Source organism: Synechococcus sp. PCC 7502 (assembly GCF_000317085.1).
Taxonomy (GTDB): domain Bacteria; phylum Cyanobacteriota; class Cyanobacteriia; order Pseudanabaenales; family Pseudanabaenaceae; genus PCC-7502.
The window spans coordinates 115,343-346,028 of the sequence record NC_019702.1; the positions used below are offsets into that span (position 1 = coordinate 115,343).

General features: G+C 41.2%; 219 protein-coding genes, 3 tRNA genes and 2 pseudogenes (2 of these 224 cut by a window edge). 114 read left to right on the forward strand and 110 right to left on the reverse strand.

Annotated elements, in window-relative coordinates; all coding sequences use genetic code 11:
* The 5 genes from SYN7502_RS00540 to SYN7502_RS00560 form a co-directional block, all read right to left on the reverse strand.
* Positions 1-385 carry the start of an RNA methyltransferase gene (locus SYN7502_RS00540; protein WP_015166942.1) on the reverse strand. The gene continues 392 nt to the left of window position 1, outside the view, so the window shows 385 of its 777 coding nt (coding positions 1-385); it begins with the start codon at positions 383-385; the stop codon falls past the left edge of the window.
* 17 nt (positions 386-402) lie between these two features.
* Entirely contained in the window at positions 403-1,416 is a 1,014-nt protein-coding gene (cbiB, locus tag SYN7502_RS00545; RefSeq protein ID WP_015166943.1) for an adenosylcobinamide-phosphate synthase CbiB, read from the reverse strand.
* Positions 1,417-1,758 carry a hypothetical protein gene (locus SYN7502_RS00550; protein ID WP_015166944.1) on the reverse strand — a complete coding sequence of 114 codons (342 nt, stop codon included), beginning with the start codon at positions 1,756-1,758 and terminating at the stop codon, positions 1,417-1,419.
* A 12-nt stretch (positions 1,759-1,770) separates the two neighbouring features.
* Positions 1,771-2,244, reverse strand: a complete 474-nt coding sequence (locus SYN7502_RS00555) for a globin family protein (protein ID WP_015166945.1) — start codon at positions 2,242-2,244, stop codon at positions 1,771-1,773.
* A gap of 115 nt (positions 2,245-2,359) precedes the next feature.
* The gene (locus SYN7502_RS00560; RefSeq protein ID WP_015166946.1) at positions 2,360-3,136 is read right to left on the reverse strand and encodes a photosystem II S4 domain protein; all 777 of its coding nucleotides are present in this window, start codon (positions 3,134-3,136) and stop codon (positions 2,360-2,362) included.
* A 152-nt stretch (positions 3,137-3,288) separates the two neighbouring features.
* Between SYN7502_RS00560 and SYN7502_RS00565 the strand changes: the two genes are divergently transcribed.
* Positions 3,289-3,576, forward strand: coding sequence for a hypothetical protein (locus tag SYN7502_RS00565; protein WP_015166947.1), 288 nt, complete (start codon positions 3,289-3,291; stop codon positions 3,574-3,576).
* 16 nt (positions 3,577-3,592) lie between these two features.
* On the opposite strand, the gene SYN7502_RS00570 is transcribed toward SYN7502_RS00565, so the two are convergent.
* Positions 3,593-3,868, reverse strand: coding sequence for a MoaD/ThiS family protein (locus SYN7502_RS00570; RefSeq protein WP_015166948.1), 276 nt, complete (start codon positions 3,866-3,868; stop codon positions 3,593-3,595).
* Positions 3,869-3,917: 49 nt separating this feature from the next.
* Complete coding sequence (queG, locus tag SYN7502_RS00575; RefSeq protein ID WP_015166949.1) at positions 3,918-4,865, reverse strand: tRNA epoxyqueuosine(34) reductase QueG; 948 nt, start codon at positions 4,863-4,865, stop codon at positions 3,918-3,920.
* Between the two features lie 130 nt (positions 4,866-4,995).
* Between queG and SYN7502_RS00580 the strand changes: the two genes are divergently transcribed.
* Positions 4,996-5,379 (forward strand): AbrB family transcriptional regulator, encoded by a 384-nt coding sequence (locus tag SYN7502_RS00580; protein WP_015166950.1) that lies wholly within the window; start codon positions 4,996-4,998, stop codon positions 5,377-5,379.
* Between the two features lie 491 nt (positions 5,380-5,870).
* On the opposite strand, the gene SYN7502_RS00585 is transcribed toward SYN7502_RS00580, so the two are convergent.
* A tRNA-Arg gene (locus SYN7502_RS00585) sits at positions 5,871-5,943 on the reverse strand.
* Between the two features lie 42 nt (positions 5,944-5,985).
* Here SYN7502_RS00585 and SYN7502_RS00590 point away from each other — a divergent pair.
* The gene (locus tag SYN7502_RS00590; RefSeq protein WP_168130291.1) at positions 5,986-6,696 is read left to right on the forward strand and encodes a DUF2834 domain-containing protein; all 711 of its coding nucleotides are present in this window, start codon (positions 5,986-5,988) and stop codon (positions 6,694-6,696) included.
* 81 nt (positions 6,697-6,777) lie between these two features.
* Positions 6,778-7,377, forward strand: coding sequence for a CPP1-like family protein (locus SYN7502_RS00595; RefSeq protein WP_015166952.1), 600 nt, complete (start codon positions 6,778-6,780; stop codon positions 7,375-7,377).
* Here SYN7502_RS00595 and SYN7502_RS00600 read toward each other — a convergent pair.
* The 8 genes from SYN7502_RS00600 to topA form a co-directional block, all read right to left on the reverse strand.
* Complete coding sequence (locus tag SYN7502_RS00600) at positions 7,358-7,738, reverse strand: YraN family protein (protein ID WP_015166953.1); 381 nt, start codon at positions 7,736-7,738, stop codon at positions 7,358-7,360. The two genes, SYN7502_RS00595 and SYN7502_RS00600, sit on opposite strands and share 20 nt — an antisense overlap.
* Positions 7,732-8,058, reverse strand: a complete 327-nt coding sequence (locus tag SYN7502_RS00605) for a hypothetical protein (protein ID WP_015166954.1) — start codon at positions 8,056-8,058, stop codon at positions 7,732-7,734. Before SYN7502_RS00605 ends, SYN7502_RS00600 begins: the two co-directional genes overlap by 7 nt.
* 323 nt (positions 8,059-8,381) lie before the next feature.
* Positions 8,382-8,978, reverse strand: a complete 597-nt coding sequence (locus SYN7502_RS00610; protein ID WP_015166956.1) for a hypothetical protein — start codon at positions 8,976-8,978, stop codon at positions 8,382-8,384.
* Between the two features lie 227 nt (positions 8,979-9,205).
* Positions 9,206-10,267 (reverse strand): fatty acid desaturase, encoded by a 1,062-nt coding sequence (locus tag SYN7502_RS00615; RefSeq protein ID WP_015166957.1) that lies wholly within the window; start codon positions 10,265-10,267, stop codon positions 9,206-9,208.
* Positions 10,268-10,372: 105 nt separating this feature from the next.
* Positions 10,373-11,215: a 3'(2'),5'-bisphosphate nucleotidase CysQ family protein gene (locus SYN7502_RS00620; RefSeq protein ID WP_015166958.1), complete on the reverse strand. Its 843-nt coding sequence runs from the start codon at positions 11,213-11,215 to the stop codon at positions 10,373-10,375.
* Between the two features lie 113 nt (positions 11,216-11,328).
* Positions 11,329-12,234: an ABC transporter permease subunit gene (locus SYN7502_RS00625; protein ID WP_015166959.1), complete on the reverse strand. Its 906-nt coding sequence runs from the start codon at positions 12,232-12,234 to the stop codon at positions 11,329-11,331.
* 26 nt (positions 12,235-12,260) lie between these two features.
* Positions 12,261-12,404, reverse strand: coding sequence for a hypothetical protein (locus SYN7502_RS20380; RefSeq protein WP_210391311.1), 144 nt, complete (start codon positions 12,402-12,404; stop codon positions 12,261-12,263).
* Positions 12,388-14,835, reverse strand: coding sequence for a type I DNA topoisomerase (gene topA / locus SYN7502_RS00630; RefSeq protein ID WP_015166960.1), 2,448 nt, complete (start codon positions 14,833-14,835; stop codon positions 12,388-12,390). The genes SYN7502_RS20380 and topA overlap by 17 nt, the downstream gene beginning before the upstream one ends.
* A gap of 428 nt (positions 14,836-15,263) precedes the next feature.
* On the opposite strand from topA, the gene sufC reads away from it, so the two are divergent.
* From sufC to SYN7502_RS00655, 5 genes are all read left to right on the forward strand, one after another.
* Positions 15,264-16,040 carry a Fe-S cluster assembly ATPase SufC gene (gene sufC, locus SYN7502_RS00635; RefSeq protein WP_015166961.1) on the forward strand — a complete coding sequence of 259 codons (777 nt, stop codon included), beginning with the start codon at positions 15,264-15,266 and terminating at the stop codon, positions 16,038-16,040.
* Positions 16,037-17,341, forward strand: a complete 1,305-nt coding sequence (gene sufD, locus SYN7502_RS00640; protein ID WP_015166962.1) for a Fe-S cluster assembly protein SufD — start codon at positions 16,037-16,039, stop codon at positions 17,339-17,341. Before sufC ends, sufD begins: the two co-directional genes overlap by 4 nt.
* 191 nt (positions 17,342-17,532) lie before the next feature.
* Positions 17,533-18,279 (forward strand): SPOR domain-containing protein, encoded by a 747-nt coding sequence (locus tag SYN7502_RS00645; RefSeq protein WP_041429147.1) that lies wholly within the window; start codon positions 17,533-17,535, stop codon positions 18,277-18,279.
* A 68-nt stretch (positions 18,280-18,347) separates the two neighbouring features.
* Complete coding sequence (locus SYN7502_RS00650) at positions 18,348-19,256, forward strand: class I SAM-dependent methyltransferase (protein ID WP_015166964.1); 909 nt, start codon at positions 18,348-18,350, stop codon at positions 19,254-19,256.
* Positions 19,257-19,275: 19 nt separating this feature from the next.
* On the forward strand, positions 19,276-21,075 hold the full coding sequence (locus tag SYN7502_RS00655; protein WP_015166965.1) for a peptidoglycan D,D-transpeptidase FtsI family protein: 1,800 nt from the start codon (positions 19,276-19,278) through the stop codon (positions 21,073-21,075).
* A gap of 56 nt (positions 21,076-21,131) precedes the next feature.
* On the opposite strand, the gene thiL is transcribed toward SYN7502_RS00655, so the two are convergent.
* Positions 21,132-22,079 (reverse strand): thiamine-phosphate kinase, encoded by a 948-nt coding sequence (gene thiL, locus SYN7502_RS00660; RefSeq protein WP_015166966.1) that lies wholly within the window; start codon positions 22,077-22,079, stop codon positions 21,132-21,134.
* An 18-nt stretch (positions 22,080-22,097) separates the two neighbouring features.
* Positions 22,098-23,393 carry a glutamyl-tRNA reductase gene (locus SYN7502_RS00665; RefSeq protein WP_015166967.1) on the reverse strand — a complete coding sequence of 432 codons (1,296 nt, stop codon included), beginning with the start codon at positions 23,391-23,393 and terminating at the stop codon, positions 22,098-22,100.
* Between the two features lie 614 nt (positions 23,394-24,007).
* Here SYN7502_RS00665 and SYN7502_RS00675 point away from each other — a divergent pair.
* Complete coding sequence (locus tag SYN7502_RS00675) at positions 24,008-24,286, forward strand: hypothetical protein (protein WP_041429150.1); 279 nt, start codon at positions 24,008-24,010, stop codon at positions 24,284-24,286.
* 413 nt (positions 24,287-24,699) lie between these two features.
* On the opposite strand, the gene SYN7502_RS00685 is transcribed toward SYN7502_RS00675, so the two are convergent.
* From SYN7502_RS00685 to SYN7502_RS00720, 9 genes are all read right to left on the reverse strand, one after another.
* Positions 24,700-25,212, reverse strand: a complete 513-nt coding sequence (locus SYN7502_RS00685) for a hypothetical protein (RefSeq protein ID WP_015166969.1) — start codon at positions 25,210-25,212, stop codon at positions 24,700-24,702.
* Positions 25,213-25,373: 161 nt separating this feature from the next.
* Complete coding sequence (locus tag SYN7502_RS21260; protein WP_051023546.1) at positions 25,374-25,661, reverse strand: IS1 family transposase; 288 nt, start codon at positions 25,659-25,661, stop codon at positions 25,374-25,376.
* Between the two features lie 297 nt (positions 25,662-25,958).
* Positions 25,959-27,929 carry an APC family permease gene (locus tag SYN7502_RS00695; RefSeq protein ID WP_015166970.1) on the reverse strand — a complete coding sequence of 657 codons (1,971 nt, stop codon included), beginning with the start codon at positions 27,927-27,929 and terminating at the stop codon, positions 25,959-25,961.
* 112 nt (positions 27,930-28,041) lie between these two features.
* The gene (locus tag SYN7502_RS20020; protein WP_168130293.1) at positions 28,042-28,206 is read right to left on the reverse strand and encodes a hypothetical protein; all 165 of its coding nucleotides are present in this window, start codon (positions 28,204-28,206) and stop codon (positions 28,042-28,044) included.
* A 9-nt stretch (positions 28,207-28,215) separates the two neighbouring features.
* Complete coding sequence (locus SYN7502_RS00700; RefSeq protein ID WP_015166971.1) at positions 28,216-28,629, reverse strand: type II toxin-antitoxin system VapC family toxin; 414 nt, start codon at positions 28,627-28,629, stop codon at positions 28,216-28,218.
* Complete coding sequence (locus tag SYN7502_RS00705) at positions 28,629-30,269, reverse strand: restriction endonuclease subunit S (RefSeq protein WP_015166972.1); 1,641 nt, start codon at positions 30,267-30,269, stop codon at positions 28,629-28,631. Before SYN7502_RS00705 ends, SYN7502_RS00700 begins: the two co-directional genes overlap by 1 nt.
* On the reverse strand, positions 30,263-32,245 hold the full coding sequence (locus SYN7502_RS00710) for an N-6 DNA methylase (RefSeq protein ID WP_015166973.1): 1,983 nt from the start codon (positions 32,243-32,245) through the stop codon (positions 30,263-30,265). Before SYN7502_RS00710 ends, SYN7502_RS00705 begins: the two co-directional genes overlap by 7 nt.
* 160 nt (positions 32,246-32,405) lie before the next feature.
* Complete coding sequence (locus SYN7502_RS00715; protein WP_015166974.1) at positions 32,406-33,119, reverse strand: lipoate--protein ligase family protein; 714 nt, start codon at positions 33,117-33,119, stop codon at positions 32,406-32,408.
* Positions 33,120-33,153: 34 nt separating this feature from the next.
* Positions 33,154-33,606, reverse strand: a complete 453-nt coding sequence (locus SYN7502_RS00720; RefSeq protein ID WP_015166975.1) for a YbjN domain-containing protein — start codon at positions 33,604-33,606, stop codon at positions 33,154-33,156.
* A gap of 68 nt (positions 33,607-33,674) precedes the next feature.
* Between SYN7502_RS00720 and SYN7502_RS00725 the strand changes: the two genes are divergently transcribed.
* The 9 genes from SYN7502_RS00725 to SYN7502_RS00765 all read left to right on the forward strand — a co-directional run bounded on the left by SYN7502_RS00725 (position 33,675) and on the right by SYN7502_RS00765 (position 37,705).
* Positions 33,675-34,319, forward strand: coding sequence for an alpha/beta hydrolase (locus SYN7502_RS00725; protein WP_015166976.1), 645 nt, complete (start codon positions 33,675-33,677; stop codon positions 34,317-34,319).
* Positions 34,316-34,570 (forward strand): membrane protein insertion efficiency factor YidD, encoded by a 255-nt coding sequence (gene yidD / locus SYN7502_RS00730; RefSeq protein WP_015166977.1) that lies wholly within the window; start codon positions 34,316-34,318, stop codon positions 34,568-34,570. The genes SYN7502_RS00725 and yidD overlap by 4 nt, the downstream gene beginning before the upstream one ends.
* Before the next feature lie 222 nt (positions 34,571-34,792).
* Positions 34,793-35,491, forward strand: a complete 699-nt coding sequence (locus tag SYN7502_RS00735; protein WP_015166978.1) for a PFE-CTERM domain-containing protein — start codon at positions 34,793-34,795, stop codon at positions 35,489-35,491.
* 375 nt (positions 35,492-35,866) lie between these two features.
* Entirely contained in the window at positions 35,867-36,079 is a 213-nt protein-coding gene (locus SYN7502_RS00740) for a DUF2997 domain-containing protein (protein ID WP_015166979.1), read from the forward strand.
* A gap of 99 nt (positions 36,080-36,178) precedes the next feature.
* Entirely contained in the window at positions 36,179-36,562 is a 384-nt protein-coding gene (locus tag SYN7502_RS00745) for a DUF1257 domain-containing protein (protein WP_015166980.1), read from the forward strand.
* 6 nt (positions 36,563-36,568) lie between these two features.
* Positions 36,569-36,925 carry a ferredoxin gene (locus SYN7502_RS00750; protein WP_015166981.1) on the forward strand — a complete coding sequence of 119 codons (357 nt, stop codon included), beginning with the start codon at positions 36,569-36,571 and terminating at the stop codon, positions 36,923-36,925.
* Between the two features lie 3 nt (positions 36,926-36,928).
* The gene (locus tag SYN7502_RS00755; RefSeq protein ID WP_015166982.1) at positions 36,929-37,111 is read left to right on the forward strand and encodes a hypothetical protein; all 183 of its coding nucleotides are present in this window, start codon (positions 36,929-36,931) and stop codon (positions 37,109-37,111) included.
* Between the two features lie 46 nt (positions 37,112-37,157).
* Positions 37,158-37,388 carry a ribbon-helix-helix domain-containing protein gene (locus tag SYN7502_RS00760; protein ID WP_015166983.1) on the forward strand — a complete coding sequence of 77 codons (231 nt, stop codon included), beginning with the start codon at positions 37,158-37,160 and terminating at the stop codon, positions 37,386-37,388.
* Positions 37,343-37,705, forward strand: coding sequence for a type II toxin-antitoxin system PemK/MazF family toxin (locus SYN7502_RS00765; protein ID WP_015166984.1), 363 nt, complete (start codon positions 37,343-37,345; stop codon positions 37,703-37,705). Before SYN7502_RS00760 ends, SYN7502_RS00765 begins: the two co-directional genes overlap by 46 nt.
* A gap of 55 nt (positions 37,706-37,760) precedes the next feature.
* On the opposite strand, the gene aspS is transcribed toward SYN7502_RS00765, so the two are convergent.
* The 4 genes from aspS to SYN7502_RS00785 all read right to left on the reverse strand — a co-directional run bounded on the left by aspS (position 37,761) and on the right by SYN7502_RS00785 (position 42,546).
* Complete coding sequence (aspS, locus tag SYN7502_RS00770; RefSeq protein ID WP_015166985.1) at positions 37,761-39,560, reverse strand: aspartate--tRNA ligase; 1,800 nt, start codon at positions 39,558-39,560, stop codon at positions 37,761-37,763.
* Between the two features lie 139 nt (positions 39,561-39,699).
* On the reverse strand, positions 39,700-40,236 hold the full coding sequence (rimI, locus tag SYN7502_RS00775; RefSeq protein ID WP_015166986.1) for a ribosomal protein S18-alanine N-acetyltransferase: 537 nt from the start codon (positions 40,234-40,236) through the stop codon (positions 39,700-39,702).
* Positions 40,211-41,071 carry an S-formylglutathione hydrolase gene (fghA, locus tag SYN7502_RS00780; RefSeq protein WP_015166987.1) on the reverse strand — a complete coding sequence of 287 codons (861 nt, stop codon included), beginning with the start codon at positions 41,069-41,071 and terminating at the stop codon, positions 40,211-40,213. The genes rimI and fghA overlap by 26 nt, the downstream gene beginning before the upstream one ends.
* 44 nt (positions 41,072-41,115) lie before the next feature.
* A complete protein-coding gene (locus SYN7502_RS00785) occupies positions 41,116-42,546 on the reverse strand; it encodes a UDP-N-acetylmuramoyl-tripeptide--D-alanyl-D-alanine ligase (protein WP_371257837.1) in 1,431 nt (476 codons plus the stop codon).
* Positions 42,547-42,623: 77 nt separating this feature from the next.
* Here SYN7502_RS00785 and trhO point away from each other — a divergent pair, with 77 nt between their 5' ends.
* Positions 42,624-43,385: an oxygen-dependent tRNA uridine(34) hydroxylase TrhO gene (trhO, locus tag SYN7502_RS00790; protein ID WP_015166989.1), complete on the forward strand. Its 762-nt coding sequence runs from the start codon at positions 42,624-42,626 to the stop codon at positions 43,383-43,385.
* A gap of 18 nt (positions 43,386-43,403) precedes the next feature.
* Here the strand turns inward: trhO and SYN7502_RS00795 are convergent, their stop codons facing one another.
* Positions 43,404-45,155, reverse strand: a complete 1,752-nt coding sequence (locus tag SYN7502_RS00795) for an ABC transporter ATP-binding protein (RefSeq protein WP_015166990.1) — start codon at positions 45,153-45,155, stop codon at positions 43,404-43,406.
* Positions 45,156-45,381: 226 nt separating this feature from the next.
* Between SYN7502_RS00795 and SYN7502_RS19510 the strand changes: the two genes are divergently transcribed.
* Together SYN7502_RS19510 and SYN7502_RS20025 are read left to right on the forward strand one after the other, a co-directional pair.
* Positions 45,382-45,606 carry a hypothetical protein gene (locus tag SYN7502_RS19510; protein ID WP_015166991.1) on the forward strand — a complete coding sequence of 75 codons (225 nt, stop codon included), beginning with the start codon at positions 45,382-45,384 and terminating at the stop codon, positions 45,604-45,606.
* Between the two features lie 32 nt (positions 45,607-45,638).
* Positions 45,639-45,779: a hypothetical protein gene (locus SYN7502_RS20025; protein ID WP_015166992.1), complete on the forward strand. Its 141-nt coding sequence runs from the start codon at positions 45,639-45,641 to the stop codon at positions 45,777-45,779.
* Position 45,780: 1 nt separating this feature from the next.
* On the opposite strand, the gene darG is transcribed toward SYN7502_RS20025, so the two are convergent.
* The 8 genes from darG to nrdJ form a co-directional block, all read right to left on the reverse strand.
* Complete coding sequence (gene darG, locus SYN7502_RS00800) at positions 45,781-46,848, reverse strand: type II toxin-antitoxin system antitoxin DNA ADP-ribosyl glycohydrolase DarG (protein WP_015166993.1); 1,068 nt, start codon at positions 46,846-46,848, stop codon at positions 45,781-45,783.
* A gap of 17 nt (positions 46,849-46,865) precedes the next feature.
* Positions 46,866-47,516 (reverse strand): type II toxin-antitoxin system toxin DNA ADP-ribosyl transferase DarT, encoded by a 651-nt coding sequence (gene darT, locus SYN7502_RS00805; RefSeq protein ID WP_015166994.1) that lies wholly within the window; start codon positions 47,514-47,516, stop codon positions 46,866-46,868.
* A 13-nt stretch (positions 47,517-47,529) separates the two neighbouring features.
* Entirely contained in the window at positions 47,530-48,957 is a 1,428-nt protein-coding gene (locus SYN7502_RS00810; RefSeq protein WP_015166995.1) for a hypothetical protein, read from the reverse strand.
* Between the two features lie 90 nt (positions 48,958-49,047).
* The gene (locus tag SYN7502_RS00815) at positions 49,048-49,395 is read right to left on the reverse strand and encodes a type II toxin-antitoxin system PemK/MazF family toxin (protein WP_015166996.1); all 348 of its coding nucleotides are present in this window, start codon (positions 49,393-49,395) and stop codon (positions 49,048-49,050) included.
* A gap of 3 nt (positions 49,396-49,398) precedes the next feature.
* The gene (locus tag SYN7502_RS00820; RefSeq protein ID WP_015166997.1) at positions 49,399-49,611 is read right to left on the reverse strand and encodes a hypothetical protein; all 213 of its coding nucleotides are present in this window, start codon (positions 49,609-49,611) and stop codon (positions 49,399-49,401) included.
* A gap of 51 nt (positions 49,612-49,662) precedes the next feature.
* A complete protein-coding gene (locus tag SYN7502_RS20030) occupies positions 49,663-49,815 on the reverse strand; it encodes a hypothetical protein (protein WP_168130295.1) in 153 nt (50 codons plus the stop codon).
* Between the two features lie 231 nt (positions 49,816-50,046).
* Positions 50,047-50,400, reverse strand: coding sequence for a 4-fold beta flower protein (locus SYN7502_RS20035; protein WP_015166998.1), 354 nt, complete (start codon positions 50,398-50,400; stop codon positions 50,047-50,049).
* 158 nt (positions 50,401-50,558) lie between these two features.
* Entirely contained in the window at positions 50,559-52,862 is a 2,304-nt protein-coding gene (nrdJ, locus tag SYN7502_RS00830) for a ribonucleoside-triphosphate reductase, adenosylcobalamin-dependent (protein WP_015166999.1), read from the reverse strand.
* A gap of 258 nt (positions 52,863-53,120) precedes the next feature.
* Here nrdJ and SYN7502_RS00835 point away from each other — a divergent pair, with 258 nt between their 5' ends.
* The 3 genes from SYN7502_RS00835 (at position 53,121) to SYN7502_RS00845 (ending at position 54,917) form a co-directional block, all read left to right on the forward strand.
* Positions 53,121-53,330: a hypothetical protein gene (locus SYN7502_RS00835; RefSeq protein ID WP_015167000.1), complete on the forward strand. Its 210-nt coding sequence runs from the start codon at positions 53,121-53,123 to the stop codon at positions 53,328-53,330.
* The gene (def, locus tag SYN7502_RS00840) at positions 53,323-53,877 is read left to right on the forward strand and encodes a peptide deformylase (RefSeq protein ID WP_015167001.1); all 555 of its coding nucleotides are present in this window, start codon (positions 53,323-53,325) and stop codon (positions 53,875-53,877) included. Before SYN7502_RS00835 ends, def (SYN7502_RS00840) begins: the two co-directional genes overlap by 8 nt.
* Before the next feature lie 92 nt (positions 53,878-53,969).
* Positions 53,970-54,917 (forward strand): hypothetical protein, encoded by a 948-nt coding sequence (locus tag SYN7502_RS00845; protein WP_015167002.1) that lies wholly within the window; start codon positions 53,970-53,972, stop codon positions 54,915-54,917.
* 15 nt (positions 54,918-54,932) lie between these two features.
* On the opposite strand, the gene SYN7502_RS00850 is transcribed toward SYN7502_RS00845, so the two are convergent.
* Both SYN7502_RS00850 and SYN7502_RS00855 read right to left on the reverse strand, forming a co-directional pair.
* Entirely contained in the window at positions 54,933-56,099 is a 1,167-nt protein-coding gene (locus SYN7502_RS00850; protein WP_015167003.1) for an NAD(P)/FAD-dependent oxidoreductase, read from the reverse strand.
* A gap of 32 nt (positions 56,100-56,131) precedes the next feature.
* The gene (locus tag SYN7502_RS00855) at positions 56,132-56,332 is read right to left on the reverse strand and encodes a hypothetical protein (protein ID WP_015167004.1); all 201 of its coding nucleotides are present in this window, start codon (positions 56,330-56,332) and stop codon (positions 56,132-56,134) included.
* A 210-nt stretch (positions 56,333-56,542) separates the two neighbouring features.
* Between SYN7502_RS00855 and ndk the strand changes: the two genes are divergently transcribed.
* The 3 genes from ndk to ispG all read left to right on the forward strand — a co-directional run bounded on the left by ndk (position 56,543) and on the right by ispG (position 59,640).
* On the forward strand, positions 56,543-57,001 hold the full coding sequence (ndk, locus tag SYN7502_RS00860; RefSeq protein WP_015167005.1) for a nucleoside-diphosphate kinase: 459 nt from the start codon (positions 56,543-56,545) through the stop codon (positions 56,999-57,001).
* Positions 57,002-57,116: 115 nt separating this feature from the next.
* The gene (gene psbA / locus SYN7502_RS00865) at positions 57,117-58,199 is read left to right on the forward strand and encodes a photosystem II q(b) protein (RefSeq protein WP_015167006.1); all 1,083 of its coding nucleotides are present in this window, start codon (positions 57,117-57,119) and stop codon (positions 58,197-58,199) included.
* Between the two features lie 202 nt (positions 58,200-58,401).
* Entirely contained in the window at positions 58,402-59,640 is a 1,239-nt protein-coding gene (gene ispG / locus SYN7502_RS00870; RefSeq protein WP_015167007.1) for a (E)-4-hydroxy-3-methylbut-2-enyl-diphosphate synthase, read from the forward strand.
* Between the two features lie 37 nt (positions 59,641-59,677).
* On the opposite strand, the gene SYN7502_RS00875 is transcribed toward ispG, so the two are convergent.
* The 4 genes from SYN7502_RS00875 to SYN7502_RS00890 form a co-directional block, all read right to left on the reverse strand.
* Positions 59,678-61,039 (reverse strand): di-heme oxidoreductase family protein, encoded by a 1,362-nt coding sequence (locus SYN7502_RS00875; protein WP_015167008.1) that lies wholly within the window; start codon positions 61,037-61,039, stop codon positions 59,678-59,680.
* A gap of 74 nt (positions 61,040-61,113) precedes the next feature.
* Positions 61,114-62,265: an imelysin family protein gene (locus SYN7502_RS00880; RefSeq protein WP_015167009.1), complete on the reverse strand. Its 1,152-nt coding sequence runs from the start codon at positions 62,263-62,265 to the stop codon at positions 61,114-61,116.
* Between the two features lie 18 nt (positions 62,266-62,283).
* Positions 62,284-63,231 (reverse strand): FTR1 family iron permease, encoded by a 948-nt coding sequence (locus SYN7502_RS00885; protein ID WP_015167010.1) that lies wholly within the window; start codon positions 63,229-63,231, stop codon positions 62,284-62,286.
* A 13-nt stretch (positions 63,232-63,244) separates the two neighbouring features.
* Positions 63,245-63,610 carry a ComEA family DNA-binding protein gene (locus SYN7502_RS00890; protein WP_015167011.1) on the reverse strand — a complete coding sequence of 122 codons (366 nt, stop codon included), beginning with the start codon at positions 63,608-63,610 and terminating at the stop codon, positions 63,245-63,247.
* Positions 63,611-63,852: 242 nt separating this feature from the next.
* On the opposite strand from SYN7502_RS00890, the gene SYN7502_RS00895 reads away from it, so the two are divergent.
* Complete coding sequence (locus tag SYN7502_RS00895; protein WP_015167012.1) at positions 63,853-65,946, forward strand: endonuclease MutS2; 2,094 nt, start codon at positions 63,853-63,855, stop codon at positions 65,944-65,946.
* Positions 65,947-66,074: 128 nt separating this feature from the next.
* Here the strand turns inward: SYN7502_RS00895 and SYN7502_RS00900 are convergent, their stop codons facing one another.
* Positions 66,075-66,695 carry a DUF192 domain-containing protein gene (locus SYN7502_RS00900; RefSeq protein WP_015167013.1) on the reverse strand — a complete coding sequence of 207 codons (621 nt, stop codon included), beginning with the start codon at positions 66,693-66,695 and terminating at the stop codon, positions 66,075-66,077.
* A gap of 6 nt (positions 66,696-66,701) precedes the next feature.
* On the opposite strand from SYN7502_RS00900, the gene SYN7502_RS00905 reads away from it, so the two are divergent.
* The 4 genes from SYN7502_RS00905 (at position 66,702) to SYN7502_RS00920 (ending at position 72,170) form a co-directional block, all read left to right on the forward strand.
* Entirely contained in the window at positions 66,702-68,915 is a 2,214-nt protein-coding gene (locus SYN7502_RS00905) for a glycoside hydrolase family 57 protein (RefSeq protein ID WP_015167014.1), read from the forward strand.
* A gap of 9 nt (positions 68,916-68,924) precedes the next feature.
* Positions 68,925-69,479, forward strand: a complete 555-nt coding sequence (locus SYN7502_RS00910; protein ID WP_015167015.1) for a late competence development ComFB family protein — start codon at positions 68,925-68,927, stop codon at positions 69,477-69,479.
* A 63-nt stretch (positions 69,480-69,542) separates the two neighbouring features.
* Entirely contained in the window at positions 69,543-70,019 is a 477-nt protein-coding gene (locus tag SYN7502_RS00915; protein ID WP_015167016.1) for a DUF4079 domain-containing protein, read from the forward strand.
* Positions 70,020-70,193: 174 nt separating this feature from the next.
* Positions 70,194-72,170 carry a tetratricopeptide repeat protein gene (locus SYN7502_RS00920; RefSeq protein WP_015167017.1) on the forward strand — a complete coding sequence of 659 codons (1,977 nt, stop codon included), beginning with the start codon at positions 70,194-70,196 and terminating at the stop codon, positions 72,168-72,170.
* Here the strand turns inward: SYN7502_RS00920 and SYN7502_RS00925 are convergent.
* From SYN7502_RS00925 to SYN7502_RS00940, 4 genes are all read right to left on the reverse strand, one after another.
* On the reverse strand, positions 72,167-73,285 hold the full coding sequence (locus SYN7502_RS00925) for an AI-2E family transporter (RefSeq protein ID WP_015167018.1): 1,119 nt from the start codon (positions 73,283-73,285) through the stop codon (positions 72,167-72,169). The genes SYN7502_RS00920 and SYN7502_RS00925 overlap by 4 nt on opposite strands.
* A gap of 39 nt (positions 73,286-73,324) precedes the next feature.
* Positions 73,325-74,317 carry a phosphate ABC transporter substrate-binding protein gene (locus SYN7502_RS00930; protein ID WP_015167019.1) on the reverse strand — a complete coding sequence of 331 codons (993 nt, stop codon included), beginning with the start codon at positions 74,315-74,317 and terminating at the stop codon, positions 73,325-73,327.
* Between the two features lie 86 nt (positions 74,318-74,403).
* Positions 74,404-75,048, reverse strand: coding sequence for an LON peptidase substrate-binding domain-containing protein (locus tag SYN7502_RS00935; RefSeq protein ID WP_015167020.1), 645 nt, complete (start codon positions 75,046-75,048; stop codon positions 74,404-74,406).
* Positions 75,049-75,142: 94 nt separating this feature from the next.
* Positions 75,143-76,582 carry a GTP-binding protein gene (locus SYN7502_RS00940; protein ID WP_015167021.1) on the reverse strand — a complete coding sequence of 480 codons (1,440 nt, stop codon included), beginning with the start codon at positions 76,580-76,582 and terminating at the stop codon, positions 75,143-75,145.
* A 189-nt stretch (positions 76,583-76,771) separates the two neighbouring features.
* On the opposite strand from SYN7502_RS00940, the gene SYN7502_RS00945 reads away from it, so the two are divergent.
* The 3 genes from SYN7502_RS00945 to SYN7502_RS00955 all read left to right on the forward strand — a co-directional run bounded on the left by SYN7502_RS00945 (position 76,772) and on the right by SYN7502_RS00955 (position 79,020).
* Positions 76,772-77,560: a Tic22 family protein gene (locus tag SYN7502_RS00945; RefSeq protein ID WP_015167022.1), complete on the forward strand. Its 789-nt coding sequence runs from the start codon at positions 76,772-76,774 to the stop codon at positions 77,558-77,560.
* Positions 77,561-77,653: 93 nt separating this feature from the next.
* Positions 77,654-78,436, forward strand: coding sequence for a Tic22 family protein (locus SYN7502_RS00950; RefSeq protein ID WP_015167023.1), 783 nt, complete (start codon positions 77,654-77,656; stop codon positions 78,434-78,436).
* Between the two features lie 29 nt (positions 78,437-78,465).
* Entirely contained in the window at positions 78,466-79,020 is a 555-nt protein-coding gene (locus SYN7502_RS00955) for a DJ-1 family glyoxalase III (protein ID WP_015167024.1), read from the forward strand.
* A 25-nt stretch (positions 79,021-79,045) separates the two neighbouring features.
* Here SYN7502_RS00955 and psbN read toward each other — a convergent pair whose 3' ends face one another.
* Positions 79,046-79,186, reverse strand: coding sequence for a photosystem II reaction center protein PsbN (psbN, locus tag SYN7502_RS00960; protein WP_015167025.1), 141 nt, complete (start codon positions 79,184-79,186; stop codon positions 79,046-79,048).
* A 269-nt stretch (positions 79,187-79,455) separates the two neighbouring features.
* Between psbN and psbH the strand changes: the two genes are divergently transcribed.
* The 14 genes from psbH to SYN7502_RS01030 all read left to right on the forward strand — a co-directional run bounded on the left by psbH (position 79,456) and on the right by SYN7502_RS01030 (position 91,461).
* Positions 79,456-79,650, forward strand: coding sequence for a photosystem II reaction center phosphoprotein PsbH (gene psbH, locus SYN7502_RS00965; protein ID WP_015167026.1), 195 nt, complete (start codon positions 79,456-79,458; stop codon positions 79,648-79,650).
* A gap of 158 nt (positions 79,651-79,808) precedes the next feature.
* Positions 79,809-80,081 carry a TatA/E family twin arginine-targeting protein translocase gene (locus SYN7502_RS00970; RefSeq protein WP_015167027.1) on the forward strand — a complete coding sequence of 91 codons (273 nt, stop codon included), beginning with the start codon at positions 79,809-79,811 and terminating at the stop codon, positions 80,079-80,081.
* The gene (gene pth, locus SYN7502_RS00975; protein WP_246829016.1) at positions 80,071-80,652 is read left to right on the forward strand and encodes an aminoacyl-tRNA hydrolase; all 582 of its coding nucleotides are present in this window, start codon (positions 80,071-80,073) and stop codon (positions 80,650-80,652) included. The genes SYN7502_RS00970 and pth overlap by 11 nt, the downstream gene beginning before the upstream one ends.
* The gene (locus SYN7502_RS00980; RefSeq protein ID WP_015167029.1) at positions 80,652-81,506 is read left to right on the forward strand and encodes an ABC transporter ATP-binding protein; all 855 of its coding nucleotides are present in this window, start codon (positions 80,652-80,654) and stop codon (positions 81,504-81,506) included. The genes pth and SYN7502_RS00980 overlap by 1 nt, the downstream gene beginning before the upstream one ends.
* 84 nt (positions 81,507-81,590) lie before the next feature.
* On the forward strand, positions 81,591-82,712 hold the full coding sequence (locus tag SYN7502_RS00985) for a sugar phosphate nucleotidyltransferase (protein WP_015167030.1): 1,122 nt from the start codon (positions 81,591-81,593) through the stop codon (positions 82,710-82,712).
* A 64-nt stretch (positions 82,713-82,776) separates the two neighbouring features.
* On the forward strand, positions 82,777-83,061 hold the full coding sequence (locus SYN7502_RS00990) for a DUF427 domain-containing protein (protein ID WP_015167031.1): 285 nt from the start codon (positions 82,777-82,779) through the stop codon (positions 83,059-83,061).
* Entirely contained in the window at positions 83,062-83,763 is a 702-nt protein-coding gene (locus SYN7502_RS00995) for a DUF1995 family protein (protein ID WP_015167032.1), read from the forward strand.
* A gap of 84 nt (positions 83,764-83,847) precedes the next feature.
* Entirely contained in the window at positions 83,848-85,704 is a 1,857-nt protein-coding gene (gene ftsH / locus SYN7502_RS01000) for an ATP-dependent zinc metalloprotease FtsH (RefSeq protein WP_015167033.1), read from the forward strand.
* 200 nt (positions 85,705-85,904) lie between these two features.
* On the forward strand, positions 85,905-87,578 hold the full coding sequence (gene ilvD / locus SYN7502_RS01005; RefSeq protein ID WP_015167034.1) for a dihydroxy-acid dehydratase: 1,674 nt from the start codon (positions 85,905-85,907) through the stop codon (positions 87,576-87,578).
* 40 nt (positions 87,579-87,618) lie between these two features.
* Positions 87,619-88,815, forward strand: a complete 1,197-nt coding sequence (locus SYN7502_RS01010) for a class I SAM-dependent methyltransferase (RefSeq protein WP_015167035.1) — start codon at positions 87,619-87,621, stop codon at positions 88,813-88,815.
* Between the two features lie 161 nt (positions 88,816-88,976).
* The gene (gene gvpA, locus SYN7502_RS01015) at positions 88,977-89,195 is read left to right on the forward strand and encodes a gas vesicle structural protein GvpA (RefSeq protein WP_015167036.1); all 219 of its coding nucleotides are present in this window, start codon (positions 88,977-88,979) and stop codon (positions 89,193-89,195) included.
* A gap of 130 nt (positions 89,196-89,325) precedes the next feature.
* On the forward strand, positions 89,326-90,147 hold the full coding sequence (locus SYN7502_RS01020) for a hypothetical protein (protein ID WP_015167037.1): 822 nt from the start codon (positions 89,326-89,328) through the stop codon (positions 90,145-90,147).
* A 31-nt stretch (positions 90,148-90,178) separates the two neighbouring features.
* Entirely contained in the window at positions 90,179-91,057 is an 879-nt protein-coding gene (gene gvpN, locus SYN7502_RS01025) for a gas vesicle protein GvpN (RefSeq protein ID WP_015167038.1), read from the forward strand.
* Positions 91,058-91,110: 53 nt separating this feature from the next.
* On the forward strand, positions 91,111-91,461 hold the full coding sequence (locus tag SYN7502_RS01030) for a gas vesicle protein (protein ID WP_015167039.1): 351 nt from the start codon (positions 91,111-91,113) through the stop codon (positions 91,459-91,461).
* Here the strand turns inward: SYN7502_RS01030 and SYN7502_RS01035 are convergent.
* On the reverse strand, positions 91,434-92,174 hold the full coding sequence (locus SYN7502_RS01035) for a YdcF family protein (RefSeq protein ID WP_051023548.1): 741 nt from the start codon (positions 92,172-92,174) through the stop codon (positions 91,434-91,436). The two genes, SYN7502_RS01030 and SYN7502_RS01035, sit on opposite strands and share 28 nt — an antisense overlap.
* A gap of 151 nt (positions 92,175-92,325) precedes the next feature.
* Between SYN7502_RS01035 and miaB the strand changes: the two genes are divergently transcribed.
* From miaB to SYN7502_RS01055, 4 genes are all read left to right on the forward strand, one after another.
* Positions 92,326-93,687, forward strand: coding sequence for a tRNA (N6-isopentenyl adenosine(37)-C2)-methylthiotransferase MiaB (gene miaB / locus SYN7502_RS01040; protein WP_015167041.1), 1,362 nt, complete (start codon positions 92,326-92,328; stop codon positions 93,685-93,687).
* A gap of 112 nt (positions 93,688-93,799) precedes the next feature.
* Positions 93,800-94,456, forward strand: a complete 657-nt coding sequence (locus SYN7502_RS01045; protein WP_144050153.1) for a PFE-CTERM domain-containing protein — start codon at positions 93,800-93,802, stop codon at positions 94,454-94,456.
* Positions 94,457-94,741: 285 nt separating this feature from the next.
* Complete coding sequence (locus tag SYN7502_RS01050) at positions 94,742-96,076, forward strand: TrkH family potassium uptake protein (RefSeq protein WP_015167043.1); 1,335 nt, start codon at positions 94,742-94,744, stop codon at positions 96,074-96,076.
* A gap of 54 nt (positions 96,077-96,130) precedes the next feature.
* The gene (locus SYN7502_RS01055; protein ID WP_015167044.1) at positions 96,131-96,841 is read left to right on the forward strand and encodes a potassium channel family protein; all 711 of its coding nucleotides are present in this window, start codon (positions 96,131-96,133) and stop codon (positions 96,839-96,841) included.
* An 82-nt stretch (positions 96,842-96,923) separates the two neighbouring features.
* Here SYN7502_RS01055 and SYN7502_RS01060 read toward each other — a convergent pair whose 3' ends face one another.
* Positions 96,924-100,328 (reverse strand): phycobilisome rod-core linker polypeptide, encoded by a 3,405-nt coding sequence (locus SYN7502_RS01060; protein WP_015167045.1) that lies wholly within the window; start codon positions 100,326-100,328, stop codon positions 96,924-96,926.
* 231 nt (positions 100,329-100,559) lie between these two features.
* On the opposite strand from SYN7502_RS01060, the gene SYN7502_RS01065 reads away from it, so the two are divergent.
* On the forward strand, positions 100,560-102,176 hold the full coding sequence (locus tag SYN7502_RS01065; protein WP_015167046.1) for a ShlB/FhaC/HecB family hemolysin secretion/activation protein: 1,617 nt from the start codon (positions 100,560-100,562) through the stop codon (positions 102,174-102,176).
* Positions 102,177-102,206: 30 nt separating this feature from the next.
* Here the strand turns inward: SYN7502_RS01065 and SYN7502_RS01070 are convergent.
* A tRNA-Leu gene (locus SYN7502_RS01070) sits at positions 102,207-102,288 on the reverse strand.
* Between the two features lie 187 nt (positions 102,289-102,475).
* Entirely contained in the window at positions 102,476-103,078 is a 603-nt protein-coding gene (locus SYN7502_RS01075) for a superoxide dismutase (RefSeq protein WP_015167047.1), read from the reverse strand.
* Between the two features lie 234 nt (positions 103,079-103,312).
* Between SYN7502_RS01075 and SYN7502_RS01080 the strand changes: the two genes are divergently transcribed.
* From SYN7502_RS01080 to fabG, 13 genes are all read left to right on the forward strand, one after another.
* Positions 103,313-103,669, forward strand: a complete 357-nt coding sequence (locus SYN7502_RS01080) for a DUF6464 family protein (RefSeq protein WP_015167048.1) — start codon at positions 103,313-103,315, stop codon at positions 103,667-103,669.
* Between the two features lie 161 nt (positions 103,670-103,830).
* On the forward strand, positions 103,831-105,936 hold the full coding sequence (gene argZ / locus SYN7502_RS01085) for a bifunctional arginine dihydrolase/ornithine cyclodeaminase (protein WP_015167049.1): 2,106 nt from the start codon (positions 103,831-103,833) through the stop codon (positions 105,934-105,936).
* Between the two features lie 40 nt (positions 105,937-105,976).
* Entirely contained in the window at positions 105,977-107,098 is a 1,122-nt protein-coding gene (locus SYN7502_RS01090; RefSeq protein ID WP_015167050.1) for an anhydro-N-acetylmuramic acid kinase, read from the forward strand.
* 20 nt (positions 107,099-107,118) lie between these two features.
* The gene (locus SYN7502_RS01095; protein WP_246828951.1) at positions 107,119-107,799 is read left to right on the forward strand and encodes a YggS family pyridoxal phosphate-dependent enzyme; all 681 of its coding nucleotides are present in this window, start codon (positions 107,119-107,121) and stop codon (positions 107,797-107,799) included.
* A gap of 402 nt (positions 107,800-108,201) precedes the next feature.
* Positions 108,202-108,753 carry a cell division protein SepF gene (locus SYN7502_RS21265; protein ID WP_015167052.1) on the forward strand — a complete coding sequence of 184 codons (552 nt, stop codon included), beginning with the start codon at positions 108,202-108,204 and terminating at the stop codon, positions 108,751-108,753.
* Positions 108,754-108,807: 54 nt separating this feature from the next.
* Complete coding sequence (gene proC / locus SYN7502_RS01105) at positions 108,808-109,605, forward strand: pyrroline-5-carboxylate reductase (RefSeq protein WP_015167053.1); 798 nt, start codon at positions 108,808-108,810, stop codon at positions 109,603-109,605.
* The gene (gene purM, locus SYN7502_RS01110) at positions 109,605-110,654 is read left to right on the forward strand and encodes a phosphoribosylformylglycinamidine cyclo-ligase (RefSeq protein ID WP_015167054.1); all 1,050 of its coding nucleotides are present in this window, start codon (positions 109,605-109,607) and stop codon (positions 110,652-110,654) included. The genes proC and purM overlap by 1 nt, the downstream gene beginning before the upstream one ends.
* 44 nt (positions 110,655-110,698) lie before the next feature.
* The gene (locus SYN7502_RS01115; RefSeq protein ID WP_015167055.1) at positions 110,699-112,417 is read left to right on the forward strand and encodes a nucleotidyl cyclase domain-containing protein; all 1,719 of its coding nucleotides are present in this window, start codon (positions 110,699-110,701) and stop codon (positions 112,415-112,417) included.
* A 2-nt stretch (positions 112,418-112,419) separates the two neighbouring features.
* Positions 112,420-113,409: a pentapeptide repeat-containing protein gene (locus SYN7502_RS01120; protein WP_015167056.1), complete on the forward strand. Its 990-nt coding sequence runs from the start codon at positions 112,420-112,422 to the stop codon at positions 113,407-113,409.
* A gap of 108 nt (positions 113,410-113,517) precedes the next feature.
* Positions 113,518-114,384, forward strand: a complete 867-nt coding sequence (dapF, locus tag SYN7502_RS01125; RefSeq protein WP_015167057.1) for a diaminopimelate epimerase — start codon at positions 113,518-113,520, stop codon at positions 114,382-114,384.
* Positions 114,374-115,903, forward strand: a complete 1,530-nt coding sequence (locus tag SYN7502_RS01130; protein ID WP_015167058.1) for a YifB family Mg chelatase-like AAA ATPase — start codon at positions 114,374-114,376, stop codon at positions 115,901-115,903. The genes dapF and SYN7502_RS01130 overlap by 11 nt, the downstream gene beginning before the upstream one ends.
* A gap of 36 nt (positions 115,904-115,939) precedes the next feature.
* Entirely contained in the window at positions 115,940-117,622 is a 1,683-nt protein-coding gene (locus tag SYN7502_RS01135) for a GspE/PulE family protein (protein WP_015167059.1), read from the forward strand.
* A 66-nt stretch (positions 117,623-117,688) separates the two neighbouring features.
* Entirely contained in the window at positions 117,689-118,432 is a 744-nt protein-coding gene (gene fabG / locus SYN7502_RS01140) for a 3-oxoacyl-[acyl-carrier-protein] reductase (protein ID WP_015167060.1), read from the forward strand.
* Between the two features lie 53 nt (positions 118,433-118,485).
* Here the strand turns inward: fabG and bchB are convergent, their stop codons facing one another.
* Together bchB and SYN7502_RS01150 are read right to left on the reverse strand one after the other, a co-directional pair.
* Positions 118,486-120,012: a ferredoxin:protochlorophyllide reductase (ATP-dependent) subunit B gene (gene bchB / locus SYN7502_RS01145; RefSeq protein WP_015167061.1), complete on the reverse strand. Its 1,527-nt coding sequence runs from the start codon at positions 120,010-120,012 to the stop codon at positions 118,486-118,488.
* Between the two features lie 117 nt (positions 120,013-120,129).
* On the reverse strand, positions 120,130-120,333 hold the full coding sequence (locus tag SYN7502_RS01150) for a hypothetical protein (protein WP_015167062.1): 204 nt from the start codon (positions 120,331-120,333) through the stop codon (positions 120,130-120,132).
* A gap of 86 nt (positions 120,334-120,419) precedes the next feature.
* Between SYN7502_RS01150 and SYN7502_RS01155 the strand changes: the two genes are divergently transcribed.
* From SYN7502_RS01155 to SYN7502_RS01205, 11 genes are all read left to right on the forward strand, one after another.
* Positions 120,420-121,529 (forward strand): sulfate ABC transporter substrate-binding protein, encoded by a 1,110-nt coding sequence (locus tag SYN7502_RS01155; RefSeq protein ID WP_015167063.1) that lies wholly within the window; start codon positions 120,420-120,422, stop codon positions 121,527-121,529.
* Positions 121,530-121,624: 95 nt separating this feature from the next.
* Positions 121,625-121,915, forward strand: coding sequence for an NIL domain-containing protein (locus tag SYN7502_RS01160; protein ID WP_015167064.1), 291 nt, complete (start codon positions 121,625-121,627; stop codon positions 121,913-121,915).
* Entirely contained in the window at positions 121,915-122,787 is an 873-nt protein-coding gene (gene cysT / locus SYN7502_RS01165; RefSeq protein WP_015167065.1) for a sulfate ABC transporter permease subunit CysT, read from the forward strand. The genes SYN7502_RS01160 and cysT overlap by 1 nt, the downstream gene beginning before the upstream one ends.
* Positions 122,777-123,634: a sulfate ABC transporter permease subunit CysW gene (cysW, locus tag SYN7502_RS01170; protein ID WP_015167066.1), complete on the forward strand. Its 858-nt coding sequence runs from the start codon at positions 122,777-122,779 to the stop codon at positions 123,632-123,634. Before cysT ends, cysW begins: the two co-directional genes overlap by 11 nt.
* Positions 123,635-123,745: 111 nt before the next feature.
* Positions 123,746-125,341 (forward strand): ArnT family glycosyltransferase, encoded by a 1,596-nt coding sequence (locus tag SYN7502_RS01175; RefSeq protein ID WP_015167067.1) that lies wholly within the window; start codon positions 123,746-123,748, stop codon positions 125,339-125,341.
* A gap of 126 nt (positions 125,342-125,467) precedes the next feature.
* Positions 125,468-126,499, forward strand: a complete 1,032-nt coding sequence (locus tag SYN7502_RS01180) for a peptidoglycan recognition protein family protein (RefSeq protein WP_015167068.1) — start codon at positions 125,468-125,470, stop codon at positions 126,497-126,499.
* 336 nt (positions 126,500-126,835) lie between these two features.
* The gene (locus SYN7502_RS01185; protein ID WP_015167069.1) at positions 126,836-128,188 is read left to right on the forward strand and encodes a CmpA/NrtA family ABC transporter substrate-binding protein; all 1,353 of its coding nucleotides are present in this window, start codon (positions 126,836-126,838) and stop codon (positions 128,186-128,188) included.
* Between the two features lie 300 nt (positions 128,189-128,488).
* Entirely contained in the window at positions 128,489-130,255 is a 1,767-nt protein-coding gene (locus SYN7502_RS01190) for an iron uptake porin (RefSeq protein WP_015167070.1), read from the forward strand.
* 123 nt (positions 130,256-130,378) lie between these two features.
* Entirely contained in the window at positions 130,379-131,227 is an 849-nt protein-coding gene (gene ntrB / locus SYN7502_RS01195) for a nitrate ABC transporter permease (RefSeq protein WP_015167071.1), read from the forward strand.
* A 36-nt stretch (positions 131,228-131,263) separates the two neighbouring features.
* Positions 131,264-133,273 carry an ABC transporter ATP-binding/substrate-binding protein gene (locus SYN7502_RS01200; RefSeq protein ID WP_015167072.1) on the forward strand — a complete coding sequence of 670 codons (2,010 nt, stop codon included), beginning with the start codon at positions 131,264-131,266 and terminating at the stop codon, positions 133,271-133,273.
* A gap of 34 nt (positions 133,274-133,307) precedes the next feature.
* Positions 133,308-134,168, forward strand: a complete 861-nt coding sequence (locus SYN7502_RS01205; protein ID WP_015167073.1) for a nitrate ABC transporter ATP-binding protein — start codon at positions 133,308-133,310, stop codon at positions 134,166-134,168.
* A 25-nt stretch (positions 134,169-134,193) separates the two neighbouring features.
* Here the strand turns inward: SYN7502_RS01205 and SYN7502_RS01210 are convergent, their stop codons facing one another.
* The 7 genes from SYN7502_RS01210 to SYN7502_RS01240 all read right to left on the reverse strand — a co-directional run bounded on the left by SYN7502_RS01210 (position 134,194) and on the right by SYN7502_RS01240 (position 142,662).
* Complete coding sequence (locus SYN7502_RS01210) at positions 134,194-135,519, reverse strand: pentapeptide repeat-containing protein (RefSeq protein ID WP_015167074.1); 1,326 nt, start codon at positions 135,517-135,519, stop codon at positions 134,194-134,196.
* Between the two features lie 78 nt (positions 135,520-135,597).
* Complete coding sequence (gene ndhO, locus SYN7502_RS01215; protein WP_015167075.1) at positions 135,598-135,810, reverse strand: NAD(P)H-quinone oxidoreductase subunit O; 213 nt, start codon at positions 135,808-135,810, stop codon at positions 135,598-135,600.
* 235 nt (positions 135,811-136,045) lie between these two features.
* Complete coding sequence (alaS, locus tag SYN7502_RS01220) at positions 136,046-138,670, reverse strand: alanine--tRNA ligase (RefSeq protein WP_041429690.1); 2,625 nt, start codon at positions 138,668-138,670, stop codon at positions 136,046-136,048.
* Positions 138,671-138,927: 257 nt separating this feature from the next.
* On the reverse strand, positions 138,928-140,418 hold the full coding sequence (locus SYN7502_RS21135; protein WP_015167077.1) for a hypothetical protein: 1,491 nt from the start codon (positions 140,416-140,418) through the stop codon (positions 138,928-138,930).
* Positions 140,415-141,746, reverse strand: a complete 1,332-nt coding sequence (gene guaD, locus SYN7502_RS01230) for a guanine deaminase (RefSeq protein ID WP_015167078.1) — start codon at positions 141,744-141,746, stop codon at positions 140,415-140,417. The genes SYN7502_RS21135 and guaD overlap by 4 nt, the downstream gene beginning before the upstream one ends.
* 89 nt (positions 141,747-141,835) lie before the next feature.
* Entirely contained in the window at positions 141,836-142,297 is a 462-nt protein-coding gene (locus tag SYN7502_RS01235) for an SH3 domain-containing protein (RefSeq protein ID WP_015167079.1), read from the reverse strand.
* Positions 142,298-142,341: 44 nt separating this feature from the next.
* Complete coding sequence (locus SYN7502_RS01240) at positions 142,342-142,662, reverse strand: hypothetical protein (protein ID WP_015167080.1); 321 nt, start codon at positions 142,660-142,662, stop codon at positions 142,342-142,344.
* Positions 142,663-142,850: 188 nt separating this feature from the next.
* On the opposite strand from SYN7502_RS01240, the gene SYN7502_RS01245 reads away from it, so the two are divergent.
* Entirely contained in the window at positions 142,851-143,885 is a 1,035-nt protein-coding gene (locus SYN7502_RS01245; RefSeq protein WP_015167081.1) for a DMT family transporter, read from the forward strand.
* 28 nt (positions 143,886-143,913) lie between these two features.
* On the opposite strand, the gene SYN7502_RS01250 is transcribed toward SYN7502_RS01245, so the two are convergent.
* Positions 143,914-144,294: a c-type cytochrome gene (locus tag SYN7502_RS01250; RefSeq protein ID WP_015167082.1), complete on the reverse strand. Its 381-nt coding sequence runs from the start codon at positions 144,292-144,294 to the stop codon at positions 143,914-143,916.
* 132 nt (positions 144,295-144,426) lie between these two features.
* Entirely contained in the window at positions 144,427-145,392 is a 966-nt protein-coding gene (gene mdh / locus SYN7502_RS01255) for a malate dehydrogenase (protein ID WP_015167083.1), read from the reverse strand.
* A 295-nt stretch (positions 145,393-145,687) separates the two neighbouring features.
* On the opposite strand from mdh, the gene SYN7502_RS01260 reads away from it, so the two are divergent.
* Entirely contained in the window at positions 145,688-146,344 is a 657-nt protein-coding gene (locus SYN7502_RS01260) for a C40 family peptidase (protein ID WP_015167084.1), read from the forward strand.
* On the opposite strand, the gene SYN7502_RS01265 is transcribed toward SYN7502_RS01260, so the two are convergent.
* Positions 146,331-147,182 carry a class I SAM-dependent methyltransferase gene (locus tag SYN7502_RS01265; RefSeq protein WP_015167085.1) on the reverse strand — a complete coding sequence of 284 codons (852 nt, stop codon included), beginning with the start codon at positions 147,180-147,182 and terminating at the stop codon, positions 146,331-146,333. The two genes, SYN7502_RS01260 and SYN7502_RS01265, sit on opposite strands and share 14 nt — an antisense overlap.
* Positions 147,183-147,249: 67 nt before the next feature.
* Positions 147,250-148,845, reverse strand: coding sequence for a B12-binding domain-containing radical SAM protein (locus SYN7502_RS01270; protein ID WP_015167086.1), 1,596 nt, complete (start codon positions 148,843-148,845; stop codon positions 147,250-147,252).
* Between the two features lie 228 nt (positions 148,846-149,073).
* Here SYN7502_RS01270 and SYN7502_RS01275 point away from each other — a divergent pair, with 228 nt between their 5' ends.
* The 6 genes from SYN7502_RS01275 to SYN7502_RS01300 all read left to right on the forward strand — a co-directional run bounded on the left by SYN7502_RS01275 (position 149,074) and on the right by SYN7502_RS01300 (position 154,988).
* Positions 149,074-149,889 (forward strand): SDR family oxidoreductase, encoded by an 816-nt coding sequence (locus SYN7502_RS01275; RefSeq protein ID WP_015167087.1) that lies wholly within the window; start codon positions 149,074-149,076, stop codon positions 149,887-149,889.
* Positions 149,890-150,033: 144 nt separating this feature from the next.
* Positions 150,034-150,369, forward strand: coding sequence for a DUF433 domain-containing protein (locus SYN7502_RS01280; protein ID WP_015167088.1), 336 nt, complete (start codon positions 150,034-150,036; stop codon positions 150,367-150,369).
* Positions 150,366-150,725 (forward strand): DUF5615 family PIN-like protein, encoded by a 360-nt coding sequence (locus SYN7502_RS01285; RefSeq protein ID WP_015167089.1) that lies wholly within the window; start codon positions 150,366-150,368, stop codon positions 150,723-150,725. The genes SYN7502_RS01280 and SYN7502_RS01285 overlap by 4 nt, the downstream gene beginning before the upstream one ends.
* Positions 150,726-150,772: 47 nt before the next feature.
* Positions 150,773-151,297: a 5-(carboxyamino)imidazole ribonucleotide mutase gene (purE, locus tag SYN7502_RS01290; RefSeq protein ID WP_015167090.1), complete on the forward strand. Its 525-nt coding sequence runs from the start codon at positions 150,773-150,775 to the stop codon at positions 151,295-151,297.
* A 257-nt stretch (positions 151,298-151,554) separates the two neighbouring features.
* The gene (gene cphA, locus SYN7502_RS01295; RefSeq protein WP_015167091.1) at positions 151,555-154,161 is read left to right on the forward strand and encodes a cyanophycin synthetase; all 2,607 of its coding nucleotides are present in this window, start codon (positions 151,555-151,557) and stop codon (positions 154,159-154,161) included.
* 47 nt (positions 154,162-154,208) lie between these two features.
* Entirely contained in the window at positions 154,209-154,988 is a 780-nt protein-coding gene (locus tag SYN7502_RS01300; protein ID WP_015167092.1) for a hypothetical protein, read from the forward strand.
* Between the two features lie 64 nt (positions 154,989-155,052).
* Here SYN7502_RS01300 and SYN7502_RS01305 read toward each other — a convergent pair whose 3' ends face one another.
* The 4 genes from SYN7502_RS01305 to uvrA all read right to left on the reverse strand — a co-directional run bounded on the left by SYN7502_RS01305 (position 155,053) and on the right by uvrA (position 160,683).
* Positions 155,053-156,099, reverse strand: a complete 1,047-nt coding sequence (locus SYN7502_RS01305; protein WP_015167093.1) for a tRNA-dihydrouridine synthase family protein — start codon at positions 156,097-156,099, stop codon at positions 155,053-155,055.
* A 61-nt stretch (positions 156,100-156,160) separates the two neighbouring features.
* Positions 156,161-157,066: an RluA family pseudouridine synthase gene (locus tag SYN7502_RS01310; protein ID WP_015167094.1), complete on the reverse strand. Its 906-nt coding sequence runs from the start codon at positions 157,064-157,066 to the stop codon at positions 156,161-156,163.
* 29 nt (positions 157,067-157,095) lie between these two features.
* Entirely contained in the window at positions 157,096-157,758 is a 663-nt protein-coding gene (locus SYN7502_RS01315) for a PIN domain-containing protein (protein WP_015167095.1), read from the reverse strand.
* A gap of 75 nt (positions 157,759-157,833) precedes the next feature.
* Complete coding sequence (gene uvrA / locus SYN7502_RS01320; protein ID WP_015167096.1) at positions 157,834-160,683, reverse strand: excinuclease ABC subunit UvrA; 2,850 nt, start codon at positions 160,681-160,683, stop codon at positions 157,834-157,836.
* Positions 160,684-160,948: 265 nt separating this feature from the next.
* Between uvrA and SYN7502_RS01325 the strand changes: the two genes are divergently transcribed.
* Positions 160,949-161,932, forward strand: coding sequence for an alpha-ketoacid dehydrogenase subunit beta (locus SYN7502_RS01325; RefSeq protein WP_015167097.1), 984 nt, complete (start codon positions 160,949-160,951; stop codon positions 161,930-161,932).
* Here SYN7502_RS01325 and SYN7502_RS01330 read toward each other — a convergent pair.
* Positions 161,925-162,980: a glycosyltransferase gene (locus SYN7502_RS01330; RefSeq protein ID WP_015167098.1), complete on the reverse strand. Its 1,056-nt coding sequence runs from the start codon at positions 162,978-162,980 to the stop codon at positions 161,925-161,927. The genes SYN7502_RS01325 and SYN7502_RS01330 overlap by 8 nt on opposite strands.
* A 14-nt stretch (positions 162,981-162,994) precedes the next feature.
* Positions 162,995-163,591 carry an alpha/beta hydrolase gene (locus tag SYN7502_RS01335; protein ID WP_015167099.1) on the reverse strand — a complete coding sequence of 199 codons (597 nt, stop codon included), beginning with the start codon at positions 163,589-163,591 and terminating at the stop codon, positions 162,995-162,997.
* 292 nt (positions 163,592-163,883) lie between these two features.
* On the opposite strand from SYN7502_RS01335, the gene SYN7502_RS01340 reads away from it, so the two are divergent.
* Positions 163,884-165,722: an NAD(P)H-quinone oxidoreductase subunit F gene (locus SYN7502_RS01340; protein WP_015167100.1), complete on the forward strand. Its 1,839-nt coding sequence runs from the start codon at positions 163,884-163,886 to the stop codon at positions 165,720-165,722.
* A 125-nt stretch (positions 165,723-165,847) separates the two neighbouring features.
* Positions 165,848-167,323, forward strand: coding sequence for an NADH-quinone oxidoreductase subunit M (locus SYN7502_RS01345; protein ID WP_015167101.1), 1,476 nt, complete (start codon positions 165,848-165,850; stop codon positions 167,321-167,323).
* A gap of 68 nt (positions 167,324-167,391) precedes the next feature.
* On the opposite strand, the gene SYN7502_RS01350 is transcribed toward SYN7502_RS01345, so the two are convergent.
* On the reverse strand, positions 167,392-168,609 hold the full coding sequence (locus SYN7502_RS01350) for a chloride channel protein (protein ID WP_015167102.1): 1,218 nt from the start codon (positions 168,607-168,609) through the stop codon (positions 167,392-167,394).
* A gap of 83 nt (positions 168,610-168,692) precedes the next feature.
* Positions 168,693-169,250 (reverse strand): HPP family protein, encoded by a 558-nt coding sequence (locus SYN7502_RS01355; RefSeq protein WP_015167103.1) that lies wholly within the window; start codon positions 169,248-169,250, stop codon positions 168,693-168,695.
* A gap of 253 nt (positions 169,251-169,503) precedes the next feature.
* Between SYN7502_RS01355 and SYN7502_RS01360 the strand changes: the two genes are divergently transcribed.
* The 5 genes from SYN7502_RS01360 (at position 169,504) to SYN7502_RS01380 (ending at position 174,643) form a co-directional block, all read left to right on the forward strand.
* Positions 169,504-171,465, forward strand: a complete 1,962-nt coding sequence (locus SYN7502_RS01360) for a sodium:proton antiporter (protein ID WP_015167104.1) — start codon at positions 169,504-169,506, stop codon at positions 171,463-171,465.
* 113 nt (positions 171,466-171,578) lie between these two features.
* Positions 171,579-173,177: a 2,3-bisphosphoglycerate-independent phosphoglycerate mutase gene (gpmI, locus tag SYN7502_RS01365; RefSeq protein ID WP_015167105.1), complete on the forward strand. Its 1,599-nt coding sequence runs from the start codon at positions 171,579-171,581 to the stop codon at positions 173,175-173,177.
* Positions 173,178-173,223: 46 nt separating this feature from the next.
* Positions 173,224-173,643: a peptidylprolyl isomerase gene (locus tag SYN7502_RS01370; protein WP_015167106.1), complete on the forward strand. Its 420-nt coding sequence runs from the start codon at positions 173,224-173,226 to the stop codon at positions 173,641-173,643.
* Positions 173,644-173,742: 99 nt separating this feature from the next.
* Positions 173,743-174,141 carry a DUF4253 domain-containing protein gene (locus SYN7502_RS01375; RefSeq protein WP_015167107.1) on the forward strand — a complete coding sequence of 133 codons (399 nt, stop codon included), beginning with the start codon at positions 173,743-173,745 and terminating at the stop codon, positions 174,139-174,141.
* 46 nt (positions 174,142-174,187) lie between these two features.
* Positions 174,188-174,643 (forward strand): hypothetical protein, encoded by a 456-nt coding sequence (locus SYN7502_RS01380; RefSeq protein WP_015167108.1) that lies wholly within the window; start codon positions 174,188-174,190, stop codon positions 174,641-174,643.
* Here SYN7502_RS01380 and SYN7502_RS01385 read toward each other — a convergent pair.
* Positions 174,640-174,996: a hypothetical protein gene (locus SYN7502_RS01385; protein WP_015167109.1), complete on the reverse strand. Its 357-nt coding sequence runs from the start codon at positions 174,994-174,996 to the stop codon at positions 174,640-174,642. The two genes, SYN7502_RS01380 and SYN7502_RS01385, sit on opposite strands and share 4 nt — an antisense overlap.
* 308 nt (positions 174,997-175,304) lie before the next feature.
* Between SYN7502_RS01385 and urtA the strand changes: the two genes are divergently transcribed.
* Both urtA and SYN7502_RS01395 read left to right on the forward strand, forming a co-directional pair.
* Positions 175,305-176,597, forward strand: a complete 1,293-nt coding sequence (urtA, locus tag SYN7502_RS01390) for an urea ABC transporter substrate-binding protein (RefSeq protein WP_015167110.1) — start codon at positions 175,305-175,307, stop codon at positions 176,595-176,597.
* Between the two features lie 114 nt (positions 176,598-176,711).
* Positions 176,712-177,869 (forward strand): ABC transporter permease subunit, encoded by a 1,158-nt coding sequence (locus SYN7502_RS01395; RefSeq protein ID WP_015167111.1) that lies wholly within the window; start codon positions 176,712-176,714, stop codon positions 177,867-177,869.
* 23 nt (positions 177,870-177,892) lie between these two features.
* Here the strand turns inward: SYN7502_RS01395 and SYN7502_RS01400 are convergent, their stop codons facing one another.
* The 6 genes from SYN7502_RS01400 to rsfS all read right to left on the reverse strand — a co-directional run bounded on the left by SYN7502_RS01400 (position 177,893) and on the right by rsfS (position 186,401).
* Positions 177,893-179,341 carry a protein kinase domain-containing protein gene (locus tag SYN7502_RS01400; protein WP_015167112.1) on the reverse strand — a complete coding sequence of 483 codons (1,449 nt, stop codon included), beginning with the start codon at positions 179,339-179,341 and terminating at the stop codon, positions 177,893-177,895.
* A gap of 34 nt (positions 179,342-179,375) precedes the next feature.
* On the reverse strand, positions 179,376-180,587 hold the full coding sequence (locus tag SYN7502_RS18030; RefSeq protein WP_015167113.1) for a response regulator: 1,212 nt from the start codon (positions 180,585-180,587) through the stop codon (positions 179,376-179,378).
* A 56-nt stretch (positions 180,588-180,643) separates the two neighbouring features.
* Entirely contained in the window at positions 180,644-183,667 is a 3,024-nt protein-coding gene (locus SYN7502_RS01410; protein WP_015167114.1) for a PAS domain S-box protein, read from the reverse strand.
* A 173-nt stretch (positions 183,668-183,840) separates the two neighbouring features.
* Positions 183,841-185,556 carry an ABC1 kinase family protein gene (locus SYN7502_RS01415; RefSeq protein ID WP_015167115.1) on the reverse strand — a complete coding sequence of 572 codons (1,716 nt, stop codon included), beginning with the start codon at positions 185,554-185,556 and terminating at the stop codon, positions 183,841-183,843.
* A 138-nt stretch (positions 185,557-185,694) separates the two neighbouring features.
* Positions 185,695-185,919 carry a ferredoxin-thioredoxin reductase variable chain gene (locus SYN7502_RS01420; protein WP_015167116.1) on the reverse strand — a complete coding sequence of 75 codons (225 nt, stop codon included), beginning with the start codon at positions 185,917-185,919 and terminating at the stop codon, positions 185,695-185,697.
* A gap of 92 nt (positions 185,920-186,011) precedes the next feature.
* Positions 186,012-186,401: a ribosome silencing factor gene (rsfS, locus tag SYN7502_RS01425; protein ID WP_015167117.1), complete on the reverse strand. Its 390-nt coding sequence runs from the start codon at positions 186,399-186,401 to the stop codon at positions 186,012-186,014.
* A gap of 102 nt (positions 186,402-186,503) precedes the next feature.
* Here rsfS and SYN7502_RS01430 point away from each other — a divergent pair, with 102 nt between their 5' ends.
* Entirely contained in the window at positions 186,504-186,947 is a 444-nt protein-coding gene (locus tag SYN7502_RS01430) for a hypothetical protein (RefSeq protein ID WP_015167118.1), read from the forward strand.
* 4 nt (positions 186,948-186,951) lie between these two features.
* On the opposite strand, the gene SYN7502_RS01435 is transcribed toward SYN7502_RS01430, so the two are convergent.
* Both SYN7502_RS01435 and SYN7502_RS01440 read right to left on the reverse strand, forming a co-directional pair.
* Positions 186,952-187,887, reverse strand: coding sequence for an ABC transporter ATP-binding protein (locus SYN7502_RS01435; protein ID WP_015167119.1), 936 nt, complete (start codon positions 187,885-187,887; stop codon positions 186,952-186,954).
* 2 nt (positions 187,888-187,889) lie between these two features.
* Positions 187,890-188,669 (reverse strand): ABC transporter permease, encoded by a 780-nt coding sequence (locus SYN7502_RS01440; protein ID WP_015167120.1) that lies wholly within the window; start codon positions 188,667-188,669, stop codon positions 187,890-187,892.
* Positions 188,670-188,797: 128 nt separating this feature from the next.
* On the opposite strand from SYN7502_RS01440, the gene SYN7502_RS01445 reads away from it, so the two are divergent.
* A complete protein-coding gene (locus SYN7502_RS01445) occupies positions 188,798-190,507 on the forward strand; it encodes an ABC transporter ATP-binding protein (RefSeq protein ID WP_015167121.1) in 1,710 nt (569 codons plus the stop codon).
* Between the two features lie 3 nt (positions 190,508-190,510).
* On the opposite strand, the gene SYN7502_RS01450 is transcribed toward SYN7502_RS01445, so the two are convergent.
* Together SYN7502_RS01450 and dusB are read right to left on the reverse strand one after the other, a co-directional pair.
* A complete protein-coding gene (locus SYN7502_RS01450) occupies positions 190,511-190,840 on the reverse strand; it encodes an STAS domain-containing protein (RefSeq protein ID WP_015167122.1) in 330 nt (109 codons plus the stop codon).
* A gap of 188 nt (positions 190,841-191,028) precedes the next feature.
* The gene (dusB, locus tag SYN7502_RS01455; RefSeq protein ID WP_015167123.1) at positions 191,029-192,045 is read right to left on the reverse strand and encodes a tRNA dihydrouridine synthase DusB; all 1,017 of its coding nucleotides are present in this window, start codon (positions 192,043-192,045) and stop codon (positions 191,029-191,031) included.
* A 362-nt stretch (positions 192,046-192,407) separates the two neighbouring features.
* Here dusB and SYN7502_RS01460 point away from each other — a divergent pair, with 362 nt between their 5' ends.
* Complete coding sequence (locus SYN7502_RS01460; protein ID WP_015167124.1) at positions 192,408-192,725, forward strand: DUF2605 domain-containing protein; 318 nt, start codon at positions 192,408-192,410, stop codon at positions 192,723-192,725.
* A 274-nt stretch (positions 192,726-192,999) separates the two neighbouring features.
* Here the strand turns inward: SYN7502_RS01460 and SYN7502_RS01465 are convergent, their stop codons facing one another.
* Positions 193,000-193,410 carry an ATP-binding protein gene (locus SYN7502_RS01465; protein ID WP_015167125.1) on the reverse strand — a complete coding sequence of 137 codons (411 nt, stop codon included), beginning with the start codon at positions 193,408-193,410 and terminating at the stop codon, positions 193,000-193,002.
* Positions 193,411-193,684: 274 nt separating this feature from the next.
* On the opposite strand from SYN7502_RS01465, the gene SYN7502_RS01470 reads away from it, so the two are divergent.
* A complete protein-coding gene (locus SYN7502_RS01470; RefSeq protein WP_015167126.1) occupies positions 193,685-194,836 on the forward strand; it encodes a PP2C family protein-serine/threonine phosphatase in 1,152 nt (383 codons plus the stop codon).
* Here SYN7502_RS01470 and SYN7502_RS01475 read toward each other — a convergent pair.
* From SYN7502_RS01475 to SYN7502_RS01515, 9 genes are all read right to left on the reverse strand, one after another.
* Positions 194,823-195,155: an STAS domain-containing protein gene (locus SYN7502_RS01475; RefSeq protein WP_015167127.1), complete on the reverse strand. Its 333-nt coding sequence runs from the start codon at positions 195,153-195,155 to the stop codon at positions 194,823-194,825. The genes SYN7502_RS01470 and SYN7502_RS01475 overlap by 14 nt on opposite strands.
* A gap of 84 nt (positions 195,156-195,239) precedes the next feature.
* Positions 195,240-197,237, reverse strand: coding sequence for a glycosyltransferase (locus SYN7502_RS01480; protein WP_015167128.1), 1,998 nt, complete (start codon positions 197,235-197,237; stop codon positions 195,240-195,242).
* Between the two features lie 72 nt (positions 197,238-197,309).
* Positions 197,310-198,425, reverse strand: coding sequence for a glycosyl hydrolase (locus SYN7502_RS01485; RefSeq protein ID WP_015167129.1), 1,116 nt, complete (start codon positions 198,423-198,425; stop codon positions 197,310-197,312).
* A gap of 13 nt (positions 198,426-198,438) precedes the next feature.
* Positions 198,439-202,425 carry a DUF3131 domain-containing protein gene (locus tag SYN7502_RS01490; RefSeq protein ID WP_015167130.1) on the reverse strand — a complete coding sequence of 1,329 codons (3,987 nt, stop codon included), beginning with the start codon at positions 202,423-202,425 and terminating at the stop codon, positions 198,439-198,441.
* A 10-nt stretch (positions 202,426-202,435) separates the two neighbouring features.
* A complete protein-coding gene (locus SYN7502_RS01495; RefSeq protein ID WP_015167131.1) occupies positions 202,436-202,654 on the reverse strand; it encodes a hypothetical protein in 219 nt (72 codons plus the stop codon).
* A gap of 61 nt (positions 202,655-202,715) precedes the next feature.
* Positions 202,716-203,924: a PIG-L family deacetylase gene (locus tag SYN7502_RS19215; RefSeq protein ID WP_015167132.1), complete on the reverse strand. Its 1,209-nt coding sequence runs from the start codon at positions 203,922-203,924 to the stop codon at positions 202,716-202,718.
* An 80-nt stretch (positions 203,925-204,004) separates the two neighbouring features.
* Positions 204,005-205,087 carry a hypothetical protein gene (locus SYN7502_RS01505; protein WP_015167133.1) on the reverse strand — a complete coding sequence of 361 codons (1,083 nt, stop codon included), beginning with the start codon at positions 205,085-205,087 and terminating at the stop codon, positions 204,005-204,007.
* 63 nt (positions 205,088-205,150) lie between these two features.
* On the reverse strand, positions 205,151-205,624 hold the full coding sequence (locus tag SYN7502_RS01510) for a thermonuclease family protein (RefSeq protein ID WP_015167134.1): 474 nt from the start codon (positions 205,622-205,624) through the stop codon (positions 205,151-205,153).
* Between the two features lie 26 nt (positions 205,625-205,650).
* Entirely contained in the window at positions 205,651-206,937 is a 1,287-nt protein-coding gene (locus tag SYN7502_RS01515; RefSeq protein ID WP_015167135.1) for a glutamate-5-semialdehyde dehydrogenase, read from the reverse strand.
* Positions 206,938-207,216: 279 nt separating this feature from the next.
* Between SYN7502_RS01515 and SYN7502_RS01520 the strand changes: the two genes are divergently transcribed.
* Positions 207,217-207,522: a hypothetical protein gene (locus tag SYN7502_RS01520; protein ID WP_015167136.1), complete on the forward strand. Its 306-nt coding sequence runs from the start codon at positions 207,217-207,219 to the stop codon at positions 207,520-207,522.
* A gap of 434 nt (positions 207,523-207,956) precedes the next feature.
* Here SYN7502_RS01520 and SYN7502_RS01525 read toward each other — a convergent pair whose 3' ends face one another.
* The 3 genes from SYN7502_RS01525 to SYN7502_RS01535 all read right to left on the reverse strand — a co-directional run bounded on the left by SYN7502_RS01525 (position 207,957) and on the right by SYN7502_RS01535 (position 211,335).
* Entirely contained in the window at positions 207,957-209,159 is a 1,203-nt protein-coding gene (locus SYN7502_RS01525) for a phosphoglycerate kinase (RefSeq protein WP_015167138.1), read from the reverse strand.
* 310 nt (positions 209,160-209,469) lie between these two features.
* Positions 209,470-211,044: a serine/threonine-protein kinase gene (locus SYN7502_RS01530; protein WP_015167139.1), complete on the reverse strand. Its 1,575-nt coding sequence runs from the start codon at positions 211,042-211,044 to the stop codon at positions 209,470-209,472.
* 217 nt (positions 211,045-211,261) lie between these two features.
* A tRNA-Arg gene (locus SYN7502_RS01535) sits at positions 211,262-211,335 on the reverse strand.
* Positions 211,336-211,508: 173 nt separating this feature from the next.
* On the opposite strand from SYN7502_RS01535, the gene def (SYN7502_RS01540) reads away from it, so the two are divergent.
* The 4 genes from def (SYN7502_RS01540) (at position 211,509) to SYN7502_RS01555 (ending at position 215,991) form a co-directional block, all read left to right on the forward strand.
* Positions 211,509-212,078 (forward strand): peptide deformylase, encoded by a 570-nt coding sequence (gene def, locus SYN7502_RS01540; protein WP_015167140.1) that lies wholly within the window; start codon positions 211,509-211,511, stop codon positions 212,076-212,078.
* A 124-nt stretch (positions 212,079-212,202) separates the two neighbouring features.
* On the forward strand, positions 212,203-214,383 hold the full coding sequence (locus SYN7502_RS01545; RefSeq protein ID WP_015167141.1) for a sigma 54-interacting transcriptional regulator: 2,181 nt from the start codon (positions 212,203-212,205) through the stop codon (positions 214,381-214,383).
* A gap of 301 nt (positions 214,384-214,684) precedes the next feature.
* Positions 214,685-215,293 (forward strand): DedA family protein, encoded by a 609-nt coding sequence (locus SYN7502_RS01550; protein WP_015167142.1) that lies wholly within the window; start codon positions 214,685-214,687, stop codon positions 215,291-215,293.
* Positions 215,294-215,427: 134 nt separating this feature from the next.
* Positions 215,428-215,991 (forward strand): Uma2 family endonuclease, encoded by a 564-nt coding sequence (locus SYN7502_RS01555; protein WP_015167143.1) that lies wholly within the window; start codon positions 215,428-215,430, stop codon positions 215,989-215,991.
* On the opposite strand, the gene SYN7502_RS01560 is transcribed toward SYN7502_RS01555, so the two are convergent.
* Together SYN7502_RS01560 and SYN7502_RS01565 are read right to left on the reverse strand one after the other, a co-directional pair.
* Entirely contained in the window at positions 215,988-216,353 is a 366-nt protein-coding gene (locus SYN7502_RS01560) for a VOC family protein (protein ID WP_015167144.1), read from the reverse strand. The two genes, SYN7502_RS01555 and SYN7502_RS01560, sit on opposite strands and share 4 nt — an antisense overlap.
* 61 nt (positions 216,354-216,414) lie before the next feature.
* Complete coding sequence (locus tag SYN7502_RS01565; protein WP_015167145.1) at positions 216,415-217,215, reverse strand: PhzF family phenazine biosynthesis protein; 801 nt, start codon at positions 217,213-217,215, stop codon at positions 216,415-216,417.
* A 161-nt stretch (positions 217,216-217,376) separates the two neighbouring features.
* On the opposite strand from SYN7502_RS01565, the gene SYN7502_RS01570 reads away from it, so the two are divergent.
* On the forward strand, positions 217,377-218,126 hold the full coding sequence (locus tag SYN7502_RS01570; RefSeq protein WP_015167146.1) for a COP23 domain-containing protein: 750 nt from the start codon (positions 217,377-217,379) through the stop codon (positions 218,124-218,126).
* Positions 218,127-218,201: 75 nt separating this feature from the next.
* Here SYN7502_RS01570 and SYN7502_RS01575 read toward each other — a convergent pair whose 3' ends face one another.
* Together SYN7502_RS01575 and SYN7502_RS01580 are read right to left on the reverse strand one after the other, a co-directional pair.
* Positions 218,202-219,497 (reverse strand): vanadium-dependent haloperoxidase, encoded by a 1,296-nt coding sequence (locus SYN7502_RS01575; protein ID WP_015167147.1) that lies wholly within the window; start codon positions 219,495-219,497, stop codon positions 218,202-218,204.
* A 217-nt stretch (positions 219,498-219,714) separates the two neighbouring features.
* On the reverse strand, positions 219,715-220,605 hold the full coding sequence (locus SYN7502_RS01580) for an alpha/beta fold hydrolase (RefSeq protein ID WP_015167148.1): 891 nt from the start codon (positions 220,603-220,605) through the stop codon (positions 219,715-219,717).
* A gap of 957 nt (positions 220,606-221,562) precedes the next feature.
* Between SYN7502_RS01580 and hisI the strand changes: the two are divergent.
* The 6 genes and pseudogenes from hisI to SYN7502_RS18035 all read left to right on the forward strand — a co-directional run.
* Positions 221,563-221,901, forward strand: a pseudogene (hisI, locus tag SYN7502_RS01590) (phosphoribosyl-AMP cyclohydrolase); the annotation flags it as partial.
* Between the two features lie 85 nt (positions 221,902-221,986).
* Positions 221,987-222,646 carry a V4R domain-containing protein gene (locus SYN7502_RS01595; RefSeq protein WP_015167151.1) on the forward strand — a complete coding sequence of 220 codons (660 nt, stop codon included), beginning with the start codon at positions 221,987-221,989 and terminating at the stop codon, positions 222,644-222,646.
* Between the two features lie 93 nt (positions 222,647-222,739).
* A pseudogene (locus SYN7502_RS01600) lies at positions 222,740-223,254 on the forward strand (DUF1993 domain-containing protein).
* Between the two features lie 126 nt (positions 223,255-223,380).
* A complete protein-coding gene (locus SYN7502_RS01605) occupies positions 223,381-223,692 on the forward strand; it encodes a transposase (protein ID WP_041429164.1) in 312 nt (103 codons plus the stop codon).
* Positions 223,646-224,230 carry a transposase gene (locus SYN7502_RS01610; protein WP_371257757.1) on the forward strand — a complete coding sequence of 195 codons (585 nt, stop codon included), beginning with the start codon at positions 223,646-223,648 and terminating at the stop codon, positions 224,228-224,230. The genes SYN7502_RS01605 and SYN7502_RS01610 overlap by 47 nt, the downstream gene beginning before the upstream one ends.
* 198 nt (positions 224,231-224,428) lie before the next feature.
* On the forward strand, positions 224,429-225,547 hold the full coding sequence (locus tag SYN7502_RS18035) for a GGDEF domain-containing protein (RefSeq protein WP_015167153.1): 1,119 nt from the start codon (positions 224,429-224,431) through the stop codon (positions 225,545-225,547).
* On the opposite strand, the gene SYN7502_RS01620 is transcribed toward SYN7502_RS18035, so the two are convergent.
* From SYN7502_RS01620 to SYN7502_RS01635, 4 genes are all read right to left on the reverse strand, one after another.
* Positions 225,513-227,051: a type II CAAX endopeptidase family protein gene (locus SYN7502_RS01620; protein WP_015167154.1), complete on the reverse strand. Its 1,539-nt coding sequence runs from the start codon at positions 227,049-227,051 to the stop codon at positions 225,513-225,515. The two genes, SYN7502_RS18035 and SYN7502_RS01620, sit on opposite strands and share 35 nt — an antisense overlap.
* A gap of 38 nt (positions 227,052-227,089) precedes the next feature.
* Positions 227,090-227,500 carry a DUF2996 domain-containing protein gene (locus SYN7502_RS01625; RefSeq protein ID WP_015167155.1) on the reverse strand — a complete coding sequence of 137 codons (411 nt, stop codon included), beginning with the start codon at positions 227,498-227,500 and terminating at the stop codon, positions 227,090-227,092.
* Between the two features lie 19 nt (positions 227,501-227,519).
* Entirely contained in the window at positions 227,520-227,858 is a 339-nt protein-coding gene (gene ndhM / locus SYN7502_RS01630; RefSeq protein ID WP_015167156.1) for an NAD(P)H-quinone oxidoreductase subunit M, read from the reverse strand.
* A gap of 69 nt (positions 227,859-227,927) precedes the next feature.
* A complete protein-coding gene (locus tag SYN7502_RS01635; protein ID WP_015167157.1) occupies positions 227,928-229,427 on the reverse strand; it encodes a leucyl aminopeptidase in 1,500 nt (499 codons plus the stop codon).
* Between the two features lie 140 nt (positions 229,428-229,567).
* On the opposite strand from SYN7502_RS01635, the gene SYN7502_RS01640 reads away from it, so the two are divergent.
* The gene (locus tag SYN7502_RS01640; RefSeq protein ID WP_015167158.1) at positions 229,568-230,044 is read left to right on the forward strand and encodes a DUF29 domain-containing protein; all 477 of its coding nucleotides are present in this window, start codon (positions 229,568-229,570) and stop codon (positions 230,042-230,044) included.
* Here the strand turns inward: SYN7502_RS01640 and SYN7502_RS01645 are convergent.
* Positions 230,041-230,686 carry the 3' end of a TldD/PmbA family protein gene (locus SYN7502_RS01645; protein ID WP_015167159.1) on the reverse strand. Its footprint extends 683 nt past the window's final position, so 646 of the gene's 1,329 nt are visible here — the last part of the coding sequence; its start codon lies off the right edge, out of view; the stop codon is at positions 230,041-230,043. The genes SYN7502_RS01640 and SYN7502_RS01645 overlap by 4 nt on opposite strands.

Sequence of the window (230,686 nt, forward strand, 5' to 3'; positions counted from 1 at the left end):
CTCGGTCTTCCCGCCCAAACACGATCGCTCCTATTTCCATATTAGGTAAATACTCAAAATCAACTCCAGACTCAATTCCTAGGAGCCACCTGATCCCAACTTCAGGGCTTTCGGTAGTAATTTCTGTGCGTCCCGTCGTGGCGATCGCCCTTTGACAACCACCTAAAGCTTGGGGTAAATCATCAACAACTTTGGCACTATCGAGAATATCTTGGGCATGAACTGCCATATCTTGGGCGGCTTTGGCATAACGATCGCTGGTCAGATCAAACTTTGGATTTACCAGCCATAATTCCGATAGTCCCATATTTTTCATGACTCTAGCGATCGAACCCACATTTAATGCTCCCGATGGCTCCACCAAGATAATCCGAATCTCTAACATTGATCTAAGTTGTTGATCTAAGTTTTTATGAATGAACAAATGCTGATCGCAGTAATTCCCAAACCTAACCATAGCAAACAACAAATTCGAGTTAGATGCAAAGCTTGGTAAATAGTTTTAGGCGTAATCGGATCAATATCATCTCCAAGTGAGGGTTTGTATTTAATTTCTCCCCGATACTGATTAGCTCCCCCGACTTGAACGCCCAAAATTGCCGCATAAATGCACTCACTCCAACCAGAATTAGGACTTGGATCGGCGATCGCATCCCGTTGACAAATACGCCATACTGCTAAAGGTTTACCTGAAATTAAGCCCAAAGTTATTACTGTTAAGCGGCAGGGAAGCCAAGTTAAAACATCTTCGGTTTTAGCACTGAACCAACCTAAGTCTGCATAGGGAGGATAACGGTAGCCCACCATAGAGTCCAAGGTACTAGCAGCTTTGTATGCCATAGCGATCGCTACACCTACACTGGGAGTTAAAAATAAAGTAAACCCTAGCAAAGCATAAAATAATGGGGCGGTAACTCCATCAACAGCATTTTCGGTAATAGTTTCTAATACTGCGCGTAAAATTTCTGGCTCTGTTAAGTTCTCAGTATCCCTGCCCACATATTGACTTAATCGCTGGCGTGCCTTGATTAGATTATCAGATTCTTGCTTCAGCGCATTTAATACATCTTCTGCCGCATTTCTTAAACTTTTCCCAGCCCAACAACTAGCGAGGAGAATACTGGAAACTACTATGCCTAGCCTTAAATCCAGATAGGTAAAAAAGCTAATTATTAACCAAGTGATCCCGCCACTTATGGCAATGAGGCTAAAGCCTAGAACTATGCCCCATAGCTTCATGACCACAGGTGAAAATTTAGGGATTTTAGTATTTTTGTTGGTATCTGTGAAAACTACACAGTTGGTAAACCCTGCGATCGCCCATCCCATAACCTGCACAGGATGGAGAAAATTAACAGGATCACCAATTACATAGTCTATAAAAGCTGCTAAAACTAAGATAGTAACCAGAATCATTTACTGGTTTTTCAAATGGGCATGAATGGCTTGGAGTTCAGTTAAAATCTGCTGCAAAATCTGATTAGTTGTATTTACGGGAGACTCTTGCACTTGAATCGTGACCTGTTGAATTTTTAAGACATCCCTAGCGAACCGAGATACTTCCGTTGGGTGAAACAACAAAGGCTCATTGCGATTTTGGCGCAGTTCAGGATTTAACTTTTTGGGATCATAGGGTAAATTAATTTCTTCCACATCCGTATTGGCATAACGATATAGGGAAGGACGCGATCTCCCCAAAGCCTTCTGTACAGCCTCAATATTCATGAGAAATTCTGAAGAGGAATTTTCAGTTGTCATACTGATCAAGAATTACTTTTTACCGAGTAAATTACGATTTAACTCTAGCACTGGGCTCACTAAAGCGACTTCCTGCGGTTCTAAAAGCTGCTTGACCACCTGCTGCATAATATTATAGGTGGCATCACAGCTACGCTCAGCATTAAAGGCTTGCATAATTGTTTGAAACCAAATTAAAAACTGATTCTTGAGGTTATCGTCATCATCAATCAAAACAGTTAAAGCCACATATCGTAATACTCTTAAGGTATCCCGTTTCCATTTGTCCGATACATCCTCAGCCCCATTTTGCAAAAGCTTGGGATCGAGCGATCGCAGTTTTGTATAGACTTGCTCGACAATCTTGGCTTCAAGGGATTTTAGTTTTTGATAGACTTGCTTACGCAGGCTAAAGGACTTGATGTAAGTGTTAATAAACTCTAATTCATCATCACTAGCATATCTGCCATCAGTTTCCACACTTAACTTTTCTAAATTGACAAACATATAAGTTCCTAAAGTGATCCCCAGTGATAATTATCTATAGGTTTGGACACAGGCGATCAAGATTTAATAAAAATTTGTAGCAATGCGTATCTAATGAATATCCTAAGACGGCTCCTTAAAGAAATCTAGTAAGCAACACACGGTAGCGATTCTTTTTCGTAACGGTAATTTCCCCGACTGCCAATCGTCCTTTACCACTTACCGCTACAAGATCACCGGATTTAAGCTGATAACTAGGCTGGGTTACACTTTTCCAATTAACCCGCACATCATCACCATCAATAAAATCGACCATCTTACTCCTAGACATGCCAAATCCCGCCGAAGCGATCGCATCCAAACGCAAAGAGGCTTCAACCGTAGCAATTTCTTTAGTTTGGGGTGGTCTAATTTTTAAATTTGCTAGTTCAATACTGCGAACTTTAACAGGGACAGTGCGAACTTGGTTGAGACTTACGCTTAAATATTCCACCAACTCTGGTACCACGATCACCTGCGCTCCTTTTTCTCCCAGTAAAATCAAATCTCCAACTTTTTGACGTTCAATACCTGTACCTAAAATTGCTCCTAAAAAGTCTCGATGGCTAGCGGGATCAAATAAAAAATTACCACTAATATCTATAGCTGCTAAATTAACCATCTCTGGTTCTAGGGGTAAATCTATGTGGGCGATCGCCATCCGACATCTTTCCGCTTGGGCATAGCCACCGTAGATTACGAACTTAACTTCAGTAAATTTCTTAAATACCTGTTGTGCCTCAATTAGCTCTGACGGAGACAGAAAATCACTACATACCACTTCCCATGTTTGCAACGCCTGATCGCCTAAATCTAAGAGTCGGCTGATAACTTCTCGGTGTTCTAATCCAGTTAATAAATCCCGTGGCAACATTTTAATATTCTGCTTAAATATTCACAATCCGCTCAGTAATGCCTTAGTTCATTTCACAAATCATGTTGATTATGGTGAGAACTCTGAAGGTAAATTAAAATAAAATTAAAAGTCAATATAATTCACCCTAAACCTATCCTAGGTGATCACCCATGAATCTGCCGCTAATTATTGGAGCCCTTGCTGTTTCTTTCTTTTTGATGTGGGGGTTGCTGAGTATTCTCAAAACTTCCTTCCAAACCGCCCTGATTGTGACTTTGATTGTTTTTGGCTTACAAATGGGCTTAAAAATTTCACCCCAAGAAGTATTTAACCAAATCTCGGTATTTATTGGTGGCATAGGTAAGTGGTTTGTAAAATGGGGAACCACAAATAAACCACCTTCGGACTTCCCCAAAGAGTCTTTGCAATGGCTCCTAGATTCGGTATTTAATACTTAAATTACTGAATTAATAGTTAGCCGCCAGCGATCGCAGGAATAATACTAACCTCATCTCCATCATTCAGCACTGTATTAGCACCATCTAAGAAGCGAATATCTTCACTGTTAACATAGAAATTAACAAATCGGCGCAGGTTTCCCGCTTCATCACAAATACGAGCCTTAATCCCCGGGCAGTTACTTTCTAGGGAATTTAGCATTTCGGTGACATTACTACCTTCGCACTCAACTACGGCTTGATTATTGGTTAACTGTTGCAGGGGAGTGGGAATTAAAACTTTGAGAGCCATATCTAAGGAATTTATAAGTGAAATTTGTAAGAAATTTGATTGAACAAAACTACTCTAATTTTGCCATAAAAGCAGTCATTGCCGCTTTAGCATTTCGACGCAGGCGATCAGGTTTAATCCGACGTAAGGCAGAACCTGTAAAGTTTTTATCCCATTCTTGATCAGTAATTTTGGCTAAGTCAGCTAAATTTGGGACAGTATTCTGGGGATAGGGCTGAAATTCTTGAACTTTAGTCTCTTGAGCAAAGCGATGATTCCAAGGGCAGACATCTTGGCAAATATCACAACCCGCCACCCAGTTATTAAGGTTTATATTTTCAGGTAATGCCTCGGACTTGTTTTCAATGGTGTGATATGCAATACAACGATTAGCATCTACTACAAATGGCTGAGCGATCGCCCCCGTTGGACAAGCATCAAGACAACGGGTACAGGTACCACAGTGTTCGGTATGGGGTTGATCTGGTTCTAATTCTATGTTGGTTAAAATCTCCCCTAAAAATATCCATGAGCCATACCCTCGGCTAATTAAATTACTATGTTTCCCAATCCAGCCAATTCCTGCCCTTTGCGCCCATGCTTTTTCAGCGATCGGAGCAGTATCAACGTAATACCGAGTTTCAATATCCTCACCTTGCGACTGTAGCCAATGGCTGAGAATTTTTAGTTTTTTACCTAATATACGGTGATAATCCCGTCCCCACCCATACCGAGAAATCTTAGCAATGGCAGGATCATCAACGTGAATATTTGAGTGAGTATTTGAGGTGTAATAATTTAATCCCACGCAAATTACGGACTCTACCGAAGGCATAAGTTCTTTAATATTCAGACGTTTAGGATTTTCCATCCATGCCATATCAGCGTGATAACCCAATGCCAACCAACTTTTCAATCTGTCAGCTTCAGGGTAACTTTCTAAATCAGCGATCGCTATTCCTACCAGATCAAATCCAATTTCATAAGCCTTTTGTTTAATATCAGCAGACTGCACCATAAATTTGTTGGGAATTTGTTGGGATTAATATTGCAAAATAATTACTAATTAAGAAAAGATTTGACGAAAATACGAGTTATCTTAGATACTAGAATGTTAGGATTAATTGTGTTTTAAATCATTAGAATCAATGGCAAAAATTAAGCAACCTGTAATGTTAGAAGGTGAAGCATTACTCCAAAAAGTTAAAGAACTAGAACATTTATCTAAGGAAGAGAAAGCTAAAGCCTGTGGTTATTCTACCGTAACCAAAACAGGTAAGGATCGCATAAATTCCATGAAGTTTTTAAATGCTCTAATGGAAGCAGCTAACATTAAGCTTGATACCAAAGGTTCTACCAAAGGTGGCAGAAGTGCAAGTTATAGAGTTAGCGTTCAAAAAAATGGGAATTTATTAATTGGCTCAGCCTATACTTCACAAATGGGTTTAAATCCTGGCGATGAATTAGAAATTAGGTTAGGACGCAAACATATTCAGCTTAAGCCATTAGGTACTATTGACTCTGAAGCATGAGCGAAGTTAATTTTTCCCGAACTTAGAAATAACTATTATAAACACCGCAAACATTCTAAATATAGGAGTGACTGATGCTAAATTTTACTTAACTACTTCAACCAGCAAATTCATATAGTTATCAGATTTTAACTTTATTATATACTTATCAAATTTATGACAAAAATTATTAAAGTTAGCTGATTTGACTTCCTACGTTTTTAGTCCAAAATCACACCTGAGATAGATAGAAATTGCTCAATCAGATAAATTTGGAAAGCAATTAGGGCATTTTAGAAACTTAGCTTCACTACTTGTCTAAGAAACTAGGTCAATGCAAAAATGGGAAGATTGAACTTGGGGTGTAGTGAAATGGGGTAATATCAGCTGCTTCAGTAATTAGTATAGCGATCGCCCTAGTAAGACTCTTAATTGAATTAGCAAAATGGGCTAGATAATAAAGAAAAAATCTAGATAACCTTTATCTCTAATCTTTAAGGATGTAATTACTATGAGCATAGAGGGACTCGAACCCCCGACACCCAGGACCGGAACCTGGTGCTCTATCCACTGAGCTATATGCCCGCATCGAAATCATATCACTATTTTAGCGATGTTTGGCTCTTGATGCTAACATACCAACAGATGTACTCCCTAAGCCGCATTTATATGGTGAAAAGAATAGTTTTTGGGTTAATTTGGGTAGCCTTCGGTACCTATGCTTTTCTCTACGCACCAACCGATCAGCCTGAGACAAACACTTTAATTCAAAATTTAATCGCTGGACATATTGAAGGAATTAACCCTGCTATAGTTGCGCTTTTTAATATCATGGGAGTTATCCCTGGTATCTATGCCTGTCTTTTATTTGCTGATGGGCGGGGGCAGAAAATTCCAGCGTGGATATTTGTGATTTTATCCTTTTTTATTGGAGCATTTGGTTTACTCCCTTACCTTGCCTTGAGAAAGCCCAATCCAACTTTTATTGGTAAGCAGAACTGGCTTATTAAGGTATTTGACTCTAAATTGACAGGAATTTTGCTGGCGATCGCAGCAGCGTATTTAGTTGCCTATGGAGTATGGAAAGGTGACTGGATTGACTTTATTCACCAATTTCAAACTAATCGCTTTATCCATGTGATGAGCTTAGATTTTTGCTTGCTATGTTTACTATTTCCGTGGCTGTTGAGTGATGATATGCAGCGCCGAGGGATGGAAAATAATCAAACGTATATGCTAGTGTCGGTAGTTCCTCTGTTTGGGGTATTGAGTTATTTATGTATGCGATCGCCTTTAATTAGTTCTGAACCTAGCCAAAATCAAACCTTAGCATCTTGAGATTTAATTAATCTTATCTTTGATAGGAATGGGTTAATATATGCCTAATACACTAACTTAAGTAGCCAAAAGCTAATTAAAATGACTGACTTTACTCCCTACAAAAAACTAGGAGTCACAGAAGATGCCTCTTTCGAGGAAATTAAGGATGCGCGCGATCGCCTAATTGTGGAGCTAGATGGAGATACTCCCGCCCAAGAATTAGTTGAAGCTGCCTATGATGCCATACTTATGGATCGGCTTAAGGCTAGACAGGAGGGTAAAATTAAGGTTCCAGATCGGATTAGGTTTCCCGAAAAAAATATTACGACATCTCCAAGCATACTCCAACCCGTGGCATCTCCTGCTAAGTTGCGATGGCTGTCCGAGTCTTTAGATCGTCCTAGCCGTAAAGATTTAGTCACTTACACATGTACTTTTGCGGGATTATTAGCATTAAGTATTTTCCTGCCTGCTTCTAATAGCATTTGGATGGCAATCGCCCTGTTGGCAAGCATTTATTTTCTAAAGTCTAAGGAAAATCGGTTCTGGCGTTCTTTACTTCTGGCACTGGTGGGACTGGTTATAGGTGTATCCTTGGCAGTAGGGCTTTTACCTTTAATTATTCATGGTTTTTCCCTGTCAATTTCTACAGCAATTATCCTTTTGGTCATGTGGCTCGTCACGACTCTTCTGCGCTAAAAGCAGACTCTATATAGTTATAAAGTTGGTAAATACCAGACTTATCTATGTTCACAAGGGCAACATCAAATCGGCAATCTAAGTTAGATAGATGGGGATACTGCCCCAGAAATTCTAAGGCTGAAATATATAGCTTCTTTTGCTTAGATTTAGTAATTGCCAATGCCCCATCTTCGTCCCAGTTACCCAAACTACGGGTTTTTACTTCTACAAATATTAACCGATGGCGATCGCAGGCAACTATATCTAACTCCCCGCAAGGGCAGTACCATTGAGTTGCCAAGATTTCCCAACCTTGTGCCTTTAGGAGTTGGACGACCAAATTTTCGCCTTGATTGCCACGAATTTTAGCCGTCACCATAAGACTTGAATTACTGTGCCAACTACTAACAGCTTGCTCGTATCAGTTTCACTAGGATATGCACGCATAGCAGCTACCCTGGCATCTGCCCCATGATTAACAACACGAGATGCGATCGCATATTTACCATTGTCAACAGGAATTTCAAAACACTCATACTCATCATTGCCTCTCAGACCAAGCACTCGTGACTCGGAGAACTGAAGCGACTCTCCTTCAAGGTCGATTTCCACAAAAAGAAGCCAATCTGAAAATATTGCTTGTTTGGTAATTTCAGTTTCAGACTGATCACGCTGCAACAGTTTCTTTAGTTGGTTCATAGTTAAGGAAATTGTGTTTTATGGAGAAGGCATTAGCTAAGGAGCATAGCTGGCGAGCAGTCGTTTTAGGAGTAATAATAAAAGCCTTAAAAGAACAAATCTGCGATTTTAGCATTGGTGTGTATTTAACATAATACCAAATCCAGAAAACAGAACTACAGATGACCCGCAACAAAAGCTAATAGTCCTATATTCGTTGAATGAACTGTAGCTTAATCTTAGGAAATTAGTATAAAATACAGCCTTAGAATTTTTTATTGAATGCTTGAGTTCACCCGCTTCAGATATTCCCAACTTACCACACATCTCTATTGACTTGCGTTTCAAATGAAAGGATTAGTTGGGAAATAGTGAATTCTAATTGCCCTAGCCGTCCCTGTTGACTGAGGCTCAGTAGCTCCACTCCTGATGACTTTTTCCGCCCACATTTTCCTAATTTCTGCTTCTCGTTCGAGCGTGAGTTCTTCCCAATCCCGAAGGTCGTTAAGGCGGTTATCAAGTTTTTCAAGGGAAAAGAAAAAGTCTTCCTCCCATGGGTCGGGAGTTCCGATAGCAGTGTCCCAGCCTTCTGCGCTTCCATCAAGAAACCTTACCAGTTTTCCCTCTTTCCAATGCTGGTAATCGATGTAATCATCAAACATGATGAAGGCGAAAGCTTCCCCAAAATCAACCGACAATTCAGGGAGAATCCCTTTTTGAGGAACAGTAAGGGGATCACCGAGTTTTTCACGACTTGGAAGCCATCTCGGAGTATCACTTGTTCTCCCATACTCTTCCACGACAGCAAAGGAATTTTCAGGTAAAACAACTATTTTTTTTGAATCTCTTCCATAATAATTTCTTGTCTGAAGCCAATCCTGAAGGCGATCGACACAATCAGACTTCAAAGGAACAAAAATAGCTCCGAATGTTTCCACCATAAGAGTTCTAGTTGCTTAATGCTATAGTCAAGTAGCAAATTTTGATGCTAGCTTATCATCTTTTGTCTGCACCAATGCCCATTTATGGGTGCTGCTCTTACTCAAGTAGTGTCCTAGCTTCTGTCGCAGCTACTAAGAAGTATTTAACAGATAAGTATGAGCAGAAGTTATGGAGGGTTTATGGGGAATCCTTTTAGTCCCTCCATGAAAATCATCCAAGATTAACCTTAAGATTTATCCGCAGCAGGTTGGTAGTAAACCGTTTTCTGTCCGTCGGAGACATAGTGACAATTTTTATAAGCACGCCAGAAGACTTTGAATATAGATTCTTCGGACTTACGGTAATAGCTACCTAGAACGGGTTTAATTGCTTCAGTAGCGGTTAAGAGATTGTAGTGGGGAATGCTCAGAAAAATGTGATGGGCAACGTGGGTACCGATATTGTGGTGAATATCATTGATAAATCCATAGTCATGATCGATGGTTGATAGTGCGCCTTTAAGAAAATTCCAGTTGCTGCCACTGTACCAAGGAATATTTGTATCGGTATGGTGTAAGAAAGTTACAAAGTCTAGCCACACCACAAATAAAACGTAGGGAACTAGGTAAAACTTAACTAGCCATAGTGCGCCAAATTGATAGGTAAGAAATCCTAAAAGCGTAATCATTAAACTGCAAGCAATGGTACTAGTGATTACATCCCATTTTTCCGAAGGTTTAAAAATTGGACTACTGGGTAAAAAGTGGGAGCCAGACTTGCCAGGTGTACGTTTGAATAGGTAAAGGGGATAGGCAAGCATGGAAATATCAAAGCGAGCAAATTTTTCAATCCACCTCATCTCATTGTACTTGGTTTCTGTGACTGGGTACCAGCTTTCATCATTTTCGAGGCTGCCAGTATTTTGGTGATGGGTACGGTGACTGATGCGCCAACCGTGAAAAGGTACCAAGATTGGGGTATGTGCTAGATGTCCAACTAAATTATTGAGCCATTTGTACCTAGAGAAGGAACCATGTCCACAGTCATGTCCGACCACAAATAAAGCCCAAAACATAGTGCCTTGAGCTAACCAAAATATAGGATAAAAGTACCAAGAATCTAACTGAGCAGCGATCGCATACAATCCAGCGATTATAAATAAGTCAAAAAAAAAGTAGTAAAGAGATTTAGTTATAGATGGCTGAAAACATTCAGGGGGAATAGCGTTTCTAATATCTTGAAGGGTAAATGGTAGTTTTTCGTCTGTATGCAAATTTCTGGAGTCATTTTCTAATGTGTTTTGTGTCACCTTAAAATCTCTTAACAATAAAAATACCTACATAGCATACAACCTTTTTATCCCCTTGATCCCCGCCTTAGGAACTTGACTCCATATTTTCCGTCTAGTTTTTACTTAATAACTATCTAATATTTTTTGGCTCAGGTTACATAGCTCCAAATGTTTGTGACCGTTGCTGGCAATAATGTTTCCCCATTGGGTAATGTCGGGGTTATTGTAGGTGAGGGCAGTACCATCAAAATGAGTTAGTTTTCCGCCTGCTTCTGTTAGGATAATTTCGGGGGCGCAGTAATCCCAATCTTTAGGGGCAGAGGTACCTGAAACAGAAATGTAGTAGTCCGCAGTGCCAGAGGCGATCGCTCCAAATTTTCCACCAATGCTCCCTACAGAAAGTTCCTGTGCCTTGGGCAGTTTACTTAAAATTAGCTCTAATTCGGCGGTACGATGACTACGGCTGGCGATCGCAATCATGGAATTAATATCAGTTTTAGCCGAAACTTGAATTTTAACTTTTTTCCCATTACGTTCTTCTAGGTATGCACCCTGCTCTCTAATTGCTGTATATAAATGATTAGCCATAGGTACAGCCACTAGCCCCAAAACTGGTCTTTGGCGATAACTTAAGCCAATATGTACTGAAAATTCTCCTGTGCGTTTAATAAAATCACTGGTGCCATCAAGGGGATCAATTGCCCATACCCAATCGTGGTTTAAGCGATCGCTAGTATCTTCCGTTTCTTCGCTTAAATAGCCAAAGTCCTTGGTACCAAATTCCCTATATAAATTACTTAAAATATATTCGTTTGCAGCGATATCAGCATCGGTTACATCTCCTTCGTCGGCACTTTTATTCTTAATTTGTAATGTTTCTGGTGATTGATAGTATTTCCATAAAATATCAGAAGCTCCCCATGCGATCGCCCGACCAATATGCAGGCATTCTTCAAGACTAGGCATTTTGACCTCGGATGACTGATCACGGCAATATTAACTAATGTTAGGTTAAATCTCAATCACTACCGCAGTCGTTTCGTTAAGTAAACATTAACTAGTAATTAAGTAGATTTTGCTCATATCCGATTTGGAAAGGCTATGTTAACTAAGTTCATAATTAGAGAAATGCTAAGACTGATGACTAGATAGGTAACTGCTAGTAGCCCTACCACTTCGACTGATCGCCCCGTTTGATTAAAAGTAGTAGAAGCAATGGCATACATATCTTCGTAAGCGATCGCCGCCCCTAAACTAGAATTCTTAGCAATATTCACATACTGACTGGTCAAGGGTGGAATAATGATGCGAAAGGCTTGGGGTAATATCACCAACTGTAAAACTTGTAGATTTTTAAATCCCATCGCTCTGGCGGCTTGCCACTGTCCTTGGGAAATTGCCAAAATGCTTCCTCTTACTACTTCCGCAATAAAACTGGCTTGATAGATTGTTAACCCGATTACTAAAGCTGAGAACTCTGGATAGAAATGCAAACCTAGGAAATTAATTCCCTCTATATTAATTTGAACCAAACCCCACACAAGCTTTATGGATGCCTTAGGCAAACTCAGAAAAACCGAATACCACAGAAATATTTGGAGTAATAAAGGCGTATTCCGAATTATCTCCACATAGATCATGCCCAGATTCCGCACTAGCCAATTGCCTGATAAACGGGCAATGCCAATGGTAAATCCTAGGATCGTTGCTGATCCAATGGCGATCACCATGACCTTAAGGGTATTAATTAGCCCAACTAAAAGCGCACGGCTGTACGTATCCGTAGGCTGATAGGAAATTGGGGTTTCCCGCAGATTAAAAGACGCTTGGGAGTTCAGAAAATCAAAGCCTAGCCTGATTCCTGTTTGTTCGAGATTACGGTTAATATTTCCCCAAATAACTATGCCTAAACCAATGACAAGGCTCAAGACCAATATTTGCATTAGGGCGGGTAAAATCCTTTGCCAATTCAAGTGCCTAGGCATAGTTTTAGTTATTTCTAAAGATATTTCTAACCTGTTGCTTTAACCGTAGATTTTTTTGGCTTAGTGGCTTTGGCTTTAGCTTTTGTCTTGGTAGTAGTTTTAGCGGTGGACTTAGTTGTGGATTTAGCTCTAGTCTTAGTTTTCGCTGCGGATTTAGCTGGTTCTTTCACTGACAATAGGGCGATCGCTTGGTTCTTGATCCACAGGATGTAAACCCAAAGTCCGAATCACTTTAGCTGCCCCTGCTCTTAATGTTTTAGGTTGAGCTAGTAATTCCAAGGCACGTTCTAGGGTTACTGTATAAGGATTGTCATCACCTTTAAGCGATCGGAAATCATCCTTGCCCTCAGCCCCACCCTTTTTATGAACGACGTAGGGACCAAACCTACCCAGATTCGCTTCGATCTTTTTACCTGTTTCTGGATGCACTCCTAGTTCCCTTGGCATTTTAAGTAAATCTACCGCCATAGCTAGGGTTACTTGTTCGGGTGCTACTCCTTTAGGAATAGAGGCTCGTTTAGGTTTAGGCACGGCATCGGTGGCTTGTCCTAGCTGCACATAAGCTCCGTATTGCCCCATCAGCAAAAAGATTGGCTCTCCAGTTTCAGGATGAATACCAATTTGATCGGGACCTTCTAATTTTTGCTTGAGGATAATCTCGATTTTTTCGGGTAGTAAGTCCGCAGGGGTTAAATCTTGAGGGATTGAGGCAGATACCTGTTTTTCACCTTCATTAACTTGAATATATGCCCAAAATTTGCCAATTTTAACTTTAATATTTTCTAGTCCAACTAGGGTAATTGTGCGAGCAGTATCAGGGTCGATCGCCTGTTCTCGATCTTTAACTAAGGTTTCTAGTCCAGCCTTACCCGAATAGAATTTGCGTAAATAGGGCAACCATTCCACACTACCCGTGGAAATATCATCAAGAGTCTGTTCCATTTTGGAAGTAAAGCTGGGATCCACTAAGTTGGGGAAATGCTCTTCCAGTAAAGACGTAACCGCAAAGGCAGTAAAGGTCGGGATCAGCGTGTTGTGGGTTAATTGGGCATAGCCGCGATCGCAAATGGTACCGATAATACTAGCGTAGGTACTAGGACGACCAATGCCTTCACTTTCTAGGGTTTTAACCAAGGATGCCTCAGTATAACGGGCAGGTGGTTGAGTTTCATGACCCACGGGTTGTAACTGCTGGCAGACAGGATGATCCCCAATAATTAACTTAGGCAGTACAATTTCCTGTCCTTCGATCGCTGCGTCTGGATCATCGGAACCTTCCACGTATGCCCTAAAGAACCCTGCAAAATCGATACGTTTGCCTGAAGAACGAAAAATGGCATCTTCTACCCCTATCTGTACCGAGATCATAGTTTGTCTGGCATCTGCCATTTGGGAGGCAATAGTGCGTTTCCAAATTAAATCGTAAAGAGAAAACTCTCGACCACTTAAACCCGTTTGTTGGGGGGTACGAAAACTTGCTCCAGCAGGTCTAATTGCCTCGTGCGCCTCTTGAGCTCCTTTAGATTTAGTGGCATATTGCCGTGGCTTAGGACTTAAATAATTTTCCCCATACATTTGGCTCACGCAATTTCTAGCTGCGGAGATCGCCTGATCGGATAAATGTACCGAATCTGTCCGCATATAGGTAATAAAACCTTGCTCATACAACGCTTGGGCTGTTCGCATTGTGTCCCGTGCGGAAAGGCGCAATTTACGGTTTGCCTCTTGCTGGAGGGTCGATGTGGTAAAAGGAGGAGAAGGTTTGCGGGTAGTAGGTTTTTCCTCTTGATGGGTGACAGTCCAGACTTTGCCATTTAATCTTTCCAGTAAAGCGATCGCACTGGGTTCATCTAGTAATAAAACATTTTTACCCTTAGCAATTTTACCTGTGGATTCATCAAAATCCTTACCTGTGGCTAATTGCCTACCGCCTAAACTAACTAACTGGGCGGGAAATTCATGATCGGGAGCAAACAGGGTAGCCTTCAAATCCCAATAACTACCAGACTTAAACGCCCGCCGTTCCTGTTCTCGATTTACCAATAACCTCACTGCCACCGACTGCACCCGTCCAGCCGATAAGCCCCAAGCAATTTTTTTCCATAATAATGGCGACAGCGTGTAACCTACTAACCGATCTAAAATCCGTCTAGTCTCTTGGGCATGAACTAACTTTTCATCCACATCTCGACAGTTTTGCAAAGCCGCTTTAATCGCTTCGGAGGTAATTTCATGGAATACCATGCGCTTAATTGGCACTTTGGGACGCAAAATTTCTAGCAAATGCCAAGATATACTCTCACCTTCACGATCTTCGTCCGTCGCTAGTATCAACTCTGTAGCATCTTTAAGCGCAGCTTTTAGCTCAGAAACAATTTTTTTCTTGTCCTTGGGGATTATATACAATGGCTCAAAATCCGCCTCTACATTTACCCCTAGCTTTGACCAAGCCTCAGATTTAACACTGGCAGGAATATCACTAGCTGACTGTGGCAAGTCACGCACATGCCCCATAGATGCTTCTACTCGATAACCAGAGGGCAAAAAATTACGAATAGTGCGGGCTTTGGTAGGTGACTCGACAATAACAAGGGTTGACATGGGTGATGGCAGTTAGAGAGATTGAACTTTTAAGCTATTAATTTTCAGATAGTCTAGAACTAACATAGCTTATATTCTATGTTTACCAAAATCTCTACCTTTAGATCGCCTCCTTGGGGGCATGGTTGGGTAAATATTTATTAATTTGTTTGATTAATTGGTTTGGTGGGCGATCGCCATGGATCAAAATTTTATGACTATTGATAAAATCAATTCAGGCTCTATAGATAAAATGGCCAAACCCATCAAGTTAGTGATTTTCGCCCGACTGCTGAAATACAAGAAAGCAAAATTCTGACGAACAAGCCAAAGAACGAATTATTTTGTCGTAATTGGGTAAAGCCAGATTCATATCAGAGAATTGGGTATTACACCACCTTATGAACCAGACTGTAATACTGTAATAAGATAAAGACAAAAACTTAAAAATGATTGTAGAAAATAGTGAAGTCATTCTGTCGGTTAAAAATCTGACGGCAGAAGTAGAAGGTGTGGAAATTTTGAAAGGCGTAAACCTAGAAGTTAAGTCTGGAGAAGTTCATGCGATCATGGGACCCAATGGCTCAGGTAAAAGTACTTTTTCTAAGGTCTTAGCTGGACATCCCGACTACACAGTTACAGGGGGAGAGGTTACTTTTCTGGGCAAAAATTTATTAGAGTTGCCACCCGAAGAGCGATCGCGGGCTGGGGTGTTTTTGGCTTTTCAGTATCCCCTTGAAATCCCTGGTGTCACTAATGCTGATTTTTTAAGACTGGCATACAATACCTTACAAAAACAAAAGGGACTGCCTGAACTGGATTTACTGGATTTTGATGATTTTGTCCAAGATAAATTAAAAGTTGTAGAAATGAATCCAAGTTTCTTGCGCCGCAGTGTAAATGAAGGTTTTTCTGGTGGCGAAAAAAAGCGCAATGAAATCCTGCAAATGGCAATTTTAGAGCCAAAATTAGCAGTTTTAGATGAAACCGACTCTGGGCTGGATATTGACGCTCTCCGCATTGTCTCGAATGGGGTTAATCAATTGGCTAGTGCCGATAATTGCACAGTGTTAATTACCCACTATCAACGCCTATTAGACTATATTGTGCCAGATTTTATTCATGTGATGGAAAGTGGCAAAATTGCCATGACTGGTGGTAAAGAGCTAGCATTGGAGCTAGAAAGCCGAGGTTATGACTGGATTACGGAAGAGGTAGAGGCATGATTGATCTATTTGCCCAAGACCTGTTATCACAGCAACCAAGTTTTGATCATTCTCCTGCATGGTTAAGAACTTTACGTTCTGAGGCTAGCGATCGCCTGAATTATTTAAAATTTCCAACTCCTAAAGATGAAGAATGGCGCAATAATGATTTCTCAGAATTAAGAGATATTGGTTTTGCTTTAGTTAATGCTGTAGATAAATCTGAAGACCCGATTACTAATCCCATTAATATCCTCGATGCTCATATTTTGCCCGAATCCGCCGAAAGTTTAATTACATTCATTGATGGTAGGTTTTCTATTGAATTTTCTGCCCTTGAAGGATTACCAACGGGGGTATTTATCGGTAGCCTCAATAACTTTAACCATTTAGGCATAGATTTAACCGCAAGTTTGTCTCCCCATTTGGGTAAGTATGCGGATGCTGAAGATTTCTTTGTGGCACTAAATACCGCCAGTATCGATGATGTTGCCGTGGTCTATATTCCAAAGAATCTCAACTTTATCCCTACGGTGCAGTTACTATTTGCCTCCCATCAAAATACGATTTCCCAACCTCGTTGCCTAGTAATTGTCGAGTCTGGCGGCAGCTTAAATTTAGTAGAAACTCATATTGGACAGGACTCTCTGCATTTTTGTAATTCTGTGACGGAAATTTATGTAGGTGCAAATGCCCGTATTAATCACACCAAGGTACAAACCGAAAGTGATCAAGCGATTTGGATTTCCAATTGTGCGATCGTCCAGCAGCGTTCCAGTGCCTACATTAAAAATTCCATCGTTTTAGGTGCCAAAAAATCCCGCACCAATCTCCATATCCAGCAGTTAGGTGAGCATACGGAAACTTCCTTAAATGGGTTGACCTTAATTGGCGGAGAGCAAATAGCTGATACTCACTCCCAGATCGCCCATAATTTCCCCAATGGTACTAGTCAACAGTTGCATAAATGTATTGCCGACGAGCGATCGCATTGTATTTTTAATGGCAAAATTTTGGTATCCCAGGCTGCCCAACTTACTAATTCCAAACAACTCAGCCGTAATCTATTGCTTTCTCCCAAAGCTCGCATTGATACTAAACCCCAACTAGAAATTTTTGCGGATAACGTCAAATGCGCCCACGGAGCTACCATTAGCCAAATTGATGCCGATGAGCTTTTTTATCTCCAAAGTCGTTGCATCGATTTAGAAAGTGCCAAAAAACTCTTGACCTATGCCTTTGCTGCCGAAGTCATTACTCAAATTCCTGTTGATTCACTGAGGGAAAGTTTAAGTCAGTTAGTACTTGCTAAAACCCATTAGTATTAAGAGCAATTCTAATATTTTTTGTAAAAGAAGTACGCTCAATTGATCGCATTGTAGAGAGCTTAGAAAATCGTTAATTTCTAACTTAGACTAAATATGCAGTCTACATTTTAAAATATTGCAAAAGGGCATACCTTGTGGTAGATTTACGCCAAATCCGCCCTCCATATATTTTGTGTCTTAATTTTATGTCTAGTTTGAAAGATCACATTGCTGGCATAGGTATTTTACTCGGTGTAGCTACGGGTCAGATGTGCCTAGCTCAAAATGTCTCTTTCCCTGCTGATGTAACCATTCGTAGAAGCACTTATTCAGCCCCAAAATCTAATCCCACGATTACTAATAGTGATAATGGCAGTCAGTACCTAGTCTATGTCCCAAATACGGATAATCTCCAAAGAGTAAAAACTGTCACCCCAGATGCCTTTATTAGCAGCCTAGATTCTGGACAAAGAGTAGTTCAAGTTGGGAGGTTTAGTAACCTTGACTTTGCCCAAAGACAGATTGCAGAGCTAAAGCGGGCTGGAATAGATGCCCAAGTCCAAACTGTTAGAGTAGCTGCCCCAGTCCCGATCGCTTCATCTTCAGTTACTGCTGTTCCCATTGCTCCGCCATTGCCAGATGTTCCCTATACTCCAGGTAATGCCAATACATTAACTATTCCACCTGTTATTACACCTCTGCCTGCTCCGCCTAGTTTATCTGAAGCATCTAAAATTACCGAAGCGGCTCGCAATCGCTACCTTGTGATCATTCCTTCTACAGCCGAGGTCGTGTTGGTTAAAGCCCGTGCCATTGTGCCTTCAGCCAAGCTTAGTTCCTCCAATCGTGGTAGCTACATTGAAGTCCAAAGCTATCCCGATCGCTCCAGTGCGGAGACTCTTAATGCTACTATGCGATCGCAGGGTTTAGATTCACGGGTAATTTACTTTTAATAGTTTTGGCTCATAAATTTTTGATTTGATTTTAAGATTTTAGTTTTTAATTTTAGTTTTTAACAAGTATGGTAGCGACTCCCAATTTAATGACGGGTTTGGTAAATGGATTGCTGTCGATTAAGCCTCTAGCAAGTTTTGCCAAACAAAAAGCTCGACAAATGATGATTGATCGTGCTGCTTTAATTGGGTTTTCTTGGCAGGATATGGTGAATAATCTGCGATCGCAAGACCTAGAAGCTAAGCGCACAAAATTAGAAAACCCTCGCCTAGAATATCCCGACTATTACATTCGTCCCTTCCATGCCTATAGTGACGGGAACTTGGGCTGGGATGCCGCCAGCGAAGTAGAAGTAGCTGCCTATGCTGTGCATTCACGGGTGTGGGGTGCTACTAATCCTAAAGGTGATGCCCTTTTAAGGCAAAGCTATCACGATCTAGTTAAAGAAAGAGTTCAAGCTCCTAAGGATATTCTGGATTTAGGTTGCAGTGTGGGCATGAGTACCTTGGCACTGGCGGCAATTTATCCCGATGCCAAAATTACGGGTTTAGATTTATCTCCTTACTTTTTAGCGATCGCCGATCATAATATTAGCCATAGCAATAAATCTGAGAATATTAACTTAGTTCACGCTGCGGCTGAATCTACAGGGCTGGCAGATCACTCCTTTGATTTGATCTCAATTTTCTTGGTGTGTCATGAACTTCCCCAAGGGGCAACCTTAAATATCTTAAAAGAGGCGAAAAGATTACTGCGTCCCCAAGGACATCTGGCGATTATGGATATGAATCCGCAATCAGAAATTTATGCCAAAATGCCACCCTATATATTAACTTTGTTAAAAAGTACCGAGCCTTACTTGGATCAATACTTCAGCCTAGACTTAGAAAGTGCGATCGCTTCCTGCGGGTTTAAGCATATTACAATCACAGCAAATAGCCCCCGTCATCGTACAGTTATGGCTGAGGCAGATTAATTAAAGCCCAAGCGTAACCATGAAAACCACTGCCGTTAGAACGACAAAACGCAAGACCCAAATACCTGAAGCTCGACCCCAGAGCTTTATGCGGTTAGTTCTGGTCTGGGTATTTTTAGTTGTGGTAGCGATCGCTCTAATTATTCGGTTCAGCTATTTACAGATCGCCACAAGCCAAGACCTGCAGAGAAAAGCTGCGCTTCAGCAAGATCGAACCCTAACGCCATTTCTACCACGCCGCCCAATTATTGATCGTCATGGGGCATTTTTGGCTATAGATAAGCCTATTTATGATTTACGAGCCCATCCCTATCTCTATAAACAATTTGCCCCCAAGGATATTGCTGCCCAGTTAGCTCCAATTTTGAGTGAAGATCCCCAAAAATTAGAGAGCTTACTAGCCTTAGATGCCACCACGGTCACAATTAAAAAGTGGCTATCTGAATCTATTGCTAATCAGGTTCGTAACATTAGCATTGAGGGAATTAGAGTAGATGGACTGGAACTAGAAGAGAAAAATCAACGTTTTTATCCCCAACAAAATCTAGCAGCCGAAGTTATTGGCTATGTCAATGGGGAACAAAAAGGACAGGTAGGAGTAGAACTAACCCAAGAGAAGCATCTACTGCTCCAAACCGATAAAACCATAGATGTCCGTCAGGATGGTAGAGGTAGGCTCATTCCCGCCGATGTGCCAGAAAAAATAATTCGCAGTGATCGCTCTAAATTACAACTCACGATTGATGAAAATCTACAACGCATAGCTCGACAGGCACTCCAAGCCACAATCCAAAAATATCATGCCAAGCGGGGAACGGTAATGGTAATGGATGTCAACAATGGCGAACTACCTGTGTTGGTTACGGAACCCAACTTTGATCCAAACCAGTTTTATAACTACAGCAAAACCCCTGATGTCCTCAGAAATTGGGCTGTTTCCGATCTTTACGAACCAGGCTCCACCTTTAAGCCTTTAAATGTAGCGATCGCTTTACAAGTGGGAGCAATTCAACCCGATCAAGTATTTTATGATGAAGGCTCTCTCACCATTGGCGGTTGGCAAGTGGCAAATTTTAACTATGAAACTAATGGTGGTGGTGGGGCTTTAACGATCAGTCAAATTCTCCAACGCTCTAGTAATGTGGGCATGGTACATATTATTCAACAAATGCGCCCTGCGGTTTACTATAAATGGCTTCAGGCGATCGGCTTAGGTGATAAATCGGGAATTGACCTATATCCTGAAGAAGCTAGCACCCTTAAATCTAAGGACATTTTCTTAGAACAGGTAATTGAACCTGCCACCGCCGCCTTTGGACAGGGACTATCGCTCACCCCAATTCAAATGCTGCAGCTACAGGGAATCTTAGCTAGTGGTGGCAAAAGGCTTACTCCCCATGTGGTTAGAGGTTTAGTTGATGAAAATGGTAAGTTACAAACTATTGATAACTTTAAACCACCCACCCAAATATTTACCCCTGCCGTTACCAAACAAGTGGTGGATATGATGACTTCAGTAGTCCAAGAAGGTACAGGTAAGCCCGCCCGTATCCCTGGCTATCGCTTAGGGGGTAAAACTGGAACTGCACAAAAATCTGTCAATGGTACCTACGTCCGTGCTAAAATCACCAGCTTTGTGGGCATTTTTCCTGCTGAACAGCCTAAATATGTGATTCTAGCGGTTGTGGATGAACCCGTAGGCGCAGATGCCTTTGGTTCTACTGTGGCAGCACCCGTGGTTAAATCGGTAATTGAGGGCTTAATTGTCGCTGATAATATTCTGCCGACCCATCCTGAGGAACTGATCAAAGCTAAGTAATTAGAAAAGTTTTAGCTAATTAAAAATTTTGATTAACCTAGTCAACTAGAAATCAACTAGAAATGTTGGAATGATTTACTTAAATTGATCCTTTGGGAGTTCTCTTGAGTCTGATCTTTAAGAATAATCTGCCCAATAATTTTAGCTGTGGGTATGGATTTGACCAATTTTTCAGCATGATCTGGAGCCAAACATAAAACCAACTCAAAATCTTCCCCTCCATATAACACCCAATCGATTGCTGCTACGCCTACTTGATCGGCTACAAGCTTAACCTCCTCAGGTATGGGGACTTGCATAATTTCGGCATTAACTCCACTGGCATCACAAATCTGGGCGATCGCATCTGCTAACCCGTCACTACTATCCATACCACTAACCCGATAACTTAACGGCAGAATATCTAAACGGGGCTGGGGTCTTTGGTGTGCCTGATGTAACTTGGCGATCGCATCTATGGATAAATTTTGCGCTAATTCGGGATTAACTAAAATCTCCAGTCCCGCTCTAGATAAACCATGTTCGCCGGTAATTAAGATTAAATCTCCAACCTGGGCTGTATGTCGGTAGATAATTTGATCGGACTTTACCTGTCCAAAGGCAGTAACCGCAAGGGTCTTGACTAGTGATCGCACCGTATCCCCCCCCACTAGTTCCGTATTATATGCTTTCAAACAAGCGGTGAAGCCGCGATAAACGCCTAAAATCCAATTAATATCAGCATCAGCAGGTAAACCCAAGGCTAAAGTCACGCCCCAAGGACTTGCTCCCATGGCTGCTAGATCAGATAAATTTGCCGCCGCCGCCCGCCATCCCGTATCTTCAGGTGCTGTAGTTTGAGGACTAAAATGGATACCATCAATCAAAATATCAGTGGTAACCACCATCTCGTAGCCTTGAGCTAATTCACCCATGACCGCACCATCATCACCCATGCGATCACTACAAAAAGGCTTGAGAAGTTTTAGTAACCCTTGTTCACCAATTTCTCGCAGGGACGGCATTATCGGTTAAGTAGTTTTTTAAATAGTTTGCTTATTACCAGATTCCAGATCAAATAACATTTGCAAGGTTTGCATTGCCCGTTTTCGAGCCTCTATATCCTGTTGCGCCCGTAATTGCACCATTGGATCATGGAGGATTTTATTAATTATGCCCCTTGTTAAGTTTTCAATTACATCTTGGTGTTTTTCGGCAAACTCACTACCCAAACGAGATAAAGCTTTTTCTAGCTCCTGTTCCCGAATTACTTCCATTTTTTGGCGTAGTTTATTAATAGTTGGTACGGTATCTAGCGATCGCCACCAAGCATCAAACTCTAAAAAGGATTCCTCTAAAAGTACCTCAGCCTGTAATGCCATTTGGCGACGACTTTCTTGATTTTCGGCAACCACAGCCTGTAAATCATCAACATTAAATGCTTTGACATTGGGCAGATCATTAACATCACTATGTACATTTCGAGGCACAGCAATATCGATTAACATTAAGCCCGGATGATTAGCGATAAATGGCTCTAAATCCTGCCGAGAAAGTAAAACTTCCGTAGAAGCTGTACTTGTAAATGCTAAATCTGAAACCTCAATACAGTTACATAAATGCTCAAATCCGTGAATTTGAAAGTCCACACCCTCAGTTTGAAATTCTTGAACTAATTCCTGCGCTCTTTGGGCAGATCGATTGACAATGGCGATTTTGTTGGCACCCTTAGAGACTAAATGCTTAACCAACAGCCGCGACATTTTACCCGCACCTAAAATTGTGATCCTTTGATTAGCTAGTCTATCCAACTTCATTTGTGCTAATTCTACGGCAGCAGAGCTAATTGACACTGCGCCTGTACCAATATCAGTTTTGGTGCGAACGTCCTTACCTGCAGCCAACGCCTGCTTAAATAATTGATTAAGAATACGTCCAGAGCCACCATGCTGTTGTGCTAAACGGTGGGTATGTTTCACTTGAGCGAGAATCTGCCCTTCCCCTAAAACTAAACTATCTAAACCTGCTGCCACTCGTAGTAGGTGCATAACCGCATCTTGACGCAGCAAAACGAATAGGTGACGACGTAAAAACTGTAAAGGTAATTGACTAAATTCTGATAAAAATTGGGTGATCTCCCTAATTCCACTTTCTGTCCCTTTAGTCACTATATATAGTTCAAGGCGGTTGCAGGTACTGAGAATAGCACATTCTTCAATACTTGGTAGGCTATTTAACTGAGCGATTGCTGACTCAACCCTTGTTTCTGGAATACTCAGTTTTTCCCGAACTTCGACAGTCGCCGTTTTGTGACTTAAGCCCACAACAGCAATATTCATAAGGTTTTTTATGTAAATAGTTTTTATTTTATATAGGAATCGTAGTTGATTCTGGCAAAGGGTTGTTAACTTTCAAATAAACTTTACAGAGAATTTACAAATTTAGATATTTACCTTGGATCACTAGAGATTATAAACACCTCCTAAGTATAAAGGGTAATATTCTACAAAAATTTTAGGCGATCGCATTTTCTCTGCTACTTAGCATGCCATATTTAATCAATACTGAATTCTGTGGCTGAGTTTAATTTGGAGCTTTTTGAGAGAGTCAAGTAAAATATGTAAACTCTGAAAGTTAAGCATGCTTCAAACTCAATAGCAAAACGATTGAGGGCAGGTTTCCAATCCTTGATTGACGTCATCGACTTCTTGAAGGTGTTTCGTATCGCTAAATAAACCAACTTGATCATCTGCTTCATCGGCGGGAAAAATCTATTGAGATTTAATCATCTTGCATCAAGTGCTATTCATGGATTCAATAGCATTGGCGGTGTAAATCGCCTTATGAATTTCTGGGGAGAAAGCAAAGAAGGGAATAATATGTTGCTAATGCGCTCCCCAAGACTTGCTAATCGAGAGATAATGCTTATCCCACTTTTTGGGCTGTCAATTTTGTGACTTATTTACACAATTATCATCGTATTCCTAAATATGGGTATTTACAGAAACAAGGTATCCCCATCGGTTCAGGCGCAGTGGAATCAACGATTAAGCAGATTGGTCATCGGGGCAAGATCTCTGTTACTCAGTGGAATCAAAATAATGCCGTTCAAGTTTTGAAACATCGCTGGGCTTATCTCAATAGCTATTTTTATTTTACTCAGTATATAACTGCGATGCTCCAAATCATAATTAATAGCAATTGTGATTGCAAAGATTTCTTCGCTTTTTAATCAACCCATTCAACTCACATTTAAATCAACCATCAAGATATAAAACTAGTGTTCATCAATAGATTATTTCAATCGTTAGGTAAATTACTATAATCAGTATCAAAAATGATGTAGGCTCGTTAAATACTTTATTTACGAAGATTAAGAACCTATTTGACCCAAGTTGCTAGTTTTAAAGATAAAGAAATACTGATACAAAATTAAAAACTAGATTTATAGCAGTAAATAAATGAATGGCAAAATTATAGCCATATATTACTTGCTAAGGTCACTACATCACTACAGTAATCCGCAACAAAAAATGAGCGGTGTAGAAGTAATGACTACAGCAATCATCGCAGGAATATATTTTGGTGGAAACATAGAGAAAGCCAGAGAATTATTAGGTGCCCCGAATTTAGTTATGGGTTAAATTATGGATTAACTGGAGGTTTAGACATTGGCGGTTTCCCCACAGGCTGAAGGTTTTGGGTGCGGACGGATTTAAATACATCCTGCATAAACCTAAAACCAAAGAAAGCAGGAACTGCCATAATTAGGATCAGAAAAATTGTACTAATAAAGTTTGAAAGTTCCATCCAGTTAGTATAGTAGGTACGGTAAGGATCTATTTTAGCTTCATGGTCGGTTGCCCTATACTTGATTAATCGCCGAAACCTTAAACGGGTATCATCTAATTTTTCCAAGAGAATCCATCCTGCCCTTAGCTCTTGCTCACAAACTAGTTTTAATAATTTGCGATTACGAAACCCATCATTACCCGTTCTCAGAATTTTAAATTCCCAACCCCTATCATGTTCTTGGTAGTCATGGAGGTCTTCTTCTTGTTTCATACTGGAGTGAGGGGTGCTAACAATTCGATTTATTATTATGACTAGCAGACTTACATCTAGGGTAAATATACTCAGAATAAGGGTTTCAAGCATAAATAGCCCATAGTATCAAGTGCAGTATTGATCGAGTTGGAAATTGATAATATGATTCTACACGTTAGAAACTGATCCGCTAGTCCTCAAAAAAAATTAACCCAAATAGGCATTGCTTAATAAAGTAGGCATTGGATATATTCATAATGATCAAGGAAAAATTAGAGAGGAATTTTAATTTTTGCGCTTGGGGTAAAAAAGCAGTAACTATCACTAACCCAGAAATAGCGTGACCAACTTCTAATCATTACCCACAAAACGGTAAAAGTTTCACTACTCCTATCGCCTATTGTCCAAGCTAAAATCCCTTCGCAAAAGTGGTTCACGGCTGTCCATACCCAAGCCTTATTTCCTTTGCTACCAACAAAGATCTGGAGTTCATCTAGTTCACCTACCTCTGGTATATTCTCAATTTCCTCAGTCTCACGTATTTTTGCTCCCCCAGCCAATTACGGCATTCATTGTGGCTAACTCCCGTACAACACTTAATTGCTCTGAAGCCCATACCATTACATTTGCCTTCTATCCTTAGAATATGCTCGTTCACTATAGAATTCAATAAATTGACGCTTACATTGCTTAGATTGGTAGCATTGTTTCTCGTATAGATGTCCATTTATTACTACATTTTTTCCGTTGCAGTTTGGGTATTGCATTTTCTTAGTAAAGACATGGGGTCATTGATGAGCGAGGCTTTGAACAAAGTTTTTTAACAATAGGCGATCGCCTAGTTCTATAATCTGAATCTATCCCCCTACATGAATTCCTGGACGCTGTTTAGGGTCTTTTTCCACAGTTCGTAATACCTCACGGGTTACGATCGCAATATCCCCTTCACCAAATAAAATAAAGCGCATTAAATACTGAATTGGATTACCTTCCGCCCAGCCAAAATAAGCATGGGGTAATTTATGGGTTCTTTCTCTGATCTCTAGCAAAATCGCAGCGATTGTATTTGGAACAGCGGCACCCTGCGATCGCAAAATTCGATGGTTCCCGACCTGATACCCTTGGATGTTAATCGTACCAGCAAATTCAGAGGGATCAGAAACCTTAATCTCAAGAAAAATTACAGGATCATCCGCAGGTAAATGATGTTCTTGGCGAGTATCTTGCTCTTTTTGACTATATTCCTGATCATCACCACGATTAGGTCTATGGGCAATAATTCTGACGGTGCGATCGGGATTGGTATCAATAAAACTTTGCGCTTGTTGATCAAATTCCACCGTATTTGCCCGTAATTCCGTAGAACGCCAGACCCGTGACACCAAAGATGTAATCACAATCCCAGCGATAAATGTAGCTGCAATCTTGATCCCTTCAGGTCTTTCAATGATATTAGTGATCGTGGTGTAGATAAAAACTAGAGTAATTATGCCAAAAGTAACAACTTCCTTACGTTTATGCAGCTTATGGGATGCCAAGGTTACAGCAAATGCCGCCGAACTCATTAATACTAATACGCCTGTGGCATAGGCACCACCTTGAGCCTCAACATTTGCCTGAAAGATCAAGGTAACAATAAAAGCGATCGCCGTGTAAACCAAAACCAAAGGACGCACCGCCAATGTCCAGTTAGGAGCCATGCCATAACGAGGTAAGTAGCGTGGCACAATATTTAGTAAGCCTGCCATGGCTGATGCCCCTGCAAACCACAGGATCGAGATCGTGCTTAGATCATAAACAGTGCCAAATATATCGCCAAAAAACTGGTGAGCAAGGAAGGCAAGCGCACGACCATTAGCTTTACCACCTGCCTGAAATTCTGCTACAGGAATTAAAAATGTGGTGACAATGCTACTGGTGAGCAGGAAAAAACTCATAATCCAAGCGGCACTGGTCAGCATTTTATGGGTGTTTTTAATCCGCCCTGATGGAACTGAGTCTGGATCTTCGCTATATCCCTTCACCAAAGGCATAACCGCCACACCTGTCTCAAATCCTGATAGTCCTAGTGCTAGTTTGGGAAATACTAAAACCGAAATCCCTAAAAGCATTAATGGACTTTGATGATTAATAAAAATTGCCTTTTCCCAGCTAGCGATCGCCTCTGGATGAGTAAAAATCTGCTCTAATCCTACGCCTACGACAATTAAGTTTAAAAATAAATACACAGCCACTAAAATAACGGCAATGCCGATCGCTTCTCGAAAGCCCTTGAGAAAAACTGCACCCAGCAAAGCCACTAAAATTAAGCTAATTGGGACTACTTGCCCATGAAAAAAAGTTGGGACTAAAGGATTCTCAATAATGTGGGCAGTGGCATCAGCCGCAGAAAGGGTAATGGTAATAATAAAATCTGTCGCCACAAATCCCAGCAAACAAAGGACTAAAAGTTTTCCTTGCCACCAAGGTAAAAGGTGTTCTAGCATTGCCAAAGAGCCTTCCCCGTGAGGACTAGCAGTTGCTACCTTTCGATATATGGGTAGTGCGCCAAATAAAGTTAAAAATAGTAAGATCAACGTGGCGATCGGAGAAAGTGCGCCAGCTGCAAGAGCTGCAATTCCCGGTTGGTAGCCCAGGGTAGAGAAATAGTCGACCCCTGTTAAGCACATAACTTGCCACCATGGGTGCTTTTCCTGATGTTTATGGGGAGGCTCTTTATTACTTTCGGAATTAATTTCAGGTTTTTGACGATGAGTACCTTCTAGCAACCAATGCTTCAGTCGTTGAACTAACTCAGATTCAGTTGAAGAAGAAACAGGTAAAGCCATACAGCAACTTTAATAAATAATAGTGATTAATGGTGCTTACTTAGTCTAAGGCAAACCTTGATACCAGTTCCCAAGTTTAGAAATATAAAAGATTTATCTGCCAAATAAAACCTTAATAAAGATTAGTATTAAAGACTTTTTCTGCCGATCGCACCAGAGTTTCTATTAATTTTGCGACTAATTTTTCATAGCTTAATTTATCGTCCAATAATTCTTCTAAGCTAGTAATTGGCTGATCTTCTATAAAAATTGCTTTTAACAATGGGCGATCGCGCAATATCAAGTATCAATTTCTCATCAAAGGCTTATAACCCGCCTGTTCAAAGTGTTTGTCGTAGGCAAGAGCCTCAGAAATTCCCATATCCTCCATTATTTTGAAAGATACACAATCTGTGTAACTCCATGCTTTGTCTTTTCGTTGTTGATATAGTCTCAAGCCTTGTTCAAATTGCTCACTAGTTTGGGGAACAATACGGACATTGTGGTTAGAACGCAAGTTTTGAGTTAGCTCTATGGCTAAATCACGGAAATACTCACCACGTTTAGAGAAGTCGTTTAAAACTTCGATGAGGACGGCTTCACTGGTGACGATGTAGGCGGGATGCAATGTTTTTGATAGCTGAACAGCTTTTTTATGCAAATTATCACTAGGGTTAAGTAGGGCAACCCAATAACCTGTATCGGCGAAAACGACTCTCACTAACTATCCTGTTGCTGTTGATAATGGTCAAAGTTTTGGGCTAAGTCTTTTGGCAGTTTTGCCCATTCTTCATTAGGAATTTTGGCAGAAAGTCGCGCGGCTAATTCCCATATTGGTTCTGCATTATAGTCAAATTTAATATTTGCTAAGGAGAAGCTTTCGATAGGTGTTTGATTATTCATAGGTGTATTTGATTTAGAAGAAATTAGTTTTTCTAATTTAGAAATTGCTTCTTGTTCGTTACGCCAAGCTTGATCGCGCAGTTGGTTAGCTTTGAGAACTAGATCGCCAATTTCATTTCTAATAGGTAAGTCTGGTAGTGGAATGTGAACAGAAGCAAGCATAAATCTGTCAAATTCAAGAATCACTGAACCGTAAGCATGACGAGTCATGAGACTGTATCCGTAATCGGAAGCTAACCAAGCATAGAGATATCCAGCATTAATATCATCTGAAGCTAGCAAACGATTAGCGTGTTGATTAGCTGTCCAGTTTTCCATATACTTAGTAATGATTTGTACTCGCCCAATTGTGCCTGAGCAGGTAACAGCAATCATATTTTCTTCGATCTGAATTTCGGGCAGGTCTTTTGTATGTGCGCCTTTTGCTAATTTTTTGACATCAATTGGATCGACTTGAAAAAGTTGCTTACTACTTAATAGCGGAATCCCACCTTTTTCGACATAGGTTCGCGCTCGGAATTTTGTAATTGCTCTAACTTCTTTGGTGACTCGCCGATCGCCAACTGTAGTAATTTCAACAGGTAATTTGGCTACTTGTTCTTCAGCAGCGATCGCTTCGGGATTATGAAAACTGCCCTCAAAGCGTCCCATCAATTGCGAGGCTTTGATCGTAGTCGTAAAAGATGCACTACCACGCGGAGCAATATCTTTGAGATAAGGTAAATTTAACCGTTCATGGAGAAGGCGATCGGCTTCGTCTAACAAATGATTTGCTTCATCACGCAATTCTCCCGCTTGGCACATCAAACGTCCAATTTCAATTCGGCGAATCGGCGGTAAATCAGGAATTTGTACTCTGTTGAGATGTTTAAGTTCAATATGAACAATAACTGAGCCATAGGTAGCTTGAGTAAGCTGAGGACGACCATATCGACTACGCAAAAATGCTGCAATAAAACCTGCTACATCTTGATTGTCTGCACTTAGACGAATCACATCTTCTGAAATAGCTTTTCCTGTGAAAGCCTCATTTGCTAAAGCTATGTTACCTATTGTTCCAGAACGTGAAATTAATACATCCCACTTCTGGACTGATAACATAGCCGAATTTCGAGTGTATTTACGGCTTAGGAAACGATCAGTTTTAGGGCGTACACTGATAATATCAGAACTGGAAAGAAATGGAATACCATGTTCAGCATTTACATAAATTCGCTTAAAACGAAAAGCGTTATGTGCTTCTTGACAAAGCCCACCTTCACCGTAAAGCGGTATGAGCGGTAAACCACTATTTGTCAAAGCTGTAACTGCATTATGAGCCTCAATGCTAAAAGCAGAAGCCTCTAAGCGCACACCAGCAGCAAATACTTCACTGAGTTTGATCGTCGTTGACAGTTTCTCCGACTCATCATCAGGTATCTCTGGCGTGTAATCAGGTTTAAAAGCGTAACTTACCATCCTAATACCACCTTTTTCTTCCACTCAATAAACTCGGTAGCAATATCCCCAGTATCATCATCCTTTACTTTTTCTTGGGGTATCGGTCTAACTGTACCGTTGCCTGTCGCTGTTCTTTCCAGCAAGGGAATTGACTCTGGATCGGCTGGCACTAGTATCTCCTCTCCTTCTTCATTGCGTTTGTAAGTTGTGTTACCTCGTTTATCTTGCCCGATCGCCTTTACCTGCGCCATAAATATTTCATAATCAGGCATTGTCCCTTGATCGATTTCCTTTTCAGTCTTCTTCTGAAGAATCAAAACCGAAGTTTGCGTCCCATTCCGAGGCTGAAAAGTATCAGGGTGTAGATCAATCGAAGCAACAATTCGGCAATGCTTAATCAACCAATAACGCACATAAATCAAACCAGGAGCGCCCAAAATTGCATCAGGTAAAACTATTCCCATCCGTCCTTTGGGCTTCAGAAATTGCCAGCATCTTTCAATAAATAGGATTTCGGGAGATGCTGAGCCTTGAAGTTGTTCTGTCGGCTCCCAACCAGACTCAGTTTCTTTCCAAACATGGGCAAGCTGATATTGCTTTAAGGTTTCTTCGTCCTTAATTGGCAGCTTTGAACCAAAAGGTGGATTTGTTGCAATTAGATCAAAATGACCCAGATCTTTTTCACTGCGTAGAGTTTTGGGGTCGATATCTAAAGCCTTTGCAAATTGCTTGCGAAAACTATCTTCCCATTGATGAGGATGTAACAAAGAATCTTGTCTAAGAATATTTCCAGAGCCATCATTGTTCATCACCATATTCATCTTGGTAGCCTTCACAAGATCTGGATTAATATCAATCCCAAAGAAATTAGCTTTAGCTGTTTCTTGAATTTTAGAATTCAGTGCATTTTGCATCCAAGGATCTGACTGCTCAGTTACTCCTGCTTGTAGTTTTAACTTTTTAATGACTTCATTCATCGCAATTACCAGAAAGCCACCCGTCCCACAGGATTGATCGAGAATCCTATCTGTGATTTTTGGCGCAAGCATCCGAATTGTCATATTTTGAACATTCCGAGGTGTGAAAAATTCACCGCGATCGCCCCTTAAATTTGCGCCAACAAGCTCCTCATAAGCTTTCCCTTTAACATCAATATTCGTACTCAGAAAGCTGTAGCGTTGAAGCTCACCGATGATATAGGCGAGAGAACGTGGTTGAAGTTTGATCTCATCATTCGCATCAAAAATAGCAGGGTATTGCTTTTTAACTGCACTAAAAATCTTGCTAATACGATTGAAAACAGTTAATCGACCATCATTACTCTTTTTCTCCTTTGCTGTTGCATAAAACTCTAAAGGATTAGGAAAATTACGTTCATCATGAATCTTGCAAAAAATAACCTTTAAAAGCTCAAAAAAGGCAGGCTGTTTTTGTAGTCCATCCGTTACATAAATATGATCGTGGCAAATTTTAAAAGAAAACAGTAAATTGTCCCCAACTGCATTCTTTAAAGCATCACGAGTTGGGCGATCAACTTCCTCAACATTGCCATTCTTGGAAGGGATATCATTAGGCTCTTCATACTCAATGCCTTCCTCTGTTCTAATGCGGCGCAAAACAGTTTTTTTCTTGCCGTTTGTCCACATTCCCCATTCAGAGTTATCACAAGCCGCCATATAAGATCGAAGTTGCTCAATCCCGTCTTTGCTTGCAGATGGTGATATTGAGTCTTTTTTGCACTCAATGATGATCCAAATATTTTCCTGATTGTGTTGATCCCCCTCACGGAAAATAGCCAGATCGACTCGAACACTCTTACTACCCTGCTTAATTGGATACTCAACCTCAATCTGTTCTGGCAAATAGCCAAGCTCCAGCACCAAACGACGCTCGATGTTTTGACGAACATACTCTTCGGGCGTATCGTTACGGATTTTCTGATCTATGAAATCACAGACCTTACCATCTGGAAGTGTTGCTAAGAGCTTGGACATTGCCTTTACGTCAAAACCTCAAGAAAATTTACTTTCTTTACAGTTTTACCAGTAATTGATCATTAATCAAGACTAATAATTGATTTTATAGTTAATAATTTATTTTTTACCCTGAAATCTAAGCAACATTATCAAGGCATGCCAAGATATTCATATATCACTAAGACAAAAATTTAGTATTAAAGGTTCTTCCAGCCGATCGCACCAGAGTTTCTATTAATTTTGAGACTAATTTTTCATAACTTAATTTATAGTCCAATAATTCTTCTAAGCTAGTAATTGGCTGATCTTCTATAAAAATTGCTTTTAACAATGGGCGATCGCATTGAATTTGAATAGAACCATGCTGAAGCACAGCAGTATGATTAGCACCCCGCCGATAAACTTGAGCACTACCAATTAATTTCAAGCCATCCTCTGTAACTAAATCTGCATTTGTAGCTGTAGCAAAACAACTAGGATTATGAATGTATCCCCGTCCTGCACTGCCATAACTGAGGTTTATCCCTAACTCAGCAAATCCTGCAATTAAAAATTCACAAATATAGATATACATAGCTTGACGGCTGCGATCGCCTAGTTCGGTAATGATGCTATAGGTTAAATCGCCCTTATGGACTACAGACCTGCCACCACTGGGACGACGGACAATATCTAAACCTAAATCTTGAGCTATTTCATGCCAGCGATCTGGAATTTTATGCTGATGATGTCCTAAGGAAATTGCCGCAGGTTCCCAGCTATAGAAGCGTAAGCTAGAAATGGGGTTGCTAGATTGACAATGCTGATCCAGTAGCGATTCATCTTTAGCCATGTGTTCGGCTCCAGTTGCTACGGAGTAGGGAATTAACTGCCAAGGGTTAAGACTTAGCATGATCTGGGTGATCTAATTACGATTAGAGAAAAATCTAAGCCTTAAACTCAGCAATTAAAGCCTCATCATTAGTGTCAGCGATCGCCGAGACAATCGTAATTAAACGGGAAATTTCCGCCGCCGATAAATCCTCTACAGAACGGGTGGCAATCACAATTACCTGATCATTTTGAATGGCAAAGTGTGCTTCAAAGGTTTCCGAGGCATTTTTTTCTAGGAGTAACTTGGTCAAGCGTGCCTCATCTTTAACAGGATAGGTCAGCACCGTAGAAAGCACTGTAAAGGTATCTGTCGGCTGATCTCCCGTAATATTCACAATTACTTCGACTGTCCCGTACTTAAATTTCCATGTATCGTTGGTTTGGTTGACTACGGCAGTCTTGTCAGAGTCCATACCAGAAATCACAGTCTGAATAGTCTCCATAAAGCTAGAACTGGGTTTGAGTTCATTACTAGCTGCGATCGCTACATCAATTTCAGGGGGCATAATGTTCTGTGGTAGTTTATTTCTTAACTCTATATTACTAAGCTTCGGATCATAAGGTAGGTAAATTATTGGAAACTATTACAATTCAAGCAAATTCCACACCTCAAGGGGTAATTATTGCCCTGCATGGTTGGGGTGCAAATGCCGAAGATTTAGCAGAACTAGCACCAATTCTTAATCTACCTAATTATACTAAGTTATTTGTTCAAGCTCCCTTTGACCATCCCAATGTCTATGGCGGCAGAATGTGGTATGACTTTCAAAATCCCAATTCTAATCAGTTAGCCGAAAGCCGATCACAGCTTAAAACCTACATTGCCTCAATCGTAACTTCGGAATCTTTCTCCCATCTACCTGTATTTTTGTTGGGGTTTTCCCAAGGCGGAGCCATGACTTTGGATGTGGGCTTAGAGCTAAAATTAGCAGGCTTAATTAGCTTAAGTGGCTATCTTCACTCTGATATTGCGAATAATGCGATCGCCACACCAATTTTTACGCCAATTTTAATTGTGCATGGGGTTCGAGATGCTGTAGTACCAGTTATTGCTGCCCAAAGTGCCAAGACTACCCTAACTAAACTTGGAGCAAAGGTTAGCTATCACGAATTTGATATGGGGCATGAAATTAACCTAGAGGCGATCGCCACAGTACGGAATTTTATCTTAGAAAATAGTCCTGAAATTACAACCGAAAATACTGCCAAAATCCCATGAAACATATCGCCCTATTTCTGATCAAAATCTATCAACTGCTAATTTCACCCCTGATTGGTGCTAATTGTCGGTATCAGCCCACCTGTTCCCACTATGCGGCGGAGGCGATTGATCGGTTTGGGTTGATCCAAGGGGGATGGATGGCAATTAAACGAATTTCACGGTGTCATCCTTGGCATGAAGGGGGATACGATCCAGTGCCAGAGGTTAAGCAAGAGAGTAAGTTAAAAGATAAAGCTAATCAATCCTAGAGTAGAGTTTCATAGATGCAATGGTAGACTAAAAGTTTGAAAGTTCTGATTCTCCACACTAGATTAACGGAAAGGTTAAACTTTCGGTGGCTTAAACGAACTCAAAGTAATATCTCAAGAATAGATTCACATTTAGTTTGTCTAAGTCAAATAAGTTATTTCTTGCTTAGAAACTAAAGTTATGTTAGGTTCGCTATACATGTACTTACAAAAAACAAAAGTATGCTAGAGAAACTAAATAACCTTGGCTTTCCTATTTTAGGTACTTTCACTTTCTTTCTGATCGCTGCTCCAAGTCATGCTGTCACCCTAGGAGTATATGACTTTACAGGTAATACCGCTGCTGCCAGTAGTGTGGCTCCAAATATTTCACTCTCTTCCATAAGTGCAGGTGCGGGAGTAGGAATTAATCCGCTGTTGAACGTTGGAAGAATCACCAATTTTAATAATACAGGGTCGAATACTTTGGCATCAGCTCAAGGTATCAATGAGTTTTTTACATTTACCCTCACTCCTGATGCAGGCTTTTCAGTTAATTTAACTAGTTTTACTTTAGATGTTAGTAGAGGGTTATTGGGTAGAGGACCTACTGTTCTATATTTGACATCGAGTCTGGATGGCTTTACTAATTCAGTTAGCTCAGTTAATGTCCCAACTGGTCTAGTCCCTCAAAATACAAGCTTTGTTATACCTGGCTTTGGTTTTGATAGCATTACAACTCCTATAACCTTTAACATCTATGGTGCAGGTGCAAGTGGAAATATTGCTGCAATTCGCACTCTTAACCTAGATAACCTAACACTGGGAGGTGATGTTAGTGCTGTACCTTACGAATTTGAAACTGGATCTGGGGTTTTATTATTCGCTGGTTATTTTGCTGTCAAGAGATATTTAAAGAACAAAGCTAAAGCTAAGGCATAGCTATAACTTATAAATTTTTGATGGCTCTCTAATTGTTTTTGGGGAGCTTTTTGTTTTTGGAATAGCCAACCTTATCAAAGTCATAAGCCAAGTACCCTTGAGGAATAATTACATATTGAGTGAATGTCGTTTTGTACAGTAGTTTAGAAATGTCTGAACCATGATGATTACATTTATTTTATTGATGCTAATTACCCAATGTGTTTTATAGATATAAGTCCATCACAAATAACTTAAATGAGTATGTACTTTCTCGTTGATTACGATTTAGACTATTAATGTTTAATTTTATGTACTTATTAACGCTAATTTTAAAAAGTTAGGCGAAACTTGATTAACCGAGACCATTGATTGAGGCTTAAATTTATACCATAGATGGAAACATTAGAATTTATCATTTATCCCGATGGTCGGGTGGAAGAGAGAGTTACAGGCATTTCTGGTAGTAGTTGTGCCGATGTCACCGCAGCGATCGAAGCCAAACTAGGAATAGTTGCCTATCGAGAACTAACGGCAGAAAATTATGAACATCACGTTATAAATTCTGACCAGACCCCACAAAAGCTTGCTAACTTTTCCCAATGGTAGATCGAATCTTAATCAATTCTTCGATTAACTAAGTATATATACTTAAACCTTTTCTCAAACCTCAACTTATTGTAAACACTATTATCAAGGAATTTATATATGTCACATTTCAGCCAAGTTAAAACTCAAATTCGCACCCTTGAACCACTGCAAAAAGCCTTAACTGATTTGGGACTATCATGGAAACCTGCGGCATCTGCCAAGAGTGATCGCGGACAAACCGTCACCGCAGAGGTGGTAATTCCCCAAGAAAACGGCTATGACATTGGCTTTAAGTGGAATGGACAGGAATATGAACTTGTTGCTGATATGCACTATTGGCAACAACCTTGGACTGTCGAAAGTTTTTTAAATAAAGTCTCGCAACGCTATGCTGTTCAAACCGTGATGACTGAATCCGCACATAAGGGTTTTGCTTTGACTGAGCAACAACAACAACAGGATGGTTCCATTCGACTAGTGCTGCAACGCTGGCATGGTTAATTCGACATGGACGATGAAGTTTCAGAAATTTCAGGATTTGAGCCAGAATTAGGTGGTGCGCTACGACAAAATGCTGTCTATGTGGATGAAACTGTGTGTATTGGCTGCGGGCATTGTGCGTATGTTGCTAGATGTACGTTTTGCTTGGAGCCAGACTACGGTAGAGCTAGGGTGATTGCCCAAGATGGGGATACTGAAGAAATAATTCAAGAGGCGATCGCTACTTGTCCTGTAGATTGTATTGCTTGGGTTAATTACACTGAGCTTTCAGTCTTAGAAGCAGCCCGCCAATATCAAATTATTGGTAATCTGGGGGTAGTTGGAGATAAAACTTCCCTCATGGCAAAAAAGCATAAATTCTAGTTTATGAAAAAAGAAATTCTCTACATCATTATTGCTGCAATTACAGTGCTTTGTCTACCCGGGCTTTTACCTACCAAATTTATTAAGTCCGATGACAAAACCGTATTCATCTCGGTGATTGCCTTTACGCTTATAACTTTGATGGGCTTAGGTGTCCTAACTGTATTTATTCTTAAATATCCCTAAAATAATTTATACTACGATTGGTAGTACTTTAGGTAGTATAAATATTATGAAGGTATCTATATCTCTTCCTGATGATCTAGTACAGTATGTTGATACTCAAGTGGGCAATCGCAGTCGCTTGATTGAAAATTTACTCCAAAGATGGCGTAAACAACAAGAACAACAGGCAATGGTTAAAGCTAGTTTATTACTTGACCAATTACTCGACCAATCAAATGATGAGGATACTGAATGGCAGCAAGCAGCAATTATGGATTGGGAAGCATCTGGCTCGTAAGCTTTGATCCTTCTATTGGTACAGAAATCCGTAAGACCAGACCTGCTGTAATTGTATCTGGCACTATTTTTAATCAACGCAGTAAAGTAACTGTTTTGCCAATTACCTCTTCTAGCCCTAACGAACGCTTGCTACCAGTCATCCTACCAATTATCCCTGCTCCTAGCAATGGCATCAGCATTAAGAGTTTTGTAGTTTGCATAGACCCCATGACTTTTGATAAACGTAGGCTTGTCCAATATTTAGGCAAATTATCATTAAATGAGATTCAGAGGATTCAGCGAATATTAGCTAATTATTTAGATATTCCCCTGTAAAAATTAACTTGAATGGGATTGACTGGATGATTCTCCAATTTGATTCTTAATGTTTTTAAGTATTGGCAGTTTTTACAGGAGCTACGGATTTGACATATAATTCCTTAAGCTGAGAATCCTCAACCGCAGACGGGGCATCCGTAAGTAAATCCCTAGCCTGTTGAGTTTTGGGGAAAGCAATAACTTCACGAATCGAATCTGCACCTGCCAAAAGCATCACCAACCGATCTAGCCCGTAAGCAATGCCACCATGGGGAGGAGTTCCGTACTCAAATGCCTCTAATAGGAAACCAAATTTATCCTTTGCCTGCTGTTCTGTTAGCCCGATCGCCTGAAATACTTGTTCTTGGACTTGGCGTTGATAAATGCGGAGAGAACCGCCACCAATTTCGGTACCATTGAGAATAATATCGTATGCCAAGGCTCTAGTTTTGAGGGTAAAGGGTTGCCCTAGGACAAAATCCTCTGGATTCGGAGCAGTAAAGGGATGATGGATCGCTTCAAATCTTTTTTCATCACCATTCCATTCAAACATGGGAAAATCTGTCACCCAAAGCAAATTCATTTTATCTGGATCAATTAATCCTAGTTCATGACCTAAAGCTAAGCGCAGACGACTCAAAGACTCATTGACAATGCCTATTTCTCCTGCCCCAAACAGAATTAGCATCCCTGGTTCAGCCTTGGTAATTCTAAAGAGTTCTTGTTTTAATTCCTCAGTTAAACTATCTTTTAAAGCCCCAATGGTATCAATGGCTCCATCTTCACGCACACGCATAAATGCTAAACCTTTGGCTCCATATTGAGCAGCGAGGGTGGCTAAGTCTCCACCGGGTTTAATGCGAGTATTGGAAATAGCTTTATCCCCATTGGGAATTGGCAGTGCCTTGACTATGCCGCCAGAGGCGATCGCTCCAGAAAATACCTTAAATCCCGAATTAGCAAAAATATGGGAAACATTAACTAATTCCATGCCAAATCTGGTATCAGGGCGATCGCAGCCATACCGATCCATAGCGTCAGCGTAGGTCATGCGGGGAAAAGGTGGTAACTCTATGCCCTTAATTTCTCTAAAGATATGCTTTACAAGGTTTTCATTCAGATTAAGAATCTCCTCTTGCGACATAAAGCTCATTTCCATGTCCAGTTGCGTAAATTCAGGCTGGCGATCTGACCGTAAGTCTTCATCACGGAAACATCGGGCAATTTGATAATAGCGATCGCAACCACCGACCATTAGTAACTGCTTAAATAACTGGGGCGATTGGGGTAGCGCATACCATTGACCAGCACTGACCCGACTAGGCACTAAGTAATCTCTAGCACCTTCTGGGGTAGAACGGCAAAGGATGGGGGTTTCCACTTCCATGAAACCGCACTGATCTTCAAGGAAGCGGCGCATGGCTTTGACCACATTAAATCTGAGTTGCAGATTATTCCGCAGGAGATCGCCCCGCATATCTAAGTAGCGATATTTTAAACGTAGGTCTTCACGGATGGTGTCAGTTTCTGAGACTAAGAAGGGTAAAGCTTTATGGACAGAATTTAATAATTCAATGGACTCAGCATAGATTTCCACTTCCCCCGTTGGGATTTTGGGATTAGTTGATTCGGGAGGACGTTGGGTAACTGTACCTGTGATGCAAACCACATATTCATTCCGCATATCTTGGGCAATGCCATAGGAATCTGGAGTCCGCACGGGGTCACTCACAATTTGGACAATGCCATAGCGATCGCGTAAATCTAAGAAAATTACCCCACCATGATCTCGATTGCGATCAATCCAGCCATAAAGTCTGACAGATTTGCCAATATGTTGGGCTGTGAGATGACCGCAGTAATGAGTACGCATAGATAGGTAAATAAGTGGATTCTAATATTATCAGATGCTTGAGGTGGAATTACTTATCTAAGTTAGCGAAGTTAGCTTGGGTTGATAATACTTTAGGTGGGCTTGAAAATGTTGAAAAAATATTTAAAGTAATTTATACCTAAACAATTTCCCATCCCCGTAGAGTGATCACTTCCCTAATTTCCTGATGCCATGCTTGCAAAGAATCCTTAAATTCAGGGTAATGTAAACCCTTGCGCCACATAACTAGTGCATCTTCTTGGGTAATTTCATAGTATTTTGGTCTTTTGCCAATTACCGTAAAACCAAATTTTTCATACAGAGCGATCGCCGCCAAATTAGAAGCCCTCACCTCCAAAGTTGCCCATTCTAGCCCTTGACTCCAAGCCTTTTCTAGCAATCCCCAAACTACATACTTGCCCAATCCTTGTCTCTGATACTCTGGACGCACTGCCAACATCGTAATATGAGCTTCTTCTAAAATTGCCCACAAACACCCGAAACCTAAAATTACTTTTTCCCTACTCATAACTGAAATTAAGTAACTATTGGGACGCTCAATTTCCTGTAAGTATCCTTCTAAGCTCCAAAATCCCCCCAGACAAGCCTGATCAATAACCTGAATCTGAGGTAAATCGGCGATCGTAATTTCAACTAGTTTTATCTGCAATTGCATATAACGCCTCAGCGTGGTGACGGATGTGATCGGCAATAAAAGTTGAGACAAAATAAAATCCATGATCGTAGCCTTCTTGGTAACGGAGGATCAGGGGCTGATTGGCTAGTTCACAGGCTGCTAGAAAAGCTTCGGTAAATAATTGATTTTTTAAATAAGTATCCGCCGTACCTTGGTCAAATAAGATCGGTCGAGGAAATCCCTGATATTTAACTAGTTCAGTAGCATCATAGGCTTGCCAAGTTGTCTGATCTTGCCCAAGGTAATTAGTGAAGGCTTTTTGTCCCCAAGGGCATTGGCTCGGAGCAGCGATCGCCGCAAATACAGAAACAGATTGATATTGCTCAGGGTTGCGTAAGGCGCAGACCAAAGCCCCATGTCCACCCATAGAATGTCCAAAAATTCCTTGCCGATCAGGTAAAGTCGGAAAATTTTGATGGATGAAGGTCGGTAATTCGCTAGTAACGTAACTATACATCTGATAATGCGATCGCCAAGGCTCTTGAGTAGCATCCACATAAAACCCTGCTCCACTGCCTAAATCCCAATCTTGATTTTCACCGATAATGCCTGTATTCCGAGGACTGGTATCGGGGACAACAAGGATTAAGCCATACTCTGCTGCTAGTTTTTGCGCTCCTGCTTTTGCCATAAAAACTTCCTCGGTACAGGTTAAACCTGATAGAAAATACAGCACAGGGACGGACTTAGTTTGAGCTTGGGGAGGGAGATAGATCGAAAAGCGCATCTCATGATGACAAGCTTCAGAAAAATGACTGTAAAAGCCAACCTTACCGCCAAAGGAGAGATGTTCTGATAATAGTTTAATAGTCATAGATTTGATATGTGTATGGCTTGTTTCAGCATTTACTTTACTCATTAGTGGGATGGATTCTCCCATGCTGCTTGGAATTCTTGAACTACCACATTCATGCCCACCGAGTTAGAAGCTTTGAATAGAATTGAGTCTCCAGTTTGGACTTGATTGAGGAGGATTTTAACTAATTCGGAGCGATCGCCACATTTACCCACATACTTAAAATCTTTGCCTACTCCAGTTAGAATTTCATCGGATTCGCCATCACTTAACACCAACAGACAATCGATTTTCAAATCTTTGGCGGTTTGCCCAACCTGAGCATGGAGCGATGCTGACATAGCCCCTAGTTCTTTCATGGTTCCCAATACTGCCCATCGGCGACCTTGAGTTGGAATTTGAGCTAATAGATGTAAGGCGGCGATCGCTGCTTCGGGAGAGCAGTTATAGGTTTCATCTAAAATTGTCACATGATCCTGAAGGCTATAAATTTTAGCTCTACCTGCGGGTAAGTCTAAATTGCCAATATTAGTGCTAATTTTTTGCCAATCTAAACCCAGAGATTTAATCACACCTAAACCTGCTAAAAAGTTCATGGCATTATGCCGACCCGATAGAGGTAATTTCCACGATCTGCCTTCGACTTGGATGGTTGCATCTGTAGTTAAATTACCCTTCACATCTCCACCATTCAATCCATAGGTTATAGCTTTCCCCTGCCATACCTGAGTTGCAGTTTTAAGTAATAGTTGATCCTCTCCATTCAAAACCGCCACACTACTTGTGGGCAAATAGGCTAATAATTCACACTTCGCCTCGGCGATCGCCTGCTGAGAACCCAATCTCCCAATGTGAGCCGTGCCAATATTGGTAATTACCGCTACATCTGGAGCCGCAACCTGAGATAACCGGGCAATTTCCCCTTTTCCCCGCATACCCATCTCTACCACTACAAAATCATGGTGCTGCGGATCAATCCTCAGTAGAGTTTGTGCCACGCCAATGTCATTATTATGGTTGGCGGCACTTTTATGGACTCTACCGTAGAAACTTAAAAGTTGGCTAATGATCTCTTTAGTTGTAGTTTTACCTGCGGAACCAGTAATGGCAATCACGGGTAATTTACATTGAGATCGCCACCAAGTTGCCAAATTTTGATAGGCATTTAAAACATCTTTAACTACTAAAAATGTGCCCTGAGCATTTTCATTATTACTAGAATTATTAAACCAAGTCTCATTAACTACGGCTGCCACTGCCCCTGAAGAGATCGCTTTTGCCACAAATTTATGTCCATCAAAGCTTTCCCCTGCTAAAGCGAAAAATAAATCTCCTGTTTCTAGGGTACGGGTGTCTGTACTAATTCCCAAAACTATGGCATTTTGATCTACTCGGATTGGTTCAGCCTCCATAATAGCTATGGCGATCGCTAAATCCAACCTCAAATCTACTAAATGACCAGCAGATAACTTAATGGACGAGTTCAAATTCACATCAGAAGCCATAAGATTATTTAAATCCGATCAAAACCTGATCAAACACAGTGATAGATAGTATAGAAGATCAAGCCATGCTCGAAAGTTCTCCCGAAAAATCTTCCACCCAAGTTGTAGTTGCCGCTTTTTATCACTTTACCCCCCTACAGGATTATCAACATTTACAAGTAGTTTTATCAGAACTATGTGATGCCCATGAATTAAAAGGCACCATTTTATTGGCACCAGAGGGGATTAACTCGACAATGGCAGGTAGTCGCTCTGGAATTGATGCTTTACTAAATTTTTTGCGTGCCGATCCCCGTCTCCAAACCTTAGAGCATAAGGAATCCTACTGTAAGGAAATGCCATTTCAACGACTAAAGGTTCGACTTAAAACTGAAATTGTCAAACTGGGCTTGCCCGAAATTGATCCTAATCAAAGCGTTGGTACTTATATTGATCCCAAAGATTGGAATGCCTTAATTTCTGATCCCAGTGTCATAGTAATTGATACCCGCAATAACTATGAAATTGAAGTTGGAACTTTTAATGGGGCAATTAACCCTAATCTCAATACCTTTAGTGAATTTCCGCAGTATGTGGAACAGCATCTCAATCAAAATCCCCATCAAAAAATAGCAATGTTTTGTACGGGTGGAATTCGCTGCGAAAAAGCCAGTGCCTATATGCTGTCCCAAGGATTTTCTGAGGTCTATCACCTAAGGGGCGGGATTCTTAAATATTTAGAAGAAATAGAACCCGAACAAAGTCTCTGGCAAGGTGAATGTTTTGTCTTTGACGATCGCCGCAGTGTTGACCATAAAACCTTTCAAAATGACATACAGCAATCCTAAGTAGCAAATACTTTTAATCTAAGCAAACTGAACTTTAGGAATAGCATTAATGAGCTTACGGGTATAATCCTGTTGAGGACTGGTGCAGATATTTTCAGCCGTATTAATTTCTTCAATTTTGCCTTTATTCATGACCATAATGCGATCGCTCATAAACTTGACCACACTTAAATCATGGGAAATAAAAATATAGGTAAGTTCAAACTCGGCTTGGATTTCCTTTAACAAATTCAAAACCTGAGCTTGCACTGATACATCCAAAGCGGATACGGATTCATCGGCAATAATTAACTTTGGACTCAAAGCCAAAGCCCTAGCAATACAAATCCGTTGTCGTTGTCCACCTGAAAATTCGTGGGGATAACGTCTGTAGGCACCTTTATCTAAGCCTACTCGCTCTAATAAATACCCTACCCGTTCTTGCTGTTCCTTACGAGGGTTACGCTGATTACCATAAATATTATGAATTTCTAAGGGTTCGGCGATCGCATCACCAATACTCATCCGAGGATTAAGTGAACCAAAGGGGTCTTGGAATACAACCTGCATATCACGGCGCAAGCGTTGTCTTTCTCGGCGATTAAAATTTAAAACATTTTTTCCTTCAAACCAAACTTCACCACTGCTGGGCTTAATTAGTTGCAGAATTGCCCTGCCAGTTGTGGTTTTGCCGCAGCCCGACTCGCCCACTAGTCCGAGGGTTTCCCCTGCATAAACATCAAAACTAATGTCATTTACCGCCACAACATACCGCTTAGTTTGTCCCCACACGCCCCGTAGAGGAAACTCCACGCGTAGATTTTTGACCTTGAGTAAGGGTTCTTTGGTTTGTAGTGCCTCTAGTCTTGCTTCAATTTCGGATGCTGCAACTACTGTTACAGTGGGGGGTAATTTGGAGATCGCTTCCCCTGTATCTGATATTTCCATAAAATCACCAATTGTGGGTAGCAGTTGTAATCTGTTCTGCATTTGGGGACGACAGGCAATTAGCCCTTGGGTGTATGGATGTTGGGGGGCTTGGAAAATATTTTTGGTACTACCATATTCAACGATCTGTCCCTTATACATAACCGCAACTTGATCAGCAATTTGGGCAATTACACCTAAATCATGGGTAATAAACAAAATCGACATCTGCCGTTGGGCTTGCAACTTTTTTAATAGGTCTAAAATTTCGGCTTGTATCGTGACATCCAGTGCTGTGGTTGGTTCGTCGGCAATTAAAATTGAGGGGTTACAGGAAATCGCGATCGCAATCATCACCCTTTGTAACTGCCCACCTGAAAGCTCATGGGGATAACGATTAAATATTTGAGCAGGCTCTGGTAATAACACTTCACCCAATAGTTCAATTGCCCTAGTTTTTGCCTCTGGTTCTGTGAGCTTTTGATGCAGTTGGATGGTTTCTACTAATTGATAACCACAGGTAAATAGAGGATTTAAGGATGTCATTGGTTCTTGAAAGATCATGGCAAGGCGATCGCCCCGATATAACCTAATTTGCTCAGCGTTACATTTCAGTAAATTGACGGGAGCCTTATCATCGAGATTTAGCCAAATTTCGCCGTTTCTGACCTTTGCCGTTTGGGATAGTAGCCCCATAATTGCTAATGCTGTAACGGATTTACCCGATCCCGACTCGCCGACTATGCCCAAGGTTCTGCCCTGACGCATTTCCAAAGATACATCTTTCACAGCCGTAACTAGACCTTCATCATTTTTGAAGTCCACTTGCAACTGATTAATACTCAAAATTACACGGTCGGGCATGGTTAGCAATCCTAGCAATTGATTCCTTTTATTTTAGTAGGCTAATCAAACATTGACTAAGCAATCAGAAAAGCGATCGCAGCAAAAATAACTAAAAATCCATAACTCAAGCCTTGAAATAATTTTTTATTGATTTTTTGTTTTCCCCATCACATCTCTTTGCAAACGGGATATGTAATAATTTCTGAGCTTAATTTACAGTATGTCGGTTGAGTTATCGTAATTTATGAAAATCCATTCAACCTCAATTCAATTTGTGCAATCTATGTATCTGGTGTGTTTGAACTCTAGTAAAACTTTTGGTTGGATTCGTCGTCATGCGTTGCACCGTGATCACGATTATCCAACCATTGTGGCAGATTTGAAAAATTGGGTAGAAAGGCATCAACGTCATCAATCACCTGTTCCCTTCAGACGACCAGCAACGGCGGAAAGATATATGTCTGCTTAAAAATTTATAAAAAATCTATTTAAAAATAAAAAATGCAAATTCTTTGGTTTTTCCCTACTAATCGAGACCTGCGTTATCTAAACTCAGATATTGGCTCACGGGCGATGACTCCTGAATATTTACAACAGTTAGCGATCGCCCAGTTAATGATTTGCAAGGCGATCGTCCAATAGATCAAAACATCACCCCGTTTAAAGTATTGAATTTTGGTAGCCAACCAGCCTCATGCAATCGCTCCCACGCTACATGAATATGACGGAATTCAAACATCCGTTTTCTCGTATTCCAATCATAGATCTTGGCGACAGCTAATTCTGCGGTTGTCGCTTCTTCTCGCGTGGCAACCCAATGCACCGTTGATAGTAATTCCATTCCAAAAGTTGTTTCAAATCCTTTAATCAGATCGGCAACACGATCAAACCTGAGCCTTGTGGACTCATGCTCTGCAAGAAAGTTTTCGGCTTGCTCAAAAGCATTAGGAATCAATTCTAGAGGCTTGTCTGGTCGATCTTCAGCATCGCCATAGCCACTGATAAAATGCCCTTCAATATAACTGAGAACATGGCGTAGATTTTCTGCGTAGGGACCATAGGGAGCCTTTTGGTAATTTAGTCGCAGAGGTTCGCCAGATTCCTGCATGAAGTACATAAGCTTATGCACTTCTAACAGGGTAACGGTAGGGTCCATAACAGCAGATAAGTAGCGGCGCATCAGTCCTAATAGAGCGGCTCGTCCCACAGTCATATTTGGAACTTTACTCTCTTTGACCATTGACTTAGCTTGAGGCGCACCTATAGGCTCAAATAGCAAAACAGCTACTTCTGGTAGGGACTGAAAAGCTTCAATAATTAGTGGACGCACATCTTCCCAGTTCAGTCCACCTAAACCACAACCTAATGGAGGAATTGCGATCGAGCGAATCTGATGTTGCTTTACCACATTTATTAAATCTTCTAGCCCAGCCTTAATGTCTTCGATGTGGCTTTTGCCTCTCCAGTGGCGCTTAGTAGGAAAGTTGATGATGAAGCGAGGAGCATATAAACGATTAAGGTCATATACAAACATTTTGCCTGCTTGTACTTCGTTGGCTTTGCAAGCGGCTTCATAAACTTTGAAATTTTCTGGAAATGCTTTTCGGAATTGTAGTGCAATTCCACGTCCCATAACGCCAACACAATTGACGGTGTTAACCAACGCTTCTGTGTCAGCTTTGAGGATGTCGCCTTGGGTTAGCTCAATCATGAGTTTAGCGTCTGCGCTCAGAAATACCAATTAGGTTCTACGGCTATAACTGGTTTGTGGGCGACATTTGCTAAAGTCGTCTTAACCTTTGTTGCCATCGTACTATTGATTATCCCAATTTTTTCGATCAATGTCCACGGAAAGACATTAAACATCAAAAACTCTGCTTGTTTGCCTTCCTTGATTTTAGCATCACGAAAATCTGAAGAAGAAACAGCGCCCCAGTCAATCTCGTTAAGTTTAGAGGGGTGATTGTAAAAGTTAGTCAAGCGAGAGCCTGCATTACCATTACTAAAAGCCCAATTTACGCTGTTTGAATTTGCCCAATTAATGACTTTATGGAAGTCGGCTTGTAGATGAACTATCGGTTGTTGACCTCCTTTATAGCTAATATCTGGATGGTTTCCCATGTGCAGCATAAAAAGCATTATTGAACGTGGACAGAAATAAAAAGGTACATACTGTCCAACCATTGTTTTGGGATGACATGGGACTTCTATCTCTTTGAGTCTTCTTTCTTTGATAGTGGACATCCCCACCAATGAGGAAGAAAGACTTCTTGTTATGCGAGTTGCATCTGAAACTAATCCCATATTGGCTGCAATGTTCGGCAGGTTTTCGATATGGGTAATGTGATAAATCTTGGGACTGGGAGGAACTGATGCCATTTAATTACCCAAATTAGTTTATTGTCTGTCGTACAGGCTTTTGAAGTGGATACTCTTGATCATGGACACTAAACATATTTATACTTTTTAAGATGCCAAGCTCTTCAGAGATTTCTACTACTCTAGCTGCATCCTCATCAGTCCAATCTGTTGTATCAATATACATAACATCTTCAGATCGAATGCCATTGTCAAACCCTGTCTCGGTAGCTATTCCAACAATATGTTGAGCATCGGGAAACTTAAGTCTCACTGTTTTGCAGTAAATCTCCAAAATATTTCTACGTGTTTCCCTATATTCTTCGTAAGTCATCCAGTCAACTTTTGGAAGTAATAGGAAAACGTAGTATGGTTCTTGGGGAGACGAGGAACAAAGACAACGGGTTGCAAGCATATGCCTTGGCGCTAGCTTTATTAGTCCACAAAGAGCTGCTGCAAGATTTCTACGCCGAAAGCGTGGTTCTCTTGCCAAGAAACGAAGAAGAATTTCATTCGATTTAACGTCAGAATGAGTTGTATAGTATTGAGTCTCTTCCATAAGGTTCTTATTGAAGCTCTCAATTAAACCATCCCAAGCATAGCTAATTTTATCTGCGAAGACTTGAGCTTGCCGTTCGGGGCTTTGGCTAAATTCTTCCCACAAACCTTCGTCAAAAACAAGATTAGTTGTTTGTTTATCAAAATTAGGTGGAGCAATAAAATCATGCTCACTCTCCTCATTCATATTTGTGAGGTAATAAGTCAGCAACTCTTCCTCACCTGCTGCAAAAACAAGTGTATCAGATCTAAGAAATTTCTCTTTTTTAACTAAGTAAGAAACAAAATCTGAAATAGTATCTAATGTGCCTAAAACAATATCCAAAGATGTGTCACCAAGAACATGTACAAATGTACGACTTGGATCGATGTCCCCAATAAAGAATGGAACATCATCATTTTCATTTACATAATGAGCATCACCTTTAATAGAAGTATTAATCATAAGGCTACCACTACCACCAAGCTCCTGTTGACAGCGACTAGAATTATCATGAGCAACTACAATTAGATGGAATTTTGCCGTTGATAAATCAGGTATATCAATAGGAAAAGGTATAGTACATGAGCGATCTAAGAAAAGGCGATTTTGGGTTTTCTTAATCCATCCTTCAGCACCCCACACTTGATCTGCGGATTTTTGTATTGCTCTTTTAAACCATCGATTCCAATCGAGAGCAAGTCGATCAGTATTTGGGAACTGACAATCTTTATCTGAGAAAATAATGATGTGATTCTCGAAAACCACTAGCAGATCACATACTTCTTTCCCCTCAGTTATTCCGCCTGAAATTTGGTCTCTATATACCCCTGAATAGCTCCAAAGCGATAAAAATGTCCGATCACAAAGAACCTTTAAGTATCGTTCAGATTCAGTAATACCATCTGCGCGTTTGATAGACATAAATAAATTTGGATATTTACAAGTTTAAAAAAGTGGCTATTATTTGCTTCTCCTCTTAGCTTGGACAAGAATCAGAGAACATTATAAATTTCATAAGCCCAGACAATATTTAACCGTTGTCTCTATCTCTTCCATTTTTTCTGGAGAGAGCATTCCTACTGGCTGATCTAGAAATCGTGAAGCATCAAGCGATCGCAGTTGAAAGCATAAAAAGACGGTTTCCAGTGGTAAACCACTTTCTGATGGAGAAACTCTAACATTGGTAGGATAATCTCTCGTAATGTTTGCCCCTTTCGTTCCTACAACAACAGTCACGACGAGGGGAAGACGATTAATATCATCAATGGAAAGAACTAAAACAGGTCTTGTGCCACTTTGCTCTCTGCCAGCAGTTGGATTGAGGTTTACAAAGTAGATTTGAGATCGCAATATAGCCATAATTCAAAGACCATCAAAATCTGTAACAGCAAACTCTTGCTGAATCTGAGAAAGCTCAGCTTGAATTTGCGGATCTTGTGCCATTGCCGCTAATTCATTCTTAATCCGAATTTGATGCGCTATATGCTCTAAAAGCCATAACTGCTCAGTTAGATTGAGAGCATCTATAGATTTAGCAATTACTTTAAGATTACTTGACTTTTCCTTAATCAGCATATTTTCCACTTAGCTCCGTCCGATTTTCCCACACGCCAATTAACCCAGAATTCAATAATTGACGCGCAGTAAAATTTTTTTTAGGCTCAGACGAGGCGAAAATGAAACTACTATGTCAACCTGTTGACCTTGAGAAACAGGCAGATCGCATAGATGAATTTCACTATCTTTTTCTATAGTTCGTTGTAACCGAATTGATTGCATAGCTTTATATTTCCCGCTTGTGCATACATTCTTAAAGCGTATTTTTAGATTATAGCTGAATTCAACCTCTTAGTAATTTAGGTGATTAGATAGAAAGTTTTTACCTAATCACCTAAATTTTCATATTAGGATAAATATTTACAACTATTCCGTAAGTCCTAAGAACATGCGCTTATTAGAATCAAAAAGTATTCCTTCGTCAACTCATCCGAATTATATGTTTCATAGCTTTTAAGGCACTAGAAACTGCTCCCAACTCAAAGTACTCCACCCTAACGAGCTAATTGGAGGAATTGGTGGTATTTGAGGAATTGGAGGAATTGGTGATATCGGAGGAATTGGAGGAATCGGTGGTATTTCTGGTATCGGAGTGATTGGTCCACCAGATGCTCCTTGAATAAAAGCAACTGAGTTTCCATGACGATCGCGAAAGAATCCCTTATTGAACCTACCAAGATACTGTCCTTGGTAGGTATAGACAGATTCATCACGAATAAATGCCCGATTTCTGTTGTTTGTATCAAGGATCACTTCATCACGGAGCCAACCTAATGTGCGTCCATTGCGGTCAAAAATAGGTTCCATATTTTTACAATACTCTTCAGGATCACAGCTAATTTAGAGAGCTATAAACAATTAGTTTTTAGCTAGGAAGTGGGAAATAATAGCTACCTAACATAAAGATTTAGGTAATTAAGTAGAAAATTTCTACCTAATCACCTGAATCATTAAGTTAGAGCGATCTATGGCTTCTGTTCAGGGAACATACACTTATCAGAATCACAACCCGCAGGGCCCGCATCCATCAACTCACCCGAATCATAACGCAACAAACTCGCGTAAAAATCATCAGACTTGCGACGTTCTAGTACCTCAGCACTGAGCTTCTCATAGGTAGCCTTATCGATTGGCTCAAAAGGCAACCGAGGGAAAGTTTGCAGGTCATCAAAACGCGCCAACAGCGCCGCCGAGATATAACCCTCATCATCACGAATCGCCTCGTAAATCTTCTTCCCTAAAGGCTCGATTTCATGCTCGCGCAATTCTAAAGTTGCAGAAGTATTATGACGAGTGTAATGCTTCTGCACCTGCATATAGAAGTCAAACTGCGCCATTACATTGAACTTGCTAATTTCCACCTGATCCGCACCGTCAAGGTCAGCCCAAGACACACTCACAGGAATCTCCACTAACCATTCTGTACATCTCGGATCGAAGGGATCATTGAGCAATTGTCCATTCTCATCCTTATCCGATTGAGAAGGAATGATGCTATAGCCATAGTCCATGCAAGCCCGCGCCACAGGATCTTCCTTACGGAAAGTAATCCGACGGATAAAGCGCTGCGCCTTCGGTGGATGCCATCCGGGGGAAGCACCAGTCAGTAAAGATTTTGTGCCTGCTGGCTGAGTTGTCGTACAACGATTCGGGCGGCGTAAGCCATGCGCGTCGCAATATTCCCAAACCGTCTGATGTACGATTTCATGCCAGCGATTTAGATAATCAGCTTCTTTCTCTTTGAAGTCTAAACCCTGCACTGTGTCAGGACGACCTGCTTCCCACCAACGCAACCATTCCACACCAAAGGCATGAACGAAGAAGTCAAATAGTCCTGTAAATGATACGCCCACAATCGGATCGACATTACGGCTAAATTGATAGCGTTCTTCATTGAAGCGATGATTAAGCAACGCAGCAACCGACAAAGCACCTGCTTTAAAGGCTTCTTCCTGTTCTTTCTCATTACGAGGATTGAGTTGATTGAGATGCACCTCGGACAAATTGCAATGGAAGTCTGCCCCAGTTATTTCACCACAGGGATTGAGAGCATAGCGCTGTAATCTATGCTCTAGCTCTCGTTCAGTGACTTCAGGTTGATGCGATCGCAACCATGTTTTGCCTTCTCCTTTCACATAGGCAGCTAAGAAATCACGCTTGAGTTCAGGAGTTGTAATCAAATCCGCATTAGAACGTGCGATCGCTTCACCCGCCCATTGAATTGCACCTTCACCTGAATAATACTGCTTGCGAACAGCATCAATACATTCTTGCTCTGTGGGCTTGCGATGGAATACTCTCGTGTGGTTCGCCATTCTCAAAGCATCACGCTCAGGATCGATGCGCCAGTTACCCGCTTCATCCTGCTGCCAGAGATTATCCTTTGCCACAGAGCCCAAAGCATCTTCTGAAGAAAATTGGCGCATCCCCGCACTTCTTCGGATGTTACCAGCTACGATACAAACGGCGGCTTCATCGATGAGGATGCAGCACTCAACTGAGGTGAGTTGACGACTGATCGCCTTATTTAAAATATTGGCACAGCGATCGTAGAGTGTGGGCAACTTGACAGGATTTGCCATACCGCCGAAGCCCTTGAGGGGTTCGCCACTGGGACGAACATCGCTGATATCAACGGTGATTTGGACGGGCTTAGTTGCATCAAATTGCTCGTCGCTAGAAAGCTCTAAAACTGTTTGGTAGGAATTAACCCAACCTTGGCGGCTATCACCAACAACAATGTTGACAGTATTGTTAGCATAGTCAAACTTTACCTCTGTATTGTGGCGACGTTGTTCGACAGGGGTTACGCCGATTGCACCGATCACGCTGACTTGTAACTGGTTGCGAATTGCAGGCAATTTACTGATGTACTGAGGCTCTAATACGCCACCAGTACCCGATCCCTGCATGGCGAGATCCATCATCAAGCCAAAGGAGCGCCAGTCGATGACGTTAGTGCTAGTGCAGTTATAGGAGCCTGAAAAATTTTCGGGGTGATCGACCCAATCCGTACCACCGACCCACAGCCAACGCCCAGAGGTAAGGGACTTGAGCTGCTTTTGCATTTTGTCGATCAGGTCAGCTTGTTCTTGCGTAAGCTTGCCTAACGTTTTTAAACCTGTAAGTGTGCGATCGCATACCTCCGCCCAACTTTCCCGTTTATTCTTGTATTTGCGGCTATAAGTCCTAAAAAATACAGGATAAGCAGCAGGAGCACTTTCGGGGAATCTAACTTCTTTGGAGATGCGTATTAGTTCTTGCACCATAAATTCAAGTTTTTAGGTTTGTACTATTAGGTGATGAATATAGCACACTGTATATAGTGGTCAAGTAATTTTTTTGAGGGATTTACACACTACGGATATATGTATAAGAGTTTACTAAATTTAAGATGAATTTAAGAATAGTAGCGATCGCTTTTGGGTAATCAAGAAAAAATTAAGATCATTAGCTAACCGTTATTTTGACTGTGCCGACCCTTGAGATATTATGGTAGTAATCTATATCTCCATATTTCAGAACCAATGACAACTAGACGTGGTGATTCTGCCTTTCCCGTTAGCTTTAATAAAAATGAAGATGTCCTCGTGGAAGGAATGACAAAACGTGAGTATTTTGCCATTATGCTTATGCAGGGCTATGCTGTGGCTAACTTGCAATTTGAGGATATTTATCAAAAGGCACGAATGGCGGTCACGGAAGCCGATATCTTAATTGAAATTTTAAATGAGTAGTATATTCACCAAAACCCTAGATATTTGCCAAGTTGGGAATCCAGTTTTACGATTAACTGCGGAGCCGATTGCTGATCCTCAAGCTGAGGTTGTCCAAAAATTAATTGCTGGCTTAATTAAAACCCTGAAACAGTCTAATGGGGTTGGGATTGCTGCCCCGCAGGTTGGGAGATCGCAGAGGTTATTAGTAATTGCCTCCCATCCTAATGCTCGATACCCCCATGCCCCAAATATGGAACCCCTGCCATTAATTAATCCAGTAATTCGCTCCCATAGTGAAAATACAGAAAAAGATTGGGAAGGTTGTCTGTCTGTGCCGGGAATTCGAGGCTTAGTGCCACGGTATGACAGCATAGAAGTTGAATATTGCGATCGCCACGGTAAAACCCAAACTACAACTTTTACAGGATTTGTCGCTAGAATACTTCAACATGAGTACGATCACTTAGAAGGTAAAGTATTTTTAGATCGAGTGGAAAGTTCACTGGATTTAATTAGTGAAGCAGAGTATTTAAAATTAATACAGCAAGGGAATAAGTTAAGTTAACTGCTAGTTAGAGTAATTAAATTAAATGGTTAAGGCGGGTTAATCAAATAAGCTAGTTAAATTTCTTCAAAAAGTTCTTAAGAGTTAAGACTATGGCTCGATTTCAAAGCAAACTTTTTAATTGGCTTGATAACTCCCTACCCGTAAAACTAGGACGTAGAGTTAGAAATTGGTATGAAGAGGTAGGTAACCCAGTCCGCCAAGCAACTGAAACTATTAAGAAAACTACAACCAAGGCTATTCTCTATCCCATTTATATTCTGGCTGCATCTACGAATATTCAATCTAAATCCAAGCAAATTCCTTTATTACTAAAACCAGTCCAAAGTTTAGTTTTATGGATAGATCGCAATCACATTTTTAGTGTACAGAAGTCCAGCTATAAAACCCATCAATCAACCTATAAACCAACTCATAAATCATCCGTAGAAAATTCGCAAATCTCTCGTTATTTGCAATCCAAGAAGTTATTTCTATTTAATCAAACTTTTAATCTCACGACAGTAGAAGATAATCCCGAAGCAACCTTAAATAGAATTCAAAAATTAATCAGGGATGCGATCGCCTACTTTTTTGGCAATAAACATAATCGGCATAGGTTTAAATCAACCCAGCAATCGTCTAAGCAATTCTCTAATAAGTCCTCCGATCAAAATAATCAACCTTGGCTGGCAATGGCGGATGTATTTGATGATGATGCTACAGTTTGGCCCCCTAAATCTCAGGCGATCGCTAATCAGTTAGCCATAGATAAAGGCAATAGATCATCAGTTAATTTGTCTAATTCGTCGAGTAAAACTGAATCCCATGAGATCACATCTGCTCAAAGAAAGGATTTAGCGGAATCAACACCCCCAAGAGATTCTAGTCGTCCTCTTCATGCTTGGATTGATACGCAGTTTACATTTTTAGGCTATGTATATAGTCCTTTTATTCAGATTCTGCATTGGCTAGATTATTTAATTGCTATTATCGAAAAATGGATATTTAGGTTATGGCAGTACTTTGCTGGTTTTATGTGTAGGTTATTCAGATTTTAAGATATTTAAAAATTACTAAGCAAAATTACTAAACCTATGGGGCGATAGTTGATTAATTAGTTGATCAGAATTTCCAGCGATCGCTAAAGCAAACCGTTTAGCAAGGGGAGGTACAAATACAAATGGGCTAGTAAATCCTGAAAAAATATGGATATTTTCCGTAACTGCCCCAACTAAAGGTAGGGAATCTGCACTAAAAGCCACAAGACAACGATGACAGGTTCCTGGAATTGTAGCGATCGCTGGGATGATATTTTTAACTTGATCCCGAATAGCAATTTCACTCTGTTGCAGATCGCGATCAAGGTAAGGATTAGTATGCGCTAAGCTAATTTGTCCGATCCGCAGGTGCTGATTCTTAAACTGAATTGCGCCAACATCAATAGAGGGAGCTAAAACTTCATAATCCTCATCATCCCAACGTTGATCATTACGACTAGCTTCGGACTCTAGCCTTAACCTATCTGTAATTGCTGGCATTACGATTGTGCGTAAAATCACCTCTGATGGTACGGTTTCGATTACTTCAGCATGGGTAAAGTAGAGTTTTACAGATACACCAGAGCTTTTCAGAAGTGATCGCCCAATTCCTCCTGCACATACAGCAATATTTTGACCATAGTAACTAGTCTGTAGGGTTTTTACTCCACTGTTTACTCCAATTTGATTGACCTGTCTTACCTGATCTATAACAATCTCGCCACCGTGACGGAGCAATCCCAACTGATAAGCCTTGACTAAAAGTTCAGGATTGACATAGGCATGATGGTAGTGCAGAACTCCAGAAATTGCCTCAGGGTTAAGCAAGGGTTCTAGGGTAAGTGCCAGTTTAGGGTCTAAAAGCTGTGGCTGGACTGCAAAATGCTTAAAACTATCAGCAATTGCTTGGGGATTGGCATTAGCAGCAATGGTAAGTAATAAGTCTATATACTTGAACTCAATATCACTTTCTAATTCTGGAGCTAGTTTAGGGTAGCGGTCGATCCCTTCTTGGGCAAGCAGACGGGTTAAATCAGTAGTCCCTGACCAGTAGGGAATCCCTCCATAACTATACCGAGTCGCTCCTTGCAGATGTTGGTGTTGCTCAATTAAAAGTACTGAAAACCCTGCCACCGAGAGTTCATAACTAAGGGCAGCACCCGCAATTCCACTACCAATAACTACCCAATCGTAGGTTTTCATAGCTTTTGCAATATGATTTCTATTATTTCTTGTTACTCTTTCATAGATGCCTTAGCTAGTTTTACAGCATGCAGAAATGTCAAAACTGTCAAGGGCAAGCTCCCCACTAAAATTGTCAATGTTAAAGTAGTTCCCCACTGAGGTTCACCCGAAGCAAGTTCAAATATACAGCCAACGAAGGCGATCGCTGCAATTATGGATATACCAAGAAATAACTGAGCTTTTACATACATCCTGAAAATATATCATGCAGGGGTTTTGATTTAGCGACATGAATTAACCCAACGACTATTCAGAACCTCAAAAGTACAAGAATAGATTTAAATATTTTTATCAGTATTTTCTGGGTTGGGGTAATGGCATAATCTGAATGCCTATTTAATTAACCAAGTAAGCAAACCTTCAAATATTCTCAATTACCTCAATCAATTATCTCAATAGTTATGGAAAGAACTTTTCTAGCAGTTAAACCTGACGGCGTGCAACGTGGACTTGTAGGCAAAATTATCAGTCGCTTTGAATCAAAGGGTTTTAAACTCGTAGCACTCAAAATGCTCAAAGTCAGCCGAGACTTAGCCGAGAAACACTATGGAGAACATAAGGAAAGGTCTTTCTTCCCTGGGCTAGTTCAGTTCATTACTTCTGATCCAGTAGTGGCAATGGTTTGGGAAGGTAAAGGCGTAATTGCAGCCTCCCGTAAAATCATCGGTGTCACCAATCCCCTAAATGCAGACAACGGAACCATTAGAGGTGAGTTTGGTATTGATGTTGGACGTAATATTATTCATGGCTCCGATGCCCCTGACACCGCCGAACGGGAAATTTCTCTGTGGTTTAGTCATGATGAAATTACTAGCTGGCAGCCTTCGGTAACATCATGGGTATATGAGCAGCCTGAATAAAACCTCAGATCAAACTTTTAGAATAAACTTGACAATTCGTTACAATCTGATACATTGATTCTGTTAGACAAAATACTCTAACAAACAAATCTTTAACCTTAAATTAAGTAGAAAAATGACCACAACAGTACAAAGACGCGAAAGCGCCAGCGTATGGGAACAATTCTGCCAGTGGGTAACCAGCACCGAGAACCGCCTATACGTAGGCTGGTTTGGAGTACTAATGATTCCATGCTTACTAGCAGCAACCATTTGCTTCACCATCGCCTTCATCGCCGCCCCTCCCGTAGACATCGACGGCATCCGTGAACCAGTCAGTGGTTCCCTACTATACGGCAACAACATGATTTCCGCCGCCGTAGTACCAAGTTCCAACGCCATTGGATTGCACTTTTACCCCATTTGGGAAGCCGACAGCCTAGACGAATGGCTCTACAACGGTGGACCATACCAACTCGTAATCTTCCACTTCATCATCGGCATTTGCTGCTACATGGGAAGAGAATGGGAACTATCCTACCGCCTCGGCATGCGTCCTTGGATTGCAGTAGCATACTCTGCCCCAGTAGCTGCAGCCCTAGCCGTATTCTTAATCTACCCTATCGGACAAGGTTCATTCTCCGACGGTATGCCCCTAGGCATCTCTGGAACCTTCAACTTCATGATCGTATTCCAAGCAGAACATAACATCCTGATGCACCCCTTCCACATGTTGGGCGTAGCAGGCGTGTTCGGCGGAAGCTTATTCAGTGCCATGCACGGAAGCTTGGTAACCTCCAGCTTAATTCGTGAAACCACCGAAAACGAATCTGCAAACTATGGATACAAATTCGGACAAGAAGAAGAAACCTACAACATTGTTGCCGCCCACGGATACTTTGGACGCTTAATCTTCCAATATGCCAGCTTCAACAACAGCCGTAGCTTACACTTCTTCCTAGCACTATGGCCAGTAGTCGGTATTTGGTTCACTGCATTGGGCGTGAGCACCATGGCATTCAACCTCAACGGATTTAACTTCAACCAATCCATTGCAGACAGCCAAGGGAGAGTAGTACCAAGCTGGGCAGATGTGATCAACCGTGCTAACTTGGGTATGGAAGTAATGCATGAAAGAAATGCACATAATTTCCCACTTGACTTAGCTGCTGTAGAAGTTGCTCCTGTTGCTCTAACTGCTCCTGCGATCAATGGTTAATTTCTAATCTAGGAATAGCTAAATAATAACTAATTGAACTGAATTGAATATATTTTTAGGGGAGGGACTTCATGCCTTCCTTTTTTTTTTATCAATATGTATCTGATTATTAATTTGACTCACTCTAAAGTTTATATAGCTTCTGGCACTCGATTTTAGTTAAACTAGAGCTAATGCCAAGGCAAATATAGAAGTTAAAATAATGCAGACTTTATCTATAAATACCCCTCAGATAGATTTGAAGAATAGTACAGAGATCAATGATCAATATTCAGGAGCAATCACTCGCCGTAAAACTCGCCCTGTAAAAGTAGGCAGCGTTACTATTGGTGGGAATAACCCAGTGGTAGTGCAATCAATGATCAATGAAGATACCCTAGATATTAGTGGCTCGATTGCAGGGATTCGACGGTTGCATGAAATTGGTTGTGAAATTGTGCGAGTTACTGTGCCTAGCTTAGCTCATGCCCATGCTTTAGCTGAAATCCGAGCAGGGTTAATTCGTACCTACCAGAATGTCCCCATAGTTGCTGATGTTCACCATAACGGGATGAAAATTGCCCTAGAGGTAGCTAAACACGTTGATAAGGTTCGGATCAATCCAGGTTTATATGTGTTTGAGAAACCTAAGCCTAATCGAACTGAATATACAGCATCTGAATTTCAGGAAATTGGGGATAAAATTGCTGAAACTTTGAGTCCTTTGGTGATTTCCTTACGAGATCAGGGTAAAGCAATGAGAATAGGGGTAAATCATGGCTCTTTGGCGGAAAGAATGCTATTTACCTATGGGGATACACCTCAAGGGATGGTCGAGTCGGCGATCGAATTTATTCGCATCTGTGAAAGTTTAGATTTTCGTAATCTTGTCATTTCCCTTAAGGCTTCCCGTGTACCAGTAATGGTTGCAGCCTATAAGCTCATGGTTAAACGCATGGACGAATTAGGTATGGACTATCCTTTACATTTGGGTGTAACTGAAGCAGGGGATGGCGAATATGGCAGAATTAAGTCCACGGCAGGTATTGCCACTTTGTTATCCCAAGGTATTGGTGATACGATTCGGGTCTCCTTAACGGAAGCTCCAGAGAAAGAAATTCCTGTGTGCTATAGCATTCTTCAGGCTTTAGGGCTACGAAAGACGATGGTAGAGTATGTCGCTTGTCCATCCTGTGGTCGTACTCTGTTTAATCTGGAAGAAGTTTTACATAAGGTTCGAGAAGCTACTAAACACCTCACGGGATTAGATATTGCTGTTATGGGGTGTATTGTGAATGGTCCAGGGGAAATGGCAGATGCGGACTATGGCTATGTGGGTAAAACTCCAGGCATGATTTCTCTGTACCGTGGCAAAGAAGAAATTAAAAAAGTCCCAGAGGTAGATGGAGTATCTGAATTAATCGCATTAATTAAATCTGACGATCGCTGGGTTGATCCTTAGTTATGGATTGGAGCATGTGTGATTAATTTTTGAAATTTTATAGAGAGCGGAGAAATTGAATTAAAGCTTGGCGATCGCCTTTACTCATATTTATAAAAGCTTGCTTTGATTTTTCCGCTTCACCACCGTGCCATAAAACTGCTTCTTCTAAGGTACGGGCGCGTCCATCATGCAGGAATCCTGTACCGGGTAATACCGTCTGGGTAAGACCGATCGCCCACAGGGGAGAAGTCCGCCATTCGGTTCCAGTTGCCAAAAAATCGGGTCGATGATCGGCTAAACCTGCGCCCAGATCATGTAAAAGCAAGTCGGTGTAAGGATGGATAGTTTGATCAGAAATTGCTGCTAATTCGTGGTTACCAGTTTTTAGGGTGGGAATATGACAACTAGCACACCCACTTTGATTAAACAGGCGATCGCCCTTCTGGACTTGTTTATCTTTGATTATATTCACAGCACGGGCTGGCACCGTCAGACTTTGTGTATAAAAGGTGGCAGAGACTAACTTGGCTTCATCAATATCATTTCTGCTCTTGGAATCGGGAAATAGGGGATTAGTTACCCCCATGTCATTAAAATACGCTGCTGCTGTCTGTTGACGCAGGTTGGGCTGGTTAGCTTTTAGTCCAAATTTACCTAAGACTGTAGTTTTTTTGGAAACATCCCAAACCATATTGGGCTTCCCAGAAATGTCATCACCATTTTTATCGTTGGGATCGGCTAAAGCCAGAATGGTTTTGTCTTCCAATGCCTCTAGCAAACCCAAGCCAATGATTGGGGGCGGTAATCGTAGGGATGTTAATACTTCCGAGGGCAAAGGTTTACCGTCCGGGAGTGTGATTGTAGTTACGGGCGATCGCAATTTATAGCTAGTACCATCAGCATATTTCCCAATGGTTTCTTGCCAATTTAAAGTGACATCAGCATTAGGTGTATAGCCAAAAATAGCATGGTCACGGATTTGTGTACCTATATTCGGTACTGGTAACGCCCCACCTGTAACTTCTGTTTTTTCTTGGGGTAAGCTTACTCTGACTAAAAGTTGAGATTTAAGGGCAGTACTAGAACCAATTATGGGCATACCTCTACCATTCCGCAGATGACAACCATTACAGGAAGTGTTGTTAAATAGGGGACCTAGTCCGGGGTTTACAGAGGATGGCGCACTGACAAATACATCATTAAAAGTAGTATTAGCTTCACTATGGCGATCCAGTTCTGCGGGGGTGAGATTGGCGGCAGGATTATCAAAGGCTCTGGAAGTCCGATTAAGAATGGATGTCTGCCCTCCCGAAAAAGGATCAAGATTAACTGGTTCCGTTATCCAAGTTTGAATAGTAATGGCGGCGATCGCTGCAACCACAAATAAGATTACTACTCCTAAGATATAGGAAGACATTTTTCCATTCTTACTTTTTTGCTTGCTTTTTTTCTTGCTTATTTTAAAAAGAGAAAATGACATGATTTCAGACTTTATGAATTGACAATTAATGGCTTGACTTCCTTTTCAAAAGTTTGGTTTAAGGTTGCAACCGCATCGATCGCCTGTTTAATTTTAGGAGCAGCCTTCGGATCGGCAATGGCTTGATAAAATGGTGCAGGAATCTTGGCGATCGCTTCTAACGCAGCCTGAATTTCCCGATCCACACGGGCATCTAGCTGAGGATTAACTGAAGCAACATAGGCACTTAATCCAGATTTACCCAGAATATGCGTTTCCGTATTACCAAAATAGACATTCTGGACACAGAGAATATTATTCCTAAAATCATTGAGAGGATTAGCGATCGCATACTGAGATTCAATTAGAGAAGTATCTTTTTTGGCAAAGGGTTCACCAATTTTATTCTCTGCCACTTCTTTTGTACTATCAATAATGCCCTCGATCATTTCCTGTACGGCATCGGTTAAGGATGGATAAACAGGATTATCTCCTGCGGTAGCAAAGGAATCTCGATAGGGGGATTTATCATCAACTCCTTTTGTCCATGCGGTTAGGAGTAATTGCCCATCCTGATCTAGTACCGTGGCTAATGCCTGTAAGTATTGCAACTCCCTTGGTGTAAAATTTGAGATCGCCTTTTTACCATTGGCACCAAATAGCATAAACTCAATGGCATGATAGCCTTTTTGACTCTCCTGCAATTTGTGAACCGTTGCTGGGGTTAGCTGTGTAGAGCTATTCAGAACTTTTTGCATATCACCTTGATCGAGGGGCCATGTATCAATCGCCGCATCTAAACCAAATGACTTAGCAGGACCGATCGTAAAAGATTCTCCTTGTTCCCAATACACACGAGCAGACATCCACGCCGATTGGGCAAGCTTTAGGTTATCAGCCGTAGGGGATTTGGCTAGTTTATCTACAGCAATTTTGAGGTCTGTAGTTTTAGCTGTGAATTTTGTATAGGTGGGTATGACTACTTGATCTGCAAAGTCAACAGCAACTTGTTTAAATTTTAGCTCTGACTTTTGGTCTATGTATTGATCTATAGATACCCTATTACTCTCAATACCAGTATTAGAATTATTGGATATGGTTGATGGAGAAGTACAGGCGATCGCTAAGGCACAAACAACTACTCCTAAACCAATCGCCTTAATTATGGCTTTGTTAAAATTCATAGTTAAAATTTATATTTTTTATCTCTGGGTTTTCAAAAAAGGGAACAGATGCTTGCCCGCCAGAGAACGAAAATATAGAGTTCCCATCGTACTGAGGAACACGCAATATCCCACAATTTGCAGAGAATAGAGCTTATCTGAATAACCAAATAGAGTGGCAAAGATGATGCCGGGAAATTTGTCCGCAGGTAAGAATGCTGAAGTATCTGTAACCTGACGACCTAGGCTAAACCAGCTCACGATTTTTTGGGGTGGATCAAGGAACTCATAACTTTGAGTGGCTGTATTAAAGACTTTATCTACGGTATTCGCCAAGTCAAAAGCTGCCAAGGATGTTATTACTAAACCTGACACAATCAAAATCAGAATAATCCCTAAAACTTGAAAAAAGACGCGGATATTTAGCTTTACGCCAAACTTAAACATTGCTAGTCCAACGGCGATCGCTACTAAAATTCCAAATACACAGCCTAAGGCAGGAGCATACTGGGCTATACCTGTTTGGGCTTGATCGGGATTAAAGGTACCAGCAATAAATAAAACTGTTTCTGCCCCTTCCCTTAACACCGCCACACAAATCAGGGTAAATATTCCCCACCCAGCTTGTTGAGCCGCATCGGAGCCTAGAGCTTGTTCACATTGCAACTGTACTTGATGTCTAAGGGTTTTAGCCTGTTGCGTCATCCACAGAAGCATCCAACTTAACATGACGATTGCCGCCAAGGAAAATACCCCTTTACATAGGTAATAGACCGTACCGCTAAACCCACCAATTAATTTTTGGGCAATTACTCCCATTACACTACTGATAAATAGTCCTGCTATGGCTCCCAGATATGCCCATCTATTCAAAAATGACTGATTAGCTTTACTCAGATACGCCAGTACAATGCCTACAACTAAGGTGGCTTCTGTCCCCTCCCTCAGCACAATTAAAAAAGTGGGTAACGCTGCACTAAAATCCATAGCCTTATTCCTATTAATCTTCCGTAGTAATTAAATTTTTGATTAGCCCCAATTCCTCGGCAGAAATTGCCTTTTTGCTCACCAGATCATCAATGGTTTTGTAAGGTCTTGCCCCTTGAATTCGTTCCGACAGCGATGGTTTAGTCCCAGGTAGTTCTAATTTATCCAGTTCAGCGATCGGAGCTTTATTGACATTTATTTTTGTACTTTTACTAGTTGGATTAGTAGTTTCAGTTGCTGTACCAGATGTAGCAGAATTAGTTGTAGGTGGGTTAGGAGATTCAGTACAGGCTGTGGTCATGACTAAAATTGAAGCAATCAGGATAAATTGACGTTTTAACTGATGCTTTAAAATAGGACGGAAAAAAGACTGGAGCATTGCAATCTATAAATCTAGTTAAATTTAGTAATAATAATTCTCAATTAGATTCGCAGAAAATAAATTTTTTGTCAATGCTTATTAATAATAATATTCAGTAACTAAAAAAGTTAGTAATCCCTAAATTTAGAATATTGACTAATATCTACCTGTTAACATAAAGGCAAAAGTATCTGGGTTCAGCCCCATGAGCTTAAAAATCTATCCAAACTAACCATCAATTTCAGGTAAAAAGTAACTAAATGCAGTCAGAGACTTTAGAACTATTGGAGTGGTCACGTTTATGTCGGCATTTATCTACCTTTGCAGCTACCAAACTAGGGGCGATCGCTGCTTCCCACTTAGTAATTCCCCAATCCTATGACCGCAGCCAAGAGCTATTAACCCAGACTAAAGAGGCTTATTACCTTGAAACTAAACTATCAGGGGGACTATCCCTAGAAGGGGTGCAAGATATATCTGGGGCATTGGCACGGGCAGAAGTTCAAGGAGTTTTATCGCCCTTAGAATTATTTGCGATCGCCACCACCCTTGCGGGAGCTAGAAACCTCAGACGCAGTTTAGATAATGCTGAAAATTGCCCAGCTTTACAGGCATTGGTTAGTGATGTGCGTACCTACCCTGATTTAGAAAAAGAAATTTATCACTGCATTGAAGAAGGTGGCACAGTTTTAGAACGGGCATCGGAAAAATTAGGTAATATTCGCAGAACTTCCCATCAAGTTAGGGAAAAGATTATTAACACCTTACAGGGGATTATTCAACGCAAAAATAATGCACTCCAAGAAAATATCATTACCCAACGGGGCGATCGCTATGTATTGTCAGTCAAAGCATCCCATAAAGATCAAATTCAAGGTATAGTTCATGACGCATCGGGAAGCGGTTTAACTTTATTAATTGAACCCAGTTCTGTAGTTGCTGGGAATAATGATTTACGCCAATTAGTGGCGAGGGAACAACGGGAAATTGAAATTATCCTCACCCAACTCAGCGCAAAAGTAACAGCCGTAGCGGAAGACTTATCTCGACTTTTAGCAATTTTAACGGAAATTGATCTGGCAATCGCCCGTGCTAGATATGCCTATTGGCTCAAGGCTAACCCTCCAAATTTATCTAAATCACAGCCTCAATCCCTATCTCAAAATCCCCAATTAATCACGTTGCGAAATTTACGTCACCCGCTTTTAGTGTGGCAAGAACAGCAGGAAAGTGGCAGAACCGTTGTTCCAGTCGATATATTAATTTCTCCAGAGATTAAAGTAGTTGTAATTACTGGTCCCAATACTGGCGGCAAAACTGCAACCCTTAAAACTTTTGGATTAGCTGCAATCATGGCAAAAGCTGGTATGTTTATTCCTGCCCCTGAACCCGTGGAAATTCCGTGGTTTGATTTGATCTTGGCAGATATTGGCGATGAGCAATCCCTACAGCAAAATCTTTCAACGTTTTCGGGGCATATTCGCCGTATTGGCAGGATTTTAGAATTAATTACTCCCGCTAGTTTGGTGCTTCTCGATGAAGTGGGTGCAGGTACCGATCCCAGTGAAGGCAGTGCGATCGCTACGGCTTTATTAGAACATTTAGCCAACCATGCCAACTTAACTATTGCTACCACCCACTTTGGCGAATTAAAAACCTTAAAATACCAAAATCCGCAATTTGAAAATGCTTCGGTCGAATTTGATGATGTACAACTGGCTCCAACCTACAAACTGCTGTGGGGGATTCCCGGACGTTCCAATGCCCTAGCGATCGCCCGCCGACTAGGATTGCCTGAGGATATAATTAGTTCTGCTCAAAATCATGTGGGTTATGGTTCTAGTGAAATTAATCTGGTAATTGCTGAACTAGAAACCCAACGCCGACAACAAACTGAGAAAACCCAAGCTGCCACGATCCTATTAGCTGAAATGGAAAAACTGCATAAAGAAATAAGCGATAAATCCCAACTGCTGCGATCGCAATACCAAGAACTTAGAGCAAAACAGGAAATAGAAGTTACTGCTGCCATTAATCAAGCTAAAAAAGAAATAGCCCGAGTTATTCGTAAACTGCAAGCAGGGGATCAATCACCCCAATCCGCCCAACATGCTGACAATAGGATGACACAGATTAGCAAAATGCACCTACCTTCCCAGCAAAAACAGCCCCAAGCCAATTTAGAACCAATTAAATATATTCCTAAATTGGGAGATCAGGTCAAAATCATTAAACTCAATAAAATCGGTCAGGTATTATCAACGGGAACCAATAACTCCAACGAAATTGGCGTAAGGGTAGGGGGAATGAAGATGACAGTAAAAATTGAAGACATAGAAGCAGTAAAAGCCTAAACAGTTCACCTAATAAGTTAATCAAACCTGGGGCTAACTCTTCAGGGGCGAGTGATCGATTTCTAAGGGTTGATCACTAGCATCGACTTCTTCAGGTTCTGCACACATTTATTTCTACTTCCCCAGATTTAATTCCCTTCTACCGTCACCACATCTCCTAGTTTTAGCCCAATTTCCTTTGCCAGTCCTGCTCTAATTTCAATTACTTGATCTGTAACTACGGCATTAGCGGGATAAACCTTACAGGGTAGGCTTTTGCAAGGCTGAGCATTAGCAGAGATCGCCACCACTTTACCTTGATACAAAAACACCATATCCAATGGCACTGGCACATCTTTCATCCAAAAACCGATCGCCTGGGGTGGATTAAAGTTAAACAACATCCCTCGATCATCGGGTAGAGTTGGTCTAAACATTAAGCCCTTGGATTGTTCGGCAGTGGTTCGAGTCACTTCTAAATTAATTATGCGCCCTGCCATTTTAGCTTTGGCAGCGATTGGGAGATATTGAGCTTTATCTGTCTGGCTAATTTTCTGGGCAATTGGAGAATTTATCTTTAGATTATTCGGGTTGGCTAGAGTATCAGATATTACGTTTGATGAAGTTAGAGAGAGAATAAAAGAGCTATGGGCAGAAATTTGCATACAGCCAAAGGTTAAAAAAGTACTTAAACCTAGGGCTGTAGAGCCTAAATAGATACACACTCGCCTGTAGAATATGTCACAATTCTTAAAAGTTAAGCCAGTCATAAAATTATGTCTTTCCCTCTGTATGTTGCTTTTGTCTGGCATCAGCATCAACCCCTCTATAAAAGTCCCATCGCTGGGAAGTATCTTTTGCCGTGGGTGCGACTGCATGGTGTGAAAGATTACCTTGATTTGGTATTAATTTTAGAAAAGTTTCCCAAATTACATCAAACCGTAAATCTTGTGCCGTCACTGATTACTCAGTTGCAGGATTACATTAATGGTAGTGCATTTGATCCCTATCTAGAGCTATCCCTCACCCCAGTGGGCAGAATGGATAGATTCCAAAAACTGTTCATCATTGAGAGATTTTTTGATGCCTATCATCGTCACATGGTCGAACCCTATCCCCGCTATGCCCAGCTATTAGACCAAAAAACTCGACTGGGAGTGATCTGGTGCCTTGAACACTGGCAGGAAAATGACTACAGCGACCTTCTAGCTTGGTATAACTTGACATGGATTGATCCGCTATTTCGAGAACGAGACCCCAAAATTCAAGCTTGGTTCCAAAAAGGCAAAAATTTTACTCTTAGTGATCGCCAACTGATCTACTCTAAGCAAAAGGATATCCTTGCCCAAATTCTGCCTCAGCACCGCAAAATGCAGCAGTCAGGACAACTAGAAATCATTACTAGCCCCTATACTCACCCGATTTTGCCCTTAATTGCCGATACCAAAGCTGGCAGGGTCGCAGTTCCAGACATGATGTTACCGGGGATTAGGTTTCGCTGGGAATCGGATATTACTTTGCACTTAGATAAAGCCAAACAGATTTATAACCATTATTTTGATGCCGAGCCTCGTGGGTTATGGCCCTCAGAGCAGTCGGTTAGTCCCGCTATTCTGCCCTATGTATCTAAACAGGGATTTCAGTGGCTCTGTTCCGATGAAGGTGTACTAGGGTGGAGTTTGGGTAAATATTTCCATCGTAATGAGCATGGTCATGTTAGCGATCCCCAAGTTTTATATCAACCCTATCGTTTAGAAACTATTCATGGTGACTTAGCGATCGTATTTCGTGATCACCGCCTTTCAGATTTAATTGGCTTTAGTTATAGTTCTATGACTCCAGAGGCGGCGACAAGGGATTTATGTGAACACCTCAAAGCAATTCATACTAAATGGCAAAATAACCCAGATCGCGATCGCCCGTGGCTAGTAACGATCGCCCTTGACGGTGAAAATTGCTGGGAATATTACCCCGAAGATGGCAAGGCATTTTTAGAAACCCTTTATAGTCAGTTATCGCAAGAGGAATCGATCCGTTTAGTTACAGTTTCAGAATTTATTGAGCAGTTCCCACCCGTTGATAAAATCCCGCCACACCAATTGCATAGTGGCTCTTGGATTGACTCTAATTTCACTACTTGGATTGGCGACCCAGTTAAAAATCGGGCATGGGATTTGTTGGCAGAAGCTCGACAGGTTTTGGCAAATCATCCCGAAGCTACCCAAGAAAATAATCCCGAAGCATGGGAACATCTTTTTGCTGCCGAGGGTTCTGATTGGTTTTGGTGGTTGGGGGCGGGACATAGCTCTAGCCTCGATCACGTCTTTGATCAGCTATTTCGGGAGCATTTACAGGCACTATACCGAGCATTAAACGAACCAACTCCCACAAGTTTGCTCTATCCCCTAGAACCTCACGATATTCCCACAAATCAGCGACCAGAGAATTTTATTCATCCCATAATTAATGGCAGAGTTGACTGGCAAGATTGGCAGGGGGCGGGAAGAATTGAGGTTAATGCCCTGCGGGGAACAATGCACCAAAGCGGAATTTTCCAAAGATTGTGGTACGGATTAGATCATTTCAACTTTTACCTCCGCCTAGATTTTGCCCTGTTTCATCAGCTTGAGATTTTACCGATTCTGCACCTTTGTTGGTTTTATCCCGAACAGTCGAATTACAATAGCCCCATAGCGATCGCTGGCTTACCAGATGTTCCTCCATTAAATTATTTATTCCATCACCATCTGCGAGTTGATATGTCCACCCATGTCATAACTTTAGAGCAGGCAATTCAGGGCTACCGATGGCAAGAAATCCCAACCCATGCCAAAATGGGGTTAGATGAGTGTTTTGAGCTATCTTTACCTTGGTCTGATTTAATGACTAGTCCCGGTAATTCAGCAAGGTTAGTAATCTTGTTAACTATAGATGGCTTATTTCAAGTATCTCTGCCAGAATATACTACTATTCCTATTGATGTGCCTTAAGGAAAATCCGTGCAAAAGTCAAGCATAGAAGCAATTGTTGAACAAGCTCTCCAAGACGGCTATCTTACCCCAGCCATGGAAGCAGAGGTGGGTCGCATCTGTGACAGTGCCTTTGAGCTTTCCGTAGAAGAATACATGGCATTAGATCGACTCATGGGTAGTCTGCTCACAGGGGAGGTTGTGGCGGTGCCTCGTAAGCAGTTTATTAATGTCATGGAGGAATTAGTACTAGCTGAGTCTGTGGCAAGGGTAGCAGAAATTGAATCTGCCACGAATACCGTGCTTGATTTAGGCGATATTGCTGCCTATGCCCTGAATCGTTTACCGCCGCTCTACGCCACTACGGAAGAGGGTGCTGCCTATCAAAGAAAGCGGGCTCTAGCAGAATTACAAACCTTGATTACCCAGCAGGTCAAAGAAGCGATCGATCGCAGTTTAGATCGTCCTAAGTTTTTCCCCGAACGGGCAGGTATTGAACCTAAACCTCAAGAGGGTGTACTTTCTCAACTTAATAATCTGTTGCAAGCCTATGCTCCAGAGTTTGAGGACAAATCTCACCCCTAGAAAAATAAAAAATCATAGAAAGCAGCGCTAGAAAAATTTAGGAAAAAAAATAGAGTCAAGACTATGAACCTAACGGAAATTTTAGAACCGATCGCCCAAGTATTCAAAAACTTAGGTGTGCCAGAGCCAGTGGTGCATTGGGGGCATCCATTTTTTATGTCCATTGTTATATTCATGATGGGAAGCTTTGTCGGCTTAGCGGGTTGGCGGGGTCGCTTGGTGACAGATACGAATGTTGCCCTCAAAAGTCGAGATGATCATCGCAAATTAGCACCTTTAATGACAGCTTTTTTAGCGGCGGGCTATACTGGCGGGCTACTGTCTTTAGTAATGCAGGGTAAGCCTTTACTGGAAAGTCCTCATTTCTTGACTGGTTCGGCTGTACTAATTTTACTATTTACCAATGCTGCAATTTCCCTATCTGGATTTGGAGGAAATAAACCATTGCTGCGTAATGCACATGCTTATTTAGGAAGTGCAACGCTAGCTTTATTGTTTTTCCATGCTGCCCTTGGACTTAAGTTAGGCTTGGCAATTTAGTTAGCTATTTGCTTATTTTTGAGAACATCTTGAGTAGTAAAACAAAGGATTCTGTTATTTCTTCAAGCTGATAATTTGCGATCTAAAGTCCTTATGGTAGACTACTCATCACAAACCCAACAGTTAGACTGTGGGTAGTTTTTGCTTTTAAGTTAATCAAAATTCGCTAATAATATGTTGCGATCGCTCAAAGTTACTAATGGTTGGCTTAAAAGAGTTAAGCAAGCTCTGAGCCGCTATGATTTCTCTAGTCAAAAAGCTTTAGCGGAAGAATTAGAAATTTCACCCCGTAAAACCAGTGACTTTTTTAATGGTAAGTCTGTTGACTATGAAGTCTTTGTAGCAATATGCGAAAGATTAGGGCTGGAGTGGCAAAAAGTCGCAAAAGTTAGTCCCGACCTGATTAAACCTAAGGAACCAAAGCCAATAAAACCTGAAGTTGCAACCACAATTTCAAGTTCTATAGATAGCCTGGCAGAGCCACTTCCCCAAAATGATGGTATTCCTAAGTTGGCTTCAAGTTTATTTAGGGCTTTTGACACGCAACCACCGATCGCCCAGAAAAAATTTATTAATGTTTCAATTCCTCTAGAACCTGCTAAGGATTTTATTGATTTAGAGCAATCACCAGAGTTATCAGAAAATTCACCCGTAAATATATCTGAAAATTTAACTGATTTAGGAATTGAAGAAACATCGGAACCTGAATCTAGCTTTGACAATCAAGCTGATCAAATTCCCGCAGCGATCGCTGAACCATCTGTTCTTCCTGTTGTAGATGAAATACATGAGGTCACTATTGATGAGATTAATAAGAGTCCAAATGACCACATAGAGACAATATCAAAAGAAATATCAGAGGAGATAAAAGAAGAGCCAGAAGTTCCAACTGCCGAAGAAGGAAATCAGTTATTAGAAGTGGATTTGGCAATAGATTTAGAAATTGCTTCCGAGCCAGTTCTCGCTACAACAATTAGCCCCGCCACCATTTCCCAACTCCAAGATTTACTGGGCATAGTTACAGATAAGCAGGAAGAGGTTAATGAGGTTACGGAAAATTTGAATGCACCGACGCAAGAACTGCAAAAATCTGACCTCCCAGAATCTAATGCCCAAAAAACTGATTTAAGTAATGTAAGTCCAAAAAATACGGCAAATATCTTAAACTCTGGGTTAACTAACACCGATGATTTAGAGCCAATTCTCACGGCTTTTTATGACTCCTGTAAAGCGCAAAACTGGGACTTGGCAGCCGCTATAGTTAATGGCATTAATTTGGCTCACATAAAAAAAACCTCTGATCTCACTTTACTCCTAGACCTATATAATCAATTGCTACCTTTGAAATGGCAGGATGGAGCCCAAAAAGTTAGCGATCAACCCAGTCACTGGCAGATTTTATTCAATGCGGGGATGGCAGCTTTATATTTAGAAAAATTCAATGATGCGGTAACTTATTTAGAAACCAGCTTAGCGATCGCTAATAGTACACTTCTAAAAATTAAAGCCTTAAATGCTCTAGGACTTGTATATCAAGCAGTTGCCCAGTATCAAAGTGCAATCAAATACTTCCAACAGGCACAATCTTTAGCTCAAGAGGGATCAGAACATTACTTGCAATTACAAGCTCTAAGTAACTTAGGTAACGCCTATTATAGTTTACGTCAATATCGTACGGCGATCGCCTATTATCTGGAGTTTTTACAGTTGGCAAATGAAGAGGAAGCCAGTGAAGTCGAGTTCTCCACCATTGGTAATCTTGGCAATGCCTACTACAACTTAGGCGAATATCAAACTGCAATCGTCTATCAACAAAAATATCTGGAAATTGCCCGTGCGATCAGTAGTTCTGAAAAAGAAGCAGGTTGTCTCGTCAGCTTAGGTTTTGCCTACTATGCTCTGGGCTTATACCAAACTGCGATCGAACACTACCAAAATGCTAAGGTGATCGCCGATCAACTGTCCTATAAACGCCTACAAGTATCAATATTTTCTGGTTTAGGTCTCAGCTATCAAGCTCTCAAAAATTCTGCCACTGCTGTTGCCTGTTTCCATAAATGCTTAGAAATTGCTCGACAACTAGGCGATCGCTCTGCCGAGGTTAAAGCTCTATATAATTTACGCAAAGCCAGCCTTACTCCAAGTCGCTAATCATCAAATCTCTGGTCATCATACTTTTGACCATCAAGTTGCTCCTTATCAAATCTCTGAGTATCAAATTGTGGAAAACCATAGGAGTTATCCTCAGTTTCTATTTTTCTTTTACGCTCAAAATGATCAAAAATAATCCGACCGACTCCTGCCAATGGTGGTGCAATCAAAGCCCCAACCACACCTAATAATTCCGCACCCACAATAATTGACAGCAATAACTCAAAGGGATCAAGATTTAGGTATGGACCCACTAGCCAAGGTTGTAAGATCCAAGCTTCAATTTGCTGCAATAGAAAGGAAATACCAATCACTAAACCAACTTTAACAAGTCCTAAACTCCATGCGGCAATTACCATAGGAATTAGCCCTAAAATTGGTCCCACAAATGGAATTAAATTAGCAACTGCAACTAATAAACTTAATCCTCCCGCAAATTCCACGCCCACAAATATTAAAGCTAAGTAAGTGCAGAACCCTAAAAGTGCAGATGTGCCAATTCTCCCTAGAACGTATGCTCCTAAGCAGCGATTAATAGGAGGCATGAGTACATATACTTCACTTCTAACTTTTTCTGAAAAAGGTCTTAGTACTCTGCGGGTTAACTCCTTGGAATTAATTACCATATAACCCGTAATTAACATGGTCAGTAAAATAATTCCCAACGTATTAATTAAGCCAAAGGTAAAGCCAACGGTTTGATTGGCAATTTCTCTGCCTAGATTTTGGATTTGATCAAGTACTGTACTTGATCGCAAAAACTCTTGAATTTGTTGGGCATTGACATTCAGGAAAGGAATATTCGTTACATTAATTTGTGAAACTAAATTGGGAACTTGAGTTAAAAACTGCCCTAATTCAACAATCAACTGTGGCGCAGGGGCAATAGTTAATAAAATAATTAATAGTAAGGCAGAGTAAATAACTACGACTCCTAAGCCTCTTCTAATCTTATATTTCTCCATTTGCTCTAGGAGCGGAGTAATTGCTGAGGCAAAAAATAAACTTACTAGTAATAACTGAATTGTTTGTTTTAATCGCCATACCAGATAAATTCCAAGTAAAGCGATCGCCCCACGTTGAAGATATTTCCAGACTTCTTCCTTACTAACCATGAATTAATCACTTAAAAACGTGAGTACTACTAGTAAAACTTACAAAGGGATAAACCCAACCTGTCGTACAATTTCCTGTCCAACCTGAGATAAAGCCAAATCAATAAATTCTTTTACAACTGGACTGGTCTGCTTTTTAGCCACTAATAAAACCACTCGACTAATTGGATAAACCCCAGTTTTGACCGCATTAACATCCGTTGGAGCAACGCCATCAATCGGGACAATTCTTACTATCTCTTGATTTACAGCCTGCTGCACGGTGCTATAGCCGATCCCATTTTTGCCTAAAGCCCGTAACATTGGCGTGGTTTCATCATGGGGCAAAGTTGTAAAATCTTTACTATCTGGAGCAAAATCACCACCAAGCAATACCGCATCTTTAAAGAATGTTCGAGTGCCACTTTCTGTAGCCCTGTTAATAACTTTAATGGGTTGCTTAGCTCCTCCCACCTGTTCCCAGTTGGTGATAGTGCCTTGAAATATTCCGCGCAATTGATTTAAGGTCAATCCACCTTTGTAGGGGTTATCTATACCCACGACTACTGCCAAGGCATCCCGTGCCACTGGTACCCCCAGCAACCCAGATTGAATTTCTTCAGCTTTTAGGGGACGAGAACAAGCAGCGATGTTAACAATGCCTTGCATCAGGTTTTTTAGCCCCGCATTTGTACCATTAGGTCGACCATCGGGAACTCCAAAGGTGGAAGGAATATTTAGGTTAACCTGAGCATAAGCCAATTGTAAGCGTTTGATCAAAGCCACCATAGTCACACTCCCGTCCATATTTAAAACCTGTGGATTCGGTAAAGATGTATCCAGTGCTGCTGTGGTTGAATTTGGGGGAGCGGGAGTCGGGTCTTTAGAAACTGGAGGAACTGGATTGACGGTGCTAGCTGGATTCGGTGTAATTACCTGCTGCAAACCATTGGGATTATTTCTGGTAAAGAACCAATAACCTCCACCTGCCAAGCCTGCGGTGATCAGAACAGTTAGCCCCAGTACTAAGCCTTCGTTTCCACTTCTTGCCATAGATAGTATTAATTTTAAGGTTATTAACTTAAAGTTGTTAGCCTAGAGAACTACTGCATATTTTAGTAGGTTAATAGGACAGTAACCTAAGTTTCATTAAAAGTATCCTTTAAAACTGTGCGGGCTGCCAATTGACTACGGGTGGATGCTAAAATTTCTGCCTCTCGCCTTAGCCTCGCCGTAGTATCTTGGGTTTCCAGTAAAGCCTGTTGCTCCATACTGGCACCATGAAAATTGCTGGCAATCCAGTAGGACAATTCAATGGGGCTGCGGGGAATCTGGGGTAATTCTATTTCCTGCTCCGTTAGTTTTTGCGATAGCCGCACTACATCATCTAGTAGTTCTCGTACTTCTGTTGCTAAGAGAAATGGACTTTCATCACTGGGCTGATCCTCAATCCATTCAACTAACCCAACGCGAAATGGTTTTTCCCGAACATACTCTAAAACTCTAAATCGCTGTTGTCCAATGGTCAGAATCTTAAATCGATCGTCTGGGAGGCGATGATACTGTAAAATTTGGGCGCAACACCCCACATTGCTAGGTTGATTAGTTTCAGGGTTCCACATAACTACGCCAAAGATGCGATCGCTCTCTAGGACTGTATTAATCATCATGCGATACCGAAATTCAAATATATGTAGCGGCAATGACTGCCCTGGGAACAATACCACTTCTGGTAAGGGAAACAAAGGCAATTCTCGGACTGAAATGGAAGAGGTTGAAGTCATTGCGGTTGAAGCCTTAGGTGAATATACAGGAAATAGAAGTTAAATAAGCTTAATGAAACTTGACATGATGTATATAGACTAACACCTCTGATAATTATTTGATTACCGCTTTACCCATGCGGGAGAGATCAAGTTTTTGGGAAAGCTCATCTTTAACTCGAGCTAAAATTGACGCTTCATCAAGACTAGACAAGATTCTACTAACTACAGCTTTAGGTCCTTGCTCGCCCCATGTGGCTCCATTCGCTAAATATTCTTTCGTAACTAAGCCGATCGCATAGCTAGAAACTCCCGCCACACTTGCCTGCATAATGCCCACAGAAATATATAGCCCCGCCGTTAAACCACCCGTAGCAACACTAGAAACCCCAAATAAAGCTTTGAGTGATCCTAAGCCTAGGGTAGTTAATAATTCACTGGCAGTAATCCCACCCATACCCATGGCAATTTTCTGCATCAAGGCGATCGCTCCCTGTTGATTCATCGAAATGCCATAGAGCTTAGATAATGCCAAAATCATGGACACATCAATTATGGCTGTACTAACTAGATCAATAACTGTAACTGGACTAACAGCGATCGCCACAGCCTGGGTAATTACGGCATTCCAAATAATTTTATTTGCCCGTCGATCTCGGATGGACATTTTACGCTGAATCACCTGCTCATGGACATTATCAGCAAAAATCATAGAATTTAGAGCCACTAAAGACTTACCCTCTCGATCCAAGACTTCTAGAATCTTGACCTGCAAATCTTCAATCTGGGGTTTTCCCGCTACGAGTTCGGCTTGCACAGAGCCATCATCCTGCATAATTGCCTTTGGCACTAGGGGAGAAGCTGCGGTCATCACAATTTCCTCTGGGGAAAGTAGCTGTTTCACCCGTTCATCTCGAATTTTGGTGTAAATGGCTTGGCGATCGGCAGTGGGGTACTGATCGGTTTTATTAAATACCAATAAAATCGGCTTACTTGCCAATCTCAACTGCGATAAAGCCTCATACTCTACCTTAGTCATATCACCAGCAATGACAAACAAAATTAAATCTGCCTGTTGTGCCACTGACTTTGCTAACTGTTCCCTTGCTTCCCCATCTACTTCATCAATGCCTGGGGTATCTATTAATTCAATTCTTGCCGACCCCAGACTTTTGAGCGATACCCGTAAAATTTCCTGATTCTTAAATCCCGCAATTTTTTCCCGAGATATTTGCCAGTTGGCACTTTGTTGCGATCGCGTTACCCCATGCACTGCCCCTGTCGCAAACACATTTTCCCCTAATAGAGCATTGAGAACTGAAGACTTACCACGCCCCACCATCCCAAATACGGCAATTTGAATTACCATCTGTTCCAACTTTTCTAACATTTGTTGTAGTTCGGCAATCTCTGGCTCTAGCCCTTGTCTCTCTCTGGGGGTTAGGTCTAATTTTCCTACTAAATCTCGCAGGGTACGCTGAGCCTGACGGTAGTTTAACTCTGTACGAATTTGGTCGAAATCATTATAGTTAGAAGAGTTAGAATTGGTAGGCATAAAATTTCTACATGAATGGAACCAGTTATATCACTCAATTGTCTATTATCTAGGTACTAGCAGCTATCCTTAAAAACTAGCAAATCCAATTAAAAGATCATCTTAAATTTAGTGTATATTCACAGACTAGCACCCGCAAAAAATTAGTATTGCCCTCTCAATCTACTGTCACATCTAGGAGAAAAACCTGTGTTTAAGCCCTTCATTAATACTCTTGCTCTATCTACCATTGCGATCGCTACGCCTTTAATTATCCCCATTATTGCCCCCGCCCATGCCTTAACCGAAGCTCAAGTTCTTGAACGTCTAAATGGCATTCCTGTATTTACTATCACTGACGATAAAGGTGCGCCATTACTTGGTTCTGCTCCTCAAAAGGGAAGTGAAAAACCACCCCAAGTCTTACTATTCTTCCTTAATCCCGATGATGCTCAAGCAACCTTAACTCAAATTCAAAAGACCAACCCAGCCGTCGGCAGCAAAGCTAGAATCGTGATCCGTTCGATGAATGATGCCTACGAAGTCATTAAAAAGAATCAGGATAAGAAAGATATTGCTTTTCAAATTGTGCCAGCCAAAGCCAGCATAGAGTCTGCTCGGACAATTCTTACTTCCCAAGGTAAACCTGCGGATAAGTTGCCAAATGTACCTGTTTTCTTTGCGATCGGCGGGAAAGATAAAGAGCAAGGACTCCTAACCCTAGAGCAGAACGGTAAACAATTAGTCCCCTTCTTCTTTGATCAAAAAGACCTACAAAGCCTAATTGATCGAGCAAAACAACAACAGCCTGATGTTGCTAATGCCACGAAAATTCAGGTTACTTCTTTATTTCAAGTGCTTGATTCTATGGTAGCAACTAAAGATAACAAGCCTAACCCTGATACAGAGAGATTTACCTTTGTGCCTTCCCGTAATGCCTTCGAGTATGTGGTTAAAAATCAACCCGCTACCACTCCTGCACCTGCTACTAAAAAGTAGGCACCCTTTAGAATTTCTTGCACCACAACCCAAGAGTTCCCAATTAGCTTCTTGAAATGCGTATCATCTCATCCCTCCTCTAGGAAAAAATTTGTGTCTAAGTCACCATTAATTTCATCAATAATTCCATCGATATTTAGTTTAGCGATCACTTCTCCATTACTTATCACAGCAAATATAGCTCCCGCCCAAGCCTTAACAGAAACTCAAGTCCTTGAACGTTTAAATGCTATCCCAGTATTTACTATTACTGATGATAAAGGGGCTCCACTCTTAGGTACATCCAATCAACCGGGTAAGCCTAAATCCCCCCAAGTATTATTATTTTTCCTTAATCCCACTGACGCTCAATCCACCTTGAGTCAATTCAAGCAATCAAATCCAACCGCAGGCAGTAAAGCTCGAATTGTCATCGGCTCAATGAATGATGCCTATAAAGTGATTAAAAAGAATCAAACTAACAAACAGATTGCCTTTCAAATTGTGCCAGCTAAAGCCAGTATGGACTCTGCTCGCACGATCTTAGTTTCTGAAGGAAAGCCTACTGATAAGTTACCTAATGTACCTGTTTTCTTTGCCACAGGCGGGAAAAATAAAGATCAAGGACTGCTAACGATCGCCCAAAACGGTAAGCAAATAGTACCTTTCTTCTTTGACCAAAAAGACTTACAAACCTTAATTGATAATGCTAAAAAGCAGCAGCCTGATGTTGCTAATACTAGTAAAATTCAGGTTACATCTTTATTTCAGGTACTAGATTCAATGGTAACTACCAAAGATAAAAAGCCTAAACCAGAGACTGAAAAATTTACCTTTATTCCTGCTCGTGCAGCCCTTGAGTACGTGGTAAAAAATCAACCCCCTTCTAAAAAGTAAAGTAAATCACCATTAATCAAACAAACTTAATGAAGCAAGCACTTTTGCCCTTAATGCAAGGGTTTGAAGAAATTGAGGCTGTAACTATAATTGATATCCTACGGCGGGGAGATGTGCAGGTTGTCACTGCGGGTTTGGAATCGGTGATTGTAGATGGTGGTCACGGAATTACGATTATGGCAGACTCGCTATTAGAGCATGTTATCAATCAAGAGTTCGATCTCATTGTCCTAGCTGGTGGTGCGGGAACTTTTAGACTGCAAGCCGATCCCAGAATTATTCCCATGCTGCAAAAACACGCAGGTTTGGGCAAACTAACGGCAGCAATTTGTGCGGCTCCCCTAGTTTTATCGGCATCTGGATTATTAACGGAGAAAAGGGCGACATCCTATCCTGCGGTTAAAGATCAATTAGTCGTTGGCGAGTACCTAAACGATTTGGTTGTAGTAGACGGTAACATCATCACTAGTAGAGGGGCTGGAACTGCCACAGAGTTTGCTTTGCAGTTATTAGAGTTATTGCAAGGAAAAGCGATCGCCGAGGAAGTTGCTGGAAAAATAGTATTTATTAAAAAAACTGCTTAAAAATCTAGTTAAAAATTTAATCAGTTTAATCTTCGTGATCTTCGTAGGGATCGCCCAATTCCTTACTAGGAGGACCGAACGCCGTATAAATCGACACTAGGGTTAAACAGATTAGGCTGGCTGCAACTGCTAAACCAATTGAAAGAGCATTTTGCGAGTTTTCCATAGTTAGTTTTTAATATGCCTTTAATATTAATTTATATTGAGATTTCTATATTTTAGTATCATATATTGAATTAAGTCTATTTATGCTAGCAGTGATCTAATAGCAGTGCTCTATTGTTTTTACTTCACTTGAGCTTAAATGCCTAAGTCAACTTTCTTCATTTAGCTATTTTATTCATTTAGGCACATCTATTAAATATTGATTTTTGTCAACCTTTGATGAGATTATACTAAGTAATTAAAAACAAAATCTTTAGATAATTTTTAACTATGGCACAACGTACTAAGCTCGGAGATATACTCAGACCACTGAATGCTGAGTATGGTAAGGTTGCAAGAGGATGGGGAACTACACCACTAATGGCAGTAGCAATGTCGTTATTTCTTGTGTTTTTACTGATTATCCTACAGTTGTATAACTCTTCCTTGATCTTAGAAGGAGTTAATTTGAACTGGGGTGGTTAGAAAAATAAATAATTAAAGATGAGTGGTGGTAAGTGTGCTGTTCATCTTTTTTTGTAGTTTTCTATTTTTATCAGTATTCTTACGAGTGATCTAGTAGCCTTAAACAATAAGATAGCTATCTGGTCAAGTTGGGCTGAAATTAACCTTGGAGAGTGGAAATGAATATTTTTGGTCTAGGATTGCCCGAAATGATTGTCATCATGGGTGTGGCTCTTCTAATATTTGGACCTAAAAAGCTGCCAGAAATCGGACGCAGCGTTGGCAAAACTATTAAAGGCTTTCAGGATGCTTCCCGTGATTTTCAAGCTGAATTTACCAAGGAGGTAGAACAATTGGAGAAAGTTCCTCCTTCTAAATCAGTAACTGAGGCATCAGTTTCATCGGCTTCATCCGTTTCAGAGTCAGAGGCAAAATCTAGTTCTGATGAGTGATCAGATTAGCTTAATTGTGGGATTAGGTAATCCTGGACAGGAGTACGATCACACCCGTCATAATGTGGGCTATCTACTGGTGGACTACTTAGCAAATCTGTGGAGTATAAGCCTGATCCCCGATCGCAAGTTTAAGGGCATATATGGGGAGAAAAAACCGATCCGCTTACTTAAGCCCACAACTTATATGAACTTGTCGGGGCAGTCACTGCGGTTGTGTTGTAACTGGTATAAGCTTGATCCGCACTCAGTTTTAGTCATATATGATGACATGGATTTACCCTTAGGCAAGCTCAGAATCAGAACCTCTGGTTCGGCAGGAGGACACAACGGAATCAAGTCGATTATTCAAGAGTTAGGAACCCAAGACTTTCCTCGCCTAAGAATTGGCATTGGTAGTGCGGAAATTGGTGGTGCCGTTAGTCATGTTTTGGGGAAATTTACAATCGCAGAAATGCAACAATTAACTGAAATTTTTAAAACTACAGAGCAGGCGATCGCCGTGATCAGAGATTCGGGAATTCCTAAGGCAATGAGCTTGTACAATGGCATCACCGTTGGTACTACCTAATGTCACCCGTAGCAATTCTTTTAGACCAAGTCTATAAACACTATAATCAAGTCCCCGTGGTCAATAATCTTTCCTTACAAATATTGCAGGGGGAGATGTTTGGACTATTAGGAGCAAATGGGGCAGGAAAATCTACAACCATTAGAATGCTGACCACATTAACTCGTCCTAGCCAAGGTAGAATCAGCCTCGGAGGACTAGATGTAATTAAACAGTCACAGCAGGTCAAAAGCCAAATCGGGGTGGTTTTGCAGCAGATTAGTGTGGATTTAGATTTAACTTTGTGGGAAAACATGGAGTATCATGGCAGGCTTCATCATCTTCCCGAAAAAGAGCGCAGGGACTCAATCCAGCGTTGTTTAGATTATGTTGATCTCAACGATCGCTCCCAAGTTTTAGTCAGAACCCTTTCAGGTGGTATGAAACGCAGGTTGCAAATTGCGCGGGCATTACTACACCAACCCCAGATTTTATTTTTAGATGAACCCACAGTTGGACTCGATCCCCAGACCAGAAGACGACTATGGGAAATTATTAAAGACTTAAAAGAACAAGGCATGACGATATTGTTAACAACCCACTATATGGAAGAAGCAGAATTTTTATGCGATCGCATCGGGATCATGAATAATGGCAGTCTGATCGAAATTGGTACACCCGCCGAACTAAGACAAAAGTATGGTTTAGCAGTAGTAGTAAGTCAAAATGACCAACAAATTGCTTATAAATTCTTTGCCGATTATGATCAAGCTCACAGCTATGTGGAGGCTCAATCTGATAAAAGAGGGATTATGGTGCGTGATTCTAATTTAGAAGATATTTTTGTCGAGTTAACTGGACGTAAATTAGACTAATCCGAATTAGACGGAATTCTAAATATTTCAGACTAAAACAGGTTATTTATATTTATTCATAAAATGCGGAGAATTGAGTAAGAAATGAAAGCAATGATTTTGGCAGCAGGGAAAGGAACTAGGGTGCGACCGATTACCTATATTATGCCTAAACCCATGATTCCCATTATGCAAAAGCCCGTGATGGAATTTTTGGTGGAATTGCTGCGTCAACATGGATTTGATCAAATTATGGTCAACGTAAGTCATTTGTCCGAAGAAATTGAGAACTACTTTCGGGATGGACAGAAATTTGATGTGCAGATGGGCTATTCCTTTGAAGGCAAGATTGTGAATGGGGAACTAGTCGGTGATGCCCTTGGCTCAGCGGGAGGCTTAAAAAAGATTCAGGATTTCTCCCCGTTTTTTGATGATACGTTTGTAGTGCTATGCGGAGATGCGCTGATTGATCTAGACTTAAAAGCAGTAGTAGAGTGGCACAAAGCAAAAAAATCTTTGGCAACTGTAGTGATGAAAACCGTCCCCAAGGAAGAAGTATCCAGCTATGGGGTAGTAGTCACCGATGATGATGGTAGAATCCTTGACTTCCAAGAAAAACCTAGCGTTGAAGAGGCACGCAGTAACAATATTAATACTGGGATTTATATTTTTGAACCAGAGATATTTAACTATATTCCCTCTGGAGAACAATTTGATATTGGAGGGGATTTATTCCCTAAATTGGTAGAAGCTAACGCTCCTTTCTATGCGATCGCTATGGATTTTCAGTGGGTAGATATTGGGAAAGTTCCTGACTACTGGCAAGCGATTCAAGATGTGCTAATGGGCAAGATTAATAATGTCAAAGTGCCGGGCTATGAGGTGAAACCGGGGATATTTACGGGGCTAAATGTTTGTGTGAACTGGGATAAGGTAGATATTACTGGTCCTGTATATATTGGTGCCATGACCCAAATTGAAGATGGCGTAAAGATCGTTGGACCGACCATGATTGGACCTAACTGCCATATATCAACTGGGGCAGATGTGGAGCGCAGCGTAATTTTTGAATATTCCCGCCTTTCCGATGTGCATTTAGTTGATAAATTAGTATTCGGTCGCTATTGTGTGGATAAAACTGGTGCCACGATTGATTTACAGGCTGCTGCCCTTGATTGGCTAATTACCGATGCTCGTCATCCGAATAATGCTGTACCGCCTTTATAGAATGCCCCTAATCCCATTTATACTGAATTAGTAAATTACTGAATTAGTAAGTTTAATTAAACCTATGACTAAAGCAATTTGGAATGGCGTGGTAGTAGCAGAAAGTGATCAATGCGAATCCGTGGAAGGCAATAAATATTTTCCTGCCGATGCCATTAAATCTGAATATTTTAAAGAAAGCTCCACCCACACAACCTGTCCTTGGAAAGGCGTTGCCAGTTACTATTCCTTAGTTGTCGATGGTAAGGAAAATAAAGATGCAGCTTGGTATTATCCCGAGACTAAGGACGCTGCCAAAAATATTCGGGGCTATATTGCCTTTTGGAAAGGAGTACAGGTGACTGGCTAAATGATTACCATACCCGAAACCCTAGAAGAGACCACAGAGCAAGCGATCGCTGCCACCATGAGCGCAATTGCAGCAGGTTGTAAGCGAATTCAAATCGATATGAAATTCCCCGAACTGGCACAAATGCCGATCGCCCTTGCTTTTGCGGAGGCTTTTACGAAACAATATGGTCAGGCTTGGCAGGCTCTATTTGCCGATGCGGGGACGGCTGCCCTTGCTAAACGAGATTGGGCTAATTCCGATATTTTGCGTGAAGTGTCCATGCGGGGTGTCAATGAAGGTAGGGCGGCGGCTCGTCCAGAGTCTCAGGCATTTTTATTAATTTCGCCAACTTCAGTAGAAGTAGATGGCATTGAAAAATTACTCACTTTGATTGGCGATCGCCCGTTTGTGATGCTGAATCCTAAACTAGAAAATAGTGAAGTGGGATTAGGACTGGCTGCTCGGAGAATGCGCGATCGGTTTTTAAGCATATTTGAAATTGTCTATTACATTCAACCCATAGAAGAAGGTGCTGTATGGCGGTGCTATCCTCAGCTTTGGCAGGTGTGGCAAGATAAAACCACAGGTATGGAACTGATCTATGAAGGGGAGGAAAGACCCGTTGGCGATGATCTAAATCGAATTATGGGTAAAGCCACAGGGAAAAAGCCATCATTAATCACCCAATTACAGCAATTTATTAATGCTCTTGCCCGATAGATGATCTGGAGCGATCGCAATATCCCCACTGCCAATTTGATTAGGTTAATATTATGTAATAAATAATGTTCTGGAGCATCTGCGGTGAAAGATAAAAACAATAATAAAAAGTGGAAAAATATTGGTTTATATGCCCTGCTGGGAATTGTGGTGATTACCCTTGGAACTGCCTTAATTGATAACCAACCTCAACCCCAAGAGCAGTGGCGTTATAGTCAACTTTTAGACGCAATTGAAAGTAAGCAAGGAGTTTCTAGGATTACCCTAAGCAGCGATCGCACCTATGCTGAAGCGACCATCCCTGGTGGCATCAATGGCAATAAAAGAGTCAGAGTGAATCTGCCCAATGACCCAGATTTTATTAAAACTATTACTGATAATAATATTGAACTAGATGTGGCTCCTCGCCGTAATGACGGTGCCCTTTTACAAACCTTGACTAGCTTCTTTTTACCCGTACTTTTACTAGTCGGATTATTCTTTTTATTACGCCGCGCTCAAGTGGGACCTGGTAGCCAAGCGATGAATTTTGGTAAGTCCAAAGCTAGAGTGCAGATGGAACCCCAAACCCAAGTTACCTTTAGTGATGTAGCTGGGATTGAGCAAGCAAAATTAGAATTAACTGAAGTTGTAGATTTTCTCAAAAATAGCGATCGCTTTACGGCAGTCGGTGCCAAAATCCCCAAAGGTGTACTCTTAGTAGGACCTCCCGGTACAGGTAAAACATTACTAGCTCGCGCGGTTGCCGGTGAAGCGGGTGTACCTTTCTTCTCGATCTCTGGTTCAGAATTTGTGGAAATGTTTGTTGGCGTTGGTGCCTCTAGGGTGCGTGACCTGTTTGAACAAGCTAAAACTAATGCCCCATGTATCGTATTTATTGATGAAATTGATGCCGTCGGTCGCCAGCGGGGAGCCGGACTAGGTGGTGGAAATGATGAACGTGAACAAACCCTAAATCAACTGTTAACAGAGATGGATGGCTTTGAAGGCAATACAGGCATTATTATTATTGCTGCAACCAACCGTCCCGATGTGCTAGATTCCGCCTTACTGCGTCCTGGTAGATTCGATCGCCAAGTGGTAGTAGATCGTCCCGATTTTGCCGGTCGTTTAGAAATTCTAGGTGTCCATGCCCGTGGTAAAACCCTTGGACAAGATGTCGATCTAGAAAAAATTGCCCGTCGCACTCCCGGATTTACAGGTGCAGATTTATCTAACCTCTTAAATGAAGCCGCAATTTTAGCTGCCCGTCGCAATCTCACGGAAATTTCCATGGATGAAATTAACGATGCCGTAGATCGGGTTTTAGTTGGACCTGAAAAGAAAGATCGAGTCATGAGTGACAAGCGCAAAAAGCTAGTGGCATATCATGAGGCGGGTCACGCCTTAGTTGGTGCCTTGATGCCCGATTATGATCCCGTCCAAAAAGTGACAATTATTCCCCGTGGTCGTGCAGGCGGACTAACTTGGTTCCTGCCCACCGAAGAAAGAATGCAAAGCCGTTCTTACCTGCAAAACCAAATGGCTGTGGCTCTGGGTGGTCGCTTAGCAGAAGAGATTATCTTTGGGGAAGAAGAAGTTACCACTGGTGCTTCCAGTGACTTGCAGCAGGTTTCCCAAATTGCCCGTCAAATGATTACTCGTTTTGGCATGAGTGAAAAACTTGGTCCAGTGGCTTTAGGTCGTGCCAACAATAATATGTTTTTAGGTCGAGATATTGCCTCTGAGCGTGACTTTTCTGAAGAGACAGCCGCATTAATTGATCAAGAGGTAAATATATTAGTCGAAAATGCCTATAAAACTGCTAGAAATGTCCTCATTCAAAATCGTCATATTCTCGATAGGATTGCCGAACTATTGGTAGAGCGTGAGACTATTGATGCCAGTGAGTTACAGGAAATTTTGCTAGAAAATAATGCCCAACTTGCCAGTGTGAGTTAGTCGTTAGTTAACGTAAATTTCTAGAAATATTAAACCCAAAATATTAAATAACCTTGAGGGCTTAGAGAAAACTAAGTCCTTTTTTTGCAGGTTTTAGGGAGAATGAAGTTAGGTAAAAATTAGCATTAGAAATCCATGAGATGCTAGATTAAAAATCTAATCAAAATTCACCACTTAGATCACATCCAACTTTAACAGTCATGGCAGATAACCGCAAAAGTCAAATCATTACCCAAGGTGTAGCCCGATCTCCTAACCGTGCCATGCTGCGTGCCGTGGGATTCACGGATGCTGACTTTAATAAGCCCATTGTCGGAGTTGCCAGTGCCTACAGTACGATTACCCCTTGCAATATGGGCATAGCCCCTTTAGCAGAAAGAGCACAACAGGGAATCAGAGCCGCAGGGGGAATGCCGCAGTTATTCGGCACAATTACTATTAGCGATGGTATTTCCATGGGTACGGAAGGAATGAAGTATTCTCTGGTATCACGGGATGTAATTGCCGACTCCATTGAAACTGCTTGTACAGGTCAAAGTATGGATGGGGTTTTGGCGATCGGGGGTTGCGATAAAAATATGCCCGGAGCAATGATTGCGATGGCAAGAATGAATATACCAGCAATTTTTGTCTATGGCGGTACGATTAAACCCGGTCATTTGGATGGGGAAGATTTAACTGTAGTCAGTGCCTTTGAAGCCGTGGGACAGCATAGTGCAGGCAAAATTGATGATGCTCGGTTAATGGCAGTGGAGCAGAATGCTTGCCCAGGAGCAGGTTCTTGTGGGGGGATGTTTACGGCAAATACAATGTCATCAGCGTTTGAGGCAATGGGGATGAGCTTAATCTATTCCTCGACGATGGCTGCCGAAGATTCAGAAAAAAATGACAATGCTGAATTGGCAGGTAAAGTTCTAGTGGAGGCAATTCGCCAGCAAATTTTACCAAGGGATATAATTACCCGCAAATCCATTGAAAATGCTATTTCTGTAGTGATGGCTGTGGGTGGTTCTACTAATGCAGTTTTGCATTTCTTGGCGATCGCTCATTCAGCAGAAGTGGAATGGACATTGGATGATTTTGAGCGGATTCGGCAGAGAGTACCAGTGCTGTGTGACCTTAAGCCCAGTGGTAAGTATGTGGCAACCGATCTACATAAAGCGGGCGGTATTCCCCAAGTTATGAAGATATTGCTGGCAAATGGGTTATTACATGGTGATTGCTTAACAATTACAGGACAAACCGTCGCCGAAGTCCTGAAAGATATTCCAGAAGAACCATCACCCGATCAAGATGTCATCCGTCCTTGGTCTAAACCAATATATGCCCAGGGACATTTAGCAATTTTGAAAGGGAACCTAGCTACAGAAGGTAGTGTTGCCAAAATCACAGGAATCAAAAAACGGGTAATTACAGGTGCAGCTAAGGTTTTTGAGTCTGAAGAAGAATGTCTAGCAGCTATTCTTGCAGGCAAAGTGCAAGCGGGTGATGTGTTGGTAATTCGCTATGAAGGACCTAAGGGGGGACCTGGGATGCGGGAAATGTTAGCACCAACGGCAGCAATTATTGGGGCGGGCTTAGGAGATTCTGTAGGTTTAATTACCGATGGTAGATTTTCAGGTGGTACCTTTGGTTTGGTAGTGGGTCACGTTGCCCCAGAAGCTTTTGTCGGTGGAGCGATCGCCTTGGTCAAAGAAGGAGATTCTATTACCATTGATGCCGATAACAAATTACTACAATTAAATGTAAGTGATGAGGAATTAGCTGCTCGTCGTTCTCAGTGGCAACCACCAGCTCCACGCTATACAAGGGGAGTTTTAGCAAAATATGCCAAGTTAGTCTCGACCAGTAGTCTTGGTGCAGTTACAGATTAGTTACTAATGTTATTGACTCTATAAAATTCTTTGTTTCCCCATGCCAGACCGTCAAGCAGTTACTAATATTGTTTCCCATCTCTACGATACCTTTCCATTTCCCCCCGATCCTCTGTTGGATGAGGCTCCACCTGGTTATAACTGGCGTTGGAGTTGGCAGGGAGCTTTCGGCTTTTGTACAAATGGATTGGCTGCGACTAAGAAACCTCGGATTTTGGATGCAGGCTGCGGTAGTGGTGTAAGTACAGAATATTTGGCACATCTTAATCCCAATGCCGATATTGTTGCCATTGATATTAGTGCTGGCACCTTAGAAGTCGCAAAGGAACGGTGCCGTCGCAGTTCTCCCCCTATGACAGGGCGATCGCTAACTTTTCAGCAATTAAGTCTTTACGATCTCGATCAGATTGCAGGACAGTTTGACATGATTAACTCCGTGGGTGTTCTGCATCATTTACCTGATCCGATCGCAGGAATTCAAGCGGTTGCTAATAAACTTGCCCCCGGTGGAATTTTTCATGTGTTTGTCTATGCCAAGATTGGGAGATGGGAAATTAACCTAATGCAGCAGGCGATCGCCCTCTTACAAACACAAGGACAAAAGCAAGATTTTCGGGCAGGGGTAAAACTTGGTAGAGAAGTATTCGCCGCATTACCAGATACAAATCGCCTAGTGCAACGGGAAAAAAATCGCTGGGCTATGGAAAATACCCGTGATGAATGCTTTGCGGATATGTATTTACATCCTCAGGAAATTGATTATGAGATTGGCAGTTTATTTGAATTAATTGCAGCTTCGGGTTTAGAATTTGTCGGTTTTTCCAATCCCCATATCTGGAACCTAGAGAGATTGTTGGGATCTAATCCTGAATTACTAGCATTGGCTCAATCCTTACCAATCATTGATCAATATCGCTTAATTGAACTCCTCGATACTGATATAGCTCACTATGAGTTCTTTTTGGCACGTCCACCGTTAGCAAAATTAGATCAATCTGATGCCAGGCTTTTAAGTTCGATTCCCCAGCACCATCCTTGCATTAATGGGTGGGAAAGTGATTGTCTGTTTGATCCCGACTACGGCATTTGTCACCTTTCGGAATTAGAGTTTAAGTTTATGCAGCAATGTCAATATGCGCTAACTGTGTCTGAAATACTAAAAACTATGCCAGAGTTATCGCTAGAAGTAGTGCGATCGCTTCTAAATAAGAGAGTGATTCTTCTACAGCAATTTTAAAGTTAATAAAGATAGAATCTCCAACCTAACTTTTTGCTATTGGTAAAAATGCTATTTAATTTAAGTGAGTGGAATCCAAACCTTGAAATATAAAGCTTTCTTATATATTTCTTAAAAAATTGCGCTATGCTAAACATGCTATTTATTTGAGAAATTTTGTTATGGCAGTTGAAAAAGTTAACTCTTCTTCCAGTTTGGCTGAAGTTGTAGATCGTATCTTGGATAAAGGTATTGTGATTGATGCTTGGGTTAGAGTTTCCTTAGTTGGAATTGAGCTTTTGTCTATTGAAGCAAGAGTAGTAATTGCCTCCGTGGAAACCTATTTAAAATATGCTGAAGCTGTTGGCTTAACTGCATCTGCTGCTGTTCCTGCTGCCTAACTTCCAATCTAAACTAATTTGAGGCATAGTTTATAGTTAAGCTTTGCCTCTTAAGTTAATTCTTTTAGTTCAATTTTTAGTTAATTATTTAATATTCCATAACACTTCTTAAAGCTAGGATGTAATAGATATGACTTCTCTGATGCAAGGGTTTGCCCAAGCTCGCCAATCTAGGCTCCAACAAAGAAATCAAGCCATAGATGCTCTTAATACTTGGCGAAAGCAGCGATCGCAAGAATTTCAGCAGGAAGTCAACGCTACCCATGCCCTACTGGATCAAGTCACCAGTCAGCGCATTACATGGGAACAAAACCGACTAGCTACTGCCCGTTCCGAACAAGCCCAAAGACTTCAGGCTGTAGCGGATAGAGCTAGCGCTATTTATATAGAACTTCAGCAACTGCAAACTAGCCGACTTAAAAATGCCGACCTCGCATCACGACAAAGACTACAGGAAGTTAATGATCGAGCCTTAGAAATCAAAAATACTCTAGCTAAACTCACAGCCGATCGCCTAGCCACAGCTTTATTTGATCGCACCCAAAGACTGCAAGCATTGCAAACCCTAAAAAATAACACCGCCGAATTTTTACAGTTAGTTCAAAGCGATCGCCTAGCCATAGCCGCCAAGTTAAAGCAAGAACTATCCGACTATGTAACCTACATCCATCTATCAGTATGGGGCGTGGATTATAGTAATTTAATTGCAGAGTCGAGAAGTGAATCCAATGAATCTTTTAAATCTACGGTTATAGCTGCACCTATAACCATAAGCATTGATCAGTTTATTGAAAACTATGTCGCTGGACTAGAAGGGCATCCGACCTTGACCCAAGTTGTTAACGATCGCAATATCGTCAAAGACCTGTTAACCACTGGAGCTAATACCCTTGGCGTTGACCCATCTGAAATTCTCAATACTTTGATCAAACTGGTTGATCTAGATAACTAAGCTTGGTAATTAATTTTGTAATTAAATAAGAATGACCACAGTCCTCCAAGCCAATCCCCGTCAGTTTGTTAGTACCGCTTTTACCAAAAAGATTGCCCAACGAGCTTTACGCTATTTACAGTCTGGCTTTGCTGTACATTTGCGCGGACCAGCAGGCACAGGAAAAACCACCCTAGCTATGCACCTAGCCAGTTTATTAGGGCGACCTATGGTATTAATCTATGGCGATGAAGACTTAAATTCTTCCCAGCTAATTGGTTCCCAGTCGGGATATACCCGCAAAAAAGTTGTAGATAATTACATTCACTCCGTACTTAAACTTGAGGATAATCTCCAGCACAATTGGGTAGATTCTCGGCTTACCCTTGCTGCCCGTGAGGGATTCACCTTAATTTATGATGAATTTAATCGATCTCGCCCCGAAGTTAATAATGTTTTGCTTAGTGCCTTAGAAGAAAAACTGATCGTGCTTCCCCCTGATAGTCAGCAATCTGAATATGTGCGGGTTCATCCTCAGTTTCGGGCATTATTTACTTCTAATCCAGAAGAATATGCAGGTGTTCATCCTACCCAAGATGCCTTACTTGATCGCATGATCACTATTGATATTGGTGAAGCCGATCTGGAAACAGAACAGTTGATTTTAACTACTCGCATTGGCTTGGCTCCCGAACAATCAGTCAAATTAATTAGCTTAGTTCGCAGCTATCGCCGTTATACCAACCAAACTAAATCAGCCAGCCTTAGACTATGTTTAACCATTGGCAGAATATGCTATGAACATAAAATTCCGATTAGTGGACAAAGTGAAGACTTTCGGTTGCTATGCCGTGATGTAATTTTGTCCCGTTTCGAGCATAATTCTGAATCTGCTTCCACTTTGGATCAATTATTGGATCAGCTAATTTAAGCCGTTATTTAGTTTGATCTATTAATTATTTTGGTAAATTTTTAAACCTATCCATGAATCAGCCCAGTTCTAAACTGAATACAAGTACCAGTGGTTCTTCCCTTGCCGACATTCTCGAACGGGTTTTAGATAAAGGCATTGTCATTGCGGGAGATATTACTGTATCCGTGGGCAGTGTTGAGCTTTTGAGTATTCGGATTCGGTTATTAATTGCCTCAGTGGATAAAGCTAGGGAAATTGGGATTAATTGGTGGGAGTCCGATCCGCATTTAAGTGGGCGATCGCAGGAATTATTAGAAACCAATCAAAAACTTATGGAACGTATTACTGCTCTAGAAACCGAATTAAAGCAACTGCAAGCCTCTCAACCACATAATCAAGCTAATCTACCTAAAAGTCCATAGGATACTAAAGCGAAATACTCCCTAATTATTAATAAATCTTGCTCCTGTTTTGATAATCCATCATTCCCAGCAGTTGGTACTGGAATCACATCAAACCCATAATGCTGAAATGTTAATAGCGATCGCTTCATGTGCAGTGGATCGGTAACTAATAAAATTCTTTTGATACCTTGCTTACCTAGGATCAAACTGGTAAATTCAGCATTTTCTGCGGTTGTCCGTGATCTATCTTCACCTGTAATTACTTGATCTGGGATACCTAATTCTCTCAACATAGCTTGAATTTCTAGGGCATCATCGGTACCACTGGCAAATATGATCGGAACCATTAGCGATCGCCATAAATTTACTGCCACTTCAACTCTCGACTGACGTAAAGCCTCACCTCTACCTAAAATCACAATGGCATCACTGGGTATAGCAGGTATAGATGGAAAGTCCATAAGTTGAGCATGGACAGCATTTAAAAACCAACTAGATGTAATTACCCAGCGCAAAATTATCAGCAAAAAAGTAATAGAAAGGATAGGAATCAGAACTAACTCTAAATTTTTTAAACCGAAATAAATCCCAAGTCCTGAAACCGTCCATACTAATCCCAAAGTCCATGCTAATTTTGAGCCAGATAAAAAAACAGACAAAAACTTAGATATATACCTGACTAGAATCGTCCATAGCAAAGTTGGTCTGCGATCGGGCATTGGGTTTAACATAAAGTCCGAGTTATTAGGCTAAAATTCTAGTACCAGCGACAATTTTTCACCTAGTTCTTTACTTAGTCTTTTTACTTAATCAAATTAGTCTTGTCAAATAGGCTTTTAGTCTAGAAATTTATTCCGCTATTTAATCATTACCTAAGTTAGTATGCACTCTGTCAAATCCGATCCCAAATATCATATAGTCACTTTGGGCTGCCAAATGAACAAAGCCGACTCTGAACGGATGGCGGGCATACTAGAAACCATGGGCTATAGCTCCACTGATGAGGCTGACGAAGCCGATCTGGTACTTTATAACACCTGTAGCATTCGAGATAATGCCGAACAAAAAGTTTATTCATACTTAGGTCGGCAGGCAAAACGCAAACATAAAAACCCTGACTTAACCCTAGTAGTGGCAGGTTGTGTGGCACAGCAAGAAGGAGAGGCATTACTTCGTCGTGTACCCGAACTAGATTTAGTCATGGGACCTCAGCATGTTAATCGCTTAGATCATCTGCTAGAGCAGGTATTTAATGGTAATCAAGTCTCGGCAACTGAATCCGCCTATATCGAAGAAGACATCACCACACCCCGCCGCAATAGCTCGATCACCGCATGGGTAAACATAATTTACGGTTGTAATGAATCCTGTACTTACTGTATTGTTCCTAGAGTCAGAGGTGTAGAACAATCAAGAACTCCCGATGCCATTCTCCAAGAGGTTAACAATCTGTCACAACAGGGCTATAAGGAAATTACCCTGCTGGGACAAAATATCGATGCCTACGGTCGAGACCTACCCCCTAGCAATTTAGGTGGTGGAGTTGGCGGCAAGATTACCCTAACGGACTTACTTTACTATATCCACGATGTTGAAGGCATTGAGCGGATTCGGTTTGCTACCAGCCATCCTCGCTATTTCAGTCCACGCCTGATCCAAGCCTGTGCCGAATTGCCTAAGGTGTGTGAACATTTTCATATTCCTTTTCAGTCGGGAGATAACGAAATCCTCAAGGCAATGGCAAGGGGTTATACCCATGAGAAATACCGCCGCATTATCGATAATATTCGAGCGATTATGCCCGATGCTTCTATTACTGCCGATGCGATCGTGGCTTTCCCCGGTGAAACCGAGGCACAATTTGAAAATACCCTACGCTTAGTTGGAGATATTAGTTTTGATTTAGTGAATACTGCTGCCTATTCTCCCCGCCCCGGAACTCCTGCAGCTATTTGGACAAATCAACTGAGTGAAGAGATAAAAGATGATCGCCTACAAAGACTTAATCATTTAGTTAATCAAAAAGCGGCAGAGCGATCGCAGCGTTATTTAGGTAGAACTGAAGAAATCTTAATCGAAAGCATTAACCCTAAAAACCCGAACCAACTAATGGGCAGAACCAGAGGCAATCGTATTACTTTCTTAAATGAAACTTCCTCTAATTTAATCGCCCAGGTAGTAAATCTTAAAATCACAGAGGCAAGACCATTTAGTCTTACTGGTGTTTTGATAAATAAATTCTGATGTATAAGAACTTAAAAGTATAGTATAAATACTTAATAATTTATCTTTTAGTTGCCTATCGTATAAGTTTATGGTATGTTTAATTTACAACTACTTACAAAAAAATATGAGTATGCTAAAAACTTTAAACTTAAGCAATTTTGGACTACCTATCCTAGGTACCATTGCTTCCTTGGCGATCGCTGCTCCGAGTCATGCTGTTGCTGTTACTGTTCTTTATGATTTCAACTCGAACTTCAATGCAAAAGTTACAGGTTCACCTAGACTAACTGCAAGCGCAATAACCCAAGTGGGTGAGCCAACTTCATCAGGTGGTGGTGTTGCTACATTTACCTCCGCTCAGCCTAATGATTTCTTCACGTTTACTCTTACTCAAACTGCTCCTTCTATTAATCTTAACTTATCAACGTTTACCTTCTTTGCTCGAAGAAATGGTTCTGGTCCTACCTCGTTGTCATTATTCTCCAGTTTAGATGGTTTTACCACTGCTATCGATACAGTGACTGGCGTACCAGCGAATACTTTTCCTGGAGCTCCTCAAAGCTTTAATATTGGCGGTGCTGCTTTTGATAACATCACAGCTCCAATTACATTTAGAGTTGTTAATAATGACGGTGCAAGTGCAGGACGGCTTGCTATTGATGACTTAACTGTTAAGGGTGCTCTTACCGTGCCTTATGAGTTTGAAACTGGGGTTGGAGTCTTGTTATTCGCTGGCTACTTCGTTGGCAAAAGATACCTAAAGAACAAGGCTGTTTTTAAGGCATAGTTATAACTTATCAACTCCTAATTGCTCTCTAATATTCTGTTAGGGAGCTTTTTGCTTTTGGCATAGTTTATTTTATTAAATTCATAAGCTCTGCGACCTTGAGGAAAAATCTGCAACTCATATCAAATTTAGACGTTATGATTCTGCATGCCCAAGTTTGGGATTTACAAATTTGGGATTATCTTCAATAATGGCGAACTAAATTAATTCTTGCAATAATTCCTTTAAGTTAATGATTGTACGATTGTTTTTACATCTAACATTGCAATTGATCTGGAGAAATCTGTGACCCCTGCTCGGACGATCTGCTTGGGGTTTGTGGCAGTAATACTGGCAGGAGCAATTTTACTGATGTTGCCAATTTCCACTAGTGATAGTAACTGGGGAAATTTTATTACGGCATTATTTATGTCCACATCAGCGGTCTGCGTAACAGGCTTAGCAGTTGTTGATCCGGGGACATTTTATAACTTTACAGGGCAAGCGGTTTTACTTTTGCTTTGTCAAATTGGTGGCTTGGGCTATATGACAGCCACTACTTTTTTGTTGCTATTAATTGGACGCAAGTTTAGCTTGCGGGAAAAGGTAACTTTACAGCAATCTTTAGATATATCTGGAATTCGCAGTGGTGTTCCATTGGTAAAGTCTATTATTGTCACTACAATTTTGCTGGAAGTCATAGGCGTATTTTTAATGACCCCAGAATTTGAAAAAAGCTTTGATTTGGGGCGCAGTCTTTGGTGTGCAACTTTCCATAGTGTTAGTGCTTTTAATAATGCGGGATTTAGCCTATTTCCTAATAATTTGATTAACTATGTCCATTCACCGATTATTAACTTTACAGTCACTGGTTTGATTATTTTAGGTGGAATTGGCTATCAAGTAATTTTGGAGGTGTACTTATGGCTAAGGATGAAAATTAGGCGATCGCAGGATCGATTTTCCTTTAGTCTTAATTTTAAGGTGGCAACCAGTACAACAGTGGTTTTGTTACTTTTGGGGACTTTGGGTATTTTGTTAACTGAGTTAAATAATCCTAAAACTATAGGTGAGTTTAGTGCCACAGAAAAGTTAATGGTAGCTTGGTTTCAGTCGGTCACAGCCAGAACGGCGGGATTTAATACCATAGACTATAGCGGAATGACCTTAGCGGGATTATTCGTCACAATTATTCTGATGTTTATTGGTGCTAGTCCCAGTGGTACGGGTGGCGGGATTAAAACAACGACTTTGCGAGTCTTAACTAATTGTACCCATGCCGCATTACAGGGTGAGGATGATGTTCATCTTTACAATCGTCAGATTTCTTCGGTGCTAATTCTGAAAGCAGTCGGAGTCATAATTGGGTCAATGCTGACAGTGATGGTATCAACTACTTTATTGCTTGTGACTGAGCCTAAGATTGATTTCGTCAAAATTCTATTTGAATCAGTATCAGCCTTTGGTACGGTTGGTCTATCAACGGGAATTACTGCTCAAGTTTCAGCGCTGGGACAGATAGTGCTAATTTTAACTATGTACACTGGAAGGGTGGGTGTTTTACTGTTAATTGGGGCAATTTTTGGAGATTCACGCCGCAAGTTGGTCAAGTATCCAGAGGAAACTCTGTTAGTCGGATAAAAACTTGGTAAAACCTATCTCAGCCCTCAATTAAGGGTTTAGTCATTTAAAGCTATGAATTTATTTCGCAAAAAACATTTAGATAATAGACACTTTGCGGTTTTGGGCTTAGGTAGGTTTGGGAGATCGGTTTGTAAAACTTTAATCCAAGCGGGCTACGAAGTTTTAGGGGCAGATAAAAATGAGGATTTAGTATCACACATTATCATTGAGCAAATTCCGATCCATTGCGTGCAAGTGGATACTACGGATGCGATCGCTCTTAAGGATATGGGGATTGCTGATTTTGATACGGTAATTGTGGCGATCGGTAACTTTTTAGAAGAAAGTATTATCACTACTCTTCACGTCAAAGAAGCGGGGGTGAGAAATGTAGTGGCAAAGGCATCTTCAGAAGTGCATGGTACCTTACTAAAAAAAGTGGGGGCGGATTTAGTGGTGTATCCTGAAGCAGAAATGGGGGCAGCTTTAGCGCGATCGCTGACCCAAAAGGGTATATTAGACCGCTTAGAACTTGATAAGGATAACAGTATTGTTGAAGCATTAGTCCCAGAAGCATTTACAGGCAAGTCCATTTTAGATTTACAACTGCGCCGTAACTATGGGGTTAATATATTGGCAATTTGTGCGAATGGACAGTACGAAGTTAACCCTAATCCAGTCAATAAACTGCAAAAAGGTGCAATGATGGTTTTGATTGGCAATAATAAAGATATTAATCGCCTGCCCTTGGATAGCGTAGTTCAGACACTAAAGCCTATGTAAATACTTTTCAATAAATAAAAAAGGATGAGTGTATTACCCATCCGTGATTTAGATTAAATTATTTACTTAGTACTCTTAGTACCTATTTTTTAGCAGGCGATCGCCCACCCACATAGCTAGGTGAGAGGTCAGACCAAGATTGTTTGATAAGATCATTATCAACTTTTATGCTGCCGAGGTAATTACCCGCAGGAAGACTTGGATAACGCTTATAGGGAACCACATCTTCACCAAAAATTGTGTTGTATTCACTAGATTCTACTAATTCTTGAACCGCTGCCTTTAAGCCTTTGTCTGCCAAGATTTTATTGTACTGACGGACTTCAGCTTGAGTAGCGGGAGCACGACCTAGAATGTGCTTAAAGAGCAACTCTAGAACCTTAGTATTGGGGTAAGGGGTATAGAAGCGCTTACGATATTGTTCCGAAGAGGCTAAGTCTCTAACAAACTCTCTAACAGAGATTTCCCCATTACGGAGCTTGCTTTCCAAGTTGCTAACACGGAAGAGTTCCGTAGGTTGACCAGTAAATACATCCATGACTTGGGTATAAATTGCACTGATTACTTGGTTGGTTTCAGGTGAGTTAGTACCTTGAGTATGACGGAAGATGCGGGCGGGCTTACGCCGACTGGTACCGACTCCTGCTTCTACAGACTGACCATTACCATTAGCAAATGATCTGCCTAGTTCCACAAATCGAGGTCTAGTTAGATCAGGCAGTAACTCGGCGGCTTTGATGCGAGCGATCGCACTGGTTATTAGTGGGGACTGACTAGGATCAATACTGGGTTTCACTGGCTCAAAGCTAGGTACAACAATGGACTTATCTTGCTTGGTGAGACGGTTATACAAAGTTTGAGTATTGGGGAAGTTTGCCGCAGGGAATGTCGCAAAGCGATTATAGGGAACTACATCTTCGCCAAAAGCTTCTAAATACTCTTGAGTATTAACGATCGCCGAAACAAAGGCTTTAATCCCCTGATTTGCCAAGATCAGATTATATTTACGAATTTCAGCTTGATCTAAAGGGGCGCGTCCTAGGAAATGCTTAGTCCCTAGTTCGATTACCTTGGTATTAGGGTAAGGAGTATAAAACTCTTTAATATAAAGTTCAGAAGTCCCGATCGCTTCAATAAATTCTTTAACGGAGATTTCCCCATTCTTTAGACCACTTTCGTAGCGGGAGAATTGAGAATTAACCACATAGGGGGCAATATCTCGTTCAAATACCTGACGATAGGCAGCACCAATTAGGGTATTGACCTCGGTAGGGACTAGGTTCTCAAGCTTGAATACCTTAGTCTGCTCACGTTTTTTGCTAACACCTTGGGCAATGCGATCACGAATGGATACAGGAGAACGCTCTTCCGTAACTTGTCCAAGCACCACAAACCTAGGCGTTTCAGTTTTGGCAACCACAGTACCTTTATCCTCGGCGATCGCTCCCAAACGATTTTGACGCAGAGATACACCCGCAGGGGTAAGGTAACGCTCGTAGGGAACTGTATCATCCCCAAAAGCCTCTTCATATTCTTTAGTATCGATAATGGCATCCACAAGGGCGTAAAACCCCTTTTTCGCCGAAATATCAAAATACCTATTTAATTCAGCCCGACCATAGGTAGGACGACCCAACAAGCGTCTGTGAATGTATTCGATCGCCTTAGTTACATAGAGCTTAGTCCAGTACAAGTCACGGAACAAGTTGGATTTTGCTAATTGGCGCACAAATTCTTTAACCGAGATTTCGCCATTTTCCAGTTTGATTTCTGAAACCTTTAAGCGTTGTCCCGAATAAACATCCCGTCCAATTACTTGGAAGTAAATAGCACGGATTACAGCTTGGGTAGAACTTTCAGAGTACTTAACACTGGCATTTTTATTGAACTTTTTACCTTTAAAAGCAGGAATTTGCTCCAATTTGAAAACCTTAGGACCCAGACTACCCGGTGCCTCGCCTCTAGCTTTGGGATTGCTCAATTGGTTAGTAATGCCCGCCCCAGACCGAATCAGAATCCGACGGGTATCTTTACCAAAGGGTGCAGGGCTAGCACTTGGAGATTTAGTTTCCTTAGGGAAAATTGCTCCAAATTGAATTTCCAAAGGATCATTACCTGAGCCATAAACGTGCTGATCAGGTAAGGGCTGTTTATAAGCGGCAAATAGGGTAATAAATTGGGGAATTTTGCGGAACGGGGCAGCATAATTAAACAAGTCAAACTGCGCTCCCCAGTTACGCGCAGGTTGCGCTTCTTGCCCTAATCCACGCTGATAGGGAACAGTTTCTTCGCCAAAGTAATCGCTGTATTCTGCCGAATCAACTAAAGCATCCACGAGTGCGGCTAAACCACCTTTAGAGACGATCGCAAAGTATTTTTGGACTTCTTCACGGCTTTCGGGGGCACGACCAAGGAAATGCTTAAATGCCAGTTCTAAGGCACGGGAGTTAATAAAGGGAGTAAAGAACTGATCTCGATATAAAGTGGATTTACCAAGGCGGCGCACAAACTCTTTGATTGAAATTTCGCCATTTTTAACCTTAGATTCCAAATCAGAAATACTTTGGCTATAGGCACGGGTAATATCCCGCTCAAAAACCTGACGATAGGCGGCTTTAACCACATTATTTTTTTCACTGGCAGGCAATCCAGTTTTGAGGACAAACTTCTGACGACGTTCAGCACTATTGAAGTAGCTTTGGGGCAAAGATAAACCTTGCAAATCTGAGGAATCACGCTGACGAGCTTTATTAGATGGAGTTGGTGCCTTAAACTCGGCGATCGCCACATCCATGTACTGAGAAATAATATCTGATGCTTCTTTGTCATTACGCACAAAACTAATGGCAGCCCGCTTCATTTCCTGTAAAGCGACAATCGTGGCATCAGCAGAACAAGCAGCTTCAATAATTGCCCTTAAACCTCGGGTATTCATCCCTAAAATATTGGGATCACCAGCGACAATGGCATAGGTGGTATAGCGCAGGAACCAACCTAAATCTCGGAGAGACTTTTTCATCCGCTCTTCGCCATAGCGAGCAATATTAATCGGGCGGAAACTAACAGGAGCTTGATCCCCACCGCCAGCAGCACTAAAGAAGGTCTTAATTGCTTCAAAGAATCCCCCACTGGACTCGGCATAAGTAACTGTACCTAATTGCATACCTCTGCTGGTATCAATGGGACGACCATCTTGACCAATTTTTATTTCCACAGATTCTTTAGGCTTTTCATAAAATGCCATGGGTGAGCCGCCCGTAAAAATTCGACTAGCAGCACGGGAGATGATCTCATCAGATTTCTCTGTAAGAATAGCGGCAATCTCGATCCGTTTTAGCCCTGACTGAAAGTAAGTAGTCAAGTCATCAAGCTCCGATTTGCCCGGAAAACGATCTTGCTGTTCTACCTGAGAAATAGTGGAAGTAAGTGCTGTTTGGTATAACTTGGGGCGGGCATTTACGGCTCCGCTTGATGCTGTAACACTCATTGATTTACCTTACTTAGTATGTGTATATAAAAACTTAGTTAATTAATATTTGCCCATCATACAAGGGCTGTTTAATCTATAACAACAGAAAATGATACCTTTCTCTACAATTACTAATTAGATTTAATATAAGTTTTGTAAAGTAATAATTTTTTTGGACAAGTAAGACTGAATGTAAGGTTATGTAGTAAACTGCTCTCGGGATTTTTGTGTTTGGAGTCAAAAGTGTCTATGTACCGTTCTCTATTCCTACTTTTAACCCTAGGTTTTTCAACTACATGGGCAACATCGGCGATCGCTCAAGTACCATTACCTCAAGTAGCTCAAATATTAAATACAGAAAATAGCTCGACTCCGACACTTACAATTAAAGCGATTGAAGTTTCAGGTAACAGTATATTTCAAGACGAAATCCCTAAAATTACTGAACCCTATCTCAACAAGACCCTGAATTCGGAAGAATTAAATGCGATCGCCGATGCCATTACTACTCTCTATGTCAACAACGGTTTTATCAATTCTCTAGCATTTATCCCTGTTCAAACTATTACCAATGGCACCCTTAAAATTCAAGTAGTTGAAGGCACTATTGCTGACATTAAAATTGAAGGGATAGAAAGACTGAACCCAGAATATATTCTTAGCCGAGTGCGGTTGGCAAGCCTTAGTCCCTTTAATCGTGACAGCTTAGAGGATCAACTTAAATTACTACGGATTAACCCTCTATTTCAAAACATTGAAGCTAACCTTAAACCTGGCAATAAACCGGGGCAGAGTATCTTAGTAATTATTGCTAAGGAAGCAAACCCGTTAATTACCAACTTCAGCATTGATAACTATTCAACCACCAGTATAGGTAGCGAAAAATTTGGGCTAGGATTTACCTACTTAAACCTATTTGAAGGGATAGGCGATCAGTTTAGTGCCACCTATAATCGTAGTTTTTCAGGCGGGTTAAGCCAGTTTGACTTTAGCTATCAAATTCCCCTTAATGCTATGAATGGCACATTACAACTGCGCTATTCCCCTTCTGGTTATCGGGTTACTGACCCAGCATTTTCTGATTTAAATATTCGTGGTAACTCCGACCTTTTAGAGTTTAATTTTCGACAGCCAATTGTACGATCGCCCCGACAGGAATTTGCTTTGTCCTTGGGTTTTACCTATTTGAATGGGCAGTCCTTTGTTTTTGATAACTTACCTTTTCCCTCCATTGGTGCCGATGCTAATGGTGCTACCCGCACTAGTGTCTTGAAATTCGGACAGGATTATTTAAGTCGTGATCCTCAAGGGGCTTGGGGTTTGCGATCGCAATTTAATTTTGGTTTAGGAATATTCAATGCCACCTCCAATCCCGATCCTATTCCTTCAGGGCAGTTCTTTAGTTGGTTATTGCAGGCTCAACGGGTGCAAGTCCTGAATGATGATAATTTACTGGTTTTACAAGCAGACCTACAGCTAACTCCAAATAATCTTTTGCCTTCCCAGCAGTTTGTGATCGGCGGGGGACAGTCAGTACGGGGATTTCGCCAAAATGCTCGCATCGGTGATAATGGGCTCCGCATATCAGCAGAAAATCGTTTCACTGTGCAGAGAAATGCCGCAGGCGATCCAGTTTTGCAGCTAGTTCCCTTTTTTGATACAGGTGTGGTTTGGAATAATGCAGGCAACCCTAACTCCACTCCTAGTCAAAATTTTCTGGCTGGCACAGGTATTGGGGTAATTTGGGAGCCAATTAAACGTCTAACCGCCCGACTAGAATATGCTTTACCCTTAATTAATCTGAGCGATCGCAGCAATAACATCCAAGATACTGCCCTGTATTTCAGCCTTAATTATCGTCCCTAGAGATTTATTAGAGTTACCAAGTTAAATTTATGGGCAGAGAGAGGGTCGAACTCTCACGAATCTCTTCGCTAGATTTTGAGTCTAGTGCGTCTACCAATTCCGCCATCCGCCCGTTTTTTACTTCCCATTTTATTTAAGAGTGAGAGACATAAAAGTACTACTCTTACATCTCTTAAAACCTAGTCTTTAACGATGGGATAGGTAGACAGTAATAATAGCAGAAAATTTCCTAAAAAAAAGCCCCCAACCATAGAGTTCGGTATGAGAGCTACTCTTAGCCTTATATTTAGAGCAATGATTTAGATTGCTGCCGCATAGTTTTGAGCCGCAAAGTCCCAGTTAACCAAGCTATCTAGGAAAGTTTGAGCATAGTCAGGACGACGATTTTGATAATCCAAATAGTAGGCGTGTTCCCATACATCAATGGTGAGTAGAGGAATTTGTCCGTGGACTAATGGATTCTCCGCATTTGCAGTTTTAGTGATTTTCAACGTACCTTGATCAAGCACTAGCCAAGCCCAGCCACTGCCAAACTGACCAACGCCAGTTGCTTTAAAGGTTTCTTTGAATTTTTCAAAACTACCAAAATCCTCGTCAATTTTTGCAGCTAAGGCACCTGTGGGTACTCCACCACCTTTTTCTTTAATGGAATTCCAGTAAAAAGTATGATTCCAGACTTGGGCAGCATTGTTAAAAATACCAACCTTAGCTGGATCACCATAGGTAACTTTGACAACTTCCTCTAAGGACTTGTCAGCTAATTCTGTGTCTTTAGTAAGGTTATTGAGATTGGTTACATAGCCTGCATGATGCTTACCATAGTGAAATTCTAGGGTTTGTGCAGATATGTAAGGTTCTAGAGCTTCTTTTGCGTATGGTAATGTAGGAAGTTCAAATGCCATATATTCTCCTAATTGAATATGTATTTAGTCTGAAATTGAGTTTGAATCTATATTGATTGATCTTGATCGGAAGGGTTAAGTACCAAGCACACTTTAAGTATTATTAAAGTATTGTTACTATCTAAATCATACAACTTTGCCCGTTATCTTGTAATCATAGTCGCTGTGACTAGGGACTAACATTAGTTTCTTGATTGCTCAAATATATTCCTTAATAAATCATTATTATTCTTAATGGAACAGCTATCACTGCCGACCGAAGTTCTAACAGATTATCCCAGTAAATCCTTGGGTAAGTTATACCTAGATTGGATTCCTCAACCAGGTAACTATCTGGAAATTGAGGGCAAAGCATATAAAGTTTTGGAAAGAAAGCATCGCTATCAATTAAAGCTGGGGCAGTATCGCTTATGCAGTATGGTGATCCAAGTTCAAGTTACTAATATGCCTTCGGAAACTAGCCTAGTCAATGGTTGCTGGGTAATTGGCGATGCTAGATGTAAATATAATGCCCATTCAGAATTAATGCGTTGTGCTGTTAACCCTTTGGGGACTTGTAAAGATTGTCAATTTTGGGAAATGGCGGAATAGTTACTCTTGTTACTCAGGGGCTATTCAGGTATTGGTCAGGTTGTACTAAGAGATACCAACTAACTTGTGTAATCTGCCATTATGATAAAGTGCTAAATACAGTCACCTAAGACAATTGGCAGACAGTTTTGCCATTACATTAACCAAATTTACCTATTTCTATGACCGCCGCAATTAGCTTTTTGATGTGTCCGCCTGATCACTACGATGTTGACTATGTAATTAACCCTTGGATGGAAGGTAATATTCACCGATCTAGTCGCGATCGCGCTGTGGAACAATGGCAGGGTTTATACGCAACGATTCAAAGCCTAGCGGAGGTACATTTAATTAAACCGCAAAAGGGAGTTCCAGACTTAGTTTTTACGGCTAATGCGGGCATGATTTTAGGTAATATTGCGATCGTTAGTCGGTTTTTCCATAAAGAACGCCAAGGGGAAGAGCCATACTTTAAGGCATGGTTTGAGGAAAATGGCTACAAAGTATTTGAATTACCTCCAGAATTACCCTTTGAAGGGGCAGGAGATGCGCTTTTAGACCGTGAGGGTCGGTGGTTGTGGGCGGGATATGGCTTTAGGTCTGAGTTGGATTCCCATCCATACTTGGCAAAGTGGCTAGATATTGAAGTACTATCCTTGCGACTGATGGATAACCGTTTCTACCATTTAGATACTTGCTTTTGTCCGCTCAGTGGGGGCTATTTACTCTACTATCCGCCTGCTTTTGATTACTACTCCAATCAAATTATTGAGATGCGGGTACCTCCCGAAAAGCGTATTGCTATTAGTGAGCCTGATGCTTTGAATTTTGCTTGTAATACGGTGAATATTGATCGCACGGTAATTATGAATAAGGCAAGTGTGGAACTCAAGCAAGTATTAGCAGCAAAAGGGTTTACGGTAGTTGAGACTCCTCTAACTGAGTTTTTAAAAGCAGGTGGTGCCGCCAAGTGCTTGACCTTACGGGTAACGGAGCCAATTATTCCCATTGCCAATGAGCATATTGCTTTGGAATCAAGAATTATTGAACTATCTGGACATCTGTTAGATTCGGGGATCGTTAATCATGCCCTTGATCTGGTTTTAGAAGGTGGCGGTAGCTTTCAAATTCTGGACTTTAAGCTGGGTATTCAAAAACAAAGCACATCTGAGGCAAAAATTCGGGTGTCTGCTCCTTCCCATCAAGTCATGAATTCAATTATGACTCAACTGATCGATATGGGAGCGGTATTGCCAGAGCAAGAGGCTTCTAATGCTGATTTAGAGAAGGTAGTGCAAGCGGGTGTTGCTCCTGAAGATTTCTATGCTTCGACTATTTACCCAACGGAAGTTCGAGTTGATGGACATTGGATCAAGTGCCAATTTCAGCGCATGGATGGAGCGTTAGTCGTTGATCGCAGTTCGGCAATTCCTACGGTTAAATGTAAACTTTTGCGGGATTTGGAATTAGGTGAAGAAGTCGTAGTGGGAGTGGAAGGTATCCGCACCGCCCATAAAGCTGATACTAGAGAAAAAACCACTAAGGAATTTTCATTCATGGGGGCTGGAGTCTCCAGTGAACGGCGGGTAGAACTTGTAGTTGAGCAAATTGCTTGGGAGCTTAGACAGGTTAGGGATCGTGGCGGTAAGGTTGTGGTCACAGCAGGTCCAGTGGTTGTGCATACGGGCGGGGTAGCTCATCTTTCCTATTTAATTCGAGAAGGTTATGTGCAGTCTTTATTAGGGGGAAATGCGATCGCTGTCCATGATATTGAGCAGTCAATTATGGGAACCTCTCTTGGTGTTGATATGCAACGGGGTGTGAGTGTGCGTGGTGGGCATAAGCATCATCTTAAGGTGATTAATACGATTCGTCGCTATGGCAGTATTGCTAAGGCTGTGGAAGCGGGGATCATTAAGTCGGGGATCATGTATGAGTGCATACAAAAAGATATTCCTTTTGTATTAGCGGGTTCAATCCGTGATGATGGTCCTTTGCCAGATACAGAAATGGATTTAATTAAGGCGCAAAGACTCTATAGCGAACAGGTCAGAGGTGCAGATATGATTTTGATGCTCTCCTCAATGCTCCATTCTATTGGCGTGGGTAATATGACTCCTGCTGGCGTAAAAATGGTGTGTGTGGACATTAATCCAGCCGTTGTAACTAAGCTTAGCGATCGCGGCTCGGTTGAATCTGTGGGTGTTGTTACTGATGTAGGGTTATTCCTAAGCTTATTAGTGCAGCAACTAGGAAAACTGGTGAGTCCTTTCTCAAAGGTTGATTAACTAAAATTGATTAAGTGATTAAACTTATATCTAAGCTTATATGAAAGTGATTGGCTTGATCAGTGGCACCTCTGTGGATGGTATTGATGCGGCTTTGGTAGAGATTAATCAGTCCGAGCAATCTATTCAATCTATCAAGCTGAATTTTATTACTGGTAAAACTTTTCCCTATGATCGCCAACTTAGGGATGAGATTCTGGCAGTTTGTGCAGGGGAACCAAGATCGATCGCCCAAATTTGTAACCTTGATGATGCGATCGCTAATGCCTTTGCTCAGGTTGCTAATCAAATCATAGACGTAACGCAAATTAAACCCGATCTAATTGCATCCCACGGGCAAACCGTATTTCATCGTCCTCCCATAGAATCCACATTAGGTTACAGTGTGCAGCTAGGCAGAGGTGCCGTAATAGCCAAAACGACGGGGATCATGACTGTAAGCGACTTTCGCACTGCGGATATTGAAGCGGGTGGACAGGGTGCGCCGATGGTATCTATGCTGGATCGATTATTTTTATCCCAACAGGGTAAGCATACGGTTGTGCAGAACATTGGCGGGATCAGTAACCTTACTTACTTGCCTGCCAGCGGGGATCAAGTATTCGGCTTTGATAATGCTCCGGGTAATGTATTGATTGATATGGCAAGTTCCAAATTATTTGGGGTGGATTTTGACCGTAATGGGGAATTGGCAGCCAAAGGTAATGCCGACTTAAGCTTAATTAAAGTTTGGTTAGCGCAGGATTTTTTCCTGATGCCACCGCCTAAATCTACAGGACGGGAGCTATTTTGTCCCAGTTACCTAGAGCAAATTTTAAGTCAGTGTAAGCATTTATCAAATCATGACATTTTGGCAACCCTAACTGAATTTACAGCGAAGGCGATTGCTCAAAGTTATCGGTTATTTTTACCAGATTTTCCCGATCGAGTTTTGATTTGTGGTGGTGGCTATAGAAATGCCTACTTAGTGAAAAGACTGAAAGCACTTTTAGCTCCAGCCCTAGTAATGAGTACGGATCAAGTTGGAATTAACTCAGACTTCAAAGAAGCGATCGCCTTTGCGGTTTTAGGTTACCTCACCTTTCATGGTCAATGTGGCAATTTACCCCAAGTTACAGGTGCTAAGGAGCCTAAGGTCTTGGGTAAGATTCATTTAGCGTAAATGCTAGGATAAAAGAGCTATTGACCAGTCCAGAATCAGTGAACAGTTCCATTGCCGATCGCATTTTTCAGATTAAGCAGGAAATTCCTCCTCAGGTTAAATTAATAGCTGTAAGTAAGTATGCAACTGTAGAGGCAATGCGAGAGGCATACAGTGCAGGGATCAGGGATTTTGGAGAGTCTAGGGTACAAGAGGCGATCGCTAAAAAGCAGCAACTCCAAAATTTAGCAGATATTACTTGGCACATGATTGGCACTTTGCAAAGCAATAAGGCAAGACAGGCACTACTAAACTTTGATTGGATTCATGCTGTGGATCGACTAAGCTTAGCACAGCAATTAGATCGCCTAATATTAGAAACAAATAAGCAAATTAAAATATGTCTGCAAGTCAAGCCAGCACATGATCCCCGCAAATTCGGATGGTCAGAACAGGAACTAATTGCCGATTTACCTGCCCTAGATGCCTGTCCAAATTTACAAATTATGGGATTAATGACAATTCTGCCCCAAGGATTAGATAAGTCACAGTCTCTGAATTTATTTAAGAAGGTCGCTGATTTAAAAGCTAGATTGCAACTGGGACAATGGCAAAGTCTTAAAAATCTGCGAGAGTTATCTATGGGAATGTCAATGGATTATGATAGTGCGATCGCTTCTGGGGCAACCATGATTCGAGTAGGTAGTAAAATTTTTGGATGAATTTTCCGCTTGTACAAGAACTAAAAATAAATTAACCTTTTCTTAACCCTAAAACATGGAATATGGTTTAATGTAGCGTCAATAAATTCCTAAAGGATAGCTAATTTAAAGAAAATTTGTAGTAATAAATACAACATTAAATCAATCAAATACTGGATATTTAACAGGCAAGAACTTATCAATAAATTTCTTAGTTACTTAGAGAAAGTTCTCCCAACTAACTAGATTTTTTGGCAGATATTAGTTAAAGTCATTGCCGTAGTATTTAGTTCGTAAATAAATTTAGAGCAGAAACCTAAAAAGTTAAGCTCTACTGGTTAATCTTCATGATTGATCTATTTATCTAAATTAAGCCAACATTCCAACCAAAATTCAATAAAATTCATAGAGGAGCTTGTAAAGATGGGATTATTTGACAAATTTAAAAATATGATTGGGTTTGAAGATGCTTATGCCTACGATTATGACAAACTAGAAACCGAAGAAAAAAGTCTAGAAGTAGAAGAAACTGTGGCAACATCTGAAGAAGTTTCTGCTCCCCCCCGTCGTAGTCGCCCATCATTTTTTAGAGGAAGTATGGAAAATAGTAATAACGTAATTGATATGCCCGGTGCTGGTGGAACCTCTGAAGTTGTTGTTATGTATCCTCGCAAGTTTGAAGAAATGCCTGCGGCGATCCAAGCCCTGCGTGAGCGTAAGTCTATTGTTGTCAACCTGACCACTATGGAACCAGATCAGGCGCAGCGTTGTGTTGACTTTGTGGCTGGTGCCACCTATGCCATTGATGGTAAGCAAGAACGAGTCGCTGATAGTATCTTTTTCTTTGCTCCTTCCTGTGTGAATTTGACCACCCACAATACTGTTACCGATGAAGAAGTGATACCACAACAACCTAAGGTAACTCGTGTGGCTACGCCTTCTTGGGCAACTGAGTCTGCAAGCCGTTTCGGGTAGGTTAGATTAAAATTAGATATAAGCAAATTACCTGCAAACCTACAAATTAACTAGTTGTTAAATCAAATTGGCATTATTGGCGGTGGAGTCATGGGGGAGGCGATCGCCAGTTGCCTAATCGCTAAAAAAGTCTATAACCCCCAAAATATTTGGATTACCGAACCACAAGCTCAGCGTAGAGATTACCTTCAAACTAAGTATGGGGTTTCTGTTTCTGATCAGAGCCAAGATCAAAGTCAAAATATCGATGTTTTAATATTGGCGATTAAGCCCCAAATTTTCGCTGTCACCGCCCCAAATTTAGCCTTAAATCAGGCAAGTTTGATCATATCAATTATGGCAGGCATAGGGCTAAGTCAGTTAGAAGCGGCTTTTATTGGTAAATCTGTGATTAGGGCAATGCCAAATACTCCTGCTCAGATTGGGGTTGGCATTACAGCGATCGCTTTGGGTAAGTTAGTAGAGGCATCTCAGAAATTAGTTGCCGAAAAAATTTTTAGAGTGGTTGGGGAAGTGATCGAAGTCCCTGAATCTTTATTAGATGCGGTAACGGGTTTATCTGGCTCTGGTCCAGCCTATGTGTCTTTAATTACTGAAGCATTGGCAGATGGTGGTGTAGCGGCGGGTTTACCAAGGGCGATCGCCATGCAATTAGCAATTCAAACTGTGCTAGGAACCAGTCAAATGCTTAAAGAAACTAGTATTCATCCTGCCCAGCTTAAGGATCAAGTTACTAGTCCGGGGGGAACGACAATCGCGGGAATTAGACAATTAGAAAAATCGGGCGTGCGATCGGGCATAATTGAAGCTGTCATTGCAGCAGCACAACGTGCTAAAGAGTTAGGAAACTAGTGGATTATCGTGAGTCAGGTGTAGATATTCAAGTTGGGCGCAACTTTGTTGAAGGCATTCGTGATTTAGTGTCGCAAACTCGTCGCCCCGGCATGTTAGGGGATTTAGGCGGTTTTGGCGGTTTATTTGAATTGCCTAGCGGTTATCAGCAACCAGTTTTAGTCTCTGGTACAGATGGAGTTGGTACTAAGCTTAAAATTGCCCAAGCCTGCGATCGCCACGATACCGTAGGTATAGACCTAGTTGCCATGTGTGTAAATGATATTTTGACCTCTGGAGCAGAGCCACTATTTTTTCTGGACTATATTGCCACAGGGAAACTCAAACCCGAACAACTAACCGAAGTGATTAAAGGGATTTCCTTGGGTTGTCAAAGTGCTGGTTGTGGCTTGCTCGGGGGGGAAACGGCAGAGATGCCCGGATTCTATGGGGCAGGTGAATATGATCTCGCTGGATTTGCCGTGGGAGTTGTGGAAAAGTCACTGTTACTTAATGGTACTCAGGTCAAAGACGGTGATGCCATTGTTGGTTTAGCCAGTAGTGGTTTACATAGTAATGGCTTTAGTTTAGTCAGAAAAATTATTGCGGATAAAGGGTTTAATTGGAGCGATCGCCCTTTCAAAAATTTAGATAAAGATGGAGATTTAGTAGATCAAACCCTCGGAGAAATTTGCCTAACTCCCACTCAAATTTATGTTAAGCCTGTTCTTTCCGCTCTAAAATCCTCTCTGAAAATTCATGGACTAGCACATATTACTGGTGGTGGGATTCCTGAAAATCTACCTCGATGCCTTGGGCAAGGACAGGTAATGGAAATTCTGCCCCAAAGTTGGGAAATTCCTCAGATTTTTCAGTGGTTAGCAGAACAAGGACAGGTTAATCAAGCGGATATGTTTGACACCTTTAACATGGGGATCGGCATGGCTGTGGTGATCGATCCTGACGATTTAGAACAAACGCTAGCGCACTTTACCAGTTATGACATCAAATCATGGCACATTGGCTGGGTTAGGACATCTTTATTTCCATCTGCACCCAAATCTATCTAAAATAGTTTTAATTTCAACTAGGTTGGTATAGTCCGGCTTGATTCATGAATAACCAAGTGCTACCACGACAATCTCATAATGCTCTAGCTGTAATCATGATTAGTGGTGCAGTTGATCTAGAACCCAGACTGCAAACAGATCGCCAATGGACTGTGAGCCTAATGGAACGTGACCTTAATTTTATGAAGGAACAATGTGCCTATTACGAAGGACAGGTTCTACAATCTACGGAGTTGGGGGTGATTGCCAATTTTAGTAATGCCGTAGAAGCATTAAAGTGTGCATTATCCATTCAAAAAACTCTCATTACGGCAGCTAGTACTATGCAGTCCCGTGATGTACTGGGACATTCCATTGGGATTCATCAAGGGGATTTAGTTGCTGATGGGGGCAAGGTTGGTGGTAATGGAATCACGATCGCTAATCAAATTCAACTAGATGCCAATTGGGGAACGATTCATATCTCTGAAAGTATTTATCACCAAGTCAATAAGGTGATGGAGCTAATCATTAACTATGTAGGAGAACGATACCTGCAAAAAATTTATCAGGTTATTCCCAAAGGTTTTACAAGTTCACTACCAGTTATTACCCCTTCCTATGCTATTGATATTGACTCTATCCCAATTAATGATGAATTTAGTAACAAGTTTATTGAACCCGATTGGTATTTATTTGATCAAGTCGTTAATTCCTTAGAAAGCAATCATAATATTTTAGAAATCAAGCGATTACTTTTATATATTTGCCTAAATAAATGGGAAAGTGATCAACTAAAACTGGAAAAGTTAAACCTGAAGGGATTAGTTCAAGAATTAATTGAACCACTAGCAACCCTTGCCCAATTAAAATCACTAATTGCTTTAATTACTGATGTTACTCAAACCGTTGATAGTGAGTATGGGGTAATTGGCAAAACTATTATCCAAGCAATTAATAAACTGTACGCCCGTTATCAATCCGAGCCTCAAGATATTTATGATGAGGTAATCCAGTCTTGGGAAGATGTGGACAAGGACACAACCCGAATCAAAAGACTAATATTTTATTTATGCAGGTGTGACTTACCTAGCTTTTCTACTGAAGAATTAACTCTAAAAGCTGCCATTCAAAAACTCCAAGGGCTATACCCAAGTTTGGAAACTCTCAGACCGAGGATGAAACAGGCGATCGCCGTAATTCGTAAACCCGAATACTCAGATATTGTCGATGTGGTAATTGATGACTTGAGTGCGATTTTCCCCGCCCGCTCTTTATCTTTAAGTCCAACTTTAACCCCAACAACTGCTACGGTATCAACAAATGCTGATTACGCTGACTTTACTCCGCTAATTGAGCCAGTTCATGCGATCAGCTTTAACCTAAATCAAAACCTAGATCAAGCAGACAAAAGTGCCATTTCTAAGACGGAAAATAAAACTGAACAATCAATTGATGCAGAGATTGCTGATCTGGAGTTATTTGATTTACGTTTGGAGATTATTAAATACCTCAGTCCCCTCCGTGCCAAAATATTGATATTTTCTGCCTTAAATAATGAAGTGGCGGAATCAACTAATGAAAGTGTCTCGGCAATTAGAACCTATGAGCTTGATGACTTACTTCGGGATTTGTTTTATGCCTTTAAAAGTTCAGAAACACTAGAAATTCAACTTAAAAATACAGCCCGACAATTTCGAGATGTGGATGAATATGAGCAGGCGGTTAGTGTAATTATGAATGCTATGCTCACTGTCTATAAAAAATTAGGAATTGGAGTTTAACCATGAATCCTGATGAGCTACTGAAACGATATACCGCCGGTGAAGTAAACTTTGCCGAAATTAATCTGCGGGGTGCTAATTTATCTGGGGCAGACTTAATTGGGGTGAACCTATCCAAAGCTAATCTCCATAGTGCTAGTTTAGTATTTGCTTATTTGACTCGTACTAATTTGCGATCGGCAATTTTAGTGGGGGCAAAATTAGGTGGTGCCAATCTCAATCAGGCGCATCTAAGTGAATCTAATCTCAGTGATGCGGATTTGCATGGAGCAAGTTTGGCGGGTGCCACTATGGTTAATGCCAATGCCGCTTTAGCTAATTTTTTGGATGCAAATCTGATTGATGCGGATATGCGGGATATTAGTCTGCGGGGAGCCAATCTAGCTGGAGCCTGTCTGCGAGGTGCCAATTTACGCAAAGAATTAAAGCGATCAGCAAACTTGACCGGTGCCTGTTTACATAAAGCTGATTTACGGGGGGCAAACTTTACGGGGGCTGATTTATCGGGGGCAGACTTGCGATCAGCAAATTTGACTGAGGCAACTTTTACGGGAGTTAATTTATCTGGGGCTGATTTAACCAAGGCAATTATGAAGGGCTGTTTTTTAACGGAAGCGAATTTGACAGGAGCAAACTTAACAGGTGTTAATTTAACAAATGCCAAGATTGAAAGAGCTAACCTCACGGATGTGCAAATGGAAGATGCCAATCTTATGGGGGTAATTATGCCCGATACTAAGCTCACTAGGGCAAACATGGTGAATGTCAACTTAATGACGGCAAAGCTTTCTCGTAGTGATTTTAGTCGGGTTAATTTGCAACGGGCTAACTTAATTGAAGCAAATCTGACCGAGGCTTACTTGGCAAGAACAAATCTCTTTGGTGCGGATTTAACCGATGCCATCTTAACTAAAGCCGAGCTTAGTAGTGCGAATTTAGCGGGGGCAATAATGAAAGGTGCAACTATGCCCGACGGGACAATTCATAGCTAACTAAAAGTCTAAATCAAAGCGATTAAGTTCAGGTTAAAATTGCAGCATAGACATTTTCTAGCTTATTAGGTTCTTTCTAATTCTTCTATTTCTTACATATCGACAGCTATGACATCTCAAACTATTGCTTTTAGTAAATATCATGGACTTGGTAATGATTTTATTCTGATTGATAATTGCAGTAGTAAAGAACCCTATTTATCACCACAGTTGGCTATTAAATATTGCGATCGCCACTTTGGGATTGGCGCAGATGGCGTAATTTTTCTGTTGTCTGATGGTGCTCAAGATAGCTATAGAATGCGGATATATAACTCCGATGGCTCTGAACCTGAGATGTGTGGTAATGGCATTCGTTGCCTCGCTAAATTTATGCAGGATTTAGAGATTCCCACCATAGAGAATCAATATTTTCTGCAAACGGGAGCAGGTTTAATGGTGGTGAAGCTTAATGCCGATGGACAAGTTACCGTGGATATGGGTGAGCCGAGATTATTGGCACAGGAAATTCCCACAACTTTAGCTGATAGAGATCAAAAAGTAATTAATCAGCCCCTAGAAATTGATGGGCAAATCTGGAATGTGACGACGGTAAGTATGGGTAATCCCCATTGTATAACCTTTGTAGCTGATGCCGATCGCATACCTTTAGCAGAACTAGGTATTAAATTTGAACATCATCCAGTATTTCCTAAACGCACGAATACGGAATTTATTGAAGTTGTCAGTTCTAGCTATATCAAAATGCGAGTATGGGAACGGGGAGCAGGGGCAACTCTAGCCTGTGGTACTGGTGCTTGTGCGTCTGTGGTGGCGGGTGTTTTAAATGGAAAATGCGATCGCGTATGTACAGTCAATTTACCAGGTGGGGATTTGCAAATTCATTGGGATACAACCACAAATCATATTTTTATGACAGGCACAGCCGAACGAGTTTTCACTGGCACAATTTCGGAGCAACTAAGTGTTAGCTAGGGTTTGGAGTGCTTCTATCCTTGGAATTGAGGCAGTACAAGTAGGGGTAGAAGTTGATGTGGCGGGCGGTTTACCCACAGTTGTAGTTGTGGGCTTACCTGATACTGCCATCCAAGAATCACGGGAACGGGTCAAAGCTGCCTTAAAAAATTCTGGCTATGCCTTCCCCATGCGTAAGGTAGTGATTAATCTTACCCCTGCGGATTTAAGGAAAGAGGGACCCAGCTTTGATTTACCTATAGGGATCGGTATCCTTGCCGCTTCCGAACAGATCGATCCACAACTACTATCAGATCATTTATTCTTAGGTGAAGTTTCCCTCGATGGTAATTTGCGGGGTGTTGCGGGTGTACTTCCGATCGCTGCTTCAGCCTTAAAAATGGGTATGAAAGGCTTGATTGTCCCCCTAGAAAATGCCCAAGAAGCCGCCGTTGTCCAAGGGTTAAATGTCTATGGGTTAAGCAATTTAAGGGAAGTGGCTGACTTTTTATCCCATCCGCAAAACTATGCTCCTGTACAAAGCAATATCAGGTTTGGTGAAGATGTAGCACCCTCTGAATTTCAACTAGACTTAAAAGATGTCAAGGGACAGCAACATGCTCGCCGTGCCTTAGAGATTGCCGCCTCAGGAGGACATAATCTAGTCTTTGTTGGTCCACCGGGATCGGGGAAAACCCTCTTGGCACGCAGATTGCCTAGTATTTTGCCACCTATGAGTTTTAAAGAAGCTTTAGAAACTACCCAAGTTTATTCTGTAGCGGGATTATTAAAAGGAAGAGGATTAGTGAGCGATCGCCCATTTAGGAGTCCCCATCATTCCGCCTCTGGTCCCGCTTTAGTTGGAGGGGGGAGTTTTCCTAAACCGGGGGAAATTTCTTTGGCTAGTAATGGTATCTTGTTCATGGATGAACTAACCGAATTTAAACGGGACGTGCTTGAGTTTCTGCGCCAGCCCTTAGAAGATGGCTTTGTGAGTATCTCTCGTACCCGTCAGTCGGTAACCTTCCCGGCGAGATTTACGCTAATCGCATCTACTAATCCCTGCGCCTGCGGTTATTACGGCGATTCTATCCAGCAATGTACCTGCACCTCTAAACAACGGGAACAATACTGGGCAAAGCTATCTGGACCTTTAATGGATCGGATTGACCTTCAAGTCATTGTCAGTCGTCTTAAGCCTGAGGAAATTACCAGTTTTAGTGAAGGTGAAAATTCGGCTTCGGTGCGATCGCGTGTGCAAAAAGCCAGATCTATCCAACAACAAAGATACAAAAACGAACAAAATATTAACTGCAATGCCCAAATGCAAAGTCGGCATATTCGGACTTGGTGCAAACTAGATACCGCCTGTAAAAATTTAATCGAAGCGGCAATTCGGAAATTAGGCTTATCTGCCCGTGCCAGCGATCGCATTTTGAAAGTATCTCGCACCATTGCTGACTTAGAAGCCTCGGAGTTACTCACACCCGCCCATGTGGCTGAAGCAATCCAGTACCGTACTTTAGATCGTCTAACCTAGATTTTTTAATTTTAGAAATTTTACGAACCTTAGCCCATGTCCTCTTCCCATCCACTACCATCGGAGCAATCAGTTTGGAAACAACTCAGGTGCAATCACCTATTTTCCTGTGACGAAGCACTTAGGCTTTTGGTTGATCCATCGGGCAGATTAAATATAAATGGCTTGGATGCAGAGCTAAATCATCGCTTCTTTCAGAAATTTGAAGATCGGAACTCTCTTCCTCCGGTAGTGCCTTTGCTGCTGTGGCAGAGTTGCTTTTACTTGGGCAGCCCCGTGGAAATTAGTGATGACATTCTTAAAAAAATTAGCGATCGCACCCTTACGGCTATCAAAATCATCCCGATCGCCTCCGAAAGCTATAGGGCATGGTTTCGTACCCAAAATCTCCCCGATCCCAAAAATATTACTTCCAATCGTTTAATCAATCCCTTAACAGGGGAAACTGAAGAAGTTGATATTCGTGAAGTTACCGACCTTTACCTATCCCAAGCCGCCAACCAAACTCGCCGCATTAACGCCCTAATTTCTGTGGCAATGCAGCACCGTGCCAGTGATATTCACCTTGAGCCAACGGAAGAAGGTTTGAGATTTCGCTGTCGGATTGATGGTATTTTGCGGGATATTAAAACCCTACCCCTAGAGGTCAGCCGCCGTATTATTGTTGCCCTTAAAGTGATGTGTAACATGGATATTGCCGAAAGTCGCAGACCCCAAGACGGGCGCATTGGCAGAAGCTACACCGAGGAAAATACCGAAAGTGCCAATTTAGATATGCGCGTTAGCACCTTGCCCTGTGTTAATGGCGAAAAAGTCGTAATTAGATTATTACCAAGGCGGAATCCATTTACAGGAAATATTCAAGGTTTAGGATTTACGCCCAGAGCTTTACAAACCTATAGCACTTGGTTACAACAGCCCCAGGGGTTAATTATTATGACGGGACCCACTGGCTCAGGTAAAACTAGTACCCTTTATACCAGCCTGCAAATGATTGCCACTGAGCATGTCAATGTGGTCACAGTCGAAGACCCCGTAGAATATATCCTGCCTAATATTACCCAAACCCAAGTACATGAGCTGGCAGGGATGACCTTTGCGGCAGGATTAAGGGCGATTTTGCGACAAGACCCTGATATTGTCATGGTGGGCGAAGTCAGAGACCCTGAAACGGCAGAAACTGTGATTAGAGCAGCTTTGACAGGACACCTAGTACTTAGTACCATGCACACCAATGATGCTGCCAGTGCCATTCCTCGCCTTAAGGACTTAGGACCAGACCCCGGCTTAATTAGTGATGCTTTGTTAGGTATAGTGGCACAGCGTCTAGTGCGTAAGGTTTGTCCCCACTGCGCTCAACCTCATATCCCTTCTGATACGGAACTCATGGCTTTAACGCTTAGTAGAAGTGATATTGGCAGCAACTGGCGTAAGGGTAAAGGCTGTGAAAAATGTTTAGGATCGGGATATTTGGGACGGGAAGCCGTGGTGGAATTATTGGATGTGAATGATCATGTACGTCGAATTATCTATGAAGGCAATATTACCCAAATGAATCGGTATTTAAGTGAAATTGATTTTGATTCCTTTCGCCTCGCTGCCATTGATAAGGTGATTAGGGGAGTTACAACCGTTGAAGAAGTGACAAGAGTTTTACCACGCAGCGCACTAGTACATAGGTCTGTGTTTGTACCTAGGCAAATATCTAACGCCAGTTAAGAGGTACAGATTCTGGTGTAGTCTAGTATTCTCAATATTTCAAAAATTTATTTCACAATTTAATATATGGGTAATTTAGTCGGAAAAGTTGCGATTGTGACGGGGGCATCACGGGGAATTGGTAAAGCGATCGCCCAAGCTCTGGCACAGGAAGGAGCAAAGGTAGTAATTAATTATGCTAGTTCGGCTACGGCGGCGGTGGCATTAGTTCAAGCAATTCAAGATCAAGGCGGAGAGGCGATCGCCCAAGCAGGAGACGTATCTAAACCAGAGCAGGTAGATGCCCTAATTAAATCAGCAATGGACACTTGGGGGAGGGTTGATATTTTAGTTAATAATGCGGGAATCACTAAAGATACACTGCTTTTACGCATGAAACTAGAGGAATGGCAAGCTGTAATTGACCTCAACCTGACAGGGGTATTTTTATGTACCCAACGAGTCTCAAAGATTATGCTTAAACAAAAATCGGGACGTATTATTAACATTGCCTCGGTAGCGGGACAAATGGGTAACCCCGGACAGGCAAATTACAGTGCTGCTAAAGCAGGAGTGATCGGCTTTACTAAAACCGTGGCGAAGGAACTAGCTTCCCGCAGTATTACCGTTAATGCCGTTGCCCCCGGATTTATCACCACAGATATGACCGCAGGACTAGAGGCAGAAGGAATTTTAAGTTATATTCCCCTCGCTCGCTATGGTACTCCTGAAGAAGTGGCAGGGGTGGTGAGGTTCCTAGCTGCCGATCCTGCTGCCGCTTACATTACTGGACAGGTATTTAATGTGGACGGTGGTATGGTGATGGCTTAATATTCTTCTCTCCTTTACCCAAGATCAAACTGATTAGTAAGGGAGAGCAACCTTTAAGCTCCGACTGATTCCTTAGCCGCATAAAATACTTCCAAGGTAATTTCACTGACTTGGCGATCGCGGGCAAATTTCTCCGTATTCCGTTTGACCTTACCCCGTACAAACCCAGGAATTTGTTGCAGAGTTGCCTTTGCTTCTTTGCTCCAGTTCATATCAGCACCTGCGGAAATTCCTTTAGTGATAACTTCTTTGGTATCGTGACCCCCAAAAATCTCTAATAGGTGATCTTCCATGCCTAAAGTGAAGGAGTTATACACTAAATCACACACTTGATTGGTGCCTTCGTAGCCTAAAAACGGTTTATAGCCAATGGGAAAGTTCTGAACGTGAATCGGTGCGGCAATTACACCACAGGGAATATTTAAGCGTTTACCAACATGACGTTCCATCTGGGTACCAAAAATAGCTGACGGTTCCACACGGGCGATCGCATCGCCAATCAGTCCATGATCCTCAGTAATTAAAACTTCCTCGCAATATTCACTGACTTCTTTGCGGAACCATTCCTCATCATATTTACAATAGGTGCCAGCCCAAACCACATTAATACCCATTTCTCGTACTAAAATTTTGGTCATCGCCGCCGCATGGGTAGAGTCCCCAAACACTACAGCTTTTTTGCCTGTCAGGTTTTGACAATCAATAGAACGGGAGAACCAAGCCGCCTCGGAAACGTATAAAGTCTGCTCGTTAATGAACTCTTCGTAATCAACATCTGCTCCTTGGGCATTCAATACCTCTTGAATTTTGCGAATGCAACGGGCAGTTTCGACCACACCCATCGGCGTAATATCCACGCAGGGCGTACCAAATTCTAACTCTAAATACTTGGCAGCCATTCCCCCTAATTCACGGTAAGGGACTAAATTAAACCAGGCTTGAGGCAATTTTTTTAAGTCATGGACTGATGCCCCTTCAGGAATAACTAGGTTGACCTCTATGCCCAAATCCGCCATTAACCGCTTTAGTTCGGTGCAGTCATGGTGATTATGAAATCCTAAGGTGGAAATACCTAAAATATTGACCGATGGTTTCGAGGTTTTAGCTGTGGGCAGTTCCCCTTTTTTGCGAGCTTTTTCAATGTAGAACTTAACAACTTGTTCTAGGGTGCGATCGCCTGCTTGGAGTTCATTAACTCGATAGTGATTTACATCCGCCAACATCACATCACACTTAGCACTCATCTGTGCCTGCTCGACAAAGTTATGCAAGTCCTCCTGCAAAATACTAGAGGTACAAGTCGGAGTCAGAATAATTAAATCAGGACTACCCTCCACATCTTTACGCACAATATTATCTATAACTTTCTCCCCTGAACCCCTTGCCAGTACATGGCGATCGACCACACTAGTTGTCACAGGTGTAAAATCCCGCGATCGCTCTAGCATTGAGCGCATGACATTAAAATAATCATCTCCAATGGGGGCGTGCATAATTGCTTGGACATTCTTAAATGAAGTAGCAACCCGTAAAGTACCAATATGGGCAGGACCTGCATACATCCAATAGGCTAGTTTCATATTTAGTGAAGATAATTTTAGTAAAGATAATTGAAAGATATATACACACGACTTTGTATCTAATCTTTAGCCTAGTTTGCCAAGACTGGGATTGCGGCTATATTTAACTATTCTTCACTAATCTCTAAAATCGTTTACGCAGAAGTATTTCCACTTCATAAATATCTTTAGAAAAATTAATTTACAGCCAATTTTACGACCAAGGTATCCCGTACTATCCATAAAAGACTGTACAGAGATTTCTTGATCGCCAACTAAGCTTGAAACTACGAGTTTAAGGAGTTGTTTGAGGAGTTGTTTGAGGAGTTTAAATAGAGCCATAAACTATTGCAATTTAACTTTAAATATGAGATCGTGGAACTACGGTTTATACATATAATTACCGTTGTTTTTTAAAAATTAAATCCATGACCAAATACGTCCAGCGATCGCCTTTCAGCCACACTTTTCAACAAGCTTCTAAATTTTTCCAAAATCTGTCTCGATTCAAAAAATCTCGAATTTTCGTTTCACTTTTAGCTCTTAGTCTAGCCTCAACCTTGGGACTGAGTAATTTAATTGCGCCTCAGCCAGCAGCCAGTCAATCAACTAAGGAAATTACCCTAGTTAGCTATGCTGTAACCAAAACTGCCTATGGCAAAATTATTCCTAAATTTGTAGAAAAGTGGAAAAAAGAAACAGGTGAAACTGTAAAAGTTAGAGAAAGCTATGGTGGATCAGGGTCTCAAGCCCGTGCAGTCGTTGATGGCTTAGAAGCGGATGTAACTAACTTTGCCCTTGCCGTTGACACCAATAGGCTCCAAATTGCAGGATTACTAAAGGCAGGCTGGGAAAAAAGATTACCCAATAACTCGATCGTCACAAAGTCAGCCGTAGTTCTAGCTACTAGACCCGCGAACCCTAAAAATATTAAAACATGGGCAGACCTAGCAAAACCCGGAATTAAAGTTATTACTGCTAATCCTAAAACCTCTGGTGTAGCTAGATGGAACTTCGTAGCTTTATGGGGATCGGTAACTGAAACTGGTGGAACGGAAGCGCAAGCAAAAGATTATGTAACTAAGGTCTTCAAAAATGTACCTGTTCTCCCCAAAGACGCCCGTGAAGCGACAGATGTATTTATTAAGCAAAGACAGGGTGACGTATTACTTAACTATGAAAATGAGCTAATTTTAGCTGCGGCTGAAGGTAAGGCAAGTACTTTTGCCCTCCCTCCTGTAAATATCTCCATTGATACCCCTGTGGCAGTGGTTGATAAATATGTTGATAAGCACGGCACTCGTAAGGTTGCTGAGGCATTTGCTGCATATCTCTTTACTCCAGAAGCACAACGAGAATTCGCCAAAACAGGCTTTAGGTCTGTAAATCCTGAAGTGGCAAAGGAATTTGCCAGCAAGTATCGCAAAATTGAGAAGCTCTATACAATTAACGAATTTGGGGGCTGGAGTGCAGCTAACTCTAAGTTCTTTACCGATGGTGCCATCTTCGACCAAATTCAAAAAGATGCTCGTAAATAGGGTAGTTACGTTGGGGTGTTGAAGCCCCATTTTTGTTAATCGGTTGGTAATCGGTCTGTATTAATGGCTTAACCCATAGTTTATGGAGAATGACAATGCTAGAAGCTGATTACATTCAAGATAAAAGAACAACCACAGCCTTTATTACTTTAAAGATTGCGGGAGATTACCATCAAGAACCAGTAATTTCTCGCTTGATTTCTGAATTTGGCTTAACGGTTAATATAACTGCGGCAATCTTGGGAGAAAACACTAAAGACGATGGTTGGTTCAAATTAGATTTACAGGGAACCCAAGAGCAAATTCACAACGCCTTGATTTATCTCAATGATCTGGGCTTAGAAATATGGGATGGCAAAAATAATAATATTGACGAGGGCTGGTAATGAGTTCATTAACTAAAAATATAAATCAAGAGTTAAATCAAGGGAATAATGCAGGTAAGCCCAAAAAGGTTAAGTTTAAACCGCCCTACGCATGGATTGTGACATGGGTATACCTAGTAGTTATTCTTTTAATTCCAATTTCGGCTTTACTGGCAAAATCTGTTACCACAACTCCAGAGGAAATCTGGCGGATTGCCACCTCAGATGTTGCTCTCTCTGCCTACAATGTTACTTTTGTCACGGCACTCTGGGCGGGTACCATTGGCGGCATATTTGGCACTTTGGTAGCATGGGTATTAGTTCGCTATAATTTTCCTGGTAAAAAAATTATTGATGCCGCAGTAGATTTACCCTTTGCCCTCCCAACTGCTGTTGCGGGTATCAGTTTGGCTACGGTTTATAGTCCCACGGGCTGGATTGGTGCAATTTTTGAACCATTGGGCATTAAAATTGCCTTTACCCGCATAGGGGTATTTATTGCCATGCTATTTATTGCTTTACCGTTTGTAGTTAGGACTTTACAGCCAGTTCTGCTGGAAATGGAAAAGGATATAGAAGAAGTGGCATGGTGCTTAGGTGCAACCCAATGGCAGACTTTTTATAAAGTAATTTTCCCGCCTTTAATTCCGCCAATTTTAACAGGTATAGTCCTAGGTTTCTCGCGGGCGGTAGGAGAGTTTGGTTCCATCGTCATTATTGCCTCGAATATTCCCTTTGAAGATTTAATTGCTCCTGTTTTAATCTTTCAAAGGTTAGAGGAATACGACTATGTTGGTGCCACGATTATTGGCATGGTGATGTTGATCATTTCTCTAATCTTGATTTTAATTATCAATTTCTTACAAAAGTGGGGACAAAGGTATGGTCACTGACGCACCAAAGGCAGCAAAAATAAAGAAAAAAGGTCTTGGTACTGAATTTTGGGTTAAAACAGTTTTAATTACAATTTCGCTTTTGTATTTGGGACTAGTTTTATTCTTTCCTGTGGCGAATGTAGTTTACGCCGCCTTTGAGAAAGGAGTAGAGCCATTTTTAGAAGCTTTAAAGATCGATGACTTTATTAGTGCGCTCCAGTTAACGGTTTTAATTGCGGGGATTGTTTTGCCTTTGAATACAGTCTTTGGTCTATGTGCCGCTTGGGTGATTGCCCGTAATCAGTTTTGGGGGAGAACATTACTCATTAGTATTATTGATTTACCGTTTTCGATTTCACCAGTAGTTGTGGGCTTAATGATTGTCCTGCTTTACGGTAGAAATGGCTGGCTTGGTCCGTTTTTAGAGCAGAATAATCTCAAAATTATCTTTTCCACTCCGGGGATAGTAATTGCTACAATTGTTGTTACTATGCCCTTTGTTGCCCGTGAAGTCATTCCTGTACTAGAAGAAGTGGGAACATCTGAAGAAGAGGCTGCTAGGGTTTTAGGTGCTACAGATTGGCAAATTTTCTGGCGGGTTACAATTCCGAATATTCGGTGGGGCTTACTTTATGGGCTACTGCTGACTAATGCTAGGGCGATGGGTGAATTTGGGGCAGTTTCTGTGGTGTCAGGGAACTTGGCGGGCTTAACTCAAACTTTGCCTTTATATGTGGAAGAAGCGTACAAGAACTATCAATCCCAAGAAGCATTTGCCGCATCCTTGGTTTTGGGATTGTTGGCATTGGTAACTCTAGTCTTGAAGGAAGTTTTAGAACGGAAGACGGGTAAAAAAAATACATAGAACTTGATTAATAAACTTGACTAAGCAACCATTTTCAGGGAGAGTGTAACGGCTTTGATCGGTACCCTCTTTTTTATTGGGCTTTTTTATTGGATTTTATTAGAGGTTTTGATGGTTAATGATAGGTTGGTGAATAAATGGGCGATCGCTATCATTATTTGGGGATTGCTAACTAGGCTAGTAATTGCAAATTTTCTACCACCTGGTTTTGACGAAGCTTATTACTATAACTACACTCTTTATCCCAATCTTTCCTATTTTGATCATCCACCTTTAGTTGCTTTCGTTACAGGTTTTGGGGTATGGCTGACGGGAGAGGTTTCGCAGTTAACGATTCGTTTGGGGGCTTTGGTTTTATATACAGGGACTTTGATATTTATTTATCTCACTAGTGCCAAATTATTTTCCGTAAAAACTGCCACTTTAACCCTAGCGATCGCTACCTCAATTCCATTTTTTCAAGTCGGCTTCGGTACCCTAATTCTGCCCGATAGTCCGTTAATGTTTTTTTGGGCTGCTTCGATTTATGTGGCTGCCTGTGAATTTTTTAATTCTGAGGATACATATCAACCTAGTGCCAAGTTATCAGGGTTGGGGGCATTAATTGGATTAGCATTTTTGGGTAAATATCATGCTTTACTTTTAGGCTTTGGCTTAGTTGGATTTTGTCTATTTAGTCCTATGCACCGTAGGGCTCTGGTTTCAATCTGGAGTTTATGGGGTTTATGTCTATTCCTAGCAGTAATTTCGCCCGTAGTAATTTGGAATTCTCAGCATCAATGGGTCTCGTTTTTATTCCAAAGCACCCGTGCTATTCCTGAGGTTAGCTACCGATTAGATAATTTATTAGTTACTTTTCTAGCTGGAGTAGGGTATTTGTTTCCCACCTTTGGGTTTGCGATTTGGTGGACAAATTTTAAGGTCTTGGGACAAATATTAAGTACTTCCAAGTATCGAATTTTTAACCTTAGACTCAGCCTAGATCAACAGAAACAATTATTAATTTTGGCAGTATCTTTACCTGTATTTTTAATTTTTACCCTGATGGGTGGGTATCGCCAGATTTTACCCAGTTGGCACATGCCCGGATTTTTTGGGGCGACTTTAATCTTGGGACAGCAGGCAGCGATCGCCCAAGACCGTAATCCCAAACTAGTACGAAATTGGCTATGGGGTTCGGGGGTAACGGTGATGATTATTTTAACCTTGGCTTTATCCCATGTGGCTAATGGCTTAGTCCAAAAAGGGGGGGATGGTGCGATTTTTGGAGGATTTTGGGCAGCCAAAGATGATGCCTCTACCCAGTTAATTGATGTAAAGCAAGTGCGTCAGGCATTTATCGACTCCCCCAGCCTAAAGGCAGAGTTAGCAAAGTCTAAGTACATTTTTAGTAATAACTTTTTTGTATCAGGGCAGTTGGGCATGGCGATCGCGCCAATTACAAAGGCACCAATTACCTGCTTTGATCAAGATTTACGCGGGTTTGCCTTTTGGGAATCTACATCTCAATGGGTAGGTCAAGACGGATTGTATATAGCTTTGGAACTATTTGAAGAACCAATTTCTAAATATGATGGCTACTTTGAGAGCATTACTCCACTGGGAGATATTCCAATTAAGCGGGGTGGGCAAATTGTGCAGATATTTCATGTCTATCGCACCACTAAACTCCTCAAGCCTTATCCACGTCCCTATGGACTAGCTTAAATTTAGTTTTTGCTTTTAGATTTTTGTGGCTTTTGCATTTTTGGTGTATATAACATCCAATTACTTTCGAGTATCCTTATAGAATTATTTCAATTCTAACCTCAAATTTAACCTCGCCAATAGCGAATGCAACAGAAACAATTAGTAGCGATCGCCATCTTCTTTTTGACATTACTGATATTAATGCTCCTTGCCAAACCAGCTAATATCACGCCAATGGCTGATGCCGAGTTTACAAAAGTTCGTTTAGGCTCTCCAAAATTAATTAGTCAACGCATTAGTCCTAAAAAAATTAATTTCTTCCCATCGACAAATAACCTTCAGGATATTTATTTTTTATCAGAACTTAACCAATCTGCCCCGACCATAGGTTGTAAAACTAAACCCCCAACTAATCCATCCCTAGCAGCAAAACTGACTTCCACGCCAATTACCTTAGAGCGATTTCGGAGAGTAACACCCATTTCAGAAGCTATTTCTACCCAACCTCCATCAATTACCTATAGCCCTAGAGAAATTATTGCTTTAGCAGCCGCTTCTAACTATGGCGATCGCTATCTCAAAGATGTATCAGGTAAGCCTGCTAACTACCCGCCGATTATTGTTCTCCATGAAACAGTTGCACCTGCAAACACCGTTATTAACTACTTTCAAGCCTTTGAAACTGACGAAGATTATCAAGCTAGCTATCACACCTTAATAGCCCTAGACGGAACTATAATTTATTTTGTCCCACCTGATAAACGCGCATTTGGGGCAGGTAATTCGGTTTTTGTGAGTCCATTGGGAAAAGAAACCGTAAAGACAAATGTTAAGTACTCTAGTTCAGTTAATAATTTTGCCTATCATATTTCCCTTGAAACCCCTGAGGATGGTTTGGATGATGAGCTTACCCATAGGGGCTACACAAAAGCTCAGTACCAATCCTTAGGTTGGTTAGTTGCTAAAACAAATGTTTCCTTAGAACGGATTACCACCCATAGAAAAGTAGATCGATCTCATTCACGCATTGACCCCCGCAGTTTTAATTTTAAGACCTTTGAAAATTGGTTAAGTAAATTTCCTAGAACTAATGAGATTGTGATTGGCTGCCCTTTAACTAGACCTGAAGACATAATTGATGCTGGATTACTAATGACCCAAAAAGCTTCTGAGTAATTAAGCAACTTTAGTGATACTTCTAAACTGAAAATCACAATATATCAGCAAAAGATAATATAGATGTCAGTCGATGTTTATCATAAAAAGAATAGATTTTACTCTATTTGAGTTTCACTTTAAGATAGCAACAGCAAAGAATTATTTGTCATCAATTTTCAACTGCTAAGTCTTCGTAACTTAGTTTTTTATTGATAAAACTTGAAGGTGCCTAAGGAATTCTGTGTCAATTATTGAGGACGCAGACACTTCGCAAAAGGCAGCTTGGTTTTGGTTTGACTATAAAAATTAGATATTAATCCCATGTCATTTCTAAATTATTAAAGGAGATAATCTATGTCTGATTTTAATCTTAACTCTTCACGTCGGAGATTCTTAGCTAAAGCGGGAGCAACAGCTGTAGGAGCAGTATTACTTAAAGGATGTACTGGCAATCCTCCTAGCGATACCCCCACAGCCACTTCCCCCAATGCCGCTCCAACGGCAACAACTACTGCTACTGGACAAAAACCTGAAGTTACTAAAGTAAAGCTTGGTTATATACCAATTGTGGAAGCTGCACCTCTAATTATCGCCAAAGAGAAAGGATTTTTTGCTAAGTATGGGTTGCCGGATGTAGAACTCTCCAAACAAGCGAACTGGGGTGCTGCCAGAGACAACGTCAAAATTGGCGCAGCAGCAGGGGGAATTGATGGTGGTCAGTGGCAAATGCCTATGCCCTACTTGATTTCCGAAGGTATTATCACAGGTAACCAAAAAGTTCCCATGTATGTTTTGCTGCAATTAAATACCCAAGGGAATGGTATTGCGATCGCTGGGAAACACAAAGGTCAAAATGTTGGACTGAAGGTAGATAAATCATTTTTCGATAAATTGAAGTCTGGAGGAAGTAAATTTAAGGCTGCCTATACTTTCCCCAAAGCTAATCAAGAATTTTGGATTCGCTACTGGCTTGCTGCAAATGGAGTTAATCCCGATAATGAAGTTGAATTACTCACCGTACCCACCGCCCAAACTGTTGCTAATTTGAAATCGGGTACTATGGACGCTTTTAGCACAGGAGATCCTTGGTCATACCGCCTAGTAAGAGACAAAATTGGGTTTATCTCTGCGCTGACTGCGGAAATTTGGAAAGACCATCCTGAAGAGTATTTAGCACTGCGGGCAGATTGGGTAGATAAAAATCCTATAGCGACGAAGGCAATGTTAAAGGCAGTTATGGAGGCACAACAATGGTGTGATAACTTTGATAATCGCAAAGAACTGGTGGATATTGTTTCCGTTAGAGAGTATTACAACATTCCTAAGGATGTTCTTGAACAGACCATTGTCGGCAAGTATGACATGGGTGATGGTCGGAAGATTGATGATAAAAGTTTGGCAGTTCTCTATTGGAAGGATGCAAAGGGCAATGTTTCCTACCCATACCAAAGTCATGATTTGTGGTTTTTAACTGAGAGTGTGCGTTGGGGCTTCTTACCTAAGGAAACCTTAGCCACAGCCAAAGACTTAATTAAAAAAGTTAACCGTGAAGACCTCTGGCGAGAAGCAGCAAAGGAGTTAGGTATTCCTGCAGCAGATATTCCTACTAGTACCTCCCGTGGAATTGAGGAGTTTTTCGATGGTACAAAATTTGATCCAGAAAATCCTCAAGCCTATCTTGATGGATTGAAGATTAAGAAGGTATAAAAAAAATTCTCTAGCCTTCAAGTATGAAATTGATCTAGGAATAGAAAATCATATTCCTTTGCTCAAAAAATTAGAAGGGATGAGAAGATTTTTATCCTTTTCCCTTAATAAATTTAATTTTTCTATCAAAATTTATCCGCTTGTCTAGAATCAGGCGAATTCCTAGCAAAAGTATCTCATCTGGAAAAGTTATCCTCCTAAGCTAATTGATCTGTGAAATTTTTTCTTTCCAAATCCTATATAACTTCGATTCTAAGAATTTATAAAACGAACACCTCACTAATTTGATCAGGAATATTCATGTTAAAAAACTATACAACCAGATTTCTCATACTAACTTCTTGTTTATCTATCGGGGTCACCTCTGCTGTGAATGCTGAAACAAGACCTGAGGTTTCAGATTCCACTCCAATTAGCTCTCAGTCATCATCGACAACTAAAAGTCCAAGTACGGTCATAACTCAAATCAAAAATGATAGCGGAAGTAAGAATATTTCCGAAAATGTTACCTCTGTTTCTCAGCTATCTGATGTTCAACCAACAGATTGGGCTTTCACCTCTTTGCAATCTCTTGTGGAAAGATATGGATGTATAGCTGGGTATCCAGATAAAACCTATCGGGGACAGAGAGCTTTGAGTAGATATGAGTTTGCGGCGGGACTGAATGCCTGTCTGGATAAGGTTAATGAATTAATCTCTTCTGGATTATCTGACAAGGTAGGTAAGGAAGATTTAGCAACTTTACGAAAACTCCAAGAGGATTTTGCGGCTGAACTTACTGCCTTGCGTGGGCGTGTCGATGCCGTGGAAAGTAAAACCGCAGAGTTAGAAGCTCAACAGTTCTCAACCACAACCAAACTGAGTGGCGAAGTAATTTTGGGTGTGGCAGGGGCAACGGGTGCGAATACTAAAACTGGGGGAACAAATACTAATATTGTTTTCAACAATCGAGTTCGTCTCAATTTATTAACTAGTTTTACTGGTAAAGATTTATTAATTACTGGTTTGCAAGCTTATAACCTTGGTGGAGGAGCCTCTAGCCTTCAAGGTACGTTAGGATATGCAGATGGTGTAGGATTGAGTGCTAGTAATGTGCGTTTAGGTTATGAGCCTCAGTTTCCTGGAACTAATGTTAACGGACCTCTTGGTAACGTAGTAGCTGCTAATTCAGTCAATCTCTATAAGTTGCTGTATATTTTTCCAGTAGCTAGTAAGTTCACGATGTTTGCAGGCACCAGTGCCGAAGTATCCGACGCTTTTCCTGCCATCAGCCCCTTTGCCAGCGAGGGACAGGGTGCAATCTCTCGGTTTGGACAGGGATATAATGCAGCTTATCGCGTATCTGGTGGCACATCTGGCACTGGTTTAGCTTCTGCTGTTGGATTTATTTGGAATCCATCCGATCAAGTTGATTTCCGCGCTTTATATGGAAGCATCAATGCAGCACTGCCTAACGATCTGGGGGTTCCTGGAACTCCTGTCGGTGCTGGCTTCTTTGGCGGCAGTACGATTATCTCAACTCAACTTACTCTTAAACCAACTTCTAATCTTGATATCGGCATTAATTATGCGAATAGCTATCACCAGATTAATATTTTGGGCACTGGATTAGCTGCTCTTGATATTGGCTCAATAGTTGGTCCAGGTACTTCAATAATTAACCCTATCAGGCTAAATTCTGTAGGTGGAACCCTCACATGGCGAGTTACTCCCAAGATTGCTTTTAATGTATCGGGTGCTTGGATTTTTGCTAACCTCACTGGGGTAGATGCGTCAACGACCTTTACGAGTTGGATGGCTGGATTTCACTTTAGCGATGTATTCAAAGAGGGCAACACGGCTGGGATTATCTTTGGGCAACCTTTAGCGCGCAGTTCAGTCGGAGGAAAAGCCATAATTCCCGTTGGTTTTACGGCAACACCTTATCAATTAGAAGGTTACTTTAATTTTAGATTGTCCAAAAACATCAGTATTACCCCAGGTGTGTTTTTTGTCTTTAATCCAGAGGGCATCAATAATGCTCCTACGGCAACTGTTGGGGTAGTTCGGACTACCTTCACATTCTAAGTCTGTTCCTTAAATAGAGTCTTTTGTACATGGGGTGCAGAGGTTAGGGCTACTCCCCTATGCATCCCTTAGTCATTAAATAGGCTGTAACTAAATTCAATTAATTCTCACAGGATAAAATCTATGGCAGCAAATATTGGTAATCGTAACGGAAATCTATCTAGATCTCTGTTCAAGTTTTGGCAAAAGAATGCTCAGAATTGGGTACTTCCTATCATTGGACTTTTAGGGTTCCTATTTCTATGGCAAATTCTATCTAGCATCGGCTTAATTAAGCTACCAGGACCAATTAATATACTCTCAGAGGAATCAACTCGCAATCTACTACTCTATCCATTCTATGATAAGGGTGGAACAGATAAAGGGCTATTTTGGCAAACCTTAGCTAGTTTTGAGCGGGTAGCAAAGGGGTATTCACTAGCGGCGATCGTGGGAATTGGAACGGGCATTTTAGTTGGAACCACCCCCGTAATTGATAAGGCTCTTGATCCACTATTCCAATTTCTACGCACAGTTCCACCTTTAGCATGGGTTCCGATCGCTCTGGCTGCTCTCCGACAAAACGAACCTGCAGCATTGTTTGTGATTTTTATCACGGCGGTTTGGCCCATTCTGCTCAATACGGCTGTGGGAGTAAAACAGATACCCCAAGATTACCGTAATGTATCGCGGGTACTCAAACTATCTCGCCAGAAGTATTTTTTCAAGATTTTAATTCCCTCTGCTCTTCCCTATATTTTTACTGGACTGCGTATTTCTATTGGTCTGGCTTGGCTGGCGATTATTGCCGCAGAGATTATCATGTCGGGGATTGTGGGGATTGGCTTCTTTATTTGGAATGCTTACACCGATGACAGAGTAGGTGAAGTGATTTTGGCTTTGGTGTACATAGGTGCTGTTGGTTTGATTCTTGACCGTACCGTTGCATGGATACAGACATTAATTGTTTCTGAAGAGCAGAAACAGTCTTAATTCAATTTATAGAAATTTATAGAAAGAGATTTTAAAATGAGTAATTTTGTTACAGTTGAGCAGGTTGAAAAAGTTTTCCCCTTGGGCGGTGGGAAAGAATATATTGCCCTTAAAGGTATCGACCTTCAAATAAAGAAAGGTGAATTTATATCCCTAATTGGTCACTCTGGCTGTGGTAAATCCACTTTGCTTAATATGATTGCAGGTTTAGATTTGCCAACAGGTGGAATTGTCATGCTGGAAGATGAGCGGGTATCTCGTCCAGGGCCCGATCGCATGGTTGTTTTTCAAAACTATTCACTGTTACCTTGGCTGACGGTGCGCCAGAATATTGCCCTAGCAGTTGAGCAGGTATTAGGACATCTATCCCCAGATGAGCAGAAGAGCATTATTGATCACAATATCAAAATGGTGGGACTGAGCCATGCTGCGGATAAACCACCTGGACAACTTTCGGGAGGGATGAAACAACGGGTAGCGATCGCTAGAGCTTTATCTATTCGTCCTAAGTTATTACTGCTAGATGAGCCATTTGGGGCTTTGGATGCTCTCACTAGAGGTAATCTGCAAGAGAAATTAATGGAGATTTGCGAAGAGAATCAGGTCACAGCAATTATGGTTACCCATGATGTGGATGAGGCTTTATTACTGAGCGATCGCGTAGTGATGTTAACCAATGGACCAGAATCCCATATTGGGCAAATTATGGAAGTTAATATTCCCCGCCCTCGTCACCGCTTGGAAGTTGTGAATCATCCCAGCTATTACAGTATGCGCAGTGAGATCATTTATTTTCTGAATCAGCAAAAAAAGGATAAGAAGTTTAAATCTAGAAGTAAAACGATCACTAGCCGCTATGGTTTAGAAAAAGTAAACCTTGAAATCGGGTTTGTACCTTTGACTGCCTGTGCGCCCTTGGCGATCGCTAAGGAAAAAGGATTCTTTGCTAAACATGGTTTGGATGAAGTGAACTTAGTGCGGGAACCCAGTTGGCGGGGAATTACCGACGATCTAGTCAGGGGCTATCTTGATGCTGCCCAAGTCCCAGCAGGAATGCCTCTGTGGCTTACCCTTGGCGGTCGAGAAGGCAAACCTGTCCCCATGACCACTTCTCTTACTCTTACCCGTAATGGCAATGGCATCACTCTAGGCAAGCAGTTTTATGATCAAGGCGTATTTTCCTTAAATGATTTTAAGCAATCTCTTTTGCAAACCCGCGATCGTGTTCATACTTTGGGCATGGTACATCCTTCCTCTTTGCATAATCTTTTATTACGGTATTGGTTAGCTGCAGGTGGGATTCATCCCGATCACGATGTCATCCTCACAACTATTCCCCCCGCCCAAATGGTTGCCAATCTTAAAGCTGGAAATATTGATGGGTACTGTGTGGGAGAACCTTGGAATATTCGTGCTGCCACTGAAGGCATCGGCTATACAATTGCCACGGATTTAGAAGTTTGGCTAGGACATCCGGGTAAGGTGCTAGGAGTTAGAGAAGATTGGGCATTGGCATATCCAAATACCCATCTAGCTTTAATTAAAGCCCTACTGGAAGCCTGTGAGTATTGCGCCGAGCCTGAAAATGCTGAAGAAATTCGCCAAATTCTGTGCCGTCCTGAATATGTAGATACTGAACCTAAATATATCAATATCGGTGATCCAGACCTCTATACCTGTGCGATCGATCAGCCCCTGCGCCAATATGCCCATCATGAGTTTTATGGCACCGGCATTAATCGTCCTAGCCGTACGGAGCAACTTTGGATTATGACCCAGATGGCACGATGGGCAACGGTTCCTTTTCCCCGAAATTGGGTAGAGATATTAGAGAGAATCTGCAATGTTTCCGCTTTTAGTACAGCCGCTAGGGAACTGGGAATGCTAGAAATAGGCTACAAACGCCCACCGATTCAGCTTTTTGATGGCACTATTTTTAATACTGATGACCCCATTGGCTATCTTAACGATCTAGAGATCAAAAGTGATATTCATATTGCTGATGTAATTCTGGATGCGCCTAAAATCTTCAAGGTAGCCTCTTAAATCTATTCTTAAAATCCATAAATAATTAAAAAATATGCAAGTAATTTCCACCAATCAGACTGACATACCAGCATCTGGGAATTCCCATCCACTCCCGCCTAAGGAACCATTTTTAACAATTACGGATGTCTCCAAAATTTATCCCACCTCTCAACCAGAGGGATATACCGTCCTTAAGGATGTTAATCTAACTGTGTATGAAGGAGAATTCATTTGTCTGATTGGACACTCAGGCTGTGGAAAATCCACCCTATTGAATATGGTTTCTGGCTTTAATAAACCCACGCAGGGAGAAGTAAGGCTTCAAAGTAAGCGCATTACTGAGCCAGGACCAGATCGGATGATGGTATTTCAAAACTATGCCCTTCTACCTTGGTTAACAGCCTTTGAAAATATCCATTTGGGTGTAGATTCCGTTTATCCCCAGAAGTCAAAAGCCGAAAAAGAGAAAATAGTTCGAGATCACCTTGCTTTAGTTGGGTTAAGTGATGCCGCCGATAAAAAGCCCACACAAATATCGGGAGGAATGAAACAAAGAGTAGCGATCGCCCGTGCTTTAGCTATCCGTCCCCAAGTTTTAATCTTAGATGAACCCTTTGGTGCATTAGATGCTATTACTAAGGAGGAACTACAAGAAGAACTGCTCAAAATCTGGAACGATTATCGCTGCACGGTATTAATGATTACCCATGATATTGATGAGGCTTTATTCTTGGCAGATCGATTGGTGATGATGACTAATGGTCCCGCCGCCGCCATTGGTGAAATCATCGATATTCCTTTTCCTCGTCCCCGTAACCGCACCAGAATTATGGAAAATCCTGAATATTATGAACTACGAAATTACGCCCTAGACTATCTCTATCGCCGCTTTGCCCATGATGATACTGAGTAAAATTAAAGGCTAGGCTGGTTTAGCCTTAACCAAAATTTGTATCTTGGAGTTTGGCATTACTTAAATCCGCACCATCTAAATTTGCATTATCTAAATCCGCATTTTTTAAATTAGTCTCAATCAGCTTGGCGTTTTTCAAATTTGCCCCACGCAGAATGGCACTATCCAAACTGCTATGGGAAAAGTTTACTCCCTGCAAGTCGGCATTTTCTAAATTTAGCCCTTGCATTCCTAGCCCTGCAAATAAGCCGTTACGTCCTTTTTTGGTAACTACTAGGTTAAGAATTTTAGGATTATTTAAATTACTAGTGCCAAGTTTTGACTCATCTAAGCCATAGGTACGATACCAAGAAACCTGATTTAGCTCTGCTTTAGAGAAATTGGCACCCTTGAGCGTGGCAAAGGTAAAGTTCGCTGCCGTTAAGTTAGCTTCTTGAAAATTGGTGCTTCTAAATGTAGTCAAGTTAATTACTAGCGATCGCAATGGTAAAAATACCTCATCCCCTGCTAATGTCCGCCACGCTATGACTGTACCTAATAAAAGGGCAAATAGGGATAAAAAGATTGCACCTTCTCCCACGAATTTAACGGTTATAAATACGGAAACAATTATAAAAGCCACCATTGCTAATGCTCCAGATACTGCCCCTGCTAAAGTAATAGCCGTAGAAGAGAGAATGGCAAGGGCGATTGTCCAAGCTAATGCCCCAGTTATAGTTATTGCCAAAATGGGAGCCGCTACTGTATTTAATGCCTCGGAGATCGCCTTAATTAATTCGGTTGATGGGGTTGATTGAGATTGAGCAAATTTTAAAACGGTATGCAATGTCCAAGAAATACCTAGAGCAACTAAGCAGAGTAATCCTTCAAAGATTAAAGCTATCCCCAATCCTTTTTTTAAAACCACATAAAAGAACACTACTAGGGTTAAGGCGACATATAAGTAAGGAACATTAGATGAACTAATAGTCGAAAGTAGATAATCAGTTACTCCCGATAACGCCCCTGTCAGTGCTGACATAGAGAAGGAGATCGCCAGCAAAAAAATACCCCAATAATCTTTTAAGCCTGCTTTGGCATGACTGAAGTTGGCTCTGCTTAGGTTAGCTTTGCAGAAATTAGCACCACAAATATTTGCATTGGTAAAATTAGTAGGTGGAGAATCTTGGCGATCCAAATCTGTCCAACCCTCACCCACATCGGCTCTAGTATTACTAAAATTAGCCTCTGTTAGAATTGCCTTAGTAAAGTCTGCCCCACGAATATCGGCATTGCTAAAGTCTGCTCCCCTTAAGTTCTGCCCTCTAAAGGATTTCCCTCGTAGGTCTTTACCCGCAAAATTAATTGCCATCAAGCATTACCTTGTTAGAAATCATGGTTGTTAGAACGGGGGTAATTTACAGTCTTTTGTAGGCTTGTGTAGTGATTTTTATTCTGCTTGCAATTGATCTTTATTTAGCCAGATTGGGGGAGTTGGGACGGCGGCAAATTTAACTTGCACATATTCCCCCCGCAGTTCTACAACTTCACCTTTGGTTTCAAACACATAGGCAGACCAACGTGGATCATTAGCTTGTGCTTCCAGACTGCCCTCTAGCTTCTCACGGATTACTGTTACCAAGGCTCCTTTTTTCAGTTCCATAATATTTTGTGATTTGTATTTTGTGTGATTATTTAGGTATTTGCTGAAGTAATTGTATCTTTTCTTCTGGCTCTAAATGCAAATTTAAGCATTAGAAAAATTTTAAGTAAACCATTGAGAAATATCATTAGAGATGAAAAATTCAAATTACAGGTCGGAACATATACGCAAAATTAGAATTCCTTTTCTGATTCGGTATGAATTTAATCATAGCAAAAGAGAATTTTTTATTCCTTTATTTATCTAAACTATTCCGCAATTCAGATTTCGCTTTTGATAGAGCTTCTGATAGTTTAGATGGTTCCTTTCCGCCCGCTTGAGCCAAATTAGGACGACCACCACCACCACCACCAGTAATTTTAGCGATCGCTCCAATAAATTTCCCAGCATTCAATCCTCTTTTTATCATTTCAGGGCTAAAAGCAGCCACTAAAGAAACTTTATCAGGTTCAGGAACAGAGCCAAGCACCACAGCACTATTTCCCAACTTTGCTTGTAAGCGTTCGGCTGCGACTTTTAAGGATTCCGCATCTATCCCTTTAATTTCCGCAACTAGGACTTTAAAATCCCCGATTACTTCTGCTTGAGTAATTAGATTTTCAGATTTAAGGAGAGCTAGTTCTCTTTGTAAGATTTCAGTTTGCTTTTGGGAGTTCTTTAATTCATTTTGCAGGTTAGTAACACGGTCGGAGATTTCTTCAGGTTTAATCTTAAAGCGATCGCTCAGTTCTTTGACAATGCCATCTCTAATATTCAAATACTCTACCACAGCCTGTCCCGCTATCGCCTCTATGCGCCTAATTCCAGAGGCAACCCCCGACTCAGAAATGATTTTAAAGATACCAATTTCCGAAGTGTTTGCCACATGGGTACCACCGCACAGTTCCATAGAGACATTGGGAATATCAATCACCCGCACTTCTGCCCCGTACTTTTCCCCAAACATCGCCACTGCTCCTTTAGCCTTTGCTTCAGCGATCGGCATTACAGTAATTTCTGATGGATGTGCCTCCAGAATCCAAGTATTGATTAGGTTTTCAATTTCTCTAATTTCGGCAGTCGTAACGGCACGAGATAGATTAAAGTCAAACCGCAGGCGATCGCTTGTCACTAAAGACCCTGCTTGGGCAATATTGGGATCAACAATTTTCTTTAGAGCAGCTTGCAGTAGATGGGTAGAAGTGTGATGTGCTTGAATACGTCGGCGATCACTTTTAGCAACCTGAGCATTAACTACGCTATTTAAGGTAATTTCTCCTCGCTCCACTTGCCCAATATGAATAAATAAATCAGATTCCTTTTGGACATCATCAATGCGAATAATTGTATCACTGAGGGAAAGATAACCTTTATCGCCAACTTGACCACCAGATTCAGCATAAAAAGGCGTTTGATCTAAAATTATCCGAATGCGATCGCCCGCAACAGCCGTATCTACAACTTGACCATTAACTAAAATTAGCTTGACTATCCCTTCAGCATAGGTGTGAGTATATCCAATAAATTCGGTTTTAGGAACTTGTTTAGCAATTTCTGACCAGTTGATCTGAGTTAATAAATCTATATCAATATGGGCATCTTTGGAGCGTTCTTGCTGTTCCTGCATCGCCACCTTAAAGCCTTCTTCATCTACTGACAAACCTTCTTCTTCGGCAATTTCTTGGGTGAGTTCTAAGGGAAATCCGTAGGTATCGTATAGGGTAAAGGCATCCGTTCCTTTAATTACTTTACTATCTTGAATTTCTGGACTAGTAAGAATTTCTGCTAAGAGTTTTTCCCCTCGCTCTAGGGTTTGCAAAAAGCGATTCTCTTCCTTGCTGAGTTCCGATTTAATTATTGCTTCTCTTTCTCTAACATTGGGATATGCCTGTTCCGATAGAGCGATCGCCATTTCTGCCACAACAGTTGTAAATTCCCCAGAAATCCCAATCAACCTGCCATGACGCACTACCCGCCGCAATAATCTGCGTAAAATATAACCCCGTCCCACGTTGGAAGCTGTAATTCCATCCGCAATCATGTGGACTACGGAACGAACATGATCGCCAATTACTTTTAGGGAAGTTTTAGTTTTCTCATCACTTTGATGATAGTCAATACCAGCAATATCTGCCGCCGTTTTCAGAATCGGAAAAATCAAATCCGTTTCGTAATTATTTGGCACACCCTGTAATACTTGCGCCATTCGCTCTAAGCCTAAGCCCGTATCAATATTTTGCTTTTTAAGCGGAGTAAAACTACCATCACTATTTCGATTTAGCTCCATGAATACTAGGTTATAGACTTCTAAGAAGCGATCGTCATCTTCTAAATCAATATGTTTGTCGCCTAGTTCGGGCTTAAAATCATAATAAATTTCTGAACAAGGTCCACAGGGTCCCGTTACTCCCGATGCCCAAAAGTTATCTTCTCCCATGCGTTGAATGCGGTGGGCAGGAATGCCAATATCATCTCTCCAGATTGCAAAAGCATCTTCATCTTCATGAAATACGCTAACAATTAATCGTTCTGGGGGAATACCGAATACTTGAGTCACTAATTCCCATCCCCATGCGATTGCCTGCTTCTTAAAATAATCACCAAAACTAAAATTTCCCAACATCTCAAAGAAGGTATGGTGCCGCTTAGTTATGCCCACATTTTCAATATCATTAGTGCGGATACATTTTTGAGAAGTCGTAGCTCTGGGAACTTCTGCTTCTTTCAGTCCTAGAAATATGGGTTTAAATGGCAACATACCAGCGATCGTCAGCAATACCGTGGGGTCTTCGGGAACTAAAGAGGCACTAGGTAAAACTTTATGACCACGTTCTTCATAGAATTTTAGGAATTTAGAGCGGATTTCAGCACCAGTGAGCATAGTTAGGATTTTGACAGGTTCTAAATCTATATTACTAGATACAGGCTTGGTATTGAGCTTGATAGTCAGCCTAATATAAGGTAAGCCATAGCCCGCTATTACCAAGGATACAGCCTAATGAGGGAATTCAGGTCTCAGTAAACTCATAAGGTGTTTCAGCACAGACCAGAACATCTCAAAAGAAATACTTGATGAATCAGAGTTTACACATTTTACTTGACTCTCTCGCATAGTGATTTAGTTCTTACTGAAGAACTCTAAAAATCAGTCTGCAATACCCCAAAAATATTGGAATTATCTGTAGGGGTGTTACCCGCATGGGATGCTCTGTTATCCATAAACTTAGGTAAGGAGACTAAGGCTGTGGCTTTAGCTGTTCCAATTCTTGTTTGAGCATCTGTTTCAAAATTCAGATCAGGTGAAAGAATAAATATTGCTCCTCCTTTGCCTTGGGCAGCAGTAATTCCTGTGCCAGCGATCGCTTGGTTATGCCGAAAAATACAATCAATTAACTTAAGTTCACCAACGCGCAAAAAAAGACCTCCACCCAAACCAGCACCCGCTCCACCAAACCCCACAGCCCCATCTCCGCCACCAAAACCAGCTTTTCCGGGTATGCCTAACCTACCTATTTGTCCGCCGTAGCCACCACTACCGCCGCCGCCACCAAAGCCGCCATTTCCGCCATTACCACCGTTTCCGCCATTACCAACTTTTATAATATTGGCACCATTACCGCCATTACCCGCATTGCCAAACCCACCAAATCCTCCACCGCCACCAAAGGCGATCGCTCCAATACTGCCATCCTCCAACCCGTGACCAAAATCTCCAAATATTCCTGTTCCTCCATCACCACCATTACCGCCGTTGCCGCCATTACCACCTTCACTGCCGCCATTACCGCCATTGCCACCATTGCCCGCATTCCCAAACCCACCAAACCCACCGCCGCCACCAAAAACTATACTGCCAATGCCATTTACGCCAATGCCATTAACCCCAGCCACAGCACCACGGTTTATCTGATATTTAATCTTCTCATTGCTAATACCTAAACCTTCTGATCTAAATCCGTCTGTACTAATACCGTTAACATGGGCGATCGCTCCACGGTTAATTGAGAAGTAATTAGCCCGATTTTGAATAGATGGTTTGATTGGTACTAAATTCCCATTACCACCGATCGCTTTATTCCCATCAAATACAACTCGGTCTAGGTTAACTTTGCCATCTTGGATAAATAAACCACCGCCCATACCTGCCCCAGCACCACTGCCATTGATACTATCAGTACCTTTTGCCAAGCCATTCGCAATAGTCAAATCAGTTAAATTAACATTGCCGCTTTTAACATAAAACACACGATGGGCATTATTACCACTGATAATCTCATCACCGTTGCCACGAATAGACAGGTCACTTGTAATTGCGGGTAGTGGACTTTTAAGAGTAATGGCTCCCTTAACTGTGCTTAAGTCAATAATATTTATATCTGGATCAGCATTGGCTTTAATAATTGCCTCACGCAGAGAGCCTTCCCCTGAATCTGTGGTTGTAGAAACGATAATTTTCTGAATTGAACTGTTCGTAATTAAATTAATCCCATCATTCGGATTAGATAAAAGCTCAGAACTTACTTCAGCCTGAACGGGCAAATATAGGGGAAAAATTGCAAAAAACCCAACTAAACAGCCAAGTAAAAGTCTAAATAGGAATTTTCCGAACCTATTCCCTAAGCTAATCATAGAGCCAATTTACCAGCCACATAGGTAGCTTTAATGGAACGCTCATCGCCCAAGGTCATCAAACCAAATAACTGTGAAGCGATCGCCTCTAAGGAAAAATCCCCTTTAGTTGCCCTATTTCGTAAAGCTTGTAGAGGTGTGGCATTGACATCTAAAACCACAAAATCCGCTTCTTTACCCCGATCAAAGCTACCGATTTTATCATCTAGGGATAAAGCCTTAGCACCGCCCAAGGTGGCAAGGTAAAAAGCCTTAAACGCAGATAAACTCTGTCCTTGCAGTTGAGAAATTTTATAAGCTTCCCCCATCGATTTAAGTTGAGAGAAACTTGTTCCCGCTCCCACATCCGAACCTATTCCCACTTTAATTTGATATTCGGGCGATTTAGCTTGATGCAATTTAAATAAACCACTACCTAGAAATAAATTAGAAGTTGGACAGTAAGCGATCGCTGCCCCAGAATTAGACATCCGTTCAAAGGCTGATTCATCTAAATGCACACAATGGGCAAAAATTGAGCGATCACCCACTAAATCAAACTGCTCATACACATTTAAGTAGTCCTTACTTGTCGGAAAAAGTGCCGCCGTAAATTCTATTTCCTTCAGATTTTCCGATAAGTGGGTATGAATATATAAATCGGGATACTCTTCTTTTAATTTTGCTGCTAATTTAAGTTCAGCATCAGTGGAGGTAATGGCAAAACGGGGTGTAATCGCATAGAGTAATCGATCTTGCCCGTGCCACTTCTGAATTAGCTCTCGGTTCTCTGCGTAAGCCTTTTGGGGTTCGTTCAGCAAATATTCGGGCGCATTTCGACTCATCAGCACCTGACCCGCAATTAATCGCATATTTCGTCTTTGTGCCTCTTCAAACAAGACATCGACCGACGCAGGAAAGATTGTTGTTAAGACTACGGCTGAAGTTGTGCCATTTCGTAATAGCTCATCGAGAAAAAAGGAAGCAATCTGACGGGCATAGTCAACATCTCGAAACTTAGACTCCGTGGGGAATACATACTTATCTAGCCATGCTAAAAGCTGCTCCCCGTATGCGCCAATCATTTCCGTTTGCGGATAGTGAACATGTAAATCAATAAATCCCGGTAAAATCAAGCCTTCATGAACTTCCGTTGGAATCTGAGCATAGCGATCGCTAAGGTTAGAGTAGGTATCAAATTCAATAATCTTGCCATCTTCGATAATTAATAAACCATCCTGCAAATAGCGAACGCTTTGTAATTCACTGTTTAATTGAGATGTGGAGAACGGATCATCCACAAAATCAACAAATGCCCCCCGCACCGCCTTTAAGGATGGATTAACCATATTTAATTATCTGAAACTTGTTACCGAAAACTGAATTGAAGATTACTCAGAATATCTTAGAGTGCCTGATGATCGGGTAGCGTAATATACTACCTTTGACTGTAAAAACCTTGCTGATTCTGCTGAGAAGTTTGTTGCTGTTGTCCTGTTTGATTGCCCAGATACCGACTCAAAGGTGCTTCTTGGGGACTTAGAGAAATATAATTATCACTGACCCAACCTTCTGATTTAGAGGCGTTATCAAACCTGACTAAATACCATGATTGCCCATTGTTACTACCAACTTTTTGAAGCAAAGTTACCTTGTCACCCGATAAGCCATAACCTAATTCATTCTTGCCATTAACTGCATTAGGTTGGTCGTAAACTTTTATGGGAAAATTCCGATCCAAAGCTGATAAAGTTGCGGGGCGATTAAGCTCTTGATTACTTTGATTATTTTGAGTACTTTCAAAGGCGATCGCCACAGGTGACATCCATACATTCAGGCATAGACAAGCAAACCCTATCAATAGAACTGATATAGTCTTTTTAACCCTATTTATAATCATAAAAATTTAATTAAAAATTTATAGATAATTCTTAAATCTCCAATTTATTTCTGAGACTCTTGCTGATACTGTTTACCGTTTTGAGTGTATGACTCACTGGAATTTTGGTAATCCTGTTTAGTTTGCTGATAATCTTTTTGGTCTTGTTCTTTTTGACTATATTCCTTTTGACTTGGTTGAGTATTTTGTTCAAAACCCTTAGCGTCTTGGGTGCTGGCTTGCTTTTGTTGATAGGACTCAGACTTATATTCGGTTTTGTAATCATCTTGAGTCTTTGCATAGACTTCTGAAGCAGACATAAAATTCAAGATCACAAAGGCTAAACCGATAAAAAGAACACAGATTTGCTTGTAGATATTCTTCATAATTGAGGCAATTTTAGTAGATTAAATTTTGTCTGTATACAGTATACATTGAATTTGATGTTTACATAAAAAATTCAAACCTAATCCTGTAATCATTACTACAATTGTGGTTTGGGAATTAGGTAATGTATACAGTACACAAAATTTAAATTAATATCAATTTAGATACACCCTTTAATGAAAGCACTATGGATTCACCTCAAACTCCAGCATTCACCAAGTCACCACTGTTCCTAATTGCCCCGTTTTTCTTTTTAGGTACGTCTATGGTAGCGATGAAGGCAGTAATCCCTAACACTTCGCCTTTATTTCTGGCAGGATTTCGGCTTGTACCTGCTGGGATCATTATTCTAGGTTTAACCTTGGTACTTAAGTTGCCTCAGCCTAAAACCTTAAAGGCATGGTTATGGATTTTGATGTTTGCGATCGTGGATGGGTTAATGTTTCAAGGATTTTTAACCGAGGGCTTAGTTAATACTGGGGCGGGTCTGGGGGCTGTACTGATTGATGCTCAACCGCTTGTAGTTGCCATACTTTCAAGGCTGTTATTTGGTGAGTTTATTGGAATTTGGGGTTGGCTGGGTTTAGCAATCGGAGTTTTGGGAATTAGCCTATGTGGATTGCCCGAACAATGGATAGTGCGGATTCTCCATACTGATTTAACGATCTTTCAAGGAGCTAGTTCCATCAGTTGGTTCAGCCTAATTCACAGTGGCGAGTTTCTTATGCTGCTGGCTGCACTGTCTATGTCCTTCGGTACAATTATTATTAGGTATGTACGTCAACATGCTGATGCGATCGTGGCTACGGGGTGGCACATGGTCTTGGGTGGAGTGCCATTATTTATCCTATCTATCTTTTTTGAAACTCAGCAAGTCAGTAATCTTGATTCATCGAGTTGGGTGGGTTTAGGATACGCAACTTTATTTGGAACGGCGCTTACCTACGGGATATTCTTTTATTTAGCATCAGTGGGAAACCTTACCAGTGTCAGTGCCTTAATTTTCTTAACCCCGATTTTTGCCATGCTCTTCAGTTACATATTTTTAGGAGAAATGCTGACTACGTTCCAGTGGATTGGGGTAGTTTTAACCTTGGTAAGTGTAGTTATGGTGATTCAACGAGAAGCGATCGCAAAGAATTTAATTCCATCTCTTATAGATAAACTTAAGCCAGCAGCTATTCCAGTCTTAGAAAACACCTCAGAGCCTCCATCTAATTAACGTAAAAGTTAACACAAAATCAGAAAAATCAAAGCTGACTTAGATAACTTAATAGATCAGCCATCTCCTCAATAGCAGGCTGAAACTGAGGCATTGGAGGAGTCTCACCGCTAACAACTTGATGAATTAATCTTGATTTTGATAGTCTTTCCGAGACATTTTTTAAACTAGGTCCTACTTTACCATCTGCCCACTGTCCATGACAGGCAACACAATTCATGACAAATATTGATCTACCTTTGACTGGATCACCTTCTAGTTTCAAAACTGCCTCAGTATAAGCATCAGTTTTATTCAAAAAAAACATAGACCCCATAACAACTATAGCTAAAATCAGAATACCGATTATGAGGGATACATAAAGCGATCGCCTTGGAGAAGAGTCAGAATTTAGTACTTGATTATTCACAAAAAATTACCGTATCCTAACGTCTATTTCTAAATTGTTCGGTTTCAATGGCTTGATCACAGCAAACTATGGAAATAACTATGTAAAAGTTTACTATTACTAATATATCTTAAAGATTTGTGTCGATCAAACTTATCTTTCATGAATAGCTTTTAGTCTTTGAATATTCGCCCGCACTGATGTAGCTGAGGTGTGTAGAGCCTCTAATTCTTCTGGGGATAAGCCCAGCTCTACGACCATATCAACACCCTCTTGTCCTAACTGAACTGGTACCCCCATAAATAGTCCTTCCAAGCCATACTCTCCCTGTAAGTAGGCTGCGGCGGGAATAATGCGGCGACGATTACGTAAAATTGACTCAACCATTAGGTAAGCAGCTGATGCTGGGGCAAAATAAGCACTTCCTGTTTGTAATAGCTTGACAATTTCCGCACCCCCATTGCGAGTTCTATCAACTAGACGGGCGATCGCATCCGCAGACATCAATTCCGTAATTGGTACTCCACTAACCGTAGAATACCGAGGTAGAGGTACCATTAAATCGCCATGTCCACCCATAACCATGGCATTAATATCAGCCGTTGATGTACCTAGTTCCATGGCAATAAATGCTTGAAATCTTGAAGCATCAAGTACCCCTGCCATACCCATCACCTTATTAGTCGCAAACCCACTAATTTCCCATGTCAAATAGGTCATCACATCTAATGGGTTAGTAACAACTATAATTACGGCATTAGGAGAGTGGGAAATTGCCCTAAGTGTAACCTCAGAAACGATCTTGGCATTAATTTTTAGTAGATCGTCCCGACTCATCCCATCTTTCCTTGGCACTCCTGCGGTAATTACAATTACATCAGAATCTTTTGTATGGGTATAGTCATCAGTCCCAATAATTTGGCGATCATGATTTTCTAAAGCTCTTGCCTGCATTAAATCCAAAGCTACACCTTGAGACCTACTTGCAACTACATCCAAGAGGATCACATCCGCAAGATTTTTTTCCACAATTCTTTGTGCCAAGGTACTGCCAACATTGCCTGCACCAATTACACTAACAACAGGATGGGAAATATGATGCGGGTTAGACTTAAACATAATTAAGGGTATTTACCTAAAGTGAATTGGATGAATGTAAACTCTAAAACTTACCGCAATGTGCAGCTAAAAAAGGGAAAAAGAAACTCACAGTTCAGAGTGTTAGAAAATAGAACTAACGTCAATAGCAGTGAGCAATATGTCTATAGGATATTTTATTATTGCTGTATTTTGTAGCCGTATTTTGTTCAGTTGATGGACTACTGAAAGAAATAACAGAAATACATCGAACCAAAATCAAAGGGATTCTGCCAGCCCTAAGTAACTGAGATAAATTAATTCATTATTAATAAAAATGCCCATCTATCAAAGTTTTATTGATATTAATATCTATGACTCCCCCAATTTCACATCCTTAGCAACGCAAATGGCAGGGGGAAGATACCTAAAAATTTTGCAACCAGAGGTTCTGCAGGTTCAGCTTTTAGAAGATGGATATACAGGATTTGTCCGTAATTTGTTTCATCTCCGCCCTGTAGAGTATTCCTATGAGCCAATAGAGTTATCAGAAGCAGAAATTATAACTAAAATCCCCCAAGCGATCGCCTATGTTGAAACTGCCATGACTGTTAAAAACGAATACCTATGGGGTGGAACCGTACCTCCTAACTTTGACTGCTCAGGATTAATGCAAGCAGCTTTTAATGCAGCAGGAATCTGGATTCCACGGGATGCCTATCAACAGCAAGAGTTTACTACCCCTATATCTAAATCAGAACTACAAGGGGGCGATTTAGTATTTTTTGGAATTGGCGAGAAAGCAAATCATGTGGGGATGTATTTGGGCGAAGACTTGTATATTCACTCTTCAGGCAAAGAGAAAGGCAATAACGGTATTGGCATTAACTCCCTTAACCCAGATCAAGATCAAGTTTCCCAAAGATATGCAACTGAATTACGAGGATTTGGTCGGGTGACAAAATGTTATATTCCATTGATTAGCTTTTGCTGATTTGCCATAGTTGAATTTGATAACAGAGATTCTGCTCAAAGATTTTTGGAGCATCTAAACCTTCGGTCACGATCTTTTTCAACCACCGCCTATATGCCCAACGTAAAAGTTTGTGGATTGGTGGTACAGCGATCGCACTTAAGTCAGCAAGATAATTGATTGTACTTAGTCCAAATCGCTGAAAGTTGGCAACTGCTAGATCAATGGTGGGGGCAGCTTGGGTAGAAATATCTTCACATTTGACTAAGGTAAATCCCGATTCGGTTAATGCCGTAAGTAGTTCCTTTACATCATGGCAATTGGAAAATATGCCATCTTGATAGCTAGAATTAGAGCGCATCATATCCGCAATCAACAGATACCCTCCCGCATTAAGTAACTTGGTGCTACAACGAGCAATATCAAGAACCGATATATACTGACTACTTTCACTTAAAAGGATTAGATCATAATGAAAATTTCCATTAAAGTTTTCCAATGTCGATAAATGAAACTTCGCTTTTCCTTGGGTATAGCTGAGAAACCGCTCCTGCTGGAATGGATCAGGTGCCAGCCCTTCCACATCAAAACCTTTATTCAGTAAATAGCCAGCATTCCCACCCGTGCCACAGCCCACATCCAAAATTGTTTTTGTCCCAGATGGAATAAAACTCACAAGCTTATCGGTATATGCCTGCTGAGCAGATCGTAATCGAGAGATCGTTAATTCTTCCGTACCACTAGGTAATGGTTCCCAATAGCCATAATGGAGAAAAGGAGAATCTGTCAGCCCCAAATAATAATTTAGAGCTGCATTTTGGTAGCGAGTTGCTTGGGAAATAGCGATTGATTGGGACATAGGGATAGGCTTAAGAATTATGACTTAGAGATTGCTTAGAGATTAACTTGCGGAGATCTTTAGCTACTTACGTTTCCGCCAGTTCCATAATTTTTGCCTGAATCGTATTTGGTGCGGATATCTGTAACGGGTCATAGCCAAGTTGGGCAGTAATGCGTGATCTAGCGACCTCTCGATATTCCCAAAAGTGTTCACCTGTCGCACATAGTCCTAAGTACATATTCAGAAACTGAGGTTTTTGACGCAAAATTAACCATAGCTGTCGCCAAAACTGCCCACGAATTTCCGATCGCCGTATGCCCTGATGCCAAATTAACTGTATAATTAAGCGTAAACCTTTATTTAAAGGTAACTTCATAGTCTGGCGCAGGTTAGTTCTACTGCGAATATTCAGGCATTGGTATAAGCACCTTTCCAGATAGTTCTTAGGTTCATAGAGCCGCCAAAATCCTTCCACATACTCCCTTGCAATTTCAGCTAATGGACGAGTAGGAATGAAATTCATTAAGGTATTCTGATCTCCAACTTCAGTTACGCCTATCCCTGTCACTAAACGGTGTTCTTGTTTGAGCCGTTCCCATAGTTGCGTATTCGGTAATGCCTGTAAAATCCCCAGCATTGGTTGAGGAATATTAGTTTCTTTAACAAACTCTTGGATCCGATCTCCTGCTCCCGATCTCTCACCATCAAATCCCAAAATAAACCCTGCATAAATCAATAATCCTGCATCATTAATCTTGCGACAGGACTCTACCAAGGGATAGCGCATATTTTGCAGTTTTTGAGTAACTTCTAGGCTATCTTGATCGGGAGTTTCTATGCCCAAAAATACGGAATAAAAACCTGCCTCCACCATTAAATCTAGTAATTCATCATCTTCAGCAAGGTTTACCGATGCTTCGGTCATAAATGTAAATGGATAATTATGCGATCGCATCCACGGAATTAATGCTCGTAAAAACCGTTTGACATTACGTTGATTGCCAATAAAGTTATCATCTACAACAAATACCGATCCGCGCCAGCCTAGATCATAGAGCGTTTGCAGTTCGCCTAAGGTCTGATGCGGTTCTTTAGTGCGAGGCTTACGTCCGTATAGGGAAATAATGTCGCAAAATTCACAGTTAAAGGGACATCCCCGTGAGAACTGAATGGACATCATGAAATACTGATCCATCGGCAGCAAATCAAAGCGAGGCATTGGACTTTTAGTCATGTCAGGTTTTTCCACGCCCCGAAAGATACCATTTCCTTTCCCCTCAGCGATCGCCTCTAAAAATAGGGGAACTGTAACCTCACCTTCATCTAAAACTAAATAGTCTGCTCCAGTATCTAAGGCATCTTGGGGAACTGATGTTGGGTATGCCCCACCCACTGCCACCTTTTTACCCAATCTCAGTGCCTTTTGAATCAGGGTATGAAAATCTGATTTTTGCACTAACATCGCCGATAGAATTACAAGATCACACCATTGCCAATCAGCATCTGTTTCTGGAACCACATTCCGATCATAAAACCGTATTTCCCAATCCTTTGGTAACAATGCCGCCACCGTAATCATGCCTAAGGGTGGAATCACTGACTTTAATCCCACCATCTTAATCGTGCGATCATAAGACCAAAACGACTGAGGAAACTGAGGATAGAGCAGTAATGTTTTCATTAGTTCAGTTTTTGGATATAGCTATTAATTTGTCAACCTCTTGAGTGATTTCTTGTATGATTTGATAGAGTTGATTGAGTTTGATATAAAACGTATAGATAAAATTTGGCAAATTAAAACCTAGTAAGACTCTGGACAGTGATCGCCCCGATAATTCACTAGATCATTCGTAAGATGTTAAAGCAGGAACAAAGTCTAAAAAATTCTTAAAAATCTGAAAAAACAAATATGTCTAAAACTGTACTTATAACTGGTGCCTCCAGTGGCATTGGCAAACAAACGGCACTATGGTTTCAAAAACGAGGCTGGAATGTGGTAGCAACCATGCGATCGCCGGAGACAGCTACGGAACTATCACAACTGGATCGGGTACTATGCCTAAAATTAGATGTGACTGATATTAATTCCATTACCTTGGCTCTGGAGCAAGCGATCGCTGAATTTGGTCGAATCGATGTATTAGTTAATAATGCAGGTTATGGACTAGCGGGAGTATTTGAAGCCTCAACCATTGAGCAAGTAAAAAGGCAGTTTGCTACTAATGTGTTTGGTTTAATGGATGTGACCCGCTCTCTGCTTCCCCATTTTCGTCAACACAAGGGCGGAGTTATTGTTAACGTAGCTTCTGTGGGTGGACGGGTAGCGTTTCCCCTATTAAGCCTGTACCATAGCACCAAATGGGCAGTGGAAGGTTTTTCCGAATCATTGCAACATGAACTCAAACCTCTGAATATTAGGGTAAAAATTATTGAACCAGGTCCCATTAAAACCGATTTTTACGATCGCTCCCTAGACCTAATTACTAACCCCGATATAACTGCCTACGATCCAATTATTGCTACGGTTTCCCCTAACATGAATAGATTAGGACAGACGGGCTATCCTGCGGAGTTAGTAGCTAAGACCATATACGAAGCTAGTACCGATAATTCATGGCGATTACGCTATCCAGTGGGTGGAGCTGCTCCCTTATTATTTTTACGCAAACTCTTGCCTGATCGCCTATTCACTTTAATTATAGAGCAGATCATGCTAGCTAAGTAGTAATTTTGCAACATACTATAACCATAAACAAAGACATTGCCGTCGTATTTTCTATAACAAGCCTTACCGTACCCAAAACGTGGCTCTTCGATAATTCTCGTCAGTATTTTTTATTAAATTAGATTCAATATCAAGGTAAAGTTTATGCGTTTAGAAGACTATTTTGACTTTTTAAGTCCTGATGATATTCGGATTAAAGGTCATCGCATTGGAATTAAAGATGTGATTAGATACTACTTAAGCGGCTTTAGTCCTGAAGATATTTTAGAAGAACTACCAAGTCTCAACCTAGAAAAAATCCATGCAGTAATTACTTTTTATTTGGGTAATCGGTCTCAAATTGATGCCTATATGCTTCGTTTAGAAAAGTCACAGGAGCAAGATTATCAAGAGTGGCTGCTAAAAGAGCCTACTGAAGTCATTGCTCGATTGCGATCGCTTAAGGCACAAGTAGGGAAGGAATTGTTACCTACATCATGAAAATACGATTTTTACTTGATGAAAACCTCTCACCTAAGTATAAATCTGCAATATTAAGGCTTAATCCCCAGATTGACATTATGAGAGTTGGCGAGGTAAGTATGCCACCTTTAGGAACACTTGATCCTGAAATTCTAATCTACTTAGAGATGTCAAAGAGATTAATAGTGACAGATAATCGAAATACTATGCCTACACATTTAGAAGAACATTGGTCTTCAGGTGGACATATTTGGGGGTTGTTTTGGTTACGCCCAAATCTCACTCTTAGCAAAGCTGCTGAAGAACTTAATCTTGTTTGGGGAGTTTCGGAAGCAGAGGAATGGGTTGATAAAATTAGTTGGATTCCTTTTTAGTTTATCGACATCATAATGTATGAAATAAAAATAGTATGGAAATATATATGGGTATAGAAACCAAAAATCAAATTAGCATCATCATGGGTAGTGATTCCGATCTGCCGACTATGGAAGGGGCGATCGCCATCTGTCAAGAATTTGGCGTTGGTTATGAAGTGGCAATTATTTCTGCCCACCGTACTCCTGAACGCATGGTTGATTTTGCTAAACACGCCCACGAACGGGGAATCAAAGTAATTATTGCTGGGGCTGGAGGAGCCGCCCACTTACCGGGAATGGTAGCAGCCCTATCACCTTTGCCTGTAATTGGTGTTCCTGTGGTTTCTAAGCACTTGAATGGTCTTGATTCTCTATACTCTATTGTGCAGATGCCTAAGGGAATTCCCGTTGCCACTGTAGCGATCGGTAATGCCGAAAATGCTGGACTACTGGCAATCCAAATTCTGGGAACCTATGAACCATCCCTTTTAGCAAAAGTGCAGGCATACCGTATTAGCCTTGAGGCTATGGTTATGGAAAAACAAACAAAATTAGATACTAAATACTTGGGTACTATACATACATCCTAATTAAATTCTAATTGCCTAACTTACTGCCAATCTAGTTGTCATAAATTTCTGAAAAACCATCAATAAAGTGTAACTTGTAATACAAAAAATATTCTATAAAATCAGTTCACAAGTCTATGTTAGAGAGCATTTTGTAGCTAATAATACTGTTTTTAAGATGATCTCTATAGACAGTTGCCTTGTTTACTTTGACCCCATACAATGATTCATAATTTTACTAAGACCATAATACTGGTTACTTAAAGAGCCTCCTTCCTATGAAAATTCTCAAAGTCTCAACCCTGCGTGGTCCAAATCAATGGCATATTCAACGCCACCAACTGATTGTGATCAGGTTAGATTTAGAGACTTCTCTCCAGACTCCGCCCAAATCAATCCCCAATTTTTACAATAATCTAGTAGAGCTTCTTCCAAACCTAGGACGTAACGAACTATTTGTATTCCTGCGGTCTATGGAAAACGCTACTATGGCTGATGTGGTGCAAAATGTCGCCCTAGAATTGCAAAGACTAGCAGGAATGCCCGTGGAATTTGGTGCCAATCGTCCTACGGCAGAGTCGGGAGTTTATCAAGTTGTATTTGAGTATCAATTTGAGCAGGATGGTCGCTATGCTGCCCGTGCCGCAGTACGTCTCTGTCAAAGCCTGATCGATACTGGAACATATCCCATATTTGAGTTCCAACAAGACCTGCGAGACCTCGCCGAGCTAAAACTAGAATCACAGTTAGGACCCAGCACCGAGTCAATTGTGGCGGAGGCAAATGCTAGGGGAATTCCTTGGCTGAATATTAATAGCCGTGCCATGATTCAGTTGGGCTATGGTATTCACCAAAAACGTTTACAAGCCACTCTCAGTAATTACACGGGAATTTTGGGCGTAGAACTTGCCTGTGATAAGGAAGCAACAAAGGGAATTTTGCGAGATTCAGGTATTCCTGTGCCTAGGGGAACGGTAATTAAATCTTTGAAGTATTTAGAAGAAGCGATCGCTAATGTGGGTGGATTTCCCATAGTGATCAAGCCCCTTAATGGTAATCACGGACGCGGAATTGGGATTGATATTCGCTCGATGTTGGCGGCAGAGGATGCCTTTGAAGTGGCTCAACAGGTTTCGGAAGAAGTAATCATTGAAAGATTTCACCAAGGGCGAGATCACCGAGTTTTAGTCGTAAATGGCAAAGTCGTGGCTGTGGCAGAGCGAATTCCCGCCCATATTTATGGTGACGGCAAATCCACGATCGCTGAACTGATAGAAATTACTAACCGTGATCCTCTGCGCGGGGACGGTCATGACAATGTTTTAACCAAAATAGTTTTAGATCGCACTAGTTTAGATATTCTCCAACGTCAAGGACTCAGCCTAGAAACTGTCTTGGAAGCAGGAAAAATTTGTTATCTCCGAGCCACTGCTAACCTCAGTACGGGAGGAATTGCCGTCGATCGCACCGATGATATTCATCCCGAAAATATTTGGTTGGCACAGCGCGTAGCTAAAATTATTGGTTTGGATATAGCTGGGATTGATGTCGTCACCTCTGATATATCTAAACCCCTACGAGTTACCGATAGCGTCATTGTCGAAGTCAATGCGGCACCCGGGTTTAGAATGCACACTGCCCCAAGCGTTGGAACTCCCCGCAATGTGGCTGCGCCAGTAATTAGTATGCTATTCCCAGAGGGATCACCTGCACGGATTCCCATTATTTCGATCACAGGTACTAATGGTAAAACTACCACCACACGGTTAACTGCTCATATTTTTAAGCAAACCCAAAAAGTTATTGGCTACACCACCACCGATGGGATTTACATTGGCGAATGGTTGGTCGAAAAAGGCGATACCACTGGTCCTGGTAGCGCTCAGGTAATTTTGCGTGATCCCACGGTCGAGATTGCCGTGTTAGAGACAGCCCGTGGCGGAATTCTCCGTTCTGGATTAGGATTTGATGGTTGTGATGTGGGCGTAGTTCTAAATGTGCAGGCTGATCACTTAGGGATTGGTGATATTAACACCATTGAAGAATTGGCACACCTAAAAAGCGTTGTCCCAGCGTCGGTTTTCCCCAGTGGCTATGTCGTCCTCAATGCTGAAGATGAATTAGTTGTGGCTATGGCTTCTAAGGTGAAAGCTCAGGTGGCATTTTTTAGTCTCGATCCAGAGAATCCTGTATTTAAGGCTCATGTGGAGCAGGGTGGATTAGGCGCAGTGTATGAAAATGGCTATCTGTCAATTATTCGAGCGGACTGGAAATTACGGATTGAAGAGGCGATCAATGTGCCGCTTACCTTGGGAGGAAAAGCCAATTTTATGATCCAAAATGCTTTGGCTGCCAGTTTAGCTGCCTTTGCTCAGGGGGTAAAAATTGAAGAGATTAAAGCAGGGTTGGTTAGTTTTGTAGCTTCGGCGGATCAAACTCCCGGCAGAATGAATTTATTTAATTTGGGTAAATTCCATGTATTGCTTGATTATGCTCATAATCCTGCAGGCTACAGAGCGATCGCTGATTTTATTAATACTTGGAAAGGTGAACGCATTGGCATCATTGGCGCACCCGGAGATCGGCGAGATAGCGACATTGAAGAACTAGGGCAACTGGCTGCCACCATGTTTAGTCGGGTAATTGTGAAGGAAGATAGCGATCGCCGTGGTCGAGAACCTAATGCCGTAGCTGCTTTGATGCAAAAAGGAGTAATCTCTGCTAATCCGAATCTTCCCTGTGAAATTATTTTGGATGAAGTAACTGCGCTGGAAACTGCTTTAAATCAGGCAACTGACGGCTCCCTCGTCGTAATTTTCCCTGAAAAAGTAGAATCGATAATTAAGTTAATTGAGGCAAGAATATCGCAGGAACCTTCACCATAAACTAATTAAATTCTTATTTAAATTTGGGAAAACGGAGACTGGGTGCTATGAATATAGGAGATCGCCTTGAATTTAGTTTTTGGGAAGCGGGTTGTCTGATCTGGCTTGCCTGTAAGGACTTAGGCGGACTCAGCTATGAAGAATTGGATAGTTTAATTCAGGGGAACAATCCCGAAAAAGCTAAGCAATTTATCTTTGAGCATAAAGCATACTTAGCTATGGATTTGTATCAAGATGATGGCTATACAGTTCGAGTAGTTTTTGGTGACTTAAACCAACAGGAACATGAAGAATGGGTAGCTCGTGTGCGCTGGCACCTCAATATTCCCTCAGGAAACCTTGTTGTTTCAGGGAGTTTAGGCTCGGAAGATGAATTTGAGGAAATGCCCAGTGTAGCTGAGACAGAAGATACTGAATTTCTAGAGTGTTATGTCGAAGTTCCCCCTAGTCAATATCAAGTAGAAGTCTATAGTTATGCTCCCGGTGATCTCTCAACAGGTTGGGAACAAATTATTGGGGATGAAGATTCTTGGTGTAAGCCGAGTCCCGATATAGAAAGGGAATCATTACAAGACTACTTCACTCGTACCCGTTTTGGGGAAGCTCCACCCCCTTGGATTGCCTATGAAATTGCTGATCCTGAAGCAAAAACTAGAGAACTTTACGAAGCCTCCATTACAACTAAGTATATTAATTTCGTGATCCGCCTATCTCCAGTTCTCGAGAATATTCCTAAGCCCGAATTAGATAGAGGTTGCTTAAATTGGGAATTTCGTAAACCTGAGCAATGTCCACTTGGGATTCCAAGCATAAAGCAAAAGCAGTAATCGCCATAAAAGTTAAAACACCACATCAGCAAAAAGCATCCACAGATCATCCCTTAGTATGGCTTTATGCTATCTCCCCTTCGCAACTGGGGCGAGCAATTAGTCCCCCATAGGGTTCGGGGGCAAATATTTGATCGGGATCATTGAGTAGATAGCGATCGCAAATATCAAAAAGTTCAGATTCTTGAGTAGCACGGCGCATATCAAAGAGAAAGTTACCTGCGGCATCTACACTCTGCCCAATAAAATTTAAATATTTTTTCAAAGCACTGACCCGCGATCGCTCAGGAATATTTGGATTAATATTGGCATACAGGCGATCGATATAGCTACGCACTGCCCCAAGGGTAATTACCTGCACAGGTTCCTTATTTAAATATTGGCGAATTTGGCTAAAAATCCAAGGATTACGAATGGCAGATCGACCAATCATTACCCCTGCCGCCCTTGTCTCTGCCAAAACTTTGCCCGCACTCAAAGCTGAAGTAATATTACCATTTGCCAAAACGGGACATTTCACAATTCTTACTGCCTCGGCAATGCGATCATAATGCACCTCACTTCTGTACATTTCCTTAACGGTACGACCATGCAAACTTAAAAGATTAATGTCATGGCGATTAATAAGATTAAGGATATGGTGAAAATTTTCGGTATTCTCGAACCCAATTCGCATTTTGACCGTAAATGGTAAATTCACTGACTCTCGCAATGCTCCTAAAATTTGATCAACTTTAACTGGATCACGCAAGAGTCCACCTCCAACATTTTTACGATAGATTCTGGGAGCGGGACATCCCATATTTAGGTCTATGCCAGCGATCGCATACTGAGCTAATTCTTTAGCAACACGCACTAAATCGGGAATACTCTCCCCAATCAATTGGGCAAAAATGGGACGGTTTGTTGAGTTTTCGGTGATGGCACGCAAAATATGTCTTTCAGGTCGGGAGTCGGCATATACACGAAAATATTCTGTAAAAAAATAATCGGGGCTACCATAGTCAGAGATCATAGTCATGAATGCTAAATCGGTCACATCCTGCATGGGGGCAAGGGCAGTTATAGCTTGATGGGGTTTTATAGGAGTTGGTAGCGATCGCAAATACATGATTTTTGGGAAATGCCCCAGTTAATAATCTCAAACTTGTAATCTTAAAGACTTTGATTATCTATGAAAATTTACGCAGTTGCGTTAAAAATTTAGTAAAAGCCTCTGGAGGGTTAGCGATCGCCACAATTAATTCCCCAGAAATAGGATGGGTAAAACTTAATCGCCACGCATGGAGAGCCTGTCCTTTTAATTGACTAATCGCCCTACTGTAAATTGGATCGCCTGCGATCGCATGCCCCATATAAGCAGCATGGACTCGAATTTGATGGGTTCTTCCGGTTTCCAGATCGAATTTCACTAAAGAGTAATTTCCTAAACGTTCCTGTACTTCCCAGTGGGTAATTGCCGATCGCCCATTTTCGACCACCGCCATTTTTTTACGATCGCTTTTATGTCTACCAATCGGAGCATTTACAGTACCAGAGAGAGTTTTGGGCGCACCATTAACAATCCCTAAATATTCCCGCTTAGCGGTTTTTGCCTGAATTTGTGCCTGTAAACTTTGATGTGCCTGATCAGTTTTTGCCACCACGATCGCCCCACTGGTATCTTTATCCAAACGATGCACGATTCCCGGACGTTGTACGCCATTGATGCCAGATAAATTAGGACAATGTGCCAACAGAGCATTAACTAAAGTCAGATCACTATGTCCGGGCGCAGGGTGAACTACTAAACCTACGGGCTTATTAATTACCAATAAATGTTCATCTTCATACAAAATTTCTAAGGGTATAGACTGGGGTTGTAGGTCAAGGGGTTGGACTTCAGGGACTTCCAAAATTAGGCGATCGCCAACCTTAAGCAAGGTTTTTTTCTCAGTGCAGACAGATTCATTAATTTGGACGAAACCCTGTTGAATCAGCTTTTGAATCTGCGATCTAGAAATTTCCTCTAGCTTTTGCGCTAAATAACTATCCAGACGTTCTTGAGGAACTTCTACGGCAAGGTGGTGCAGGTTCATGTATTAATTATAGTTAATTGGCTGAGTAATTATTTGGGTAGATGCGGTAGTCCTGTTTTTTGCCAAAATTGGTTAAATTCCTTAGGCTGGAGCGATCGCCATGCAACCAAACCGATTACCACTATTACAATCCAACTAATTAATCCAACTATAAATTTATTTAAACGGGCAAGATTCGCATTCCGAACTGTTTTGGCTCTGGAGGTTGTGGAGATATTAATTACTGTTTGGGTAGGGATTTGGCGGTTTTGAATCCATGTTCGCACCGTGGGGGCTGTAGCGGTGGAAAGATTTGCTTGATTCAGTTGATTAATAGCCTGAATTAGAGTCACCGTATTTGTAACCAGAATTACTGTACTTGCAGACTGTAAAGCTAGTCCGTAGGCACACTCAGCGATCGCCAAGTCTAAACGAGAACTACGACTGGTGGAATTACTAAGCTTTTGACTTAATAGGGCATGGACGGCAGAAATATCCGTAACTTGCCAATTACTAGTAACTAGAAATCTTAGAAATTCGGAAGCGATCGCCTCTTGGGTTTTATCTGAACCAAATCCAGCCACAACGGAATTAATCTCATCCACGACTGCTTGGGGAATCATACAGATGCCTAACCCAGACGCTGAACGCCAAAAATGGGAATCACTGGAAAGTACGGCACTGCGATCAAGTAATAAAATTACATCAGTCATGGATTTTCACCAACAGAAAAAAATGAAATATCTGCACCTAAGTTATGAGTTAGTTACACCTGATGAGCCAAACTTTTACGGAGCTTGAGCCATAGAGAATTGTGTCAAAGTTTCCTTTAGGTATCTGCCTGTATGGGAATGGGGAATTTGAGCTACTTGTTCGGGTGTACCTTCAGCAATGACCTGCCCCCCGCGATCGCCGCCTTCGGGACCCAAATCAATAATCCAGTCAGAGCAGCGAATCACATCCAAATTATGCTCGATCGCTAAAACACTATTCCCTTTATCCACTAACCGTTGCACCACATCCAAAAGTTTATGGACATCATAAAAACTCAGTCCCGTGGTCGGCTCATCAATTAGGTATAGAGTTTTACCTGTTGCCCGTTTAGATAATTCCGTTGCCAGTTTGACCCGTTGCGCTTCTCCACCTGAAAGGGTTGGTGCCGATTGTCCTAGGCGAATATAGCCTAAACCCACATCTACCAGCATTCCCAGTTTGGTATGAATTTGATGAATATTTTCAAAAAAGTGCATTGCTTCTTCGATGGTCATATTTAAAACATCGGCGATCGTCTGCTCTTTATACTTCACTTGGAGAGTTTCTCGGTTATAGCGTGCGCCTTTGCAGACATCACACTGCACATAGACATCGGGTAGAAAATTCATACTGATCACATTCACACCCTGCCCACCGCAAGCCTCGCACCGACCTCCTTTCACATTAAAAGAGAACTGCCCCGCCTTATAGCCACGGGTTTTTGCCGCCGTTGTCAGAGCAAAGGTTTCTCGAATTAGGTCAAAGGTACCCGTATAGGTGGCGGGATTGGAACGAGGGGTACGCCCGATGGGAGATTGATCAATGACAATAAATTTGTCCAATGCCTTTAAGCCCAGCACTTGATCTACACCCTTAGGCACAGGGACTTTACGATTGAAATGATGTTCTAGGTAAGTATGGAGAATTTCATTAACTAGGGTTGACTTGCCAGAACCAGATACTCCCGTGACGCAAACCAGCTTACCCAAAGGAATTTTGACATTGAGGTTTTTGAGATTGTGACTATGGGCGTTACAAATTTCAATGAACTTACCGTTGCCTTCCCGTCTGGTATTTGGAGTGAGAATTTGCGATCGCCGCGCTAAATAGCTACCAGTAATCGAGTCGGGATGGTTCTCAATATCCTCAACTGTACCTTGGGCAATTATTTGTCCGCCATGAATGCCAGCCTTAGGACCAATATCGACTAAATGATCGGCAGCACGGATGGTTTCTTCATCATGCTCCACAACTATTAGGGTATTACCTAAGTCTCGCAGCTTATGCAGGGTTTTTAGTAATCTGCCGTTATCTCTTTGATGTAAGCCAATGCTAGGTTCATCTAATACATACAACACACCTGTTAAACCCGAACCGATCTGCGTAGCTAACCGAATCCGTTGTGCTTCTCCCCCAGATAAGGTAGTCGTAGAGCGATCTAGGGTTAAATAATCTAAGCCCACATCTAACAAAAACTGAAGACGGGCTTTAATTTCCTTTAAAACCAGATTGGCGATCTGGGCAGTGCGCCGATCTAAGTCTAAATTTTCTAGGCGGTCTTTACAAATTCCCAGTGCCACGGAAGTGAAGTCGGTAATTCGATAGCCGCCAATCCTTACAGCCAAGGATTCAGGTTTTAAGCGGGTACCATGGCATTCCCCACAGGACAACTCGATCAGGTACTGTGCCAGTTTTTGTTGATAGGTTTCCGAACTAGCTTCGTTATATTGCTGTTGTAGCATTGCCACCACGCCTTCATAGCGTTTGTAGTAGCCATCTTCGCCCTTAGAGAAACGAGAATCTGCTTTAATAAATATTTTTTCTGTAGTTCCGTATAGCAAAATATCAATTTGATATTCCGATAATTTTTCCCACGGCGTACTAATATCAAACCCCGCATATTCACCGAGGCTGGCAAGTAATGATAAATAATAGGTGTGGCTTTTATCTGCCCAAGGAGCGATCGCCGCATACACAGGTAACTTCGGATCGGGAACAATTAATTCGGGCGAAAAAGTTTTGACATGCCCTAGCCCATGACAAGCAGGACAAGCTCCATAGGGAGAATTAAAGGAGAATAACCGTGGCGATAATTCATCCATTACAGCCCCATGCTCCGTACAGGCAAAGTTTTCAGAAAAAGTGATAATATGGGGATTTTCTCCCAATACTTCTACCATAAGAATACCCTCCGCCCGTTTTAAGCAGGTAGCGATCGAATCAGTTAAGCGTTCTTGAATTCCATCCTTGCGGACAAGGCGATCAACTACAATTTCGATGTCATGACTCTTAGTTTTTGGTAGTTCGATATTATCCCCTAGTTCTCTCACCTCACCATTGATTCTCACCCTAGCAAAACCCTCGGCAGCGAGTCCCGCTATGAGTTTTTGATGGGTACCTTTTTTACCCCTGATCACTGGAGCCAATAGTTGAAATTTGGTGCCATTGTCTAGCTCCATCACCTTATCAACCATTTGATCGATAGTTTGGGGGGAAATATTGCGATCGCAAATATAACAATGGGGCGTTCCTGCTCTACCAAATAACAGCCTTAGATAATCATAGATTTCCGTAACCGTACCAACCGTAGAACGGGGATTATGGGATGTGGATTTTTGATCAATGGAAATGGCGGGACTAAGCCCTTCAATATAATCGACATCAGGCTTTTCCACCTGTCCTAAAAACTGGCGCGCATATGCACTTAAGGATTCCACATACCGGCGTTGTCCCTCGGCAAAAATCGTATCAAATGCCAAGGATGATTTTCCTGACCCCGACACCCCCGTAAATACTATTAATTGATCTCTAGGGATGGTTAGATCAATATTCTTAAGGTTATGCTGACGCGCACCACGAACCTGAATGTGAGTATGATTGGGCATAAACCTAATTTCCTTGTTTCCAGCTACCCACTGTGGTGAAAATAGACCGCATTAAGAAACGAATTCTAGCATAAATTACCATCCTGCTTGTTATCTCAGTACCTGTCTCACTAGGGCATACTTTTATGTCTTCCCTAGAACATTATTAAAAACCCATAAATTAGATTAATTCAATATCAAAGGCAGTCTTTGTATAACTGTCCATAACAGCTTATGATAGAAAGCACGAAAAATTTATTACTAAACTTACCTAACGAATTAAGCCATGGCAGAGGTTACCTTTTTTAATGCCCTCAGAGCAGCCCTAGACGAAGAGATGGATCGAGACCCCACCGTGTATGTCATGGGCGAAGATGTGGGCTTTTATGGAGGTTCCTACAAAGTTACCAAGGATTTATATAAAAAGTACGGTGACTTACGTTTGCTAGATACCCCAATTTGTGAAAATAGCTTTACTGGGATGGCGGTAGGTTCGGCAATGACGGGCTTACGTCCTGTGATTGAAGGCATGAACATGGGTTTTTTGCTATTGGCTTTTAATCAAATTTCCAATAATGCAGGGATGTTACGCTACACCTCTGGGGGCAACTTTAAGATTCCTTTAGTGATCCGTGGTCCTGGTGGTGTGGGCAAAAATTTAGGAGCAGAGCATTCTCAACGCTTAGAGGCATATTTTCAGGCGGTACCAGGGATTAAAATTGTTTCCTGCTCTACACCCTATAACGCTAAAGGTTTATTGAAATCAGCGATTCGTAATGATAATCCTGTTTTATTCTTTGAGCATGTTTTACTCTATAACCTCAAGGAAAATTTGCCCGATGAAGAATATTTATTACCCTTAGATAAGGCAGAATTAGTACGCCCAGGGAAAGATGTGACAATTTTGACCTATTCCCGCATGCGCTATCACGTTCTCAAGGCAGTAGAGACCTTAACGAAAAAAGGCTATGATCCAGAGGTGATTGATCTGATTTCATTAAAACCACTGGATTTAGAAGCGATCGCTACTTCTTTACGCAAAACCCATAGATTAATTATCGTAGAAGAAGATATGCGCTGTGGTGGGATTGGTGCCGAAATCATTGCCTCCATTAATGACAACTTTTTTGATGAACTTGATGCGCCAGTTGTGCGTTTAGCATCTTTGGATGTACCTACTCCCTATAACGGCACCCTTGAAAATCTGACGATTGTGCAGCCTGAAGATATTATTAAAGCTGTGGAAAAACTGTTGGGTAATGCTATTTAATTAATCTCTTAAACCATGCCTCAAAGCGATCGCCCAGAGCAGAAAGGGAGAATTCTCGTTCAGCTTGACGGCGACAACTGGCTCTATGCAGCTTAGAAACTAGTTTCACAGAACTACATAGAGATTCAATATTATCTGGCTCCACTAAAAATCCCGTTTCTTGGTGATGAATAATTTCCACAATTCCGCCTCTAGCGTAGCCAATCACTGGCACTCCACAGGCAAGAGCCTCGATCGCCACATTACCAAATGCTTCTTCCCATTTTGGGGTCATTAGTAATGCCGCACACTCACCTAAGAGTTCTTGAAGCTTTAGGGTGGGATGAAAGCCGAGGTAATTAAGTTGTGCTTGGGGATATTGGGTTTGCACTTGATCCCAGTAGTCCTGATCCTGCATTTTTCCCATAACCTGAATCGGGATTTGTAAAAGCTCGGAAACCGCCGCCGCATCTTCTAAACCCTTTTCGGGAGCAATTCTGGCTACCCATGCTAGTTGAGGTTGGGATATGGGCTGAAATTGGTATAAGTCTAAATCAATGCCACTACTCAGAATTTCAAAATCTACGGATTCACCAAAGGTATATGCCTGCGCCTTGGTATAAACGCCAATGGTACCTTTATGGGTCTGGGATACTTTGTGTACGAGGCGATCGATATTATCTAAGAGCGAACCCATACTGACAAAGTGGGCAATGGGAGTACGAAAAAATGGGGTGAGGTAAAAAGGGAGCCAGTCATAGGCAAAATTCACAATTAAATCATAACTATCTTGAACTTGCCGTGCATATTCCCAGAGATTGGCGAGAACCGAGTTATCAGGAAAACTAACTGGGTCGGTACGGGATTGATTTTGGGCAAAGCTATGTATCTCTCCGGGAATCGTAATGATCGGAATTTCTGTGGATATAGAACCAAGGGATGCCGCTAAATGGACTATGTGCGATCGCCCAATTAATTCCTTGGCAATATTTTGGACTGTTAGTTCTACGCCACCGCCGATTCCCGACCCAAATGCCCCAACAGGCGTGGAAATAAATAGTAATTTCATAGTAATTTCACGGTTTATAACTCTGCCCAAAAATCTAGGATTGCCCTTGCCACAAGGGAATGGTTTTTCAGGCGTGGATGGTTGATCCCCTTAAGGACTTTAAATTTACCATGACTAAACTGAGTGCTAGCAATGGTGACAGTACCATCACTGATCCCATTAATATCACCTGCAATACTCAAGGTCTTAATATGGAATGCGATCTTCTCTGCGATAGCCATGCGATTAATAGCTAAATCTGCACCAATAGCGATCGCCAAGGGATCAAGGATTTTTGCCAACTTAGAACCCCCCACAGGCGAACCAACTAAAACTAGGCTATGGACATTTTTCCACCATTGAGGATAGCGATTTAGAATTTCTAACCAAATTAATCCACCCATAGAGTGACCAACAATTCTAATTGGGGTATGGGGATATTGCTCAAAATTAGCGATCGCAATGGTTTCTACGGTTTGAATTAACGGTGCTATTTTCCACCAAGTGTTCCACCAACCTAAGTTAGGGGCAACCACAAGGGCATCGGGCGTAGCCAGAGTTTGTCCAAGGCAGCTAATTTTGTAATTATGATCCGCCCAACCATGCTGAGCATAGAGTAAAAAATCTGGCACTAGTCAACTCTCTAATTTACTACAGCCTATTTGACAACTAAGGGATACTTTAGGGTGTGGGCTGCCCGCCACGCAGGGATTCCCCCGACACATAAAAGACTGTAAATAGATTAAATCTATAAAAACCATAGGTTTTCTTCGTAGCTGGGAAGATAACATTACTTAATTATCCTAAAATTGACGATAGATTAATAAAATATAAAATTTCTTCAAAATAACCTTGAACCTAGAAGTTTTTAGCCTGTTAAACCAACATCTTGAAGCTTCAGTTACGCACAATTACTTAATAACGATGAATTTGACCGAATTTTTACTGCAAAAAAGTTGGTGGATCCCCTGCTATGGATTGATTGGAGCTCTGCTTACCCTGCCTTGGGCAACTGGGATAGTCAAGCGTACAGGTCCTCGTCCTGCGGCTTATTTTAATTTATTGATGACTGTAGTTGCCTTCATTCACGGCACAATTGTATTCCGCGCAATTTGGCATCAGCCACCGCAATTATTAACTTTTGAATGGCTAAGGGTTTTGGATTTTAACCTAAGTTTTAGTCTGAATATTTCTGTAGTAAACATGGGTGCAATGGAGCTAATCACGGGATTAAGCTTGCTGGCTCAGTTTTTTGCCATCGGTTACATGGAGAAAGATTGGGCATTAGCGAGATTTTTTGCCCTTATGGGCTTTTTTGAAGGGGCTATGAGTGGCTTAGCAATCAGCGACTCCCTTTTACTTAGCTACGGGCTATTGGAAATATTAACCCTATCTACCTATTTACTCGTGGGCTTTTGGTATGCTCAACCCCTTGTGGTAACTGCGGCACGGGATGCTTTTTTAACTAAACGGGTGGGAGATGTAATTTTACTGATGGGGATTATATCCTTGGCATCGATCGCTGGGGATTTAAATTTTCCAAGCTTGTATAAATGGGCAGAAACTTCCGACTTATCACCTCCGCTTGCCACCTTATTAGGTTTAGCATTAGTCGCAGGACCTACGGGGAAATGTGCCCAGTTTCCTTTACATTTATGGCTGGATGAAGCTATGGAAGGACCTAACCCAGCGTCAATTTTGCGTAATTCCGTGGTAGTAGGCTGTGGGGCGTATATCTTAATTAAATTACAACCGATCATTGCCCTTTCGCCCTTAGCTCTTAATGCCTTAATTGTAATTGGGGCTGTGACTGCCGTTGGTGCATCTTTGGTGGCGATCGCCCAAATTGATATTAAAAGAGCTTTTTCCCATACAACCAGTGCCTATCTAGGGTTGGTATTCGTGGCTGTGGGCATGAATCAGATCAGTTTTGCGTTGATTTTACTATTTACCCACGCGATCGCTAAAGCATTACTATTTATGAGTGTCGGAGCAATTATTTCCACGACTCAAAACCAAGATTTAACCGAATTAGGGGGCTTATGGTCAAAAATGCCCGCAACGACCATATCTTTTTTAGTCGGCTCCTTTAGTCTAGTGGCTGTACCACCTTTGGGGGGATTTTGGTCTTTGCTCCAAGGTTTAGATGCCTTTTGGGATAATCAACCCATTGTATTTTTAATCCTAACTGTAAATACCTTAACGATTTTGGGGCTAACTCGGGTATTTCGCCTAACCTTCCTTGGGGATGCTCAACCGAAAACTCGTCGTGCGCCCGAAGTACCTTGGACAATGGCAGTGCCAATGGTGTCTTTAATTATTGTGTCTGTGCTAATCCCTTTAATTATGCAAAGATTAGGACTCTTACCGCTATGGGCAGATATTAATAAAACGGCTGTAATTGACTTACTAATCTCCAGTGTGCTAGGGGTAGCGATCGGAAGCAATATTTACTTACACAAAGCATGGTCAAGGTCTTTACAATTGCCTTGGCGCGTAACCCAAGATTTATTGGCATACGACTTTTATATAGATCGACTTTATCGTTTAACTGTAGTCTTTGCGGTCAATCAACTATCCCTGATTAGTGCCTGGATCGATCGCTATGTCATTGATGGTTTAGTTAATTTAGTGGGACTATCCTCTATTTTCAGTGGAGAAAGCCTTAAGTACAGTACATCGGGACAATCCCAGGGCTATATTTTCACAATTTTGCTAGGCATAGGACTCTTCACTTTATTCATAACTTGGTCATTGTTCTAACTTCAAGTTCATGCAAGTTCATGATTGAGGGATACGTTGGGGCTGCACCCCTACTAAGCAAACCTACAAAAGACTGTAAATCAACTTAAACTCTAAAACTTTAGAAATTAATTAGAAATTAATCTATGCTCAGTGTTCTCATTTTAATTCCCCTATTGGGAGTCCTAATCATTGGCTTATGGTCTTCTGCAAATACTCAGCATATCAAAACCTTAGCTTTGATCCTAGCGGGGATCGCATTGGGCTGGACAGTATTTTTAGGATGGCAATTTGATTTAAGTAATCCCCACTTTCAGTTTCAGGAATATTTACCTTGGATTGATACCCTAGGACTTAGTTACCAAATCGGTATTGATGGTTTATCCCTGCCGTTATTGGGACTAAATAGTTTGCTAACCCTAATTGCCATTTACAGTAGTGAAGACTCGATTAAGCGACCTCGACTCTATTACAGTCTGATGCTTTTACTGAACAGTGCTGTGGTGGGTGCATTTGTAGCGCAAAATTTGCTGTTATTTTTCCTATTCTATGAGCTAGAGCTAATTCCGTTATATTTGCTAATTGCCATTTGGGGTGGTTCCAAGCGGGGTTATGCAGCTACTAAGTTTTTAATCTACACGGCGGTGTCTGGAATTTTAGTCCTTGGGGCATTTTTAGCAACGACTTGGTTGAGCGGTTCTCCTAGTTTTGACTACGATAGCCTCCTGATTAAATCCATTCCCCTAGGACAACAACTCATACTTTTAGGCGGACTATTAATTGGGTTTGGCATAAAAATTCCCCTAGTACCTCTGCACACTTGGTTACCCGATGCCCACGTTGAAGCTTCCACACCTGTTTCAGTCTTGCTGGCGGGGGTTTTACTCAAGCTTGGTACCTATGGCTTGTTACGATTTGGCTTGGGGCTTTTTCCCAGTGCGTGGACGATTTTGGCTCCGTGGTTAGCAACTTGGGCGGCGGTTACAGTTTTGTATGCTTCCTTAACAGCGATCGCCCAGACTGACATGAAAAAAATTGTTGCCTATAGTTCAGTGGCACACATGGGGTATGTTCTACTGGGGGCAGCAGCAATGACTGATTTGGGAATCCTTGCTTCCATTTTTCAAATGGTTAGTCATGGCTTAATTTCGGCAATGTTATTTTTGTTAGTGGGTGTGGTCTATCAAAAAACTGGCAGTCGTGATCTTGACGTGCTGCGAGGACTGTTAAATCCTGAACGGGGTTTACCCCTAATTGGCACCTTAATGATCACTGGTGCTATGGCTAGTGCAGGCATACCGGGAATGGTGGGCTTTATTTCCGAGTTTCTGGTATTTAGAGGTAGTTTTCCTGTTTTCCCCGTTCAAACTTTATTATGTATGGTCGGTACGGGCTTAACAGGAGTTTATTTACTGATCCTGTTAAATCGGGCATTTTTTGGTCGGTTAGCAGAATCTAGTGCCAATTTGCCCAGTGTAGTTTGGGGCGATCGCCTGCCATCCATTGTCTTAGCGGTTTTAATTCTAGTTTTAGGGATTCAACCCAGTTTAATGGTGCGTTGGAGTGAATCAACATCGGTCTTACTAGCTCCACACTCGATCCAAGTTTCCAGCGTAAATTAAACAAATACCAAAAAGCTGATTTGGTGATACTTTGAGAGTTTATCGGGGTATAACTAAAATTTGAGCTTCTACTTAATCTTGGCTTTCAGTTGTGAGGGAATAAAAGGATATCTAGGAGATAATAGAAACCCGACCATACTTGCAAAGAGCACTGGAGTAAATATACTTAATCCAGCTAACTTAGCAAGGATCAGAGTCGTACTAATTGGCGTTCTAGTCACACTGGCATTGAGAGCAGCCATCACACAAATCATGGCAAGTGTCTCATTAGAACTCGGATTAGCGATCGCAATAGCTTTACCTAAACAGGCTCCAATAAAAAATAGCGGAATAATAATTCCTCCTCGCCAACCTCCTGTCACAGTTATGCTAATTGTGAGCATTTTAGAGATCGCTAAAGCCACCAGCACCATAATCGAAAAGTCGCTGTTAATGATTTCGTCTAGTTGATGTTCACCAAAGAAGCGTGTCAGTGGAAATAAAATCGCTAATCCACCTAGCACGAATCCAGCTAAAGTAGTGCGCCCATAGATGGGAATCGATAAGGATTCTAGTAGCCGATCGCAGCTACGAAATATAGCGACAAATAACCAACCTGCGATCGCACCCACTACTCCATAGAGCATAGCTTCTGCAAAAGTAAAAAGATGATCAACGCTGTACTGAGGAAAATGCCAAGTTGGTCCCAGCCCAAGATTGGTGAACATTACAAAAATGGTATAACTGGGGCAACTGGCTACGATCGCGGGTAAAATTGCTTCAGCATACTCAGCAACATGTTGATGATGCAAAATCTCTAAGGCAAAGAAGGTTCCACCCAATGGCGCACCAAATAGAACCGTAAATCCCGATGCCATACCTGCAATACTCAAAGTCCGCAACGATTCTCCAGTTAACCGCAAGCGATCCGCAAACCAAGTGCCGATTGAACCTGTGATTTGCACCATTGGTGCTTCTGGTCCCGCACTACCACCACTAGCAATACTGATCAGTGATGACAGAATCATGGAGGGATTCTCACGGGTAGCTAGTCGTCCTCCATTAAGGTGGATGTTATCAATAACTAATCCAATCTCACCGGGGTTTCCTAGCCAGTGAATCACTAAACCAATCAATAACCCAGCTAAGGGCATGATAATTAATAAAACTAACCCATTAAAATACTCGAATGCTTGTATCAGGTGGGATAATGCTATCCAATAAACTGAACCAAATAAACCACAGGTAACTCCTGTCATTGCCCATAGTAGAACTGAACGACTCAGAGTTAGGGGATTTTGTATCACGAAATGCCTCTTCTAGCTGATTGTATAAATTTACAAAAAGTGACTGCTTGATCTTGTTCTTTTGGATAAATCCTATTTAGGATCTATAGCCAATGCTTAGGATAAGTGCGCTCTTCAGAAAGATTATTAAAAATAACAGCACATAATACTAAAATCATCGAACCCTCTAATGTTGGAGTAACTAGAAATTGCCAGTTAGGTTTTGTCATCATGACAACTAACGCAACTGCACCTGAAGGTGGATGCAAGGTATTAGTAAATTGCATTATGGCGATCGCTATAGAAACAGCTAGCCCCATTGTCCAAGGCGAAGATCCCCAAATATTTAAGATTATTAATGACACTAAAGCTGCTATTAGGTTACCACCAAGGACATTACGAGGTTGAGCTAAAGGACTTTCAGGTACACCAAAGATCAAAACACTAGTTGCCCCAAAGGGAGCCATAATTAGTGGGCAATTTGTAATTACAGAAAGGTAAGCGGCAATGGTAATTGCTAAACAGCTACCTAACCAACTCCAAAAGACATGTTTGTGATGGGGTCTTTGGATCGGACAAGTTAATGGACATTCTCTCCATCTAGTGAATAACTTGAACCAGTAAGACTGCCATTTCAAATATATTTTTTGGAAACTTATCATATATGAATATCATTGGATAAATGTCAAAATTTGATGACATTGTACTCCTAAAGTTACAATTTTGACTGCAAGGCTAAAATAGATTAATGATCTAAAGTTGCTATTGTAACTATTGTAAATTTTAAAACCCCCTGTAAGTGGGGCATAGGTTTATTAAGATAGTCCATTAAGCTGTCTATTAAGCTTTAGTCACACTCGTATATACTTCATAGTTTGACTTTAACTTCAAGCCATAACCGCCTAACATAGTGTCATGGAAGGCTCATTTTCAATCACAGTCCTGATCATTACAGCCTTAATTACAGGGGTACTGGCACAGGTTATCGCCAACTATTTCCGAGTTCCTAGCATTGTTTTTCTATTAATCCTAGGACTGGGTTTAGGGCGTAGTGGGTTAGGGCTGATTGAACCCGATCATTTGGATTCAGGCTTAGAAGTAATAGTTTCCTTGGCTGTGGCTCTGATCCTGTTTGAAGGCGGATTTAACCTGCAACTCCAAAATTTGGGTAAAGTCTCTAGCACCATTCGTAACCTCACTACCATCGGTACTTTAATTAGCTTGCTAGGAGGTGGGATTGCTGCCTATTATTTTAGTGAATTTCCCTGGGCGATCGCCTTTCTCTATGCCTCACTGGTTGTAGTCACTGGACCTACGGTGATTAATCCGATCCTAAAGGAAGTAAATCTGGATCGGCGATTAGCGACAATTTTAGAGGGTGAGGGTGTACTCATCGATGCGGTCGGAGCGATTTTAGCTGTAGTCGTCTTAGATGTGGTCTTAAATAATAATGCTTCAGTATTTGAGATCATCCAAAGTCTGATTTTGCGCCTAGGCATTGGAGCCATAATCGGTATTAGTGGAGGATTCCTACTTAGTAATTTCCTCAAGCGATCAAAGTTTGTCGCAACTGATGTCAAAAGTTCCGTGGTTTTAGCTGCGGTTTTGGGGTGTTTTGCGATCGCTCAATCAATTCAAAATGAATCGGGACTAATGACCGCCGTACTGATGGGCATTGTGGTCAGAGCCGCATCCATTCCTGATGAAAGACTGTTACTTAAATTTAATGGACAGTTAACCATACTCATGGTGTCAATGGTGTTTGTCCTGCTATCGGCAAACCTATCTATTTCCAGTATTTTAGTTTTAGGTTGGGGTGGAGTGTTTACAGTATTGGCAATTATGTTAATTGTGCGCCCCCTCAATATTTTAGTTTCCACATGGAATAGTGGTTTAAATTGGCGGCAAAAAGTTTTTTTAGCGTGGTGCGCCCCCCGTGGCATAGTTGCAGCTTCGGTTGCTTCACTATTTGCAATTATTCTCACCGATAAAGGGATTAATGGCGGAGCCGCAATTAAGGCATTAGTATTTTTGACTATTGCTATGACCGTATGCTTGCAAGGATTAACAGCTAAATGGTTAGCAAGACGTCTATGCCTAACCAGCCAAGAGTTTGAAGGAGTGGTAATTGTCGGGTGTAATCCTTTGGGGCTAATAGTGGCAAAGCTTCTCCAAAATGGGGGGCAGAATGTGTCGATGATTGATGACAGTACGGAATCCTGTAAACAGGCGATCGCCCAAGATATTCCCGTTATAGTGGGTAATGCTATGGATATTAAAACCCTGACCGAGAGTGGTTTGGATCGGGCTAGTACTTTCATTGCGTTAACGATTAATCCCGATATAAATTTGGTGGTTACCCAAAGGGTACAGGAGGAATTTCGACCACCTCGGGTAATTGCCGTCTATGCCGAATCTCCAAATTTGTCTCCGTCTAAAGCTCCTAATTCTCCTAAGACTATAGAAATTCAACAGGCTTTTACCAGTAGAGTCCCAATCAAGGCTTGGAATCAATACCTTACCCAAAAAGAAGTACAACTGGGTGAAATTACACTGACGGAAAATATCGATCTACAATTGGCTGAATTTAACTCTGCCCTGATTACAGGTAACATCTTACCAATTATCCTAGAGTGCCAAAATCAACTGCAAATCGTTACGGCTGATTATGTCTGGCAAACGGGCGATCGCATTATTTACCTGCGTTATACTCCTAAAATTCTTACTCCTAGCTCAAAGCCTCTAACACAATCACTAGCGCAAACACTGACAATTGATGTTAGTCCTAACCCCCTTCCCACAGAGACAAAAGTAACAATTAAACCTAATCCCCCAGACTTTTTATCTATGGCAAGGGAAATTCTCAAGAAATACTAGCAACCACAAATTTTTGTTGTTTGGAATACATTAAAATTGTATCTATTGAACGGTAATGCTATGATTGCCAACGTGTAACACAAACGAAAATGTAACACAAAGGAAAATTTACTATGGTTACAGGGGCTGTTTCTCCACTAGTTCTAGTTATACTGGACGGCTGGGGGTATCGAGAAGAAGTTGATGGCAATGCGATCGCCGCCGCCAAAACCCCAATTATGGACAGTCTGTGGCACTCATACCCAAAAACTTTGCTCCAAGCATCAGGCAAAGAAGTCGGTTTACCCAAGGGACAAATGGGAAACTCTGAGGTTGGACACCTTAACATTGGCGCAGGAAGGGTGGTACCTCAGGAACTAGTACGAATTTCTGATGCTGTTGATGATGGCACAATTTTTACTAACGAAGCTCTAGTCAAGGTTTTTGATGCCGTCAAAGCCAATGGTACTAAGCTGCACCTGATCGGATTATGCTCCGATGGAGGAGTACATTCTCATATCGATCACCTGTTTGGTTTACTAGACATGGCTAAATTAAGGGGAATAGCCGATGTTTGTATTCATGTAATCACCGATGGTCGAGATACTCAGCCAACTTCAAGTCTAATCCATGTCCACAAAATTCAGGCATACATTGACCATATTGGTATCGGTAAAATTGTGACGATTAGTGGTCGCTACTATGCCATGGATCGCGATCGGCGCTGGGATCGGGTCCAAAAAGCATATGATGTCATGGTTAAAGATGACCTAGGTGCAATTACCTCAGCGATCGCTGTCCTTGAACATGCCCATAGCGAACAAATTACCGATGAGTTTATCCCCCCTACCCGCATTGCCCACGGTGCCGTTGCCGCAGGAGATGGAGTAATTTTCTTTAATTTTCGTCCCGATCGCTCCCGAGAAATTTGCCAAGCATTTGTTACCCCCAAATTTAGCGGATTTGAGCGTAACCTAATTACTCCTTTGCACTTTGCTACCTTCACCCAGTACGATCCCACCTTGCCAGTGGATGTGGCTTTTGTCGCCCAAAACCTTGACAACATGCTGGGACAGATGATCGCTAAACATCATCTCAAGCAACTTAGGGTTGCAGAAACGGAAAAATATGCCCATGTTACCTACTTTTTTGATGGTGGTAGCGAAGAACCCAATGAAGGTGATGATCGAATTATGATCAATAGCCCTATGGTCTCCACCTACGATCAGTCTCCACCCATGTCTGCCCTTGAAGTTACAAAAACAGTTATAGAAGCAGTCAATAAGCGAATTTATAGCCTGATTGTTGTGAACTATGCCAACCCAGATATGGTAGGACATACAGGTAATTTTAATGCGGCGATCGAAGCCATCACCGTAGTTGATAAATGTCTAGGACAACTTATAGCTGCAATTAATGGAGCGGGAGGAACAGCTTTAATTACAGCCGATCATGGCAATGCTGAATATATGTGGGATGAGCATCATAATCCTTGGACAGCCCATACTATAAATCCCGTGCCGTTTATCGTAGTTGAAGGTGAAGGCTTAAAAATACGGGGATATGGGGGCGAGGTGGAACTGAAATCCGGTGGTAAATTGGCAGATATTGCGCCGACAATCCTTGAGATTTTACAAATTCCTCAACCTCCCGAAATGACAGGCACATCTCTCCTTGCTGCCACTGACGTTGAGTTGCGAGCTTCCCGAAGTCCAGTACGGATTAAGGTCTAAAAGGCATTAAAATTATAAAAAACATCACTTAAGGAACTCAAATTATATGACCCGTGCGATTATGGAAACCAGTAAAGGTACCATTAACCTCGACCTATTCGATCAAGATGCCCCCAATACGGTCAAAAACTTTGTGGATTTAGCGCAAAAGGGTTTCTATGATGGTTTAAGCTTTCACCGAGTTATAGACAATTTCATGATCCAAGGCGGTTGTCCCTTCGGCACTGGCACTGGTGGACCTGGTTATAAGATCAACTGCGAAATTAACTCCAATAAGCATCTAGCAGGAACTCTATCTATGGCTCATGCTGGCAAAAATACTGGTGGCAGTCAATTCTTTATCTGTCATGCGCCCCAACCTCACCTAGATGGAGTCCATACCACCTTTGGTCAAACTAAAGATTTAGCAGTGGTCAATGCAATTCGTAAGGGAGATAAAATTCTCTCTCTAAAGATTGAAGCGTAGGCTATCTTTACCTCTCTCTAAGTAATCACTAATTCTAGGTTTAGAACTAACCCTTTTGAGCCTAGATTATTTTTGTAAATTACTTTTTATGTACTTTATATGGATAAATACGAAGAATTAAGAACCCATGAAACTGAAGCAGGCAACTATGCTTTAGATATAGAAGATATTATTAATAAGCTCAAAGAATGGGATCAAAAATATGGGATCGATTTATCTGACGTTGAATCTGACGCAGTTACAGTTTATTTTAAAAATCTACCCGATGATTTAACCTTACTTGCCCAAGAAATTTATGAGTTTTGCCCAGATATAATTGATCAGCATTTTGGCTGCTTAGGCGATACGATCGAAATACTAAAGGACATGGGAGAAGAGGTATCAGAGGAAATATTGGAATTAGTTGAAGGTGTCGATTTAGAAGATGATAATCATGGATTGGAGTTGCTGCAAAGGTCACTCAAAAAATATAAATTAGTTGGGCTATGGTGGGATTAAGTGGGATTAATTAAGATTAGCAATTTAGCAAGAGTATAAAATTCCTATGCCATCTCAATCTTCCATAGATATGATAGATACGCAAGTTAATCATCTCATTCGTAATGCACCTGATTTAGCTACTTCTGAGTCAATTAAGGCGATCGCTCCCGTATTAAAAAACATTGCTCTACAACAAAAACACTCTAAATATTTTCTAGTCCAGTCTAAAGGCGGAAATTTAGTTTTGACCACCCTAAATCATGTTAGTGACTCTAGGATCAGTAAAAATGTAATCTACGCCTATCCATCCTTAGCGATCGCCGCCCAAAACCAAGCAGGATTAATTGACTCAGAAATTATTGAGGTTGAGATTATTAGTCTACTGTTTCAACTTTTAGGAATGCCAGAATTAGATAGTCTAATCCTTGATGAAAAACTGCCCAAAGAAATTGAGAGACAGAAACTATATAACCTTTGCCAAGTGCAATTAAGGACTCAAATAACTAACAATATTGCCTAGGACTTTTTAATATCCTTTGCCATTTTCCGAAATATGTCCATATCAGTACTGGTATTGATAGCAATATCAGGCTTTCTAAATTGAGATTGAGACTCTATTTTTTGCTCAGATTTCTGCTCTAACTCACCCACAGATTCTTGTTTTTCTATGGAGGATACCACTTCAGTTACTTCGCCTAAGCCTTTGGGAAAACTTTTCGTAACAGCCTTAGGGGTTCTCATATAGTCAATATCGCCATAGGTTTTAGCTGAGTCAGCATCTAGGAAAAAAGCACCAGCATCTTTTTTTGCTTTAGCTGCACTATCTTCTTGTTTGGGCTTAGAACCAAATAAACCTCTTATAAAACCAGTCACTGTTTTCTCCAGATTTTGTTTTTTATGTATTTTTATTTAGTTATTTTAATGTATTGACATAAATAATTAACACAAATAATTAATGTGAATTTGGCATAAAGAAAGTATGAGTTTTTATCTATAAAATTAGATTTTTTCGATCATTAAATCAGAATTTGTATCTTTAAATACAAGTACAGAACTTGCTGTAACTGAAAATGACACTATCTAACATTGACTCTAAATTTTAGTTAGGCTGCCATAGGTAAGTACTAACCAAGACTAGAAGTCTGAGCTATGCTTTTAACAAAAAATGTGCAGGAGAAATAATGGGAATAGATAGACGTAAATTTTTAGTATATGGTTCTGCCTCCTTAGGAACTGCAATGCTACTAAAAGCCTGTGGTGGAGAGACTCCAACTACTACAGCACCAACCCCTACTACTACTCCAGCAGCAGGTGGAACTATTAAAGTAGGAATCTTACATTCGATCAGTGGCACTATGGCAATTAGCGAACAGAGTGTTGTTGATGCTGACTTGTTAGCGATCGAGGAAATTAACAAAGCTGGTGGTGTATTAGGTAAGCAAATTGAAGCGATTACTGAAGATGGAGCTTCCGATTGGCCCACCTTTGCCGAAAAAGCCACTAAGCTCATTGATCAAGATAAGGTTGTAACCGTCTTTGGTTGTTGGACTTCCTCTAGCCGTAAAGCGGTACTGCCCGTATTTGAATCGAAAAAGCACATGCTGTGGTACCCCGTGCAGTACGAAGGACAGGAATGCTCTGATTATGTGTTTTACACAGGTGCCGCTCCCAACCAACAAATTGAACCTTCGGTAGATTGGTTACTGGAAAAGAAAGGTAAGGAATTCTTTTTAGTTGGGTCTGACTACGTTTTCCCTCGGACTGCAAATACTATTATCAAGGCACAGTTAGCAGCTAAGGGGGGCAAGGTCGTAGGTGAAGACTATATTCCCTTAGGTAGTACTGAAGTAACTCCAATTATCTCCAAAATTAAACAAGCTCTTCCCAATGGAGGCGTAATCTATAACTCCCTGAACGGTGACAGTAATGTTGCTTTCTTTAAGCAATTACAAGGTGCTGGCTTAACTCCAGAGAAATATCCTTCCATGTCAGTCAGTATTGCTGAAGAAGAAGTCAAAGCGATTGGGGTGGATTACCTGAAAGGACACTATGCTTCATGGAACTACTTCCAAACCGTAGATTTACCTGAAAGTAAGAAATTTCTAGAGGCATTTAAAGCCAAATATGGCAAAGATAGAGTAGTAAACGATCCAATGGAAGCCGCATATGTTTCTGTCTACTTCTGGAAAGCTGCGGTAGAAAAAGCAGGTACTGCTGATGATTTAGAAGCAGTGCGGAAGGCAGCCCTAGGACTAACCTTTAAAGCTCCCGGTGGTACTTACACCTTAGAAAATAATCATCATACTGCTAAGTTTGTCCGTCTTGGTCAAGTTCGTGCCGATGGCTTATTCGATATTATCTACGAAACCAAAGCTCCAGTTGTTCCCGTTCCTTGGAACCAGTTTGTAGCTGAAACTAAGGGTTATGCCTGTGATTGGTCTGATCCTGCTAAGGGTGGTAAGTATAAGGTTTAGTTATTGAACATTTCGTAATTGGCATTTAATCTGTGTAACTAAGGGTTGAGAGGGTGTATCTTTCAATCCTTTCTTTGTATCTGAGTTGTTTTAAGGGCTATTTTGAGGGTAATTATGGCAGAAGTTGTAGATGGCATCTTTAACGGTATTAGTACTGGTTCAGTTTTGTTATTAGCGGCTCTAGGACTGGCGATCGCCTTTGGATTAATGGGGATCATTAATATGGCGCATGGTGAACTGATGATGCTAGGGGCATATACCACCTACGTCATTCAAAATTTATTCAAGAGTCTGGGGGCGCAATGGTTTGAGGTTTATATCTTTTTTGCCCTGATTGCCGCTTTTATAGTCACAGGATTAATTGGCTTTATCCTAGAGCGCAGTGTCATTAAGTTTCTGTATGGCAGACCCTTAGAAACATTATTGGCAACTTGGGGGGTAAGTCTAATTTTGCAACAGTTTGTCCGCAGTGTGAGTTGGGGACTTCTGATCGGCATAGTTACTTTTTGTATTTTATTTTTTGGTGGTTGGACTATTGCTAGTTTTCGCTCTAACTGGGACAGGATTAAAAATTGGTTTGCTGTAGTTATGGTTCCTCTGTCGGCAGCAGTGGCGATCGCTTTAAGTTTTGTTTTAGGCAATACCTATAAATTAGCAATTACTAAGCCTTGGTTTGGGGCGCAAAATGTGGATGTGTCTTCACCATTATGGCTGCGGGGTGGTACTACGATTGGCACATTACAAATGCCCTATACCCGATTATTTATTATTGCGTTAACGATTTGCTGTGTAATTGGAATTTATTTATTCTTACAGCGATCGCCATGGGGTTTAAGAATGCGAGCCGTAACCCAAAATCGAGCCATGAGTGCATGTTTAGGTATTCCTACTCAAAAAGTTGACTCTTTAACCTTTGCCTTAAGTTCTGGTTTGGCGGGGATTGCTGGTTGTGCTGTGAGCTTTTTAGGATCAGTGGGGCCCAATACGGGGCAGAACTATATCGTTGATACCTTTATGGTGGTGGTAGTTGGTGGAGTTGGTAAACTAGTCGGCAGTATTGTGGCGGCTTTGGCACTGGGTACTACTAACTATTTAGTCGGTTCGGGAGCGATCGCCAATTTGTTAAAGCCAATTACCCCGCTCTACGATCTGTTTACTTTTTTTGCTACCACCAGCATGGCTAAGGTTTTGTTATTTGCGCTGATTGTCATCTTTTTACAATATAAACCCGCAGGTATGTTTCCCTTGAAGGGACGATCAATAGAACTCTAGATCGCCATACTTCTGGTGGGATATTAAAGTAAAGAAAACAGAAATGTATAAATTAAGCGAAATAAACTAGTCACTGCAACTAGACTCACGCCTGCGATCGCACTGAGAAGGGCAATAATTTCTAGGGGTGGCAAATTTAGCTGAAATAAAAACTGTACGCCAAACACAATTAGCACCGTAAGTACAACTCCAGCAGTCAAGTCCTTATTATCAAGAGTTTGAGAAATACGGAGAAATAAAATTGCTAAGATTATACCCGCTACAATCATCAGACTAGGATAAAGACCAATGAATAATCCTCCCACGGTATTCGCAACAACCCCTAGGAGTCCCGCTTCAAAACCGATTAAAAAAGCGGCAATTAATTGGGGCTGTAAAGGTGGAAGTACTAGAGCCTTGGGTAATCTGCGTGCAGGTTGTGGAGGCTGACTAATCTGCTGATTTGCTGGTTGATTAGTTGTTTGCAGTGATTGTGGCTGATTAATGGCTTGATTAGCTATAGGGGTGGGAATTGGGGCAGGAACTGAACTAGAGTTAGCATTAAGGGCATTTAAAACTGCTTGTGCCGAAGCATAGCGATCGCTGGGGGCATTTTCTAACATTCGATCTAAAATATCAGCCAACTTAGAACTAACTTGAGCATCTTTCCTCCAGTCCCATCGATTGGTATTGGCATTAAATAAATCTTCAGGTTGTTTACCCGTTAACAGCACTATACAGGTGGCAGCAAAGGCATATAAATCCGTAGAAGGAAAGACCTTATCCCCACGCATTTGTTCAGGCGCACCAAAACCGGGAGTAAATATGCCCGTAGATTTTTGACTGGCAGCAGCAATGGTTGCCTGCTTTACCGCACCAAAATCCAGAAGATACAACTGATCATCAGCATTTTTGAGCATGATATTTGAGGGCTTAATATCTCGATGGATCGAGTTATTGTCATGGACAAATTGCAGCACTGGTAAGAGACTTTGCATAATTCTTGTTACCTCTGCCTCTGGTAATGCTCCATACTGCTCGGTCACTTTTTCTAAGGTAATCCCATCAATGAACTCTTGCACTAAATAAAAGTAAATTTCCTCCTTAGATGATTGATAGCCACTGACGGGTACTTCAAAAAATGCTAACAAATCAGGAATTTGCGGATGCCGACCCAGTTCTTCTAACACTGCCCCTTCTCGATCAAAAAGCTCCTTGGCAAACTCCATTTGATCGGGATTTAAACCCGTTGGTAAAAGTTGCTTGACTACACATTTCCGCATAGCAGGGGTATAGCGATCGCGGGCTAAATAGGCGGCACCAAATCCTCCCCGCGCCAAAAGCCGTTCGGTGATGTATCGCCCTCCCAAGATCAAAGGCATGCCGCATTTAATACAAAATTTTTGGGTAACAGTTTTAAGCGTATTACCTGTACTGAGGTCTGGGAATACATTGATATGGTTGCAGGTGGGTCGAGTGCAATATATTTCCACGATGTTGTTTTAGATAGCTTTGGATGGCAAGGGTTTAGCGATCGCTGATATGAAAAAATATACTGAGTAAAGCGGGCTTATGATCAAAAATAAATGGCTGGATCGAAAGCAGTACCTTGAATAAGTTTCTGCCTTCGGGCTTACAAATCAATTTATAGTTGCGGACATAACCATCTCGCTCTAAAACCTCGGCAATATTATACGCATCCTGTAGGTCATTATATAAAGATTGAATACTGCGACCAATTAAATCCCAAGAGGCAATACCAAAGGTACTACTGGCAATCGGATTAGCATAGAGAATCTCCCCATCGGCGGTACGACTAATTAATACTGGTAACGGAATGGCTTGGGCAATGGTTTGTAACTGATCCATATTTTGTCTTGCGGATTCGGCAATTTCTGCGGAACGGCGATCGCTAATATCTTCCACCGTACCCACATAGAAAATAACTTCATCCTGTTGATCCCGCACCGCATTAATACTTTCCCGAATCCATGCCGTACTGCCATCCCGCCGATAGATTTGCGACTCGAAGCCAGAGACAAAGCCAAATTCCTGTAGAGTATTTTCAAACTCCTTGCGTAAACTCATACTCACATAGGGTTTAACGTCGTTACTATTAAAGTCATCAATTAATTCATCGGCAGAACCATACCCATAGATATTGGCTAGAGCCTGATTAGCATTGAGATATTCGCCCTCGGCGCTGGTTTGAAATATACCTTCTATGGCGTTATCAAAAATAGCTCGATACTTTTCCTCTGCCTGGCGTAAAGATTCTTGGGCACGGATGCGATCGCGGAGTAATTGTTTAAGTTGTAAATTCTGATCCTGTAAATGTTTTTGTAAGCGCCGTACCACTAACTGGTTATCCATGCGAGCTAGAACCTCTTGCAACTGAAACGGCTTAGTCACATAGTCCACTCCACCCACACTAAAAGCTTTGACCTTATCTAAAACATCATCCAAGGCACTGATGAAGATTACGGGAATATCCAAGGTTTGCACATCCCGTTTCAGTCGTTCACAGACTTCGTAACCATCCATATCTGGCATATTAATATCCAGTAAGATTAGGTCGGGAGGAGCAGATTGGGCTGCCATTAGAGCTAGCTGTCCATTAATTGCCTTCCGCACTTTATAACCTTGCTCCGAGAGCATAGATGCCAAAAGCCGTAGATTATCAGGGGTATCATCTACAACTAAAATGTCACCTTTGAATGGTTCGGGGCGATCGCTCATGGGTTTATAGTTTATATCTTTAGTTAGGTCAAAAGTTAGGTCTAATTAAGTCTAAATTAATCCTTCGTCAAATCAAGTAACTGGTCAAATCGAAAGGTATTCACTAAATTTCTTAAGCCATTAGCTAGATTACCATTAGAAACCTGGTCTATAAGCTCTAAAATCCGATCTTCATCCAGTTGGCTTGCGGCTAAGTGCATTTGCTCCCGCCACTCCGTGGACATAGCTTCAAGGTCTTGGGGTGTTAATTCTGGCTTGGATGTACCTAAAGAATTAGATGAATTAGATAAAAGCGATCGCTGCTGGAGATTGGGAATTTCGGCATAGATATACTGCAGTCCCAAATGTTCTCCCATTTTGGTAAAAATCAACTCGGCAGGGAAAGGCTTACGCACAAAATCATCACAACCTGCGGCTACAACCTGCGATCGCTCTTCTTCAAAGGCACTGGCAGTCAAAGCAATAATCACTGTGGACTGTCCTTGGGGTGTACCTTTAATTATTTTGGTTGCTGTATAACCATCCATAATTGGCATCCGCATATCCATCCAAATTAAGTGCGGCATCCAAGTTTCCCAAATTTCAATTCCCTCTTCCCCATTATTTGCCAACTTTACTTCAAATCCAAGTGGTTCTAGTAACTTTAATAACACCTGTTGATTTTCCCTGCGATCTTCAACAATTAAAATCCGATATTGAGGCTGATGGGGAGCCAAACCCGCGACCTGTCGAGTAAATTCCAACTGACGCATAGGCTGCTGCTCTTGGCTATTGGGAACAGGAATCTCGAAGCTAAAAATTGTACCCACGCCTACGGTACTACTAACGGTTATATCTCCACCCATCAAGCGCACAAACTGTCTACTGATCGGCAACCCTAAACCCGTACCCTCTTGAGATTTACGCCCTGAGGTACTTTGGATAAAAGCCTCAAATAAAGAATCAATTTCATGGGCAGCAATACCTGTACCTGTATCTTGAACTTCAAATAAAAGTTGCTGATAGTCTGGGTTGATCCCTGTAGTTTGCACCCGTAAGGTAACCGTACCTCGATTGGTAAATTTAATGGCGTTACCCATGAGATTAATCAAAACTTGGCGCAGTTTGCCTTCATCCCCAGAAATATAACGGGGGACATTGGGGGCAATTTCGCAGGTTAACCTTAATTGCTTAGACTTAGCCTTATATTTCAACATTTCCTCAATATTCATGAGTAGATAATGTAAATCAAAACTGCCGCAATTTAAGGTGGCTCGACCAGCTTCAATTTTTGACATCTCTAAAACATCATTAATTAGACATAACAAGTGTTCACCACTACGATTAATAATTTGCAGAGATTCTTGATGATCGGGACTTAGGGATGCATCTCTTACTAATACCTGAGTAAATCCTAAAATCGCATTTAAGGGCGTGCGTAACTCATGGCTCATATTTGATAGAAACTCGCTTTTAGCCCGATTAGCTTGATCTGATACTTCCTTAGCTCTTTGCAGTTCTGCTTCTGCCAACTTACGGGCAGTAATATTTTCGACTAAGCCCTCATAATACAAAAGCCGTCCCTGGGAGTCTCTGACGGTGCGGGCATTTTCCGAAATCCAGATGATGCTTCCATCTTTGCGATATACCTGCGATTCAAACCCTGAGATTGTGCCACAGGCTTCCATTAAGTCAATAAAATCTTGGCGGCGGTGGGGATCAACATAAAGCTCTTTGCCCACATCGTCAATTGCAAACATCATTTCCCCAGCCGATTCATAGCCATAGAGTTGAGCGAGGGCGGGATTAGCACTTAGGTATTGTCCATCATGGGTGGTTTGATAAATTCCCTCTACGGCATTTTCAAAGATGCTCCGATATTTCTCTTCCGTTGAGCGTAGAGCTTCTTCCGCCGCTACTCTGGCACTGACATCACGAATTAACCCAATGACAGACAATTCCCCGCTTAATTCAAATATGCCTACCCTTGCTTCAATAGGAAAAGTACAGCCATCCTTATGGCGATTAATGCCATTGATCGTAATTGGGGTACCCGGTTTCATCGCTTTCCATGCTGACTTTAGGGTTTCGGGTGGCGTGCCGACTTCGATATCAAAAACCGTAAGATTCAAAAGCTCATCACGGGTGTAGCCTAAGTTTTGGCAAGCTCTTTGGTTAACATCAGTAATATTGCCTTCGAGGTCATGGACAAATAGGGCATCAGCGATATTTTCTAAAAGAGATCGAAATTTTGCTTCACTTCTACGCAGATTTTCTTCCGCTTTTTTGCGATCGCTAATATCACTGAGAACGGAAATAATGCAATTTTCACCATTAATTGTAATTGGTTCTGCGGATATGAGTCCTACGCCAATTTCTCCCGATCGCAGCCTTAACTCGATTTCTTGGTTCCTAACATAGCCTTTCTGCGTTAAGGTTTGAATAAATTTTTGCCGATCATCGAAGTTTTGCCACATATTCAGTTCGAGGCTGGTGCGTCCAATGATTTCTGAGCGGGTATAACCAGAGAATTCTAAAAAGCTATCATTAACATCCAAATGACAACCATCGTCACGGCGGGTAATGGCGATCGCATGGGGCGTAGAGCGAAAGGCAGTGGCAAACTTGGCTTCGGAAAGAATTAAGGCAGTTGAGGCATCATTACGGTCTTGGATTTCCCGTTGGAGTCTAGTATTCTGCTCTTCCAGTTGTTTTTGTAAATCTCGAATTTTTAACTGATGTTTAATGCGTGCCAGAACTTCCTGTGCCTGAAAAGGTTTAGTAATATAATCGGCGGCTCCGAGGTCAAAAGCTTTGATTTTATCAGCAACACTATCTAAGGCACTCAAGAAAATTATGGGGACATCTTGAATTGTGGGCATGGTCTTAAAATGTTGACAGACTTCATAGCCATTCAAGCCCGGCATGTGAATATCTAATAGGATCAAATCAGGACAGTACATTTGCACTTCAGCTAGAGCTAACTCGCCACTGGGAATACACCTAGTCGTATAACCATGCTTAGTCAGAATTCGCTCTAAAAGTAAGAGATTACTCAAAGTATCGTCAACTACCAATATGTCTGCCTTAAATTTGCCCATACTAATAGCGAGTCTAGTCCTAAATCTACTTAAAGCTAACTTAAATCTGTAAGTGAGTAAGTCAGCTTATTCCATTCCAGCTTGTGTTTAAGCTTAGCTTATTTACAAAGGGATAACTACCTGTTTTATGGCTTAGTCTTGACTTAAAATAACAGGCTAATAATAGGATAAAGTTACGGATTAATTGGCGGGGAAAAACTTGGGATTAATGCCACGGGAATCATGGCAGCGATCGCCTGGGGAATAGGAGGAAGGGAAAAATTAAATCTACCCATAGCTGCATTCCATAGTTTTGTAGGTTCCAAGTCTGCCGCAATCAATTGCCATAGTCTTTGTATTTCCGTAATATGCAAACGGTCATCTTCGGTCAATGCCATAATTAGCCTTTGGCGCAGTAATTTACCTTCTTCGGAAAAAAGATATTGTAAACCCAGAGTTGCAGTGGGAACTAGATCAAAGTTTTGGTCAGATTTGGCGATCGCAATCAAATTTTCCAGCCTTGCCCATTGGAATTTATTATCCTTAAACAACACCTCTAGTAATCTTCGTCTTAAGCTGGCGGATTCATCGGTTAATAGCCGTCTTGCCACGTAGGGATAGGCAACTTGGACAATCTTAAATTCGGGATTCATGCTGAGTGCCACACCTTCTTGGGTAATTACAGAGCGAATAATTAGGGCAAACTTAGCGGGTAAACAGAAGGGGTAGGTGTACATTAAATCCGAGAAGCGATCGGTGACAACCTTGAAGTTAAATTCACTGACTTTTTCGGTCATAATATCGCCTAATACCGCTTCTAGGGCAGCAACTATGGGCATCATCTCCACATTGGGTGCGAGAAACCCGAGGTTGACGTAATCCTGCCCTAGCTGTTGGTAATCCTTATTAATTAAATGCACCACGGAATCGACAAGTTGTTCTTTGGTATTCAGGTCTAGTTGATCCATCATGCCAAAGTCAATGTATGCCATGCGTCCGTCATAGGTGGCGAAAAGATTGCCGGGGTGGGGATCGGCGTGAAAAAACCCAAATTCCAAGAGTTGACGCATTCCCGATAAGACCCCAATTTTGACTAGTTCATCGGTATCTAACCCTGCAGCTTTAATGGCGGCGGTATCCGTAAGTTTAATGCCATTGATCCATTCCATTGTTAGAACGTAGCGGGTGCTGAAACGGCGATATATTACAGGAACCTTGACTTGGCGATCGCCTGCAAAATAAGTGGCAAACCGTTCGGCATTGGTGGCTTCATTAATATAGTCAATTTCCTCAAATAGTTTTAAGCCAAATTCATCAACTACGGTATCGAGATTTTGTCCCAGATTTAGAGGTAAGAAAGGGGCGATCCAAGTAACTAGTTTACGAATTACATAGAGATCAAGGGTAATTGTCGGGATTAGGTTCGGTCTTTGTACTTTAATTGCTACTTCTTCTCCAGTCAGGAGATTAGCTTTATATACCTGCCCTAAACTAGCAGCTGCCACTGGGGTAGGCGATATATAAGCATAAACTTGATTAAGGGGCAATCCCAATTCCCTTTCGATGGTACGGAAAGCATGTGGAGTAGGAAAGGCGGGTAATTGATCTTGAAGTTTAACTAGTTCTGCTAAAAAGTCGGCTCTGACTAAATCTGGGCGAGTGGAAAGAGCCTGTCCAATTTTAATGAAGGTGGGACCAAGCTTAGTAATAATTCGACGTAAGTGCTGTGCCCGTTTAGTTTGATTTTTAAGTTCTTGATTGGTGATCTTATCCCAACCTAATCCCCAGATAAAACCCAAAAACATGAAGATAACGGACAGGATCCGCCAAATTGCTAGCCAAGGGCGGCGATTGTAGTGATAGGCGATCGCCTGATAGTCGTAGTCATGACACTGATCGAGATAATTCACGGTGCTTATAGTAGAAATTTATTAACTTGAATAAAGAAACTAAATAAATGAATTTAAATTAAGGCTTAGATCAATTGTAATAATTCTTTAGAAATATGGTGTTTAGCTTTACACATCCGAGATCGTTTTAACTAGAAATTAACTAGCAAGTTTGATCTCATGGCTACCGAGATGCACTTTAAACTTATCGCCAAGTTTGACCTCATAGGGATAGTTAGGGCTAATGGGTCTGCCATGCCATTCGGTAATTATGGCTATGATTTCTCCTTCTAAGCCTTGAATATCAAAAGCCTCACCTTTATGACTGGGATGATGGTAAACCTTAATAGATTCAACAACAGAGATGCGATCGCCAACCTTCATATATTTTTCCTTAATATTTTTCCCTAGTGCAGTTTACAGAAAGTCGTGGTGATCAGACAATCTCCCTCTTACATTTAACCAATTAACCAAACTTAACTAATCGCTGCTAGACCAATTTGATCAAGGGTAAATTTCGGTGCATGACCCCAAAAGGCTTCTAATCCGTAAAATTCTCGTTCTGTTGGCATCATAATATGGACAATCACATCCCCATAATCTTGGAGAATCCAACCAGCATCACTTTCTCCCGCCATGCGAATTGGCTCCCGTTGTAATTCTTCGCTGATTTTAGTTTTGATGCCATTGGCGATCGCCCGTACCTGAGCTTTGGAGCGTCCCGTCGCAATGATAAAATAATCCGCAAGTACCGAAACCTCACCTATAGCTATGATCAAAATATCCTCAGCTTTGCGATCATCGGCGGCAAGTGCTGCCATTACTGTCATTTTGTAGGTGAAGTCTTGAGTTGGATTTGAGGTCATAGGTATTTTCTTGACTATTTTTTCAGCATAAAAGCATTAAGTTGTCTAGCATATAGCTTATATTTACATTACTGTTAGGAGATTTGCACAAGTTTATAAATAATGGCAACTTATTTCTTGCAATATTTAATGCGATATTTTTGGAGATTTTTAAAGTTTATTCCGCCTCTTGCGATCGCTAGCTTTATTTTAGTCGGTTGCCAGCCCAGCAGGTTTACGCAATGCCAGCAGATCATCCAAGTTACAAATAGTGCTAAGTCTGTACCTGTGGCACAAAATCCCAATGAATTTACGGTAATTGCTCAGAATTTAGAAGGGATTAATCTGAAAGTTCAGGCGATCGCGCTCACGGATAAAACCCTAAATAGCTATAAGATCGGATTCTCCCAACTTTATACAGCCGTGGCACAGTCATCCCGTCAGATTGCCCAGTCCGTTCAAGAACGCAATCAAAATAACTTGAATCAATCTCAACAGCAATTGCAAGTTTTAGCTGACCAAGAAGTAGCTTTGGTGGCTGAGGTGAACAAATACTGCACTGAATAATAAATCAAGTATTAATCAAACTAGAAACTAAGGGAATACTAGGTTCTAGGCGTTCTCTAGTTAGTTCCACATAGATATTTTCCAGACGTACAGGTTGGATAGAGATAGAGTCGATCGCAATACCACCAAATAAAGTCACAATTTCCTGTAAAGACCGATGTTCGGGCAGCCAAAATGCTAAATCATTACCATAGCGGTGGTGACTAAATCCTAAACTTTGACCACGGGCGATCGCTAATTCTTCCACAGGCGTATGCATAATTAAAATCGCTGCGGCTGGAATCACACTGCCCAATTCACTCAGGCTTCCTTCAATTAGGAGTTCACCATTTTTGAGAATGCCAATGCGCTGACAGAGTCGTTCTGCTTCTTCTAACAGATGAGTTGTGAGTAACAGGGTCATACCTTGGTAGCGCAGTTGATTTATCAATTCCCAAATTTGATAGCGAGCTTCAATATCTAAGCCTGTTGTGGGTTCATCTAAAATTACTAACTTAGGGGCATGGACTAGGGCGATCGCTATGTTAATCCGCCGTTTCATCCCACCACTCAAATTTCCAACTATGCTTTTAGCTCGATCAGTAAGATTCACAGCCGCCAAACAGTTTTGAATTCTTTGCTGTTTCAGTTGTCCAGTCAACCCATACAAAGTTGCAAAAAAATCAAGGTTTTCGTAACAGGTTAACCCCTCATAGAGTAAATTTTCCTGTGGCACAATCCCAATCATTGATTTAGTCAGAGTGCCTATGGACTGGTTATCAATGGCGATCGCCCCACTGTCAGCATTAATCAAATTACAAATAATATTAATTAGTGTAGTTTTACCCGCCCCATTGCGCCCCAAGAGTCCGTAGATTTCCCCTGCGGGAATATGCAGATTTATATCCCTTAAAACTTGGCGATCACCGTAGAACTTAGATAAATTTTGAATTTTGAGCAAAGTTATAGTCTCCTCTCTGTGGAGAGCATTCTGCGGTATGCCAACCAGCCACTAGCTAAAGATATAAGTAAAAAACCACCTAAAAATAAGAAATGCAGCCTTAAATCGTAATCATCTAAATCCTTAGCACGATAGGAAATAGCTAATAAAGCCTCGTTCATGTGATAAATCGGATTAAACTGCGTAACTAATAGCAACTGCTTGGGTAAAAAAGTAGTCGGGACAAATGCCCCCCCCAACATCAATAAAGGCACACCAAAGCCCGCCACTAAACTATTGACATCCTCTGCCCGCCGTGCAAATTGAGTACCTAATAAAAATCCCATGCCCACATAGGAAGCAATACTACAGAAAATTACGATCGCCCCAAGGAACCAAGAGCCAGAAAATTCTACCCCAAACAATGCCGCCACGGTATAGATCAGTAAACTCTGCCCGATTCCAATACAGCCATAGGCGCAAAAAATGCCCAGGAAATAGGATATGCCCGCCAGGGGTGATAAAAATAAACGTTTGATAGTTTTGCTTTCCCGTTCCGCCACAATCGTGGAAATTGTCCCCCCTAGGCTGCTAAAAAATAAAGCTGCGCCCACTAAAGTTGAAGGTGTAGCCAGTCTAAATGCCTCTAAGGTTGTGATTTTACTACCTTCAGCCAAAATGAAACCATTAAGCAAAAGCATAGATATGGGGAAAATTACCCACAAAATTAAAGTTCGCTGCTGTCGAAATAGCTCAGTTAAAATGCGGCGGGCGATCGCTCTAGTTTCATACCAATATTTCATGTACAAAATACTACAACCCAAGAGCTAATTCGGACAAGTATTGCTATGACTCAGATACTATCCGTAGAAACAGCATGGTAGTCTTGTTTAAGATTCATTAATTTTTAATTCATTAATTATCAATAAGTATGTTGCGTCTTGAACACATTCAAAAAATCTACCCCACAGGCGAGGTGCTTAAAGACGTTAATTGGGAGGTAAAGCCCGGCGATCGCATTGGTTTAGTTGGTGTCAATGGTGCGGGTAAATCCACCCAACTCAAAATTATTGCAGGGGAAATTGAACCCACTTCTGGACAAATAATTAGACCCAGCAGCTTAAAAATTGCCTATCTTACCCAAGAATTTGAAGTTGATCCCAGCCGCACGGTTAAAAATGAGTTTTGGCGGGTATTTACTGAAGCCAACGAAGCTCAGGCTGAACTAGCAAAAGTCCATGCCCAGATGGAAAAGCTAACCGAAAATGATGACTTTGATCAGTTATTAAAGCAAATGGATCGACTCCAACGTCGATTTGAAGCATTAAATGGCTATGAATTAGAAAGCTCAATTGATAAAATTCTGCCCGAATTAGGTTTTGTTCCCCAAGATAGCGATCGCACCGTAGATCAATTTAGTGGTGGCTGGCAGATGCGGATGAGTTTAGGTAAAATCCTGCTCCAAACCCCAGATTTATTACTCTTAGATGAACCGACTAACCATTTAGACCTTGAAACCATTGAGTGGCTCGAAAAATATCTAAAGGGTTTGAAAACGCCGATGGTAATTGTGTCCCACGATCGCGAATTTTTAGATCGTTTATGTACGCAAATAGTGGAAACTGAACGGGGTGTATCCCAAACCTATATAGGTAATTACTCTTCCTATCTCACCCAAAAAGCAGAGGCACAGGAAGCACAGATGAGTGCCTTTGAACGTCAACAAAAATATTTAGACAAACAACAAACCTTCGTAGATCGATTTCGCGCCAGTGCAACCCGCAGTACCCAGGCAAAGAGCCGTGAAAAACAACTAGATAAAATTGAGCGAATTGAAGCTCCAGATAGTGATGTCAGAACCCTACGCTTTAAATTTCCGCCTGTAACTCGAACGGGTAGAGTAACCGCAGAAATTCGGGATTTAACCCATGCCTACGGTGACAAGATTTTATTTATTGGTGCCAATTTAGAGATCGAACGGGGCGATCGCATTGCCTTTGTCGGACCTAACGGCGCAGGAAAATCTACCCTCCTGAAAATGATTATGGGGATCGAACCCTATAACGAAGGCATTATTGAACTAGGGCATAATGTGCTACCTGGGTACTTTGAACAAAATCAAGCTGAGGCACTTGACCTACATAAAACTGTCCTAGCAACCATTCACGATGACTTTCCCAAAATGACCACCGAAGAAGTACGGGGCTTACTGGGAAGATTTTTATTTAGTGGTGACACTGTATTTAAAAAAGTTGGTGATATTAGCGGGGGCGAAAAGGCAAGATTAGCACTGGCAAAAATGCTAATACAGCCTGTAAATTTTTTAATCTTAGATGAACCTACAAACCATCTGGATATTCCTGCCAAGGAAATGCTGGAAGCGGCACTAAAGGAGTATGAAGGCTCGGTAGTTATTGTGTCCCACGATCGCTACTTTATCTCCCAAGTTGCTACCAAAATCGTGGAAGTGCGAGATTGCGAATTGCGTGTGTATGCAGGTAATTACGATTACTATCTATCTAAAATTGAAGAGGAACAAAGGGAAGCAAAACATGCGGCGGAAATGAAAGCAAAGGCAGAAAGAGATGCTGCTAAAAAAGAAAAAGAACGGGATAAACAAAAGGCAAAGGCGAAGAAATAAAACCTAGTAATTGGGAGGAACAATCTTAAAGATCGTGTTGACGCAGGTTAGTTCAAATAGCTCCTGCACTTGACTAGATACTGAACACAATGCCATCTCTCCACCTAATTCTCTAATTTTTCTCAGACTAGCAATCAAGCAACCTAGCCCCGAGCTATCCATTTGCTCTACATTCTGTAAATTAATTAATAGGACTAGAGGTCTTTGTTCCATAGCGGAATTTAATTGCGATCGAAAGGCGGGAACGGTAGTAGCATCAAGTTTGGGATGGGGGCAAATAACTTCTAATAATTCCAAAACCATAAGTGCCAATTTCTCCGTAATTCCTAACAAAACAGTGATTCTACTCTATTAAGCAAGAGTTTTTAACCATTTTGCACAACTTAGACCTGTATTTAGATTGATAAAGTTCAATTCCGATCATTACGAGCCAAATTTTCAACTCAACTATTTCATGGTTGATACAGCCAGTATAGACTACCTTAACACTCTAAAAAATTAGTACTCACTAATACCAAGAGCTAACTCGAAGCCAACAATTCCATAGCCTGATCCAGTAAATCTAACCCCTCAGATAAAGTTTCAATCAGGCATAGTTTTCCCCGTAAAGTTGCAGCACCATTAAAACCCTTACAGTACCAAGTTAAATGTTTTCGAGCTTGACGAATACCCCGATCGCCCTTGTATTCATGTAAACCAATTAAATGCTCACGGGCAACTTGCAAACATTCGAGGGCAGAGGGTTTAGGTTTATGCTCACCAGTTTTTAGGTAGTGATCAACTTCTCCCACTAAAAATGGATAGCCCATAGTGCCACGGGAACACATTACTCCATCCGCCCCAGTTGCTTCTAGGCAGGCGATCGCTGCTTCCGCAGAAAAAATATCACCATTGGCAATCACAGGAATTGTAAGAATCTCTTTAACTTTTTTGATCCATTCCCACTTAGCAGCCCCATTGTAACCCTGCGCCCTAGTGCGACCATGCACAGTAATCATTTTGGCACCAGCATCTTCCATGCGTTTAGCAAAATCTAAAATATTAATTTCCGCCTCACACCAACCAATGCGGGTTTTCACAGTTACTGGCACATCTACAGCCTTGACCACCGATCGCACAATTTCCTCGGCAATTTCGGGTTGACGTAAAAGCGATGATCCCCCACCATTTTTAGTAATTTTATTTACAGGACAGCCCATATTAATATCAACGGTATCTGCCCCCTCGGATACAGCCCTTTGAGCGGCTTCTGCTAAAAAATTAGGACGACAATCAAATAATTGAATACTAATCGGAGTTTCCGATCGCTCAATTTCCATAATTTTCGGCAGCTCATTCACATAATGCAAACCCGTAGCATTAACCATTTCCGTATAGGTCATGGAGTCAGGTGCATAGTTACGCACCAATCGCCTAAATACTAAATCCGTCACGCCTGATAGGGGCGACTGCAAAACTCGGCTTTTCAACTCAAAGTCACCTATTTTCAAGGGTTCTGATAATCTAGCTTTAAGGTTGGTTTGACTGGTTTCTGACATTTTTTTTGCTAACGTAACTTTTCTGATTTTTTATTAGGGCAGTTTTGAGGTTTATATCACTGGCTTGGCGATCGCTATTTTTTACCTTTTATGTTCAATCGTCCTTCAAGCCTCCATAGATATAATAACCCTGATTTGTAAGGCTCAAACCCACGGCAAAACCAATTGATTTAATAAAATTGATCAAAATAAAATACCAAGCAAATGTTAAGAAAAGTTACGAACTTGATATAATTGTGGTTGTCTTCAAACTTTCAAATTTTCAGTCAAATTTTTAATCAAATTTTAAAATTGTTAGTTTTAGATTTTTTCTATTAGTCCTGTAAGCCCGCCTGTTATTTTAATCATAGGTACTTAAAGTTATGAACAATTCTGCCTTTCCCGATGCTGAAGTATTAAAAAATATCTTTGAGCCACTTTTAGAAGACTTTGAATATTGGTTTGGGCGATCGCTAGTTCTACTTGAAGAGGAAGAACTTGATTTCATGACCGATATCCAAAAACACGACTTGATTACGAGAGTTAAAGACACCCTCCAAGCGGTGCAAACTGTCAAAATGATGTACAAATTATCGGGGGAACAAGTTGGTATTGAAGTACAGGCTTTAATGCCTTGGCATAACCTTATGATGGAATGTCAATCGGTGGGAATGCGTTTTCGCCAAAGTCAGGCTAGTTAAGGTGAATTCCCAATGAGCTAATTAGACTTTTGGGTATTTTACTTGGACTTGATTATTACTCCTTTTCTAGTATAAAAATTATACTTAGGATTTACGCACTCAATTGGGGCTTTACCCCAAGAGTCTCTCAAATACCACGAAGGAGTTTCACCCCATTTAATTAAGTTAAGTCTATTTTTATAGTGAGAAGGGATTAGGATCGTTACCTGCAACCAACTCAAATTACGGCAAGGCTGTTGTTAAGTTCAGATTAATATAAGGTTAACTAAAATGGTTAAAAGCGCTTAATCATAAGTAAGCAATTGCGACCATCGGGCAAGTGATCGTACCTAAAAACATCAACAATCTGGTGAATTAAATCTAAGCCCCTTCCCCCTAAAGCATTAATATCCACATCATCTAGATTTGCTAATTTATCTGACAGCGCAAATCCTGCACCATAGTCAAATACCTTCATTTCCAGACTATGATCTTCGAGCACCGCTTCCAATAAAATTGGGGTATTCTTAGGCATACCCTTGTGAGCATGACGCACGGCATTAGTAAATACTTCAGCCAGAGCAGTTTTACAGTACAACCAGTCATTTTTGGGCATATTGGTATGATCAAGTTCCTCAAACCAATTTAGGACTGCGGCTAGTTCACTTAAATCAGTATTAACTTGGAGGGCGATCGTTTGAACCACGGGCAGTTTTAGAAAAGTTGTATAAAAAATTGTATAAAAAAATCTATGTCCTAACTATAACAAACACTAGTTTGTCGAATTGAGAATCTGATTTTTAACTAACCTAGCCACCTTATCTAGCTATAGAATTACTGAAAGCAAAAAAAGTATAAGGTTAACAATATTGCAGAGTATCCTCCTTACTTCAGTAGTTCATATTTATTCACTAAGTCCTTACAATTACTGTGAATAAGGGTAATTTTTTCCATAATTCTAGCTTTAATACGGGTGATAAATGTTACAAGTCTTGGTAATTGATGATGATCCCGTCATGCGGATGATTCTTAAAAATGCCCTTCAAGAGCAAGGTTACTTGGTAATTTTGGCTAAGGATGGGCAGGAAGGTATTGATCTAGCTAAAAAGCATCACCCCGCTTTGGTGATTTGTGATTGGCTTATGCCCAAAGTTGATGGTTTAGAAGTTTGTCTACAAGTTAAGCAAGAACCTAGTCTTTACTATACTTTTTTTATTTTATTGACCTCACGCTCGGCGGTCGAAGATAAGGTTCAGGCTTTAAATCATGGTGCCGATGATTTTCTCTCAAAGCCAATTGACAAAATGGAATTGATTGCCAGTGTCAGAGCAGGGCTGCGATTATATCAACTCAATCAGGACTTACAATTACAGAAGCAGCTATTGGTGGCAGAGCTAAATGAGGCAAGTGAGTATGTGCGATCGCTTTTACCTAAGAGTTTAGATCATAATGTCAAAATTCGCACTGAGTTCTTACCCTCTAGTCAGTTAGGCGGAGATTGCTATGATTTTTATTGGCTTGATCCCGATCATCTGGCAATTTACTTAATTGATACCTCGGGGCATGGGGTTGGTTCAGCATTACTGTCGATTTCGATTTTAAATCTTTTGCGATCGCAATCCTTCGGTAAAGATAAATTTTACGATCCCAAAATCGTCATGACCGAACTGAACCGTGCCTTTCAAATGAGTCAGCAGGGTGGTCGATATTTTACGATGTGGTATGGGGTATATCAGCAATCAGAACGCAAATTAGTGTATGCCAATGCTGGACATCCTACTCCCATTGTAATTTCAGGTAATCATGACAATCTTAAGATTAAACAATTACCAAGTCTGAGTATTCCCATTGGCTTTTTCCCTGATGCCGAGTACACCAGTGCCGAATTATTGATTGATAGGAATACTAGCCTTTATATTTTTAGTGATGGTATTTTTGAAGTAATGCAGGAAACTGGGAGAATTTGGGGTTTAGCTAATCTGATTAAGTTATTAACCAATGAATTGCCTTTAAGTCAAAATATTACTGGTCAAAACTTCACGGCGGAGTGGGTACGGGAACATATTCGTAAAGAAACCCCTGATGCCGATTTTAGTGATGATGTTTCTCTAGTGCATATTAACTTTCCGTAGTCAGATTAACAGCCAGATCAAAGGCAGAGCGATCGGGATATATATCAAATACCTTATCCATTCTTGTTAACTCCATGATGATCCGCACTTGATCGTTAAGGGAAGATAGATAGAGCTTGGCATTTTTAGTACGAACCCTTTGTAAAATTGCCACCAACGACCCTAAACCAGAGCTATCCATAAATGTAATATTCGTGAGATCAAGCAAAATTATTTCTGCTCCTGCTTCTAGTAAATCAGTGACCTGACGGCGAAGTTTATTGCCCCCGGCATTGTCAATTAGTCCTGCTGGTTCTAGTACCTTTAAAGCTGCACTCATGATTTATTACCTTTTTTCCTGTTTAATATACTATTTTTTTTAATTGATATTTTTAATTGACTTTATCTATCAATCAAGCACTACTCAAACATTTAATTTGGCTTCTTCTTTAGGTTGCCACACTGCTGCTCTGATTACAACCGATAGGAGGGAAATGTTATAGATTGCCCAGCCGCTATTTAGTAAATATACCCAAGGATCGGGTAATGTTCCCATTAAAAAGCGGATTAAGCTCCAAGCCATGCCTACAATACTCAAGATGACGATCGCTAATTGTGGTACGACTAGATTTAGATAGTTACCTGATTGTCTCTGTTTAGGTGTAACTTGAAAATTCAGAGGTGTGCGCGAAAATACACTCCAAATCGATTGGATAAATAGGGGAAATAGAGCGATCGCATACTGTTCTGACCGCCATAGCTCACCTGCTGGAATCCCCCAAGTTGCGGCTAAAAAAGTTAGGCGATTGATGATAAAGGCAGGAAAAAAGTGAATGGCAAAATCATTGCCAAAAGCCTTTACAGGAATAATACCCGTGAAGAAAAAGATAATCGGACAGCTAATAAAAATTACCGTAGCAAAGCCAGAAAAATAGCTGTACATAGTTTGAAAGTATTGCAAGCGTTGCCAAAAACTTAAACCGGACTTAATTAGAGGATTTTCCTGCACTAGCACTTGAATAGTACCTTGCGCCCAACGCAATCTTTGCTTCAAGGTTGAACCTAAATCATCGGGAGCTAGTCCTTCGGCTAAAAGTTCATTGTGATAGACCGATTGCCAACCCGCACCGTGTAAGCGCATGGCAGTATTCATATCCTCGGTAATGCTACTACTGGACATGCCCCCAATTAAATTAAACTCATCAATGCGAGACGCATCCTTTTCTAAGGAATCGGAAAAATATTGCAAGCCCACATTAAGTAGAGCCTCACGGCGCAGAATGGCATTAGTGCCAGTATAAAAGGCGGAATTTAAGCCATCTTTACCCTGTTGAATAGGACCATAAAATAAGTGAGCAGAATGCCCGTAGGGATCGCCAGGGGGGAGATTATAAAAATCCTGAGGTGTTTGGACAAAGGCAATGCGATTACTTTCATATTTACCTGTCCATTGATTGTAGCTAAAGAAGTAGGGTAAGACCCGTTTTAGAAATTGGGGTTTGGGAATGTGATCGGCATCAAGGGTAAGAATAAAGTCCCCGTTGGTTTCACCCGAAAAAATCGCATGGTTGATGTTTCCAGCTTTGGCATGGTGGGGTTTGCCGGGAGTTTTGGTGCGGGCAATATAGCGGCATCGGACTAGATCACTTGCCTCTTGTTGTTTTTGCCGAATTTCCTGTTCAAGGCGTTGTTGTTCTTGGACTAGGCGATCGCTAATACTCACACTAGTGGTTTCATGTCCAACCATAAACACAAATACATCACGCAGGGTCTGTAAAAATTTACGCGTTCCATGATTAGGGGGCAGGTTTTGCAGAAACTCCTCGGCTTCATTGGTCTCAGGCAGCAGTTCCTGTAGTTGCTGGAGTCTAGTTTCCAGTTCTGCTCTAGCAATTTCTAGGTGGGTTGATTCTATCTGCATTTTGGGCGATCGCAGGTCTTCAATCGCTAAATTTTGGGACATGGCGCGCATTTGATCAGACTTGCCATCATCGAGAATATATACCCGCAGTTTATTTACAGGATAGTCAATTGCCAAGGCTGCCCTTGCTGTTTCTTCTACCATCTCTACAGGTTCGTTGTAGCAGGTAATAAATATATCCACAGGGGGAAATTTATCCTCAGGAAAAGCTGGTCGGAGTTGATCGAGCGATCGCACCTGTCGTTCTAAAGGTCGCCATAACCCAATCGTAAACATTGCCCCACCGACAAAGCTATAAATTTCTGCCACCAATAGGGGAATTGCCAGCCACAAAGCATTAAAGTTAACAGAATTAGTAATGCGCCAACTTAAATACCATGCTCCCAAGATCAGGTTAATCTCAGCCAAATAGCGAAATAGAAGCGTACGTTGTTTGAGCCGCGATCGCATATTACCAATAAAGGTGGGGGAATTCTCAATAATGGTAGTGGGTGAAGTCATAGGTTTATTAGAATTAGAATGATCCAGTAATTAGGCTGAAAAGCTTTAGGGCAAAACCCTTTCAGTCTAGTTTCAATTTTGGGAGCGACTAAAAATCTGACCTATAGACTGAGGTGAAACATAGGCAAAGGCATCATCAGCAACCACTGTCTTATAGCTTTTAGTCATATTTGAATTTTGTGATTTTATTTGCGTATCTATTTGCGTATTTAAGTGCCAATCACATTCCTTGGCAATATTGAAATAAATAATAGCTTGTACTGATGAAGCTAACGCTAAATGTTGATAAGCTGCATATAACCATGCTTCTTTAGCAAGTGCATCCGCAGTCATGGGCTTACTATAGCTACTTGATGCCGTTTGGGTAATGAAAATCGGTTTAAGGGGAGCGATTTTTTTCATCCTATTAATATAGGAATCATAGGTGTCTTCAGGTTTGTCCCACAGCTTTCTTTGATTGAGGGGATGCTGACAATAGCCCCAATTGTAGGCACTAAACCCAACTACATCGACCCTTTGATCACCCGGATAATAGTTTTCAAAATCATGCTCCCGTGTGAAGCTAAAACCATTGGGCGCAAATACCCAACGCACGGATGCCGGTGAAACACTAGCTTCAGTAAATATCTGCTGTAAACGCATATAAGCCTGCTTAAAGTTTTGGGCATCAAGGCTATAGGTTTCCCCCGCAATATTCATCTCTGGTAGGGGAGCAATAAACATCATGCGCCCATCACCTTTGTTAGTCCAGTTAGCAACCGCCTGGGCTACCTTTTGGATAGATTGGTCTAGGTTACCTTGGGCAATTTCGGAGGCTAAGCCTATGGATTTAAGGTTAATCAAAGCCGTGTAACCATTTTGCCAAAGGATTTCTAAACGATTGCCAATATTGTAGGCTGGGTTTTCGTCTTGAATATCCATAAATATACCAACAAGGGTATGTTTCTTCCCCGCCCAAGTATCTAATTGGCGTAGCTGTTGATCGATAATGTTCTGCTCTCCTGCATAGCCTTGGGTATATAAACCAAGAAGAACAGGGGATTGTTTGGAGGTAATCGAATTTGCGAGGGACTGATTAAAGCCTGCGATCGCCAAAATCAGGAAAGTTACCAATCCCCAAAAAATAGCTATTTTCTTCACCTTTAGAGCTTTTAGTTGATGAATTAGTGGATGAGTTCTATGTGTCATTAACCTAATTAGATTAAGAAGCAAGAGCTATACTTCCCCTTGCCTTGTACAGTAGGCTTTCTAAAATAATACCGTTGGTATTGTCATCAATAACTTTGTTAATGCCTAAATTAGGATTTTCATATTTTCCTGAAAAATAGCCCCGATCGGGTTCCGTAAGGCTTTTACTACTATTACGCAGAGTTAGAGCATAATCATCTTTCATTAAAGCACTCCAGCCAAAGGCGGCTTTGGTACTAGTAAATTTTAACTGGGGATAGGGTTTGCCCTGACTGCTAACGGCTTGCCAAGGTTGACCATCAACATACACGCTGTAGTAAAGAAAATGGGGCGGGCGATCGAGGGAATCTTCATTTACAGCCGTAATGATCTTGCTACGTTGATAACGCTGTGCCTGCAAACGATACAAATTCCCTGCTTGACGCTTCCCCATATTATTCCAGCCAATTTCTAATCCCCATAAAACATAGGGATCACTGGTGAGATGGTTGCTGGCTCCAGAGGTTTTGAAGTTACGGCGATCGACTTCTAGGGGAATACCGTCTAAATTAATAGTTTGAGTGGGGGGATTATTAAGGGCATTGATTGCTTCGATATTCCAAAATTTGAGGCAGTGGGCGGCATATTGTTCGTAACCTAGTCTGCCTTCTTGCAGATATTGCAGGCGATCGCGTTGATCAGGGTGTTGTCCATACAGCCAGCCATCTTTAACTAATTTAGTCAGTTGCCAACGTTGGACAATGGTATTAATCCGACCTTTATATTCGGGATAGTGAACTCGTAAAACATGCAGAGACATTAACAATCGAGCCGTATCTAAAGCTGACCAACCACTGATGCCATTAGGATCGGGTGTATTATCTAGTTGGCGCATTTGGGCGGTACTTGTGCTATAGGCTTTGTTAGGTAGTCCTCGCTTGGGAATTGTAAGTTTATCTAAGGTATTTAGAAACTTTGTTAGTCTTTGGTTAAATACTGCGGGTGTAATTACGCCCAACTGCATAGCCGCATGCAGCCCCATTAAAGCACTACCTTGATCCCAAAGGGTAGTCCACTCGTAGCCATCTACGGCATTTACCATCCCTGTTTGGGGGTTCCAGTTGCGTTCAAAATATTTCCATGCTTGCTTGGCGATCTGTTGATCTTCTGGAATAAGGGCGATCGCTTTCTTCGGGATAGGGAGACTAGGTTGGGTAGTGATTTTACTTAAGTCAACATAAGGCAATCCAGACAAAACTTGAGGGCTAGGTTGGGTTGCTTTTTTAGGGGTAGGTTGTGCAGGAGAGGTGGCAACGGAATGGAGTACATCTATGGACTCCCAGTAAGGGGGATTAGTGCCATCCCTAATGAATCTTGCAGTGGGTTGAGGCTGACTTGGTAATCCATGTAATCCATTAGATATATTACCTGAAGCAATTGTTTGTATCCAAAGAGATTTTACTTTACTGGGGAAGAGCAAGGTTTGTTGATTAGTGGCACGATAGAGCAAAGCTTGCAAAATTAAGCTGTTGGTCTTAGCAGTTTGGTTATTTTCTCTCTCTTTAGATTTTTCGTAATAGCCTTCGTAGTATCCCAGTTGAGGATTGTAAAGGTCGGTTACCGTTGACCATAACTGCTGACTATAGGGATCATTAGGGTAGAGAGCATAGAGAGCAAAAGCCACGCCTGCACTGACTAAGCGATCATTGGCTACGGAGTTACCACTGTCATCTAAATTTGCCCAAGGTTGCTCATTACCAACTACGGTACTATGCAGGATATAAGGCGGGGAGCTAATAGCTGCGCTGTAGGCAGTCGTAAATAATTTGGTGCGATTAAAGCGTTCCGCTTGAGCTTGAAAAATTTGAGTAGCTAGGGCTTTCATGGCGGGATCGAAGCCAAATTCTAAACCATATCGCAAAAATGGTTCCCCTACAGTTAGTTGGATTTCTGCGGATTTCAGAGCATCACCACGACTGATGGGGACATCAAACCCTTCCACTTTAACTTTCCTATAGTTGGTAGTGACGGAGGTACGCTCGACATCAAAGCCCCATAATTGAAAAGCACGGGCAGCATACTCGCTATAACCTAAACTGACTTCAGGAATTACCCTTGTTAGCAATCGCCCCTGTTGATCTTGTTTAACTATGCCGCTAAATAGAGCTTGATCCTTCACCACTTGCAGGTATGACCAATCTAAGAGAATGCGATCGATGGAATCAGCATATTCAGGAAAACAAACTTTTAAGCCATAGAATGCTGATAGCAACCTGCCCAGATCGACTGCAGACCAACCAGTACCATTGGTTACAGGATTCCCCCCATAATCTACGGGTTGCAATGACCAAGGATCATAGCTGCGATTGGGCAATTCCCCACCAAATAGGGGTATCTGCCGTAGGGAAGTTAATAATTGTTGGAGGCGTTGGTTAAATTCATCGGTACCAATTATTTGCAAGCTTTTTGCCGATCTAAGAGCCGCAAGATAGTCACCAATGCCACCGATGGTTGCACCCTTAAAATCACTTCGATCATTAACTAGTCCCGTGGCTTGGGTATTACGTTGAAAATATTGCCATGCGGCTTGGGCATAGCGGCGATCGCTCTGGCTAAGGGGCTGATTTAATTTGGGGCAGTTAGAGTTTGCTCTTGCTTGATTACCGAATTGATTACTAATTGGTTGATTAATGGTACTAAGTTTGGCAGGGGTGGCGATCGCATTGGTTTTAATTAATGGAATATTACCCCTCGCCTTATAGTAGAGAATTTCTAAAATTAGTCCGTTGGTGTTGCCAGTTAGGGCTTTATTGGGCTGTTTAGTGGTTTCGTACTGTCCCGCATAGTAACCTTCGTTATTTGGACTATATAAATTAGTTACAGTATTAAAGACTTGTTGAGCATAGGCATTAGTGGGATAAAGGTAATGCCAGCCAAAGGCAGCTTTGGTACTAATACTGCGAAATTGCGGATAAGGCTTATTCTCATCGGTAATTGCCGCCCAGGGTACCCCATTGGCATAGACGGTGTTATAGACAAAGCGGGGGTCTTCATCAATATTATCCTCGGTAACCGCCGTTAACTGTCCTGTTTGCAGGTAGCGTTGCCTTTGTACCTCTAGCACCCTTGCTGCATAGTCAGCCAGTTCCTGATCCCAACCAAACTCAATGCCATCAAGAATATAGGATTCACTGACCACATAGTTATTAGCTTTAGTAGTCTGATAGTCACGGGTATCTACGGGAATCTTGATTCCGTAAATATCGACAAACTTAAAGGGTTGATAGGACTTAGCTTTGTTGGCTTTGAAGCCCCAGAGTTCATACCCCCGCACCGCATATTCTTCGTAACCGAGGCGACCTTCCTGCACCAATAGCGTTTTGCCATCCTGAGTCACCGTGGCTCCGTAAAGCTGATCATTTGCCAGCGATCGCCCAAGTTGCCAGCGTCCAATAATGCCCTTGAGCCAGTCAGCGTATTGGGGATGACAGGTACGAATGATATGAAAAGCTGTTAATATTCTGCCTATATCTAAAGCTGACCAACCAATACCTCTGGGCGTGGGATTGTTCCCGTAATCGCTCATCTGAGCATTAGCAGTGTTATAGACTTTATTGGGAAGAGCATCATCAAAGAGTTTGAGTGAGCCTAAAGTATTGAGGAATCTGTTGAGCTTTTGGTCAAATTCTGCCTGAGAAACTAGGTTTAACCACCGTGCTGTATTCAGTGCCACTAGATAGTTCCCCAAATCCCAGAGCGATGCTGATGGATAGTTATTTGCAGCATTGACAAAGCCCGTACTGGGTTGATAGTTATTCACAAAATATTGCCATGCAGTGCGGGCATACTCCTGTTCTGCGGTAGTAAGGGGCGCATTAATCACACTACAGATACTGGGATTTGTTGAGTTAGGGAGTTGGGCGATCGCTCTATTCATCCATAGTTGTGATGGATATAAGGCTATGATTATACCGATCAAAAACATCGCCACGCCTTTAACCCATCGGGGATAGATACTCATGTTTTCATTCCTATTTTGTGGGCGGAGCCTTGGGGATTGACGGCTTTTGTATTTTTTTAGTATCGCTTTTTTGCTGAATCACAGGTGTCTGAAAAGTTTTGATTGTCGGGGTCTTTAGACTACGGGAAAGAGTCTCTAGTCCATAGATTAAGGCGATCGCAGTAACGACCCCACCCACAGTAGATAGAAGCACCCATTGCAGTGGTGGTGGATCAAATTGAGAGTTCATAGGTTTATTATCTCCATCAGTAATGGATTATAGCTTAGGGTCTCTTAGTCTCACTTAGTTTCTAAATGGCAGTCTTAAAAAAATCCTGTGCAACACATTGCCGATCTATCTGAAATGCCTCAAAGTAACCTCCTTCAAAATGACCAACTTCTCTTGCCCAAAACCGAGATAAATTGATAATTGACTCTAACTTCATGAATGATTTATTAGTTTCTGACTCGTAGCATTGAATCGCCGCAATTTTTGTTTGAATTACGGAGCTAATATCCACAAATAAATTAGGTAAAAACCCCCGCATAAAGACTGGAGGGGCTGAATACCAAAGGGTAATTTGCTTGCGAATGGCGACGTTAGAAACTCCTACAGCACAAACTTCATGATCTCTATGCCCATATTTTTCTGACTGTGGCGCATGGGTAATGATTAGGCTAGGCTGATGTTGAGCAATTACTCTTTCCGTTAGTTTAATTACCTCTTGAGCCGTAAAAGCACATTCTTCTAAGCTATGGAATTCATAGGTAGCTCCGATCAGCTTACCGGCTGCGATCGCCTCTTGTTGTCTTAGTCCTTTAATGGGAGAACTGGAATGATTGCCGTCAGTGAGAACAACACAATGAACTCGCCAACCTACCTGAGACATCAAAAATAGCGTCCCAGCACAGGGTAAAACTTCATCATCTCCGTGGGCATGAATTGATACGACTAAGGGGTTTAATTGATTTAACTGATTTGCAAAATAACTTGGCTCAATCGCATGTCTAGCCAGATAAAATGCTTCAAAGTAACCACCGCCATAACCCAATTCCCTTGCCCAAAACCGTGCTAGGACAAGAACTGTATCTAAATTAAGAAAAGTTTGAGCAGTACTGATTTTTTGCTGAATGGCGGCATTAATATCCACAAAGAAGTTGGGTTCAAAATTGCGGAGGAAAGCTTGGGGGGAGGCATACCATAGGGCAATCTTGTGCTGCAAAGCTAATTTAGTTACGGCGATCGATATTGATTCTTGATTTCTAATATGGGAATGATCAGGATGGGTAATAATTAAATCTGGCTGCAAATTAATAACCACAGTTTCCAGATTTCCTTTTTCTATACAAAAAAAATGAACCTGGGCTCCAAGTTCTTCTTGAATATTAGCAATAGAAAATGGAGAGTCAACGGCAAAGTAGCAGTGAATTTGCCAGCCCGTTTGAGATATTAAGAATAGGGTACCTACTACTGATAACAAGTCATCAACTTGCTCAAATACAGTAATAACAGTTTTCATATATCTGATTGGTCGCTGTGAATATTAAAGGTACACTATTGAGTAGAGGTGTTAGTGCATAATAACTCGAAATTTACCCCTTAAAACTTGACCCGTAACTGTCCAGAGATAGTAGAACTGTTATAGGCACTGTCCCCAGTTTCTAGACGACGCACATTACTGAAAACATAGCCCAATTCGGCTTCAATATTGTTAGAGATTTTGGTCGTACACCGCACCTGATAACTTTGGGCAGGGGTAAATGCTCCATTCAATCGCTGTTCACCAAGGGTAGTTGCTAAACGACAGCGTAGAAAATCGACTAAATCTCCCTCCCATGCTACTTCGCCGTTATAAACTAAAAAGTCTGGTGGAGAAAAGTAACCACTAGTAGAGTTAACATCACGGGCGTAAGCCCAAGTAAATAAATTGGCGGCGATCGCAAACTGCCCGAACTTATGCTCAACACGAGTAAAGGACTGTTGTTCGGTATTGCCGTCATTGTAATTGCCCCAGCGATATAAAGAAAATAGACTGGTATTAGGATCAATTTGCCAGTAAATATTAGGACCAAAGCGGCGGGTAGTAATTTGATTATTCAGGGTAGCGGCATTAAACTTATAGGGTTTTTGTTCGACAAAGGCAAATACTGTTACCCCTGCTAATACAGGAACAGCAGCAGTAATCTCAAAATTAGCAGTGGTAGGGAGCCGATCAAAAATATTTAGTCCAGCGATCGCAGTTAGATTAACATCCCCAAATTGTTTAACAACACTAAGTTGGAGGGGGATATTCCGCACCGATGGATTGCCCTCTAAATTAAAAGAGTTGTACCCAGTCTGGAAGCCTAGAAGCGTGCCATCGTTAAATCGCCATTGCCAAGTTGGTTCTATGGTTACGTTATTTTGTCCAAAGTTGTCACTAAAATTTTGAAAATTGATTTTGACATTATCAAATACGAAGTAATCATTAGTCACAGATTCTGCTGGTACAGAAGGCTGCGGAGTTAGTGTGGTAACTGGTGGTTCCTGTTTTAAGGCGGGATTAAAGCCACTGGGAGTATTAGCAATCAGGTTTTGTTCCTCTGCCCAAGCTGACATTTTTGTTCCGAAACTCTCTAATCCAATTTCTAAGCCCAAATTTAGAGCGATCGCCGTCAGAATCAAAAATTTATATAAGCGCATAAATATAAATAATGGTGGCAGAAAAATAAACTATCAGGATTATATTTTCTTCTTAACTGAGATTTAGTAGCCTTCTTTCCTAAATTCTTGGGGTGATTGAATATTGGTTCCCCTTGCCCAGATTCCTAAACGCTGCTCTTGGGCATTTTTTTGAGCCTCACTATATCCTTCACAGCCCTTACCCGATGGATTATAAAACTCAGCATAACCTTGCTCCACTAAAAGTTTATTAATGTTGCCCCGATCGCTGATAATTTCCGCCACAAATCGACCAATGCGATCGCGCCCCAAGATATTTAATTCAAAGGGCTGGTTTTCAACTAGGGCTTTTAATACTTTTCGTGCTTTCTGCCCCTGCACTTGTTTGAGTTCTGGTGCATCAATGCAGGCTAGGTGTACCTGAGCTTTAATCCCCTCATGAATAATTGTGATGTTATCGCCATCGTAAAATTTGACTGTATTGAATGCCCAAGCGGGAGAGCAGTTAATAATTACGCTAGTGATCAGAACAAGGAGTATGACTAAAATTTGCGGCATTAAATCCAATTGCGCTAAGTATCTTTCTAAATATCTCTATGGATAAAGGATTTGGGATTACTGCCACTATAGTCTGCCACGATTTGTCCATGTCCTTGGAGATGATATTTATAGGTTACCAGTCCTTCTAAGCCTACAGGACCACGGGGCGGCATTTTTTGGGTACTGATTCCTACTTCTGCACCAAAACCATAGCGGAAGCCATCGGCAAATCTGGTAGAGCAGTTATGATAAACCCCTGCGGCATCAACATCACTGGCAAAAATCGTCGCCACTTCAGGATTAGTCGTAGCGATCGCCTCGGTGTGCTTAGAACCAAAGGTATTAATGTGATCAATGGCTGATTCTAAGGAATCTACTATTTTAATGGACAAAATTAAATCACAATATTCCGTTGCCCAGTCAGTTTCAGTCGCAGGAATCAAATCGGGATATAAACTCAAGGTTTGATCGCAGCCCCGCAGTTCCACATTTTGGGCTTGCAAGGCGGGTATGACCTTAGCCAGAAATTCGGGAGCGATCGCCCGATGGATCAATAAAGTCTCAATGGCATTACAGGCAGAGGGATACTGAGTTTTAGAATCAACTGCGATCGCCACAGCTTGATCAATATCTACAGTTTGATCCACATATAAATGACAAATACCATCAGCATGACCGAGGACAGGAATATTCGTATTCGCCTGAATAAATCGCACAAAATCATTAGAACCACGGGGAATAATTAAATCGATATGCCGATCCATTTTCAGAATTTCCATAGTTTCAGATCGAGTAGTCAATAACTGCACCACCTCTGGAGCTACGGCTGAAGTTTGTAATGCTTTATGGATAATTTTGGCGATCGCCTCACAGGATAAAACCGCTTCACTCCCACCTTTTAGTAACACTCCATTACCCGATTTAATCGCTAAGGCGGCAATTTGGGTCACAGCATCGGGACGTGCTTCAAAAATTACACCCAATACTCCTAAGGGGCAGGTGATGCGCTCTAAAATTAAGCCTGTATCTAGTTCACGATGAATTTGTCTAATGCCTGTGGGATCGCTTAGGCGGGCAACATCTCTAACTCCCACTGCCATCGCTTTGACTTTATTAGGATTCAGTTTTAACCTGCTAATTAGTGGGGCTGCTAAATTTGCGGCTACGGCATTTTCCACATCCTGAGCATTAGCTTCTAAAATTTGATCGGCATGGTTATTCACAGCATCAGCGATCGCTTCTAAAGCTGAATTTTTAGCGGCATGATCAAGTTTTGCCAGACTACGGGCAGCAGATTTCGTGATTTGAACTGTCTCTAAGAGCGATCGCATAAAATTACTTCAAAATACCCGCCTATTATATCCCAGCTTCTCAGAATGCAGGATTAACCATGAGGATGAGGCAAATTACAAAAACTTTGTAACCGATTTTTATTAATTACATACAAAACGTAAATAAATAATATTAACAATTTACATAGAATAGATATATTAAACATTTAGACAAATCTTTAGAGATTAGTTAGAGCAACTTTAGTTTTTTAAACTTAAGAAGTTTCTTATAAAAAATACAAAAATTAATTTAAAAACTAGATAAATACGGTAAATACTATGAATGAAATTGGTAAATATAGTTTTAGATGTAATCTCACCTTGGGAGACATTTATCTACAAGTTGTAGTGTGGTTAGGTGTAATTTTTGCCAGTTTGGCATCAGCCTTAGCTCTCATGAGCAGACCACTATACTCATTTGCGGCAGTGGGCTTGATTGTAGTCGTATCTCTACCTTTCCTGCTCTTTGCATTTGTGACGACCCTATTTAATCACATTGAAATTACACCTGTAGAGGCAAAAGTTACCAAAAGTGTAAATGCAGCAAAACCAGCAGCACCAGTTACGAAGCTTAGTCATGTCTAATTTAACTTTCTAATAAAATTCATTTGATAAAATTGAAAAGTATTTAGCTCAAGCTTATTCCTCCATCATGGGGGATTTTTTATGGGAATTTTTGAGCATTCTCTAAGATTATTTTAAAATTATTTCTCAATGTTCTTCTAATGGGCTTTGAGCTTTACTTCCCAAGAGACCTATGACTTAAATCTTCTGTTACTCGGTATTGATTTAGGAACTGCTGTCCTGTTCTTGTTGCTACTTGAAATTGTTTGGCTACTTTACGAATTGATGTGTTTCCTGAGTTATATGTGGATACAATCTTTTTTCTTAGTACTAATAAATAGGGTGTCATTTTTACCCTTTTTTTCTAATGTACTCACCTATTTTTTTTTGTTATTCCATTCCGCAATAGGCTGTAAGGAGGGAAACCCCCCCCTTTTTTTAGCTAACTTTTAGGACTAGGCTTCATCTAAAGCGGCAATACCCGGTAATACTTTACCTTCTAGTAGTTCTAAGCTGGCGCCACCACCAGTGGAGATATGGCTCATTTTGTCAGCAACTCCAACTTTTTCCACAGCCGCCACAGAATCACCACCACCGATAATAGTAATAGCTCCTGTTTCGGTAATTTCTGCTAATGTGCGGGCGATCGCCTCTGTCCCAACGGCAAATTTATCAAATTCAAATACCCCCATTGGACCATTCCAAATCACGGTCTTTGAGTCTGCCAGAGCATCTTGGAATAATTTGATTGAATCACTACCAATATCTAACCCCATCCAACCATCGGGAATGTTTTCAATACTGACGGTTTGGGCATTGGCATCGGGTTTGAAATTATCAGCTACAACTACATCAGTTGGTAATAATAACTGCACTCCTCGCTCCTTTGCTTTTGCTTCTAAGGATTTGGCTAATTCTAACTTGTCCTCTTCCACTAAGGACTTACCAACGGCTAAGCCTCTGGCTTTGTAAAAGGTGAAAATCATCCCACCACCAATAATCAGCTTATCAACTTTTTCTAATAGAGCATCAATTACACCGATTTTGCTGGAAACTTTGGAACCACCAACGATCGCCACTAAAGGACGCTTAGGAGTATCGATCGCTCCACTCAAATACTGTAATTCCTTATCTAATAAAAATCCTGCTACGGATGGATGTAAAAACTCAGCTACTCCTTCAGTAGAAGCATGGGCACGGTGAGCGGTACCAAAGGCATCATTGACATATAAATCTGCTAATGAGGCTAATTTATTTGCAAATTCCCGATCATTTTGTTCTTCTTCAGGGTAGAAACGGATATTTTCTAAAAGAATAACACTGCCATTTGGAGCATCATTAATTGCCGTAGCTACTGCTTCCCCAATGGAATCATCGGTTTTAATGACTGTTGTGCCTAATAATTCTGATAATCGAGTAGCGATCGGGTTAAGCCTGAGTTTTTCGGTGATACCTTTAGGTCTGCCCAGATGACTAACTAAAATTGCCTTGCCCCCAGCATCGGTTACATATTTAATTGTGGGTAAAGCGGCTCTAATTCTGGTATCGTCGGTAATTGCTCCCGTATCATTTTGTGGAACATTAAAATCAACTCTGACTAAAACTCTCTTTCCTACTAGATCAGTAGCATTTAAGTTAGCTAAAGTTTTCTTAGCCATAAAATAAACTCCAAATATTAAACGTAGTTAATCAATTCGTTATAAATTTTACAGAACAACTATGTGCAATATTTCTTGATTTGTATTTTTATAGGTTGGATAGAACTTGGCATGATCAAAACGGACTCTACTCAGCGATCGATCGCTTACTTACTTCCTACTATAAAAATAGACTTAATTAAATGGGGTGAAGGGGTTTAACCCCTTCGTGGGGGGCAGCCCCCAAACCACCGTACTATAATCTTAAACTGGGAAAGGAGTAGAAGAATTAATTATAGAACCATCAACAGAAGAGAGCTTTTTCTATATTTTAACGGGCTTTAACCACTCGGATAAACTCTGAACCAGATATTAAAGGTATCTTATTAACGAATTGCACAGTGTACGATCGCTCTTCTATTTGCTTAGAACCATCGGGATAAAAGTAAGTATTTGTACCAACAAAACTCATTGAAGTATCTGTTTTAGAAGTTAGCTCCAAATTTTCTACGGTAACTTTACTAAATTGTTGGAAAAAGTTGGGATCAAACTGTGAAGCTAAGGGTTGAGTAAATAAATCTTTGGCACTTTTCCATTCTTGATTAGAAACATGGTCATAAAGACTTTGAATCACAATCTCGGCATCCTCCACAGCTAAAACTTCAGGTTGACTAGGCACAGGACTGGTTTTATTGGGAGTAACTGTGTCAGGCTCACTAGGCTCAGGTGGGGGGGAAGGAGTTGGTTCGGTCTTAGGGGTAATATTTTCTACAGGATCATTAGGCGCAGGCTTGGGAATAGTAGGATTAGGAGCAGGGGGAGTTAAATTTTGATCAGAATCTTGCTTAGAAACTTGCTCAGACGATTGGGGAGATCGGGTTAACCAAAAGCCTAAAATAATTCCCAATGTTAAAAATAAGCCAATTAACAGAGTTTTATAGAATTCGCTGAACTTATTTGGAGTTTTTGACGCAGTAGGCTCTGGGGGAATATAACGAGGCGAGATCGCTACGGTTGGCTCATAGTAAGATGTAGGTGCAGAATTTGAATTTGGTTGTACTGCAATTGGTGCTGTCGGATTGGTGGAAGATGGGGTAATTGTTTGTAAAGCCTGCATAACTTCGGTGGCAGTACCATAGCGATCGCGAGCATGGGGAGAAATTGCCTTTGATAAAATTGCTGCTAAGTTGGGACTAACTATAGTTACATATTGCTGCCACAGCACCTCCCCTGAACTATAATCCGTCTCCATTTGATGGGGCTGTTTTCCTGTCAATAGATAAATGGCTGTTAATCCTGTAGCGTAGAGGTCACTACTATAAACTGGTCGTCCTGCGGCTTGCTCTGAAGGCATAAATCCGGGGGTTCCAATTGTAATCGTACTTACTAAATTGCCCGCCACCGCTAAACTAGTGGACATTGATTCTTTTACAGCCCCAAAATCTATAAGAACTGGCTTTTGGTCTAGTTGGCGAATAATTATATTATCTGGCTTAATATCTCGATGAATAATACGTTTGCTATGGACATAATCTAAAACAGGCAGGAAATTAAGCAAAAAGTCTATAACAAAGTTCTCACTATAACTAGCTTGCTTCTGCATAGCATCACTTAGAGTTACCCCATCAATCAGTTCTTGAACTAGATAGAAGTCCTGATTTTCTTCAAAATAGGCATAAAGGGAGGGGATTTGAGGATGATTTCCCAAGTCTTCCAAAATAGCGGCTTCTCTGTGAAATCGAGCTTTGACTAATTGATAGACTTCAGGATCATGGGAAATTGGGCGGAGTTTTTTAATAACACAGTGCCGACCCGATGGCATTTGAGTATCTTCAGCAACGAAGGTTTCGCCAAACCCGCCTGAACCTAGGGATCGTAAAATTTTGTAGCGATTGTTCAGTAGCATAACTGAGGATAAATTGCCAAACCTTGAACTCAGATCAATACTACTCCTTTTCCAGTGAAAGATTAATGGGGGTGTAAGGAATAAGCCTCACGAAAGAGTTTTGCCCTTTAATCCCGTATATACAAACCCATAAAAGCCTATACCGAAATAATAAATTAGTTATAAATTGTGGAGATATAACAAATGACCTAACTGACTTGGCAAGTAATTTATAAAATGGGTATGGCTGGACTCTAACCAGCGACCGATCGCTTAGAAGGCGATTGCTCTATACAACTGAGCTACATACCCAAAACCTGACAAATACCTATGGATAAATTGTCGGCTCTACATTTTACATCAAATATACCCAAAATTGTCTAGCTTAGAAGCTGAATTTGGAATTGCTGGTAATTTTTAAGCTGGGCTACCGAACTATAAATATCTGTGTCAATATAGTTAATGGTGAATTAAATTCTGTGCCAATGCCTGCTACTCTGTTTCAAGTTTCCAAAAAGAAGTTAAAAAATCCGCCGTTAAAGGTTTGTAAGTTGGGCGATCGGAATCTGCGTCAACCTGCTAAGCGCATTACTAAAGTTAATGATGAAATTAGGGCGATCGCACTACAAATGCTACAAACTATGTACAGTGATAATGGCATTGGATTAGCGGCTCCGCAAGTGGGAATTCATAAGCAAATCATAGTTGTGGACTGTGAGCCAGATAATGAGTCTGCACCGCCTTTGATTCTCATTAATCCTGAACTTAAATCCTCTGGCGGCGACATTATCACTGGCGAAGAGGGTTGCTTGAGTGTGCCAGATGTATTTTTGGATGTGCAACGTCCTGATCAAATTACAGTCAATTTTCGTGATGAAGAGGGCAAGCCTAAAACTTTAACCACCGACGGCATTTTAGCGAGAGTAATTCAGCACGAGTTAGACCACTTAAATGGTGTGATGTTCGTAGATCGGGTACAAAATGCGATCGCCCTCAAAAAAGAACTAACTAAACATGGATTTTCCGTTGATGATGTTCAGGCTATTAAATCATAGGTATTAATGAGGAAATGAGGAACTAATGTATCTTATAGTTTGTCTCTACCTGAATATCTATTCCATGAGAAAAATCATCTCTTGTTAGGGCTATCAGGAATTTTTTTTTAATACCACTAAGCTTGTGATCTACCCCATAAATTCACCTATTAACTCAGAGTGGATTAGCGATCGCACTCAAGCTCTTCAACCCTACCTAGTCAATAAAGCAGAGAGGGGAATTATTGGTAAAAGTCGCTATGCGATTCGATTGCGTCAAGATATTAAAAATGCTAGTAGCGATCGCCAGCCTGTAATCATTATTGGGGAAGCGGGACTGGACAAAGATAATATTGCAGCTTTGATCCATTTTAATTCAGCATTCCGTCGAGAAGCGATCGCAAAAGTGAATTGTCGTTTACTTCAAGCCAGTGGGGCTGAACTATTTGGTCGAGTTGATGGGAATTTAGGCATTCTGACATGGTTAGGACAGGGTACTTTAATTCTAAATAATATTGAAGAATTACCCAAGGAATTGATTCCTAAAATCAAAGAACTCTTAGAAAAAGGAACATTCAAGCCCGTTGGTAGTTCAGAATTAGCCCCTGATTGTCTGTGTGAAGTTCGCATTATCCTAGTATCGGAAAAACATGAGCCAGCCTACGCACCCTGCCGTAAACATACAATTAAAGTTCCTGCTTTAAGAGTGCGAAAATCGGATATCAAGCTTTATACCGAATATTACATTAGTCTATACTGTCGCGATCGCGGGCTTACCAAACCAAAGCTCACCGAAGAAGCTTTACGCAGTTTACAAAACTATGACTTTCCTGAAAACCTTAAAGAATTGCAATCCCTAGTATCAAGAGCGATCGTGCAGTCCTTAGGTGCAACTGTTTTAACTGAATCAGTATTCTGGTCAAATAAACCGAAGAGTAAACGATTTCGCTTTAACTTACTCAATGCCAATCCAAATTTACGAAAATTTTTACGCAGTGATTGGTTCCCAACTCGCTTAAATTATTGGGTGGTTTTGCCTCTTTATACAATCGTTGTCATAATTCTGTTTTTAGCTCCTCAAACTCGAGATCGCAACTTGGCATTGAATTTATTTTGGGCATGGTGGTGGCCCCTAATATTGATCGCATTTCCGTTTGTAGGTCGTCTTTGGTGTTCTATTTGTCCATTTATGATCTATGGAGAAGTCACGCAAAAACTATCCCTATGGCTGTTTCCTCGAAATCTGAAGCAATGGGATCGAGCTAAAAGTGAACGCTGGAGTGGCTGGTTCCTGTGGGGATTATTCCTGCTGATTTATCTATGGGAAGAATTATGGGATTTACAAAATACCGCCTATCTTTCTGCCTATTTGCTGCTATTAATTACGGCGGGTGCTGTGATCTGCTCTTTAATTTTTGAACGGCGGTACTGGTGTCGCTATCTCTGTCCAATTGGTGGTATGAATGGTTTATTTGCGAAGTTATCAATCACAGAACTAAGAGCCGATCAAGGAACCTGCTCCGCAGAATGTACTACCTATCAATGTTATAAAGGTGGAGTTCAAAAGGGAGAAGGCTTAGAAACCAATGGCTGTCCTTTATATTCCCATCCCGCTCAACTGCAGGATAATCGGGACTGTGTGCTATGTATGACTTGCCTAAAAGCTTGCCCCCATCGTTCCGTAAAGCTAAATCTGCGTCCACCTGCCATTGAGTTATGGACAACTCATATTCCCCGCAATTATGAAGTGGCTTTATTACTGTTACTGCTGGGAGGAGCATTTCTACATCGATTACCTGAAATTCAATTAGCGATCGCTTGGCAATTTGAGATAGATAATTTCTTGCCACATTTATGTTTATCAGTTTTGATTTTATTGGTTTCTGCTTTAATTCCTGTGGGTGCATATTGGATCATGCGATCGCTCTATATTTTAAGTGTAAAGTTAAGAGGATGGAAAAAGAACTCCAGTTCAGAATCACAAATTTCTATCTGTAAACCTCGACCTTTCATCCAACTTGCTTACAGTTATTTACCTTTGGTGTTAGGCGGCAATTTAGCACATTATCTCCGCTTATTTCTCCAAGAAGCAGGGCGAATTTTACCAGTTTCATTTGCTACCTTTGGCATGGATGGTTCAGCTTTACCCATATTTATTGCTCATCCTGCGGTAATTAGTTTTCTGCAAGCCACAACTTTGCTTTTATCCGTAATTCTGACTCTTGCCTTAACTCAAAAAATTGCTCGTCAGCCTTGGCGATCGCTGATCCCTTTTCATATCAGTACTTTAATCTTGGCGATCGCATTGTGGAAAATCATAGTTTAGCCTAAATCACCACCTCACTAAAAAACTCAAAACCTATTCATAAAGTTAGAGAGTTAGAGCCATATTAATCAATCAAACCAGATAAATTCCTAAAAGGATTAGATTTCCTTGCTTACACGACATTTGCCTTAACTCAAAAAATTACCCCGTGCTACTTAATAAAAACCGAATCCTGTTTTCAATTCGATTTGTGAATAATCGGGATTGAGTTCTGCAAACCTAGTTTATTTCTGGAAATTAATTAAGGAGTTTCGATATACTATAGATTCGCTTTAATTGCGCTTTTATATTGGGGTAAGATGTGCATTTTGATCTAAAAGAGATAATCCAATCCTTTGGGTATGTCGGTGGTTATTTAGTAATTTGGGGAATTATCTTTGCTGAGTCTGGACTACTAGTTGGATTTTTTCTGCCCGGTGATAGCCTTTTATTTACATCGGGATTTTTAGCCTCCCAGAACTTGTTAAATATTTGGATTTTGATTGCTGGGGCATTTATCTGCGCTGTGTTAGGGGATAATGTCGGGTATATAACTGGGAAAAAATTTGGGCGATCGCTATTTCAAAAAGAAGATTCCCGTTTTTTTCATAAGCAAAACCTGATCAAAGCCGAACAATTCTATGAAAAGCACGGTAAAAAAACTATTGTGTTGGCTAGATTTACGCCAGTGATTCGTACCTTTGCGCCAATTTTAGCTGGAGTAAGTGAAATGACTTATAAGACTTTTTTTACCTATAACGTCATTGGTGGATTTATATGGACATTTGGTTTAACTATTTTTGGCTATTTTTTGGGTAAAGTCATCCCTGATGTGGATAAATATCTACTACCCATAGTCGTTGCAATCATAATTATTTCCCTGCTACCTTCGATTATCCATCTGTATGGGGAACGCAACCAGAAAAAATAGGTAGTTTAAATTTCCTGTAAACGGAGATCGCCTGAATATCGATTCCCAAACGCTATTTATACTTTCTTCTCACGGTAAAAAACCTTTTGAAAATAAGGGGGTAAAATAGTGATTAAAATAATCAGCAAATAGTGATGATACAAACAGTATCCAAATCCCTAAGCCTTGAAGAGTTCCTACAGCTACCAGAGACGGAGCCAGCTAGTGAATTCATTGACAATGCAATTATCCAAAAATCAATGCCCAAAGGTTCGCATAGCATCATTCAGGGTGAACTCATTATTGCTATTAACGCTGTAGTAAAACCACAAAAAATGGCTAGGGCATTTCCTGAACTTAGATGTACATTTGCAGATAGAGTAATTGTCCCTGATGTATCTGTTTTTAAGTGGAATCGAATTCCCAGATACCCAAATGGGAGGATTGCCGATGAATTTGCCTTAGCACCTGATTGGATAATTGAAATCTTGTCTTCCGATCAAAGCCAAACTAAGGTAATCAAAAAGATTCTGCATTCCCTAGACTATGGAACTGAGATGGGCTGGCTGATTGATCCCGCAGAGCAAACGATCTTTATTTATACTCCAGATCAGCGATCGCAAAGCGTAGATAAACCTCACGAACTCATACCAGTACCTAGCTTTGCAGTTGGACTAAATCTAACGATCAAGGACTTATGTGATTGGTTAATTGATTAGTTTAATTTATTAGCAGGTTGGGGTTCGTAAAGGAACTCAAAGGTATTGCCATCTGGGTCTTTACCATAAAAAGAAGCAGTACCGTCTCGGTGATCATGGATTTTACCCGCAGGAATACCTAATTCAGTTAAATGAGCATGGTGTTTTTCTAATTCAGGGCGATCGCTAAAAATAAAACCAAAATGATTACTCGCCTGTTTATACTCTGGACTGAGTAAAGCTAAACCATCGGCACCTGCTTTTAAATATGCCCAATCGGGGTCTTGCCACGCCAACTCCATCCCCAAATTTTGATAAAACTCCACCGCCTTAGGAATATCTTGGACACAAATGGCAACATGTCCTAAACGCTTAAGTTGCATTGACTTTTTACTGAATAACGTACTCTTTTATTTTAAGCTTTATCCCTAACTTTGACAGGGTTTAGATATTCTCTAGCACTCCCTTAAGAACCGTAACGGCATATCCTTTAATTTGAATGCGATCGCCAATTTGAGCTAGTTCTAGTTCACCTGTACGTTTGGATAATTGCTTAGCTTTGAGGGTATATTTTTGTAATCTCTGCGCCCAATAGGGAGTAAGGCAGCAATGGGCAGAACCTGTAACGGGGTCTTCATTAATTCCAGCATTAGGAGCAAAAAACCTTGACACAAAATCGTAGGGATGATCTGGATTAGCGATCGCAGTAATAATTAATCTTTCTTCTAGTTCGACAATCTGAGCAAAGTTGGGGGCAAATTCTAAAACTTGGGATTCTGTTTCTAATAAGACCGTAATATTTTCCGCAGCAATACCAATTACCTCATGATTATAATTAGCAAAGATTTTCTCCAAAATAGCATGCGATCGCTCAGAACAAGGCTCAAAATAGCTGGCAGGAAAATCCATTACGATCAAATCCTGCTCATACCTAATATGTAAATCACCACTGCGGGTTTTGAAGGTGAGTAAAGAGTTAATATCCACTTCATTGATCGCTTTAAGATAATGAGCCATAGCTAAGGTGGCATGACCGCATAGATTCACTTCTTGGAGTGGCGTAAACCAACGTAGATGAAAATAATTGGGACTAATTCTTTGGGCAAAGGCAGTTTCCGATAGATTCATTTCGGCAGCAATTTTCTGCATCAGGCGATCGCTGGGAAATTCTTCCACTAAGACCGTAGCCGCAGGGTTGCCTTGAAAGGGAGATTTAGTAAAAGCATCAATAATAAAAATTTGCATCTGAAGGTATTAAAAACTTTTAGGTATTAATTCTGGTTCCGTAGAAAAACACGGGAATTTCTCGAAAAAATTAGCTTATAGATGGAACGGAAAAGGGTTTGATTTAGTCTAAAACGTAAAGGATTAAAAAAATACATCAAAAAGGCAGAAAAAGGCAAATTATGCTCAAGTTTACCATTCTCATCTTGGGGTTAATATCATCTGTGGTTACAATCCTTGGCGGTAAGGCGATCGCTCAAGTTCCCATAGAACCAAATAATTCTGACAACTCAGTTATTATTCCTAATCGTCCTTCTACCCAACCGAATAACCAGCCCAATGGCGTAATTTTAACTAATCCCACAGGCACAATAGTCTCAGAGCAAAGGTTTTCATGCCAACTCCAAAGCGGTCAATATACAGTTATGTACCAACCTAAAAGTCAACCTGGACAGTTCTATGCTTGGGCAATTCCGAGTGTAATGGGTGGTGGTTGGTCATCCCAAAGGCGTTGCAGTGAAATTAGTCGTCGCTTAGAGCAGTATCGCCCTGATGGTTTAGCAGAACTTCAAACAGGCACAGAAAATGGCTACAGCGTCATTTGTGCAACCACTGATAGAAACCCTACTTGTCGAATTGTCTTAACTGTTCCAGTGGGAGCCGATCCTAATAATATTCGCGATCGCGTATTTGGCAACTTAACTACGGCAGATAGTGGTCAAAGGACTTTAAGAGTAAATACTTATGTTCAAGGTAATCGTTCTAGTTTAGGTGCGTTGGGTGGCTTATTATCGATTCCTGTATCTGGAGCTAGAAGTAGTTTTCGTAATGATGGTATTGAACTTAAGCCCTTTTTAGACCGTGCTGATGGGGGGACAGGAACAGAATTAAGTATGTCCAGAGGTTTGCGGTTTAGACCTAATCAATTTTAGTTGTTGATCGCTCCACGGCTATTTATGATCTTAGGAATTACTTTAGTCCTCTGAATTACTTAAAATTCACATTTTTTACTTGATTGGCTTCAGATAGTTCCGAAAAGCATAATCAGCAACCTGATAGCCCAGATTTGTTCCCTGCACGTCCGCATTACGAGTATGAACTCCTCCCCAAACCCGAGCATCTACGTTTTCATTAGAAAGTTGAGAAAAACTACTATAACTACGAGTCACTCCACCTGCGGGGTAAGTAAAACTGAACTTTAGATCATCGCTAGAGAAGAAATTTTGTAAAACTTTTTCCGCCGCTCCAGACGTTACAGAATGTCCTGAAATATAGTCGGGATGGGCGGGTGTGATAATTAATGATTCCCAGTTGGCATCGGTTATAACACCGCGTATACCTGCTGCTTCAGCATTACGAATTGCCGTTACGGGTCGCCAGTAATTATACTTATATTTAACGGAATAGCCTGCCACATAGGCATCAGAAATCGCAAAATTAACTAGGGCAAACAGTCTGGCATTATCAATAGTGCTATTTCTCCTAGCGATCGCCGCAGATCGAGCAGCAGCATTCCAAATTACAGGTGTATTAACTGTCCAAAAAATTGCAGTCGCAGTCTGATCAGGGGTTCGAGTTTTACTATCTTTACTGCCAATATTTTTAACTTCATTAAGCTCTTTGGCATAAGCCTCACTATTCCAAGCCAAAGGAGCAGGGGTGGTGAACTGATTAGGGCTTAAAAAAGTAAAAGGTTTAAGATTGCGCCACTGAGTAAAGACCGCAGGTACATATCCCGGTGGTGTTGGCTCCCAGATACCCGCAGCCTTTTCAGCTTTATATTCTCCCTTGGCATCCCAACCATCTTTGCTGCGAATTTCCAAGATTTTTTCAGCTACTTCTTTACCTAGATTTATCCCATCCGTCTTAGCATTTCCATCTTCAATTTTTGATAATGAGTCAGATAGGGCTTTGTCTAATCTAGCTTGCTGGGCTGGATATAAGTTTAGAAGAACTGTGTGGGCTGCTGACGATACGGCTGCTTCCTTTGAGGCTCCGGGGGAATTAGTATCAACAAGATAAGGAGTATAACGGCGATCAATAGAGTTTACAGCATCAAAAACCGCCCCATGAACTATACCAAGAGCCCTTGCCTGTAAAGGAGCATCCTGCTGGGTTACTGCTACAGCTGTAGTATTCCATGAAATCACTACATCATCAGCTTTGGCTGGTTGAGCAAGTGTAGCCACAGGTACAGTCGCGGGGAAAATTCCCCCTATACCTAAAACAACCAATAAAGATATCCCCGTCATCACTAAAAATCGTCTGAGATTTTGCCAATTTTTTATGGATTTGTATGTCACATTTGTACCCCTAATATTCAATCAATTTACCGTAGATTTATATTATGGATTGTAATTATATTCTGTCAAGAAATAGGTTTCAGAGCATTATGTCTTGATCTTTTACTGGGCTATAGACTGAAGATAAAACTTCTTCAAGATTCAGATTGATTACCCAGAAATTTAATCCAAATAGCTATAGCTTTTACCTTCTAGAAGTTTCTGCTTTAGTTTGAACTCATATCGCATCGGCAGTTAGTAATCCAATTAAAATCGGATTAACTAGCTCAGGCACTTCATCTTGGGGGCAATGTCCAGCGTTAGCAATGGGAATAAATGTAGAGACACAGGGAAATTTCATTAACTCTTGTCCAAGGGCGATCGGCTCCCACGGATCACTTTCTCCCCAAAGTACGATCGCTTCACAGGGCAGAATTGCTAGCAAACTCTCAGGGGTGGGTCCTTGGGAATAGCTTACAAATGCCACAAATACATCCACAGCGTTGGCATTTTGAGCGGGGGTCACTAAAATATCAACTAGCTCATCAGTAATTGCCTCTTTGTGAATATATGCTTGGTTCAGAATTTTACGAACTATCTTTGGTTTGCGAACTTGATCAAAAAATAATTTGGCGATCGCCCGATTGGCTAACAGATTTTGCAAAAACTTTGTGCCGACCCGCCGATACCAAGGTAGGGTTAACTGTTTATCTTCTTGGAGTAATCGTAAGGAGCAGTTAATTAAAATTGTTTTGCTTACTAATTCAGGGGAAATAATGGCTGCCTGCATAATAGCGATCGCCCCAATAGAATTACCAACTAAAACTGTAATGCCACCAATTACCTCACGGCAAAAGTCACTGATTAAAGTTCCCCAGGTCTCAAAGTTATACCTAAAATCAGCACTGGGCTTAGGCATGTCAGAGGCTCCAAACCCAATTAAATCAAGAGCGTAAACTCGACTAACTGTGGCTAAAGCAGGAATATTATGTCGCCAATGTCCAATAGAGGCACCAAATCCGTGGATTAACAAAACCGCAGGTAAATTAGTTTGATTTTCACCTTTGCAGGTATAGGAGACTTGATAGGTCTTTTCGTGAAAATGCCACTGCCAAGTTAGTTTCTCCATTAGATTTATATTAAGAAATATTTCTACCCTATTATTTATTATAGTAGGCTTTCCCAAATCGGTTTTTATGTCATTTCCACTCAACTAATTCAGTCTACGGTCTATCCAAGGACACCTTTGCATTCATTGGGCTACTAATGTCCACAATAATACTTGCCTCATAACTGATAGAGTAAAGCTCCGTTCTGATTGGAAGTCCTTTGTTATACGGTTGATACGCCTTTGTCATGCCACCGAGGGGCGTGGTTTGAATTTCCCCATCACAGGAGGTGAAAGGAAAACGCGTACAACGAGCCCAAACGAAAACGGTTCTTCCCTATTCCAAGGCAACAGATACATCATTCGGGCTAATGGGCAGTAATTAAAGAAAAGATTCGTTGCAAGACCGATAGTAGTTATGTACATCAGAATCACCATGTACGGAACATAAGTCCCAATAACGACCCAAACAAAATATGCAATTCTGACCTGCGCTGGGAATACTGCCAATCGAAAATGAACAAGAAATAATACTAGTAGGGCATGGGCAGCAGAAAAGATAACTACATACTCGTAGAACACTCGGTTATACAGACCTACAAGCAAGCCAATCCATGTAGCAAACCACAGGAGCCAAACAAATCGCTTCCTGATAGGTTGCGGTATACGATCCCAAACAGAATCATGTTGGGCTGCCATTGGTCTAATCCTCCTGATGGGGGGTAGTCAAGCCGTATAACTAGGTATTAGACACAAAATTTCTACCTAAGATCACGTTTTTTGTGTCTATACAGAAAGTATAATTTATTACTATAACCCGCAAATAATTAGCCTTTAAAAAGGCGTTACATTTTATTAACTTACCCTACGGATTGGCGATCGCACTGAAACTTAACGCTGTCCTTTAGATAAACTGTCACTTGTTCAACGACCAATGCACAGCAGCATAACTAAAAAAGACTTTTACTTTTAATATGTATGACTGATATAAATAACCCCATTGAGCCATTACTAGCTAAATTAAAGTTTGATGCTCAGGGTTTGATTCCAGCGATCGCTCAAGATGATCAAGATGGCACCGTGTTAATGATGGCATGGATGAATTCAGAGTCTTTAGCATTAACCCTCAAAACCCAAGAAGTCCATTACTGGAGTCGTTCTCGTTCTGAACTTTGGCATAAGGGAGCTACCTCTGGACATATCCAAAAGGTTAAACAGATTTACTATGACTGTGATGCGGATGCGTTATTAATTAAAATTGAGCAGGTGGGAAATATTGCTTGCCACACAGGGGTAAGAAGTTGCTTCTTTAATGAAGTAACCTTAATAAAGTAAAAATTTATGATTTAAATGACTCTGATCGCTTTAAGCTCAGATAGTGATATTGATTTAAGATAACGACATGATTTCCGTTGCAGATTTAATTCAAGAAAACCAAGTTTCAGGCAACTATTTCGGCTATGAAACCTATGTGCGTGGAGATTTAGAATCGGGGCTGTTAGAAAATCGGCGGGGCGATCGCCTGATTGCTGTACCTACAACCTTAATTAAAGCTTTATATTCAGGACTAGAAAAAGAAACAGGGCAAGCAGCAGGGTTAGTGCTTTTTAATTGTGGTAAATGGTGGGGTAAGAACTTTTATACTCGCTTCAATGAGGAAATAACAGACTTTTACCATGCTCCCTTAGCTGAAATTGATATGGGGATTTTCTTGGCAGCGCTGAAGCAATGCTGGACTACCCACGGTTGGGGACAGTTGGAATTTGATCCCACCTATCAAGATCGGGGATTTATCCTGATTAAAACTTCTCGATCTGCCTATAGTCAGCAGCTATCTAATCAGTCTCGTCCTAGTTGTTTTCTCGAGGCGGGTATTCTCACTTCATTTTTCTCTCGATTGACGGGTAGAGAATTAATAGCGGTGCAAATTTCCTGTGAATCTATGGGAGCGGATGTAAATCGGTTTGTGCTTGGTATTAGCGATCGCTTGCATATTGTGAATAGCTTGATCGATCAAGGCTTAAATCATGAAGCTATTTTGAGTCGTTTATTAGAGGCATAGATAGTCCTAAATTTTTTCTAATCCTTCTACTACACTTCTACAACATAGCCATGCCTTACAATTTATGTTTCTAAAAATGTTTCTAAAAAACGTATGGAAAGTCAGAAGATCATAGCACTACAAAATATCTTCAGTTCTAGGCTCGATACGTTGATTCATATTTTAGAGATAGCAGAGAGTCATTTCGCAAATGATGTAGAATCTCTATTGCAGCATCGCATAGCACCCGATATGTTTCCTTTCGGCACACAACTTGCAATCAGCCCCGTAACTTTGCATTGTGGTGCTTAGGACAGTCGGCAAACAACTTGAACCCCGATGTAACATCTCTAGTTGAGTTGCGTGGTCATATTTTATCGACTAAGGGGTTATTGGCAAGTATCAATGTTGCTGATTCTAAACTGTCAGAACTCAATCGGATTGATCTTGGGCAAGGGCTATACTTAGAATTATCTGGGCTTTTGTATGTAGATGATTTTCTGATACCAAACTTTTATTTCCATATAACAACGGCGTACAATATCCTGCGTATGGCAGGAGTAACAATAGGTAAACGCGACTTTATGATGCATTTAGTCCCTTATCTGAAGCATCAAAGCAGTTTATAACGACTGCAAGCCATTGGAACTTCCAAGTATGACGGAGTATCCTTCAATGGGGTAGAAAATGTCTTCGATGCGCTTTATAGAGCCTGTTTCATATCTATTATGAGCAAGATGTATGATACTTAGAAAATGCTAAATCCATACTCAAGTAGCCTAACAGATAAAGAATGGGAAATTATAGAACCATTGCTCCCAAAGAAAAAGCAAACTAGACCGCCAACTTGGACAAAAAGACAAATTTTAGACGGCATACTCTACCAACTCAAAAACGGTTGTAATTGGCGAGATATGCCCCGAGACTTACCACCATTCTCTACAGTCTATCGATACTACAAGGAGTGGAAAGATACAGGTACATTTACTGCGATTATGGAAACCTTGCATTCAACAGCCCGTGAACAGTCAAAAAAAATCAAAATGGACAACTTTAATCATCATTGACTCACAAGCAGTGAAAAATACTTGTAATGCAAGTATAGAATCCAAGGGCTTCTGCTCCTACAAAGCAACTAACGGGATCAAAAGACATTTAGCCGTTGACACTCTGGGATTTCCTTTCTTTACCTATTTAACAAGAGCAAATGTATCAGATGACCAAGGACTGATTGAGATGTTAACGATTAACATTGATTACTTCAAATCGAAACCAGATGACATTACGCTAACTACGATATTGCTGGATAGTGGTTATCATATCGAGAAACTGATCCAAGAACTAGAGAAGATATATCCTGAGATTATGACTAAGATTAGGTTTGAAATTTCTCCTAAGGTATCAAAGCAACAGAAGGCAGAAAAAGGTCTGTCTGGGTTTGTAGTTGTGCCGACAAGGTGGGTAATTGAAAGGTCAAATGCTTGGGTTGAAAGATGCAAAATCTTAGTTAAGAACTTTGAGAGAACTCTCGTTAATGCTACAGCTAAACTCAATCTTTGCTTTATTCGTTTGATGCTAAAAAGAATTGCTACTCATGAGATATGAAACAGGCTCTATATTAACTTCTACGATCCGTACTACTCGGATGATGAATATTGCTATTGAAAGTAACTCATCTACCTACATTCACGGCTTAGTCTAACTCTACGTTAGAGCAAACTGATGAACAATTCTAGTACAATAAAAGGCTTATATATCAACCCTCAACTTTCTGCCGTTACGCTGGCTTAATTTTTAAATCCCATGATTGACCTTAGCTGTATTAACGTAGATTCCACGCTTGCCGATCTGCCTTACCATCTTTTTCAAGTTAGCCTTGATACCAAAGTTAGTGAAGTAGCAAAAAGATTTGAGCAAGATTTACAGGTACCAGCAGTCGTAATTGTCGATCGCGAGGGTTTAATTATTAATATGCTCTCAAGGCGTAAATTTCTGGAACGCATGAGTAAGCCCTACGGACTAGAACTATTTACCAATCAGCCCATTCGCAGGATAATTCCGTTTATTAATACTCGTCCCCTGCGTTTATCTGCTAGTACCAAGGTAGATGCTGCAGCTCGGATTGTTTTAAGTCGTACTGATAATATTCTGTGTGAACCAATTATTGCCATCGCCCAAGATGGATTGCGGGTAGTTGATTGCCATACTATTTTTCTAGCTCAATCAAAAATTCTGAGTTTAGTCAATGCCAAGCTGGAAGATACCCTCGTTGCTTTAGAACAATCCCAAGATGAACTAAAGACTATTAATATTCAACTTACCGAAGAAATTAAGGAACGTCAGCGGGTAGAAGAGCAACTTTCTTACAATGCTTTGCATGATGCCCTAACTGGATTAGCCAATCGGGGGCTATTTATGAATCGACTAGAGCAGTCATTTAGGCACTATCAACGCTCAAAAGACAGGCTGTTTGGGGTGATGTTCATTGATTTAGATCGATTTAAGGCAGTAAATGATAATCTAGGGCATGGAGTGGGGGATGCTTTATTAGTTCAAGTTAGCGATCGCCTGCAATTATCCCTCCGTAATGTTGATACAGTGGCTCGCCTAGGTGGAGATGAGTTTGCCGTTGTTTTAGAGGAAATAACAGAATTAAGCCAAGCGGAAATTTGTGCGTTGCGAATTCAAACCAATTTATCTGAACCCTTTCACATTGATGGACATAGGGTTTCTGTGGGGGCAAGTATTGGTATCGCTATGATTACATCCCACTACAAAAACTCCGAAGAGTTACTGCGAGACGCGGATATGGCAATGTATCAGGCAAAGCGGCAAGGTAAATCAAGCTATCATATTTTTCCTTGGATCAATGCGCCTAATATCCAACCTAAGAGCCAGAAGAACCTAGTACCAGCAGAGTAAAAAAGGTACCACTATTCCAGAGGGAGTGCATGAGCATGGGTGCCAAGAGATTCTGTGATCGCACATAGATAAATCCCAGCATCATGCCAAGGGCAGTTAAGGGTAAAATATCGCCTAAATTAAGGTGAGCGATCGCAAACCCTAAACCACTAAAGAAAATTCCTAACCAAGTTGCTAGGGATGGAGATTTAAACCTTTGCCCCAATACCGAAACTAGCGCAGAAATTAAAGATGGCAGTAAAAACCCTCTAAATAATAACTCTTCAAAAAATGGGGCGGCGATCGCCACGGTCATCCATAGCAGCAGTTTAGCAATACTATTTTGATCTTGGACTAAAATTGGCAATAGTGGATTTCCCCCACCCTGTCCATCTAATAGCCGTTGATTTAGGGCAGAGACAGCTAAAATAACTGGAATTGCGGCAATATAACCTCCCAAGCCCCACCTTAGCCAATTCCAAGTTTTGAGTTTTAACTGGAATAAATAGTTGGGTAAAGGTAAGAAATCCCGCAATGCTCCCCTAAAAATTAGTAACATAGGTGCCATCGATGCCACATAGGGAATTAAGATAAAAATAGCGCGATCGCGGGAATTCCAAGTGCTGTCAGGATAAATGCCTAATATATGGATCGCCGTGGGTAAAAAGATTTGTGACATCGCCACATAGGCAGTAAACCACAGAACCATAACTTCCCAAGCTTTTTCCAGTTGCCAAGGTGTATGCCAAGTAGAATCAGTTGTCGGTTGGAGGGGAGAACTCTGGGCAAAAAATAATCTCTGTAAGCCTAGGATGGCAATAAAAATTACACCCAGTCCGCCGCCAATCACCGTAACACTGCTGGCAAGTAAAAGTTTTTCTATGGAGGTTTCGGCATCTAGGTCACGCTGTAAGCTTAGCTCCCCCATCGTCGAGGCTGTGTCTAGTTGCTGGGCTTTATATAATCGTTCCAGTGCTTCGCTGCGAAACCAACCCTTGAGGTTAGAGCGAATTTTATTTTCGGCATCGGGAAATATTAATCCAGGCTGCGACCATAATCCTTCTAATACTTGGGCAGTAGTAGCATATTTTCCTAGGGATTTTTCCTGAGCTATATTCTGCCAGATCGCGATCGCCTGTTTAGGTTTGCCGACTTTGGCGTATAAAATTCCCAACCGTAGGCTTAAATTGGCAATATCTTCAGATTTGAGTATGGATTTTTGGATAACTTTTTGCTTAGGTGAATTAGGCTGATTTGACTCTAAAGCTTGTTCATAAGCCTCTAGAGCTTGAGCATAAAGTCTTTGGGAGTTGGAACCCACAAATACATTCTTGATCGCTATTTCTTCAAGATTACTAGACTGCCACCCACTGACATTTAACATTAAATCAGTTTGAATTAAGTCAAGACTAGTTTGTGCTTGGGGGGAATTAGCACTTTCGCCCAAAGATAACCCAATGAAAGCGATCGCCAGTAATGTGAGAATAATTAAAGTAACTCTCTTAACAATTTGGTTCAAAGTCACATACTCAGCCTATTAGTGTCCCTATTTCCTGATTGAATTTAATTAGCTGCCAACCATTTTTGGGCATTCAGCCTTTGTACTACGGCAAATACCAATAGATCGAGGGTGGCTTTGCGTTCATCTATTAAAAATGGCTCAATTACCGAAGGCTGAGAACCTGCGTCCCAACAGGAAAAGGCTTTCTGTCCGTTAATGTCCTGTTTAGCAAAATAAATAATAAACTGCCGAATCTGGTTTTTCCAATTACCTTTGATCTGTAAATCCTCAAGTTGCAGGTTTAAATCAGTAATTCCCAGATTTGCGAAGGCTTTAGCCAAGGCAGGAAGGTAATGATTAGCAATAAATTCCGAGAATGGTAATTCCTCCACTGTGGGTTGCTTAACTTTTTCGACTTTAGCTTTAGGTTTTGCCTCAGGAACAGGGTTAGCAGTTGTGACTTCTTCAGACATAATTTATTCTCCTTGTAGATTATTCAGGTTGTCCAAGGCGGGGTAAACCTAGGCTGTAATTTACGGCTCGATGGCTGAGATTGTAGGAAACTTCACCTTTTTGCAGGAGCGATCGCACAAAATGCTCAAGATCGGAACCAATCCGCCGCAGGTTATAGTCAGTTAGGTCTGCACCTTTATACTGGGTTACTAACTCTTCAAATTTACTGTAAACCTGTTTGAGAGCAGCATCTGTCCAAATTAATTCATCATCGGGATCAACATCCAAAGTAAGCGTATCTTCACTATCAACTAGGGAGTTGTCTTCAATACTGGCAGCAAGGATATGAATATGTCGGGTTGTAGATTTTAGCGGCATAGAGTTGCTGGGTTAATGCTTATGTTTAATTTTAGATGAGGTTGGTAAATACTGATAAAAATTATAGTGCTAAAAGTTTAGGATTAGATTCACCAAAGTTCTAACAGGATAGCCTGTACCTCCCACATTGGTATAACCTGAGTCCTTATCTGCCCATACGGGACCCGCAATATCTAGGTGCGCCCATGCAGGGGTTTTATCGATAAATTGCTTAAGGAATAAAGCGGCAGTAATTGATCCCCCCTCTCTGGAACCAGTATTTTTAAAGTCTGCCACTACCGACTTCATTTTGTCAAAGTAGGATTCTTCAAGGGGCATCCGCCAGAATTTTTCCCCTGCAGTACTTGCCGCAGTTTCAATTTTTGTTGCCAATTCATCATCATTTGCCCAATAGCCTGCCATAGTAGTACCTAGAGAAATAATGATTGCTCCAGTTAGGGTTGCCAAGTCCACGATCGCATCTAAGCCTAATTTATCTGCAAATACCAAAGCATCAGCAAGGGTTAACCGACCTTCAGCATCGGTATTGTTCACCTCGATGGTTTTACCATTGGAAGCGGTCAGAATATCCCCAGGGTGTAAAGCATTGCCATTAATCATGTTTTCACAGACAGCGGAAATAAAGTGAACTTCGATCCCGTCTGGTTGAATTTGGGCGATCGCTTTAGCAGCTCCAAGCATAGCAGCGGCTCCTCCCATATCCATTTTCATCATTTCAATGCTGCTACCAGGTCCTGCTTTAATATTTAGCCCACCCGAATCAAAGGTCACGCCTTTACCAATAATGCCCAATTTTTTGGTGACGGTTTGAGGACGATAGGTAAGATGAATAAATTTTGGTGGTAAATCCGATGCCTGCGAGACACCTAAAAATGCACCCATGCCCAATGCTTCACAGTCAGCTTTTTCTAAAACCTCTAGGCTAACATAGGTATAGGCATCAGCGATCACCTGTGCTTCAGTGGCTAGAGCTTGGGGCGTAACTATATTGGCAGGAGCAGCGACTAACTCACGGGCAAGGATCACGCCACTACAGATTTTTTGAGCTTGGGCAATTCCTGCTTTAGCAGCATCAGAATCTGTACCTAAAATTTCAATATTTTCTAATTTACCGTTACCTTTTTGATCAGACTTAAATCTTTTATCTTTGTGGGCAGCGAGAATAATGCCTTCAGCAATCGCTTGAGTAGTCGCAAATTCTTCTTCTTTTTTACTATTATCCAAGGGAAAAGCTAAAGCTAGAGTTTTACATTTATTCTGTTCTGCCCATTTTACCGCCTGCGCCGATGCCTTCCGCCATGTTTCTAGGGTGACTTTGTTGCGATCGCCCAAACCCAGCAGTAATACTTTACGAATAGGACTACCTACACTCAGACGAGAACTAACATTACTCTCAGCGTCAGCCTTAAACTCATTTTCAGTAATTAAATCCTGTAAGGTGCCTGCAAAAATTTGTTGATCCAAAGCTATGAGTTCGGGCGTTAGTAATGGTTCATTTTTAAAAATTGCGATCGCACAACCATCTCCAACCCAATTACCGACATTACTAACTGAAGTATAAATTTGCATTTTGCTAATAACTTTTCTGATTCTAAGCCCCAATATTATAACTATTCTGGACGCAGTAGTCTCCTCAAGCCCACATATTAAGCGCAAGCTATGGCTTAGGCTATACTACTCATTAATAACCCTCCAAAGGATTAACCAGAATGCTCGAAAAAACTGAAACTTCTTCAAGCAATCTCTATGAACATGACTTTTATGCTTGGATAAAACAGCAAGTCAACTTACTTAATTCTCATGAATGGGAAAAAATCGACCTGTCAAATTTAGTAGAAGAGATTGAATCTTTGGGTAAGCAACAACGGCAAGAATTCAGGAATCGCCTAGCAATTTTAATTGCCCATCTACTTAAGTGGGAATATCAAGAAGCACGCCGCAGCCATAGCTGGTTAGCAACTATTAGAATTCAACGCCGTGAAATTATCCGACTTTTGCAAGAGAATCCCAGTCTTAAGCCCTACATTCCTGAAGCTGTAATTGATGCCTATGAAAATGCCAGAGACTTAGCCAGTGCAGAGACTAATTTATCAGCTAAGATTTTCCCTGAGAATTTTCCCTATAGCCTAGAACAGACTCTGGATTCTAAATTTTTTCCTAAAGGAGATGATTTCCCAGAAATCTAGGCATTACGAGATGCTACGCCAAGTTGCCCAAATAGAATCGCAGGCATTAACGCTCCACCGCCAATCCATTCCGTTTCAGAACTTAAATCCACTAGGTTTTCAAAAGCCTCAAAAATGCTACCAGCCACCATTGTGTTTTTGACTCTGCCCACAATTTCACCATTTACCACTTTGTAGCCTAAATCTAAATTTACAGAAAACTCTCCCGCCAATTGATTGGACTGCCCTGCCCCTAAAACTTGGTCAACAATAATGCCTTCTTTAATCCCCGCAATCAAGTCGGCATAGCTAGTTTGCCCCCCAGCAATACATAAATTTGAGGTATCGGGACTCGGACGAGATAATCCACCCCTAAAGCCGTTACCTGTAGAAGTCAAGCCTACCCTTGCTGCCCATTTCCGATCCCAATAAAAACCTTTGACCACGCCTTGATCAATGAAAGTTTTAGCTGTGGTGGGTGTGCCTTCATCATCAAATTTGACTGCCGATATGCCAATAGTTGGGTCTTCATAGATACTCAGGCGATCGCTAAATAATTTTTGTCCGACCTTATCTGCTAAGGGTGAAGCTTTTTGGGTTACGACCTGCCCCGAAAGAATGCTATCAAATAGTCCCCCAATTACACTGGCAACTGCTCTAGGT

Coding starts and splice junctions, on each gene's coding strand:
- SYN7502_RS01325 (WP_015167097.1), top strand. CDS start 160,949: ATGGCAGAGGTTACCTTTTTTAATGCCCTCAGAGCAGCCCTAGACGAA.
- SYN7502_RS01315 (WP_015167095.1), bottom strand. CDS start 157,758: ATGACTGATGTAATTTTATTACTTGATCGCAGTGCCGTACTTTCCAGT.
- psbN (WP_015167025.1), bottom strand. CDS start 79,186: ATGGAAAACTCGCAAAATGCTCTTTCAATTGGTTTAGCAGTTGCAGCC.
- thiL (WP_015166966.1), bottom strand. CDS start 22,079: ATGCCGTCCCTGCGAGAAATTGGTGAACAAGGGTTACTAAAACTTCTC.
- gvpN (WP_015167038.1), top strand. CDS start 90,179: ATGACCACAGTCCTCCAAGCCAATCCCCGTCAGTTTGTTAGTACCGCT.
- SYN7502_RS01305 (WP_015167093.1), bottom strand. CDS start 156,099: ATGTATTTGCGATCGCTACCAACTCCTATAAAACCCCATCAAGCTATA.
- SYN7502_RS01395 (WP_015167111.1), top strand. CDS start 176,712: ATGGCAGAAGTTGTAGATGGCATCTTTAACGGTATTAGTACTGGTTCA.
- SYN7502_RS01150 (WP_015167062.1), bottom strand. CDS start 120,333: ATGGCTCTATTTAAACTCCTCAAACAACTCCTCAAACAACTCCTTAAA.
- sufC (WP_015166961.1), top strand. CDS start 15,264: ATGATTGTAGAAAATAGTGAAGTCATTCTGTCGGTTAAAAATCTGACG.
- SYN7502_RS01285 (WP_015167089.1), top strand. CDS start 150,366: ATGAAAATACGATTTTTACTTGATGAAAACCTCTCACCTAAGTATAAA.
- SYN7502_RS01640 (WP_015167158.1), top strand. CDS start 229,568: ATGCTCGAAAAAACTGAAACTTCTTCAAGCAATCTCTATGAACATGAC.
- ilvD (WP_015167034.1), top strand. CDS start 85,905: ATGGCAGATAACCGCAAAAGTCAAATCATTACCCAAGGTGTAGCCCGA.
- cysW (WP_015167066.1), top strand. CDS start 122,777: ATGGTCACTGACGCACCAAAGGCAGCAAAAATAAAGAAAAAAGGTCTT.
- SYN7502_RS01375 (WP_015167107.1), top strand. CDS start 173,743: ATGGATAAATACGAAGAATTAAGAACCCATGAAACTGAAGCAGGCAAC.
- miaB (WP_015167041.1), top strand. CDS start 92,326: ATGCACTCTGTCAAATCCGATCCCAAATATCATATAGTCACTTTGGGC.
- SYN7502_RS00935 (WP_015167020.1), bottom strand. CDS start 75,048: ATGACTTCAACCTCTTCCATTTCAGTCCGAGAATTGCCTTTGTTTCCC.
- SYN7502_RS01065 (WP_015167046.1), top strand. CDS start 100,560: ATGTACCGTTCTCTATTCCTACTTTTAACCCTAGGTTTTTCAACTACA.
- SYN7502_RS01445 (WP_015167121.1), top strand. CDS start 188,798: ATGTTGCGTCTTGAACACATTCAAAAAATCTACCCCACAGGCGAGGTG.
- SYN7502_RS00820 (WP_015166997.1), bottom strand. CDS start 49,611: ATGCTGATTAAGGAAAAGTCAAGTAATCTTAAAGTAATTGCTAAATCT.
- SYN7502_RS00835 (WP_015167000.1), top strand. CDS start 53,121: ATGACAACTAGACGTGGTGATTCTGCCTTTCCCGTTAGCTTTAATAAA.
- SYN7502_RS01240 (WP_015167080.1), bottom strand. CDS start 142,662: ATGAAGAATATCTACAAGCAAATCTGTGTTCTTTTTATCGGTTTAGCC.
- SYN7502_RS01020 (WP_015167037.1), top strand. CDS start 89,326: ATGACTTCTCTGATGCAAGGGTTTGCCCAAGCTCGCCAATCTAGGCTC.
- SYN7502_RS19510 (WP_015166991.1), top strand. CDS start 45,382: ATGAAAATCCATTCAACCTCAATTCAATTTGTGCAATCTATGTATCTG.
- SYN7502_RS00565 (WP_015166947.1), top strand. CDS start 3,289: ATGAATCTGCCGCTAATTATTGGAGCCCTTGCTGTTTCTTTCTTTTTG.
- SYN7502_RS01180 (WP_015167068.1), top strand. CDS start 125,468: ATGCAACAGAAACAATTAGTAGCGATCGCCATCTTCTTTTTGACATTA.
- SYN7502_RS00645 (WP_041429147.1), top strand. CDS start 17,533: ATGTCTAGTTTGAAAGATCACATTGCTGGCATAGGTATTTTACTCGGT.
- SYN7502_RS00750 (WP_015166981.1), top strand. CDS start 36,569: ATGGACGATGAAGTTTCAGAAATTTCAGGATTTGAGCCAGAATTAGGT.
- SYN7502_RS01520 (WP_015167136.1), top strand. CDS start 207,217: ATGAATGAAATTGGTAAATATAGTTTTAGATGTAATCTCACCTTGGGA.
- SYN7502_RS00695 (WP_015166970.1), bottom strand. CDS start 27,929: ATGGCTTTACCTGTTTCTTCTTCAACTGAATCTGAGTTAGTTCAACGA.
- SYN7502_RS01495 (WP_015167131.1), bottom strand. CDS start 202,654: ATGAACTCTCAATTTGATCCACCACCACTGCAATGGGTGCTTCTATCT.
- yidD (WP_015166977.1), top strand. CDS start 34,316: ATGAAACATATCGCCCTATTTCTGATCAAAATCTATCAACTGCTAATT.
- SYN7502_RS01595 (WP_015167151.1), top strand. CDS start 221,987: ATGATTTCCGTTGCAGATTTAATTCAAGAAAACCAAGTTTCAGGCAAC.
- SYN7502_RS01485 (WP_015167129.1), bottom strand. CDS start 198,425: ATGACACATAGAACTCATCCACTAATTCATCAACTAAAAGCTCTAAAG.
- fghA (WP_015166987.1), bottom strand. CDS start 41,071: ATGACTATTAAACTATTATCAGAACATCTCTCCTTTGGCGGTAAGGTT.
- SYN7502_RS00930 (WP_015167019.1), bottom strand. CDS start 74,317: ATGGCAAGAAGTGGAAACGAAGGCTTAGTACTGGGGCTAACTGTTCTG.
- SYN7502_RS01580 (WP_015167148.1), bottom strand. CDS start 220,605: ATGGAGAAACTAACTTGGCAGTGGCATTTTCACGAAAAGACCTATCAA.
- nrdJ (WP_015166999.1), bottom strand. CDS start 52,862: ATGGTGCAAGAACTAATACGCATCTCCAAAGAAGTTAGATTCCCCGAA.
- SYN7502_RS00710 (WP_015166973.1), bottom strand. CDS start 32,245: ATGTCCAAGCTCTTAGCAACACTTCCAGATGGTAAGGTCTGTGATTTC.
- uvrA (WP_015167096.1), bottom strand. CDS start 160,683: ATGCCCAATCATACTCACATTCAGGTTCGTGGTGCGCGTCAGCATAAC.
- SYN7502_RS00595 (WP_015166952.1), top strand. CDS start 6,778: ATGACTGACTTTACTCCCTACAAAAAACTAGGAGTCACAGAAGATGCC.
- SYN7502_RS01265 (WP_015167085.1), bottom strand. CDS start 147,182: ATGTCCCAATCAATCGCTATTTCCCAAGCAACTCGCTACCAAAATGCA.
- darT (WP_015166994.1), bottom strand. CDS start 47,516: ATGGCATCAGTTCCTCCCAGTCCCAAGATTTATCACATTACCCATATC.
- SYN7502_RS18030 (WP_015167113.1), bottom strand. CDS start 180,587: ATGAGCGATCGCCCCGAACCATTCAAAGGTGACATTTTAGTTGTAGAT.
- SYN7502_RS00580 (WP_015166950.1), top strand. CDS start 4,996: ATGGCAAAAATTAAGCAACCTGTAATGTTAGAAGGTGAAGCATTACTC.
- mdh (WP_015167083.1), bottom strand. CDS start 145,392: ATGTTTAAGTCTAACCCGCATCATATTTCCCATCCTGTTGTTAGTGTA.
- SYN7502_RS01440 (WP_015167120.1), bottom strand. CDS start 188,669: ATGAAATATTGGTATGAAACTAGAGCGATCGCCCGCCGCATTTTAACT.
- SYN7502_RS01475 (WP_015167127.1), bottom strand. CDS start 195,155: ATGAGTGCAGCTTTAAAGGTACTAGAACCAGCAGGACTAATTGACAAT.
- SYN7502_RS00685 (WP_015166969.1), bottom strand. CDS start 25,212: ATGCTTGAAACCCTTATTCTGAGTATATTTACCCTAGATGTAAGTCTG.
- SYN7502_RS01530 (WP_015167139.1), bottom strand. CDS start 211,044: ATGCTACTGAACAATCGCTACAAAATTTTACGATCCCTAGGTTCAGGC.
- SYN7502_RS00720 (WP_015166975.1), bottom strand. CDS start 33,606: ATGCCCCCTGAAATTGATGTAGCGATCGCAGCTAGTAATGAACTCAAA.
- bchB (WP_015167061.1), bottom strand. CDS start 120,012: ATGAAACTAGCCTATTGGATGTATGCAGGTCCTGCCCATATTGGTACT.
- rimI (WP_015166986.1), bottom strand. CDS start 40,236: ATGCAATTGCAGATAAAACTAGTTGAAATTACGATCGCCGATTTACCT.
- SYN7502_RS01330 (WP_015167098.1), bottom strand. CDS start 162,980: ATGAAATTACTATTTATTTCCACGCCTGTTGGGGCATTTGGGTCGGGA.
- SYN7502_RS01380 (WP_015167108.1), top strand. CDS start 174,188: ATGCCATCTCAATCTTCCATAGATATGATAGATACGCAAGTTAATCAT.
- SYN7502_RS01185 (WP_015167069.1), top strand. CDS start 126,836: ATGTCTGATTTTAATCTTAACTCTTCACGTCGGAGATTCTTAGCTAAA.
- SYN7502_RS00760 (WP_015166983.1), top strand. CDS start 37,158: ATGAAGGTATCTATATCTCTTCCTGATGATCTAGTACAGTATGTTGAT.
- SYN7502_RS01045 (WP_144050153.1), top strand. CDS start 93,800: ATGCTAAAAACTTTAAACTTAAGCAATTTTGGACTACCTATCCTAGGT.
- SYN7502_RS00715 (WP_015166974.1), bottom strand. CDS start 33,119: ATGCTAAGTCTTAACCCTTGGCAGTTAATTCCCTACTCCGTAGCAACT.
- SYN7502_RS01505 (WP_015167133.1), bottom strand. CDS start 205,087: ATGCGCTTATATAAATTTTTGATTCTGACGGCGATCGCTCTAAATTTG.
- def (WP_015167001.1), top strand. CDS start 53,323: ATGAGTAGTATATTCACCAAAACCCTAGATATTTGCCAAGTTGGGAAT.
- SYN7502_RS01490 (WP_015167130.1), bottom strand. CDS start 202,425: ATGAGTATCTATCCCCGATGGGTTAAAGGCGTGGCGATGTTTTTGATC.
- SYN7502_RS01010 (WP_015167035.1), top strand. CDS start 87,619: ATGCCAGACCGTCAAGCAGTTACTAATATTGTTTCCCATCTCTACGAT.
- SYN7502_RS21265 (WP_015167052.1), top strand. CDS start 108,202: ATGGGATTATTTGACAAATTTAAAAATATGATTGGGTTTGAAGATGCT.
- SYN7502_RS01280 (WP_015167088.1), top strand. CDS start 150,034: ATGCGTTTAGAAGACTATTTTGACTTTTTAAGTCCTGATGATATTCGG.
- SYN7502_RS01090 (WP_015167050.1), top strand. CDS start 105,977: ATGAAAGTGATTGGCTTGATCAGTGGCACCTCTGTGGATGGTATTGAT.
- SYN7502_RS01270 (WP_015167086.1), bottom strand. CDS start 148,845: ATGAAAACATTACTGCTCTATCCTCAGTTTCCTCAGTCGTTTTGGTCT.
- SYN7502_RS01200 (WP_015167072.1), top strand. CDS start 131,264: ATGAGTAATTTTGTTACAGTTGAGCAGGTTGAAAAAGTTTTCCCCTTG.
- SYN7502_RS01120 (WP_015167056.1), top strand. CDS start 112,420: ATGAATCCTGATGAGCTACTGAAACGATATACCGCCGGTGAAGTAAAC.
- SYN7502_RS00655 (WP_015166965.1), top strand. CDS start 19,276: ATGAAAACCACTGCCGTTAGAACGACAAAACGCAAGACCCAAATACCT.
- SYN7502_RS00550 (WP_015166944.1), bottom strand. CDS start 1,758: ATGACAACTGAAAATTCCTCTTCAGAATTTCTCATGAATATTGAGGCT.
- SYN7502_RS01175 (WP_015167067.1), top strand. CDS start 123,746: ATGGTTAATGATAGGTTGGTGAATAAATGGGCGATCGCTATCATTATT.
- SYN7502_RS01470 (WP_015167126.1), top strand. CDS start 193,685: ATGTTACAAGTCTTGGTAATTGATGATGATCCCGTCATGCGGATGATT.
- SYN7502_RS01635 (WP_015167157.1), bottom strand. CDS start 229,427: ATGCAAATTTATACTTCAGTTAGTAATGTCGGTAATTGGGTTGGAGAT.
- gvpA (WP_015167036.1), top strand. CDS start 88,977: ATGGCAGTTGAAAAAGTTAACTCTTCTTCCAGTTTGGCTGAAGTTGTA.
- ntrB (WP_015167071.1), top strand. CDS start 130,379: ATGGCAGCAAATATTGGTAATCGTAACGGAAATCTATCTAGATCTCTG.
- topA (WP_015166960.1), bottom strand. CDS start 14,835: ATGTCAACCCTTGTTATTGTCGAGTCACCTACCAAAGCCCGCACTATT.
- SYN7502_RS01410 (WP_015167114.1), bottom strand. CDS start 183,667: ATGGGCAAATTTAAGGCAGACATATTGGTAGTTGACGATACTTTGAGT.
- SYN7502_RS00610 (WP_015166956.1), bottom strand. CDS start 8,978: ATGGTGGAAACATTCGGAGCTATTTTTGTTCCTTTGAAGTCTGATTGT.
- rsfS (WP_015167117.1), bottom strand. CDS start 186,401: ATGACCTCAAATCCAACTCAAGACTTCACCTACAAAATGACAGTAATG.
- SYN7502_RS01245 (WP_015167081.1), top strand. CDS start 142,851: ATGGATTCACCTCAAACTCCAGCATTCACCAAGTCACCACTGTTCCTA.
- SYN7502_RS18035 (WP_015167153.1), top strand. CDS start 224,429: ATGATTGACCTTAGCTGTATTAACGTAGATTCCACGCTTGCCGATCTG.
- SYN7502_RS01275 (WP_015167087.1), top strand. CDS start 149,074: ATGTCTAAAACTGTACTTATAACTGGTGCCTCCAGTGGCATTGGCAAA.
- psbA (WP_015167006.1), top strand. CDS start 57,117: ATGACCACAACAGTACAAAGACGCGAAAGCGCCAGCGTATGGGAACAA.
- SYN7502_RS01510 (WP_015167134.1), bottom strand. CDS start 205,624: ATGCCGCAAATTTTAGTCATACTCCTTGTTCTGATCACTAGCGTAATT.
- SYN7502_RS00570 (WP_015166948.1), bottom strand. CDS start 3,868: ATGGCTCTCAAAGTTTTAATTCCCACTCCCCTGCAACAGTTAACCAAT.
- SYN7502_RS00970 (WP_015167027.1), top strand. CDS start 79,809: ATGAATATTTTTGGTCTAGGATTGCCCGAAATGATTGTCATCATGGGT.
- SYN7502_RS20035 (WP_015166998.1), bottom strand. CDS start 50,400: ATGGAACCTATTTTTGACCGCAATGGACGCACATTAGGTTGGCTCCGT.
- SYN7502_RS01190 (WP_015167070.1), top strand. CDS start 128,489: ATGTTAAAAAACTATACAACCAGATTTCTCATACTAACTTCTTGTTTA.
- SYN7502_RS01080 (WP_015167048.1), top strand. CDS start 103,313: ATGGAACAGCTATCACTGCCGACCGAAGTTCTAACAGATTATCCCAGT.
- SYN7502_RS00995 (WP_015167032.1), top strand. CDS start 83,062: ATGATTACCATACCCGAAACCCTAGAAGAGACCACAGAGCAAGCGATC.
- SYN7502_RS00605 (WP_015166954.1), bottom strand. CDS start 8,058: ATGAACCAACTAAAGAAACTGTTGCAGCGTGATCAGTCTGAAACTGAA.
- SYN7502_RS00850 (WP_015167003.1), bottom strand. CDS start 56,099: ATGAAAACCTACGATTGGGTAGTTATTGGTAGTGGAATTGCGGGTGCT.
- alaS (WP_041429690.1), bottom strand. CDS start 138,670: ATGCTCACTGGTGCTGAAATCCGCTCTAAATTCCTAAAATTCTATGAA.
- SYN7502_RS01605 (WP_041429164.1), top strand. CDS start 223,381: ATGCTAAATCCATACTCAAGTAGCCTAACAGATAAAGAATGGGAAATT.
- SYN7502_RS00900 (WP_015167013.1), bottom strand. CDS start 66,695: ATGACTGGCTTAACTTTTAAGAATTGTGACATATTCTACAGGCGAGTG.
- SYN7502_RS01055 (WP_015167044.1), top strand. CDS start 96,131: ATGAATTTATTTCGCAAAAAACATTTAGATAATAGACACTTTGCGGTT.
- SYN7502_RS00705 (WP_015166972.1), bottom strand. CDS start 30,269: ATGGTAAGTTACGCTTTTAAACCTGATTACACGCCAGAGATACCTGAT.
- SYN7502_RS00845 (WP_015167002.1), top strand. CDS start 53,970: ATGGCTCGATTTCAAAGCAAACTTTTTAATTGGCTTGATAACTCCCTA.
- SYN7502_RS00650 (WP_015166964.1), top strand. CDS start 18,348: ATGGTAGCGACTCCCAATTTAATGACGGGTTTGGTAAATGGATTGCTG.
- SYN7502_RS01075 (WP_015167047.1), bottom strand. CDS start 103,078: ATGGCATTTGAACTTCCTACATTACCATACGCAAAAGAAGCTCTAGAA.
- gpmI (WP_015167105.1), top strand. CDS start 171,579: ATGGTTACAGGGGCTGTTTCTCCACTAGTTCTAGTTATACTGGACGGC.
- SYN7502_RS00990 (WP_015167031.1), top strand. CDS start 82,777: ATGACTAAAGCAATTTGGAATGGCGTGGTAGTAGCAGAAAGTGATCAA.
- SYN7502_RS01205 (WP_015167073.1), top strand. CDS start 133,308: ATGCAAGTAATTTCCACCAATCAGACTGACATACCAGCATCTGGGAAT.
- SYN7502_RS00915 (WP_015167016.1), top strand. CDS start 69,543: ATGAACCTAACGGAAATTTTAGAACCGATCGCCCAAGTATTCAAAAAC.
- SYN7502_RS00880 (WP_015167009.1), bottom strand. CDS start 62,265: ATGAATTTTAACAAAGCCATAATTAAGGCGATTGGTTTAGGAGTAGTT.
- SYN7502_RS01340 (WP_015167100.1), top strand. CDS start 163,884: ATGAATTTGACCGAATTTTTACTGCAAAAAAGTTGGTGGATCCCCTGC.
- SYN7502_RS00625 (WP_015166959.1), bottom strand. CDS start 12,234: ATGCCTAGGCACTTGAATTGGCAAAGGATTTTACCCGCCCTAATGCAA.
- SYN7502_RS01480 (WP_015167128.1), bottom strand. CDS start 197,237: ATGACTTCACCCACTACCATTATTGAGAATTCCCCCACCTTTATTGGT.
- SYN7502_RS01115 (WP_015167055.1), top strand. CDS start 110,699: ATGAATAACCAAGTGCTACCACGACAATCTCATAATGCTCTAGCTGTA.
- SYN7502_RS00555 (WP_015166945.1), bottom strand. CDS start 2,244: ATGTTTGTCAATTTAGAAAAGTTAAGTGTGGAAACTGATGGCAGATAT.
- SYN7502_RS01565 (WP_015167145.1), bottom strand. CDS start 217,215: ATGCAAATTTTTATTATTGATGCTTTTACTAAATCTCCCTTTCAAGGC.
- fabG (WP_015167060.1), top strand. CDS start 117,689: ATGGGTAATTTAGTCGGAAAAGTTGCGATTGTGACGGGGGCATCACGG.
- SYN7502_RS00600 (WP_015166953.1), bottom strand. CDS start 7,738: ATGGTGACGGCTAAAATTCGTGGCAATCAAGGCGAAAATTTGGTCGTC.
- def (WP_015167140.1), top strand. CDS start 211,509: ATGCCTGCTACTCTGTTTCAAGTTTCCAAAAAGAAGTTAAAAAATCCG.
- cbiB (WP_015166943.1), bottom strand. CDS start 1,416: ATGATTCTGGTTACTATCTTAGTTTTAGCAGCTTTTATAGACTATGTA.
- SYN7502_RS21135 (WP_015167077.1), bottom strand. CDS start 140,418: ATGATTAGCTTAGGGAATAGGTTCGGAAAATTCCTATTTAGACTTTTA.
- SYN7502_RS01525 (WP_015167138.1), bottom strand. CDS start 209,159: ATGGCTAAGAAAACTTTAGCTAACTTAAATGCTACTGATCTAGTAGGA.
- purE (WP_015167090.1), top strand. CDS start 150,773: ATGGGTATAGAAACCAAAAATCAAATTAGCATCATCATGGGTAGTGAT.
- SYN7502_RS01370 (WP_015167106.1), top strand. CDS start 173,224: ATGACCCGTGCGATTATGGAAACCAGTAAAGGTACCATTAACCTCGAC.
- SYN7502_RS01625 (WP_015167155.1), bottom strand. CDS start 227,500: ATGTCTGAAGAAGTCACAACTGCTAACCCTGTTCCTGAGGCAAAACCT.
- SYN7502_RS00665 (WP_015166967.1), bottom strand. CDS start 23,393: ATGAATATTGCTGTTGTGGGCTTAAGTCACAAAACGGCGACTGTCGAA.
- SYN7502_RS01160 (WP_015167064.1), top strand. CDS start 121,625: ATGCTAGAAGCTGATTACATTCAAGATAAAAGAACAACCACAGCCTTT.
- cphA (WP_015167091.1), top strand. CDS start 151,555: ATGAAAATTCTCAAAGTCTCAACCCTGCGTGGTCCAAATCAATGGCAT.
- SYN7502_RS00890 (WP_015167011.1), bottom strand. CDS start 63,610: ATGCTCCAGTCTTTTTTCCGTCCTATTTTAAAGCATCAGTTAAAACGT.
- SYN7502_RS01560 (WP_015167144.1), bottom strand. CDS start 216,353: ATGCAACTTAAGCGTTTAGGACATGTTGCCATTTGTGTCCAAGATATT.
- SYN7502_RS00875 (WP_015167008.1), bottom strand. CDS start 61,039: ATGTCTTCCTATATCTTAGGAGTAGTAATCTTATTTGTGGTTGCAGCG.
- SYN7502_RS01360 (WP_015167104.1), top strand. CDS start 169,504: ATGGAAGGCTCATTTTCAATCACAGTCCTGATCATTACAGCCTTAATT.
- SYN7502_RS00980 (WP_015167029.1), top strand. CDS start 80,652: ATGTCACCCGTAGCAATTCTTTTAGACCAAGTCTATAAACACTATAAT.
- SYN7502_RS00745 (WP_015166980.1), top strand. CDS start 36,179: ATGTCACATTTCAGCCAAGTTAAAACTCAAATTCGCACCCTTGAACCA.
- SYN7502_RS00810 (WP_015166995.1), bottom strand. CDS start 48,957: ATGTCTATCAAACGCGCAGATGGTATTACTGAATCTGAACGATACTTA.
- ispG (WP_015167007.1), top strand. CDS start 58,402: ATGCAGACTTTATCTATAAATACCCCTCAGATAGATTTGAAGAATAGT.
- SYN7502_RS00755 (WP_015166982.1), top strand. CDS start 36,929: ATGAAAAAAGAAATTCTCTACATCATTATTGCTGCAATTACAGTGCTT.
- dapF (WP_015167057.1), top strand. CDS start 113,518: ATGACATCTCAAACTATTGCTTTTAGTAAATATCATGGACTTGGTAAT.
- SYN7502_RS01310 (WP_015167094.1), bottom strand. CDS start 157,066: ATGAACCTGCACCACCTTGCCGTAGAAGTTCCTCAAGAACGTCTGGAT.
- SYN7502_RS00815 (WP_015166996.1), bottom strand. CDS start 49,395: ATGGCTATATTGCGATCTCAAATCTACTTTGTAAACCTCAATCCAACT.
- SYN7502_RS01210 (WP_015167074.1), bottom strand. CDS start 135,519: ATGGCAATTAATTTTGCGGGTAAAGACCTACGAGGGAAATCCTTTAGA.
- SYN7502_RS01570 (WP_015167146.1), top strand. CDS start 217,377: ATGCTCAAGTTTACCATTCTCATCTTGGGGTTAATATCATCTGTGGTT.
- guaD (WP_015167078.1), bottom strand. CDS start 141,746: ATGGTTAATCCATCCTTAAAGGCGGTGCGGGGGGCATTTGTTGATTTT.
- SYN7502_RS00620 (WP_015166958.1), bottom strand. CDS start 11,215: ATGCCTAGTCTTGAAGAATGCCTGCATATTGGTCGGGCGATCGCATGG.
- ndk (WP_015167005.1), top strand. CDS start 56,543: ATGGAAAGAACTTTTCTAGCAGTTAAACCTGACGGCGTGCAACGTGGA.
- SYN7502_RS01035 (WP_051023548.1), bottom strand. CDS start 92,174: ATGTTAAACCCAATGCCCGATCGCAGACCAACTTTGCTATGGACGATT.
- SYN7502_RS00885 (WP_015167010.1), bottom strand. CDS start 63,231: ATGGATTTTAGTGCAGCGTTACCCACTTTTTTAATTGTGCTGAGGGAG.
- SYN7502_RS01430 (WP_015167118.1), top strand. CDS start 186,504: ATGGCAACTTATTTCTTGCAATATTTAATGCGATATTTTTGGAGATTT.
- SYN7502_RS00985 (WP_015167030.1), top strand. CDS start 81,591: ATGAAAGCAATGATTTTGGCAGCAGGGAAAGGAACTAGGGTGCGACCG.
- SYN7502_RS20030 (WP_168130295.1), bottom strand. CDS start 49,815: ATGCAATCAATTCGGTTACAACGAACTATAGAAAAAGATAGTGAAATT.
- SYN7502_RS00895 (WP_015167012.1), top strand. CDS start 63,853: ATGCAGTCAGAGACTTTAGAACTATTGGAGTGGTCACGTTTATGTCGG.
- SYN7502_RS01030 (WP_015167039.1), top strand. CDS start 91,111: ATGAATCAGCCCAGTTCTAAACTGAATACAAGTACCAGTGGTTCTTCC.
- SYN7502_RS00920 (WP_015167017.1), top strand. CDS start 70,194: ATGTTGCGATCGCTCAAAGTTACTAATGGTTGGCTTAAAAGAGTTAAG.
- SYN7502_RS01300 (WP_015167092.1), top strand. CDS start 154,209: ATGAATATAGGAGATCGCCTTGAATTTAGTTTTTGGGAAGCGGGTTGT.
- SYN7502_RS01345 (WP_015167101.1), top strand. CDS start 165,848: ATGCTCAGTGTTCTCATTTTAATTCCCCTATTGGGAGTCCTAATCATT.
- urtA (WP_015167110.1), top strand. CDS start 175,305: ATGGGAATAGATAGACGTAAATTTTTAGTATATGGTTCTGCCTCCTTA.
- argZ (WP_015167049.1), top strand. CDS start 103,831: ATGACCGCCGCAATTAGCTTTTTGATGTGTCCGCCTGATCACTACGAT.
- SYN7502_RS01155 (WP_015167063.1), top strand. CDS start 120,420: ATGACCAAATACGTCCAGCGATCGCCTTTCAGCCACACTTTTCAACAA.
- SYN7502_RS01135 (WP_015167059.1), top strand. CDS start 115,940: ATGTCCTCTTCCCATCCACTACCATCGGAGCAATCAGTTTGGAAACAA.
- cysT (WP_015167065.1), top strand. CDS start 121,915: ATGAGTTCATTAACTAAAAATATAAATCAAGAGTTAAATCAAGGGAAT.
- SYN7502_RS00795 (WP_015166990.1), bottom strand. CDS start 45,155: ATGCCCGACCGTGTAATTTTGAGTATTAATCAGTTGCAAGTGGACTTC.
- SYN7502_RS01235 (WP_015167079.1), bottom strand. CDS start 142,297: ATGATTATAAATAGGGTTAAAAAGACTATATCAGTTCTATTGATAGGG.
- SYN7502_RS01555 (WP_015167143.1), top strand. CDS start 215,428: ATGATACAAACAGTATCCAAATCCCTAAGCCTTGAAGAGTTCCTACAG.
- ndhO (WP_015167075.1), bottom strand. CDS start 135,810: ATGGAACTGAAAAAAGGAGCCTTGGTAACAGTAATCCGTGAGAAGCTA.
- trhO (WP_015166989.1), top strand. CDS start 42,624: ATGCTCGAAAGTTCTCCCGAAAAATCTTCCACCCAAGTTGTAGTTGCC.
- SYN7502_RS00855 (WP_015167004.1), bottom strand. CDS start 56,332: ATGTATGTAAAAGCTCAGTTATTTCTTGGTATATCCATAATTGCAGCG.
- SYN7502_RS00560 (WP_015166946.1), bottom strand. CDS start 3,136: ATGTTGCCACGGGATTTATTAACTGGATTAGAACACCGAGAAGTTATC.
- psbH (WP_015167026.1), top strand. CDS start 79,456: ATGGCACAACGTACTAAGCTCGGAGATATACTCAGACCACTGAATGCT.
- ndhM (WP_015167156.1), bottom strand. CDS start 227,858: ATGCCGCTAAAATCTACAACCCGACATATTCATATCCTTGCTGCCAGT.
- SYN7502_RS20025 (WP_015166992.1), top strand. CDS start 45,639: ATGCAAATTCTTTGGTTTTTCCCTACTAATCGAGACCTGCGTTATCTA.
- queG (WP_015166949.1), bottom strand. CDS start 4,865: ATGGTGCAGTCTGCTGATATTAAACAAAAGGCTTATGAAATTGGATTT.
- SYN7502_RS01515 (WP_015167135.1), bottom strand. CDS start 206,937: ATGCGATCGCTCTTAGAGACAGTTCAAATCACGAAATCTGCTGCCCGT.
- SYN7502_RS00590 (WP_168130291.1), top strand. CDS start 5,986: ATGCTAACATACCAACAGATGTACTCCCTAAGCCGCATTTATATGGTG.
- sufD (WP_015166962.1), top strand. CDS start 16,037: ATGATTGATCTATTTGCCCAAGACCTGTTATCACAGCAACCAAGTTTT.
- dusB (WP_015167123.1), bottom strand. CDS start 192,045: ATGTCAGAAACCAGTCAAACCAACCTTAAAGCTAGATTATCAGAACCC.
- SYN7502_RS00735 (WP_015166978.1), top strand. CDS start 34,793: ATGCTAGAGAAACTAAATAACCTTGGCTTTCCTATTTTAGGTACTTTC.
- darG (WP_015166993.1), bottom strand. CDS start 46,848: ATGATTGAGCTAACCCAAGGCGACATCCTCAAAGCTGACACAGAAGCG.
- SYN7502_RS19215 (WP_015167132.1), bottom strand. CDS start 203,924: ATGAAAACTGTTATTACTGTATTTGAGCAAGTTGATGACTTGTTATCA.
- SYN7502_RS01420 (WP_015167116.1), bottom strand. CDS start 185,919: ATGAAGGTTGGCGATCGCATCTCTGTTGTTGAATCTATTAAGGTTTAC.
- SYN7502_RS00740 (WP_015166979.1), top strand. CDS start 35,867: ATGGAAACATTAGAATTTATCATTTATCCCGATGGTCGGGTGGAAGAG.
- aspS (WP_015166985.1), bottom strand. CDS start 39,560: ATGCGTACTCATTACTGCGGTCATCTCACAGCCCAACATATTGGCAAA.
- SYN7502_RS01060 (WP_015167045.1), bottom strand. CDS start 100,328: ATGAGTGTTACAGCATCAAGCGGAGCCGTAAATGCCCGCCCCAAGTTA.
- SYN7502_RS01460 (WP_015167124.1), top strand. CDS start 192,408: ATGAACAATTCTGCCTTTCCCGATGCTGAAGTATTAAAAAATATCTTT.
- SYN7502_RS00925 (WP_015167018.1), bottom strand. CDS start 73,285: ATGGTTAGTAAGGAAGAAGTCTGGAAATATCTTCAACGTGGGGCGATC.
- SYN7502_RS01355 (WP_015167103.1), bottom strand. CDS start 169,250: ATGATAAGTTTCCAAAAAATATATTTGAAATGGCAGTCTTACTGGTTC.
- SYN7502_RS00765 (WP_015166984.1), top strand. CDS start 37,343: ATGGCAGCAAGCAGCAATTATGGATTGGGAAGCATCTGGCTCGTAAGC.
- SYN7502_RS01260 (WP_015167084.1), top strand. CDS start 145,688: ATGCCCATCTATCAAAGTTTTATTGATATTAATATCTATGACTCCCCC.
- SYN7502_RS00905 (WP_015167014.1), top strand. CDS start 66,702: ATGTCTTTCCCTCTGTATGTTGCTTTTGTCTGGCATCAGCATCAACCC.
- SYN7502_RS00955 (WP_015167024.1), top strand. CDS start 78,466: ATGAAGCAAGCACTTTTGCCCTTAATGCAAGGGTTTGAAGAAATTGAG.
- SYN7502_RS00940 (WP_015167021.1), bottom strand. CDS start 76,582: ATGCCTACCAATTCTAACTCTTCTAACTATAATGATTTCGACCAAATT.